Source organism: Bdellovibrio sp. CKG001 (genome assembly GCF_055397465.1).
Genome location: NZ_AP029173.1, coordinates 2,062,011 through 2,292,696, shown reverse-complemented (window position 1 = coordinate 2,292,696; position 230,686 = coordinate 2,062,011). Strand labels below are relative to the sequence as shown.

Here is a 230,686-nt window from a genome sequence, read left to right as displayed (position 1 = left end):
ATTGTGCCGTCGGACGATTATGCGTTGGCTTCGTACTATGGCCTGTTCACGGAGGTCGATGGTTATTTGTATGTGTCGCTGACGGTAAAGTCATCTTACGCCTCGGCGAAAAACATGCGCCTGTACATTTTAAATATCGCCTCAAACAGCTACGCCGACAAGACGGGACTGGGACTTAAGATTGATGCGTCAGCCTATGGTCAGCACTATTCCAGTGATATGGTTTCAGAGATGTGTGATGTCCGTGGAGGTTATGTTCCAACCTTCATTTTCGATAAAACCAAAGAGGCTGCCGATGCCCTCATCGTCTTTGATAACGGGGCGGGAGTGGGTTCGTTGGAGTGTAACTTTGGTGGAACCTCTGTGGACTGTCTGAGTACCAGCTCCTGGCCGTCGGATTGGGCTTCGCGCAGTCTGACGATCTCAGGCTATAATCGCTGCGGGGCCACGACCACCCGAGCCTTCTGACGGATCAAGGTTCTAACGAACTCCTAGGATTCTTTTGCCAGTTTCATCCAGACGAATCTGAAATGTCTGTTGGGTGTTCATTTTGTCCTGCAGAAAGAGACAGAAGGGATGATTGGAAAACGCCGGCCCCTTTTGTTCAAAATAGGCCAGGGCTGGGGTGGAGGATTCCTGAGAGGTGTAAATCAGGGGTCCGTAACTCAGAACAGAGTCACCCATTTGTTGAACACCACATTGAAGTTGAAGAGCAAAAACCATACTGAGAATCATGGCGATGGTTATATCGCCGTTGAGGGCAGTCGTACAGTGGTTCATTGCGCGCTTGAAAATTTTAATGAGTTGATAAAAAAACCGGCTCTGTTTTCAGAGTCGGTTTTTGTTTTTATCTTTGGGATTTCAAGTAACCAACGATATCGATGTCCGGTGGAGTTGCAAGGCCGACTCCAGGAAGAGGACCTGTGAGCTCGCTCAGAGAATAGTCCATGCGCGCGTCATAGCGGCGCTCCCACTGATTGCGCAACCACTGTTCGCGTTCGTACCATTGACGTTTGTTCGCATCGTCCTGACAGGAAGCCAGTTCCTGCGGGATTCGTGCGCCCCAGCGAAGTTCGATGCAGTGATACGGGTCAAAGCTCATGGCAAACAGTCTTTGGCGGGCGGCTTCCAGATTCAACATCACAGTGCGTCCGTTGGAAGTTGTGTAAGAGAACTGACAAGCCTGAGCTTTTTGCGCATAAACGTTGAACAGATCCTGGGCCAGGTTGCCACCGTTATAGCGGATAGAGCGGTCCCGTTTTTTATAGCGCTCAATATTGGCTTTGGTTGAAGCCAGTAAATCCATGAAGGCCACTTTCAAGCGCGCGTCGCGTGAAGGGGTGGCATAGTTTTCCCATTCACCTTCGGTGCCGAAAATATTCAGTGGCAGTCTTTCCGGGTGGGCCTTGGCAGAAACGCCCGAGGTGCGGGCCGCATCCACGGCATCCACGCGGTCTTTCAAGCTGACGCAGATGTCATCTGTCAGTTGAGCCATGTCTTTGAGGGGATCAATATGTGCTTCACCATCGGTCAGGGCCAGGCGAACGTAATCATAGAAATTCACCTGTTGACCGTTAAAGATGAATTTCCCCTTGCTCCAGCCGGCAGAATCAGGATGAGTTCCATAGAACTGTTCCTGGCCATAAAGTGGCAATTCAGAGTTGCGGGCTGCCACGATTTTTCCACCGGCATAGGCACCCGAGGAATCCACTTTGGCGTCAACCAAAGTTAAAGGGCGGAAGTTTTTAAAGCCCGCGCCTTGATTGGGGTTGCTGCGCGCGAATTTGGGAGTGAACATCCCCATCGTCAAAGAGTTGTCCGGATGGGCGTCGATATAGAAGATGCGACCATCGTCCGAGATTTTATAAATAATCGCGACGTGTCCGTTGGGATCATAAATCACCGTGCCCGGGCGGATGGCCTGGCGGTTGAGGCGAGTCGGGTAGAAGTCCGTGAACAGATCCGTATCTTCGTTACCAGCCATACGCAAAGAGGCCGAGAAAGTCAGGCCTGGAACGATGTTGTTCAGAATTTCCAGCGCATTGGGGTAGGTGTTTTTGAAGACGCCGTTCTTGGTCAGAACGTCATAGCGCTTGGTCACCATGTTTCCTTGCGGAGTGTAGCGCACGTCTTTGACTTTTTCGGTGTTCAGAGGACTGGGTTTGATCTCTGCTGAAACAGAGAACGGCAGACCGTTTTTCCATGCAAAATAACCGCGCAGATAATAGGGAAGATCCGCACAGTCGGAGTAGTACTTCAATCCCGCGGGGTCGGTGCCATAATAAAGGTTCGCAGTGCTTTTAAGGCAGGTGTCGACCTTGCCGCACTCGCGACGCTCAACTGCGTCCCCAAGGCGGGCGACGAACTGGCCGAACTGCCGCTCGTGTGCTTCTGTCCAGGCAGGTTGAGTGATACGCCACTGAGTTGCTGCGGCGTTGTTCTGGGCGTAGGCTCCGGAAGACAGAAGGAGCATGAGAGATAGACGTCCAACAATTTTCATATTTTTCTCCAGCTAATTAAAATCCGGAGGAGAGTAAACGATTTCCGGCTGAATTTCCCCTGTCAGGATTTTAGACAGTAGAAACTTCCCGTTCCCTCAGAATCAGCGCCAAAAAACGTCCCGAAAAGGTGCCTGGTTGTTTTTTCTGGCTACAACGCATCAGCCGAGGGCTGCTGGCCCGGTTACATCCCACGGGTCAGGGAGTGGGGATTTCGGATATTTCTAGGTGGTCTGCTGCGCCGTAGCCAGAAAAAACAACCAGGCACCTTTTGCGAGGCACCTTTTGCAGCCCAACTTGCTTTTTATTACCGATCTGGCATATTTGCTGGGTTTCACAACCGGAAAAATCAAATATTGAGGGTGCGTTTTGTGCCTGACAGGAGAAGATCATGATTATCGGTGTTCCTAAGGAGATTAAAATTTCAGAAAACCGTGTTGGTTTGACTGAAGCAGGTGTTCGCCAGTACGTGACTGAAGGTCACACGGTGATCGTTGAAAAAGATGCGGGCGTGGGCTCAGGCATCACCAACGAGCAGTACGAAAAAGCGGGCGCAAAAATCATCGACACCAAAAAAGAAGTGTACGCAAAAGCGGACATGATCCAAAAGGTGAAGGAACCACTTCCTGACGAATACGAACTGATGAGAGAAAATCAGATCCTTTACACTTATCTTCACTTGGCTGCTGAAGCGAAGCTGACGAAAGTTCTTTGCGAGCGCAAAGTAAAGGCGATTGCTTACGAAACCATCCAGTTGGACAACGGCTCTTTGCCATTGTTGACTCCAATGTCTGAAGTTGCCGGTCGTATGGCGACTCAAATCGGTGCTTTCTACTTGCAAAAAAATCACGGCGGTAAAGGCATCCTGATGGGTGGTGTTACTGGTGTTAAACCTGCCAAAGTAACCATCATCGGTGGTGGTGTTGTTGGTACGAACGCGGCGAAAATGGCTGTGGGCTTGGGCGCTTCCGTAACTATTCTTGATGTGAACACAGCACGTCTTGAGTATTTGGATGATATCTTCCAAGGCCGTTGCATGACTTTGTTCTCTAACGCAAAAAACATCGAAGATTCCGTAAAAGAATCTGACCTTGTTATCGGTGGCGTTCTGATCACGGGTCACAAGGCGCCAACGTTGGTTTCCAAAGAAATGGTTTCCAGCATGTCCAAAGGCTCCGTGGTTGTGGACGTTGCGGTTGACCAAGGTGGTTGTATCGAAACGTGCCGTCCGACTTCTCACACGAACCCAACTTATGAAGTTGACGGCGTGATTCACTATTGTGTTCCAAACATGCCAGGTGTTGTTCCTAGAACTTCCACTTATGCACTGACCAACGTGACTTTGAAATACGGCTCTATGATTGCTGCTATGGGCGTTGAAGACGCTGTGGCAAAATCCCCAGCTTTATTGAAAGGTCTAAATACGTACGGTGGACACGTGGTTTACGAGCCGGTAGCTCGTGACCTGCACATGGAATACAAGCCTTACAAAGCTTAATTCCGGCGATTTCTTTTTAAAAGAAGATCAAACCCGCATCCCACAAAGATGCGGGTTTTTTTATTTTCCCACGGCAGTCTGGGATTCGCCCCCTTCAATCCAGATATGACCCCAGTCCTCGGTGCGCAGAAAAGGCAGACGATGCTGGCGGAGGCGTTTAAGGACCTGAGGGTGTGGGTGCTTGTAGCGGGCCCAGCGGGCCGAGCCGATGGCCAGGCGTACGTTCGGGAGGCTTGCGAGGAGCCTCTCCGAGGTGCTGGTGCGACTGCCATGGTGACCCAGGATTAAAACCCGGGATTTGCGCACCCAGGGACGCTGGCTCCACAGGGCTTCTTGCCGCTGGGGGGAGTCGCCAGGGATCAGAATATTTTGGTGCAGCAGAACATGGCTGCGAGCATTGCTGTCTTTTTCTTGCGTTGAGGACGTCCAGATTCTTAGTTCCGAAGCAGGGGAAAGGCAGGGGCTGATGTCTGCAAGTAAAGATTTTTTGTATTTGGATGTCTTCCCGACAGGGGGCAATGCCAGGCAGCGCCGGGGCAGTGTCCGGTCCAAAGCGGGTTTGGCAAGAGCGCCGATGTGATCCCAATCCCAGTGCGATAAATGGATCTCGTTATCTTTGTTGCCGCAAATCTGTCGCAGCCTTTTCCAGGGGAAGAATTCACCACCCATGTCAAAGTGCTGGCAGCGTTCCGGCGTGATTTGCGTCAGCCACTGACCTTGTCCGACATTCCAAATCACGAAGTAGGGCCGCGTGAAAAAGTCCTGCACAGGTGTGGCGCTGAGAGTGATCAGAATAAATATCAAGAGGCTCACCGGGAGTCCCGCCCTTGCCAGAGGCGCAAACGCAGAAAATGCATGAAGACGTGCCAGAATAAAATCCACAACCACAAAATTTCAATCCGGGGCAGGGTTCCTTTATTCAAGAGGATGGGCTCTGCGAGAATTGCCAGGGAATCTTTGAAAAACAACATGAGATGATCAAAGGTCCCCACCAGCGCTGGAATGAGGGTGGCCAGAAAAGCCAGGGGCAGCAACAGATAAGAAACCACCGGGGCCAGAATCAGGTTGTACACCAAACTTAAAGGATGAAGGCTTCCCAGCCCCCACAAAGGGGCGCACATAAACAGGAAGATGCAAATTTGCGACAGAAAAACCCGCCCCACTCCTGTGCGAACCCGCAGTAAAGAAGGCCAGCACAAAGCCAGGGCCGCACACCAGCTCATCACCAGAGACAAAGAATTCCACCAATCCGGAAATAAAATCAGCGTCAGAAGTCCTGTGATCAAAACCGTCAAATCCGCCGGAAAATACCAGCGGCGATGTTGTAAAAAACTGCGCGTGAAAAGCCCCAGCAGGGCGCGCACGGCGGGCGCCTGCCAACCCACCGCAAGGGAATACAGCGCCAGAAAGATGAATCTTACAAAGAGTGGAATTCGCAGAATGCCTAAGAGTTCATCAAGCAAAATCAGATGAGATCCGGAAATAACAAAGATGTGAATCAGTGAAGTTCGCTGCAGATTTTTTTGCAATTCAGGGTCTGTGATTTTTTCTCCACATAGAAGTGAGGAAAGCGACTGCTGTTCCTGTGAATTCCTCGGCAGAAGTCGAACACACTTTTGTTGAAAACTCTGCGACAGATGTGACGTGTTAATCAGCAAAGTGGGTGGGCAAGCGATGCTTAAGCAAAAAGCAAGGGCAGCAAGAATGATCATGGTTCTAGGCACTTAGCAAATTTCATAACGCGCTGGATTTCTAAAATAGTCTGTCATTGGGTCCGTGCGTCTTCGGGGGTCGGATTTTAAGATCTGAAATTCAAACGCATAATTACACGGCAATAATGTGGTTTATTCTAATAAAAACATAGGTTTATGTCATGCTTACGTTTCAAGCAAATCGCTGAAACCCTTGAAAATAAATAGGTCTAAGGTCTAGGATTACAATAACTCAACATTTTATGTGGATAACTCCTGCTTGTTTGCACTTCTCAAGGCGTGTCATACTAAGGAAAGATCAAGAGGTGTCGAGAGATGAAGCAACTTAGACTATTAGCAGCAACGGTCCTTTTAAGCCTGCCTTTGGTGTCCACAGCAAAGACGGTGGATGCAAGCTCCAAGACAAAAAATCGCGACTTGGCTCAGGAAGCTCTTCTGGTGGAGCTGACAGGGAAGGACCTTTCGAAAGAAAGTGACATCACTCTGTATGCTGAAATGGTAAGCGCTTATGACGGCAATGATGAAATCGCTTTAAAAAGCCGTCTGCAAAGCCTTCTCAGTCGATTCCCACAAAGTGCCTATGCTGACAATGCTCTTTTCTTAGCCGGGCGTATGGCCGTGGATAACGCCAACTATGCACAGGCGATCAAGTATTTCTCTCAGATTGAAAAGCAGTATCCTCGAAGCAACAAAGTCGCGGCGGCCAAGTATGCCAAGGCTATGACCTACAAGAAAATGAATCTGCCGGAATTTGCACGCAAGGCGCTGGCAGAAGTGCGCGCGAAGTACCCGGGCAGCCCAGAATCGTTCCGCGCGGACGCTGAGCTGAAAGTTCTGAAGTAATTCTCACGGCAAGGATGCAAGAGTGATGAACAAGAAGTTCTCTTTAATGATGGCACTGATCCTGACGGCGCTTGTGGCGAAAGCTCAGGACAATCCCCCGGATGCAACCTGGGAGTCAGATCCTTTGGATGTTCTGGAAAGTCAGCAAAAAGAAGCAGTGGAACCCACTGTGCCTGAGTTTCAGGAAATCCCCGAGGACGGTGCGGCCGCTCCTGCGCCTCCAGCCCCCGAAGTGGCGGCACCTGAAAACAGTTTTGAAGAAGTGTCACCGGGGACTCCGGCCGAGGTGGCGCCACCACCGCCGGCCACTGTCGAGTCCTCTCCAGCCCCGGTTCCGAGTCTTGAAACGACCTCTGTTGGGTCTGAGCCGGATTACTCGCGTGAGGCGGAATTCCATCGTATTTACAAGAGCTACAATGAGCAGCCGACGTCTGTTGAGCTTTGGGAAAAAGCTGTGGGGGCCCGTGAATCTGAAATTTACCAGGTTCAAAAGGGCGACACGCTTTGGGGAATTTCCACCACCTTCTTTGGTGATCCGAACTTCTGGCCTAAAATTTGGTCTTTGAACAACGGGGCTATCGCCAATCCGCACGAGATCGACCCGTTGATGAACATTCAATTCTTCCCGGGGACGGCCGATGAAGCGCCGACGCTGGATCTTGCAGACGCAGGCGCAGTGGCCAAGGATGTCACGGCTCCGGCGACCGTCACGGATGTCAGTAAGTCTGCGGTCGGAGCCAGCATTCCGCGCCCCAAGAAAAGAGCGCCTCTGCTGAAAAGTCTTCCTGACAGTCTACCGCAGTATCGCATGGGAGTTTTGAAGGATGCCAAGGTGGAGCTTCAGGTGGAGCTTCCCAAGAACCAGTTCCCGACAGCGCCGGAATATTTGGAGTACTACATGACAGATGCTCCGATTGCGGGAGTGGGGCGTGTGACTTCGACGGAAATGGATATGAAAACCGCCGGTGAGTACCAGTTCATCTATGTGCAGTTGGACGACGCCAGTAGCAAGGAATTTGTCGCGCAGAAAAATCTGACGAAAGTGGCTGACCCGCAGGTGAAAAACCGCGAAGGTCAAATGGTGGAACTGCAAGGGCAGATCGAGATTCTTGAAAAAGTAAATGATCAGCAAAACATCTATCGTGCGATCGTGAAAAAATCCCTGCAGCCGATCGAAGTCGGGGCGTTGTTGACGCCCGGACGCCTGCCGATGATCGACCCGTCTTCTTCGGATCTGACTTCGGGTGTGGGGGCTAAAATTATCGGCGGTCAGTTTGATCGCAAGCGCAATATCTTTGGTAACAACACATTGGTGTTCTTGGATGGCGGTTCCGGACAGGGCCTGCAGGAAGGTCAGTCGTTGGCGATTTTTGCCGACGAACGTGTGCGTAACAAGAAGAGCCAGGCCGTCATGAATGATCGGGTGATCGGAACGGTGAAGATTGTGCGTGTGTCTCCGAACTTTGCCACCGGATATGTGGTGAAAGCCTCTGACAATGTGGTTGTCGGGGATTATGTTGGAAGGCCTGTCACCCAGGCGATGAATTCCACTCCGGTGGTTGAAGCTCCGGCCAAAGTGGATTCGGACTTTGAAAAAGAATTTGATGAAATGCCAGCAGACACTCCGGAGGCCACACCGGCGCCGGAGACCGGATCTGAAGATTCTGATTTGGACTTTTAAGGACATCACAAAGGGCTCTGCAGATTGCAGGGCCCTTTGTGTATGAACGATCTTTATTCTTTATCACAGATTATTAAGAACCATCCGGCCTATGCTGTGGCCCGGGATGAAATCCACCTGATGTATCAGATGCTGGCGCGGGAGGGGCGTTTGCAGGCCCCCGAAGTGATGGTGGCAGTTCGCGATCGATGGCCCGAGTTGCATGAAGCTCTGCTGAAGAATCATTCCTTATTTAAAAGACATTGCGAAGAAACCTTGAAGCTTCAGATGCAGGGGGTGCAGTTCGTGGTTTATGGTGAAGTGCTTTATCCCTCTATGTGTTATCGCATGTCGGATCCGCCGTTAACTTTGAGTTATATCGGCGCCCCGGCATGGCTGAATGAAAGGACTCTTTCCGTCGTGGGCAGCCGGGAGCCTGCGGCGGATTCCTTGTTGTGGATGGAAAAAGAACTGGCTGCCTTTTGTGACCAGGTGAAGCCTTGCATCGTCAGTGGCGGGGCGCGGGGAGTTGATCAAAAGGCGCACAGTGTGGCCCTGCGCAAAGGATGCACCACGGTCATCGTGCTGCCGTCAGGATTGGGTGAAATCTATCCCTCATCTTTACGCGAGTGGGTGTCTCTTGTGACAGAGCAGGGCGGTTGCTTCTTAAGTGAATATGACCATCAGCAAAGAATGCACAAGCATCTCTTCCATCATCGCAATCGCCTGATTGCCGCCCTAGGACAGGCAAGCTTGTTGGTAGAGGCCAGACGACGAAGTGGAACTCTGATCACTGCGTCCCAAGCGCTGCAGTTGGGGAGACCGGTGTGGGTTGTTCCAGGGCATCCTTTGGATCCGCACTTTTTGGGCGGTTTGGATTTGTTGTTGGACGGTGCGCAGATGGTCCGCGATGCTCAAGATTTACTCATGTTTTTCGGCGCAGAAAATAATGAGGCACAAATGTCCCCAGTAGGGGTAGCAGCATTATAGAATCATCGCACTACCTGTAGTGGGTATCATAAGTTATGAAAATGCTTGGGAAAAAAATGAAAGCTTGTGAAAAAACCTTTTGCAAGCTCTGCATATTGCCCCTACCATTTGAGTTAAGGGAGGGGCGATGTGGTCAGGGACGACCGTGGTAGTAAGGATGCTACTGCATCGCTCTATTTTTAGTCCGCACACCTTGTTCTAGCTTAGTTCCAATTTCTTCTTAAAGTTTCCGCACCTAAAAATGCAAAGATCACATTCGGTGTCCAAATCGCCAATGCTGCTGGCAGTGAGCCGCTGCGAGCGGCCCCTTCGGCGGCGACATACAAAATCCAATAGAAGATGATGATACCAATACACATGATCATGCCACCGGCTTTGGCGGCTCGACGATTTGTCGTGGTGCCCAGGCCTACACCTATCATCGCAAAGACAATGCACAGAACAGAGATCGCCCAGCGCTTGTGATATTCAGTTTGCAGAGTGCGCAGCAGCTCTTGGTCCTCGATGTTTTCCTTCAGGCGATTGCGAACCTCCTGCAGAGTCAAAGAGGGCGGGGATTTGGCTTTTTCTTCCAGATTCAAAGGTTCTGAAAAGCGCACGTCATAGTTGTCAAAGCTGATTTTGGTGTGGGTTTGGGCCTGACGGTGAATTTCGCCCTGATTCAGGCGCAGCAGGATTTCATGTCCCGGGCGTTCGGGATCAGGAACGATCTCTCCTGCCTTGGCGATAATAGTCAGCGGGACGTCGCCACTTTTTTCGTCGTAGATGAAGACTTTCTTCAACAGGCCCTTGTCGGTGTTCACCTCGTTGGCATAGATGACCATGTCAAAGAACCCCTCTGAAAAGGTGCCCTCTTTAATCACGGCCGCCGCTTTGGTGTTGGCCAAGCGAGAGTACAGCACCTCGAACTGACGATTTCCCCAAGGGGCGATGTTAAAGGACATTTGGGCCGAGATAATGCCCACTAAAGTTGCCAGTATCAGAGCAGGAAGAAGCAAGGTGCCCATGGGAAGACCGCTGGCTTTCATGGCGACTATTTCAGAGTCCTGACTAAGACGGCCATAAGTTAAAAGCACCGAAAACAGCAAGGCCATGGGGAATAGGATTGGCAGCATCGAGATGACGACATAGCCAATGATCTCGGCAATGGTTTTCAGGGCCACGCCATGCACCAGCGCAAACTCGGTCAGACGCAACACCTGAAACATGAGGATGATTGATATAAATACCAAAAGCCCCAAAATAAAACTGGGAAGCATTTCAAAGAAGATGTACTGCGCGGCTTTTTTTCCGTTAAAGATGCTCAAAAGTGGTCTCCGTGTTGTCCCTATTCTAGACTGCCCCAAGGACGACGTCATCGCGTCCATTGTCCAGAAGAAGCCTTATTGACCCTTTAGAATCCTTATCTGACAATAGGGACATGAACAAGATTCTTTTGGTTTATGAGGATTATGCGGACCTGATGTCGGTTGAAGGCACTTTAAAAAAAGTGGGATTCGACGTGATAGGTCTTACCAGCGAATATTCCGTGGCAGAACAAATGCTGGCATTCAATCCGGATCTTGTTGTTGGTGCCGGTAAGGGCGCCAAGGTCAGCTCTTTGGGGGTTGGTAAGCGCCTCAAAGAAATGGCCCGCTGGCAGGGGAAGTCCCTTCTGATCTTCCCTGCGAACTTCAAGCCGAACCCACAGGATCTGATCAAGATCCGTGTGGACATGGTTTTGGAGTCTCCGGTTCCGCCCTTACGCCTGGTGCAGGTGATCGGGCGCATGTTGGGGCATGATGAAGCCTTATTGTTGGATCGTCTGAACAAGGCGATGCATGTGGAAAGCCCGCAGAAGTCAGCCACGACTGTTTCTGGTAAGTACTCCCCGGAAGGGGAAGCAATCTATGTCAAAGGCACAACCCCGGAAGAGTCTGCCGACAGTGCTTCTTTGCGCACTGAAAGAGTTCATGAAGATTCTGAAGAAGGGGCATTAAGTAGCGAAGAGCAGGGTGAAAAGATCGCCTTCCGCTTTGGTGATCGGATGCAGGCGGCGGACTCTGAACGGTCTGTTGCCGAATCTTCCGAAAGTGCTTTTCCTGATGTGGATATGAAGGCCTTCGAACGAGAACTGTTCGGGGGCGGTGTGCCTGCGGTGGAAAGAGTTGAGGAAACAACACCTCAAGTGGTGGATGAGGTTTTGTCGGGAGCATCTTCCGAAACCGAGGAGAGCCTGGCAGATGTCAGCGTGAGGGCGCTGGAAAGTCTGAAGAAAGCTGAAATTGGTCTGTCAGAGAAGATCAATAAATATGCAAAAATGGTTGAAGATGTGAAGGTCGCTCCGAAAAGCACGGTGTCCCGAGTTGAAGCACGTCGTCGCCAAAAGACCCTAGAAGAGTCTTGGGATAGGGAAAACATTAGTGAAATTGATAAGTTAAGACAGGAATTTACAAAAGCCCTCTTTAAAAAGTAATTGATCCTCGTCGGCCTTGACGATAGAGTTTTCGGGATCACATTTAGTTTAGATAATGGAGGCCATTCATGGGCACATTTACAAAGGCAGTTACCGATACATCTTTTGACGCTGAAGTTCTTAACTCTACTACGCCAGTCCTTGTTGATTTCTGGGCTGAGTGGTGTGGACCTTGCCGTGCCTTGGCTCCAAAGCTGGAAGAAGTGGCTCAAGAGTTGGGTGCGAAAGTAAAGATCGTTAAAGTGAACGTGGATGAAAACCCAAGTGTTCCTGGCAAATACGGCATTCGCGGTATTCCTGCGATGTTGTTGTTCAAAGGTGGCAGTGAAGTGGGGCAGTTGGTAGGCAACCACCCTAAAGACGCCATTCTTGAGTTCTTGAACAAGAACGTTTAGTTCTTTACCTCAAGCAAAAGATGAAATTTTGCAAAGAGACCTCACCTGAGGTCTCTTTTTTTATTTCTTGGGTTCTTGTTTAGTAACATGAGAAGTTTGTAAGGATTGCGTTCTAAGCGGGCAAAAATTTCTTTGAATTGGACATTAGTTAGCACCTTTAATATGATTTCGCTGTATCTTTTTGAGGCAATTGAGGACGTGATGCAGTTAGATTCTTTGGTGGATGGCAATCTTGATGAAATTTTGAGCCGAGAGTTCAAAACAATCTCTGAGGATATCTGTCGTATGTTGGCGACAGAGGGGAAGTCGATAGTACCATATCTACCGGGGTTGCCTTATTACTCCAAGTTGCCAACGGCAGGTAAGAAGCAAGTTGTCGAGACGCTCCGTTTTTATCAAGAGCTCTGTCACTCTCAGTTGGCTGAAGGCTATCGCATCAACGACAGTCTTTCGTTTACATGGCGTGCCTTCCGAAGATTGGGGCTGGTGCCGCGTGCCGAACTGTTCAGTCACATGGTAGATGAAGATATCGTGGAGATATACTCTGAAGATCATATTCAGCTGTTCAGAAATTTCACATTTTTTGATTTCTGTTCGTACACTTTGGAAGAGCTTCACACAAATGAATGGTGGGCGCTTTTCGAAAGAGACGAAGAAATCACTACAAAGATCATCGAAGAGGTGCGAAAGGTTTTTTCTGAAGAGGTTCGAGAAACCTTCGCTCCGGATATTCCGAAGCATGTGCTGCGAGAGATTCGCTCCGCAGAAAGACTGTGTCAATCTATGGAAATTCGTCGCATGAGTCCGCTTTATCGAAATAGAAAAGTGGCCGCAGTAATTGTGCTCGAAAAAGTTGAAATGTTACAAAACTGAAAAACTCAAAATAATTCAAGTTCTCAATTTCAAATGTACTGCTTTGATAAACACCATTAAGTTAACCACAGAGATTCCGAAAGAACACCCCATGCAAGGAGAAGAGCATGGGGAATTTCAAATACCATTTGTTTAATCCCAGAGAATTAAATTCTGAAACGGCAATGCTGAGCAATAAAATCTATGAGGCTTGGTGTGCGGTCTACAGCGAGGTCTTGGGTGCTGTTAATGAGCCCTTGAACGCCGACGATTTTCATCGCAATGACATCATTGTGTGTATTACTGACGGCGATAAAGACGATAGAATCGTGGGTTTTCATTTATACAGTGTGTTCGATTTGCGTTCGAAGGCCCATTTGGATCATCACTACATGAAGGCTTTTGACGAAGTCACTCTATCCCGCTTTCGCCAGCGTGGAATCACAACCCTGATGAGTATGGAATATCTGACAGTGTTGCCGGAATACCGTTCCCGCAACACCGACGTAAACTGGTCCGAAATTATCATTGCACTAGGCAGCCGAGTGATGGACGTATCACCCGGCTGGGATGCCGTGATAGGGACGGGGCGTAAGGATTTACATGTTCGCAGGAAGGCGGCCCATAGTGGTCTTGAATACTTTGGCGATGTGATGAAGATGAACTATGTGTGCGAAATTTTGCTGGCGCAGAAGGGGCGTATTACAAGGTTTGAAGATCCCAAGACGGCCGCCCTGGTAGATAGTCTTTGGGCGGAAAAAAACTGCCATATCCCGTTCCTGAATCAAGAAACCAAATACAACAAGAAAGCGGCTTAATTGCTGCGGAAGAGGCCTGTTATGAAAACGAATGTTTCCGATGAGCTCAATTTCCTCATGCAAGAGTGTAAAAATAAAATCGATAACTTTCCGTGGCACGACCGAGCCTGTTATTCGGCCTGGGTGGCGCAGACATACTACTTTGTCAGTCACTCCACGCGCTTGCTGGCGCTGTCAGCGGCCCGCACACCCTTGGAGTCGCAGGAGTATCATTTGCGTTTTCTTGCCCACACCGCTGAGGAAAAAGGCCATGAGAAGCTTCTGGTGAATGATATGAAGGGTTTGGGCAGTAAGATGTCTGATTGGCCCGAGATGGCTGCGGCCTCGGCGATGTATCAAACCCAGTACTATCATATTGAGCACTCTTCACCGATGGCATTCTTCGGCTACATCCTGGCTCTGGAGGCGCTGGCCGCGCGTTTTGGTGCTGAGATCGGAAAGAAAGTGGAGACCAGTTTCGGACCTAAAGCAGCCCATTTTCTGCGTGTCCATGCAGAGGAGGATATTGGTCACGTGGAAGAGGCCATGGAAAAGATCAATCATCTGCCACCGGATCAGCAACAGCTGGTTTTAAGCAATCTGCGCCAGTCCCTGACATACTATATTCAGATGTTGGATGAATGTGTGGCTTACGGGCGCAGTCGTTCCCGGTCTGCGGCGTAAAAGGATTTTTAAAAACAAAAAAAAGCCCTTCTTTTTCGGGAAGGGCTTTTTAGATTCCAAGATCAGAGGTTTGGGAGATCTACTTTACTGTCGCTGTGTAGATATCGCAAATGTTGCCCTGGAGCAAAGAGCCGCCACGGTAGATGGTGGCATCCAGAACATTTTCACCTTTCAGGGCCTCTTGACGGATTCTTTCGCAATCACTTTCGTAGTTTTTGCAGATGCCAGCGTCTTCTTTGTTTTCACAAACCCAGAAAAGACTTTTCACTTTTTGGCCGACAATTTTTACGTTCTCAAGTTCGGAGTGCAGTTCAACGTTGCAGATGATCTTGGCGCGACCGTTGTTGTCGATCTCGCTGGACCAGCTGTAAGTGAATTTTTTGTATTCCAATTCCAAAGCGCGTTTGGAGGCGATGTCCTTTTTGCGGGCATCGATGCTTTCAATGAACTTCTCGCAGCGTTCGCCCAGTTCCTGAGTTGTGCCCTTACGCGACCACTGGAGTACGCGTTTGGAGGGTTTGCCGAAGATACAGCGGTCGCCGGCTTCGTTACAGCCAACGCCGGTATAGTAGGGGGCCGCATGCGCGATGCTTCCCAACATCAACAATGAAAGTAGTGCTATCATTTTCTTTTTCATAAAGTGTTTTGTTCGAAAGTCTTCTGGGAACTATCCCCAAAAAAGCCTGCGATCTCCTTATGCTGGACTGCTTTGCGAAACTTATTCCAATCTGACGGGTGGTTTAAAGCGAGATTAGCCCATCTATGATGTATAAATTCCTGCAATAGGGACGAGCTTGGGCGTCTGTCAAAATTCTGAACAGCCGCAAAAGATACAGGCCCCGGGAGCTTCCCGGGGCCTGTGCAAGGATCATCATTTACCGATTTTTAGAACGCGGCGATGCGCTGGTGAGTAGTTTCAGAAGAGTTCATCTTTGCATACAGTTCGCCATAGTTTTTCATGACGCGAGAATTGTATTCCGCAGGTTTGACGTTCTTCGCCAGAAGACGGCGCACATTCGTGGGGCCCATGTTATAGGCGCTGACATACTTCATGGCCTTGTTGTTGAACTTGCCACGCAGATAGTTCATGTACGCCAGACCAATCTTGATGTTGGCTCCGGGGCTTTGCAAAGTCTTTTTGCCATTCCAGGGAAGATCAAATTTTTTAGCGATCCATTCAGCCGTATCGGGCTTGATCTGCATCAGACCGATCTCACCGTGGCGGCCGACTACCAGTGGATTGAATTTACTTTCCGTTTTAATTACAGCTAGGACGAACACCGGGTCCAATTTATATTTGGCACTTTCGGCAATCACCGTGCGGGCAATGGCGCGGGCCTGGTATTTGAATTTTGGTGGAAGCTGGCTTTGAACCTTCTGATAGATGGCTTCATTTAACGCCTGTTGGCCCTCCAGTGCCTGAGCGTCGCTGCCAGTATAGTCGCGACCCAGAAGCTCTTTGGCGTGAGCGATGCGGGAGGCTTCGTTCACGCTTTCTATAGCAGGCACTTCATGGTGCCAGCTGGAGAAAGAGAAGTTGTTAAATAGAACCGACGTGAGCGAAGCGGTGACAAAGGCGATTCCGATTTTGAGATGTTTCGTTTTCATATCCGCGTCCTCCTGTTACAGAGGAATAGTTCAAGGGTCGTGCCGAGAAGCTAAGTGCATGGAATGAATCAGGTCTTGGAATGAATCAGGTGTCAGGTGCGATGAATTTGAAATGGGAACGGGGGGTGTCAATCAAAGTATGAACACTGTCTGATCAGTGGTTAGTCGATATGGGATGAATTCTTACTCTGAGACACTCGGGATAAGACACCGCAAATTGCGATGAAACCAAGGATAAAAAGGCTTGATTGAGGAAATAAAAAAAGCGCTGAGTTGTCGGCTCAGCGCTTGATGATTTGCATCTAAAAACGATTCTAGAACAGATAGCGGCGGTACGCCACACTCGATATCAGGCCCAGCCCCGCCATGGTGGTCAGCATGCTAGATCCTCCGTAGGACAGCAGTGGCAGCGGAACCCCCACAATAGGAAGTAAACCGATAACCATTCCGATATTCACAAACATGTGCCAGAAGATGTAACACAGAACTCCGACGGTCAGAAGAGCTCCGAATTTATCCCGGGCATTGGAGGCAATGCGGATTCCCGTGATGAACAAGAAGCAGAATAAACCGATCACTGCGATCGAGCCGACAAAGCCGTGCTCTTCGCTCAGTACAGAATAAATAAAGTCGGTGTGACGTTCAGGCAGGAATTCCAGTTGGGACTGAGTCCCTTTCATAAAGCCTTTCCCAAAGAAGCGGCCCGAGCCCACGGCAATTTTGGATTGGATGCTGTTATATCCGGTTCCGCGCGGATCGCTGGTCGGGGACAGGAACGTCAATACACGGTTTTTCTGATAATCGTGCAGAACAAACTTCCAGGCAATCGGAATGGCAATAATGCCCAACGCGATGATGGTGGCCAGAATGGATTTTCGGATCTTCGCAAAAATCATCATGGATCCGCCGATGGCTGCCAACATCATCGCCGTTCCCAAGTCAGGCTGTTCAACGACCAAGCCAAAAGGGATCAGCAGGGCAATCAATGGCAGAGCCAATTCTTTTAATCCCATACCGCTGCCAAATGTCGAACGGGTGGAAAGGATTTTGGCCATAACCATAATCAATGCCAGCTTCATGGTCTCTGACGGTTGGTAGCGGAAGAACCCCAGATCAATCCAGCGTTGCGCCCCCAAAGCAACCTTACCGAAGAAGGTCACATAAAGAATGGCCCCCAGATTCAGGAAGTAGGCGATGGCGGCAATTCGCATCACGACGGAATAATCTACGATCGTCACAACCAGGAAGACCGTCCAGCCGACGATCAGCCACATGATTTGTGAAATAAACAGCGAGGCCACGTCCTGAGTCGTCGGGCCGTGGGTGGCACTCCAAAGATTGATCAGACCAATCACGTTCAAAGCCAGAATGACGATGATCAGGTTGATATCTAACTTTTTGAAGAGAGTTCTTTCTTCTACATGCAAAGAGGTAAACACTCTTATTCTCCTTCAACAGTTTCTGGCGCAGCCACCGGAGCCTGTGCTCGTTTGCCGCCCTTGGCTTTTAATGCCGCTTCGATCACCTCAGGGTGATATTTTTGGAAATAGGCCTGAACAATATCGCGAACAATCGGTGCGGCTCCGGTGCTTCCATGACAGGAGTGCTCCGCCAAAGCCGCAATGGTGATTTCCGGGTTGTCTGCCGGTGCAAACGCAATGTACCAGCCGTGGTGACGCATATGAATCGGACGGCCTTCACACTTTGCATAGATCTGGTCGGCCGAAAATCCCATGACCTGGGCCGTACCGGTTTTACCCGCCATCTGCACGCCAGGAACTTTCCAGTGCTTTGCTGTTCCGCGATCACCGTTGGCCACGCGTCTGAGGCCTTCTTTGACGGTCTTAAAGGTCTCTGGCGAAATGTGCACACCATTGGGTTGAGTCTGTTGCAGATCACGAACCACCTGCGGGAAGTTTTCACGCAGAACTTTCCCGTCCTGATCTATGATTTTTCTGAGCAGGAAGGGTTTAACCACCTTTCCTTCTGTGCCGATGGCATTGTAAGCAATCGCCATGGAAAGTGGGGTGACGTTCACAAAGCCCTGACCAATCGCCGTGGAAAGGTTTTCCCCGGGTTGCCATTCTTCACCAACAGTGGCCTTCTTCCATGCTGAATTCGGCATGGTGCCGGACACTTCACGGGAAAGCTCAATGCCGGTTTTCTGTCCGATACCCAATAGACTGATGTAGTCGAACATCTTATCAACACCCAGCGCGATACCCATCTTATAGAAAAACACGTTCGAAGATCTTTCCAGAGCTTCAAAGATTGTGATGTTACCGTGACCGCCTTTTAAGTGGTCATGATAAGGACGACGGCCAAAATAAAACACACCCGGCGCAGAAACAATCGTGGTCGGGGTGATCACTTTTTCCTGCAGTGCAGGGACTGCCACCAAAGGTTTGAACGTCGATCCCGGGGCATTGTGATCCTGGATAACTTTATTACGCAAAGGTTTGAACGGGTCGTTGATCAGTTTGGACCACGTCTGGGCGGAGATACCGGTTGAGAACTCATTGGGATCAAAGGATGGAGTGCTGACCCAGGCCAGGATCTCTCCATTGGTTTTCATGGCCACGACGGCACCGATACGATTTAAGTTCATGAACGACTTAAAGGCCGCTTCCTGGATATCACGGTCAATCGTCAGAATCGCATTGTTCCCGTGAACCGGGATCATGTCCTTGATCTGCTCGCCGTAAATATTCGGCGTTTGCGTCACAGCCTCCCGACCGTGGGCATCGACCTGAATAAAGCTGACGCCGTCAGATCCCCGGATGTCTTTTTCCAGAGTTTCTTCCAGTCCACTTTTCCCGATAATGTCGCCCTGATCAAACTTCAGTACACCTTTGTATTGCTCATTCAGAATCGGCAACTGACGTTTGGAGATCTCTCCCACATAACCAAAGAGCTGGGCTCCGTTGTCACGCAAAGGATAGAAACGCACGATGGATTCACGAATCTCCAGCCCCGGAGTGTCCAGGCGCATGCGCTTCAGACGGAAGACCTCTTCGCGGCTGAGATTTTCTTTCAGACGAATTTGCGCAAACGGACCGTTCTGGCGGCGGCTTTTTTGAACCTTCAAAACGACTTTTTCAGGTTCCATGCTCAAAACCGGGCCGACGGTTTTTGCCAGCTCATCCAGGTTCTCAATATACTGAGGCGACAAGATGGCCTCAAAGCCCGGCAGATTTTCCACCAGCACTTTGCCGTCACGATCCAGCATCAGTCCGCGGGGAGCGGTGATTTTGTTTTGTTTGATGCGGTTTTTTTCCGAGAACTCGCGCAGCTCATTTCCAGAAATAATCTGCAGATACCACAGGCGCATTGTGAAAATGGTCAGGGCAAAACCGATAGCGATATAAAAGATCTTATACCGGCTCTGATACTCTTTTGCCTCGTCCGGATTACTGACGTAGGTACTCATAGCTCCAATCCTCCGGGCTCATGCATTAATTCGTCCTGTGTGATCTTGTCGATCTTGGCCAGCAGCCAGTACATCGGGAACGCGAAAGAAGGAGTCAGAACAATTTGTACCAGTCGGTCTACAATCTCAAAGCTTGCAGGGTTCTTCTCTATCACCATCGAAGTAAAGAAATAAATCAGGTGATAAGCCACGGCAGAGAAGGCACACATAATCGTATAATATCCTGAGCCGGACCAAAAGACGCGTGTTTTGATTCCATAGACCAAGGTAAAGAGAATGATGAGACTGATCCACATCATCTTCAACGGCATGGCCGTAAATGTGAGCAAAATGAAGCCCATGGCGTAAATCGTGAAGATCGCCGGGAATGGTTTACGATAAAGGATCACATATACAATCAGATTCAGCCACAGCAGGGGGGAAGGGACATTCCCGAAAAGCTGAAACCAAAATGTGGTCTGAAAGCCGGCCAACAGCATCAGCACGGCAAAGAAAACCAAAAAATTCAGAAGGACGTTCCAGCGGATTTTCACTGTCTCTTCTCCTGAGGTTTAGGTGTGGCCACGGGAGCAGGGCTGGCCGCTGGAGCGGTGGGGGCTGGCGTGGGCGAGGCCACGGTTTCTGCAGAGGCACCGGATTCGGTGCCTTCGGCGGATTTAGGCGCATACTTATCGCCAAAGTCCTCGTTGTTTCCTTGAGAAATAATAAAGACCTCTTCCACTTTGTAAGGGTCCACAACCGGGCGCAGATCCACTTTCAAGGAGACACTAAAAGTCTTCTTTTCGACGGATTCAACCACAGCCACGGGGAAACCTTTAGGGAAGATGTTGTCCAGACCTCCGGTGACAACCAGGTCGCCTTCCTGTACATCTTCAGTTCTTTCCACGTATTTCAATTGCAGGGTGCTGCTGTACTGGCTTTTGCCTTCGACAATCCCGTGGGCGCGGGTTCTTTGTACAATCCCGTCAACAACCGCATAGCGGTCAGTGATCAGCATGACATGGGAGGTGAAAGTGTCTGGCTTAAAGATATAACCCAGAACGCCGCCGGTGGTGATGACGGCCTGACCGGCCTTCAATCCGTCCTTAGTTCCCTTGTTGATGGTGATGGTGTTGTGGTCGATCACCAGATCACGTCCAATCACTTGTGCTGCGATCAGGGACATCTTGGTTTGTTCTTTGAATGCCAAAAGTCCGCGCAGGCGGTCGTTTTCGATCAAAAGCTCGTTCATTTTCTCCAGACGGGCCTGCAGCTCGTTGTTGGTGCTGGTCAATTGCTCGCTGTGCTTTTTAATGTTGATCAGATCCAGATACATGGCCGTGGTGCCTTTGACGCCGGAACTAAAGCCGTAGAAGGTCTCTGACACTGCACTTCCAAGAAGGCTGAAGGGCTTGGCCAACCAGTTGGATTCCTGCGGACGCTGCTGCATGTTGATAGAAATAAGCGGCAATGCCAAAACAATCCCTATCATCACAAGTTTCTTGAGATCAAAGTTGAAGAAATTCAAAACCGGTTCCTCTTTGTTGCAATATGGATGGGGACGGTTTTTTAGTGCGTCCCTGTCTAATATTTCCAACGCTAGTCAAAAGCTTCAGGGAATTCAACAATTTCCCCTTGAAAAAAAATAAAAATAGTTGGGTAATGAATCGGCGTTTTTGAAGTTCGTTTCAGGAAGGATGAAGTTATGAGCGACAGTATGGCAGATAAGTTGAAGAGAAAACTCTCCACAAAGAGCATCACGGCGATGGTGGTTTTCGGAGCTATCATTATGGTTTTTGTCTTCTTCGGCATGCCCGGCCAAATGGGTGCGGGAATTGGTTCCGTTGCGCGTGTGAATAACACGTTGATCTCTGTGGCGGACTTCCAAAATGAAGAAAACCGTATCCAACAGTATTACCAAAACCTGTTTGGAAGTCAGATGGACTTTAGCTCTCAGCGTCAACTTTTGCGCCAGCAAGCTTTGGAAAACCTGGTTCGCATGGAACTGGTGTCTCAAGCTGCTGAAAAGAACGGCATTCTGGCGACAGATGCAGAAGTTCGTGACTTTATCGTGAAGGACATCCCTTTCTTCCAGCAAAATGGTCAGTTCCAGAGGGAATTCTATTCCCGTTACCTGGAGTCCACACGCTCCACTCCAGGCAACTTTGAGAGCAAAGTGCGCAAGGACATTGCCAATGTGCGCGTGCGTTCTTTGTTTGAACTGGTGACCCAGCCAACGTCAGTGGAGTTGAAGAAGCTTCAGGATATCCGTGGTTCCAAAATCAATGTCACTTTTGTGAAGATTGATTCCGAAGCTGTCAGCAAAGCGATGACCAAAGAAAAAGCGGAAGCTGCCATCAAGGCTTTGGATGAAGCCTTGATAAAAGGTGACGAAGCTGCAGTTAACGCGCAGTTAAAAGAACTGAAGGCGACATGGGAAGAAACAGGTCTTGTTTCCCTGGACTCCGAGACCTTCCCTAAGATCACAAGCTCTGTGGCAACGGAAGCGGTTTTTGAGCTGACAAAAGCACAGCCTCTTTTGAAACGTTTGGTTCGTGACGGCAATGCGAAATACGTCTTGAAGTTGAAAGAATCGAAAATGGAAGAAGTTAAAACGGCCCTTGAACCAATGTCTGTTGAAATGCTTCAAAAACGCCGCGGCGACGGCATGTTTGAGGCTTGGATCAATCAGTTCCGCTCCAAATCTCACGTGACCATGAACACTCAGGCGTTGCAGTTGAACTAAATGCTGCAATTCGTAAGAGAGATTCCCATTCGAATCGTCTTGCAAGAAACCCCGTCCGCTCGACGGGGTTTCTTATTTCATCTGGCGGCAGGATTTTCGCGCCAGGATGGACAGCTTGATCCCTTGTCGGGGATGAGTGTGAACCTGATGCACGTCGATAGCTGGTTGGCTGAGGTGAAAGCTCAGGCCGAGCAGAATCCTTGTTCTGATTTGCATGGTTGGCTGCTAGCAATCCGGTCAGAACTTTCAGGCAAAGCGACCTCTCAAGGGGCCCAGTTGTGCAGTTTGGTGGTGCGTGAGGAGCGTGGCTGGAGTTTGTCCTGGAGTCAGCAGGATGATCCTTCTGGAATTCGCTGGACCTTTTCTCACTACCTGGAGATGTTGCCTTTGACGGGGAGTTTTGAGCTTCTGAGAGTGAGTTTAACCTGGCTTCGTCCCTCTTCTTGTGATGCGGATCTGCCGCATGAAGGCTTTAAGATCATGAAGTCGCTGCAAAACACATCGGGTTTGCAAGAACTGCTGGAAAAGCTCAAGCCCTTTAAGGGGACGACACTGTCCTCGGGATGTCTGTTGGAGGACATTCGCATTCATCTTTGTTCTCAGGACATTCTTTTGACTTTGTAATGCGGCCTTGGGGTCGCAGTGTCGTTTGGTCAGTTCAGATCATCAATGACAATGCAAGGCTCGGTGTCGATCTTTTAGACGCTCTTAGGGGCTTATCCGGGCCCTGGTGTTTTTTGGGTGGGCACTGGGTTTGCTTTGAAATATGTGGATTCCTTTAATTGAAGTCTACCAAACGAGGGTTGTATGAAACTGAAAGCATGGATTCTGGGAAGCGCCTTGGTGATGTCCGTTCAGGCTTTTGCGGAAAGCTACTGGGCTCCAGATCCTCGTCCGCCGCGCTTTTGTTTGCAGAACTTCAATGCCTACGGCCCTATCTATGCCAAGGATATTGAAGGCCGCACCGAGCGTATGACCGGTTTATTGCAAGCCATCCCCAAGTGTGAGGTGGTTCATTTGCAGGAAGTCTGGAACGAGCCGCAGATCGATCTGATCGAAAGAAATCTTAAAAGACAATACAGCATCAGTGCCCCGAACCGCGACTCTCGCATTGGTGTGATGTCCCTGTTTATGGGGGATATTAAGGGTACACAGACTCAGGCCTTTGATGTGAACAATGAAGGTGGGGTCCTGGATTCTGTGCGCGAGGCTTTAAATGTGCGCAAGGCCTTTCATGTGGTGAAGGCTGGGTTCTTCGGGATTGATGAGGATTTTTATTTCATCAACACGCACTTGCATCCGTCGTCTCCGGCCGTGCGGGTGACGCAAGTTCTGGATATTTTGAAGTGGCGCTTGCAGCATCAGGATATGAAAATGCTTTTGTCAGGTGATTTTAATGCCAATGTTGGCAGCTTGGAGCGGGCGTTGGTGCTGGCAACGTTAGGCACCCGCGATGCGATGGAAGACGCCATGGGCGGCTATCCCAAGAAAGGATACTGCACTTATTGTGCGGGGAATCCACGGGGCTGGATGCTGACGGATCAGGTTTTTGACTATATCTTTTATTCCAATATCGGTGAATCCTCCACGACCTTGCGCGTGGAATCCGGAGAAGTAAACATGCGCGGGACCCAGCGCGAGCCTCTTTCGGATCACTATGGTGTGCGTGTGCAGTTTTCTGTAGACCCGAATCGTTCTTCCACGAACGAATTAGGATTGGAGCTTCGCAAGTCTTATGCTTTGCAGAATCTGGCAAAAGCGGAGCGCCTGCTTGCGCAGCAGGAGGAGCCTGAATTCCGTCCTTACGTGCAGCTGTTGAAGGAGCTGCAAAGTCAGCTTCAGGGGAAGTCCGGAGAGTTTTATCGTTACTTTGTAAACTTCCGCTAAATCAAGGTGAAGGGACGCGCGCATTGATCTTTTGCACGTCCTTGTTTAACCGGGATTTTTTTGAAATACCGAAAACACCGAAGTCTTCGATGATCGGCCGACCCACACGCTTGAAGGATTTCAGCGGGATGCCTTCCTGTTGAGCATAGAAGGCCAGGACGTCCGTGTTGCAGACGAACAGTTGAATCTCTCCGGTGTACAGCTTACGCAATCCCTGGGCGACACTTTGCACCTCCACTTTGCGGCTTTTGGGGGCCTTCAGGTAGCTTCCCAGAGGTTCCCCGTATTCGTAACCCAGAACATAACCGATACTGTAGTAGCGCAAGTCCTGAGGTGTTTCCCAGCGCAGCTGTGATAAATACTGGTTGCTGGCCAGTGTCCACAGAGCTTCTTCTGTTTTGATCACTTGTTTTGTGTAAGTCAGATAGGTTTTTTTCGGGTCCACTTGCATCGGGCCGATAATATCCACGGCCCCGTTCTCTGCTTCTTTGAGGGCCCGCTTCCAGGGGATGATTTTAACGTCCAGATCCGATTCTTTGATGGCAAGCATTTTCGCCAGCAGAGGCAGGGCAGTCCCTTTCGGGACCCCATTTTCCTCATAGATAAAGGGCGGATAAGGGTCCGAGGCAAAGCGAACTTTTTGGGCCTCAGCAGATAAGGAAAAAAGAAATATCACCCAAAGCAGTGGCATGTCTTTTCCCCTTTTGCGTCCCTAATCAAGATGTTTTGGTGTGAAAGCTTCCGGGAAAATCTCCGGGAACTGGAATGATTTCACCTTACCTTGAAGATTTGCGGTATGAATAATTGTGTGTTCATTGGCAAACTCTGCAATCACCTGGCGGCAGAATCCGCAAGGTGGCCAGGGCTTTTCTGCATCACTGACAACCAAAATTTCCTTGATCAGTTTTTGTGCGCCTTCGCTGACCGCTTTGAAGATGGCCACACGCTCGGCACAGACCGTCCCGCCGTAGGACGCATTTTCCACATTGCAGCCTGTGAAAATCTGGCCATCGCCCATCAGGACGGAGGCCCCGATCAGTGCGCCAGAGTAGGGGGCGTGAGCTTTACGTTGAACTTGGCAGGCGGCTTCAAAAAGTTTTTTCTGTGTTTCATTCATAGATCTAGATTCTCTAATATTTTGTTCAGGGCGATCAAGGGCAATCCTTGAATGGCAGTGAAATCCTGGCTTTCGATTTTATCAAACAGCATGATTCCGTGTTTTTCAATTTTATAACTTCCGGCGCAGTCAATGGGATTGTCCAGGCTGACATACTTTTCAATCTGCTCGCGGGACATTTTCTTCATGTGCATGCGCGTGATGTCCGTGTAGGGAATCTTTTTGTCACCGTCGTAAATGCAGATGGCGGTGATTAATTCATGAGTTTTTCCCTGCATGCTCATCAGTTGTTCAACGGCCTTCTCAGCGGTGTGGGCCTTGCCGATAATGCGGCCTTCGAAGGACACCAGTTGGTCTCCGCCAATCACAACCGCGTCGTGCGTTTGCAGGCTGGCGGCTTTCAGATCCGCCAGTTTTTCTGCCAGAGCCTGCGGTGCCAGGGCCGGGTCTTTTTCTTTATCTTCGTCGATCAGAGGGGCCTGGGCCGTGTAAGCGTAAGCCAAACGAGAAAGAAGTTCTTGGCGGTATTTCGATGTACTTGCGAGGATCAGTTGCTTTTTTGGCATAGGGCTCAATATATCCGTTCTTGCTGGCAGCGGCACCACTTTAACCTCACTCTTGCGGCGCATCTGGTTGAAAAAGCTTCGTGAATGGCAAAATTCAGAGCCATTTGCAGGAAATTGCGCTAAGAAGGGGGTGAATTGGATATAAGCTTATGACGAAACAAACTCTTCCTGACGTAGCCAAAGAAACTCATGCTGAACGATTTGCCCCGATTGACTGGGTGGGGATGGGGGCTATTGAGCTTCCGGTGATCCTGAAACAGGCCGATGGCCCGTATCGTATTCCGGCACGAGTCGACGCCAAAGTCAGTCTGGATAAAAAGCCTTCCCGTGGCATTCACATGTCGCGATTGTATTTGCTGTCCCAGGAAATGATGACCAAGTCTGATTTGACTCTGGGGCTTCTGGGGCAGGTGACGTCCGAGTTTCTGCGCACTCACGAGGATCTTTCCACGCGGGCGCTGGTTCAGGTGCAGTTCGAGGCTCCATTGGTGCGCAAGGCCTTAAAAAGTAATAACCAGGCTTGGCGCTCTTATCCGGTGGTTCTGTCAGCGTTCAATGAAGAGGGTAAAATCAGCTACTTTGCGGAAGTGATCGTGACTTATTCCAGCACTTGCCCGGCTTCGGCGGCTTTGTCCCGTCAGTTGATTCAGGATGGTTTCAAGCAGCAGTTTTCCAATGATCAGACTTTGGATTTCGATATTGTGCATGCGTGGTTGGGAACTCCGCAGGGGATTGTGGCGACTCCACATGCTCAGCGCAGTTTTGCCCGCGTGAAGGCTGAAGTCGGTCCGGACTTCCATTACGGTGACTTGATCGACGTGGTGGAGGAGGCTTTGCAAACGGCAGTGCAAGGGGCCGTGAAGCGTGAAGACGAGCAGGAGTTTGCTCTTCGTAACGGCCAGAACCTGATGTTCTGTGAGGACGCGGCTCGTCGGGTGAAGGATGCCTTGGACGGGAAGCCTGCGATCTTGGACTATGTGGCTGAATTCAGCCATGTGGAAAGCCTGCACCCACATAATGCGGTTTCTCACATTTCTAAGGGTTTGAAATTACGTAGTTTTTAGTTTCCACAGAAAAAGCAAGGTTAGCGCAAATCAATTGATAATGATTCTTGATTATGTGGACTTATCTGAAGGGCTCCCCTATAACTAGGGGCCTGAGGTGACCATATTATGGGTAAAGATTCTGTTCCATTCCTTCCGCGCCAACACGACGACGACATCATTGTTCACTCTGAGGAGTTCGACGAGGGGGAGCTGAAGCGCATCATTCGCGCCTTGAACCTCAAGGTCACCAGCCAACGTATGGCGATTTTAAAGGCCCTGCATGAAGGGCGTCGCCACGTCACAGCTCAAGAGCTTTACGAAAAACTCAATAAAGAACATCCAGATATTGGTTTTGCTACTGTGTACCGCTTCCTGCGCACTCTGACTGAAGGGTCTTTCGTGACGGAAGTGCGTATGGGTGGCTTGCCGGCGCGCTATGAGCTGACCCCGAAAGGTCACCACGATCACTTGACTTGCGTGAAGTGCGGAAAGATCTGCGAATTTGAAAACAAAGCGATCGAAGGTCTTCAGGAAAAAGTTGCTAATCAATTTGGCTTCAAACTGACTCATCATATTCTTGAGCTGTATGGGGTGTGTCCTGCTTGTCAGGCTAAGAACCTGTAACCTGATAAGGCGGATCCGACACAAGGTCGGATCCGAATGCTTGTTTCTGATTTAGAATTGATATCCCAAATGGACCGTCGGGAAGAACTGCACGCGCTCTTGGTTGTACTCTTTGTTGTTTATCTTAAAGGTCACGTCGTTTAGCAGGTAGTTGATCCCGATCCACGGTTGAATATAAAAGCCTTCATTGCCAAAGCGATATCCAGCTTGAACTCCAACAGAGCCGACGGATTCTTGTTGCTCCTCGTGTGACACTTTTTCTGTAGCATAAAGATTGTTGATCCCGCCAGAGATGCCTGCGAAGAATCCATCCGGCTGGTCTCCGGTATAATTCAACTTAAATCCATATCCATCGAACTTGGTATCAAAGTCTTTATTTGCTTCAACATCATCCGGCACATCCATGGCAAATACGCCAAGATCCAGAACCAGGCCTGTCTGTCCCAGTTCTTTGCTTACATGCACGGAATAACCTTTAAAGAAATAGGCGATCGGATCGACCTCCACCATCCAGCCTGATCCTTTTGCGAGAGCAGGTTGAGCGAGGGTGATGACAGCGATGAGGCACAATAATTTTTTCATAGAGTCTCCTTTTTTAAATTAATCTAATGCCGTTAGATTAATAATCTAACGGCATTAGATTAATATTGCAAGAGGGAATCTTGATGTGATACAAAGAGCGTATGGGCAGGCCTAAAAAGAAAGATCAGATCGATAAAGACTATATTTTGGCTAAAATAGAAAAGACCATGGTCAAGGCGCATTGGCATGAGCTGAGCATTGCTGGAATTGCAAAGAAGGTCGGGGTCAAGTCTCCCTCTATTTATCATTATTTCTCCGGACTCGAAGGTTTGCGCAATGAACTCTCCATGAAGGCCACCATTGAATTTGCCGAGGTTTTGGCAGAATCCTTGGTGTCAGTCCCACAGGAGCAGAAGCTCAGGGTCTTTTTTGAAACGTACCGGGCGTTCTCGAAAGAGAATCCATTCAAGTTCGAATGTGTTCAGTTTGGCATTGCTTCTCAGAACAAGGAGTTGCTGCAGAAGGCCTATAAAATCGTCCAACTGGCGACCGAGGCCAGTGATCTCAAAACACCAGACCGAAGTCTGGAGGAGATCATACATAAGGTTCGCATTATTCGCTGTCTGCTCAATGGCTTTATTGACCTGGAATCCAATGGGGGATTCCAGCTCGAACAGTCGAGTGATGAAACGTTCGAATATTTGATTCGATCCGCAAAAGCCATTTTGGAATTAAAATATTAACGGTCACGGTCAGTTTTCTTAAGTCTTGTTTTGGAACGACCGATAGGACTTATATGAAGTTGGCTTTAAAAAGGTGGGGAGTCATTATCCTCGCACCTCTTTTTTTGGGTATTAGCAGTGGCGGGCTTGTTGAGCTTGAGGGCTACTTTAATGCTCGTTATTCAGCCAACTTTCTGAAGTCCACGCGCAACGTGCGTTTTGTTTTGCCTCCGGGGACGAAAGCTAAAATTCAGGAAGTAAAAAAGTTCAGCTCCGGTAAGTACGGGCTGAATGTGGAAGTGCTTGATGGCAAACAAAAAGGCGAAAAGGCCTGGGTCTATTACAACCCTTCCAATCCCGGTATGAAGCTTTATGAAGGCGAACAGGCTGAAGCTCAGGACAAGACCACCAAAGAAGTGGAAAAAGCCGATCGTGTGCGCACAACACGCAAGACGGAAGCTTTAAGGGTTCCGGCCGGTGCGCAGGAAAAAGAGAATAAAGACGCTGCTGCCGAAGTGGCTCGTCAGATCGAAAAAGGTAATAAGGTCGTCAAAGAACAGGCGCAACCCGGTGGTCCTTGCCGAGATTGTGAAGTTTCAAAGCTCTATTCCCGTGATGTCAAACAATCAGAGGCGGTTGATCCCAAGGTCAGTCAGTTTGCAGGTCGATCTTCGGCTGATGCTCCGACGTTGCGCCCACCCACGCGCACGGTGAATCCTTATGGAGTTCGTCCAGTGACGTGTCGGACGGTGGGTACATATGATTCCTGCACAAGCCAGGGGGATCCGGCGGAAAGCAAATTTAAACTCTTCAATCGGGGCCCCAATCGCATTGTGCCCAGCAAAGCGGAAAACCGTGACCGAATTTGGACCTTTGAATACGAGGGGGGAGCCCGGCAGGATCTGGGGTTTTATATCAGTGATTCCCCGAATTCGACCCTGAGCCATATTCAGGAAACCTACATGATGGTGTTTCCGCGCAAGACGCTTCCGCACATCCGTGTGGAAGGGAACAGACAAATCGTGACGTTGCCGACGGGTGAGACCGTGACTTTCAATGCGCAGACTCGTGAAGTGATTGGTGGAGTGATGAGCGAAGATGGTCCGATCACCAAGGGGGGCACGAAACTTGACCCTCCGAAAGTGACCTATCGTGGTTCAGGTGTTGTTGTGCGGGTGGATGCTCGCGGGGATGAACCTCGTTTGCAGAAAAACGGAACAGCCACGATCAGCAAACAAGGGCGCACATGCAAGGTTCCCACCAAAGACCTGTGGCCGGACCAGCGTCAATCCTCCGCCGCTCATTTCAAATACTTCTCAGACTCCGATTTTGACACTTACCTAAAATCCAAATGCGGCTTCGGCCTCTAAAAGGTGCCTGGTTGTTTTTTCTGGCTACAACGCATCAGGTGAAGTCCTTCGTTAATTAAAAAGCCCGTCTAGCAAGTTATTGTGATTTCTTTGTGTTTTCCTACGGACTGCTGCGCCGTAGCCAGAAAAAACAACCAGGCACCTTTTCTCGGCTTTCCTTCTGGAAGGCTCGGGCTTAGACTTTGGGGTTATGTCGCATGCTGAAGATGGAATCATAGTTAAGGGTGCAAAAGAGCATAATCTCAAAGACGTGAGTGTTACTATCCCGCGCAACAAGATCACCGTGTTTACGGGCTTAAGTGGCAGTGGAAAGTCCTCGCTGGCATTTGATACGGTCTATGCTGAAGGACAAAGACGTTATGTAGAAAGTCTTTCGGCCTATGCGCGCAACTTCCTTGAACAGCTAAAAAAACCGGAAGTGGATTCCATCACGGGGCTTTCTCCTGCAATTGCGATTGATCAGAAATCTGTCGGTACCAATCCTCGATCCACCGTGGGCACGGTGACCGAGATCTATGATTACCTGCGCCTGTTGTATGCGAAGTTGGGTGTTCCGGAATGTCCGACCCACCATATTCCAGTAAGCAGTCAAACCCCGCAGCAGATCATCGAAGAGGTGTTCAAAAAAAGCCAGGGGACTAAGTTTTATGTCCTGGCTCCGATGGCGTCGGGAAAAAAAGGGGAGTTCTTAGCTGAATTCCAGCGCTGGGCGAAGAAAGGTTTTGTCAAAGCCAAAGTCGACGGCAAGATGATTGATCTTGATAAGGCCACCAAGCTTGCCAAGACCAAAACCCACGATATTGATCTGGTGATTGATCAGTTGATTCTGAAAGACAGCCTGAAGCTGCGTCTTTCTGAAAGCATCAACACCGCACTTTCCATGGCCAATGGCCGCGTGATCATTGAAACTCTGGACGGGGATCGTGTGTCTTATTCTTTGCATTCGGCTTGTCCTGAGTGCGGCTTCAGCTTCCCGGAGATCGAACCAAGACTTTTCAGTTTCAACAACCCACGCGGCGCCTGCCCGACATGCAACGGACTGGGGACGATAGATCTGGAAGAAGAGGAGCAATTCTCTGACGGTGAAGTCGGTGGTAAAAAACTCGACAAAGTCGTTTACAAATACAAAGGTAAAAAAACTTCGGACGAAGACGATGAAGAAGGCGAAGAAATGGTTTTGAACGACTGCCCGGATTGTCACGGCAGTCGTTTGAAGCCGGAAGCCCTGAATATCCGTCTGGGCGGAAAAACCATTGCTGAATTGTCTGATTTGGGTGCGGTGGAGCTTCGGGACTGGATCGCGAAACTGGAATGGAAAACCAAAGACCAGTTGATCGCGGAAAAGATCGTGAAACAAATCCTGGCACGTCTGGATTATCTGATTCGAGTCGGCACAGGATATCTGTCTCTTAGCCGTCCTTCGCGCACACTGTCGGGGGGCGAAGCCCAGCGTATTCGTCTGGCCACGCAAGTGGGTTCGGCCTTGATCGGCTGTCTGTATGTCATGGATGAGCCCAGCATCGGGCTGCATCCGCGGGATCATCACAGACTGCTGGATATTATCGGTGAGCTGAAGGATCGTGGGAACACCATTTTGTTGGTCGAGCATGACGAAGACACCATTCGCTACGCCGACTTTGTTGTGGACCTGGGGCCACGTGCGGGGATTTTGGGCGGAGAAAAAATGGCCCAAGGGACGCCGGATGAACTGGCGGCCAACCCGAATTCATTAACAGGGAAATACCTCAGTGGCGAGATCCGCATTCCTGTCCCCAAAGAACGTCGCAAGGGGAACGGTCACACCCTGAAGCTTTTGGGGGCCAGTGGAAACAATTTGCACGATGTGGACCTGGAAATTCCTCTGGGGACCTTTACCACCGTGACGGGGGTGTCCGGGTCAGGAAAAAGCACCCTGATCATCGACACTCTATACAAGATTTTGGCGCAGCACTTTTATAAGGCACTGGCACAGCCATCTCCTTATAAAAAGATTCAGGGTCTTGAGCACATCGACAAGGTCATTGATATCAATCAAAAACCCATCGGGCGAACGCCGCGGTCGACGCCGGCAACTTATGTGGGTCTGTTCCCGATGATTCGTGATCTGTTTGCAAACTTGCCGGATTCAAAACTGCGCGGTTACGAACCGGGACGTTTCAGCTTTAACGTCAAAGGCGGACGCTGTGAAACCTGCATGGGACACGGACAGATCCGTATGGAGATGCACTTTCTTAGTGATGTGTTTGTGACCTGCGATACTTGTCTGGGGCGCAGATACAACCGCGAGACTTTGAACGTAAAATACAAAAATAAATCCATCGCCGATGTCCTGGAAATGAGCGTGGGCGAGGCTTTGGAGTTCTTCCGCAACCACACGCAGATCTATCGCAAGCTTGAAACTTTGCATCGTGTGGGGCTGGACTATATGACTTTGGGTCAGAGTTCGACCACTCTTTCAGGGGGGGAGGCTCAGCGTGTGAAGCTTTCCAAAGAGCTTTCCCGTCGTGGCACGGGTAAGACGCTGTACATTTTAGATGAGCCCACCACGGGTTTGCACTTTGATGACGTTCGCAAACTGGTGGAGCTGATTCAAGAACTTGCGGACCAGGGGAACACCGTGCTGGTTATTGAACACAATATGGAAGTGGTGAAGACCTCGGACCATGTGATCGACCTGGGCCCGGATGGAGGAAAAGGCGGCGGCTATATCGTTGCCACGGGAACTCCAGAACAAGTGGCTAAGGTCCCTGCCAGTGAAACAGGCAAATTCCTGAAGCCTCTCTTGAAATAAACCGAGTTCATTTTTGACAAGCCATGTCTTCAACGACCGCCCTTGATTCTTAGGGCGGAATCGGGGAAATCTGTCAGAATGAAATACTTTACAGGTTCCTTTGTCTTTACCTTCATCGGTCTGATTGCGTCTTACTTCGTTGGTCACTACTACGGTGGCACGGTGACAGCCGGTCTTCAGGCTCTTTTTATTGCCTCCATTCTGGCGATTCTTGAAATCTCATTGTCTTTCGATAATGCGATTGTGAACGCTGTTGTTCTAAAGGAAATGACTCCGGTCTGGCGTCATCGTTTCCTGACTTGGGGGATGCTTATCGCGGTCTTTGGGATGCGCCTGGTCTTCCCATTATTGATTGTGACCTTCATGGCGGATGTAAATCCGTGGGAAGCCTTGGTGATCGCGGCGACGAAGCCGGATGATTACGCCAAAATGATGCTCGATGCTCACTTGCAGGTGGCAGCCTTCGGAGGAAGCTTCCTGTTGATGGTGGCGCTGAAGTACTTCTATGACGGCAGCAAGGATTTGCACTGGATTCCGTTTATTGAAAAGCCGACTCGTTATATTGGCAGCAAAGTCGAAGCCATCGAAGTCTGCTTAAGTTTGATTATTCTTATTTTGATCACGAACTTCCTGCCTAAAGAAGAAGCCTTGCCGTTCCTGATGGCGGGGATGGCGGGTCTGATCACTTACGTGATCGTGGATGGTATTGGGTCCTGGTTGGAGGCCTCTGATGAGCAAATGCACGACGTGCACAAGGCCAGCGCCGGGATGTTCCTGTATCTGGAAGTTCTGGATGCGTCATTCAGTTTCGACGGCGTGGTGGGAGCCTTTGCAATCACGCACAATTTGTTCATCATTATGATTGGTCTTAGTATCGGAGCCTTCTTCGTGCGTAGTTTGACGATCATGTTCGTGGAAAAAGAGGCACTGACCAAGTTTGCCTTCCTGGAGCACGGGGCCTTCTATGCCATCGGTTTGCTTTCCATGATCATGTTGGCAGATCCGTTCCTGCACATCCCTGAATGGTTCACGGGCCTGAGCGGCGGGATTATTATCCTGACGTCATTCTTGTGGTCCCTGAAAAAAGGCAACATCGAAGCCTCTCATTAGGCGGTTGATGAAAAAGGCCCCACTGACTGCGTTGTTGGGGCCTGTTCTCGCTCCTAGGTTTCTTTCTTGGACGGGTCCCACAGAATTTGCAGGACAGAGGCGGCCATGATCAGAACGGCGCCCGAGATCTGCAGTGGTGACAGGCGTTCGTTCAGGATCAAAAAGCCAAACATCGCCGCAAACGGGGATTCCAGCAGGAAGATCATGCTGGCGGTAGAGTCGGACAGAATTTTCTGAGTTCGAATTTGCAAATAAAAAGCAATGATGCTGGAGCCCAGTCCCAGGCACAAAACTCCCAGCCAAGGTTTGGCTGTTGGTGTGCCTACAAACATTTGTTCCTGTGACAACAACAACGGCGTCAGCGCCAACAGGCACCACAGGGACTGGAAGTTATTAAAGCGAAAGGCATTGCCCACGCGGTGGGATATGCGCCCGATATAGATGATATGAAATGTCGCAAACACCGCACACGCCAAAGTCCACAGATCCCCGGTGTTGATGTTGTCGATCTTTCCGCCCACCAGGATGAAAGTGCCCACTAATGCCAGGAAGGTCAAAGCGTACTGACGCCAGGAACTGGCGGTTTTAAAGAACCAGGCATTAAACAGAGGCACTAAAATAACATACAGGGCAGTTAGAAAACCGCTCTTGGTGGCGGTGGTGTATTTTAAACCTATGGTCTGCAAAAGAAGCATTCCGCCCAACAGCAGCCCTGCAGGCAGGGCGCGGGTCAGCTCCTCGCGCAGGCTGACAAAGTTGGGGCCTTTGGCAATCAGGTAAAGAAGTTCTCCGACAATCCCGGCAATAACAAAGCGCAGGAAAAGAGTCTCAACAGGAGTGAAGGCCTCCAGCGCCCACACTGTGGCGACAAAGCCGAAGCCCCAAAGGACTCCGGCAAAGATCAGTTCTAAGGCCGCACGGTTTTTAGTCAAAGGCCTCTGCCCAGATTTTGGTTTTATCAAAACCATCAATTTCCAGAAGCTGATGTTTCACTTCCTTGATCATGCCGCCGTTACCGCAGAGGTAGAACGTGGTGGGGATGTTCTTGTAGTCAAATTCAGAGATAAAGTTCTGCACGTAACCTTTTTTGCCCTTCCAGTCGTCCTGGGGACGGCTCAGAACAAATTCAAATTTGAAATCAGGCAGTTCTTTTTCCAGAGCCGCCATTTCTTTTTGATAGTACATGTCTTTTTCTGTGCGCACGCCAAACAGCATGCGGTAGCGCAGGTTTGGGTACTGCTCTTTTTTTGAAAGCAGGTAGCAGATGTGTTGGGATAGCCCTGTGCCCGTGTTCAGGAAGACAATTTGCTCTGTCGGAGGCTCCTGGAAGAAGACTTTTCCAAACGGGCCGGTGAAGTTTAAGAGTTCTCCGCCTTTGAGTTGCCAAACAAAAGTCGAGGCAAGTCCGTTTTCAACGAACTTGAACAGAAGACGGAAGCCGTCTTTAGTGCGGTCGTCAGAGGCGATGGAATATGCACGCAGCGCTGGTTTTGCTTCCCCTTGAGGGACGTGAAGCATCACGAATTGGCCGGCTTTGAAGTTGAATTCATTGGGAGTCTCAGTTTTGAGGACCAATTCCCGCACTGTAGGGGTGTGGTCGATGATCTCTGTGACTCTCATGTGGTAGATCGTACGAGCGGCAGACATAGGGCTCCTTCATATTGCAAAGAGGATTTAATAGTCTGAAAAAGCCAGACAGTCCAATGTTTTAGCTTGTTACAAAACCTCGTATTCAATAAAATTAAAGCTCAGCAGAGAGGTACAACCGTGAATAGTGCGCAGCATCTGGTTTTGATCGTTTTATTGGCATTTGCGTCCTTTGTACACGCACAGACGTCTGAGGAAACACCTCAACCAAGTGCTCCAACCACGCCGGCGGTGGAAGCCTCTGAAAGTGGGGACTCCACGGAAGAAGTGCCAGCCCCTCAACGCTCCTTGCTAAAAACAGCGGCGACCCGGGATTTTAATAAGCCTCTTTACTTCGATCAGATAGACAATGGTGTGATTTTGCCTCCGCTGGAGTTGGAGTACGACCTGACGGGTGGAAAGATCCTGAAGTTGGGAAATCTGCAGTTCAATGAAAAAAACTTCTTCTTTGCCTTACTGCCACTGGGTAAGACGCATTCACAGCTGTCTCAGGTGCTCAGCGGAAGTGAAGCGGGTAAAGTGACTTTGGTGATGGCTTGGCCCGAAAAACTGATGAGCCACGGCACCCTGGAGATGATTTCCCGCACGGGCACTGTCTTGTGGAGCTACTCTTTTACTCAGGAAGATCGTACAAAATGGCAGAAGCAGCTGGATGGCTGGAGAAAAGCTCTGGTTGAAAAAGGGGTTGCCGCCAAAGACGTGGCGCGCTCTGGAATCTTTGGATCTCAGTTTGCGATTGTTGACGTGGAAAGCGCGAAAGCTCCGTTCTGGGGCCAGAAAGAATCATTCCGTTTCTGTGTCACTCAAACAGATGGCCGTAACTCCACGAAAATGTGCTCTCAGCGTTATGGAACGAAATCCTCCGGTAAGAATGTGATCATGGGGAAGGTCCGCTCTGATGCGGTGACCCCGCGTGTGCTGGTGAATAACGAAGAGGCGGCACTGAAGAACTCTGTGCCCGTGGCGGCGGACATGCCCAGCTCGTTTTTCGCAGAGCTGGGAACAGGTGAGTCCTATGAGTTTGTGACCTTGCCGAATAAGCTGGAGCTGATGGATATCTCCGATACGAAAAAGCCGGGCACTTTGCGCATCGTGGGTTATGATACAAGACCGATCGGACGCTCTGTGATTTTGAATCCGGACCAGTACGGTTCTTTGACAAAGCTTTTGGGCTTTGAGGCGACGATTGGGGACCCTCGTAAATTCTGGGCGGCGGCCATTAAGAAGGACGATCCAAAAATTTATCTGCCAGGTCAGGGGGGTGGCGTATTCAAACAAAAATTTGAACTGTCTGAAATTCCTCGCGCGCAGTCTCGTGTATATTTAAGCAAGCGTGCACCCACCGGAACCTATATCGATGGAATCAAGCTGGAAGGCCGCAAGCAGCCAGTGGCGCAGATCACCAGCGATCAGAACTCTGCGCAGGAAAACCCACAGGATCCGGCCTCCTTTGTATGGAACTTCCGGGCGACAGAACGAGGTCAGATCAACCGCTCTTATCTGACTGTGGAAATGGATGGCAAGACGTACAAGTCCTACTATGAAATCTACAAGGGCTATCCGCGTGAGGTGTCCGGACGCTTCACGGGTGTTCAGGCCAAGAGTGAATTTATCATCATGGGGGAAGTGGCCTACAATCAATGGTTCGAGGATCTGTTTGGTTGGACCAATTACTGGCTGTCCCGTCAGCGCTGGGGTGTCAGTGCCAAGTACTTCCAGTCCTTTAATCAGCTGAAAGTGGATACGGCCGGCAATACAGCTCCACTCAGTGTGATGACAGTGGATTTGAAATACCGCGCGACTCCAGGTCTTTGGGGGCGTGATGAGTCCGTTGGGGGTATGTTGTCCTATCAGAACGTGACGTTTGATAAGTTGAAAGCACCGATGTTGGGAGTGGGGGCCTTCTGGGCGCGCTCCATGCCGAAGGTGTTTGATGACTTCTTTAATCTGCTGCCTTTCATGCGTTATCCTAAATGGGTGGATATGGAGTTCATTTACTATATGAGCTCCATGGACTCAAAGGTGACCCTGAATGCGCCCATGTCCCTGAACTTCCATGGTAAGGTTCTGTGGTCAGAGCGCTACTTCGGAGAGGCGGGCTTCGGTATGAAACGCTACGGCTTTAAAGATTCGTCTTTGAATCAAAAAGCTGAACTCAACACGTTCTATGGCACCGTGGGCTTGGGGATCAACTTCTAAGTCTCAGGGATCATCAGTAAGAACAGACCCAAAAACGGAGGCCCCAGGTCTCCGTTTTTTGTTTTAAAAGATTACCATTTAAGGTCACCTGTTCAGGTCTTTGACAGCTGAGCAGGATTTAAACACCCCTCCGCGCTGGATTGTGAATTGCTCTAGCTTTCGACGTCATAATAGAAAGGACGTCGAATGAGACTTATAAAAGCAGCCCTCCTGTTTTTGCTCACCTTTGCCTCGGCATTGGTTTTTATGCCGGAAAAAGGTTATGCCACATCGACAGACGCGGAAGATCTGGCGGCCTGTTCTCCGAAAGATGTGCGTGAGTACATGGCCCCGCAGATGAAGAAGTATTTCATGACTCCTTCGGATCAGGGAAATATCGGGTGGTGCTATGGCTATGCTGCCAATGATATTCTGAGCCAGAAGTTAGGAATTCCACTTTCGGCCATTTACACGTCATCAAACTATACAAGTCGTATCACCGGCGCGGGCCGCTTCTTTCGCAGTATTCTGAATGGGGATACGGCGGTTGCAGAAGGCGGTTTTATTGCCGGAGCCATCAAGGATATCAAAAAGAATGGTTATGCGTGCAGTACGCAGGCGCTGCCTCAGAACGGAAACTTCACGTTTGAATTGGTCCCTCGATATGTGTCCATGGCAGGAACGGGTGATCTGGTTCGCTACATGGAGAAAGTTCGTGAAAACGACTGCAACGATGAAATGTGCCAAAAGCGCGTGGACTATCTGTTTGATTATTTCTTCGGTAAGCTCAGTGTAATCGATGTAAAACGCTATGTGATCAACACCAAGGATTCTCGCCTCGAGGATGTGTTGTTTAAGTTGATGGATGCAGGTTGTGGTGCTGCCAAGGTGAAAGTGCCAAGCTCTCTCAAAGTCCGCACGGGCGGGGACACCAGCAAGCAGAGCAACTCTTCTGACAAACACCCCTCTGATAGCTACGACCCAGAACAAACCTTGATTGCGAAGCTCAATCGTCAGTTGAATGCGAATAAGGTGGTGGGTTTTGAATACAACGCCAAACACATCACCGGTGTTGGAGGAATCTTCGGCGGCTGGCATGCATCTTCTGTGGTGGGACGAAAAGTGATCAATAACAAGTGTCACTATCTGGTGCGCAACTCCTGGGGGACGACGTGCTCGTACAAGCCAGGGGTCATTTGTGACAAAGACACTGGTTCTTACTGGGTTGATAGCGCGACCTTCAAGCGCATGACCACGAAGCTTGTCTGGGTCGATTAGTGATAAAAAACTGAGCGAGGCTATAAATGCTTCACAAAGACCGCAGCCCCCCTGCGGTCTTTGTCGCTCAGGTCCAATTGAACGGGTAATTGTTTCAAAACGGCTGCCGTTTTCTGGCGCGGTATTTGCTCAACCGGTGACGGGGATCTTTTTAAGGTCTCTTTGACACCACAAAAAAGGATACGCCATGTCCCTCAGAATAGTCATAGTCTGTGCGTTATGCCTGATGGCTCTTTCGATCGCCAGTGCCGAGAGCGTTTCATTGCCGTTGAACTCGGTAAAGAAGCCCGCCATGGACCTTATCAGTCAGACGGGTGCCGCTTTGGATGTCGGTCAGGCTGCAGCTTTGGCGAATCAGGGGCAGGACCTGAGCGTTCTGAATCCCGCTGAAAACAAGATGTGGCAAAACCGTGTCTATCCGGGCGTTGAAGACGTGCCGGGCAGCTATCCGACCTCTGCAAGAGGAGTGCAGTTCCTGTCTGAAGAAGCAGCCTTGCCTTTCACCTACATGTCTCGTGTTCAGTCCAATGAAAACCCAAACCTGTTCTATCGTTTAAGCTTAAGCCGTCTGACCCACACAACTTTGATGCGTGCAGCCCTGCTCAGAAAACTCGGCTACTATGTTCCGTCTCCAAAGTATTACCGCAACCTGCGTGTATTCTTTAAGTCTGAGGAAGAAAAGAAATCCTTCCTGAAAAATGCCCAGGAATCCATGATTTCTGACTTTGACAGTCGTGGCTGGGTGACAGAAGACAACACCCAAAACCATTCTGTGGTCTTTGCCGACGCGATGCTGGAGCCAGCCGTGGCAGAGTACTTTGATATCCAATGGGGTTATGCTCCAGATCCAAACAATCCTAATCAATTGCCAGCGGTGCAGCGTTATTCCCGCTATCGCGCCTATCGTGCGTTGATTCTGCCATTTGCTTTGGTGGACTTGCCAGAAAGTGTGAATCGTTTCTCGGCGAAATTCGGGGCTGTTCTTTCCGGTCACGTGATCATCAATCACCCGTCGGCAGAATCCTTCTCTGCCGCAAGTTATGAGGATGTGCGCTGGTTGGTGCGTCGTCTGTCGGAACTACGATACAATGACTTTGTCGAGATCGTGCGTGCCGGGGCTTATCCGCAGGAACTTGAAGACCTGATACTGGCAAAACTGATTCACCGTGCTCACAATGCCTTGGAGCTGTTTAATCTTAAGAATGTTTCCGGCTGGCCGAAGCCGGATCTGAATATCACATCACACTCTGGTCTGGTTAAAGACGGGAAGGTGACTCAGGAGTTCGTTCCGGGCTATCCGCAGCGTTTTGCCCACGGGGATCGTCAATCGCCATTCCAGGATGGGGATTTGGAACGTTACATGGGTATCCGCGCCAAATCCGCGGCGATCAGCACGGTTCTAAATCATATCAATGAAAAGCTGGATCTTTTGTCTGTCGGTGATTTGTATCAAAGCCGCCGTGACGAAATGACCCAACGAGTGATCGAACACATCCGTCAGCGCCCTTACGAGCCTTTATATCAAAAGGTCGAAGCTTGGGGCGGTCCGGTGGGTGGTTTCAACTTCGGAGCCACTCGGCACGTGACAACAGGGACTTACTTCGGAAGTTCCGCGCCAATTCAATTGGTGGATAACGTCAGTGTTGCCGGTCGTTTGGGTTACTTTATGACTCTGGATGGGGTTCCTAAAGTCACACCAATGGCAGGCGCCAACATCATGGTGATGCGTGACTATACCCACGTGCGTCCTTTGACGTCCATTCAGGAAGGCACCAAGGTTTCCTGGAAGGACATGTTGATCCCGCGATTCATGACGAAACTTTCCAGTGTCCTGGATGAAAAAGACCCTATTAAAGGTGCGACTCCCGATGCGCCGACTCGTCAGCCGCTGGATGCCTTCCTGGCCGATCTGCGTGAAGGTGAAGTCTTCACCATCACGGATTCCGTGGCGTTGTCTGCTTACGCTCAGACCTCGTCTTCTTTGGATGTTCTGATGGGGATTTCCCCGTTGAATTTCCTCAACACCGTGGCCGTCGGTGTGGACGCCAACCGTGCGATCCTGCGCCAGACAAGCTTCATGCGCACCAAAGAAGGTGTTCAGGTTTATGTGCGTTCTCAGACCAGCAAGGCTTTGGGAATGACTCTGGACGTAAACTATTTCATTAATATTCTGCGTGTTCGTTCCAACACCACGTGGGCGGATCTGAATACGGATGCCTTCGTGATTGATTACAATCCCGAGTACGCTGAATATATTGATTCTGAAAATTCGGATGCGAAGTTCGTGCAGGACTTCAAAAGAACTCGTGACAACCTGAAGCCGGCTTTGCGTGCTCTGTTCAAGAGCAATGATCCGGAATTGTTGTACGCAAAATTCCAGCATCGTAAGTTTGAAATCGATCACAATCTAAAAACCCGCGAGGTGCGATCCAAGTTCTTCGCGATGCGTGTGAATTCCTTCAATGAAGATCATTTGTTGAAAATCCGCTACCCCCGCAGCGAAGAAGCGCCGGAGTTGAATCCAAAAGATGAAGAAGTGACCTTGTTCTCAAATAAGCGCGGGGAATTGAAGGGGCGCGATCTTTTGGGCTTTGCCTTTGACTGGGTGGAAGGTTTGCTCAACAAGTGGGCGCCTAAAGGCCGCGTGGATCTGGCGCGCAGTGATGATCCGAATCCGGCGAACACCCCCTTTGGTAAAGCCTACTGGAGAACCGTCAACACCGAAGCGGACCTGACCACGACGGGCAAGCAGTACCCTTCTGTGGGCGTGGTTCAACACGTCTGGGGTGGCTGGCACTTAAACCGTAAGAAGTTCCTGAAACTTATTGATGAAGTTCAGGGTGAACTGAAGAACTCACCTGTGGCGTCCTATCGCCTGATTGAGCCTGAAGCCTTTGCCAATGTGACGGCCGTGGACTTCTATCGTATCACAGCGAATCTTTCTATTCTTCCTGCGGGTCTGGACAAGATTCGGGATCTGGTGCTGGCACCGGATCAGGACGGTAAGAGCGTGCCGAAAGCCAAGTTCATCGGTCGCTTCTTCCAGAAGATCAGTGAAAAGCTGGGCCGTGAGGCTCGTCCTCATGATAAAGAAATTTACAAGGACATGCTGACAGTCCTGGGGAATGGCGACTTCAAAGCCGGGGAACGCAAATTCGTTGATCAGTGTCAGGAAGAGCAAGACCGTCACAAAAAAGAAAAGTCTATGAACTACACTGGCACCTGGGTGAATGGCACCTACTTTGACTGCATGCTGCCTTGGTTGGAACGTCTGATGAAGCTGTCAGCGGCTTATCCTAAGGACAAAAAAGCCCAGACGCAGTGGATGACCAATGTGATTTACATCCTGGAAGAACAAATTCCATTGCCACAGTTGCTGAAGTTCCTGGGTAAAGAAAATTACATCTACTTCGTTCGCATCAACGGTTTCCGTATGGGTGATGAGGACGGGGACATTGAATACTTCTCCAACACATTGGGGGATCCGAAGCAGCATATCGAATATGCCAACGGTCTGATCCAGATGTTTGCGACGAAGACCCGTATTTCTCCAATCGAGCTGGACAAGACACTGGGGAGCTTCCGATGAGACACGTGATTCTTGCCTTAATCTTTTTCAGTGTGGCTCAGCAGGTGCAGGCGGCCGATCCATTTTCTTCGATGCAGTGGGGCCTGAACAATCAGGGTGTTCCACAGATGATCGACTTGGACCCCTTGCACACGTATAAGATCCCGGCGCGTCCTCAGGAGGATGTGCGTCTGCCAGTTCCCGTCAAGGCATCTAAAAAGGTGATCGTGGCGGTTCTGGATACCGGGATTCAAAAGACTCACCCGGACTTGAAAAATGTCATTCATCGCAATGAATCAGAATGCCGGGCTTTGGCGAAGTTTGAAGCCTGCGTGAAGGATTCTGATCGCGTGACTTGTGAAAAGAAATGGATGGATTTGAATAATCCGGAAGTGGATCAGGACAAGAACGGTTATCCGCTGGACTGTCAGGGCTGGAGTTTACTGGGGGGCATGAATGCCGCAGGCATCATGGGCCGTCCTGACTTTGGCGACGACCAAGGTCACGGAACGCACGTGGCGGGTATCGTGGCGGCGGAAGTGGATAACAATATCGGCGTGCGCGGTTTAAGCGAAAACGTCTCGATTTTGCCGGTGCAGGTGATCGGTGTTCAACCGAGCGAACCTATGAAGCCGCTATCGATTTATGACTCTCCACTGGAAGAGGGTCGCACTCACATCAAGGAAAGTCTTGGCGACATGGTCGCTCGTGGTGTGATCTATGCGATGCGCTCCGGTGCGCAGGTGATTAACTTCTCTATGGGCTGGCCGCAAGCCGCAGACTCTGACTTTATGAGAAAAGTCATCGTTGAAGCCCAAGCCCGTGGTGTGATCATTGTCGCGGCGGCGGGAAATGACTCCACTCGTGCGCTGTTGCGTCCTTGTGCCTATCCCAACGTGATTTGCGTGGGCGCCTCCGGTCCGGACGGCGCGTTTGCACATTTCTCTAATTTCGGTTCCGGCGTGGATATCGTGGCGCCGGGTGTGAACATCTTGAGCACCTATCCTGAAAGCAAACGCCCGGTGCGTTTCCGTTCGACGTTGGGTTACGAATTCCTTTCTGGAACATCTCAGGCTTCACCCTACGTTGCAGCCGCTGTGGCAGAACTTTTGGCGCGCGGAGTTCCGGCTCAAGATGTATACGCTCGTTTGGTCCTTGGGTCCCGTCCTGTGAAAAACAACCTTTCTTTGATGGAAGGCGGGTCTCATCAGAATGGACAAACGTTAAGACCGGAAAGGGAAATTTATCGCAAATTTGCTGTTGCCGGTAATATGGACGTAGAACGTTCCCTGAAAGTGCCAGCCCAGCCGCTGATCATTCCTGCGGATAAGGAAAAAACCGAAATCCTGTGGGATCGTAAAAGCAAAGACCTGAGCTACGAGGTGTCCTTCGTCAATAAGTGGCAGGACGTGGAAATCGGCAAAGTGAAGATGAATGCCCAATTCCTGAAGCCTCATGCTGATGCCGCTCGTCCGTGGATCACGGCCGTGAAAGAGTCTGCACCTTACCCTGGTGTCTGGAAGCAGGGGGAAGTGCGTAAGTTTGTGGTGATGATGAGTATTGTGGATCACAGCGATCCATCCAAGTCCCGTATACCCAGTGAGCTGGATTTGACCGTGGACGTAAGTGTTTCTGGTCAGGAAGCCCGTCGCTATGTTCTGGAAAGCGAAATCATTGTTCCGATCAATTCAGACGCCGTGGGTACGGATGTAAACGCCTTCAAGCTGTCGGGAATGCCAAGAACCCGCACCTCCTTCCTGCCGATCGATGAGAATCTGGATAACCATCCTGAAGAGCGACATTACTTCGTGCAAGCTGGAGATGAGAAAAACTGGCAACTGTGGGTGGCCGCGAACAACGGCTCTGATACCTACAATGTTGTGGGTGGCACAAAAATCCGCATGGAAGCTGAAGAAAAATTGCGTGCCCAGATTCTGGTTCGTCTGGATCTGAATAATGACGGGCAAAGTGAATACGCTTTGGGCGTGTTTGAAGATCGCAGCGAAGCGACCGAGCCGGGGCCTTCGCCTATGAGCTTCTTCTTCTTTGATAAGTCCATGAAGCTTCTTGATAGTTTCAAATACTCCAGCGAAGTGGCGCAGATTCCGTTTGCGATGTACTGGCAAAAAGTGGGCGGCACCAAACGTCCGGCGTGGGTGGGCGCGGGTAAAGACCCAGCCAAGAAGCGCAGCCTGAAAGATCGCTGGGAAAATCCGGATAATATCGAAAGATCGCAGACGCGTTTCTATTATATCAATGAAAAGAACGAGCTAAAGGCTCTGGAAGAGCACAATGGCTACAAGATCATTGATGTGATCGAGCCACGTCGTGATCAGGTGGTGGCAGGCCGTGTTCCTGTTCTTTTAGCGAAGAACCAGGGCACCGAGGCCAAACCTTCTTACCTGTATAACTTCGCCATCGCTGAAGTTATTGACGGGCGGGTTGAAAACTTTATGGAGCTGGATCTTTTCGCCAACCAGAACACGTACAGAAACATTTTAGATACGCGTGTCGATAAAGTTCACTCTTTGGATTATCAGAAAGATGAGTTTGCTGGCAGCTTCTGGTTCAGTGAAGGCCTGGATCGTCAGCAGCGTTTGTCGGTGTTCGATAATAAAAATTGGGAACTGTTGGATCAGCAGTTGAAGGCCGAGCGGTCCCAATTTGACTCCGCTTTGTGGGTTCGTGCGGTTTATTCAGGGCTTCAGCGCAAGGGTGCGTTCGTTCTGACAAACTCTGAAATTCAGTATCATGACCTGAATACGCAACGCGTGATCAGCCGCAGTTATGAGCGTTACACGTTCTTCCCTGACCTATTTATGTCTAATTCGTACTATCCGCTGACTTTGCGGGATGCGCGCGATGCGACAACGAAGATCCCTGCACTATTTACAACGGAGGGTTCAGGCCTCAGCCGTGGTGTCAGAATGTTGGTACCGGTTTTTGCAAGGGATGGATCTGCGGTTGAACTGGTGTCACCAGCTCGCTTGAGATTGAAGTCAGGAACAGGCTGTCGTCCTTTGGAAACGCCGGTGTTCGATGGAGCCAAGGGAGCACACTCGTTCGACTACTATTGTGGCGATAAATTGCTACGGGTTAACTTGACATATTAAACAAAAGACGATTTTTAAGGATCGCAATTTAAAAAACCTATAAGGGGGAAACCATCATGAAAAATGTTTTGCGTGGAATTCTAGCGACAGTTGTTGTTACTGGCTTTGCTGCCTGCGGTGGCGGTGGCGGCGGTGGTGGCGGCGGCGGCCAAGTGATCTACTACCCATACGAAACTGTGTACGGTGATGTGTGCCAGACTCAGGAGGCTTCTCCTGGTTGTACTTTCTTGAAGTCCAACGGTCAGCGTATCAAAGTTACTGACGACCCACACTACAACAGAGGTGGCTACGGTTCTGACGATCTTTGGTATGTAAAATTCGATTCCAACGGTCAGGCAGCTGTGTACGACGATTTGGGTCGTTTCCAGTACTATGCTAACGTAAGTGAATTTGCTGGTTATATCGGTGGTACAACTATCGGTGTCGGTACAACTGGTTTCTACTGGGAAGATATCTCCAACGGAACTTACTGGTTGGGTAAAAACGGCGTATTGTACAATGCAAACTCCGGTGAAGCTAACTACGGTCAAGCGATCAACGATAAAACTGCTTCTTCTGCTTCAGACACAAACTTCGCTGCTTTGAACTCTGATGCAAACAAAGAGCTTGTTAAAATGGCTTCTGATCGTTTGATGAAAGAATACGGCTTCAAGCAAGACAAAGCAGTTGCAGTTGCTTCTGCGTTGAACTCTTGGGCGGTAGCGGCTGCAGAGCGTGGCACTACTTCTGAAAAAGACATGGACAAGACTTTCAAAGCTGTCTTCGGTGTTCAGTTCTCTGACGCTTTGGCTGCTGCTAAAGATCTTTCCCTGGGTGACAAAGCAGGTATGCAAGATCTAACAAACAGATCTGCTGCGGCTTTGGGTTTGAAACCTCACCAGGCTCAAAAGTTCATGAAGGGCATGTACAAAAAAGCTCTTGCTAACTGGGGTTACGACGAATCCAGCTTCAACTGGTAATTGTCGGGCTTTTATAGCTTATATACTTAAAGAGGCTCCCTTGTCGGGGAGCCTCTTTTTTTTGCCCTAAAACGATGGGGGAACCGCTTCGGGGGGATTGTCTTCGGAGGGGGATTCCTCAACAACCTGCTCAATAATAAGAGCTTTCAGGAACGTCTTCCGGTTAACGGCGTAATAAATTCCGCCACTAAGTAATCCCAGAATAAATCCATAAAAATGGCACAGGTAACTGATAGTCGGATCAAAGGCCGAGGCGGGCATAAAGATCCCCAGAGCCACGCCCATCACCCGCAGAATCCTTTGGGTCAGGCTGCGCTGCTGGTCCAATAGCAGGTAGAGCACCAACCAGGCGCCACCCATCCAGTACACCACGCCGGAGATTCCAATCAGGCGGGTTTGTGGCTCATAGCTGAGCAATGTCAGTAGATTCGCAAGGCCTCCCACAGCTAAAGCGGCGATGGGGAATAACCACAAACTAAAGTAACCTGTCAGCAGATATCCCAGAACGAAGATTCCCAAAGCGTTCGAGGCTAAATGTCCTAGGTCCGCGTGAGCAAAAAGCGCCGACCAAAGGCGCCAGTATTCATGCTTTTGCAAGACCCCTTCGTTCGATGCAGCCATCAAAGACGAGACCCCACCAATATCCTTCCAGTAAGCCACAGCCGTGACGATAAGAATAAAGACGGACCAAGCGGCAATCAGACTGGCGCGAAAGCGGGGGCGGCGGCTAAGCCAGGTACGGCGAACCACAGAAAACGTGGTGGTTTCCGCCAAGGATGGAGTGGATTGCATAGAGGACCTCCGGCAACAAAGATGAGTCTTTTAGAGGCCCTGTCAAGATGCGTGGATTATTTGGAAACAAACACGTAAGGAGTCGTCACCAAAGCGTCCGGCAGTCCTTTTTTATCTCTGAATGTTTCAAAGGACACTTTGATTACCTGAACTTTCCCATCGGCATTTTTGCTGGTGATGGAAAGAGTGCATTCATCGGTGCCGTCATAGCTGTTGCCTGTGCAGTAAGTGGATGTCAGAGACGCCGAACCATCACTGGAAATCAGGGCTTCGGCTAGGACCGCAGAAAGCTTCTTTTCCACACTCCCAGAGTCACCCTGAACTTTGACCGACGTCGTGGCCGCCTGATTGAGCAAAACTTCCGTGGCTCTTTGCGAAGTTTCGCTCTGAGAGGCAAAACTGACGGAGGCACTGAGCAGGGCGAAGGTTGCAAAGATCGTTTTCATGGAGACTCCTTTTTTATTCCAAGCAATGACACTTATCCGATCAGCCTAAACATGCAAAGCGTGCCGATGGCTAAACTGAAAAGTAACATACTTTCAGTGTCCAGATTGTAGACAGGGAGCCTAAAAGGGTCGGGTAGAGACCAGGGGGTCTTGCGGAACCCTGGTCAGTTCTTAGATGCTTAGAAATAACCGATCAAGCCGGCTTGCAGGGAAAGTCCGGTCACCGTGATGTCAGAGCCCACTCCGCCGGATTTCTTCTGATAGATGTAGCCGCCATCCATGCGGAAGCCGACGTTGCTGCCTGTCGGGAACCATTTTACAAAAGGCCCGGCAAACACGGTCATCAGATCACTCTTGGCGCCGGATCCGTTGTCATACTGACCAAAAGATCCCATGCCTCCCAAGCCGTAGATGAAGATTTCGCCTGGAGTGTTGGAGATCATGTTATAATCCGCCCAGCCTCCCAGGGACAGAGTGGTCGCAGTCACACTGCCAGTGGCATCAGAGGCATAAGAGCCCAAAGGACCCACTTCATAGGAAGCGAAGTTCCAGCCAAAGCGTCCGGAGATGGAAAGATCTGTTTCATTGGAAGATCCAGCGGCATCGGACTTGGTGTTCATCAGGCTGAAGCTGACGGAGACCAGATATTTGCGCATGGACTGGCTCATGGTCGTGTCGCCAAATTCATCCGGCGCCAGCTCATAGACTTGGCCTGGCGCCAGACTGCCGCCAGAAAAATCAATTATAGCCTGGCTGCCTTTGACTTTACGAACTTTGATTTTTTGGGCGAAGGCCGAAGATGAAAAGGCCAATAGGGCACACAGAATGAAGAGCTTTTTCATGTTATCCTTTCCAAGATGATGTATCAGACTAAAGTCTTTCAATCCGCGCTGGGGCTGTCAACGAGAAGTTGTCTCAGGATGAGACCCTAACATTCCTTATGTTTAAGTATTCCTGTGTTTCGGCCGAATTAGAAACTGTAACAGGGGAACAAAGGGAGTGCCATGTCTTCTTCCTGGGGAAACATTCCGACTTGGGCCTATGATGCGGCTCAAGCATTGATGCAGTCTTTGAAGATTGTGGACCCGTTGACGTACGCGCATTGCTGCCGCGTGGGTGAGATGTCCCGCAAGCTGGCACGTGATGCCGGCCTGAATGAGTATCAACAAAAACTGGCGGAGTTTGCAGGTCTTTTCCATGATATTGGCAAGATTGGGGTTCCTCAGGAAATCATCGCCAAGCCGGGCAAATTGACGGATCAAGAGTATGAATTGATGAAGTGCCACCCGGTTTTGAGTGAAGAGATCATCAAGCCTCTGGCACAGCACGATTTCTTTGCAGAGATACTGCCGGGGATTCGTGGTCATCACGAACGTGTCGATGGACGTGGGTATCCGGATAAGAAAAACGGGGATGAGATTCCGCTGATTGCGCGGATCATTCTGGTCGTGGACACGTGTGATGCGATGTCTGAAACCAGAGCTTACCGCAAAGGTCTGCCGATGGAAGTGGTGTATGAGGAGCTTAAGCGCTGCTCGGGCACTCAGTTTGATCCGCAACTGGTGAAAATCTTTTTGCAAGCCCATGGGCACTGGAAAGATCAGGCGCCGGACCAGGACACACTTCAGTATCTGATTAAAAAAATCGCTTAAAAAAATGCCCTCGATCAGAGGGCATTTTTCTTTCTATTGTCTGTTCGTGCTTTCAAAGATCTTGTCAGCGGATTTGGCGACAAAGCCCTGATACAATTGGCCATTGGCCAGTGGATAACGTTTGGCGAACTCATAATAACATCCCGGGATGTTGTGAGTGCTGCCATCGTCAAATTTCACTGGAATTTCAGAGGCCATGGTGGAGCTTTGCTCCAGGAAGTCCTCGGGTGTTCCTTTGATTTCGCCACCGGATTTATTCAGAGTGTAACCTTTTTCCTGAACGAACTGGTTGAGCACTTTGATGTCATTGAACTTTTTTAGTTTGTTGATATTGACGGTGAAGTGGTTGGGGCGGAAACCATAGGCGGCCACCCAGCTGGCGTATTCACTTTCCTTCGCCAGCGCAGCGTAGACATCCCAGGTGATTTTCCATGGGCGACCGGCCATTGCGAAGGCCTCGCTTTCGATCAAAGAGTCCGGAACCTGATCCACCAGCTTGTTCACGGTTTCGCGCACGAATGGGGACACCTTTTCCAGTTCCAGCTCACTGATGAAGATTTTGGGATTGTCCATATTGGGGTGTTCGTAGTGTTTGGCATAAAGCTTCTTTTCCACGAACGTGTATTCACCCTTTTCAACATAACCCAGTTTTTTGAAGTGCTTTGCCAGGGATTCAATGCCCAGGCGGGGATGGTTGAAGGTGCGCAGAGCGATGTGGTCATTCAGCACAGTTTCACCCTCAGCGGTGAAAATGTCATAAATGCGTTTGGCAGCAGGGTTTAGTTCACAATAATCAACCCACATTTTTTGCAATAGGGTGTCCAGAGTCATCATAATTTTCTCTCCTGTATGCGTGAAGACTACTCCGCTTGGCAAAGAGGCGCAACGCCCCTTCAATGGCTGCGAGCGTTAAGCGTTGGAGGCCGGAAGATTATCACTAAGAATAGGGTTCCTGTGGAGTAAAAATGACAACGTTGCCTGAGATCCAACAAATTGAAAAAAAGATCGAAGCTTTGGGCTCCACCGGGAGGGCGGAAGTGCTGGCTTACAGTGAGCACGAGGATCTGCGCTTTCCCATCTACAAAGTCAGTTTTGGCAGTCAGGATCCCCAAGCGCCGGTATTGGGTTTTGTCGGCGGGGTGCATGGGTTAGAGCGCATCGGCGCCCAGGTGTGTGTCGCATTGATGAATTCTTTGGCGGAACTGGCCCAGTGGGATGTGACTCTTCAGCAGACGTTACAGAATATTCGTATTTTCTTTATTCCCACAGTCAATCCTGTCGGTATTCAGCGCAAGACCCGCTGCAATCCCAACGGCGTGGATCTGATGCGCAATGCGCCTGTGGAGGCGGACAATCCGCAGTTTCTTCTTGGGGGGCATCGCTTCAGCAACAAACTGCCCTGGTACCGGGGAGAGCTGGGGGCGCCGATGCAGCTGGAGGCCCAGGCTTTGGTGGATACCGTTCAAAAAGAAATCGCGCAAAGCCCCCTTGCGATCACTTTGGATTTGCACTCTGGTTTTGGTTTGCAGGATCGTTTGTGGTTCCCTTATGCCAAGACGGTGAAGCCGTATCCGGATCTGCACCTGTGTTATGCACTGAAAGAGCTTTTGGACCGCACTTATCCGCATCACTTTTATCGGGTCGAGCCTCAGGCGCAGAACTACACAACTCATGGAGATTTGTGGGACTACCTCTATGACAACCATTCGGGCCGGACACAGGGGCAGATCTATGTTCCACTGTGTCTGGAGATGGGGTCCTGGCTGTGGGTGAAAAAAAATCCGTGGCAGATATTCAGCGCCGAGGGGCCGTTCAATCCTCTGAAAGGGCATCGTCACAAACGGACTCTACGTCGGCACAACACTCTGATGGAGTTTTTGATTCGGGCCTTGAGTTCGCCTCAGGCTTGGGTCGGAAACGAGCCGCACAAGGTGCAGCAACTTGAACAGAAAGCAAAGGAGCTTTGGTATGGCGAACGGTAGAAACTGGCTTTTATTGCGCGGTCTTGCGCGTGGTGTGGGGCATTGGGGTTCGTTCGCAGAGACCATTCAGAAACACTTCCCGGAAGATCGTTTTGAGTTTCTGGATTTGCCGGGCAATGGTTCGCGCCACTTGGAAAGCAGTCCCCTGCGAATTGCCGATTATGTGAAGGATCTGCGTTCGCGTTGCAGCTATGTCAAAAATGGCCAGCCCTTTCAAATCCTTTCTGTGTCTTTAGGATCCATGATCACGGTGGAGTGGATGCGGGAATATCCGCATGAAGTAAAAAGAGCATTCTTGACCTGCACCAGTTCCGCGGGGCTGTCGCCGTTTTATCATCGTTTCTATCTGGCCAATGTGCCGCAGGGTCTGAAGCTTCTGGGAAAACTGGAGGATGCGGAACTGTGGGAAAAAACCGTGTTGGGCATGATCGTGAACAATCAGGAACGTCGCGAGGCGGAACTGCCTGCGATGATTGAGTACTCCAGAAAGTATCCGATGAATCCGACCAACGTGTTTCGTCAGTTGCTGGCGGCTTCGCAGTACCGCTTTCCCGCACAGCCTCCCGGAGAGGTGAAATTGCTGGGAAGTCATGGGGATCGTCTGGTGTCAGCCAAGTGCACCCTTAAGATCGCCGAACAGTGGGGCCTGAAGGCGCAGATGCACCCCTGGGCCGGGCATGATGTGCCGGTTGACGACCCGCAATGGCTGCTGGAGCAGTTGCTCTAAAAGACCTTTTTTATGGGGTCTTTTTCGGGGTAGATTTTTCAAACATATCGGGGTTTTTTTACCACCAAGTCCTCTATATTTGATTTGAGACATGTCAACGCGTGGTTCCGTTGACTCCAGAGGGCTTTTCTTATTTTCTATCCCCTAGACTTTTATCTAGAGGCGAATGTGAGAGTAAGGACCTATATTGCGGCGGCATTTTTAAGTACCGCGGCAGCCCCTAAGGCCATGGCCCAATCCACGAGCTTGAAATTACCTCAAGCCGCAGGGGTGAGCTCTATCCAAGCCCCATCGTCCAAGTCAAAACCAGCAACAGTTTATGGTCAGATCCGTATGGAAGGCATGCAGTACATGTCGGTGATACCGGAGGCGCCTCAGTTGACTTACAGTCAGCTTCTTTCGGCACGTCTGACCGGACTTAAAGAAACCTCCTGGGCTGATTTTGCCGGGGACTTTTCGGGCGGGACCTTCTTCAGCCGAGGACAGTCGCATATCGTCGTCTCGGAGGCTTACATCGCCTCCAAAGGTCAAAACTTCCGTGTCTTTGCCGGTCGTAAAAAGAAAGACTGGAGTGAGATGGATCGCCGCTGGCAGTTGGGTCTGTGGCAGCCGAAGTTTGCCATTGATGCTCTTCGTCCGGAAGAGCAGGGCCTGACGGGTTTCTTTGCTGACTATAACACCAGTGGCTGGGAAATTGTCGGCATGGCGACTCCGGTGTTCATCCCCAGCATGGGGCCGGACATCCGCGAAGAGGGCGGCGGTCTTGTTTCAGACAGCCGTTGGTATCGTGCCCCGTCACGCAATTACGACTTCAATAACAACATCAACACCATTCAGTACAAACTGGATATTCCCGAAGCTGCCAAACTTGCTGACAATGGTGGGGCGGCGATGATGGGACGACTTGGAAACAAGGAAAAGGGTCCCTGGGTTGTGCTCAGCGGGGGTTACCTGCCTGTGAATGAGCTTATCTTAAAGCGTAAGAACTTTAAGGCCGCTTCCGAGGAAAAAGTCGATGTGACGGTGTCTCCGGATGTCACTCATCATATTCTGAAATCCGTGGATGTCGGTTATACCTTGGGCCGCATGAAAGCTTCGCTGTCATATCTGGAAGATGATCCGGTGGAAAAACGTCCGGATCCGGAATGGTCTATTCAGAAATTGATGCCCATCAAAGCCTATTCAGCGGCATTTGATTTTTCTTTGTCCGATATTTTCACCAAGACGCTGGCCTTCCAGTTGGAGTACCTGAAAATTGAAGGTGGCGGAATTCAGGATATTCTTTCTGACGGAACGCCTGATGATTTTACGATGTTTGATGAACGTCTGAAGTTCACCAATGCGCTGTCAGTTCGCGTGGAAGGACAGCTTGCCAGCTTCTTCCGTCGTCCTTTTGTGACTCGTTTTAAATATTTGTATGACTATGATCAGAGGGGATCTTTGCTTAATACAGAGTTCCTTTATTATCCAAGTCAGAAGTGGGCTTTGGTCGTTGGAGGCGACGTTCTGGGGGTGCAGGATGAAAATCATGACCCGTCAGGTTTCCTCAATCAATACCGTGCGAACGACCGGTTCTACGGGGGCATGACTTATGTTTTCTAAAATTTCAGCGAACTTATCATCGGGTCTGACAAAGGCCCTTTTGCTTTTGAGTCTGACAGCAGGGCTTGCGGCCTGTGATTCAAAAGTCGGTGAAGAGCCTCCGCCGCCGGATGCTCAGGAGTTCGGCGGTACGCAGTGCTTAAGTGACGCCAAGCCGGTCGTGAAAGCATTCATTGTCGGCGATGCCAAAACCGGGGATCTTGAAACCACCTGGGACTGCATTGGCAGTGCAGTTGAAAAGTTCAAACGGTATGTGCGCGGACGCAATGCCGATCGCTATACTTCTCAGGAGCTGGCGACCTTCCTGGAAAGAAACTTCCTGGATCCGAAGGAAAAAATCACGATTTCCCCGGCTTTGCAGGTGGAATTCATGAAGCTGAAACAGGTCTTTCTGGGCGGCAGCCGGGACTATCTGACTCGCGCGGAGCTGGATAAAACCATTTCCTTGATTCGCAGCTTGCGTGAAATCACCGTGAATCTGAATCCGTACATGAAGGTCATCGCCTTGCGCTGGGAGGTTTCTGAAACCCCGAGTATGCAGCGGGATGTCCGTTACTTTGAAGAGGCCAATAAAGAAATTCAGGATGCGGCCCGCACGCTGGCTTCTTTGATCGAAAAAAATGGTCAAAGTTATTATCTGTCCGACTTTGTTGTTTTGATGCGCGAAATGTCCCAGCTCTTTGGTGAAACCTGGGAATTCCCGGAGGTGATCAGCAAGTACATGCCGATCATCAGGAAAGTGAAAAAGGCTCTTGCGGGCGGGGATGAAAACTCCATCACCCCCAATGAGTGGCGCCGCTTCAGTCTGCTGGGGGCCCGCGGATACGTGCAGTTCTTGCGTTATCACTATTTTATCAAGTCTGTTCCCGAGACGGGGACGGGGTATCGTCTTTCCTATCTGGCGCGCACGGTTGAGGACGTATTGTCTGTCTTCCAGGATCTGGTGGCAGAAAAGCCGGAAGGTGTGGTTTCTCGGGACGAGATTTTTGATCTTCTGAAAACCCTGGAAGTCGTGTGGCCGGAATTCAAAGTCTCCACCGGATTGGTCTTTGAGGGCATGAAGATCAAGCAGTTGTTCTTCGGGGGCAGTGTGGATTCCCTGACCACCACGGATTTTGAAACGGCCCGTCTGAAAGTCAGTCGTATCAAGACGCTGATTGAGCGTTTCATGCCTTATTATTCCATTTATGGGCGCGAGTGGGATCCGGAAATGTATGGTCCGGAAGAGTCACAGAAGCTTTACATGGAATCTCAGTTCGTTCTGGAAGCCACCGTGCGTGAGGCCGGGGTTTTGTTCGAAGGCTCCTATGACCTGAATGACCTGAATAATATCGTTCGAGAGATCGAACTTCTTTATCCTCCGAAAGAAGGCCGCGGCCTGACAGAGAAGGTGAAAGCCTATCTGCCGCTGGTCATAGATGCGAAAAACATCGTGCTGGGCGGGAATGATTCTTCTTTGCGCAAATCCAATTGGAGTGTTTTGCTGGGCTTTGCCGCGCGTGCGTATTCGGATTATCTGTATTACGACTACTTCCTGAAAGAGCAGTCGTTCCAACAGCCGGTCATTCTGAGTTATCTGTCCGTCTTTGCCAACCAAAGTCTGAACATCCTGCGTGATCTGTTGCTGGTGAAAAAAGAAAATCAGTTCAGTCATGCCGAGCTGAACAAGCTGGTCAAACACATGATCCGTCTGGAGCTGATCCCCAAAGCCATCAACGAGCAGTCGGCGGATCAGCTGGTGAAAGTGGTTTTGAACAACATCCTGAATCCACCCGAGATGCGCATATCAGGACAGTTGCCGAATGCTTTGACTGTGACCTCGGTTGAAGTGGCACGGCAGGAAATGCAGATCTGGCTTGATGCCGAACTGATGTTTGCACAAATGGCCGAGGGCTGGAAAGAAGACGAAGGCATTCGTGGCAAGGATTTACTGGATCAACTGAAGCGCACCAACCGGGCTCTGGATGCGTCCAATGGTCCGTTGCTGGCTGCGATGAAAGAGTTGCTGCTTTCGGTGGACAGCCCCGTGCCGATGACGACAAACGACAAGGGCTTTGTCATTATCTCTAACAAGTTTGAGCAGCTTTATACGCATAAGAGTTTGCGGGACCTGAATCGCAACCGAGCTGTGGCACGTCTGCTGATCCGGTCTTTTGCAACGGATTTAAAGCGAATTGAGACTTATCAGGGAGCAACTTTACAAGAGGTGGAAGGTGGGTTTAACAGCCTCAAGTCCATTTTTGTTGAGATGGGTCTTTTGGATCCTAAGAACGTGACTTTTGCTTCCTCACGTTTCCGGGAAGCCAATATTTTTGTGCCACATTCAGACGGCAACAGTTTGGCGTCTCAGGCCGAAATCACGGATCTGATCGGTATGATCTGGTCGGGTGTCAGCATCAACTCTGAGCTGCGTGAAGAGCTGGTGAGAGTCTGCTTTAAGCCCGGCGAGGTTGTGACAGATTCCAGCCGAGTGAATTTAAGTTGTGTGCGTAAAGCCTATAGAGCAGTGATGGCTGATATTATGTCAGCGACGCCAGAGTATGTGTCCTTCATGAAGAAGGCCAGCGCCGATGAGTGGGCTTATTATATGAATAACATCTTTATGGCTGCTGGCTATGTTCCGAATGATCAGAATATGGCGATGATGGGTGATATTGCCCTGACTCCGCATGTGATTCAGTATGTGGAAATGATCTTTGCGCGCTTTGACCGAAACAAAGACGCGATCATTTCAACCCAGGAAGCGATCAATGCCTTCCCGGCGTTCAAAGGTCTTTTGAGAGAGCTGGCAAAAGACCTTCTGGACAGTGGAACGTTAAAGGAAAAGGATCTGTTGGATGTGTTCACCTTCATCTTGCGCTATGGAAAGCCGCCAACGACGTTGACGGAAAAAGCGCGCTTCATGTTTAAGTGGAAGGGCAAACCGGAAAAATGGGATGTGTGGGCGGACCGTGTGCAGTTGGCTCAGATCCTGGGGTACATCGCTGAAGAAGTAGCAAGGTCGTCCAAGTGATGCCCAAGCCAAAAGCAGTAAGAGATTAGATTGATAGAAATAAAAAAAAAGGCCCCGGTGAATCACCGAGGCCTTTTTTTTAAGAGCGAAGTCTTATTAGTCCAGAACCTTGGAAGTTGAAACCTGAGCGGCTGTGACCGTCGCATTTTCCAGAATCAGACCATTGATAGTTCCACCAGCCAGGGCATTCGGCAAAGAGCCTGAAAGATCGGAGTTTGAATCGATATCGGCAGTTTCCGGGGAATAGATTGTCATATCCCGGCGCCATACATAGACGCGCGTTTTGGTGCCGACATTGTGGATATCAATCACGACATCCAAAGCTGTGGGGAAGAAAAAGCTGGTATTGCCACCAGTGACATCCAGAGTGGTCCCATTCACAGAAATTTTCACAGCAACACTGGCGCCGTTACGAATGAACTTCACTTGGACGCCAGAATTAGAAGGTAAAACAGTGCTATTGGAATACATCACCGCCGTGACAGTGCCTAAAGTGATATTATTCAAGGAGGCCTTCAGCGTCATGGAGCGACTGCTGAGGTTTGGAACCGTGCTGGTGAAAGTTATGGAGCCCGTGCCATTGACGGTGTTGGAGTCGGCCTGCGAGAAAGAGCCGCCTGTGACCGTGTAGCTATCAAGGCCAGAAATAGATTCAACTTCGCCAGGCGCACAGCCTGCCGAAGCCAAAACAACAAGTATGAACAGAGACTTTAGAATTGATTTTTCCACATCATGGACTCTACCGGTATCGGCTGTTTAGAGTTATACTTCGCGGAAGGTTTGACATTATAAGGAGTTAAAATGTCACCCTTCACTTCAAAGTATATCAACTGACCGATAGGCATTCCAGTATAAACACGCACAGGCTGTTTTACGGAAATTTCCAGAGTCCAATAGTTGCAGAAGCCGACATCGCCTTTGCCTGCAGTGGCATGGATGTCGATTCCAAGACGACCAACGCTCGATTTACCTTCCAGGAATGGGACATGTTTCAGAGTCTCAGTGTACTCTAAAGTCACGCCCAAATAGAGAGTGTCCGGCATAAGCACGAAACCCTCTTCCGGGATTTCAAAGGTACGAATTTGGTTATGCTTCTTTGCGTCCAGCACCTTGTCTTCGTACACGGCCAGGGTTTTACCAAGGTGAACATCATAAGAGTTCGTACCCAGGCACTCCCTGCGGAAAGGCTCAACCTTGATTGAACCTTGTTCCATGCACTCGAGAATCTGCTGATCCGTAAGAATCATTACTTAGTTTCTCTGTGAACTGTGTGACGCTTAAGATTCGGATTGTATTTCTTCTTCTCAAGACGGCTTGGAGTCTTAGTTTTGTTTTTAGTAGTAGTGTAACGAGAAACAGGTTTGCCTTCAGCACGAGCTTCAGTGCACTCAAGAGTTACGATGATTCTTCCTGTCTTTTTAGCCATTGCGGTACCCCTTAAATTGAACCGTTTGTATTGCCATGCGTTGTGTAGAAAAAATGACAATACCTTTTCAAAGGGGCTCAAGGTATCAAAGGAAAAAGGAAACTTCAACAGGCAATTTCGTGTCTAGGAGGAGAATCGTGAAGGGTTTTGGACTTTTTTTTAGTTCTTTGCTCATGTTGGCCTGCGCTCATGCTCAAACAAGTGGCATTTTGACCGGAAACAGCCTTCAGCCGGTGTCTTTAACCCAGGCCGTTCAAAATGTCAGACCAGGTTCTATCGTGGTCATCGGGGAAAATCACGGATTCAAAGAACATCAGGCTCAGCAGGTTGCCATAATGCAGGCGCTTCGGGACCAGGGCTTGGTGGTTTCCGTCGGGATGGAATTTTTTACATATACAGATCAGCCGCTGGTGCAGGCTTACCGCCAGGGGGCTTTGTCCGAGCCCGAGTTTCTTCAGCAGATCAAATGGGGCGGTCTGTCCTATGATTTCTATCGTGATCAGGCCCTGTTCCCGGATCTGAGCGAAGGGGCGGCCACGGTGGCCCTCAATGCCGCCCGGTCGCTGACGGGCAAAGTGTCCAAACAGGGACTGGCGGCCCTGACTCCGGAAGATAAGGCGTTGCTGCCGCCGCAGTTTTCTTTGGGGCGTGAATCCTACAAGCGTCGCTTTCTTTCCATGATGCCGCACCTGCCAAGCCCTGAAGCGGGGGAGCGCTACTTTGCAGCGCAGTCCATTTGGGACGACACCATGGCATGGCAAGCGACGGACTTCCTAAGATCTCATCCAGATCAGGTGCTCGTGATTGTGGTCGGAGACTTCCATGTGCAGTTTGGCGGCGGATTGCCGGACCGTCTGCGCGTGCGCGGGGGTGAGTTCCCGGTCCTGACCTTCTCGCAGGTCAATACTCTGGGCTTGAGCGAATCTGAAATTGCCAAAGAAGTGGCGCCATCTGAAACCGACGGACCACGTGCGGATTTCCTGTGGTTGGCCCCAGCAGAAAGTCCAGGCTTGTAAAGAATCTTTGAGATTCACACCAGGTTTTCTAGAATAGGGGGATGTAGAGGAGACTCCATCTATGTTCCCCTTCGAAACGCGCATCCTGGTTATCGACGACATGCCTTCTATCCGTGATCTGGTGAAGAACACGCTGAAAGCCATGGGCTATAAGAATATTCAGGAGGCGGAAGACGGCGAGCAGGGACTGAAAGTTCTTCTGCAAAACAACTCTGCCGGAAGTCCGATCCAACTGGTGATTTCGGACTGGAACATGCCCAAGATGAAAGGGTTGGAACTTTTAAAACAAGTTCGCGCCACGGCGGAATTTGCCAATTTGCCTTTTGTTCTTCTGACATCCGAATCCGAACGCGATCAGGTGACCGAAGCCGTTTTGGCAGGAGTTTCCCAGTATATCGTCAAACCGTTCTCGGCGAAAATCTTTGAAGACAAACTCAAAGGTGCCTACACCAAACACAATAAATAAAGTCAGGGTTCGCATTTATTTTCAGCTTCAGCCAGGTGTTTAACGCTGTTGCGTTGCCATGGCTAAGTCCGTACCATGGATGCATGACTGTTTCCTATGACGTTTTGGCAAAAAATCTGGCGGCGCAAACCACGGAGCTTCGCAAAAAGAGGGGCCTGACTCAGGCCGCTCTCGCCAAGCTGGCCGGGATTCCGCGTTCGACGTTGGCGAATATGGAAAGTGGCATGGGCAATCCTTCGCTGGTGAATTTGGCCAGCGTCTGCGCGGCACTGCAGGTGTCTTTTGAAGAACTGCTGGCCACGCCGCGCTCACAGACCCAATTGATTCCAAAAAATGAAATTCCCGCGACTAAAAAGGCCAAGGGCAATGTCCTGGTCTATAAGCTTTTGCCAGACCCTATTCCCGGGATGGCGATAGATCGTATGGAGTTTGAAGTGGGCGCACGTCTTGGTGGGGTGCCTCACTCTGCTGGGACGAAAGAGTATCTGCATTGTGTGCAGGGCGAGTTGACCGTGGTGGTCAGTGGCGAAAGTTTTACTTTGAAGGCCGGTGATGTTCTGGCCTTCCCCGGCGATTCCGCCCACAACTATGTCAATACCGGCTCAGGCCGTGCGATCGGCCTGAGCGTGGTGACGTTGACACCGAAGCTTTAGGCGCGGAAGTTCTTTTCCACAAAAGACCAGTTCACGATCTTCCAGAATGCAGCCAGGAAGTTTGGACGGCTGTTGCGATAATCAATATAGTAAGCGTGTTCCCACACATCACAAGTTAGCAGAGCGGTGTGACCTTTGGTCATCGGAGTTTCCGCATTGCTGGTGCTGAGAATTTCAAGTTTGCCGGAAGAATTTTTCACCAGCCAGCCCCACCCAGAGCCGAACTGTTTGATCGAGGCCTCAGCGAAAAGTTCTTTGAATTTTTCGACAGAGCCAAAATCGCGGATCAGGGCCGCAGCCAATTCACCTGTGGGTTCGCCGCCGCCTTGCGGTGACAGGCAGTTCCAAAAGAACGTGTGGTTCCAGATTTGCGCGGCATTGTTAAAGATTCCGCCCGAGCTCGTCATGATGATTTCTTCCAGGGATTTTCCTTCAAACTCAGTTCCAGGAACAAGTTTGTTCAGATTGTCCACGTAGGTTTTGTGATGTTTTCCATGGTGGTATTCCAAGGTCTCTGCCGACATGTGGGGAACTAAAGCATCTTGGGCGTAAGGAAGGGGAGGAAGTTGAAAGGACATAAGGGTCTCCTTGGTTGTTCAGGTTGAAATTCCACCATCAGGATAGGGGCAGAGTCTGGCGCAGGGAAGACACTGGTTCTTCTATTGGCAAAAGGACGATATATTGGCATAAATGACCATTAATAGTCACTCAGGCTCGCTGCGGCAGGGTGGATGGACCACCCCTTTTAGGCTGCGGGTTTAATGGATTTTTCTTTATGGAATTCGGTGATGTACGGCACTTCCACGAACAGGGTGCTGCCCTGGCCAAGGACGGATTCCACCCAGACACGGCCTTGCAGATCCTCGGCCGCGTTTTTAATGGCATCCATACCCACGCCACGGCCCGAAATGTCGGTGACCTGGTCGCGTGTTGAAAACTGGCTGTCAAAGATATGCTGGATCACTTCCTGATCGGTTTCTTTGGCGACATCCACACCGCGCTGGATGAGCTTTTCACGAATGCGCTCTGGATTGATGCCACCGCCATCATCTTTGATTTGCACCAGCAGATAAGTTCCCTGGGTGTTGTGGGCCAGGTTGAATGTCACTTCCACATGCCCTTCGGCAGGTTTTCCCTGATCCACACGCAGATCCGGCAATTCGATCCCGTGATCAACGGCATTGCGGAAGGCATGCACGAAAGTGGCAAACAGGCTGCTGTAGATTTCCGGGATCACCATGATATTTCCATTGGTGATTTTCAAAGGCGCTACCATCTTGTCAATCTGGCCTGCCACGTGAGTCATCACATCGCCGTAAGGTTCGATGAAACGCGCCACGGGTTCCATCGCCAGCTCCAAGAGAAGTTCCTGGGCAACCACGCCGCCGCCAGGAAGGCTTCCCACCTTGCGGGCAATGTGATTGAGCTTGCTGATGGCCACTTCGATCTGGCGCTCGTCCGGCATGCCGGAACTTCCCAGGATCTCTTTTGTTTGATTCAGGAACTTTTCAAAATATTCGTCGACCTCAAAGCACTTGCCGCGCAGAGCGATAAAGCCCGGGTGGGTCCAGCACTCGTTCAGCTCAGCCAAGAGTCCTTCGGCCTGATGGCAGGCTTCAGCGACATCTTTGATTGAGAACAAGGAGGCGCCACCTTTTAGGGTGTGCAGGTTGCGGAAAAGCTCTTCCGTGTTGTAGGGGCCGTCGTCTTTGCTGACTTCCTCGCGCACTTGCAGCAACAGACCCTGCGCTTCCTGAATAAAGCGGTGGATTTCACGCTTGGACTTGATCATGTGAATGATAAGCTTTGCGTGTTCCTTTTCGCGTTCGGCCTGCTTTTGGGCCTCGACCAGTGATGTGATATCAGAAGCCACCACAACCACACCTTCCATTGCGCCCTCATTGTTGCGCAAAGGATGGTATTCCAAAGAGATATTGCGCTCTTTGCTGTGCGGGTAGGTCACAGGTCCCAGACAGGAAAGGTCTTCAAAAGGCAGCATTTCCATAAACAGGGTCTGCATCCATTTTTTGAAGCCTTCGACTTTATTTTCCGGAAGTTTCAAAACGTCCCAGATCAATTGACCGTCTGGCTTGCATTCCACCGTGGCCTCACAGGCTTTGGAGGACACATCCAGAATCTTTCCTTCGGCATTGAAGATAAAGAAACCTTGTCCAAGGCTGTCCAGCAGGGCGGACATGGTCTGATTCAAACGTGACAGTTCGCGGGTGCGATCCGCGACCATCTGCTCCAGGTTTTTACTGTAATCTTCAAGTTGGGCCTTGGCATCTTCCAGGGCTTTGATGACGTCTTCTTTTTGTTCCAGCTCGGCTCTGTATTTCTTTTGCAGACGTTCTTCCAACGTCACGTCGCGCACAAAGACAATCCAGTTTTTATCACCCATGGAATCAAAGATGGGCTGCAGGGTGATTTGCACTTTGCCTTCGTCCGCATGCAGGGCTTTGAAGGTGACTTCTTTATAAGGAGTGGCATCACAAACAGCGATCAAATTGTCCAGCGCCTCAATGGGTTCACCAAACTGGAACAGTTCGTTGAATTTCATTCCTCTGGTGATCTTGCGAATGGACAAGCCTGCCACGATGGCGGCGGTTTCATTGCAATAGACAACCTTTTGTTCTGCATTAAGAACAAAGACAGGTTCCAAAAGGGTGTCGAAAAGAGAGTATTGAATCTTCATTTTACGAACGTCTCATTTTTCTGGTGATAAAGGGTGAATTCACGTTTTTCCGCCCACTCCGAAAGCTCAACATCACCTTTGGCTTCAGCGCGGACGCGCCAGTAGATTTTCCCAAGAGGAACTTTTTCCTTAATCAAATATCTGTTGCCCGCCAGGGACTTGGAGATCAGCGTGCGCGAGAAGTCCGGCTTGTCAGAAATTTCGATGCGATAGGATGTTGCACCTTCGACCTTTTTCCATTCCAGCCAGATGAATGGTTCCATCTCTGTTTGCAGGAAGATTGAAGCGTTGTTGAAAGGCTCCATCAGGGCCGGAGCTGTCAATGGGGTGCGGAAGGTGTAAAGAACTTCCTGCACATTTGAAAACTCCGTCAAAGGTTTATTGGACTCATCCAATGCCTGCACACGCACGGCATAGTTGCCCGGATCGTTCAGAACCAAAGAGCCGGAACTTGTGGAGTATTCCATTTGTTGTGGGTGAGAGAAGTCCTTCGACTTGTCCACCTGAACCAGATAGGACTTGGCAAAGGGAACTTCGCTCCAGCTAATGGGTGTTTCTTTCGGCCCCGGAGCCTGGCCCACGGCGCTGATTGTTTTTAACGGATTCAATGTCAAACCGCCGACACTGACGTCGATGGTGCCCACTTCGCTGGGTTCACTGACCAGGCCATTGAGTCCCTTGGCAAAGACACGATAGAAGTGTTTGCCGGGTTTGAATTGGGACCACGCCACCTGATTTTGTGTCACTTCGTATTTTTCCGGCTCTGCAAAGCTGACATCTTTGGCGATTTGCAATTGATACGCTTTCACCTGAAGGACCGGTTTCCATGCAAGCTTCGGAGCCTCTGGGGAAGCCGGGTTGCGGTCTTTTGCGGATGGAGCCTTGAATTCCACTTTCTTGGTGACCAACACGGGGCGATTCGGACGCTCTTCTTTATGGGCGGCCAGATTCAAAGTGAAGGAGACGGGTTCAGACCACGGCGATATGTTTTTGTTTTCGGTTTGGCCTTGCACGCGCACCCAGTAAGTGCCGCTGGAAAGGCGTGGAGTCAGAGCCGCCAACGAGTCGGTTTGTCCTTCTTTTAGGATGGTTTGGAACTCGGCGTCCTGAGCGATCTGCCAGGTGAAGCTTTTAAGTTGAGAAGGCGCCTTCCATTGAACTTCAGTGGTGGTGGCCAGCTCTTCCTTCGGTTTTACTTTCAGTTCCAGATTGATCTGGGCGGCTTGCAGGGGTGTCGTGATTTCCGGACCTGTCAGGTGAGAGATGTTCATTCTTTGGGCGGCAGAAGTGACACCCACTTCGCCATTGCGATCAAAAGTTTTAACACGCCAGAAATAGGGGCCAGGCTGCAGAGGGTCCGTAACGGCCGCGCGCTGCTCACTGGTGGTTTTGGAAAGGGCCACCGTGCTGAAGTCCTCGCTTGGAGAAATTTCAAGTTCATAGCGGGCGATATCGCCTTTGCCAGACCATTCAAATGGCAGGGGATCATCAGGGTTGATGCGCAGCCAATTGATATTGTCGGCGGTTTTCAGAAGCAACTGCGGCTTTTCCACAGTTTTGATTTCGCCATCTTTTTTGACTGCGACGACGGCATTTTTCGGAAGCTCTTTAACAGTCTGTTTTTTCTGGTCGATGTATTTCACGTCACCAGAAATAAGTTTCAAATCCACCGTGCCGCTGTGGGCTTTGTTGAAGCGAATCTTTGGTTTTTCCTGCGTGTTTGTGGGCGCACTTTCGAGTTTAAATTCTTCCTTGCCGGACGTGATCGTCAAAGAGGCCCCTTGAGCCAGTTCCCCGGTCAGGTTACCGTAGCGCAGATCCAGATTCATTTGACCGTTTTTCAGATTCAGGGTGATCAATGAATTGGGCTCGATGCGGATTTGCGTGCCATCCTGAAGTTGAATGGTCGCTTCCGAACGATCACCGGTGAAGATGGAGTCATTCTGATAGACGCTGTCTTGTCGCGATGCCGGAAGCCAGCTGAAGGTGTCCAGATTTTTACGGCGCACATCGTTCTGGGAGACAGCCACGGAACCAATCAGTTCCAGCGCGCTGTTGTTGGCTTTTGGGAATAGCAAAGAGTCATCGTACAAGAAGTACGAGAAGACCATGAGCACAAGCAGTGCTCCGGTGAAGATCATCTTTTCAGTTCGTCCAAAACGCGACATAAGACTCCTGCTCAAAGCTTATCGGTTGGAAAAGACAAGAGATTTACAGACCTTAGGCTAAGTTATATGAGAATTTGTTTTCGGGTTCCTTGTGAATGGGCATAATGAACTTGTGAAAAAACGTGGATTATCAATAAGATACAAAATTCTTTTGCTCCTCACTTCACTGCCTTTGATTACACTGACTGTGTATTTAATCCTGGCGCTGCGAATCTTTGAAGAAGACAAAATCGCATACGTCTTTGATTCTTCCAGCAGAATGTCAGGAACCATGGCGGCTCAAATCAAGACACAGCTCAACAGCGTTCTGGGGACGACCAAGCCGATCTTTCAGGATTATCTAAGTCAGCAGAAGTTTTCTTCAGTCGGCGAATCCATTTTTCAGAACGAGTTTAATCTGGAGTCCATCGTCGTATTTAAGCCTTCGGCAACAGGAGCTTACGAGCAGTCCGCGATTTTAGAGAAGGTTCCGGGGCAAACGGCCGGTGTCCTGGCTCAGTTGCAGAATCAGATGAGTTCTTACTTTGCCGAGGTGGAGGCCACGCGCCGGGTGGTGAAGGTGCCGTTCAGTGATGATCGTGTTTTCATCATGGAAAAAGTCAGCGATGAAAGTAACACCCGTAATACAGTCTTTCTGGTGATTGTAAAAATGAGTGAGGCGGCTGAGATGTTCCGTGCAGCGATGTCTCAGAAACTATATTTAATCTCCACGGATGGGACTATACTCTTCGGACCGGATGGGACTCCGGGACAGAAACTGCAAAGCACCGTGAATCCGCAGTTTTTGACCAACACCAATCAGCAAATCGCTCAAGGGGCAGAAACCGATCGCGGGGTGGATGGCAAGGAATTGCTGGTGTCGTTTTCGCGTGCGGGATTTGGTGATCTGATCGTTGTGACGACCGTGGAAAAAGAAAAAGCTTTGGGGGCGGTTCAGATTCTGATCAGAAAGTCTTTGATCTTCTTTGGCATCCTGATTTCTGTGACGGTGATCTTGAGTCTGTTTGCCTCCAGTGGTCTGACTCAGGCCCTGACACAGTTATTTGATGCGACCCAAAAAGTGGCGGAAGGGGACTTCAACATCCGCGTCGATGTGAAGTCCAGTGATGAGGTTGGAAGTCTTGCAGATAATTTTAACATCATGGCGGCGGAAGTTTCGCGCCTGCTGGATCAGACCGCGGAAAAAGCGCGTATGGAATCCGAACTGCAAACGGCCAAAACCGTTCAGGAGACGCTGTTCCCTGAAACTCAGGCCAAGATCGGCCCTCTGGCCATTGCGGGTTACTATGAGCCTGCCAGTGAGTGTGGTGGGGACTGGTGGCATTACTGTCAGATCGGCAACAAGATCTTCCTGTGGATCGGGGATGCGACAGGGCACGGGGCGCCAGCTGCATTGATCACCAGTGCGGCGAAATCAGCTTCGACGATCATTGAAAGACTCAATATCACTCCGGCCAAGGCGCTGGAGCTTTTGAATCGTTCCATTTATGATGTTTCCAAGGGCCGCATCATGATGACCTTCTTCCTGGCGTCGTTTGATCTGGAAACCGGTGAGCTATCGTACTGCAATGCTTCGCATGAGGCTCCGTTCCTGATGAAAAAAGGTGAGGGGCCCTTGAAGAAAAAAGATCTGATTCCTTTGAATGAAGTGAATAATCCCAGATTGGGTCAGGCTCGGGACTCTGTTTATGAGCAGACAACCATTCAAGTTGAAACAGGGGATCTTGTGTTCTTCTATACTGATGGAATTCCTGATATACAGGACCCAGCCAAGGCGGCTTGGGGAGAGCGTGAATTTATCAAAGCTCTGATTGCGGCAAACAAGGATTTCCCTGGGGTGAACGACTCGGTCCAAAGATTTGCGCAAAGTTTCCAAGCCCATCGTCAAGGCGCGCCCTTAATCGATGACGTCACGTTTTTTGTAGTTAAAAATGAAGGTCTTAGTTAAAATTGCTATCTGAACGAGGAGATTTGAACACTATGGGTAAACTCGATGTAAAAATGAACAAAGCCGCCGATAAGCTGACTGTCCAAATGGCAGGAACCATCGATGAGGATGTTGATTTTTCTCAGTTCAACCTTGGCGGCAATCCACAGATTGAAGTGGAGCTGAGCGGACTGAAAAGCATCAACTCCTGCGGTATCCGCGAATGGATCAAATGGATGGGGACGGCAGGTCCTGCGCAGATCAGCTTCAGCAACTGTCCGAAAGTGATCGTGGATCAGATCAATATGGTCGATGGTTTCTTGCCGGCTACTGGCAAGGTGAATTCCTTCTTTGTACCTTACTATAATGATGATTCCGGCTCTGAAAAGAACGTCCTGTTCCGTTATGGGACAGAGTTCACCGAGGGCGGGGTGACGCCTCCAGCCTCCGTGAAGGATGAGGAAGGCAACGAAATGGAAATGGACGTCATCGAATCTAAATACTTTAAGTTCCTTAAAAAGTAAGAAACAGCAGACGAAGGTCTAGTTCTGAGGGCGGGCACTGAACATCAGTCCCGCTTTTTGTTTTTTGTTCTAAATTGAACATAAGAGTGAGCCGACAAGGAAACGTGGAGCAAGGAAAGTCAAAGATCCTCATTTTAGAAGATGATGAGACGGTCAGAAACTCTTTGAAGGAGATTCTGAGTCGTGCGGGTCATTCTGTCTTCACCGCCAGTCGGCCGGATGAAGCCAACGGGATATTGGCGGCCAATGGCGGTCTGGAATTCCTGTTCTGCGACTGCTTGTTGCCTCAGATGACGGGCCTTGATTTTATCAAGCAGGCTCGTGCCAATTATCCTGCAGCCAAATTCAAAGTGGTCCTGATGAGCGGTATCTACACGGATAAAGCCTTCATTCAGGAAGCCACACAGAGCACTCAGGCCGTGGCCTTCATGAAAAAGCCCTTCGATATGGAGCAGGTGCTGAAAATCGTGAAGAAGGAAGAGGCGCCTCGCCGTGAGGAATCCACTGCACGCAAAAAGCTCTATCAGATGTTTGCCAATCCGACGGTGACCAGTCGTCAGAAACGTAAAGTCATCGAGTCCATTGAGGAAGTCAGCGGGTTTGACCTGCCATTCCTGTATTCGCTATTGGTAGAGACCAAAAGCAGTGGTTATTTGAATATCTATAATTCCGATGGCTCGGTTTCCGGTATTTCGTTCTGTAACGGGAATATTGTCGGTGTGGACGTGGATGATCGCACCACCTTCCTTGGGGAGATGCTGATTCAAAGCGGATACGCAACTCCGAAAGACGTGCAGGAAGCCCTGCGCGACAAGAACAACCGCAAGATCGGAAACTACCTGATTCAGAACAATCAATTAAGCCCTCACGCGTTCGACCTGATCCTGATGGAGCAAATGAACATCCGTCTGGTGCGCACGATTGTGGATCAGAAGATCCGGGTGAACTTTGCTTCTGCTGAAGTGGAGATGAGCAACCCGAGCATTGATGCCGACACGCTTTCTTACTATCTGCATGACTGGATTGCCTCGAAGATTTCTGTCAGCTGGTTGAAGTCCCTGTATGTGATGTGGGCAGGCAATGTCATCGTTAAAAGTCCGACCTTCCGTGATGATCACCCGGCGTTGACCATGTCCTTGGTGAAGTCTTTGGATGGGCTGACTGTGAAATTAAACAATCAGGTCACACTGACTCAGCTTCTGGAAATCAAAGGCTACAGTGAAGTGGCAGTTTATAAGGCCATTCACTTCCTTTTGACTAAAGGTCTTGTGGTCTTCGCTCAGCGTGCGGCATTCACCAATCCGGCGGAACAGCTTAAAGTTATTCGTAAAATCCATGCCGAATTGGAGCATAAAAACTCTTACGAGATTGTGGCCTACATGGAAACAGGTACCGGGGGAGGTTCTGCGGAATCCATCCTTGCAGACTTTATGACCCTGCTGGGCGAGGAGCCCTCTGACAGGGCTTCGGAAGTCTATTCCTACTGGCACAAAGTGCGCGCATTGGCAGAAGAGGCCATCAGTGCCTCCAAGGACAGCAACAAGATTGATCAGTTCCGCCAGGCAAGTCAGCGTTCGGAAGCTGAGGCCAAGTTGAAAGCCACGTCCTTGATGGAAGAAGTGAAAAAAGCCCTGCAATACACGCAGTTCGCCAAAGCTTTGGAGATCCTGGCTGAGGTGGCAACTTTGAATCCGCAAATGCATCAGCTTCATTTGTACAGCGCCTGGGCTAAGCTGGGTTCCGTGGATGTGGCCAAAAAACAATTTGTTCTAAAAGAAGTGGAACTTGAGCTTTTGCAGGTTCCGCCGGACGAGCGCTACGACACGCTCTTCCCCTTTGTGATCGGTCTGTTTAATAAAATCAAAGGCGACATGGTCGCTGCCCGCAAATCATTCGAAAAGAGTGTGGCCCTGGATCCGTCTTTCATTCCTGCCAGACGTGAACTCTCTATACTGAGTTCGCAGAATAAGAAGCAGGATGTCTTTAATATGGACCTAAAACAAGCCATCTCCGGTTTCTTTAAAAAGCGATAAAAACAGTCCATCCGACAGCGTTGTCAGACGGCCTTCTCGCTTCGACGTGCTCGGAGCACGCCTGCGCTGCGAGGGCCATCCTCCGCCTTGCGGCTGAACTGTTTTGATCGCTTTTTTCCGTAAATGGGGCTTTGGCTGGTTGCGGGCTTTCGCCCTGCAACTTCGCGTCTTGGGCTTGTGGGTGGCTTTGCCACAACTTGTGTGCCAGTTGGGCTTTGTTCAGAGGGGATTGAATAAAGTTTTTACGATAAATTGAACATTTGGAAATTGTTTTTTTTAGTGTCGAACTGTTGACGAGTCCACTAAATCATATTGACCCGCTTGTGCTAAAAGTATGGAGATTTCTTCTTGTGCTTGCCAACATTGTTGGTAGCAAGCAAGGAGTCGCCGATGAACTACGGAAGAATCTTACTGCCCCTGGGTTTATTAGTTCTAGCAGGATGTCAGAAAAATTCGCTAGGTGAAGGTTCAGAAACGATGGAAGCCGCTTCCGCATGTGTGGGAACAGTTTCCAAATCCACTTCGGATGAACTAACCATTGTGGGTGAGTCTGCTGCTGATGCAGGAAGTGCTGTCAGCTACTCCTTGAATCAGGCGGGGCACTGTATTAACAGCCAAAACGTGACTTGGAAGGCGGCTGGTTCCAATCGTCTACGCACCAGTGCCACAGGTGCGACTTCCGTGTTTAAACTTGCCGGATCTTATGTTGTGACAGCTCAGGAAAAGACCTCTTCTTCTGATGCACAGGTGGCTTCTATCACCACAACCGTCGTCAATCAGGAGCTTGAAGTGGCAGGACCTCAGGCAGGCTTCGTTTACAATCCGCTTCGTTTTGAACTGATTGTTCCTTCAAGCATTCAGGTGCAGTCTGTGGCCTGGGATTTTGGTGATGGCTCGGCTGTGGCCACTTCATCGGCCGTGGAACACGCCTTCAATAAAGAGGGCACCTACCAAATGAAAATCACAGTGACCCATGCTGATGGCAAAGTCAGCAATCTGACTCACCGGGTGAATGTTCTTATGTATATGGACGGCGCGGCCTGTGTTGAGCAATTGGCGATTTCTGGCGCCAGTGAAGCCAAGGTGAATATTGCAACAGCGATGCATGTCTTTATTCCCCAGTGTCTGGTTGATAAAGTGGGGGCCATCCGCTGGAACTTCGGTGACGGTGGCACGGCAGCAAATCAATCTGTGACCCATGCTTATGCCGCAGAGGGAAGTTACCATGTGACCGCGACTCTTTATCTGGGCAGCAGTCAGGAACCGTGGGTGACCCTGGATCATGATATCCGTGTGATCAAGGATCTTGTTATTGATCCGGAGCCCGAAGTGCCTGTGGATCCGATGGCTTGTACCGAACAGGGCGCCATTCGTGAATCCCAAGGCGAAATTTCCTCTGAGGAAGTGGCTTGTGGTCTGAACGGCAAGAAAACAGTCTCTTACCGGGAGCGTATTAAAGAGGAATGCAAACTGGTGGTTGAAAAACTGACCTGGGTTGAGGTTTCACGCAACAAAGAAGTGACTAATGAAGGGGAATGTCTTGGTCAGTCCTGCCAACTTCCAGACGGCAGTCTATTGCCGGACGGTGGCAGTAAAGTGATGTATTCCACATCGACTCCGGTGAACTCTTGTTCTGATGTCAGTGAGGCCCGCACCTGCAGTAACGGTGTGTTGTCAGGATCAGTGTCACACACTCAAATCATCTGTCATGAGGGTTGTGGCAGTTTCGGATCACACGGCACTGTGAAAGTCGGTGTGGTGACAGGTGAAGTGAAAGTTCCATTGCAATGTTCTTTCGGTGAAGAAGGCTTCTTTGATCTTTACACTGAAATTTCTGATCAGACTTGTACGGATGGCAGCATCGTGAGTTCCAACACTCGTCAAGGCACCATGAAAGAAGCAGGCAAGTGTCCGGTTTATAAGTATGTCCCAACGGAAGAGTTCACGGTCTGTACGGCAGACTGTGGTGGTAAGCAAAACCGCATCTTCATCTGTGTCGACGACAAAGGCACCAAAGTGGACAACGTCCGCTGTGCAGACCAGGTGATGCCAGTGGAAGAGCGTTTGTGTGATGCCAATCCTGAGGCGGTTCGCAGTCAAACGTCCACAACGACTTTGGAAGAAGCTAACAGCTCCTCCGTATGTCCTGCCAATCAGATCGGTGTGATTGTGAAGACCCGTGAAGTGGTGACGACGAAGACCTTTGCATGTATCGATCACTCGGTGCAACTGGAAAGCGAAGTGGCCGTTCCAGGCGCTTGGGTTGAAGAGAAGTACTGCCGTGACTATGTGGCGCGCCGCTGTTCTCAGGACAGCTTGAGCAACACGGAAGCCAAGGGTCGCTATGACTGGATGGTGAAGTGTCAGGATGAATTGCCAGTGATCAAAGAGTTCCTGACAAACTTTGCTGACGTCAAAGTAAGTGTGGGCGGTAAAAAAGTAGGTTTGGGTTCTGCGGGTCAGGAACTGTATGCGACCTTTATGGATCGCGCTTACAATCCTGAACGACCATGGATTGCTCCGAAGAAAGCCAATGCTCCTTGTACGATGCCATCAACCGCCTATGTGGCAACGGTCTGCGTCTCTTCTTGTGCAACACCAGAGCAGCAGATCCTGGCGGAAGACGTGGTCAGCAAGAAATTGAAATATATGTCCTTCATCGATGCCTTCACTCAGCAGACGGCCTACGTGGGAACAATGCAGTCCGCGGATGCCCTGAACAAGAACTCGGTTGTGAAGACCAAGGTGGATCAGTGGGTGTCTGAACTGGTGGATGGTGATCACGAAATTCTGATCTTCAAAATGAAGTCGGGTCGTGAATTGCGTGTGACGAAAAACCACCCAATCCTGGATAAGGATGGATCCATGAAGGTGGCTGAAGAGTTCAAAGTGGGCGAGGCTCTGGTTCAAAGTGGCGGCACTCTGGATCCGATCGTGTCCATCGACGAAATCAACTACTTCGGTAAGGTGTATAATGTCTTCGTACAGTCCAATGCGCCTCACAAGAACGTGGTTTTGATCAACGGTTATCTGAACGGTTCGGCGTTCTTCCAAAATGCCGGAGCTAAAGAAATGAACAGAACCATCTTCCGCAACAACATGACGCGTGGAGTGTTTGGCAAATGAGAACGAGAACGTTGATTATTCTGTCCGTATCCTTAACGTGTTTGGGTGTTGGTTTGACTCTGTACTCGCAATCACGAAAAACCCCCGAGACGGAGTCCCAGGCGACGCCGGTTCGGGAGGAAGCACCGGCAGTCAGTCCGATGGAAAAGGAAAAAGAACAGGCTGTGGCCGCAGGAAAAGTGGAAAATCCTGCGGCAAGCTCGGTAAAATCTGAAGTCCTGGCTGTTTGGCAAGACTATAAGTACAGCCGGGATCTGCAGAAGTATGCAGATCTGAGCCGTAAAGCTCTGCTGTTGGAACCAGACAAACTGGTTAAACGCCGTCTGTTGAAGGATGAAAACTTCCTGCGCAGTCTGGAAACTCTGATGAAGACGGCCCCGGTTGATGAGTCGTCTCAGGCCATGCAAAATTCCGCCTTGGATTTTGTTTTTGAGGCCCTCAACACGGACATGCGTCCGGTTGCTATCGAGATTCTCAAAAACGTGGTAGCCGACCCCACCGTGGAAGACACGGCGGTCAGTGAAATGGATCGCAAAGTTTTAGCCGGAGTGAAGGCCGAAGCCCTGTATCAGTGGTCGGCCGTGGACCCAGCGGCAGAAAGAAGTATCAACGGACTGCTGCCTGGTCCGGTCAGCGAAAAGATCTGGATGAACGTCAAAAATCAGCAGCAAAGCAATCTGGCTGAATCTGCTATGTTGCAGGCCTCCCAGCAGCAGTAGTCTTTAACGAACGCCTGTCGGAGTGTTGCCCGTGGCCGGAGTCGGGGATGAGGCTCGCGCAGCTGCTTTCAATTTTAAGTCGTTTATTTTCTCAATAACCGAACGGCCCCATTTGGCTGAATCATTCGGCCCATAATGAATACCATCGGACTTGCCTGCGGGATACTGGGTCAGCTTGGTTGAATCAATAAAGTGGCACTGATTTTTTTCCGCCAGCGTCTTGATCACCTCCACTCCGCTTTGCAGATTTTTGCTAAATGGAGCTTTGGCCAGATCTGGCGGCCCCACCCAAACACATTCCGATCCCTGGGCCCGGATGGCCTTCATCATGCTTTCAATATGTTTTTTTTCAGAGGCGATATTCCCCGGGCTGCCCAGAATGTTTGTGCCCAAAGTGATCACGGTCAGTTGTGGGCGCAGGTTTTGAAGTTCGGTGCTGAAGGAGGGAAGCTTGTGGCTTTTCACGCGAATTTCGCGGTCGGCCGCACTTTTTTTCCAGAAGCCACAGTTAGTTGATTTGAAATTGGCAGAAGTTGTGGTCCAGGTCGAAGGCGAAGATCCGCAACTGGAAAAAGAAGTCACCTGCTTCGCGCTGGTCCGAAAATGCGCATCCAGGATTTCGCCATACTTGCCATAGGCGTGGGAATCCCCCAAAAGCAGAACACGTTCAAAGGATTCTGCAAAAGCCGGGGACGAGGTCAGAGCCAGAAGACTGAGCAGTAAAAAACTTTTCATGACAGGCCTTTGTTAAAACTTCCAGAATAAACTGGTCCCCACGCCAATTTGCATTTCTTCTTTGGCGGCGGAGGGATCAAACTTGTATTCGTTCAGGTCCAACCCATAGCGCCAGAACCAATGATTGGAAAGATGGACATAGGCCTGAGCTTTTAAAGAATAAGCCGACTTGATTTTAAAATCACTGCCAGAAGAGCCGGCATAATATTGCAGCTTCAGCTCAGACCAGTCCATCAGGGATCTGAACCAGCGGTGTGGCTTGTTGACCATGAATGCCCCGACGCCAAAAGAGGTGGCGCTGGCGCTTTCTGCCTGGATCATCTGTAAAGGTAAAGACAATCCCCAGGAGGCATCAACCAGATGGAAGCCTTCATGAGCTCTCCATAAAAGTTCCACGGTGGTCAGGTCTGCTTTGGCAAAGTCATCTTTTTCAATCAACTGCTGCTGACGTTCCAGGGCCATACCCCAGTGGAAGCGCGACCAGTCGGCATTGATCCACATAAAGTTTTCTATCCACCACTGGAATTCCAGTGTGCCGTAGGCCACACCCGAAGGGGTTTGATAGCGTCCGCCCAAACCCAGTCCGAAAGGCTGACCGCGGAAGACGTCATTGCCCACAACAAAATTGTGTCCATCAGCAGACACATTCAGATAACGGCGGTTTTCCACGCCAGCAGGGATATCCCGCACAGTCCAGACGAACTGATTTTTTTTGGACATTTCCAGTTGCGCGGCTTTGTCGTTTTCCGGAACTTTGACGGAAACTCCGGCAGGAGCCACGCCATTAAAGCTCAACGAGGAAGAATATGTTCTCACGGCCGATCGGGCAGACAGGTAAGGGCGGTTCTTTTCCCGTGGCAGCTGGCCACGAATATAAAACTCCTGCCGCATTGGAATGTCGCCGTCCCCCTTCAGAAACAGCACCGGACGTGACTTAGGCAGAGCGATCTGCCATTCGGTGTCCGAGATCTTTTTAACTTTCTTTTCGTCGACTGGCTCGGCTCCGGAGGCCGTCAGAATCAGGCGTTCGCCATCATCAGAAACCACGGCATCTTTAAAATCCACATCCTTTTTGCGAGTTTCAATTTCCAGAAAGGCCCCGCTGCGAGTCGCGGCCCGGAAGGCGACGTTTTCACTGCGGTCATTCAGATAAATGATCCCCTGATTGCCAACGACCTTGCCGTTGATTTCAATCTGTGCCGGTTTTTTTGTGCTGGAGCGGGCTTTGACCGTCATTTGCCCCTGCTGAGAGCTCAGGTACAGTTCGTTGGAGCACAGGTACAAACGCGTTTCGTCACTTTCACGATAAATGCAGAAAACCATGAACGGCAGATACTTCATGTCGTCCACCAGGCTGGTTTCGACCTCTTCAGCCACGAAGTCTGCTTTTTCCGAGCGCAGGCCTTCTTCTTCACTGGTGGTCTCGGCCTGGGATATTTTTACGTTGTCCCGGTTCAGAACCGCATTGAAAATCGCTTTGCCGGAATTGTTTTTAATCGCAAGTTCGCCTTCTTTGATCAAACCCGCAGGCCAGGTGAAGCGAATACGGTAAGCACCTTTTTTAGCAGGGGAGGGCTCGATCTGGAAGGTGACCTCGGTGGTGTCGATCAGGATGTCACCGACCTTCAGACGATCTTCATCCATCAGGGTGTACTCAAAGCGTTGCGGCAGGACCTGAAGATTATTTTTGTCCGCCTGAAAGTACAGAGGTTTCAGTTTGCTGGATCGGTTTTGAGCCCATGTGGGAATGGCAGAGAGCAGACAAAGCAGAGAGACTAAAAGCAATCTCATTACAAAAGCTCCTTCTTGATTTCTTCCGCACTTTTATGTGCCATGATCGCGCGAATCACCGCCAGAGAAGTTGTCATTTTCGACAGGAAGTCCTCGTTGTGAGTGATGATCACGCGGCGGGGATGCCCGCTCCAGGCATCTTTGATACGACTGTTCAGGTCCCAGGCTTCCTGGAAGGTTTCTGTGCGAATCGGGTTGGAGGCGTCGTAGTATTCCGCCGAAGCCGTATCAAGATGGATCACCCAATCGTAGCGCGCCAGCTCTTTTTCCTTGGTGGTGTTTAGAGCTGTAAAGAAATCCACCGGCGCGGTGCTTGGCCAGTAGGCCGCACTGTCTAAAGAGCCCCGGTCACACACGACCAGGTTCTTTTGGCTGACATATGAAATCATCGCCTCAAGCTCAAACTGGGTGGCATAAATGGCTCGTTGAGCATGGACGATCGTTTGCGGGTCTTTAAAGCGGGGAAAACCCCCACGGTATAAAATACTGGCGGCTTCGGGGACGACCGCACAGCGCTGACCAAGCTCTTTTTTCAAGGCTTCGATAAGTGTTGTTTTCCCCCCAGAGGGGCCCCCGGTGATCGCGACTTTAACTGATGAATCCATTCCTCTATGGTCCCTAATAATCCCGCACGAGGTCAAAGTAAAAAACAGTCTCAGAGCATGTAACGCAGTCTGAAGGCAATTTTGTAAAGAAGTCGTGTGAGCCAGGAGGGGGTGGCAAAGTCTTTTTCTGAGACAGCCTTGGAGTCACTGACATCCTGTTTCCACTGTTGCAGCATGCTTTGTACGCTCTGCGTGTCGTTCAAAATGACTTCGACCTCAAGATCATGCAGGATGCTGCGGTGATTGAGGTTAAAGGAGCCTATGAACGCCTCATTATCGATGATCATTGTTTTGGCGTGCAGAATGGACTTCTGGTATTCGAAGATCGGAACCTGACGCTGCAATAAAAAACGGACAATATAAAACGCAGCCCACTTCACCAGCGGGACGTCAGACTTTCCGGGAATCAGCAACTGCACGTCGACTCCACGGTGCGCGGCTTTCATCAGGGCCCGCAGCAGGGACCGTCGTGGTAAAAAATAGGCGGTGGTCAAATAGATACGTGATTGCGCCTGGCTCAGTCGACGAAGCAGGTCGCGATACAGCTTGCGGCGCAGGCGCTGGGTGGTGTTGAGGCGCAAGACTTCCCGGGCAGGATCCTCGTGCAGTTTCCAGCGGCCGACCCAGCCCAAAAGACCTTTCATAAATGTGCGCAGATAAGATATTTGAAAGGCCAGCACCAGGCGCTTGACCGGTTCGCCCTCGACCCACACACCGGTGTCTCGCCAGGCTTTGTTACCAACGTAGCTTGCACAGTGAACTTCGGTGAAATTCAGACTGCCAAGATAGGCGCGGGTTTCGTCGATAATAGTGATTTTGCGATGGGTGCGGCGATTCACGCGTCGAAACAGCAAGGACCCCCGCATCGAATACTTCAATACAAACTGATGAGCCCATAAGATTGGATAGGGCAGAGGGTGGAAGACCCGCAGATCCATGCCGTTCTCTGTGCAATAGCGATCCAGAAAGGGAATGGAGGTGTAAGAGCCAAAGCCATCGACGACGATTTTGACGGTGCAGCCGCGCTCGCGCGCATTTTTCAGTTCTGCAAGAATGGTTTTGGTCAGTTTGTCTTCTGCAAAGATGTAAGATTCAATGGTGACGCTGCGACGAGCCTGCCTTATATCTTGGATCAGACTGTGGAAATAGTCGTCACCGGTGTAGAATATTTGAGCTTGGCTCCATGACTCCATATGTCGCAATTGTTCAATAATTTATTAAAAAAGTCGACAGCAAAGCGCGGGGGAGGGCACACTCACTTTATGGCATTAAGCAACATAAAGAATCTGAAGAGAGTTCTGGTTGGTGGTCTTTTGAGTTTAGGGTTCTGCGGGGCAACATGGGCTCAGGCAGCACTTCCTTCTGCGAAGACGACCGTGATTTATTTTGGGCAAAACAAAGCTGAAGACTTTGAGTTAAAAGTAAAACCTGTCTTTGCTGATTTTGTGAAGTCCTGCAAAAGATGTGAAATTCTGAATTACACGCCTTACACCAAAACGGGTGAGGTGGACATGGAATCCCTGCAAGAACGCCTGGAGTCCTTGCCAGAAGGCGCAAGTTTTGTGTTTTTTGACTTCAACATGAAGGTTAATGATGCCAATAAAGAGCTGGTGGATTTGCTAAATAAAAAAGTAGATTCCGGCCTGGTGATTGTTGGCGCGGCCGGGGGGCCTCGTGCTTCCGAGGCGTCCAGCCCTTTGAGTCGCACGATCCTGGGGCAAGTTCACGGGGCGTTGATTATCGGAGAGCTGGGCGAAAGAGATCGTTTGTTCCCGGTGATTGGTTTTTATGGGCCTGAGATGTTAACAGCCTTGCGCGCTCCCAGAGATTTGGTAGGACAGGGGTACAGTCCGCTGATCTTCACAGCAAACCTGGCAACCAACTGGCAGAAGCGTTCTTCTTCCGAGTGGGTGGAGCATTTCCGTATGAAGAAAATGAAAACCCGCAAGTTGTGGCTGGATCTGGGTGATCTGTTCTAGAAGTTTAGCGTCCTGGGAACAGGACCACGCGATCCCGGTGTTCAGCCGGGATTTTTTGTTTCAGAAGGTGCAAAGCCTCTCTGTCGGAATATCTGCTGGAAGCATGAATTAAAACAATCTTTTCACTTTCGATGTCATTCAGGCGGGGAACCACTTCGTCAATGTGAGTGTGGCCCCAGGTGCGGGCGTGTTCGATGGTTTTTTTCTCGTCCAGATAAGTGGCTTCCATCAGAAGAATCTTTGAGTGGCGAACCCAGGGGCGTGAATCCAGGAATTCTATCTGTGTGTCGCCGGTAAAGGTGACCACCGGAATGTGGGTGATCTCGTTGACTTCAATCCCTTGGCGGCGCAGGTCGACGATTTCCTCCTGAGTGTAACCCAGATAGTCCTGTTTTAACTTCTTATGGATTTCAAAAAGCGTATAACCGTAGGACTCGATGCGATGGGTAGTCGGAAAAACCTTGATATAGCATTGCGCATTCAAAGGAATTTCATCGTCGGCACGCACGCCGATGAATTCGTAGTTGTACTGATGGCCCTCAATCTTTTCCCAGATCTTCATGATCTGATCCAGTGGCTCCACCAAAGACCCTGGCATGTAGAACTTGCCAGCGGGCTGTGAGGTCATCGCCTTCTGTGAAATGATATAGGGAACTCCAGCCGCATGGTCCAGATGGCCGTGAGAGATAAAGAACTGCTTTAAGTTTAAAAGAAAAGGGTAGCCCTGAGCGACATCAAAGCTCAAAGAGAGTTCGGGCATGGAAATCGCTGTGCGGATGCCCGACAGCGACAGCCCATGGAATTTGTATTTGCTATGACTCCAACTCTCTCCGGCTTGTACTGACATAACTACATGCAGCGAGCCACGATATCGTGGCCGATCCAGGCAACAGGATTCTTCGGCTTCCAGGAATCATGCAGCATGATATAACCGCAGGATTTGAAGACAACTTCGCTTAACACCGCCGTGATCAGGTTCTTTGGATCCTTATGCAGATCGAAAAGATAGTCCGAGCAGGACAGCATGTATTCCATCTGGTCCTGGCGGGAGTGTTGTGGCCACTGCTCAAACTTTGTGAATTCCAAAGTCAGATTGTTGGTCAGGTAGTCATCGGTGAACTTGATGATCTGTTCGAAGGTGACGTCGTCTTTCAAAAGCTCTTTACAGGCTTTAAGAACCTGGTCAGCATGAGTTTTATCTGCGGCGTCTTTTTGAATAGCTGCAAGCAAAGGGTAAAGTGATACTTCAACACCCTGGAAGACAGAGCTGGAGTTTGTCAGGATCTCTGGGCAGTTGTAAACGCAGCAATGAACACCTTGTTTTGCGAAATTTTCTGCATGCTTTTCCAAGGCCATTTTTGCCCAGCCTTGGAAGTAGCAGGTGTAGGTTTGCCATTTGTACTGACCACGGATCAGAACCTCGGTGCCATGATAGCCATAGGCCGTGTAGGAAACATGCGACCCCTGACTTTCTAGTTTCTGGCGCAAAGGGGCTGACAATTCTATCAGGTGTCGGAAGGTATCCGCAGTCACTTCGTTAAAGCTCTTCAGGCAAAGTTGACCGATCTGGGAATCCATCAAAGTTTTTGAAGAAATATGGCGGTCTCCGGTTCCTTTGGAAACACGGTTTAGAACCGGCATGATCACTTTAGTCCGAGGAACGCCACCCGCCATCAAGTGCGCAAAAAGAACATTGGCACCTGTTGGGATGTGCTTCTCAAGTTCCTTCAGGAACTGTTCTGTGTTTTTTCTGAATCTGGCCACGCCATTTTTGTGGGATTCTTCGATCGAAGCCCAGTCCAACTGCACCTGATCCCATTCGCTCATTTTCACGCCCTCAAGTTGAGCGCATGGAGTAACGCCTTTAGAGTCAGGTTCCAGGTCGAAGCCTGCTTCCAGAGGGACGTTGATGAATGGGGCGGGGATGTTTGCAGATTCTTCAGCAGTCAAAGGGCGCAGGCTTCCGTCTTTTTCACGGCGACCCACAGTGGCACGAACGATTGTCATTCCACGGCGCTCAGCTTCTTCAACCAAACCGTTGGCATATCCGCGCGTGAAAAGCTCACCGAACAAAACAAGGACGTCGCCTTTTTTGTAGGGGCTCAAAGCCGGTTTTTCATGAAGAGGGAATAGTTGCGTCATAAATACCTCACAATATAAGCCGACATACTTGTCCGACCCCCGGGATGGGTCAAGTTTTTTGAATTTGTACCTGGTGGTATCCGTTTTTAGCTGCGTTGCTTCGTCGTCGCCCTGGGGAGGGGGCTCTTGCTGACGCCTTGTAAAAACGGATGCCACGAGGTACAAATGAAGTGCTTCAGGGAGGATGCAGTGCGAGTTGTGAGTATGGTTCCGTCATGGACCGAAACACTGTTAAGAGCGGGAGTGCAGGTTGTTGGCCGCACACGCTTTTGTATTCATCCCCCTAAAATGATCACAAATATTCCCATCGTCGGCGGCACCAAGGAAGTTTCCTGGGATCTGGTCGCGGATCTAAAGCCGGATTTGGTCCTGCTGGATCAAGAGGAAAATCCACTTGAGATGGCAGAAGAATGTCCCGTTCCGTATCTTGCCACGCATGTATCTTCACTGGCGACCTTGCAAAAAGAATTGGCACGCTTGGGAGAGCACTTTGAAAATCCGGCCCTGATGGAAATGTCCGTGGAGGCCCTGGATATAGTCGAAGCCCCGCCGCTTCCGTGGAATATGCAAAGGATTCCGGGTTTTTTAGAGTGGGTGCGTCCGCCCTCTCGTGATTATGATGAAGTCCTGTATCTGATTTGGAAGAAGCCCTGGATGACGGTCAGCCGAGAAACCTACATCGGCTCGGTGCTGGAAAAATTAGGCGCAAAATTAGTCAGCTTCCCCGAGGGGGAAAAATACCCGGTGATCGAGATTGAGGACTTCAAACACGCCTTTGCTCTGTTTTCTTCGGAACCGTTTCCGTTTCAGAAAAAAATCTCGGAGCTTAAAGCCATGAACATCGACGGCGCTGTCGTCAATGGGGAATCTTATTCCTGGTTTGGCGTCCGCAGTTTGGAGTTCCTTAAAGAGGCTTACGCGAAGAATTCATAGACAGAGCCAGTTGTTAAGATACAATTAAAACTCTTGATTTCAAGAATGAATTCTAAGTGGAAGGATCTGCACGTTATGGAAATGTCGTCTTGGGCATCTCGTCTTTCTTGGGCATTACTGGCAACTTTTCTGACAAGCTCTTGCGCTGAAAAAAGTCAGGCGCCAGAATCCCTGACATTGAAAATGATGCGCATGCAAGCTGAGTCCAACTATCAATCCGAGCTTCCGCAAAAGGATCTTCGTCAGGTTCAAAGTGTGCATCGTGTGGCGTTTGTCTGCTGTGCTCAGCAGGATCAGGAACAAAAGCTGTGGTCGCAAGTGGCCAAGAGTCAACCCGATGTCGTGGTCTTCACCGGAAATTCAGTCAGCTCGGTTCGCTATGACGAAAAACCTCTTTCCGCGCAATACAAAAAACTGGATCAGATTGCCGAGTACCGCGATCTGCGCGCCAAAGTGCCGTTTATGGCTGTATGGGATGAGCTGGATTTCGGAATTCGTAACGGGGATTCCAGCTTCCAGGGTAAGAATGAAAATCGTCAGGCCTTTTTGGACTACTGGAAGTACATCGGTAAACTTCAACCCACCACAGCCCGGGGTGTGGAGCACTCGGTGATCCTGGGGGCCCCGGGGAAACGGGTGCAGTTTATCATGCTGGACACACGCTTCTATGCGACACCTTGGTTGAGTGCGGGCACCGACGGAGAATTTAAAAAGAACTGGAACAAATCGGACTCTTTGTTGGGCTCTGGACAGTGGGCTTGGTTGGAATCAGAGTTGCGCAAGGACGCCGAATACCGCGTGATCGTGTCACCTCTTCAGATGGCGGCAAATTCAGGAGGGTGGGAGCGATGGGGTTTGTTCCCGCTGGATCGTCAGAAATTCTTCGATACGTTGCGTGCGACCAAGGCTCATAAAGTCGTGGTAGTCAGTGGCAATCGTGGTTTTGGCTCCTTGGGTAAGGTGGATCTGCTGGAAGGTTATGGGCCGCTGTACGATATGACAGTGGGTCCTTTGAATGGCGCCACGACCACCCGCGAGGATGATTTCCACTATGTTGGGAAAGCGGTGTCTGCTTTGAACTTCGGTCTGATTGAATGGGACTGGAAGAAGAAGAAAGTGAAGCTGATGCTGATGGATGAAAGCAATCAGCCTGTTGAGTCTTTGAGTCTGAATCTTTAAAGCAAAAGCCCACCTTCTCGGTGGGCTTTTTTTTATCTCATCAGGTGCATGCCTGGATAAGAGGGGGCTGGCATCTGGAACAGTTGTTCCATCATCTTGGTGGCCTGGGCTTGAGGATCTTCTTCCTTTTCAGAACCCGTTGGTATGCCGAAGCTGCCCTTCATGGCCAGAACAAAGCGGTTGAAGTCCTGAGTTGAGCGCAAAGCCAGGAAGAAGTTTCTGTTACGAGCATCGCCGGAATCCTGCATTTGGCTGGAACCTGTTTCCTGCGCAATCAGGTAGTAGTTTTCGGTGATATCCACAGGCTTGTTATTGACAACACCTTCACACAACATGATGCCACGAGTGACGGCCTGACCTTTTTCTTCATCTGTCAGACGGTGATTCAGAACGTTGACATAGTCACGGCGACCAAACCAGGATTTGCTGTCTTTGATGAATAATGTCGGATTCATACGGATCACCACGCACTGTTCATGCTTGTTCACGCGCACCTTGAAGATGTTCTGCTGCACAGTCATGGATGTAGAACCATTGACGGAAATGGAGTTGCCGGTCGTCTTGTTTTCAGAGACACCCCATTGCATGGTGTATCCCAGATCCACGCCCAGAGAGAGCAGGTCCAGGAATTTTTTAGACAGACCCACTTTGGCCGTAATGCTTGTGGAACGGCTGGAGTAGTTGGATGTCGAAGCGCTCAGCGAGAAGCTTGTACCTACGGAAAGCCCCTGATTCAGACCTTTGAGGTACTGCATGCCGCCGACTTCTTTGGTGATCATTTGTTTTTCCACGTGGAAGAATTTGGATGGGTTCTTGCGAGTCATGCCCATGCAATCCATGCCGAAGGCGGTTTTAGTATGATCGTTCACGGCGCCGCCCTTGCTTTGGAACATGGCTTTGCCCATGTAGTCGGTAGACCAGAAAGCGCAAAGTTTTTCTGCTGTGGCCGGGGACAGTGTGCCTGTGGCCATCAGACCCTGCAGATCGGCTTTGGTGATTTGCAGGCGCTCAGTGATATTGGAAGTGATACCCAACGCCTTTAACAGAGGGCGGGAGGCATCGACCTGATTTAAGTTGATCAGGTTCAGATTGTTTTCTTTGGCGAAGACTTCTTTCTGGGCACGAGCCTGGATTTTTTGTCTGATGGCCGCTTTGACTTTCAAACCATCCGCTACGATACGAGTAATGATATTTTTCTGAGACGTGTTGTTTTCGCCCTGACCTTTCAAAAGGAAGGAGCTGATTGCAGACGCATCCATAATTCTTAAAGGACGAGTGGATTCGTCAATGTTCAAAGTGATCGGGCCGATATAGGTCGGATTTTCCAAAGTGGAAGCCGTGTCGATTGCAGAGTCCACCGACTGGGAGGCATCCTTCAGGCGGATTTCTTCTTTATCCACGATCACTTTGCTTTCGTCCACGGGATGGATTTCCACCAGAATGTTATTGCGGTTCCCCAGGGATTTAAGGTCCTGGGTCTGGAATGTGACATCCGTGTTGATCAGGCCGTTCATCACATTGACAAAACGGTCTGCAGAAGCCACGTAAGTGTTCTGTTGGTCATAGTCGCGGTTTTGCACGATGGCGATTTTCATCAGATAAACCCCGTCACGCAGACGCTGAGTTTCTGAGCGACCGTTGGACAGGCTTGAGTAGATCAACAAACGTGGATCCATTTTAAACTGAACCTTTTTGGTAACTGTCAGATTCAGTTCGTTGTCGATGGAGTACTTGTAAGAAAGCGTGTTGTAAGAATAGCTATCCAGCATCACCTGAGAGCGCGGACGGCTTTCCTGAGAACAGCTCAGGACCAGTTTTTCGCTTGTGTCGACATAGCGCATGTCACGGGCCACGGCGCTGGAGGCCTCCCAAGGATTGACGATCAGATCCAATTTTTCGTTCATGCCCAGGTCAGCGTTTTCAATCTGGACATGGCCTTTGAGGTAGTGCTGGCAATCGAAGTAGTTAAACGTGATGCTTTCATCCCAGTTCAGGCAGGAATTGTTGTCAGTTTTCAAAGTCACAGTGCGGGCTTCCTCTGATTCAGACTGACGGAACTTGGTGATTTTGAAAGTGTGCGCACGGGTGTTTTTCTGGTCCAGACCGTTTCTGACGCAGGCACGGATGTTATAGAAAATTTCACGAGTCGAGGTTGTCTCCTTACCCACGCGGATATAACGGAACTCCATCTGGGACACTTCGATCTTTGGCTTCTGATAGGTGTCCTGATCCATGGTGCCACCTTTATTGACTTGTGAAACCTCATTCATCTGGGCATTGACGTATTGAGAAAGCTTGAAGTCTTTCGTCTGAGCCACGATGGTGTTGATTTTAAGGAACGAAGCCCCTTTGATCTGGTCGTATTCGCCCAGGAAATACAGGCCTTCAAAGGACATCAGTCCCTGCGGAGCTTGGGTCGGCTCCAGATTCAGGCCCAGCATGATTTGACCGCGTGTTGGCAATGCGGGAAGATGCATGGGTGCTTTGATCGCCAAAGAACCGTTTTCCATCTTCACGTCCTGAGCCTCAGACACCGTCATCAGGCGGCGCACTTCCTTGTTGTCGTGTTGATAGATATGGATCAACTGCATTTTGGCTTTGAATGTTCCTGCAGTCAAAGGACGCAGGAACATTTCGCCATTCATTTTCGTCATCTGGATGGAAACATTCGGGCGCATTTCCACAACCAAAGTGACTCCATCAGTTGTCATCTTTTGCTCGGTCACGAACAAACGGCCATCTTCCACCCACAGAGGGCGGCGGGCTTCTGTGCTGCCATCATGTGATAGGCCTTTTAAAGCCATTTTGCCTTGTTCCTGATTATCCACCAGGCGGGGAATGTTGTTGCCATCATCTGGATTGAGGACCGGAGTCAGATTTTCCCCATGGGACCACGGATTGATTGCGAAGGCCACTTTCTGAGTGCCTCGGTGCATGCCAGTGCCCTTGATGGTTCTTTCAATGCGGATGTACTGGGATTCTGCCAGGAAGTTGAAGTTCACGCGCTCGGCCCAGGTCAGGCAGCCGGCTTTGTCAGTGGTGACTTGCTTTTGCACTTCTTCAACCAGGAAGGTGTGGCCGGCCACGATTTTATCAAAAGCCACATCTTTGATGCAGGCCTGAAGGTTGAAGACTTTGGAATTTGGCAATGCAAAGTTTCCATTCACAGACACCTCCAAAGCTTTGGATTTGTCCGCCATGGGTTGCGCCGTGAATGTGGCTGCACTGGTGCCCAGACTTTCTTTCTGCTGTGGTGTTGGCAGGTTGCAACCTGCCAAAGACAGGGCTGAAAGACCAAAAAGAGCTTTTAGTAGAGTGGTCTTAGAGATTTGCATAGGATGTCTCCAGCTTAATCATCAAAGTCTTTTCACGCGATTGAGGTTCCCGTTGATACATCACTTCAGCGTCTGTGTACTTAACGCCGACATTGAAGCCTTCTTTTTTAAACGCCAGATAGCTTTCTGCAGAATAACCGACACGGTTGGTTTCAAAGCTGGAAGCGTTGAAGTAGGCCACGGCCGCTTCAGGTGCAATTGAGAAATAACTGCCTTCCACCACCAGATCCATGTCTTTGCTGAAGTGAATTTCACCCGCCAGGAAATAACGAGTGGCTGTGTTCTGATCCGAAGGGGCTTTTTGATTTTGCAGGTACTCCGCACCGGCTTTGATATCCAAAAGACTGAACACCGGGAATTCCAGTTCTGCAGAGGCCTCGATACCTTCATATTTGTACCTAAAGGTGTATTGAGCCTCAGAGATCTTTTCCACTTCATTCCCCAGCAGGTTGGATTTCTGTGCCACAGCGGAAGGAAGATTGTTGTAGATGAAATAGCCTGCAGACGCCTTCCAGTACAGATTGCGTGCAGCTTGCCACTGGAACTTCACAGAAGCCGTGTTCAGGGAAGGTGTGGCTTCAAGGTCCTTGGTGTTGGTGCTTAAGGATGTGGACGTGGGAATGGCTGTTTCCATGCCCAAAGTCGTTTTGGTGTTGCCGAGTTTCATCAGTCCCTCCAGACGTGCTGCCGGGAATGCGATGCTGTCGACCAGAATGTCGGTGTGCATATGGCGCTGATTCAATGCGCCAGCCGACATGCGCAGGAACGAGAAAGGCAGATAATGAGCGGCCGCCTGATTCAAAAGGATCTTGTTTTCAGCTTTGTCAGCGCCATCCACAGACTGAGTCTGACCGGACTGCAGGCGCAGTGAAGGTTGAATGTCCAATTGCAGAGAGCGATGCAGAAGGTACTTGGCTTTGATATCTGTGCGAATATCCACAAGTTTGGCCTGGCTGCGATCGTCATGGATGTCAGAGCCTTGCAGGCGCAGTCGCCATTCCGCAGAGAAGCGGCTTTGCTCTTTTGTCTCAGGCAATACAGTGCTGATCTGACCTTGCGCCCATGTTTGCGCAGTCAGTATCAAAGTGAGACAAAGTGTTGAAATCGCAGTTCTTCTCATGCCAACCCCATTACCTACGCACTATCATTTCAAGTTCCGTGCGCGGTTTTGGTTGGACCATTTCAAAGATATAAGACTTAATAAAAAGGCCTTCGACAGTGTGCCCTCAATTGTCACCTGCGAGGTTTCTTCATTTTACGAGGGAAAGCCTAGCGATAGACCTGTTTGCAGGCCTGTTCACACCCTTGTGTGTCTCTTTGAGATTCTCCGTACTGGGCTCCACGTCGAGTGGCTTCGTAGTCGTCTTCGTCAAAGTGAGTTTTGATATTACAATCGGTGATGTCGCGATCTTCTTTCAACCAGCCGACATAGTCGGCCGTGGCAAAACTGGTTTCCTGAGAAATGCGACAGCCCATATAGCAATGAGCCAGTTTGTCCGTGCCCATGCGTTCGGCTTTGTTTTTCTCATTTTTGTAGATTTTGTAAGCCTTGATAAGGGAAAAAGGATTTCCCGTGCCGGGATTGCGTTGTGCCCAGTCTTCGCGAACAGACGTGTATTCTTCAGCGCTTTGGAAAGCCTGGCGGGTGAGAGGGTTTTTCTCCTTCTGATAGCACAAAGGGTCCTGGGCATGCGCCAGACTGGAAAAACCAAGAACTAGAAGGAAGAATAGTTTCTGCATAGGGGAAGACCATAACAGATGCCTTATGGATGCCTCCCGTGAAAGTTTCGCAAGGAAATAATTTTCCAAAGAGGTGTCAAATTACGGCAGCGAGATTTTCACCACAGAGGCGCAATTCTGACAGATTTCGGTGTGCTCCTCCAAAAAGGCGGATTTATTGATCGTCACAGGCTGTTGGCACTGCGGGCAGTTCACGGCGCCCGAGAGGATCTCTTGTTTCTGTTTTCTGGCTTGAAGGGCTAGATAGGCTCCCATGACAAAGAACAGCGGAACCAGCACGAAGTGCACGACGGGCAAAAGAACACTGATCACCGCCAGTCCCCAGAAAAGCACCAGTTGCTTCAGGGACTTCTGCAAAATTTCAGTACGGGAAAAACGTCGTATCTCCGCATGTCCGTATTCGATTTTATCAAAGTTGCTGTTGGCGATGGCTTGGATTTTTATTGTGCTCATGAAGGGATGCCTCCGTAGTATTCGTGGGGAACTTTCAAACCACGACGGACAATTTTTTCGGTCATGATTGTGTTCTTCATTGTGCTCAGGGATATAAGATACGCGATGGAACAGCAACCCAGCAGCGGAACAAGTCCCACGGGTTGTTTTGTTCCTTCCAAAGCAAATATCACCGAGGCCAGAAGCGCACGTGACGAACCTGCAAACAAGGCGGCCATCCCAATCAGTGCCATGGTGCTGGTGTCAGTGTGCAGCGCAGGGAAGTAGGTGGCCAGGAAAGTTCCCACCAGAAAGCCAAACGCAGATCCCAAGGTCAGGATCGGAGCAAGAGTTCCACCGGAGGTGCCGCTGCCTAAAGCTAAAGACCACGCTAAAAACTTCCATATAAAAATGCTGAAGGCCGCACTGACAGTCAAGGTTCCCGCCAGACTGGAAGTGATGTTGTCATAGCCCACGCCCAAGGCGCATGGTTCTATCATTCCAATCATGCCGACGGCCAGGCCTCCCAAGGCTGGCCACCACATCCAGTGCACAGGTATATGTTCAAATAGATCCTCGACCCAGTAAACGGACTTTGTCACAATCACGGACAGAGCTCCGACCAAGGCCCCAAAGACCAGATATGCAAGCAAACTTTGCAGGTCGGGCGTCACCAGTGAGGGCATGACAAAGAAGGCGGCCTTTTCGCTAAAAACAGAACGCAGAGTCGCAGCCACCACCGTTGCCAAAGCCACAGGCACAAAGGATTTGGGACGATATTCAAATAGCAGCAGTTCAATGGCCAGCAGCACGGCAGCCAAAGGGGTGCCGAAAATTGCAGTCATACCAGCAGCAGCGCCGGACGCCAGAATGATCTTTCGTTCGTAAGGACTGACGGGCACCACTTGTCCTAGCCATGATCCCAGGGCGCCCCCAGTGGCAATGATCGGGCCTTCAGCGCCAAACGGACCTCCAGAGCCAATGGCGATGGCAGAAGAAAAGGGCTTTAAGAAGGTGATACGACGAGGGATGCGGCTTTCTTTTTGAAGAATATTTTCCATCGCTTCGGGGATGCCATGGCCGCGAATGCTGGAAGAGCCAAACTTCGCCATGGCTCCGACGATCAGCCCTCCGATGGCAGGAATTATAATGGCCAGCAGGCCCAGATTGTTTTCAGCCGGAGAACTTTCGTGCAGTGAAAAAGTTTGGAAGTAAAAAAGATTGGTGCAGAAGTTGATTCCAAGCAAAAGCAGGTGGGCCACGCCCACACTGACGATCGCGACTGCACAACTTAACGTGCAAATAAGAAAAACACGGCGGCGGCGATTGAGTTCCCGAGAAGACACATGGGCTCCTATGCAAAGACCCATAAATGTTCCTAGTTCGAGATGCCGTCAACGCATGTGGCTACGCATCGAAACGATGCGTCAATTTTCACTCAGAACCTTTTCGATAGAAGACAACACTCTTTGAGTGGAATGGCGATTCTTTCCAATTTCGGCGCGGATTTCCTCTTTAATGTGCGGAGACTGATCTTGTTGCTTTTTCATTCTTTGCAAAAGAACGGCGACATCGGCCGAGGTGTGGACCACTTGCACGACCATACCCGAAGAATATGTTTTTTTCTGATAGAAAAGGGCCTCGCGATTGTTGCGATGAAAAGGGCCCACCATCACCGGGAGTCCCGCCGCCAGAGCCTCCATCACGCTGTGCACCTGTTTTTTGAACGAGCCCCCGATGAAAGCAATATCCGCCCAGGTGTACAGCTCGGCCAGAATGCCGACCTGATCGATGATGAGAATATCTCCGGCATTCCAGGTTTCGACTTGTGAATAGCGCACGGATTTCATGCCCAAAGCGCGAATCTGATTTTCCAAATGCTCCAAGTGGCTGGCCGTGGTTTCATGCGGGGCCAGAATCGTGCGCAGGTACATGCCTTGCAACTTTTCCAGCGCCGGCAGCAACACCAGTTCATCTTCGGGCCAGGTAGAGCCTGCAATAAAAACAAAATCTTCCGGGCTGGGCATAAGGCTGCTTTTCAGCGCTTTGGGATTTTCCAGGCGGTGAAAGACCTGATCAAAACGTGTGTCGCCGCTGACCTTCAGGGGAACCTGCAGCTTTAAGGCATCCAGATTCTGAATGTCTTCGGCGGAAACACAGTGGATCTCATGCAAGTGGTTCAGAGAGTATCTGGTCAGATAGCGCGTGATCCCTTTCAGGCGGGACGAATTGTCAGCAAAGGTGGCCGAGAACAAAGCCGCAGGCAGGCGCTCTTTTTTTGCGACTTCCACAAGCACCGGCCACACATCGGTGCGAGAGAACAGCAACACACGCGGGTTCCACTTTCTGATGAATCTCTTCATCAGAAAATCAATGTCCCAGGGAAGGGCACACCATAGATCCACATCATGAAGACTTTCCAGAATCTTCTTTGCGGAAGGGGATGAATAAGTCACCATGATGGGAAGATAAGGATATTGTTTTTTTAGTTCGCGAATGACGGGCCGGGCGTATTCGATTTCTCCGCTAGCTGCGTGAATCCAGATGGGGCGGGCGGCCGCCAGTTCCACTTCGCTGTCTTTGATCTTGATGCGATAAAAGCCTGTGTTTTTATCTTCGATCATTTCCCGCAGCTTGCCCTTTAAAAAAGGGCGGGTTAGTTGCAGCAGCATGAACGCCAAGGGGACAATGGCATACTTATAAAACAAAAAGGTCAAAGTGTTCATCGGTGCGAAGTCCTCAGAAGCTGCTTCATTTCACGAGTGACTTGTTCTGGTGTGATGTCGACCAGGCACTGATGGTACTTTTCCTTGTTCACGCAAGGCCCCTGGCCGTGTTTGCTGCAAGGACGGCATTTTAATTCAATCTCCAGAACTTTCGTGCTGCCGCGGGACGGGAAGCCAAATGGCGCAGGTCCCATCAAAGCAATGGTTCTTTGCCCCAGCTGTTCTGCCACGTGCAAAAGACCCGTGTCGTTGCTGATCAACATTCGTGACAATGCCACCACGCTGGAGCTGACTTGCAAAGAACACTTGCCCGCCAGATTCAGAACTCTTTCCGGCGCGACATCGCGGATGTCCTCGATAAAGGAATCCTCGGGGCCTCCCAGTAAAACGAAACGCTGATCGGGATTTAAAAGAATCAACTCTTTCCAGTATTCTTTCGGCCAGCGTTTCAGGAAGAAAGCGGCAGAGGGGGCCAGTGCGACACAGTCGGCATAGGGCCCCAGGACCTCCTGGGCTTTTTTGTGACTTTCTTCGCTGGGGAAAATCTGAGGTGCTGCCGGTGAAACTTTTGAAATGCCCCATGACTGCAAAGGCTCCAGCAAATCGCGCTGCCCGGAGAAGGGCATTTCAAAAGTGTTGATGCGGAATTTGAAGAGCAAAAATCTTTTCCAGCGGCGGATCGAGCGACGAATGAATTTGGGTCCGACGCCTAAAACTCCCAGCGGGCGAAGAATCCACGTGATCACGCGCGAACGCATGTTGTTGTGGGCATCATAGATATGGGTGAAGCCCTCGCGGCGCATTTGCAGGCACAGGCGAATTAAGCCTTTGAGCCCAGCCTTACGGTCGAATTCCCAGATCTTATCAATGTTGGGATGGTTCTTAAGCAACGGGGCCATATCTTTACGGGTGATCCAATGAATTTGGGCTTCCGGGAAAGATGCTTTGATAGCCGAAGGAACGCTCAGGGTTTGAACGACGTCTCCGAAGCTGGAAAAGCGAATGATTAAAAATTTAGCATTTTTAGGGTCCCGTAATAACATGGGGTTAAGATTAGCAAAGGCGCCGAAAAAGGTCACTTGTTTAAAAGCTTTTAAGAGGATTCCGCATATAGGCGATCTGGCCGGGCATGGGCATTGAAGTAAAAGTCCTAGGACAGGAGGCCCATGGCTTTCAAACAAGTCCCCGTTTTGGGGGCCTATTTAGCATCTTTAGTAGGTTCATTAGCACTGCTTTTGACTCCGCTGTTTGCATCGGCTCAGGTGCAGACCGAGATGCGTTTATTCTCAGATTCCTTTATCAGTCCCACTTTTGAGTCGGCTGAAAAGACCAACTATCAGTTTGTGGGTGCTCAAATAAAGACGGACCCTTTTTCTGAGGACAGCCTTAAAATGGACGTGTCCGGGGGAGTCGCCATCGGGGCGCCGCTTTTAAATTATCTGAATATCTCTGAGTTCTATGTGCAAAGCCGCCAAAGCGAAACCGAAACCTTCTATCTGGGGCGCAAGAAAATGCTCTGGAATGAGCTCGACACGCGCTGGGACCTGGGCGTGTGGGAGCCTCTGTTTAAATGGAACCCGCTGAATGCTGAAAATCAGGGTTTGACCGGCCTGTTCTGGCAGGTGGATAAACCATATTATACTCTGGTTCTATTTGCGTCTCCGCTTTATATCCCGGATCAGGGCCCCAGCTTTGAAATTGAGGACGGCACTTTCGTGAAAGGCAACCCGTGGTTCCGTCGTCCCCCGGAAAGTATCCGCATTTGGCAAGAGGCCACTGCCATTGACTATAAGTTTGAAAAGCCCAGCGAAAGCCAGGTTGTTTTGCAAAACTCTTTCGGCCTGAAGCTGTCCTTTGGTGACCCACAAAGTCTGCGTGGACAACTGGCGTACACCTATAAACCTGCCAACCAACTGGCCATCGGCTATGAAGGAAATCTGAATGTGGCAGAGCTTAAAGGCGCTGTGAATCTGCAGCCGCAGGTCTTCTATCATTCCCTGGTCGGAGGGGATATTAGCTATAAATACGAACGCTTCCGCTTTGGTGTCAGTGGTCTTTACGACAAGCCAAGCAAAGATGACATCTTCGAAGAAAAGTGGACTCATCCGGTCTTTGAAGATGCCGTTTTGGTCAGTCCGTTTATTGAGTGGGCCACGGGAGCCTTCGGTGTGGCGGTGCAACACCTGGATATTTTCGGTGGTCAGGTGAAGGAAGAAGGGGAGCTTGCCAGCGACAATCGGGCCGCCCTGATGACCCGTTATCCTTATCAAGAGGCCACGCAGGTGTCGGTTATGGGGAACTTTAATTTCCGTAAAACCAAACGTCTGATCACAAAACTCAGCTACACGCATTCCGAGAAAAACAAATTTGATCTGATCCGGGTCAGCGCCAGATTCCGTTTGTCCGGCTTGTGGTCCTTTATTGGCGAGGCCCAGTTGGTCAAAGCGGAGCCCGCCGACAAGAATAATCAAAATGAAGTTGCGCAGTTTGTGAATAACGATCGATTGATGTTGGGAGCAGCGTATGTCTTCTAAAGCTCTCCTGCCATGGCGTAAGATCTTAGGCTCATTGCTGGCGGTTTCAATCACCGCCGGAACTGTGGGATGCAGTGAGTTCCTGAATGGCAAAAAAGTCGAACCCGAGGTTATCGAGTTTTCCGACAAGCGTTTTGCCTGCTTGCAGGAGATTCCATCTCATCTTGAAAAGTTCTCTATCGGCGAGGCCAAGTCTTCTGAAATCACAGAGGGCTTTGATTGTATGACCGAGGCCTTGACGTACTTTAATAAGAAAACCTTTGGCTCCCTGCAGGATGCCTATACAGTCGAGGAAATGCGCAAGTTCTTCGGGAAGTACTTCCTGAAAAAGAACAACGTGACGCCAGAATTTGCCGCCGAATTAATGAAGATCAAAAAGGCTCTTCTGGGTGGTTCTGTCGGTCATATCACCAAAGACGAAATCGTTCGTCTGGTAGAGATTCTTCAGTTGCTGCGCGATGAATCCATAGCGCTTTCCCCGCATGTGAAAGTCCTGTTGGATCAGAATCAGGAAAAGAAGACCGAGTGGGAGCAAATTTCCGCTGCCATTGGTCAGTTGCGAAAATCCCTGCAGCGTCTGCTGGAAAAAACTCAGGTGGCAAAGTCAGATTACAGCTTCGAGGACGCCAAGCGGGCCCTCAGCGGTTTTGCCGAATTCATCCGCGGACAAGAGCCCTTTGCTCCATATCAGAAGTACAGCAGGTGGGTTCCGATGGTGGAATCCGTGAAGGTCGTTTTGATGGGAAAACGGGCCAACTTCGCCGGGCTTTATCAGTGGAGCGAAAGTCTGGACACGTTGTTGGATCTGTATGAGCTGGCGCTAAAATACTATTATGTCATCGGGGACCTCGAGTTTAATGATCCCGCGAAGCTGCGCCAGACAAGTCAGTTTATCACGCAAGGGTTGGATCTGCTGATGAACTCTCACCAGATGAAGTCTTCAGGCCGTATTCCGGTGGAGGATATTGACACTCTGATTCGTCAGATGCTGCCATCCCTTGTGCCTGTGGATGCCACGTTGGACGAAGTCCAGGCCCAGGCCCGTATGGAAGACTACTTCAAGGCGATCACCAAAACCTACAAAGTGGTCTTGATGAAGATCCTGGATCCGGCCCGCCCGCAGGATTCCCGGGGACTTTTGGGATTAGAGAAAAAACATCTGCTCAGCGTGCAGCGCGAGCTGAATATCTGGCGTTTGCATCAAAGCTTTATCGACTTCCTGCCATTCAAGCAAACCGGCGGGGGCGTCACGCAAAAACAGCTGATTCAGTCTTATGAAAAATTCGACAAGACCACGGTCATTGAAAAAGGACTGACCCCGGATGTGTTCGAGCAGAAGGCCTTACAGAACTCGTGGCAGGATTTTGGCGACCTGCTGAAGAATCCTCGCATGGTCAGCTTTAATGCCGACGGTCGCATGGTCATCGCCGCGGGTGATACGAAACAAAACTGGAAAGCACTCACCAAATTCAATCTGATGAGGGCGCTATCTCGTATGCTGCTTTTGGGCTATGGGGATCGCGTGTCGGGTCGACTGAGTCAGGCGGCTATGAGTGAAAAGGGACTGGTGCAGTGGTATGAGGACTTCCAGGAAGTGGGACTGCTGTTAAAGGCCTTCGACCCGCGCTCGGCCAATTCCGGTTCACGCAGCTTCCTTGAAGCTAACTTCTTCACGTTCAGCGGTAACGGCGATGAGGGCATGGATCAGAAGGAAACTTTTGAGTTCGTCAGTATCTTGTTCTCTGCCGGCCTTTCCACGTCCAACGCGGTTTCCAAACATATGGAGCTGGCGCGCTGTACGGTGGCGGAAAAGGATGTCTTTGGCTTTGCTTACATGAAAGAGGCTTGTTTCAAGGCGCAGCTGCGCAAGCATATGAGCGTGTATTTCAATAATTTGCCAGGCATGGTGAACTATGTGCAGCGCCTGAACGATGCTCAATGGAATGAGTTCTTTGGGTATCTACTGGCGGCCTCTTTAAGTCCAACGCAGAAGGCGGGATTGATTGAAACTGCCAACGTGCGCACGATGGTCACGATCCTGCATTATATTGAAACCGTGATGGTGATTTATGATGCCGACCACAATCAGGGGCTATCCCTGGACGAGGTCTATTCTTCGGCGCCAAGATTCATGTCCTTCTTTAAAAAGGTCAGTCCAACGTCATTTGAGTTCCTGATCAAAGAAGGCTTTGCGCACCTGGTGTTCTATGGCGAAATCCCCGGAGCCGGTGGCATTTTGGGCTTCCAGTTCAGCAAGCTTTGGGGTTTGGACGATGCCCAGCGCATGGAAATCGCCCGTCTTTTTGGCACATTGAAGGATCAATTGAACAAGGTTGGAAAGTAAGCTAGGCTTCGGGACATGCTTTGGCGGTCCCTTGCGGTTTTCACAGCCCTGATCGTGTCTTTTTCGGCACATGCTTTTTCGTCCATGGACGAGGAAGTGCCGATCATTCTTCGCGAACCAGCCTCGGATCTTCCCAGACCCCAGGTTGAAGCCCGTGGCCGTATTGATTCTTTCGTCGACAATAAAACACTGAGAGTCCTTAGCACCGCCAGTGACTGGTACATCGGTGAAATCGTCGCGATTGAATCCCAAACCCCTGCGGTGGGGATTGTCGGCTTTGTCGAGGTGACGGGAATTGAGAACAAGCAGGACGGCACCTATGAGCTGACGTGTGAATTGCTGCGCCAGTCGCGCATGAACTTCATTCAGATCGGGGATCAGATCATGCACCTGGATCTGAGTTCGGAGAATCAAAAGTACAAGGGCACCACGGATCTGATCATTAAAAAAGGCACCAAAGAAACATCGTCCAAATATAAACCTCTGTTCACGCAAGGTATCGCCGTGGGCGAAACGGCAGAGACCTTGTGGGAGGGCGAGTATCTGGTCACTTGGTTTGGTCAAGTGAACTATGGCTGGAAAGAATGGCTGACGGTTTCCACCATCATTCCAGCGGATTTGCTGGGAGCCTACAATGCCACTGGCAAGATGCGGGTGTATCAATCTGCATCGAACAACTTCGCCGCAGGTCTAAATTTCGCGCGTATTCCTTCGGAAACTCGCTCGACGTTAAATTTGAATATTTATTGGGATTCCATTTCATCTGAAAGCGTGATTTCGCACACACTGCTATCCGTCGCTTTGTTTAGTTTTGAGGATGCCCAGAATGCCACTGCGATCAAATCTCTGGGGACGAGTTCCTTCCAGACAGGATACGAATTCATCCTTGATGACTGGAACCGCATCCTTCTGGGCCCGAGTTATAACTTTGAATCCAAAGCGGTCGGGGGTTATCTCAGCTACGTCAAAATCTGGGATCAATTCCATCTCAGCTTATCTCTGAATTCCACCAACATCACTTCGGTGAAGTTTGCCCCGGAAGATGGATATTACCTACTATTCGACGCCTACTGGCGCTTCTGAGCACATCCAAGCCCCCATCTGACTAATAGCACGCCTACGCTGTGCGGGTCTCCTCCGCCTTGCAGCTGGGGGTAAAAGGTGCCTGGTTGTTTTTTCTGGCTATGGTGTGTTATTAAAAGGGACGTCGAGTTTTTTTGCGACGCTTCTGTAAAAGTAAGCAGGTACCTTTTGAATAAGTTTTTTGTTGCGACACCTTTGGATTTTGAAAAGCGGACTTTGGCAGAGATGAAAGAAGTCTGGCCTTATCTTTTGGGTAAAGATGCCAAGCCTCATTCGTTGCCGTTTCCGGAAGTCGCCGTTCTTGAGGGCGGGCTGGAATTTGAAACCGAACTTTTCATAGGTCTGCAACTGAACTTCTTCCTAAAAACAGCCAATCGTATCTTGTTGCGCATGACTTCGTTCAAGGCGAAAGATCTGCCGAAGTTCTATCAAAAATTCAAAGGCCTTCCCTGGTTGGATTTTCTGCCTCACGCGAATGTGACGTGGGAGGTGGCCGCGCAAAAAAGTCGTCTGAATAATGAAAAGCGCCTTCAGGAAAGTGCCGAGACTGCTTTGAATGAAGTCTTCAAAGGCCAAAAAGGCACCGAATCCTGTGCGAGTATTTACATCCGCATGGACGATGATCTGTGCACGATCAGTCTAGATTCCACCGGGGAGCATCTGCATAAGCGCGGCTGGTCTGTGCTGAAAGGTGAGGCCCCTTTACGTGAAACCATCGCGGCCTTTCTTTTAGAGGAAATGATTGGCAATACCTCCTCAGCGGAACTTGCAGGGATCACGTTGTTAGACCCGATGATGGGGTCAGGAACGTTCCTGGGTGAAGCCCGCGCCCTCTGGGCTGGACAGTTTTCCCGTGAGTTTGCCTTCAAAAAATGGAAACGCGCGCCGAAGCTTTTTGCCTCTTCCAGTTTTGCGCTGAATTACACTTTGCCTGCACGCATGCCTTTTAAGGCCTATGTTGGCTATGACATCGACGCGGATATGATCCCGGCGGCAGAGAAAAACTTCGCCGAGGTGGAGCGCCAACTCCAGGTGGTGCAAAGAGCCGGGTTTGTGTCTGCTCCGCATAATTTTATCCACGGAGATGCCCTGAAGCTTGAGACTTCCCAGGACGGCCCGTTATGGCTGGTGGTAAACCCTCCTTATGGAGAGCGGTTGCCGGTGGCGGATCATGGGGGGCTAAAAACCTTGGTAAAGGAGCTCTGCCTGCGTCATAAACCACAAAAGATCGGGGTCCTTTATCCGGAAAAAGAGCGTCTTTCGGCAGTCCCTGCGGGCTATAAGCTAATTAAAGAGATTAGGGTCAATAACGGGGGCTTGCGCTGCCTGTTCACTATTTTGACACGCCTGTAAATTTTTAGGAATTGGTTAGAATTTGCGGCAGTGAGAGTAGTCCCTCTGGAAGTTTGACGGGATTCCGGCTACATTCCTGTTCCATGAAAACAGCCAAACTACTTTCCGCCGTATTTTTGAGTTCTGCCCTTTTGACGACAGCCTGTACGCCGAAGGACGAAGCCATCACAGACAAAGCCACTCGCGATCGCATTATTGCGCAAAATAACCGTAAAAGCGGTAAGGGTAAAAAGACGAGTGGCGAGCGAACCGAATTCCGTTACGGCTCTTATTCCATTGCATCTTTGCAGGCCGAAAAGGTTGTTGAAGCTCTGGAAGTTATCAGATTGTCTTTGGGACATGCGGAAGCTCTGCCAGCAAACTATTCGAAGTCTGAGGAAACCAAAAGCGGTGATCTGCTTCAATTGAGCCTGAACTCAGCCACGGCACCTGTTGCTTATTCTACCAAGCACGGCAACTTCCAGGTGACGGTAAAAAAGAATTGGAAAGTGCAGGCTTTGGCTGATGCAAATGGAGTTAAGTCCTTGATCGCAGAAACGGCGAAGAACTCGGTTTCCGTTGATCAAAAAGATATCAGTGAAAAGACCTATGTGAACTTCAAAGAAGATGCGGCAAAGATTTCTTTGGTGGCTGATGCTGAAGGTAAAGCCAAGGTTACCGTGACCGGCAATGGCTTTATGAATATCAGCAAGAAAAATGTGACTGGCAAAGAGACCTTCACTTACTCTCTTGAATTCACGATCCGTCTTGATCAGTTGGCTGATGGTAAGATTGATCTGGAAAATGCAAGCGGTGAATTTGTGGGTGTCCGAAAAAATGGCAAAAACTGGGTTACTTCTATCAGTGGGTTGAACGCAAAAGTGACCCTTGATGGTCAGTGCAATGATGTTGAAGGCTCCGTTAAAATTGGAAAAGGCGACAGACCGCGAGTTCTTCAGATGACAAAGTCCGGGGCTGTGGTTGAAAAAAGCTCTTTTGATACGGACCTGGGGCAGTGTGGACGTCGTCCCGTTGTGGATCTGAGCCGACTGCTTCTGAATTAGTCCTGACGATCAGACAATAAGAATAAAAAAAAGCCGCGATCTCTCGCGGCTTTTTTTATTTGGTGCATTTAGAAGCTTATTTCTTTTTGGTCTTCTTTGTGCCCTTGGCTGGCTTTGCGTCCTTGGTCGGGGCTTCTTCCTTCACTGGCGCTTTCGCTTCACTGCGCTGTTTTAAACGCACATAAAGAGGGAAGTGATCGGCCACCCCGATCATGCGGTCGTAGTCCCAGCGCAATGGGTATTTGCCTTTTTTCAGGTGAACATCCTCATAGCGGATCACATCAATCGTGCCGGGTTCCATTTTATAGCTGCCAGCTCCGTCAGCTAGCAAAGCTTTGGAATAGATGTGTGCATCCAGGAAAGACCAGGACTTGCGATAATTGTGCGTGCCCGGGCACTCTTTACAACCCACGAAGTGAGAAACAGCACCGACAGGAGAGAACGTGTTCGCGAAGATTTTTTCCTTTTCTTCCTCATCGTGCGTGATGTTCAAGTCACCGCCTGCGATGACCATGGCATTGGGTCCCTTGTCTTTGATCAGCTGGGCGACGAACTCAGCCGCCTGTTGACGCCAGTAGGTCGGATTGGCCTGGGATGGGAAGTGGGCTGTGAAGAAAGTGATGGGATCTCCGTTTGGAGCCTTCAACGTCACTTCCAAAACGCCACGGGATGCTTCCATCCATTTTTTGTCTTCGTCGTTTTTAGGCTTCCAAGGGATTTTGTGCAGAACCGGTTTACCCACTACTGGCAGACGGGACATCAAGCCCACATCGATACCACGTTTGTCCGGGCCTTCGATCAGAACCACGGTGTTGTAGTTGGCTTTTTGCAGATATTTTTTGTTCCAGATATTCAGAACGTTTTCATTCTCAACCTCGATCAACATTAAAACATCCGGGCCGTTGCCATCCACGCCCAGGACAACTTTTGAAAGATTCTGCAGCTTTTTATCAAGCTGAGTCTCGCTCCAGTCCGTGGAAAGACACTCAGAAAGGCGATAGCCACTGTCGTTATTGTCTTTGCAGGCCTGGCGAATGACCGGGTCTTGTTTGGCTGACAATGGCATGTACGTATAGTCATTGCGATCAGCATCATGAGTCGTGTCGAACAAGTTTTCCACGTTAAACGACATCACAGCGATCTCATCAGCGGCCTTCGGAGGAAGGCTAAACTGGGCCTTCTTGAAGGTGACGGCACAGCCGACAAGCAGGGACAATATAAGGGCAAGGGTCAGGTTCTTAAGCAGCAGTAAATTTTTCATGCCTCAGTTGTAAGGGAAGGGGGAGGTGGACTCAAGTTGAAAGAGTTTTAGGAATTCGTTGAGACTCACGCCGTCTAAATTTTGCCACTTGTGTAACATGGTGCGATATGGCATATTTCACCCGAATTTTGTCACTGAGGAGCTTTCATGCTGAAAAAGGCCCTGGCCCTATCCCTTGTTTTCTCTTGTTTTGGATCCGTCGCTTTTGCTCAAGAGCGTGAAGAAAGCATGGTGATGTCGGTTGGTGACTCTCTTCGCAGAAACTGGAACTTCACTTTGTTCTCGGTTGTTTCCCAAGCCAACATGAAGCCGGGTAAAACACAGACCGATGGTCGCTCTCAAGAATCCTACACTTATATCAGTGCCAACTATAAAATTAACGCTGACCAAAAGCTTTCTGTGCGTGTTCCTTTCTTGTTCAATACCGCCGGTCAGAATGCCTACGGTGATCAGGTGAAACAAGATGCGGAGCTTTCTGATATTCATGTAGCTTACGCCAACTATGACCTGGGTTATATCGGTGATGTGGACCTGGCAGGAAATGCGAAATTGTATCTTCCAACCAGCAAGTACGCGGAAAACTCCGGTATGATCGCCAAGCTTCGCTTGGAAATGTTTTTTGATTATTCCATCGGACGCTTCTCTTACATCTCTTACGGTATCAAACCGGATTTCTTCTGGCAGAGTCGTACTGCCAGCTTCAACAACGACATCCCTCAGTTCCCGGACGGCAACTATGTGACGGACCCTCGTCAGACCAACAAACAGGCCTCCTTGGAACAGTATCTGGAAGTGGCCGCAGATATTAACAAATACTTCTCTTTCAAACCACGTATCGGTTTGGAAGAAGACTGGTACCATTCTTCCGCAGTTGAGCAATTGGAAGCTCGTCATGTGACTAAGGCTTTCTATCAGGTGGCCTTTGCGATCCGTCCGCCAATGCGTGGTTTGAACTTCCTGGTGGGAGCGACAAACACGACGATCCTGAATTCTTATCGTGGTAAAGATATCGCCTTCGGTCAGCCCGAGAACACTCAGTACTTCCTGATGACCAACGCTTTCTTGTTCTAATTTAGATTTTAAATTCGTGAGATTCCCCTGTGAGCGGGTTGGTAAACGCCAGCTCGCATGCCTCAAGCTCGATCCGCTCTTCTTCCCACAGCTTTTCGGCACCATAGGCAAAATCACCGACAATGGGATGACCTTCAGCACCCAGTTGCGCGCGAATCTGATGGGTGCGCCCGGTGTGTAACTTAATTTTTGCCAGGCCTTGGTTGTTTTCAAGTTTTGAAAACTCAAGAATCTCAAGAAGACATTCCTGCCATTTCGGTTGAGCTTCTTTGCTGACCACCTTCGGTGCACGCGGCGAAGGCTCCATAAAGTGTCGAAGCAGTCCGGTGGACAGGTCTTGCCCCTGAACGCGGGCGCGATAGACCTTGCGCAGTTCACGCTGGATCAGCAGCTTATTGAACTCGGTTTGGAACTCTGCCGTCTTTGCATAGACGATGAGCCCCCGGGTTGGCACATCCAGGCGGTGAGTGACGTAGATGTTTTGTTGTAAAGTCTGTTGCAAATACGACTGCAGATTTTCGTGCAGGTTATCAACGCTGGCGTGAACCGGAAGGCCTGAGGTTTTATTCACCACAAGAAAGTGTTCGTTCTGAAAAACGAGACGCGACAGCCACTGTCCATCGTTGGCGGGGAAGCGGCGGGGTTTCGTATGGACTCTAATATAGTCGCCAGATGAAACCGAGGAATTCTCCGTAACTCGTTGATGATTGTGATAGATGGCGCCCAGTTGAAGCAGGAATTGGATTTGTTCACGATCAAGTTCCAGATTGCTTAATAATACATCACAAAGCCCACCAGACTGAGGGCTTAAAATATGTCTGACTCCGTATTCAAAACCTCTGGCACTCTGCATACTTAAATCTTCTTGTGAGAAAGACACATAGCACGGTGTGGTAATGGTGTTCAAGTGGGACTGTTTAATTCATAGTAAGGACCTCAGGAGAATGCAGTTTGGAGTTTGCTAACGAGCCAATATTTCAATGGATGTCTCAGTTCGCCTATCAGCCGGGCATGGTTTACGCCGGACTGATTGCGATGATGGCATTATCTGCCGTTGGTTTTCCGCTGCCTGAAGAAGTGACGCTGATCAGTGTCGGTATCCTGGCCTTCATGGGGGCGCATCCCGCTCATTTCCCGCCGCCTTATGAGGGGGCTCCGGTTGTTAACGTTCACACCGCTTCGATCATTGCTTTCACGGCCGTGGTCGCCAGTGACACTTTAATTTACTTTATAGGACGGATTTTCGGTCGAAAGCTGCTGTATCATCCGCGCGTTCATAAGTTCTTCCCTGAACACATGATGAAACGTGTGGAAGAGTGGACTCACAAATACGGTGCCTATGCCTGCGGTATTTTCCGCTTCACGCCGGGCCTTCGTTTCCCAGGTCATTTGGCTTGCGGGATGTTGCGATATCCCGTTTGGAAGTTCCTGGTGATCGACGGTATTGCGGCTTTGATCAGTGTGCCGACTCAGATCTACTTGCTGGCCCACTATGGTGAGCCTATCTTGAAATATCTTCGTCAATTCAAGCTGGTGGTTTTTGGAATCATCGCGCTGTTGGTGATCTATTTCGTGATCAAAAAAATCCGCGAACGATGGATCGCCAAAGCCGCCAGCCGTTAGTGCACTCCGGAAGTGCGCCCTCTTCGGTCGCGCCTTGCATAAATGAATGTGACAGCGTCTAGAAAATCAAAAGCCCAGCTTGAAGCTGGGCTTTTTTGTTTTGTGGGAATTTGTTTGTCTTAGGCGGCTGTTTCTTCGTAAATGGCTTCAGGTGTGATTTCACAGCACAGGTGCAGACTGACAGGTTTAGAGTGGAACTGAGGCTCCACATCTTTCCAGAAGATCTTTTCATAGCCACTTTGCAGGGCGAAAATCTCTTCACGGATTTTGAACAGCAGGCCTGCCGGGGAGCCCAGCAGCCAATCCATTTGCACCAGATAGAAGGCCTCTTCAAGCTCCATCGGGTTCAGGGAACTGATGAAGTTTTTGGGAAGATTGTTCACCAGATGGCAAGCGTTATGGGAATACTTCTGGAAGGCTTTTTCCATCGGATTCACAAATAAGTTCTCAACGCGGCTGTCCGGAGTTTTTGGGCCGCTGAAAGGCTGTGAGAATTTTTTGAAGTTCCAGTACAGCAGGGCATCGTTCACGACATATTCCGCACGTGGCAGATAGTCGGTGATGGCATCAACTTTCACACCTTCATGAGAAGGATCTTCCACATGGGCGTTGTGATCCACCGCCACCAGGCTGCGCAGGTTGTACAGGAAGGAATACAGATACTGAAGTTTGTCGACGAAGGGTTTTGAGAAGTTCAAGCCGAAGTTGTACATCAGCGGCTGACCCATCTTGGTTTCAAACCACGAGAAACTGTCCAGCAACGGCCACAAGGCCGTCAAATCAACACCCCAGGGTTTCAAGGCAGTTTCAAAGTGCTCATTGAAGTGGCTTTCAAATTCGGCACAGATCTCGGGATTCACAACCGCGATGTGAGATTGCAAAGCGCGAACTCGTGGAGACGATCTGTCATATAGTTCCGTGTGAGGGTCCAAGGCCCTCCAGGCGTCCGTGGCGAAGTTGTAGTCCAAGTGAGGAGTGGCCACCGGGCTTTTGATGTAGTGGTTCAATTTGACAAGTGACAAACCCACCAGAGCGTCAGACATGTATTTAAACGGCTCAGAGGCTTTGAATTTCTCGTAAGTGGATTCCTGATTCCAGAATTGAACTTTCAGGGGCTTCCATGTCGCACCTTTTTCCATAGTCACGTCAAAACCCAGGCGTAATTTATGCTTCATACATACTCCTATACCGTTCATGTATCGGCGGAACTTCGCCCTTGTTCGAGTCTGGGATTTCACGATATAACCTGGACCTATGGTTGGATTTGGATATTGGGTGGATGCCCACGGACACCTGGCTGACTCACGCTGGGACGGTCAGGTTGATGAAGTGATCGAAAGTGCTCGCGCGCGCGGGATTGCCTTCTTTATGCAAGGGGGCGTGGGCCCCGAGGACTGGGCCCGGCAGATCGAGTTGAAAAAGAAGTATCCAAGTCACATCGGCCTTTGTTTTGGTCTGCATCCGTACTGGGTGGTGGATCATGACGAGGACGAATGCGAAGCCGCCCTGGATGCTTTGGCGGGGCTTTTGCCGCAGGCACAGGGATTGGGGGAGCTGGGGTTGGACTTCCGACCTCATATTATGAAGGACTCTCGGGAGCGTCAGATCAGCGTATTTGAGCAGCAGTTGGAATTGGGCCACATGAGTGGCAAGCCTCTGGTGCTGCACCTGGTGCAGGCTCACGAGGAAAGCCTGCGAATTATGGACGTCTGGGGGCTTCCAAAACAAAAAGGCATGGTGCATTCTTTCAACGGCAGTTGGGGTAAGGCCCAGGAGTTCCTCAAACGCGGCCTGTTTCTGTCGGTTGGGGGCCCGGTGTGCCGCCCGGACAATCAAAAGCTGCATCAGGCGGTGCGTGAAATGCCGCTGGAGCAGCTTTTAATTGAAAGCGACAGCCCGGATCAGGCACCACCTGCCTATAAAGGTGGCTTAAACCCTCCAGAAAGCATCTGGGAGGTGGCAAGAACTATAGGGGAGTTAAAATCCCTTGATCCTATGGAAATATTAGATATCACTACTGCAAACTTTCGAAGATTTGCACCGCCAATAGAGTGAGGGCGAAATATGGAAACGACACAAACTAACAACCTGCCTCAACCTCCAGAGACTGAATACGTGCTTCACCGCCGCTTCGACCGCATGGGTCGCTTGGTTGGTGATGAGGTGATGAAGCGTCTTTTCAACACTCACGTGATGGTGATTGGTTTGGGCGGCGTGGGTTCCTGGGCCGCGGAATCTTTGGCTCGTTCTGGCGTGGGCAAACTGACTGTCGTGGATTTTGATGAAATCTGCATCACCAATGCCAACCGCCAAATGCACGCTTTGCAAGGTTTGGTCGGTAAGAAAAAAGCCGAAGTCATGGGCGAGCGTCTGCGCAAGATCAATCCGCAAAACACCGTGAACGTGATTCCGGAATTCTACAACGAAGCCAATTCTGAAATGATGTTGTCCCATAAGCCGGACTACATCGTGGATGCGATCGACAATATCACGGCCAAAACTCACTTGCTGGCGACTTGCCGTGCGCGTGGTATCAAAGTTGTCACTACAGGCGGAACAGCGGCGAAAATGGATCCATTGCGCATTAAAAAAGCGGACTTGTCTGCAACACACGGGGACCCGATGGCGTCCCAAGTGCGCAAGATCCTTCGTCAGAAATATGATTTCCCGGAAAAGAATTTTGGCATTCCTTGCTTCTTCTCAGATGAAACTCCAATTCAGCCCGTCGAATTGAAATACGACAACGGTCAGGGGTTCAAATGCGTGTGCCCGAAAGGTCAAAACGATTTGCACAACTGTGACAGCCGTAATGTGATCTGGGGGACAGCAAGCTTTGTCACCGGCGCGTTCGGTCTGCACCTGGCATCCCACATCGTCCAGGAAATCCATGCTCAGGTATGGGGCGAGGCGGAGAAGAAATGATCGTCTTTGCTTGGTTTACTTTGATTGCATTAATTATTCTTTTCAGCTTCGTTTTTGTCGGAGCGACCTTCTGGCACTGGTACAAAGAAGGTAAAGCCAAAAGAAAAGCGGCAGCTGCTTCAGCTGCCGGCGCTTCTCACAGTTAGGTGCGACAACTTAATTGATCTACAAGACGCCGTTTTGGGCGCCGGGCAGGGGGTAAGACTCTGTCGGGCCATCCCCGGAAGAATCAAATGCCGTGACTTTCACGGTGTCCCCATTTTGCCAGGTGTAAGGGGCTGTGATTTCCTTCGTGGCGGTCAAAGAGTCGACCGTCCCAAGATTCATTAAAACACTGCCTCCACGATAAATCTCAAGGCGATATTGATATTGTTTCTTCTGAGTCAGACCAAGATGGGAAATTCTTGAGTTGAGCGAAGAAGAGTTGGCTCCCCCGACGTAAAGTACCACGAACTGTTTGGGACCATCCGTGTAAAAATCGGCCCAGCTGTCGGCCGTTGGGAATGTTGTTGGTGAATATGTCAGGTGAATGAGTGCTGTGGAAGTGCTGCTTCCGCGAGTGCTGGCAATCAAAGAATTTGTTCCATAAGAGCTGGATTTCGGATTTACATTTAGGTCAAAACTGGTGCTCCAGGTTCCGCTTTCAGGGCAAAAGACGGTGCTTGAAGCCGTCAATCCAACTGCATAACCATCCAGAACAATCACGTCTCCAGGTTTACAGACACCGCTAACGGTCGCAGCGGTGGTGTTCTCATCATAAAGACCCACCAGATGGGTGTTGTTGGCTTTAAAAATCGCCGTGAAGCTGCTTTGCGAAGATCCAATGTTCGAATCACCCTCTGAGGCATTGGCCTCGGCAGGCTTTAGTTGGGCTTGCAATACGCACCCAGTGGTGAAGAGGGCGGGAATCAGACACAGCAGGACGTTCAGAGTTTTCATGAGGCCTCCAAATGTCTTTTCGGATCGAATGTGAGGCGACATGATAGAAAACAGGGGGATCGTAAAGAAAGTGTTCTTTTCTCGGATAGGATTGATTCGGATTGGGACATAGCAGACGTCAAGGTGAAGAAACTTCTAATTCAAAGACTTCGAGTTTCACAATCGCGACAAGGAAACTTTACAGTAATTGAGTGAAGCTCTGATAATCCCTCCATTTCTGTAAAGTTTTTGTAAAAAAATATACTCTCAGGACCTTGATGCGTTCGACATCATCCCGATAAGTAAGCCATCTTACCATCGGGGGCCTACTTTGAAAAAGCCAATACCTACTCTGAATGAGAGCCCATTTGGGTTCCATGAGTTCTTCTTTTCCACCACGAACAATCGAGGAGTCATCCGCTTTGGCAATGACGTCTTCACTCGGGTGAGTAATTATCCTAAAGAGCAGATGATCGGTGCTCCCCACAGTCTTATCAGGCATCCGGATATGCCTCGTTCGGTGTTTAAGCTTTTTTGGGACACCTTAAAAGCGGATCGACCGATCGGAGCTTATGTGAAGAATCTTGCAGGCGACGGAAGCTATTATTGGGTTTACGCTTTTGCATTTCCGATTGAGGATGGATATTTGTCCATTCGCTTCAAACCTTCCTCTGCCATCTTTCAAGAGGTTCAAAAAATCTATGGAGAAATCCGTGACTTTGAAAAGGGTTCCGATGACCTGGAGGCTGGCGAAAAACTTTTGGTGGAATCAATCCAGAAGCGAGGGTTTAAAAACTATGAAGAGTTCATGGTGAAGGCCGCATTGACTGAACTCAATGCACGAGCTGCCCAAGTTCAGGAACAGCGCCAGGAAGGGGCGGCGGGACGTGAAAATGCGCAGTTCACGCAAATTGCAGATGTGACCAATTCGACGCTGACCCGGTTGAACGATGTTTTTGCCAAGGTCGGTGGTTTTCAGAGTTCCAATGATGTCCTGCTTGCCACCATTGATTCCTTGGATCGAGAGTTTCAGAATTTGAAATTTATTTCCGTGAATATGACTATTGCCGCCGCCAAGTTTGGCAATGTGGCCTCCAGTCTGGGGGTTGTCTCTAAAGAGTTCTCAACACTGTCCGGTCAAATTGAAAACAACCTGAGCGGACTGAACACTTTTGTCGGGAATCTGGCTGCGGTCATTCAAAAATGCTCTCTGCAGGCTTCGGCGTTGAATGTGCAAATGCTCATGGTGGACTTCTTTGTTAAAGAATCCCTGACCAAACTGCATCAATCAGAAGATGCTTTTGCCGAAATGACAGCCAATCAGAAGGACTTCTCAGGTCTGTTCCGAGACTATTCGGCAAACCTGCGCAGGGAAGTGGCTTCTTTGTCCAAGTATCTGTCCGATTTTGAATTGGCGATGGGTGAGGTGACAAAGTTTATCACGGGGCTAGAGGTGATTCGTCAAATCGGAGCTGTTGAATCGGCCCGCGTGGACGAGGTGAAACAGGCCTTTATGCACTATCTTCAGCAGATGGACCGTTTTATTCAGTTGCTCCGCTCGGCCACATCCACCATCAAGAAAGAGTCGGGTTTGTTACAAGCCAACTCTCAGGTGATTCATGCAGCCATTGGTTCTGTGGGGGGCAACGTGGATGCTATCTTTGGTCTGGCGTCAGGAGTCAAAGCTGCGGCCTGAAGCGGCAGCATTCCCTATTTGACGGCACCCTCACAGTCTGAGACGTTTAGATGTGGAGGTGGTCTGTGAAGATCAAGATTCCGTATCAGGATAAAGTCACGTTGGGTTATTCCCTGGCGAGGTCCGCAGGCTTTGCTGTTCAGCAGTTGTCCTTGCCCTTTTTTGAGTTTGTCACCACGGGACGCCGCAAATCCCATCATGCATTGGAGCCTCAGAAGATGAGGGCGGCCTATGCCGAACTTTTTAAACTGCTAAAAAGAGACAGCGAGAATATTGCAAAGGGGTGTTATCCCGTTGAAGTGCTAAAGCCTGAAAAAGTGGCCCAGCATTTCCTGCGATATCCGCGCATTATCTATGACGGTTATGCGATCTCCAAACGTCGTTCGGAGAAGGATGCGCGGGATTTCAGCGAAGAGGCTGAAAATTTCCTGAAAGACCTGCCGGAATACTATCAGCGCAATTTCCATTTTCAAACGGGTGGATATCTGACACGTCAGTCGGCGGAGCTTTATGAGCATCAGGTGGAAATACTTTTTTCCGGTGCGGCCGATGCTATGCGCCGCCTGATCATTCCTTTGGTAAAAGAAGCTCTGCCAGGTGATGGGTCGGGCTTGCACTTCCTGGAGGTCGGAGCGGGCACCGGACGACTGACCCGATTTATGAAGCTGGCCTATCCCAAGGCTAAAATCACGGTTTTGGATCTGAGTTATCCCTACTTAAAAAAGGCCCAGGACAATTTGCATGAGTTTGACCGCCTGGATTTTGTGCAAGGGGCGGCGGAAGATTTACCGTTCCAGGATGCGAAGTTTGATTTTGTCTATTCCTGTTTTTTGTTTCATGAACTGCCGCATGAAATTCGTCGTCAGGTGATCGGCGAAGGGTTCCGGGTGTTAAAGCCGGGCGGTTGTTACGGGCTGGTGGACTCGTTGCAGAAAGAGGACACCAAGGATTTGGAATGGGCACTGGAACAATTCCCCGTGGACTTTCACGAGCCTTTTTACAAGAACTACACCATGAATCCCATGGAGGGCTTGTTGGCAGCTCAGGGGTTCACTGATATTCGCCGTGATCAGGGCTTTTTCGCCAAAGCTCTGCTGGCCAGACGCGGGTTATAAAATATTGGAAGTACAGGACTTTCGGGCACAGCTTGGTTCTTTTGCAAAAAGCAATCTGTGCTTGAGTTTTCGATCTTTTCTGGTAGTTTCCTTGGCTCTTGATGAAAGCTAGAAATCTTTAATCGGGGACCGATGTCCTCCTTGAAGCTTTTCAGCTTTTATTAATAACAAGGAGAAATCATGGGTCCAATTACTCAGTTTATCGATCATCACTACCGTCATTTCAATGCGGCTGCTTTGAAAGATGCGGCTAAAGGCTACAAACTTCACATGGAAAACGGTGGCCAGATGCTTGTGACATTGGCAGGTGCTATGTCCACGGCAGAACTGGGTCTTTCTTTGGCTGAAATGATCCGTCAAGGTAAAGTTCACGCGATCTCCTGCACAGGGGCAAACCTTGAAGAAGACGTATTCAACCTGGTTGCTCATGATCACTATGTGCGCATCCCCAACTATCGTGATTTGACTCCTCAAGATGAACAAAAACTTCTTGAGAAGCATTTGAATCGTGTCACTGACACGTGCATCCCAGAAGAAGAAGCTATCCGTCGTATCGAGAACGTGGTTCTTGAGTACTGGCAGGATGCGGATTCCAAAGGTGAATCTTACTTCCCGCACGAGTTCATGTACAAAATCCTTCTTTCTGGCAAATTGAACCAGTACTACCAGATTGATCCTAAAAATTCCTGGCTGTTGGCTGCTGCTGAAAAGAATCTTCCAATGGTTGTTCCAGGCTGGGAAGATTCCACTTTGGGTAACATCTTTGCTGGTCACTGCATCAAGGGTGATATCAAGAAATCAACAACCGTTAAGGGTGGTATCGAGTACATGAAGACTTGGGCAGAATGGTACATGGGGGCTTCCAAAAAAGCTCCAGTGGGCTTCTTCCAAATCGGCGGTGGTATTGCGGGTGACTTCCCGATCTGCGTTGTGCCAATGCTTGAGCAGGATTTGGGCCATGAAGATGTTCCTTTGTGGAGCTACTTCTGTCAGATCTCTGATTCCACAACTTCTTATGGTTCCTACTCTGGGGCGATTCCAAATGAGAAAATCACTTGGGGTAAATTGGCTCCAACGACTCCAAGCTATATCGTTGAATCCGATGCGACTATCTGTGCGCCTCTGATCTTCGGTTACGTTTTGGGTTGGTAAACGTTAGAAAATAGAAATTGGATATCTATGTATTAGATTTCTGTGAAAGGGTCCCAGTTTGGGGCCCTTTTTCTTTTTGGAGCGCGGCGTGTTTTCTTAGGGCTTGCCTTTCATTTGCGAAAAAGAAAGCATAGTTCCCATGAAAATCGAAGAACTTTGCATCTATCCCATCAAGTCCGCCCGTGCTCAGAAGCTCAATCAGATGACTATCACTCATGAAGGGCCGCTCGGGGATCGCCAGTGGATGCTGGTGGATGAAGCCGGTAAATTTGTAACACAAAGAACACTGCCGAAGCTTGCGACGGTGGAGGTGTTTTACGATGATGCGGCTTTGACGGTCGGTTTTCAGAAAATGTTCTTTAAGATTTCCACCAAGAACTCGTTTCAGCGTCAGGTGAAGGTGCAGATCTGGAACGATACGGTTGATGCGGCATTAGAACCAGATCTGTATTCTCAGGCGCTGTCCCAGTATTTGGGGGCGAACCTGCGTCTGGTCCGCTATGCTCCATTTTCACAGCGTCGTGTGCTTTCCCATTCTATGGACTGGAAACCTGAAGTGCGTTTTGCCGATGCGCGACCGGTTCATTTGATCAATCTGAAAAGCCTTGAAGACCTGAATTCCCGTTTGGCAGAGCCAGTGGGTGTGGATCGTTTCCGTGGCAATCTTATCTATTCTGGAGAAGTGCCTTTCGAGGAAGAACAGTGGAAGAAGATCCGTGTGGGTGAAGTGGTGTTTTCTCAACCCAAGCGCTGCAGCCGCTGCACGATCACAACCATTGATCAGTCGACAGGGGATCGAACCGGGGCCGAGCCGCTGAAAACCCTTTCGGGCTATCGCCGTGATGGCAAGGATGTTTTCTTTGGGACTTTGTGGATCCCGGAAAATACCGGGGTTGTTCGGAAAGGTGACGCGGTCGAGGTTCTGGAGTAGAACTCAGAACTGACAGTTCTTGCCTCATGATTAGTTCTTAAGCACTCAATTCCACATTAAGGCCTTAAATCCCGGGCGCGATCCCTGCAAGACAGAGGATCATGTCGAAAAAATTTATTGGTTTCATCCTATTTTTTATCCTTGCCGTGAGCTCTTGGGTTCAGGCGGCTTCGCCGGAAAAGGCGGGGCTGCACCTGTCCTTTGAAGAGCGCTTGGTTTTAAGTTATGCGCTTTTGTCTCAGAATGAGACGCCCGAAACGAAAGAGGCGATTCTGAAGCGGGCCATGACCTACATTGAATCCACCTATAAGTTGCCCGTTAAAACCGTCGAAGTGCGCAACTTCAATGAGTTCCTGAGTCTTTATAAAGGCTCTTGGCCTAACACCCACAGTCTGGCGTTGGATGTGGAGTCCATCGAGACCCGTGGTCCCCGGGCCGTGTCCGTGTTCACGGCAAAATCCCCTCGTGTACAGCAGCAAATTGATTCCTATCTGGAATGGAAACAGGCCGAATTGTTGAAAATGATGGATGGAGATTTAAAATCTCTGACCCCTGATCAGATTCTGGAGCAGGCCAAAGGGGTCCTGTCCAGTTCTTCAGGTCGCCTGCAGATGGCCCGCACTTTGTTGCAGGTCAGTGAGGATATGCTCAACACCAAGATGGCGGAACTGGATCATGTGGGTGAAAAGATCGCTCAGTCCAATCTCGCAGCCCAGCAGGATGCAACCATGAAGATCTTCCTGCAGACCATGTTCACAGAATACTTCGCACGTCTTAGTCCGGCTTCAAAGAAGTTGATTGTGTCCTCTTATCTGGGCGGGGACCTGCATCTTTCTGAAATGAAGAAGTTTGAATTGATGGTGCAAAACAGCGGACCGCAGTTGCAAAAACTGCTGCAGGTCGTGGCACGCCAGGCGGATCTGGGACCCGAAATGCTGGAAGTCTTTAAGGGTCTGGAAAATTCCGTGCGTCCGGTCCCTTGGGAGCAGGTTGAAAGCATTTTAAAAAGAAAGAACAACAAATTTGCTTTCACTTACTTTGAAAGAAAGCCTCTGGGTGTGGGCACGATGGCGCAGGTTCATCGAGCCAAGCTGATGATCGATGGCGAACGCCATGATGTGGTGGTGCGCTTTATCAAGCCCGGTATCGAAGCCCGCGTCGAGGAAGACAAACGTATTCTGCAAGAGGTGGCGCAGATTCTGGATGCCAATGAGGAATTCCGTAAAACAGGAGCCCCGAAGCTTAGCCCCGTGGTTCAGGATATCACAGACACGGTGGTGGCCGAACTAAACCAGGCCGATACCGTGCTTCGCCAAAAGCTGGCGGCCAGTCGCTATGAAAAAGCGGCTTTCCTGAAGTCAGCTCAATACAAGAACGAACTTTATTTCCATGTGCCCAAAATTTATGACGGCCCCAAGGATTCAGACTTGATGGTGCAGGAAATGGTCATCGGCAAAAAACTGGATAAAGAAATTGCCCCCTATAAAGAGATGGCACCGGACATGAAAAAGTTGATTGTCGAGGAAATGGCGCGCATCTGGTCCAAAGAGGTTATGTTTGGAGGCGGATTCTATCACTCGGACCTGCATCAGGGTAATTTCATGATTCAGGTGACAGAGCCCAAGATCGTGGTCAATATTCTGGATTATGGAATGGGTGGAGTGATTTCAAAGGAAATGCAACGGCAGGTGATGTTGTTAGGGGCTGGCACTGAGCTTCTGAATGAAGAACTGATGGCCCGGGCCTTTTGGAAGTTAAGCGACAAAAGCAAGAACACGATCACCGAATCCTATTTCCATCAGTTGATCGCAGCCAAAATGCACAACATTCGCATTGGCTATGAAGAGCCGTTAAGTATGGAAAAGTGGACCGCCTTTGCCATGGATTTGGGTCTGCGTCTGCCCTATGAATTTGTCAGTCTGAACCGGGGCTTGGTGATTGTGAACAAGCTGCTGGCGGATGCCGGAAGCACTTTGACTGTAAGTCAAATGATGAAAGACCTGGCAAAGCAGCATCCGGTGGTCGTTTACCGTGCACTGGTGCTTGAAGAAAAAATGTCCCATCGGGATCTTGTAAAATTGGGTTGGACTGAAGTGAAAAACACCTTGGGCTTTAAGGTGCCGGAGGCAACCGTCAAAGGCAGTGCGATTCGCTGCGAGATGGTGTTTAATTAGAAATGCCACTCGACAGGCACAAATTAAGTCTTTGAAATCGTCTTCAAATTTGTTTGTTGTTGGATAAACCTCCTGATCAAAATGATGTTGAATCAGGAGGGGATCTTATGACAGCCACTGCGGCCCAAACAACGGGTGTTGTCAATTCTGAAAAAAGCAAAATTTGGAAAGTGATCGGGGCCTCCAGCGCCGGGACTCTGATTGAATGGTACGACTTTTATATTTTCGGAAGCCTGGCCACAATCATCTCCTCTCAATTTTTTCCTAAGGGTCATGAAACGGTGGCGCTGCTAAGTACGTTGGCCACTTTTGCCACAGGTTTTATAGTTCGTCCTTTTGGGGCGCTGGTGTTTGGACGTGTCGGGGATGTGGTGGGGCGCAAGTATGCCTTTATGGTGACGTTGCTGATCATGGGGTTGGCGACAACGGCCATCGGGTTGCTTCCGGGCTATGAAAGTATCGGAATCCTGGCACCTATTTTGTTGTTGCTGCTGAGGCTTTTGCAGGGGTTGGCGCTAGGGGGTGAATATGGGGGAGCTGCGACTTATGTGGCAGAGCACAGTCCCGACGGGAAGCGGGGATATTATACCAGCTATATTCAAACGACGGCCACCTTGGGTCTTTTTGTTTCCTTAGGGGTGATTCTGGCGACACGATTAAGTCTTGGCGAAGAAACTTTCAGCAACTGGGGATGGCGCATTCCATTTTTATTGTCCGTGGTCTTGGTCCTGGTGTCTTATTTGATTCGAAGAAAGATGGAGGAATCCCCGGTCTTTAAACAAATGAAAGCCGAAGGGAAGGGATCATCCAGTCCTTTGCGTGACAGCTTTCTGCATCCGGAAAATCGCCGTCTGGTGATTCTGGCACTGTTTGGTGCCACCGCAGGCCAGGGGGTGGTGTGGTACACGGGGCAGTTCTATGCGCTTTATTATTTGCAAACTGTTCTGAAAGTGGATTTTGTCATCGCCAATCAAATCATCGCCGTGGCGCTGTTGTTTGCGACTCCATTTTTTGTGGTGTTTGGAGCTTTGTCCGATCGAATCGGACGCAAAAGCATCATGATGGCGGGCTGCTTGATAGCGGCTCTTTGTTATTATCCGATCTATAAGGCGATGGAGGCGTATTCAGGCTGGAATCCGGCAGAGCCCTTGGCGGCCGCCGTGAATCCGAATGTGGTGATGCTGACAGTGCTGGTGTTTATCCAGGTGATCTTTGTGACCATGGTGTATGGCCCTATTGCAGCGTTTCTGGTAGAGCTGTTCCCAACCCAGATTCGCTACACTTCGATGTCGTTACCATACCACATTGGGAACGGAGTTTTTGGCGGCTTGGTGCCTTTTATTGGGACAGCCATTGTTGCTGCGACAGGGAATCATTTTGCCGGTTTGATATATCCGATAGGGGTGGCCTTGATGACTTTTGTGATTGGAAGCCTCTATATTCGAGAAGATCGCAATGTGCGCTGGCATTAGTATCGGAATGAGAAGTAGACGCATGCATCACTGCGTTCCCTTTCTGTGTTAAAGGGTGAACATACTTCGAAAAGTCTCAGACTGAAACTAAACATGATTAGGATATAGCCGATAAGTTCATCATGCCAATGTGCAGATGGGGACTAAAGAAACTTTCGTCAGTTTTAGGGAATTTTATTTCCCTGTCCGCATTTGTTTTATTCCTGTCAGCGTGTTCCGAGCGCGACATCAAAATGGCCTTCTTGAACGGCACAACCAAAGGCAATCAAGGTGACTTTGTCATCGACACCGGCAGCGGTGGTGGAAGTGAGTTGTCCTCGGAAGGTGTGGGCCCTGTGGAGCTTAACATCACCTGCGACAAAGCCATCGACAAGATCGAGGTGGAAAATCCGCAGACCCGAGAATGGCGTGATGTCACAGAGCTGGCTTCCGGGACCGTGTTTGATTGTGCCACCAGCGGACAGGCAAAGTTGCAGCTGCCGTTGGAGCACGTGGCTCCTTATCAGGCACCATCCAAGCCTGGCGATATGGCTCAGGACTTTCAGATTCGCTGGCACGTCAAGGACCTGTTGGGTGAAGTGCAGGTGTTCTATCGCACTTTAACTTTGAAGTTCAAAGCACCGGAACTTTTGCTTGAACAAGCTGCAGACATTAATAGTGCCGCAGTGGGTGGTGGTTCCTATATGATCTCTGGAAGCTGTGCGGAATCCGGAGGGGTGGTGGTGATCACAGGTCCTTTCAGTGGATCACCGATTTCGGGCAACTGTGATGACAGCAAAAATTTTTCATTAGCGACACAGTACACGGGCGGTACCAGAACAGATGCGACCATCCGCGTGACACACTCTAAAGCCGGGGCTTTTCGGTCCTATTCAGAAGTGGAAAAGGTCGTCAAAGTCGATGTTGTTGAACCTACGGTGACAATGGAATCTGTCACGTCAGATCCGGCCAATTCAGTCATTGCGATCAAAGTGACGTTCAGTGAGCCGGTTCGTGATTTTAAGGCTTCTGATGTTATACTTTCCAGTGGTCAGGTCAGCGGATTTGGTGGCAGTGGGAACGTGTACACGTTCTCGGTCAGTCCTGCGAATCAGGGGCTCTTTACTGCGACTATTGAACAAGGCTCCATCTTTGATTTGGCGGGAAACCCCAATTCAAGTGAGGCCAATGTGACCCGCACCTTCGACAGTGTCAGACCGGCAGTGACGTTGGCGTCCGCGGCTCCCAACAACACCAGTTCGAATATTCCGGTGATTGTGACTTTCAGTGAATCGGTCACTGGCTTTACGGCCTCAGACGTCGTTGTGTCCAGCGGGACTGTGACAGGTTTCTCAGGAAGTGGAAAGAGCTACAGCTTTTCAGTGACTCCCACCAATCAAGGTGTCTTTTCTGTTTCAATTGCTGAGGGTGTGGCCGCCGACGTGGCTGGCAATACCAATACGGCTGCCACGACATTGACACGAAACTTTGATAGCGTCCAGCCGACGCTGACCTTGGCCTCGACCACCTCAGCTTCAACGAACACTTCGCCGATTCCGGTGGCCGTCACATTTAGTGAGTCCGTCAGTAACTTCACCGCATCAGATGTGGGCGTTACAAACGGAACGATCAGCGGTTTCACAGGCAGCGGGGCGAACTACAGTTTCTCCGTGACACCATCCGCTCAAGGGGTGGTGACCGTGTCTGTGGCTGCAGATGTCGCGACCGACGTGGCGGGCAATGGAAATGCTGCGGCCAGCTCGCTGACCAGAACATTTGATAGCGTTAAGCCGACAGTTTCTTTGACCTCAACGGCGCCCAGTCTGACAAATATCGCATCAATCCCGGTGACAGTCACCTTCAGTGAACCAGTCACAGGGTTTACCGCCGCAGATGTGACGGTCCTGGGGGGTACAGTCGGGACGGTGAGTGGCTCGGGCACAACTTACAACTTCACAGTGACGGCTTCGGCTGTAGGCAGTGTGGTTATCGACCTTCCTGCCGGGGGAGTCACAGATGCGGCAGGTAACACCAATGTTGCGGCCAGCACTTTGTCTCGCGTTTTCGACAACGTCAAGCCGACGGCGACGATCACCTCCACGGCGCCCGCAACGACCAATGCGGCGATTCCAGTGACGGTGACTTTCAGTGAAAGTGTCACTGATTTCACCTCTGCCGAAGTTGTGGTTACCAACGGTGTTGTTTCAAGCTTTAGCGGTACTGGAACGACTTACACGATGACGGTGACGCCGTCAGCTCAAGGTGCTGTGAGTGTGGCGGTCGGAGCATCCGTGGCCTTCGATGCGGCTGGAAACCCAAATACAGCAGCCACCACGCTGAATCGCACCTATGATTCCGTCGCACCGACCGTGACGTTGGCGACAGCCGCAGCCGCCAGTACGAACGCGGCGTTTTCAGTGACGGCCACCTTTAGTAAAAGTGTGACGGGCTTTGTTGCGGCGGATGTCAGTGTGACTAACGCAAGTGTAAGTGGTTTCTCGGGTTCGGGGACGACGTACTCTTTCACGGTGACTCCGACGGCCCAGGGTACGGTGTCAGTTTCTGTTGCGGCCTCTGTGGCAGTGGACTCTGTCGGTAATGGAAATGCGGCGTCTTCTTCCTTAACGCGAACCTATGACTCGGTCAAACCGACAGTGACGATGACGTCATCGGCCCCTTCGACAACCAACACAGCCATTCCGGTGACAGTGAGTTTTAGCGAAGCGGTTACCGGCTTTGCTTCTTCTGATGTCACGTTATCCAGTGGGACGATCTCTGGCTTCAGTGGAAGTGGTGCAAGCTATTCCTTCACCGTCACACCTTCTGTGCAGGGGATTGCAACCATCGGTATTGCAGCGGGCGTTGCACAAGATGCGGCCGGCAATACCAACTCGGCCGCGACGTCTTTGACACGCACGTATGATACGGTTCCACCAGTTCTTTCTTCGGTCAGTTTATCCTCGACAACTTATTTGAATCGTACGGCGGCCATTAATTTTTCAACTGAGGCCGGTGCTGTGGTTGAAGCGCGCATAGAAAATGCTGGAAACAGTGCTTTGGTCATGGATTGGCAGCAGGTGACGTCCGGCTTCTATCACAATACAACCACGAGTCCTGGAGCTGAGTATCGGTATGTGTTGCGGGCCCGTGATGTCGCTGGCAACGTCAGTGCGGATACGATAAAAACGATGTTCGCCTTTAGCTGTCCGAATGAATTTGTATACATTCATAATCCGAATGTTGCAGGTGTGGCGCCTTTCTGCGTGGGGCAGTTTGAAGCCAAAATGGTCGGAGGCGTGCCTCGCTTTATTGCAAGCTATACACCCAGTTCACTGAGTATGATGGATGCGACGGCAGCCTGTACGGGGATGGGAGACGGCTTTGATCTACTCTCTAACACCGAGTGGAATGCGATTGCGGATTTGATCGCACGTCAGGCGACGAATTGGACTTCAGGAACCGCGGGAACCGGAGTTTTACATCGTGGTGATACTCAGTCAGCGACGCCGACGGCGGCGAATGTGGCGGACTCCTGTGCTCCCAACACCTCGTCACTTTGTACCAGCAATGGACTTCGTCGCTTGCATTATCTACCCTATAATATGGCTATCTGGGATTTCGCCGGGAACGCGGCCGAAGTGATTAAAGATGCCGACTCTGTGGTTTATGCGGATGCAAGTTATCTGTATCCTTCGACGTCAACGGCTTACGCTTTGGATACAAAATACGGGACGACTTTGAGTTGTTCGGCTTCGGGCAGCCCGGACTATTGCGGATTTGGTAAAATCGACTTCACAAACACCAATGGGGGAATCAGCACGATTTGGCGCGGTGGTGCTGCTTATGATGGAAATACTGCCGGAGTCTTTGCGGCAAAAAGAGCCACCAACGCCGCAGGCACTTTGAGCAACGGCGGATTCCGCTGCGTTTATCGTCCTTAGACGATTAAGAATCGTTTGCTTAAAATGTGGAATCTCCACGTCAGAAGAACAGAAGCCAGGATCAAACCCATCAACAAGCCAATCCAGATGCCGACCGGCCCCACACCCAGGTGGAAAGCCAGCAGATAACCTGCGGGAAGTCCGATCACCCAATAGGCAAAGAACGCGATAATACTGGGCCACTGGGTGTCACTCATACCCCGCAAGGCACCAATCGCGACAGCTTGAACGCCATCAAAAATCTGGAAGATTGCGACCACGACAAAGAACTTTGCCGCCCAGGCGATCACATCCACATCCTTGACGTAGAATGTTGGGAACCATTCACGCAGGAAGAAAAAGCCCAGCGCACAAAGGCCCATGTAAGCTGCTCCCATTTTGATAGCGGTGAATCCGGCAAAGCGGGCGGAAGAATAATCCCCTCGGCCCAACTCATAGCCGACTCGAATGCTGCCCGCGATCCCGATCCCAAGGGTGATCAGGAAGCTGGTGCTGGCCAGGCTGATGGTGATTTGATGCGCGGCCAGTGGAGTTGCGCCAAACCAGCCCATCATCACGGCTGCTGAAGAAAAGGCCCCGACCTCAAAAATGTAGGTCATGCCGTTGGGGATACCCAAGCGAATGATATTTTTTAGAAGGTGATGGTCAAAGCGATGAGTCCAGCGCTCGGTCAGATACTTTTTAAAATGCGGATGGGCGTGAACGTAGAACACCATCATCAGTGCCATCACAGTGCGCGCAAAAAGCGTGGCATAAGCCGCGCCATTCAGGCCCAGCTTGGGAAAGCCATAGTAGCCATTGATCAACACATAGTTGCCGGCGATGTTGAAAAAGACACCAAACATCATCACGAACATGGCGACTTTGGTTTTTCCAATGCCATCCGTGAACTGCTTATAAGACTGATACAGCAAACTGGGGAAGACGGACCAGATGGTGATCTCAAAGAAAGCTGACCCCATCTCTAAAACTTCTGGTGTCTGGCCGAACAATTTCAGATTCGGCAGAAGTGCATAAAGAGCGGCAATCATCACCGCACTTAAGCCCGCGGCCACGATCACACTATGCCGCAGCAGAACCCCGCCATACGGATAATTTTCCTGCCCTTGCATGCGTGCAAACAACGCCGTCACCGGTGCCAGCATACCAATTCCAAAAAGCAGGAAAACGATAAAGACACTGCCCGCAAAGGCAGAGGCCCCCAGGGCAATAGATCCCAGAGCGCCCACCATGATGGTGTCGGCCAAAGTGATCAGGTTCTGGCCGACCTGGCCAATAACGATAGGACCTGAAAGTTTGGCTAAAAGCTTACTTTCGTGAACAAGTTTAGACTGAGACAACTTCTGAAATCTCCGGGAAAAGTTCCTTCATGCGTGTTTCGATGCCCTCTTTCAGGGTGATCGTGGAACTTGGGCAGCCGGAGCAAGCGCCTTTCATATGAATGTAAAGCACGCTGTTTTCATACTTATGGAAAACGATATCGCCGCCATCCAAGGCCACAACGGGGCGGATTTCGCGATTCAAAACAGACTTGATGTTGCGAACCATCGGGCTGTCGTTTTCATCGTCCTCTTCAGTTTGGATGAAGGAAACCACCACCGGCTCATCACGATCCAGATGTTCCTGAATCAGGCCGCTTAAAGGATGAGCCAAAAGCTCCCACTCCACCCAGTCCTGCTTGGTCACCGTGATGAAGTCCGGGCCTACGTAAACAGAGCTGGTCCAGGGAAAGCCAAAGATTTTGGCAGCCAGAGGAGAGCGGTCAGCCTCTTGCACTGTCGGGCAGTCAAAGCCTTCGTCCGTGACCTTACGGTGAAGCAGGAACTTCATCGTGGCTGGGTTCGGGGTGGATTCAAAACTGACCTGACTTTTTACGTGTGCACTCATAGGGACCTCTCAAGGGACAAGGAACATTATACCACAGAGGGTTTTCTGCCAAGCGTGTTAATCTCTGAGACGCGCTTGATTATATTAAAAAAACTCACTAAATTTACCGGCCTAAGGGAGTGTCTGTTCGGGCACTGCCTTACTAAACGTGAGTTCTTTTTTCATCAGAGGAGACCTAGATGACGCCAAGAGTTAGAGAGATTTTGAACTGGTACGGAGCTGACAACCCAGGAGTTTTGACGAACCTGGCTCGCCTGATGAATCACGGTAAGCTGAAGGGAACTGGAAAGCTCGTTATTTTGCCAGTGGATCAGGGTTTCGAACACGGCCCGGCTCGCTCTTTTGCGAAAAATCCAGATGGTTATGATCCAAACTACCACGTTGAGCTGGCGATTGAATCCGGTTGCAGCGCTTATGCGGCTCCACTGGGTGCGATTGAGGCGATTGCTCGCGACTATGCGGGCGAGATTCCTTTGATTCTAAAAATCAACAATTCTGATTCTCTTTACTCCAACAAAGCGCCGATCTCTGCATTGACGTCTTATGTAGACGACGCTTTGAGACTGGGTTGCGTGGGTATTGGTTTCACGATCTATCCGGGTTCTGCAGATCGCAAACAGCAGTACGAAGAAATCGCCAACGCGGCTCGCGCGGCGAAAGAGGCAGGACTTGTTGTGGTGATCTGGTCTTACCCTCGTGGTGAGCAGATCTCCAAAGAAGGCGAAACAGCGATTGACGTGGTTGCATACGCGGCTCACATCGCGGCTCAGTTGGGCGCGCACATCATCAAAGTAAAACCTTCCACAGCTCACATTGAACAAGCGGCTGCTGCGAAAGTTTACCAAGAACAAGGTATCAAAGTGACGTCCCAGGTGGATCGTACACGTCACATCGTGCAGTCTTGCTTCAATGGCAAACGCATCGTGATCTTCTCTGGTGGCGAAGCGAAAAGCACAGAGGATCTTCTGAAGGAAGTGGGCGAGCTGGCACAAGGTGGCGCGTTTGGTTCGATCATGGGCCGCAATGCCTTCCAACGTCCGAAGAAAGAAGCGCTTGAATTGCTACACAACGTGATGGAAGCCTTCGCCGGTAAAAAGCTATAAGCGCCGGTCGCACAAAGTGCAGGGGCCGTGGGCCCCGCAACTGGAGTAGATATGAGTATTAATGAAAATCCGCTCAGAGCGGAGAAACGTAAAAAACTTCATGCCCTTCGCGAGAAAGGCATCAACCCGTATCCCTATGTCTTTGAAAACAAGGCAAAGATTTCTGAAGTTGTTGCAGAACACGCAGCCACTTTGCAGGCGGGTGAAAAGAAGCCGGAATATTCTTACCGCATCGCCGGTCGTTTGATGACTTTGCGTATGATGGGTAAGGCGTCCTTCTTCAATATCCAGGACCAGACAGGCACAGTGCAGGTCTACGTGAAAGTGGAAGAGCTTTCCGAACAGGACCGCGCGGCGTTTGAATTGGTGGACCTGGGTGATATCGTCGGCGTCGATGGATATGTCTTTAAGTCGCAAAAAGGCGAGTTTTCCATTTACGTGAAGAGCTTCCAGATCCTGACAAAATCCATCGAACCACTGCCGGAGAAATTCCACGGGGTTCAGGATATCGAAATCAAGTATCGTCACAGACACTTGGACTTGATGACCGATGCGGACTCCCGCAAGGTGTTTGAAACCCGTTCCAAAATCATCAAGGAAGTTCGTCGCTTCCTGGATGACCGCGGCTTTATGGAAGTTGAAACACCGACGTTGCAGCCTGTTTATGGTGGTGCAGCGGCGACACCGTTCACGACTCATCACAAAGCTTTGGATATGAAGCTTTACATGAGAATCTCCCCGGAGCTTTATTTGAAGCGCCTGATTGTGGGTGGTTTTGAAAAGGTCTACGAGATCAGCAAAAACTTCCGTAACGAAGGTATCGACAGAACTCACAATCCGGAGTTCGCTTTGCTTGAGTTCTACGAGGCTTACACGGATTACAACTATCAGATGAAGCAGTTCGAAGAGCTGATTTCAGGCCTGGCGTTGAAAATCACGGGCAGCATGAAAGTGACTTATCAAGGCAAGGAAATTGATTTTACCCCGCCTTGGAGACGTCTGACGGTTCATGATGGCGTGAAAGAATACGCAGGGATTGATCCGGATAAAGCGACGGATGATGAAATCTTCCAAGCTATCCGCAAACACGGTGGCGATATCGACGAGCCCGGCAAACGTGGCGAAATGATCATGGAGTTGTTTGAGCTAACGGCAGAACAGCACTTGTGGCAGCCAACGTTTGTGATGGATCACCCGGTGGAGATTTCTCCACTGACTAAGATCCACCGCAGAGACAACCGTTTGGTGGAACGCTTTGAGCCTTTCGCCGCGTGCATGGAGATCGGGAATGCTTATTCCGAGCTGAATGATCCCGAAGATCAGTTGGCGCGTTTGAAAGAGCAGGAAGCCAATCGTTCCAAGGACGACGAAGCTCATCCTATGGATGAAGACTTCTTGTTGGCGATCGATGCCGGCATGCCACCGACAGGGGGTGTGGGGATCGGTATTGAGCGTATCGTGATGTTGTTAACTGATCGCCCAAGTATCAGAGACATCATCTTCTTCCCGACGATGAGAATCACTAAGTAATCCTGACAAGGGGAGCGTGAAGCTCCCTTTGTGCTTTTAAGAGGGTGTATATGAAAAAGTTCCTTTTCCTTTTGGCGATTGTGGGTCTGACAGCCTGCCAGGTGAAGCCGACGAAGGTGACTGTTGAAGAGCCTGTGATGGGTGAAAACGTCACAGCCGAGCGTCTGATGAAGCAAAATCCGGTGATTCTGGATGCGCGTCCTGCATTTGAATTCAACCTAGCGCATGTGCCTGGTTCCATCAATGTTCGTTGGGAGGATTTCTCTCAAGCCAATCCGCGCGCTCGTGGATTGTTGCAGGCGGATCTTTTTGCCTTGGCTAGGCGTTTGTCATTGGTGGGGGTAGATCCTGAAACACCGGTTGTGGTTTTAGGTAAAGGACCGCAAGGCGTCGGGGAAGAGGGGCGCATCGCCTGGACTTTGAAGGTTCTGGGGGTCAGGAACGTCTATACTCTTTTGCATACATCCTATCGTGAAATGAACACAAACCCGAACCGTGAAGTCCCTGCAGTGAAGAACAAACCTTACTGGAAACCAGAGGTTGCCGAAGGGCTTGTCGTAGATTTGAAAACCTTCAAGGCGGAGGTGATTCAAAATTCAAAACCGGTGGTGGTCTTGGATGTGCGTTCCAGTCAGGAATTCGCCCTTCGCAATATTTCGATGGAAAAGTCGGTGAAGGCGGCCGTTGTTAATATCGAATGGAAAGAATTCTTCGGTGAAAAAGGGCTTCCTGAGAAAAAGATTGAGCGTCTGCTTTATGAAAAGAACATAGCTAAAGACAGTCGTATTTTGGTTCTTAGCAATCACGGTGTGCGTTCTGGAGCCGTGGTGTATGCTTTGAATTATCTGGGTTATAAAAAGGCTGCCAACTTTGCCGGAGGCTATGAACAATGGAAGTAAACCCGCAAGAGCTGATTGCCATTCTGAAAGACAAGATTGCTCTTTATGAGCATCTTGGCATTACCGTGGAAGAGATCAGTGCTTCGCGCGTTCGCTTTAAAGTTTCCCTGGAAAAAAACCGCAACCACAAAGGCACGGCTTTTGGTGGAAGCCTGTATGCCAGCGGGGTTTTGGCAGCATATGCGTTGGCTTTGGCCGGGCTGAAGGCACATCAGATACCGACCGAAAATATCGTTATTGCCAAAGGTGAAATTCAGTATCTGCGCCCGGTGGATACGGATTTTGAAGTGGTCAGTGAATTTAGATCCACCCAGGAACAAGAAGATTTCTATAAGACTTTACAGACCCGTGGGCGAGTCCGCGGGTTGATTCGCACTCAGATACTGGGCGAAGGAGGCTCCTTAAAGGCTTCTTTGTTGGGTGATTTTGTCGTCAGGTTGTAAGCCAGGATATCCAGGATTTCAGATTTCTTCACGGGTTTAACGGCATAGGAATCGCAGCCACTGGCAAGGGCTCGCTGCAAATCTTCGACAACCGCTGTCGCTGTCAGGGCGATGATCGGGGTGTGAGTCCTCTTTTGTTCAGCCTCATAGTGCCGGATCATTTCAGTGGCCTTATAGCCGGTCATGATGGGCATCTGCATATCCATGAAGATCAGGTCGTATTTATTCTCTTTAAATTTATCAACGGCTTCCTGCCCGTTGACGGCTTCTTCGCAGTCAAAGGGCAGGCTTTTGAGGTAGTGGATCATCAACACCCGGTTGTCTTCAGAATCGTCCACCAGAAGGATGCGGAAGCGTTGCCCGCTTTTAAGTTGAGTCCAGACGGGGGAGGATTTGCTCTGCTTTTCGATATTGCTGGAAAAGTCCGGGCGATGGGGCAGGGTGATGCGGAACGTGGTTCCGCGTCCAGCAAGGCTTCTCATCTCCATGGTGCCGCCCATGATTTCCACCAGATTTTTTGAAATGACCAGACCCAGACCTGTACCGCCGTACTTGCGGGTGATGGTGGGGTCCCCTTGAAAGAAGGGTGAAAAAAGTTTGGACTGCTTTTCACGGGGGATGCCGATGCCGGTGTCCTGAACCTCGATCAAAAGTTTTTCAGCACCATCTTTGGTCAGATCCACTTTCACTGTGACAGATCCTTCGTTCGTGAACTTTAAAGCGTTCCCGATCAAATTAAAGAGCACTTGCCGTAGCCGGGTGGGGTCACCCCATTGCAAGGGGGGAACTTCTTTGGATAGGATCAGTTCAAAGTGCAGACCTTTTTCTTCCGCTTTGATTTGCAGGATTTCAAAGACACTGCGAACTGTGCTGTGAATGTTGTAACTGACATCTTCGACGGTCAGGGCCTTGGCTTCGATTTTTGAAAAGTCCAAAAGGTCGTTGATCAGAGCTTTGAGATTTTCCCCGGCATGACTGAACAAGGTCAGATAGCGTTCCTGATCTTTTGACAGCTGCGTTTCCCGCAGAAGCTCCAGCATGCCCAGAACTGAATTCAGAGGAGTCCGGATTTCATGACTCATTCGAGCCAGAAACTCGGACTTGGCGCGACTGGCCTCTTCGGCCTGTTCTTTGGCCGCCTTTAACAGTCGCTCAGTTTGGCTCAGTTCATGGATCTTTCCGATTAAGGTTGTGACGGCAGAGCCTGTGATTAAAGAACAGAAACACAAAGTCAGCAGTGTGGCGGGGTTTTGAATTTCGGTAATATTTGAAGACCAGGGCAGGTTCAGCATCTTAGGCAGAATCACAGTCAGAAAAACCACAAATGTGTTCACGGCTAAGGCGGCATAAAGCCCGTACCAGGCCGACGAGGCCAGCATCACAATGCCATAGACGTACCATGTTTTCGGCAAGTCTGTGGCGATCGCCAGGACAAACATCGAACTCAGAATGACAGCAAAGACCACTTTTTCTTTTTTGACCAGGCGATTCCAGTGCAGGGGCGGCAGAGCCTTAAAGGGAAAGAGCGACAGACCTTTATGGCTGAGCCAGGGTGATACTAAGATCAGCGCGGGAATGCTGATGAAAACAGCTCCTAAAAGATCGCCCACGGCGGTGGTGAGTGTATTCCAGAAAAAGACGGACCGGTTTTGAAAACCGGTGAGTGTGAAGATGCCCTGGATTGCGATCGAGCAAACGAGCGACGGAATGACCAGGCCATAGACAAAGTACAGACTAAGATTTTTGGGGCTGGGTTTCCATCCGCGGGAATCTTTGAAGCGCTCGCGAACCAGTACCCAGGACAAAAGAACTTCCAGAGTTTCTGGCAAGGCATAGAGGGGGTAAAGAGCTTTGTTGGGAATATCAAACAGAGTTATGGCAATCAGAGCGTTAACAAACACAGCAGAAAGAACGCGGGGCCCCCACCAAAGAGCCATGACCACGCCCAGGTTGATTGGAAAGTAGATCCAATACACCCCTTGAGTGGATTTAAAGGAGAGACTCAAGAGGGTGCCTGCAAATAAAATGAAGAACGGGACGACCCACGTCCACCCGGGCAATTGCTTCTCTTTCATGCCCCTTATTGTAGGGTCATTTCGGTGGGTGAAGCTAAAACGGAGAACTGAATCTGTTAAAGGTCAATGTGGTCAACTTTGAAGAAAGTTTCGCCAAAACAGGTGCCCGCAGCGCAAGTGTTAAAATTAAGGCAACCGCCTTCTTTTTGAATGCGGTAAATATCGTCTTCCAGAATATCATCCATTCCTCTGGATAAGATTCCCACAATTTCACCTTGTGAATTGATCAGGGGCGAACCCGAGCTGCCTTTAAAGGTGTCCACTTCGACCTTGAAGTTCATTCGACTTATGTCATTTGAAAGGACGGTCGCCACATCTTTTTTAAGCGGAAGTCCCAAGGGATAGGACAGGCTTAAAAGCTTGGTGCCTGCGGTTAAAGTCGCCGTGCTTTCTGCAATTTTCAAGGGGGTCACATCTGCAACGGGGCGATCCAGTTCTATGATCGCATAGTCCATGCCTTTGGTGCTCTGTTCAATTTTGAGGATCCTTTGGCATTTGTAGATTTCAGACTCAGAGATCTCAAGCGTGGTGGCTTTTTCCTGATCCCAGCCAAAGGCAAAGTGCGCCTCAGAACAACTATTTTTTGAATCCACACAGTGAGCCGCTGTCAGAACTTGGTTGGGGGAAATCAGGCTTGCTGTGCAGTAACCCAGCAAAGGCTGCTCTAAGAAGCGCTCATTGGGGCACAGGGGATAGGCCTGGGAAAGACGATAGGTTTTTAAGGCGTATCGGGTCGGAGAAAGATTTTTTAGCTTGTCCGGACTGAACATGGCGGCGACGGCTCGGGCAAAGGCAATCTCGGCCGTGTTTCGTGAAGATATCTCCTGCCGGGTGTCGCCTTTATAGATCACGGCTGTGGTGTCTATGAATTCAAGGGACGCCGTATCGGACTTCGGGGAGCAACCCGCAAGACCCAAAGAAAGCAAAAAGGCATGAGGCAGTAGGGATTTCATCTTACTTCTTTTCCGGACTGAGTCCTGCGACCTGGCCATTGATGGCGATAAAACCGTCTTCATGGGGACCTTTTTTCGGATTCAGATGCAACCAGTGAATGACGGCTCCGACAGGGGAATAACTGTCCTTGATAAAATCTCCGCAGGCGATGATTTCATCTCCATAGCGGAAGTCAGGAAGAGTGCCAAACTTGGTGTTGTAGATCACTTCCACGCGGTCGTCGATGGTGTTCATGTCTTTGTCCAGATCGACTTCGATATGAATGTGTTTTTGACGATCTTCGATCAGACGCACGGCGATCCCGCGCACAAAGGCTCGGGCCAGAAATTTGTTTTCGGTGAACTCTTTCCACGCGAGCACCTGACTTTCATTGAAGTCGATACGGTCTTTGCGATCGAAGCAGGCGGGAAGGCCCTTGGCGAAGGCGTTCGTGGATATAAAAAGCAGTACTAAAATCAAAGAGGAAAGGGCCTTATTCATAAGACGCCAATTTAGCAAAAAAAACGACAATTCGCTGACTTCAGTGTTCTGAAGGTAAAGCTTTCCAAGTCTGTCGAAGGCGTAGTCAGACCAAGGGAAAAACCTTTGGAGTCCAAGCTAGTTATTAGATAGGGGCTCGTTTTATCATCTTGTTTTCCCTTGAATTTCCGTTCTTTTTCAATCAACCCCTGACAGGGGGGAATCGTTGTCAACCAGGGTGCTTAGGCACTAAAGAAAATTCCATTATTGAGGAGTTTTACGAATGAAAACAACGATGGCTATTAAAAGCCTTATTCTCGCATCTGTTTTAAGTCTGCATGGGATGGCCTGGGCTCAGGACTCTGCCAGTCAGGTATCCGAACTGGATGCGGTGGTTATCAAAGACGATCAAGAGCTTAAAACCCGCACCACTTTGCGTGCAGAGCGAATTGAACAAACGCAGGCCGAAGACATCAAGGAATCTTTAAAAGGGGTTTCCGATGTGATGGTCGGTGGAGGTCAGAAGAGCGCTCAAAAGGTTTACGTTCGTGGTGTCGAGGACACTCAGTTGAATGTGACTGTCGATGGGGCCCGTCAAAGTGGTTACCTTTTTCATCATCAAGGCCGCTTAAGTGTTGATCCCGAGCTGCTGAAGAAAATTGACGTGGATGCTGGAACAGGCAACGCACTTTCCGGGCCGGGAGCTTTGGGGGGAGCCGTTCGTTTTGCAACCAAAGATGCGGAAGATCTTTTACTGCCAGGACAACGCTATGGCGCTTTGGTGAAAGCCCGCTATGCAACGAATGCCGACGAAAAATGGGCAAGTCTGGGCTTTTTTGGTAAACCTTTGGATAACGTCAGCTTCCTTCTGTATGGAAATTTCGCAGAGTCCGGCAACTATCACGCTGGCGGCGGAGATGGCGTTGGGTTTACCGCAGGTAAACCGAAAAGTGGCCTGGGAAAAATCGTTTTCACACCAAGCAATGAACAAAAGCTGACGTTGTCCGCCAACGTGCGCGAGGACAATGCCCGTCGTTCGTTGCGCAATCACTTTGGTGATCTGCCGTTCAATCCCCCGAACGATCAGGAATTCGGCAATCAGACCTATACTTTGCAACACACTTACAATCCGACGACCCCTTGGGTGAATTTGCGTTCTGAAGTCTATACGACATCAACCAAGATGAGTCAGGAAACAACCACTGCCAAATCTGAAGCGGAAGCGAAAAGCTTCGGTGGGCAGATTTCCAATAAAATGGTTCTGGGTTCTTTGAATTCAGTCACGGTGGGGACGGACTATAACGTGGACCGTTCCGAGGGGCATCGTGCAACCGGCACGGAGTCTGAAACCGGTCGCATCTTTGGTTTGTTCACTCAAGGGGTTTACCGTCCAGCACCAGTTTGGACTTTGACGGCGGGTCTTCGTTACGACAACTATGAGCTGGAAGATGTTGCCAGTGAAAAACTGAATTCGCATCACCTCAGCCCCAACGTGCGCGTGGGTTATCAGTTTAATCCGGTATGGTCGGCCTATGCGTCGTGGTCTCAGGCCTTCAAGGGCGCAACTCCGATGGAAGCCTATGTGATGAGCGGTGTGAAGGGGGTGGCTCCGGTCAGCAATCTGAAAGGGACAACCGCCGATACGTCAGAACTTGGCGTGACAGCCCAAGTACAGGGGTTGACCGTGAGCACCGTGGTATATCACACGGTGATGCGTGATGTGATCCAAGTCAGCACCAATCGCACGACGGGGATTATGACTCGCTCGAATGCTGCGGATGATTTGAAGTTCCAGGGTGTGAACTTAAATGCGAACTATGAGTCTGGCGACTATGTGATCCGTGGTGGATATTCCCACAATAAGTCGGAATACGGCAGTGAACCATTGGGTTATGCTGTTTCCACGAAAGGCAGCGCCTTCGGTGATCGTTTTGTATTCGGTGTGGACTACAAGCTCAGTCGGTACAACGTACTTCTGACTTGGGACAGCCTGGTCGCGATGGAGCTAACGGACGTTCCTTCTGGCTCTGTTGAACAGCCGGGATATGATATTCACGACATCGCCGCAAGCTGGATGCCGAATGAAAGAACTCGTGTGGGTATTTCTGTGCTGAACATCTTCGATAAAAAGTATGTCGCACAAGGAACACCTTACCAAGTTCAAGGCGCCTTGAATCCGATCTTTGAGCCGGGTCGTGATGTGCGCTTGACGGCGAGTTATTTGTTCTAGTTTGCGAAGAAAGAATTTAGGAAAGTGTGAGCCCCACAGTCGGTGATTGTGGGGCTTTTGGTTCTGAAGCGGCAGTTGCCTATGCATAAAGGCAGGGGTTTGTGTCTCGGCCATCACTGTTTTTTACCCAAGCATCTCCACAAGAAGCGATTCTTGCCGCGATGATAGTGCGATGAACACCTCTCGTCGCAAGTTCTTGGAGAATGCCACCAAATCCCTGCTGATATACACAAGCCTCCCTGCGGGGCTTGCAGCGGGTGGTAATGAATATCAATCAGATCTTTACACGGGGGTGATTCCTGTTTGTCAAAATATGACCAACGAAATATCCGCTCAATTCACAGTTCTGACAGAAGGCAAAAATCCCTATGCCTATCGGGTGAAGGATCTTCAGGGTAAGGATTTGTCGATCAGAAAATGGGATGAAGAGCATCGCAAGGACTCCTGGTACGGTATTGACAAGTTAATCGTGGAAAAACTGCAGGCTGACCAGCTGTACCGCCTGCAGGTCATCGATAAGGATCGTGGCAAAGTTTTGGATGAAAGGATCTTTAAAAGTCTGCCGCTGAATCGCAAGAAGAAGCTGCGCTTTGCGATCATCAGTTGTTCCTGTGATTTTTATCACCACCAGAATAGCAATATGTGGGACCGCCTGTTTGCGGAACTTCCTGAAATGGTGTTTGTCTTGGGGGATTCCTGTTATGTGGACCTGGGCAGTGACGGCAGCGAAAGGGACCTTTGGCGGCGTCACTGTGAAACCCGCATGACCTTGGCACACTTTAGACAACCTCGCCTGATTCCCACCCTGGCGACCTGGGATGATCACGATTATGGTGAAAACAACCAGAACAAGTACTATTCATTAAAAACACTATCCAAAAGAATCTTTGAATGTTTTTTCGGTTCTATGCCAGTGGCTGGATATCAAAAAGGGCATGGAGTCGGGGCGGTGCTGACGGGATTTGGGCAGCGATTCTTTTTGATGGACGACCGCTATTTCCGGGACGAGCCCCATAGCGGCGGAATGATGTGGGGGAGCGCACAGCAAGAATGGTTGTTGGCAAGCCTGAAGGAAAATGACAAGCCCTCGTGGTTGATGAATGGCAGTCAGTATTTTTCATCCTATGTGGGAAATGAATCCTTTCAAAAGGAATACATGAGAAATCTGGCGGATCTTACAGGTAAGTTGCGTAAGACCGAGGCTCCTGTGGTTTTCGCTTCTGGAGATGTGCACTTTAGTGAAGTGTTGCGAATCGAACCCGAGCTTTTGGGGTATCGCACCTATGAATTTACTTCCAGCGCCATGCACAGTCTGAATTATCCGACCAGTTGGTATATGCGAAATGCCCGGCGAGAAGTGCATACGTGGAAACATAATTTTATGATTATGAATTCTGAAGTTCTTAGTGGAGGAATAAAAACAGACAGCTACTGTCTCGGGCGCCGAGGGCAAAGACTTCTCAGTCATAGTGGGATCGTTCGTCGGGGTTAGAGAGTTTTTTTTCTGCGTGCGTCGTGAATTCAAATCACGCTTCCCATATTTTCAAAAATAGCTAGACTTACGTATTGAATATCTATCATTCCACGAAGGGAATAGTGCATGGGCAGCGTAGTATCATTCATCAATCAAAAAGGTGGCGTGGCAAAGACCACCACAGCTATTAATGTGGCCTCTCAATGGGCTAAGGAAGGCAAGAAAGTTCTTCTGATCGACTTGGACCCGCAGTCTTCTGCAACACGGGCGATCTTCGGCGATGAAGACTTTGAAGACACCATTTACGACGTCATCACCGGCGAAGTGGAAGCTCAAAGTGCCGTGGTTCATTCTCCGTCGTTTGGCTTTGATGTGATCCCGTCTGAAATTATGCTGAGCGGTATTGAAATCATTCTTTCTTCCAAATTTGGCCGCGAAAGCATCCTGAAAAGGGCCCTTGCGGAGATTAAAGAAGAATATGACATCGTTGTGATTGATTGCTCACCATCCCTGGGTCTTTTGACTGTGAATGCATTGATTGCTTCCAAGGACATCGTGATTCCGATCTGTCCGGAATACTTCTCTTTGAAGGGGATTGATCTGATCCTGGATACTTTGAAAAACATCAAAGCGGGCCTGGGGCATCAGATCAATGTGCGTGGTATCATTATTTCCAAATACCGCAACCGTCGTATTGTTGAAAAGGTCATCAGTGATCTGCGCACGAACTACACGATTCCGGTCTTCAACAATTATATCCCGGAATCTATCGCCGTCGAAGAAGCTCATCACAAGCATTTGCCAGTAAATGAGTTCTCTCCGAAGAACCCGGCAGGGTTGGCATTGGCCAATCTGGCACAGGAAATGTGGGCTTGAAGAAGCACAATCCCCTGTTTTTAGATTCAACCCAACCCGTTGGTGATAAGGTGATCACCAACGTGGAGCTTTTGGATGCAAGCTTGCAGGCAGGGGCCGCTTTTTATATTGAAGTCACGGACAGCTTCGGTTTTGTGCAAAAGCACGCATTGAAAATGATCTCCACAAAAAAATCAGTGCGCTACTGTACAGAGCTTTGGTTGAATAACAGCGAAGTGATTCAGTACAGGTTTATGATGGTTGCATCGGGGACTGAACTGCAATCATCGCCGATGAAAGAATCTTTAGCCGGTCATTCCATATCTGAAAAGTGGGACCCGTCGGGTCTTCCGGCGGCGCAATCTGTCAGGGGTAAACCGAAAGGGGCTCCGAAAAAAGCAAAGACCACAGAAATAAAAAAGGTGTCCTCCAGTAAGGGGCAAGGATCTTTGGTGGCAGCGCAAGATTATCAGCAGATGAAGTTCCTGCTGGGAGAGCTTGAATAATTCCTTAAAATGCAATAGCTCGTTACGGAGCTGACGAACTTTCAGACATCGAACAATAAACGTCACCTTGTATATTTTTACCCAATTCCCTTTGAAACTCTGGTAAAACTAGGTCTTCCAAATCAAGAGGTCGACCATGTTTAAAAAGTTCTCTTTGACAATATTAGCGGCGGCAATGCTGGTAGCTTGTGCTCAGCACAATACGGCAGAGGTTCTGACAGATGAATCACAAACCGGTGTTATCGGCGGCCAGAAAGTCGAGCAGGGCAGTGTGGTGATGACTTCCACGGTAGGTCTTTATGACGAGATGACGGGGTCTCTTTGCACCGGGACTTTGATTTCCAGAGAATTGGTTTTAACAGCCGCCCACTGTGTGACGCCGGGTTCAACCGGGTTGATGGTTTTTTTCACCAACGATGTTAAAAATATGAACTCTTACAACTCACAGTATGCGATCAAAGCCCTGCGACACGAAGACTATGATCGCAACCGCAGAATAGACACTGCTGATATTGCCCTGGTTCGTATTAGGGATACTTATTTGCCCGTAGGCTACAAGCCAGCAGCTATTTTGGAGGACTTCACCTCGTTGAAAGATGGCGGCGAGGTGGTGGTTGCGGGTTATGGTTTGAATTGGGCCTTAGGTGTGAAGAAGGGTGCTGGCATTCTGCGCACAACTAAATTGAAAATGAGTCAAGCCCGTCACGGGCAAACCGAGTTGATGTTAAGCCAATCCCTGAAAAAGGGAGTGTGTAGTGGGGATTCCGGTGGCCCGGCCTATGTCGAAAGGAATGGTCAGTTGTATCTGGCAGGAGTTGCCAGCCGCGGGGATGCGGCTGTGATGTTGCTCAGTCCAAAGTGTGACAAGTTCTCGATCTATTCACGAGTGGATGCTTATATGACTTGGATCAAAGAAACTTCAAATAAGTTGATGTCCAAGAAATAAGACTATTTCGGCGCACCCGCTTCAATCCAGCGCTTCATATAATCCAGTTCTTCCGCCGTCAAAGGGGGAAGAATTGTTTTGCCTCTTTGGGGTGGCATAAAGCGTTTGTTCATACCTGGTACGGTGACCTGATAAAGAATACTGTCCTCGGCTGTTTCCGCCAGAAGGTTGCGGTCATGCAGGTTCTCCACCTCATCCAAAACAGTGCGTTTGGCAGTTTCCGCCGTATGGCAGACCATGCATTTGGGCTGCAGGATTTCTTTTTTCAGATTGGCATAGCTGAGCTCTAATTTTTTCAGATCTGTTTTGATTTTTTCTTTCGGAGCTTCCGCGCCCGCACAAGCAGACAGATCGCCAACTTTTTGTGTCGAAACACGACTGTGCAGTTGATCCTCCAGCCATGTTTCCAGAATTTGCTTTTCACAGGAATTCAGAGGGCTGTAACCACCAGAACGTGGTGGCATGGTCCCGGCATGAATCACATCCAGGATTTCTGTTTTTTGCGCCAGCACTTGAGTCGCCGTTCCCATGGCTCGAGCACCCGAAGAATGGCACTCCAGGCAGGTTCTGAGAGAAGTTTGTTTTACGACTTCAAAGGACAGCTCTTTGTTTTGAAAAGCCTTGGCAAAGCTCAGCTCAGCACCGCCGGTCTTAAAAAGACCCAACTCTTCCATGGGATAGCTGCAACCCACCAATGAAAGCCCCACAACCAATACTGACAAAAGGTTCTTTTTCATAATGGGCGCTGTTTTATCAAAAAACAGCGCTCAGGGGGAAGTGATTTAGTGCCAAAGTATAAAATACAGCGGCTGTCTCAAATCAAGACAGTCGAAGTTGTTCCATCGAACGGAATTAAGGGGGCCAAAGAGTTCAGTGCACAAGGGCAGAAACCGAAAAGTATTAGGGTCTGTCCTTAGGAGTACACTTGGAGCGTTTGAGGTCACCTTTAGTTCTTTGGATTATCATGGCGCTGTTGGCGTCGGGTTGCACCTTGGATGCTGATCTGGAAGACCTTTTGTCTAAACGGGAGGTTGAAGATCTTCCCCTGGGAACCTTTCCGATAGATAAAATCACGCCACTTTTCCAAGACGACTTCAATCGTTCTGACGAGCCTCTGATCTCCAATACAAAATGGATGAGTTCTCCGTTGGGGGAATCCTTCCTGATAAATCAAGAGCTGAATGTAGCTGAAAACTCCGGGCTCGTGGTGGCGGCTCCTAACAATCCCGTGGCTTTTGCTGACCTTGCCAAAACTTATATTGAGACTTCCGTTAGAATGGATGGATCTCAGGATCAGGTCTTTTACCTCTTGCCTTACTTTAAGGCGGCCACAAGCGAAATGATTGGTTGCTTTTTTCAGTACTCAGGTGGGACTTTTAAGGTCATTGTCGGATCCGCCGCGAATCTTGCGACTCCTTCTTTTGAATTGTCGGGATACCCGTGGTTGGCAGTGAACTATGTTGGCTGTGAGGTGGATCAAAGCACCGGTGTTGTGTCTGCTTACTTGAATTCTGTGAAACTGGCGGAACGCAGTCAGGTTTCAGTGCCAGCAGCGGCGGACTCTGTGCCACTCATCGCAGGGGGCGGGAACGGCATGGTCTTGGACGATGTAAAGGCCTTTGCTTCATTTCACGAGGGACGGGAAGAGCGCTCAGGGGATCTGCGAATTTATAATGCCCCTTTCGTCGGCTATTATGACAACGAACTGGCGGCCTTCAGTCTTCAGGGGTACTGCTCTGAAAATGGTGCCACCGTTCAGGTCAAGGATGTTTCTGGAGAGTTCCAGGCCCCCTCCGTCGTCTGCGTGGACAATCGTTTTGTGATCCCTTTGGATTTAACAAACGGTTCCCGATTCAAATACGGAATCAACCAACTGCGCATCGAATACACCATGGCGGCCGGGATGCAAGAGCACCTGTGGTATTTCTATCGCAAGGACGGAGTCTTCCCCGCCAGCCGAATCTTGGCGTCGTTCACGAAGCCGTCGGATATGGTCTTGGAAGGAAACTCCGCGAGCACTCAGCAAATTGAGGTGGTCCTGAATCAACCTGCAGCCGTGGATGTCACGGTCAAGTATGCTTTGTCGGGTGTTTCATCCACGGCACAAAATCCAACGCATCACAATCTGCCCGCAACGGGGACTTTGGTTATTCCTAAAGGTCAAAAAAGTGGGATGATTCAATACACCTATAAAGGGGATGCCGCCGCAGGCGGATCGAAGATCCTCCAGGTGGCCATCGTGGATTTGTCTGGCCCGGGCTTAAGAACTCGGATGGGGAAATATCAGATCATAAGAAGGTTTGTTCGTGATGAAGAGTCGCCCTCGGTGGTGCAGATCAGTGCGGGGCTGGCGCAAAGCTGTATGTTATTCGATAATGGACAATTAAAATGCTGGGGTGCAAACGCTGCGGGACAGTTGGGCGATGGCACGCTGATAGATCGAACAGCGCCAAGTTTGGTTGCCGGTGGTGGTCTTTATAGTTACGTCAGCGTGGGGCAAGATCACACTTGTGCTGTCCTTCTGAGTGGTGATTTGCAGTGTTGGGGGCAAAACTTAGGTGGCAAGCTGGGCGATGGCACGGGGACGGATCGATTGGTGCCGACGGCCGTGAACGACACTGCGAAATATACAATGGTCGCATCCTCGATATCACATACATGTGCAGTGACGACCGCCGGAGCTATTAAGTGCTGGGGCAGTACTTTCGGTTACAGCCCCACGCTGGTTAGTGGCGCGGAAACCTACTCAATGGTGACTGCAGGCGAGTCCCACTCCTGCGGCATTACAACTGGCGGCTTTGTGCGATGCTGGGGTGAAAATGGAACTTCGCAGCTGGGGGATGGAACCTCTACGGATCGCATAACTCCCACGCCGCTTCTGGACGCTGACAGATACTCTGTTGTGACTGCGGGTAAAGACTTCACTTGCGGGATTACTGAAGCCGGTAAAGCCAAGTGCTGGGGTAATGGTGGGAATCTTGGGGCGGGGGCCCGTCCTAATTCCGCAACGCCCGTTGAGGTCAGTGGAGGGGATCTGTACGATCGCATTTCAGCGAATTGGCAGTATACCTGTGGTATCGGGCGGCAGGATAAAAGAATTCGCTGTTGGGGATATGATCAAGGTGGAAACCTCGGTAAAGAAAAAAGTCCCACGTCGGTTCAGGTGCCAACATTGACGAGTGATGAGGATCAGTTCGCATTTATTGCCACGGGACCTCAGGTGGGCTGTGGGATCACAGTTGCAGGAGTACCAAAGTGCTGGGGACGAAACATCAATTATAATCGCGGTGATGGTTTTAGGGCCTTGACCCCACAGCGAGTGTTGACCTCTGAAAAGTTTAAAAGCGTTTGGGCGGGTTGGGACACGACATGCGGTGTTTCGACTCAAGGAAAGGCCTATTGCTGGGGTAGCAATGTATTCAATCAGATCGGTGATGGATTGTCCAGCAATCGCGGTGCGCCTGTCGCAGTGGAGGGGGCTGACACCTACAAAGCGGTGGCCACTTCGCAGTACCACTCTTGCGGGATATTGGAAAATGGACTGGCGAAGTGCTGGGGGGCGTCTACCGGCGACGGTCTGATTGGGGACGGAACATCAACGACAAGATCTAAACCCGTGCCGGTCAAAGACAATCATTTGTTTGCGTCGTTGGAAGTTGGCAACAATCATAGCTGTGGGGTGGACTCGCAGGGGTATATCCGGTGCTGGGGTGCGAATTATATGGGTCAGCTTGGAATTGGGTCTTTAAGCAGTCAAAATGGACCGGCTGTCGTTGGTGCAGAACTCTATCAACAAGTCAGTGCGGGTGGGATTCACACCTGTGCCCTAAATACTGCGGGAAAAGCTTATTGCTGGGGTGGTAACACAGCAGGGCAGTTGGGTGACGGCACGGCTGGGTTGGGAACGCACAAAACTGTTCCGACCGCAGTCAGTGGCAGTGATGATTTCAAAGTTGTTTCAAGTGGTGGATTCCACACCTGTGGTATCACAACGGCAGACCTGGTGAAATGTTGGGGGCAAAATTCCATCGGAGAATTGGGGGATGGAACTTTGATCGGCCGCTACGTCCCCACCGCCATTGTCGGAGCAACCACTTACAAAATGATCGATGCTGGTTATTCACACACGTGCGCAATCACTGTTGCTGGAACTGTGCAGTGCTGGGGCAGTAATACCCACGGGCAGTTGGGGAATGGAACCAACATAAACAGCAGTTCTCCCGTGGATATTTCTGACGGTGCTCGCTATAAAATGATCTCGGCGGGGCATACTTACACCTGCGGAGTTACAGAGGCCGACGAGCTGAAATGTTGGGGAGGGAACGCCAATTTTGAGGCGGACCTTGATAAGCTCGGTCTGGGAAGCAGCCCCGTCAACAGTACAGCGCGGCCAGTAACCGCACCGTAAGGTCAGACATCCTTAGGCAACTTTGATTTTGAAAAGGACAGAATACATGGCCTTGAGCATGTCAGGATCATAGCGGCCCGCCAGCTTTTCCTTCATCATGGTGACGGCATCCACCGGAGTCAGCGGGACGTTGTAAGATCTTTGTGTGGTCATGGCGTCATAGGTGTCCGTGATGGCCACAATGCGCGCGAAGGGATGGATCTCGTCAGCGACCAACTGCTGGGGATAACCGTTACCGGCCCAGGATTCATGATGCTCAAAGCAGGCCGCCTTGATCGCATCGCTGATGTTGGGGTGATTGTTCAAAATCACCAGGCCATACTGAGGGTGCATTTTCATCTGCTCCCATTCGGCATCGGACAGGCCGCCTTTTTTGCACAGAATATCCAGGCTGACGCTGCGTTTTCCGATATCGTGAAAAAGGGCGCCGACCCCTAGTTCCTCTAATGTTTTGGCATCATAGCCCAGGGCCTTTCCCAGTCCCAAAGAATAAATGCTGACGTCCAAAGAGTGATTGTAAGTATAGAAGTCGTGTCCTGATAACGAGATCATAAAGCCCATGGCTTCCGGAGCATTTTCCATCAGCTCAATAAAGTCGGTGATGATCGGACGGGACTCGTCCAGGGCACGATTGACATCAGGATTTTCAAAAAGGTCTTCCATCAAGGCGACTGAGGATTCGCGCAGGATCTTGGCTTTGTCGAAGGGATTCAGAAGGTCGGAGTTCATTTCCTCTTTCACCCAGTCACGATAGATTTGTTTGTCTTCCATGCGCACAAAGAAGGAATCCCCGGTGTCACGGTTGTGCAGGGTTTTGATTTTACCTGACCCCAGCTTGTCGCCAGCTCTCAGGTACAGGATGTGTTTGCCATCGACGTAGATGAAGATATCAAAAGAGGTGACTTTATCTGGGCGTATCGTGCTGAGGCGAATGCGGAAGTAAGTCGTTGAATCCATAGAAAAATTCTGCCATGGAACCAGGGGTGATGGAACTAAATCTGCAATAAACAATGGTCTCGGGCTTTGGTCTAGAGCAGGGTGGGTTGAGATTCTCTTACAACGTGCCAATCCGAGACTGCAGAAAGCCCGATGTCACAGGGATGCATTCATTGACTTGTCGTCGGAATCAGAAATAATCGGAGGCCATGGCGTTGCGTTTGAATACCGAGATTCAATATCTTAAAGGAGTGGGTCCCAAATTGGGGGATCTGTTTTCCCGTAAGGGTCTAAAGACTCTTGGGGATCTTTTTGAGTTTTATCCCCGGGCCTATGAAGATCAACGGGCGGCTCGGAATATCGCAAGCCTTCGTCCCGACGATATTGTCAGTATCAAAGCCACCGTGGTGGCGGTTCATAGCATAAACATGGGCCGCTCCGCGCGGAAGATGTATGACGTGGTTTTGCGGGATGCCTCGGGCCAGATTCACTGCAAATACTTCCGTGTACCCTACAAAGGTTACTTCGAGCGCTTTAAGCCCTTCACCGAGGTTCGTGTCGTTGGCAAGGTGACCGAATACCGCGGGCGCATCGAGTTCCACCATCCTGACATCAAGGATGTTGAGCCTGATGAAGAAGCTCAGGACGCCTTGATTCCGCTGTATACAGAAATCGAAGGTCTGGCGACAGCCAAGATCATGAAGCTGGTGCGTTCGGCCTTTGCACAGATTGAAGAATGGCCGGAAGAGGCTTTGCCCAAGTGGATGCGGGAAAAGTACAACCTGATTCCGCGCAAGGATGCCTTGAAGGACATTCACTTCCCGGACCCGAACAGGGCGAAGGAATATGCCGAGTTTAAAACACCGGCCCAAAAAAGAATCATCTTTGATGAATTCTTCTGGTTGGAACTTTATCTGGCGTCCAAAAAAGCGGGCTTCCAGAAAGAAGGGGCGCCACAGATCAGAAACAGTGGCGAAAAGCTTAAAACACTGGCGCAGTCGCTGCCTTTTGAAATGACTGGGGCTCAGAAGCGTGTTTTCACCGAGATCAAAAAAGATTTGGAACGTGGACATCCCATGCACCGAATGGTTCAAGGGGATGTGGGAAGCGGAAAGACACTGGTCAGCTTTATGGCGGCCCTTTATGTCGCGGAAAGTGGTTATCAGTCCTGTTTGATGGCGCCGACTGAAATCCTGGCAGAACAGCACTTTAAGAATGCCAAAAAAGTTCTGGAACCCTTGGGGATTCGTCTGGGACTTTTAGTCGGGAAGACCAAAGCTTCAGAAAAAAAGCAACTTTTGGCAGCCCTTGGCAGCGGTGAAATCGATTTGATCATTGGTACCCACGCGCTGATCGAAGATGATGTCCAATTCAGTAATTTGGGGCTGGTGATCATCGACGAACAACATAGATTCGGTGTTGAACAGCGCGGAGTTCTGAAGAACAAAGGAAACTCGCCGCACTTTTTGGTGATGACGGCAACGCCGATCCCAAGAACGTTGGCGATGACCGTGTATGGTGACCTGGATGTTTCTATCATCGATGAGATGCCAGCCGGGCGCAGTCCGATTCAGACCAGGGCCACATTTGAAAGCAAGCGACCTCAGGCGTTGCAGTTTATGCTGGAACAACTGCAGAAAGGCCGTCAAGCCTACATCGTTTACCCTCTGGTCGAAGAAAGCGAAAAGATTGATCTTAAAGATGCGGTTTCTGAATACGAAAAGCTCAAGCAACTTTATCCACAGGTGAAGTTCGGGCTGTTGCACGGAAAGATGAAACCGGATGAAAAAGATCAGGTCATGGATCAGTTCCGTCGTCATGAAATTCAGGTTCTGGTGTCCACGACGGTGATCGAAGTCGGCGTGGATGTGCCGAATGCCAATATCATGATCATCGAACATGCCGAGCGTTTTGGTTTATCCCAGCTACACCAGTTGCGCGGCCGGGTCGGGCGGGGCGAACATAAAAGTTTCTGCATTCTGATCATGGGATATGCGGTGTCGGAAGAAGGCAAACAGCGCACCGAGATGATGGAAAAAACCTCGGATGGATTTAAGATCGCTGAGTTCGACCTTGAAATGCGCGGTCCCGGCGAGTTCATGGGCACCAAACAGTCCGGTCTTTCCGGATTCAAACTGGCGAATTTGGTGCGTGACATGGCCATCTTGCAAGAGGCTCGTGAAGCGGCCTTTGAGGTTCTGAGAAAAGATCCGAAGTTGTCTTATCTTGAAAACCAGGGGTTGAAAGAGGAACTCCTGCGTGAACATGGGCCTGCAGCTCTGGCGGGTATTGCGTAGACCATCTCGTTCTGAGACAGGATTACGAGTATTTATTGTTTTGGCCTATAAAATAGGCAGCACAGAACGCCGATAAAGAGATATGCTGCAAAACACTTGGACGTATCGGTTGTTTGTTTTTATTGGTATGGCATTGTGCCTAGGGTGCTCTCTTGACGCCTCCCTGATTAAAGATCAGCTTTCAAATGGCGCTGTGGAGGGGGATGGTCGCATCCCTCTGGCTATCACGATGGAAGTCGGCTCCTCAAAAACCATCGAACCACTGGGGGGAATTCCTCCTTATACTTATAGTGCCTCAACCTCCGGCTATCTTGACATCACGACGGGTCTCTATGTGATTCCTCCGAATGCTCCGTTGATTGAAGAGGTTCTGGAAGTTGTCGACAGTCTTGGGAAAAAATTCGCAGTCACGGTTCATCGCCGGGGTTTTCGCGAGTTTCGCAGAGTTGAAATGCCTCAGTCAGCACAAGATCAGAATTTTATTTCAGATGCGGTATGGCTGTCTTCCGGGGCGGTGTTAGCAATAGCAACGGCCAGTGATAATTCCGGCGAACGCTGGGCTACCTATCGCAGTACAGACGACGGTGTGACCTGGAGTCGTGTGGATCATTTTATGGGTGTCCACTATTATGGTGAGTCCCATGCCATGGCCATGGTGGCAAAAGGCAACACGGTCTTTGCCTGTGGCTATGGTTACTCCTATAACAGCACGGCTCAGGATCCCAATTCGGTTTGGTTTATCCGACGCTCTACTGATGCCGGCACAACCTGGACGACATCGGATTCCTGGTGGGAAGTGGCTGGAGAAGACTATGTTTGTTATGACATTGCAGTTTCGCCTCTGACAGGATTTATTTATTCTGTCGGGTACGGAGACCAAGGATGGGCCATTCGTGAAAGTAAGGATGATGGTGTCACTTGGCAGACAATTTATCACAGCGCGCCCCTGGCCGGTGGTAATGAGATCTCTGCATATCAAGTGGGTGTTTCCCCATCAGGAGAGTTGTTCGTGATGGGGCGATCCGGAGTCGCCAATAACATGTACTTTCTTAAGGGTGTGTTGACTGCGGGAGTTTGGGGATGGACACCCGCGACGACACTTCCCGCTGTAACGAACTATGGCGACTATGAACTCAGAGGGAATTTGCGGGTCCTTGATGACAACACAGCCTACTATTCCTGCTCTGCCGGAAGTGGCAAGATTTATAAGACCGCAGATGGTGGGGTGACCTGGTCGCAGGTTTATTCAGGGCTCGATCTTTTACAGGGGATGACGGTGACCTCGTCAGGGGTTCTGATCGCCACTGGAGGCAGTCGCAGCTCTAATCCCAACGATTGGAAAGTTGTTACTTCCACTGATGGCGTCACATGGACACCGGTGGATCTGGATGCTTTGTTTGGTAATGCGAAAGATCCCTACGGTCTGACGGTGGTGGCACATCCTTCCAGCAACAAGGTTTTGGCCTTCTCTTACAATGATCAGGGATATCAATCAACCGTGGCCTCGTCTGCGGATGCCGGTGCGACATGGAGCTTGGCAGGAGATGTGCGTTTTCAGTGGGCCTTCTGGAGCACAATGGAAAAAGTCATTCGCACTTCACCCACGGAGCTTTACGCCATCGTGGACACCGGAGACATGGATGGAGGGTGGCCCTGGCTGATATCCAAAAGTTCAGACAACGGTGTGACATGGCAGGATTCAGACAGATTTGTGTCGAGTGGCTATATCAATGCCGACGATCTGCTTCAAGGGCACGATGGGGCAATCTATGCAGCTGGCGACCGTGACGGGAACAAAATCATCCGGCGTACTGTCGATGGCGGTGTGTGGACTGATGTCTTTTCCATGGCAGGAACCAGTGGACTCGTGTTCCTGGGTACCAACGACTCAACCGAGACTTATTTTGTTTCTGACGACGGTTCCAATGTGTATTTCAGAAAGACCTCAGATGGGACCTCGTGGAATCTGCTAAAGACCTTCACGCTTCCCGGGGGAGTGAACGAGATTCGTGCCAAGGGTCTTAGTGTTGATAATTCGGGAAACATATTCCTGATGATCATGGAAAGGGTGAATGCCAATGGAACCATAGCGGTTCATCGTTCTGCCGATGGTGGTGCAACGTGGACCGAGGTGCTGCGTGGACCTGGTAATATCAATTATTGGTCGTTAAGATTCAGTTTAAGATTCAGCCCCGCTGGGGATGTTTGGGTTTATGAAGGAGCGAACTTCTTCCGCTCAGTGGATCAAGGGCAAACCTGGATTTTGCAAGCCACGGCTCCGACGGGGACGATTGACATCAGTTGGGTGAACGGGCAGGCGTATTATCTGACAGAAGATCCGGATCATGATTATGCGGTGGTGACCGCGGGAGAAACTCCCGGTTCGTGGGTGATCGTAGAAAGTGTCAGACAACGGGTTGAGGCCGGCGAGATCGCAGGCGAGTATGAAACCGAGTTGGTCGAAAGAAAATTTATTGTTTTGGGGGATTCTGAAGTCCTCTTGAACTACACCTACAACGACGCCTATTTGGGGGCACGAACCATTCTCAGGGTTATCGCGACAAAATGAGGTTTGAACCCCATCGAGTCTTATTCTGAGACATAGATTTTTATCATTTTTTGTTTTGTGCTCTCCCGGCCCACTCGCGAAACACCGATAAGTGAGACATGACTCATTTAATCTCCAGAACGTTTCACAAGCTGTCGAGGTCTCTGCTATTTTTGTTTTTGGCAGGATGCTCTTTGGATGCCTCCCTGGTTAATGAGACGGCTTCTCGGTTGTTGGAGGACGTGACTCCTGACGATGGCCTCCCTGTGCTCAGTGGGCCCGCTGTCACCTTTACTTCACCCTCACGGCTGCGTGTGAATTATGACAGCTATGCCTGGTTTGAACTGCAGTTTACCAATGCAGACACAATTGAAATTGATGAAACCGATTTAATCGTAAATGGCAGTTCTGCCACATGTGAAGTCTATTTTGATAGTTCTGAGGGGTACTATGTCGAGTTGTACAACTGCACCGGAGATGGGACGGTCAGTGTCGGCGTGGCTCCCGGAGTCGCCAGAAGCAGCGATGGAAAATCAAGCGTTCAGACCGCCTCGCCTTTTTTGATCACTGTGGATAACGTGGCTCCCTTTATTGAGATCACTTCTCCTGCTGCCGGAAGTGCGGTTGCAGACAGCCGCAGTTTTGTTGTCAGTGGTGTTTGTGATAATGAAGGGACTGATATTTATTTGAATCATCCTGCTAATAACACGGTTTCGTGCAGCGCTGGAACGTGGACTGCTGACCTTGATGTGACGGGTGTTGGGGCGGGAAGCTTTAATGTGGACGTGACCTATGAAGACGCTGCCGGAAACAGCATCACGGACTCGCGATCCTTTGCAATCCCCGTGAAGATCTACAAAGTGGCAGACATTTTCAATACCCGAAGAACTTCGGGAGTTTTGCTGGGGGATGGCTCTTTTGTTCCGTGGGGTTGGGATACATCAGTGACGGTGATGGATACGGCCACTCAGAATGCCATCAAGTCCGGGGTTCAAACCGTTCTCGGCGCCAACTACGAAAATGCATTTACGGCTCTGAAGACGAATGGAACTTTGGTCAATTGGGGAAGTTCACGCGGCGTCTCCTCAGTGGCCTCTGCTCAGCATATCGTTTCGATGGTGTCTAACCAAGAAGCCTTTTCAGGTCTTAGAAGTAACGGGACGGTCTTTGGCTGGGGATACTTTCACACGGGAGGAAATCCACCAAGCTCAGCGACGGCTGCCAATAGTGGTGTCTACAAGCTCATGGCGGCAAGGGATAGCTTTTTAGCATTGAAAGCCAATGGAAGCGCTGTTGCGTGGGGTGGTTTGTATGGAGAGGGCTCGGTTCCGAGTCAAATTTCTTCTGCAGGCTCTGGAGTCATCGCGGCAGCTGGTCGAAGAATCGCCTGGTCGGCCATGCGTGTTGATGGGTCTATCTATCACTGGGGGGACTCAACTTATGGTGGCTCTGCAGTGGCCCCGCCGGGGGTTATCGAGCTGCTTTGTGCGAATAATGAAGGAGCGTTTGCAGGACGTAAAGCCGATGGTTCGGTGATCACCTGGGGGCGAGTGGCTGCGGGTGGGGATCCCTCGGCGCATTTGGCTCAGCTTCAAAACAATCGTAAAATTTTATGCTCTGGTGGCAGTACTTTTGTAACCCTGAGTTCCAGTGGATCAGTCTTTATTTGGGGAGGCTTTACTCCGTTTTCGGCCTCGCCCCCTGAGTTGGCGTCAGGCGTTTCAGACATCGAAGCTTTGGGAAGTCGTCTGATAGCTTATAAAAGCAACGGGGCTGTTTATAATATCAGCAATAGTACGGGAGCAGCCACAGAGCTGGTTGCTGCCGATGGCGTGGCGACAAGTGTGACTGGTGGCGGAGGGTATGCTGTTCTCAAATCCGATGGTTCCGTTCTGGTCTCCGGATCGGCCTCCTACGGCGGTGATGCCACGGCGGTGGCTCCGTCACTTGCTTCCGGAGTGATCAAGGTGACTTCAAACTATGGTACTTTTAATGCCTTAAAAGATGACGGAACGATTGTATCTTGGGGCTTAGACAGTGACACCAGTGCCATCGCTTCGTCACTTAATGGTCCCTATAAGTCGACGAAAAAAGTTATTGCATCGAAAAAGGCCTTCGCCGCTTTAAGAACAGATGGCTCCGTGGTGAGTTGGGGTGGTGAAATCGCCAACTTCTCAAGTGCGGCGGTCGCTTCTGGAGTGAAAGATTTGTATAATACTGAGCGTGCTTTTGCGGCTCTAAAATCCAATGGCTCTGTGGTCGCATGGGGAGCCTCTGATTATGGCGGAGATGTGGGGGCGGCAAGTGCCTTGTTGAGCTCCGGAGTGAAGGCTGTCTTTGCGAACAGTCGAAGCTTTGCCGCACTCAAAGCGAACGGGACAGTTGTGACCTGGGGGCATGCGGCTTCCGGGGGGGACAGCTCCTCTGTTGCAGGTCAGTTGACGGGTGTTATTCGTCTTTATTCCACTGAGACGGCTTTTGCTGCGTTAAAGGACAACGGAAGTGTTGTCACTTGGGGTGAGGCGGGTGCGGGTGGGGATGGTGCCGCAGTGCTGGGGGCGCTGAGCTCAAAAACTGTCCAAATCTATTCTAACAAAAGAGCATTTGCGGCCTTGCAGGATGATGGCAGTCTGGTGACCTGGGGTGATGCCTTGGCGGGTGGAAATTCCTCGTCTGTTGCAGCTTCACTGAACAGTGGAGTTGTCAGCGTGATTCCGTCAGACCGGGCCTTTGCGGTGGTGAAACCTTTGGGAGCTGTTGTTTCTTGGGGGGATCCTGTTTATGGAGGCGACAGTTCTTCGGTCAGCGCATCCTTGGTGTCGAATGTTTTAAGAGTCACTTCGACCGGGAAAGGTTTCTTTGCCAACAAGGCTGATGGCAGTGTGGTGAGCTGGGGTGACAGTGCGACCGGGGCTGGAAACGCGACTTTAAATACGAATTTTTCACATCGTTTTATTCGTGCCTTTACCAATTTGGCAGCCACAGTCTTCTTGTTGGACAATGGTTCGATACAGACAGCAGGTGACGCTGCCGCCGGGGCCGACGTGTCATCCGTCAGCTCTTCGTTGAGTTACATCAAAGAAGTCGCGTCTTCGGCGCGTGCTTTTGCCGCGCTCAGATCCGACGGTGTCGTTGTCACTTGGGGTGACAGTGCATACGGTGGTAGTTCCGTCGCAGTCGCCTCTAAACTTGCCTCGGGAGTGAAGGCTGTCTATGCCACCGAGGGAGCCTTTGCAGCTCTGAAAGACAACGGGACTGTTGTTACTTGGGGAGACTCCAGCTTGGGCGGGAACTCCAGTGGCGTGATCTTCGCCGATTAAGAGCGTCGCGGAAAAACGACCGAACATTTTGCTGTTGCATCCGGGATCTTTGTTTGTCATGCTTTTTAAAGATCACAAGGATGTGCTCTTATGAAGATTCTCAGCGTAGTAACGGCAACAATTTTCTTTTCTATGAACTCTTGGGCGGCAGCTCCGGCCTACAAGGTGAACATGCGTGTCGGCTTGAAGGGTTCAGCACCTATTTCTGTGAATACTGTGGCTAAATCCGGCAAAAAAAGCTTTGTCAGTGAAATTTCTGACGACGGACAAAATGAAACTTTGGTCGAAGTCTATGCTCGCAAATCCCAGGTGAATAAAAAAGACGGATTGTATCTGGATGTGACGGTCACAAAACGTGTTCGTGGGCAGCAGAAGCTGACTGAGCGGGCTCAGGTATTTGCTCCGGATAATCAAGAGATGGAATTTGGCATGAATTCCAAGGGGCGCACTGCGGGGAATTTGTCTTTGGCAGTGATGGCTCATCAACTTTAAATCACCCACCGCATCAATATTCTAAGTACCCCTTGCGACTGAACTTCGGTCGTGATCTGATTTTGTGATCAGAGGGGGTATTATGAAACATCTTGTGAAGGGTCTTGCAGTTTCGACTGTGGTTCTTTCTGTCAGCGCAGCGCAAGCGGGCACGGTTTTGAAACTCAATGCCGGTGCTGTGGATACAAATAAACTTTCTAGCACTTATGCAGCGACTTGGGCGATGGAAGTCCGTGCGACGGAATACATCGTGCAGTTCAAAAAAGCTGTCACCGAAAAAGACAAGGCGGCTCTCAAAGCCCAGTTCGAAGTCTTCGGTTATCTTCCCGATGATGCTTTGGTGGTTCGTGGCACTTATTTTGATTTGATGAAGTTCAAAAACTCCCATGCCGGTGTTCAGGCGGTGGTGAAGTACGCCAATACCTATAAAGTCAGCAAGGACTTCACTCCTGCCAGCGTCTTTAATAAAGACTCCATGGTGGCAGTGCTTGTGAACACGTTCAAGGCCAATGAAGTGGAAGTGGTCGCATCCAAAATTGAAAAAATGGATGTTAAAGTGTCTGTTCAAGTTGTGGATGGAAAGCATATCACAGCCTTGATTCCTCGCGGACTTGTTCCGGCGGTGGCGGCTTTGACAGGGGTTGAACATATTCAACCAGCACCGGTGATCGAATCCTTCCATTTTGCGATGGATCAGAACTTGGCGGACGATGTTTCCGCGGCAGCAGCGGGCGATTACACAGATCTTAAAGGTGATGAGTCCGGCACGCGCTTGATGAACTTCGATGCTGCATGGGCCATGGGTTACACAGGCCGTGGTCAGACCGTCTCCATGGCAGATACAGGCTTGGATTCCGGTAACACTGGCGCAATCCATCAGGATTTCGCTGGCGCTGTGATCTCTGGTTATCCGTTTGGATTGTGGTCTAAATCCTGGTCAGATCCAATGGGTCACGGAACTCACGTGGCTGGTTCGGTTATGGGTCGCGGAACAGCGTCCAAAGGTCTGCTCAAAGGCGGCGCATATGAAGCCAACATGGTGGCTGAAGGCATGTGGTCTCCGATGATGAAGAACTTGAGTGTTCCGTCCAAACTAGGGGATTTGTTTGCAAAAGCTTATGCTGATGGCGCTCGTATTCACACCAACTCTTGGGGTGGGGCGCGTACCTTCGGGGCTTATGACAACTTTGCGATTCAGGTGGATGAGTGGTCCTACGCAAACCCGGATATGCTGATTTTGTTTGCGGCTGGAAACAGTGGTGCGGATAAAAACAAAGACGGCCGTATTGATGCGAACTCCATGGCTTCTCCAGGCACAGCGAAGAATGTGCTGACCGTGGGCGCTTCTGAAAACGTGACTTCTTCCGGTGGGATCCAGGTTCCTATTAAACAACTTCGTGCAGCCAAGGATGAATGGCCCGCAGAGCCGATCTACAGCTCTTACATTTCAGATAAAGCTGATGGTATCGCGATGTTCTCTTCTCGTGGTCCGACTCAAGATGGCCGTACGAAACCAGACATCGTGGCTCCGGGCACAAATATCCTGAGTGTGTTCTCTCAAGAAAAGGATGCTTCGCCACTTTGGGGTGCTTACAATAAAGACTACGTTTGGTCCGGTGGAACTTCCATGGCGACACCTCTGACAGCAGGGGCTGCGGCGATCGCTCGTCAGGTTCTTGTTGAAAAAATGGGCATCGCGACTCCATCTGCGGCGTTGATGAAAGCAACTATGCTTCACACTGCGGTGGACATGTTCCCAGGTCAGTACGGTGAGGTGGGTGCATCCCGTGGGCAGGAGATTTTGACTCGTCGTCCAAACTCTGATGAAGGTTATGGTCGTGTGGATGTTTCCAACATCGCAAACTTGGGTGCGGGGACAGTCTTCATCGACAATCGCCAAGGTGTTGCACAAGGTGCTGAGGTGACTTATGAATTCACATTGGCAAATCCTGGCAGCCTGTATGCGAACCTTGTTTGGACAGATGCTCCGGGTTCTGCCAATGCCGCGCAAGCGTTGGTGAACGATCTGGATCTGGTTCTGACGATGCCAAATGGGCAAACTTTGAGCATGAACGATCACATCAACAATCTTGAGATGATCGAAAAGTCGGACCTGCCGGCTGGAACTTACAAGCTGACAGTAAAGGGCTTCAAGGTTCCACAGGGCAAAAACGGCGCTCAAGCTTATGCTCTAGTCTATACGGCAAAATAGTCGAAGATAGTGCTTTAAGTATATGAAAATACAGGCAAAAGGCTCGGGTGTGTCCGGGCCTTTTGTCGTTTGGGGGCGCTGTTTAAAGTTTGATAAACACTCTGAAATTCTTTCCAATGCACTGCTCTTGTTTGATAACTCGTGTCAAATTTGATAGAACAGTCGAGGTTGTAAGTCTGTCCAAAAGTCTAGCTTAAAGCTTAGATCAATGGATGTGTCCCTTTTATCCTTGGGGAGGTTCGTGAATGCAGACGTTTGATGTCGGTGATAATGCAGTTTATCCTGGATATGGCGTTGTTAAAGTGGTTTCTATTGAAACCAAGGAAATGTTGGGAACTAAAACTACGTTCTATAACATGCAGTTGGTAGACACGGGTTTGAAAATCATGATCCCAACGACGAATGTAAAGTCCGCAGGTCTTCGTCCGATCATTTCCAAGTCAGAAGCTTCCAGAGTTGTTGGAATCCTTAAAGAAAAAGACATCAAGATCGACAATCAGACCTGGAACCGCCGTTATCGTGAATACATGGAGAAAATCAAAACAGGCTCCGTGTTCGAGATTGCTGAAGTTTTGCGCGATTTGTTCCTGCTGAAAGCGGACAAAGAGCTGTCCTTCGGTGAGCGCAAGATGTTGGACTCTGCGCGCACGCTTCTTCTAAAAGAACTCACTTTGGCCACCAGCCAAGAAGAGCTTTTCAAAGAGGAAGAAGTTAAAGCCATCTTCGGCATTACAGGCTAGACGATTTCCAAAAAACATAATAAATTCGGGGCTTGGTTTAACAACCAGGCCCTTTTGTTTTTTAGGCTGGTTTCAGGCTCTTGGAGTTCTTATGTCCGCTAAAATTTCTCCGCATGTTCGTGTTCGTTTTGCTCCTTCCCCAACGGGTTATTTGCACGTGGGTGGTGCGCGTACTGCTCTTTATAACTATCTTTTTGCTAAGAAAAACGGCGGTGAATTCATTCTGCGTATCGAAGACACGGATGAGGCTCGCTCCACACAAGAATCTTTGCGTGGTGTGGTGGATGATCTGGTTTGGCTGGGTTTGATGTGGGATGAGGGTGTCGACCCCGTGACCTTGAAAGATGTGGGGCCCCACGGTCCTTATCGTCAAAGTGAGCGCCTGCATATTTACAAAGAAATTGCCGACAAACTTCTGAAAGAAGGCAAAGCCTATTACTGCTTCATGACTGAAGCGGAAATTGAAAAGCAAAAAGAAGAAGCCAAAGCCAATGGCAGCTTCGCACATTTGCAGTCGCCGTATCAGGACTGGCCGCTGGAAAAAGCTTTAGAGCGCCTGAAGACGGGCGACAAAGCGGTGGTTCGTTATAAAACCAAGGGTCTTGAGAAAGACTATGTCTTCACCGACCTGGTCCGTGGTGAAGTGAAGTTCCCGTCAGACATGGTGGGGGACTTCGTGTTGCTTCGCTCTGACGGTATGCCGGTTTACAACTTCTGCTGTGTGGTGGATGACCATTTGATGAAAATCACCCATGTCTTCCGTGCGGAAGAGCATCTGCCAAACACGTTGCGCCAGTTGATGATCTATGAGGCGATGAATTGGGAAATCCCGGAATTCGGTCACATGGCTTTGATCTTGGATGAAGATCGTCAAAAACTTTCCAAGCGCAAAGGCGCCGTGGCTTGCGGTCAACTCAAAGACGAAGGTTACTTGGCCAGTGCCGTGTTGAACTTTATTGCTTTGTTGGGCTGGTCCGATCCTCAAGGGCGTGAGCTTTTGTCTGTGGAGGACATGAAGCAGGTCTTTGATATTTCCCGTCTGAATCCTTCTGGAGCGATCTTTGACCGCGTGAAATTCAAGTGGGTGAATGCACAGCACTTGCGTGCGCTTCCGAATGCCGAGCTTTGGAAAGCGATTCAGCCGTTCCTGGCGCGCGAACACATGGAGCTTCCGCAGGATCCGGCATGGCAAAGCAAGTCCCTGGATTTGTTTAAGCCTTATATGGAAATTTTGGCCGATGCAATTGAGCTGTATCGTCCGCTGAATGACAAGGCCTATGTCATCCTTCCAGAAGCAGATGAAACCCTGAAGTGGGAACCCACCAAGGCGGTTCTGACGGCATGGAGAGATCTGGTGGCAGCGTTCCCTGCGGATTATATGACGGAAGACGATTTCCTGAAACTTCAGGATGAGGTGAAGAATCAAACCGGGGCCAAAGGAAAGCATCTTTTCATGCCAATTCGTGTGGCGGTGATTGGAAAACCTCACGGGGCGGAGCTAAAAACTTTGGTGCCGCTGATGAAGAAATCCTCTTTGGTGTCCCGCGCAGAGCAGGCGCTGGCAAAAGTATAGGTGAATAAAATGTCGTTGAAGATCCACAACTCGCAAAGTAAGCAGCTTGAAGAATTCGTACCACTGACTCCGGGTCAGGTGAAAATGTACGTGTGTGGTCCTACGGTTTATAACTTCCTGCATGTGGGAAATTTCCGTGGTCCGGTGGTCTTCAACATGGTTCGCAACTGGCTGGAGCATTCAGGTTACAAAGTGACCTATGCTTTGAACTTTACGGATGTGGATGACAAGATTATCAATCGCGCCCACGAACTGGGAATGTCGCCGAACGAGTTGTCTGAAAAATACATCGCCGAATACAAAAAAGATTTCGCGCTGCTGGGGCTTCGTCCGCATGACATGAACCCCAAGGTGACTGAACACATGGACGATATTCGCTCCATGGTGGAAAGTTTGGTGGCTCAGAAGAAAGCCTACGAGGCGCAAGGGGATGTTCTTTATTCCATCGAATCCTTCAAAGACTATGGCAAGCTTAGTGGCCGCAATACGGATGATCTGATGGCTGGCGCCCGCGTGGAGGTTGATGAAAAGAAAAGAAACCCCATGGACTTTGCTCTTTGGAAGGCAGCAAAGCCAGGAGAGGTTTCCTGGCCGTCACCGTGGGGGCCGGGACGTCCGGGCTGGCACATTGAGTGCTCGGCGATGATCAAAAATATTTTCGGTGATCAGATTGACATTCATGGTGGCGGTATGGATTTGATCTTCCCGCACCATGAAAATGAAATCGCACAAAGTGAAGGCTGCACCGGAAAAACATTCGTAAAATACTGGATGCACAATAACATGCTGAACTTCGGCGGACAGAAAATGTCCAAGTCTTTGGGAAATATCGTGACCATGCGTGAATTCCTGGAGATGTACAACGCCGAGATCTATAAATGGATGATTCTGTCTGCACACTATCGCACAATGAGCGAATTCAGTGATGAGACCATCGAACGTGCTGTCGGGGGCTTGTCTCGTGTGTATTCTGCCTTGTCAATGGCAGAAAGTTATCTGACTGCGGATGTGACTCAGGAAGATGCCGCCTTTGCCAAGATCACGCAAGAGGCGTGGAAGAAGGTGGAAGAGGCCATGAATCATGACTTCGGCACTCCGGATACTTTTGCGGCTGTGTTTGAGGTGGTTCGGCAGTTCAACGCACAAGTTCGTCGTGGCATGAAAGTAAATCCGGCGATTCAGGGTAAAGCTCTGGCATTCCGCAATTTCGTTCGTAAGGTCGGCTCAATCATGAGCCTGTTCCAGGAGCCAGCACATGAATTCCTGATCAAGCTGGATGATATGTTGCTAAAGAAAATGAATCTGGAAAGAGCTGCTGTCGATAAACTTGTGGCTGAACGCGGGGAGGCTCGCGCCGCCAAGGATTTTGCGAAATCGGATGAGCTTCGTGCGAAGATCACCGCCCTGGGGATTTCTGTCAGTGACACACCGGAAGGCAGCTTCTGGGAAGTGACGAAATAGCTCTTTTAAAAGCCCTCGAAAGAGGGCTTTTTTCTGCCATTTGCCTGCGATTTAATCCAGCGGGAAATCAAAACGCAAGACGACTCGTCCTGTGCTGATAAGCAGGGTGTCGCTATCCATCATGGTGAATTGGCTGGGCAGTTTGGGAATATCTCCGGCCCCTGCAAATGGACCAAGTGCAGTTTCGTTGCACCACTTAGAGATGTTGCCGTTAATCATGGTGCAGTAAATTTTATTTTCGCTCAGATAGAAAATTCTGGATTTGTCTGGTGTGACAAAGAAGTTCGCAATCTGATTGTGGTCACCAGTTGCACCCCACGGGATGGTGATAAAGTCCGGTGTGACGCTAAAAACAGTGTGAAGTGTTTGTGCCCCCGGGTTCAGGGGATTGGTGATCTTGCGAATTTTAAGCCCTTCGATGAAGAAGAGTTCATCATCGGTTTCCAGGGCCGGATCATTTTCTATGAATTGTAAAGCGCAGTAAGAACTTATACAGACTGATGATAAGTTAAAGCCTCTTAAGTCCGTTGGAGTGCTTTGGTCCGGCGCTGGAGTGGGACCTCCCACAGGTCCCAGAATATTTGTCACTGTGTCGGAAGTGAAATTGAAAGCACTTATTTTAGGGTCATCCGTCAGAATGTTCAGTGGGCTTGTGTACTTACCCATCAGAAAGACGATACTGTCTTTCTTCATCGCAAGATTTTGTCTGCCGCCGGAGACGTACATGGACGAGGTTGAGGGGGTCGTGGCGGTATGCCACTGAGCGCCTGTGCTGCCGGTTTGTCTTGCGACGACTTTGCCATCTTTGTCGATACTCAGTAGACGATTGGAGACGCGCATCCACGGAAGCCCCTCGGAGTTGAAGGTCAGTACACCGCCATTTTCGGCGTAGCGATAGCCCATGGGGATATCCGGAGATATCGCTGTGCCTGTTGGGACATAGGTGGTTGGTCCGTTAACCTGATTGCCCCAAAGCACTTTTGTTTTGTTGTCAGAGCCAATATATCCTAGAACCTGGCCCACTTTATCAGCAAAATACAATCCAGGGCTCCAGATGCTTCCGGGTTCGGTGCTGGTTTTATAGAAAATCGAGCCCAAGCCAGTGGCGCGGAAGAGCATCTTGTCCATGTCTTTTCCGAAGAAGGGCATAGTTCCGGCGATAGTTTGCACTCGACCTGTGGGATCAATGAAGCGAACCCGGTAGGATCCGGTTGTGTTCAGCTTCAGGCCGTCTAAGAAGAATAAGTTATTATTCTTGTCGTGGGCCATGGCAAGATCCAGGAAGCTGCAGGCATCAACGGCGTACACGTCATCTTCCCAGCAATTTCCCGCAGTTCCCTTGTAGCTCAGGACAACCCCAGCAGAAGTTTCCCCTGCAGTTTGGGCCAATCCTGGATTGGCCCATTTGTGAATCAGATCATGGGCCGCAGAGTTGTGAACCACATAGAGATGATTGTCGACGTTGCTCCAAAGCAGGCCCCGGGCTGCGGTGATGGTGATGGAGGTTGTGTAGTGTTGGCCGTTGATAATCTTGTAAACCGCTCCCCCATAGGGAGCTAGGTAGATCTTTTGACCTCGGTCTCGCACAACCAGGCTGGAGTAGAGATAATACAAACCAGTGGAAAACGGAGTTTCTGTCGCCAGTGTATTGTTAACACCATTTCCCGCAGCACAGTTTCCGGCGACATGAGTGGGTGCCCCCGGAGTTCCATCAGCGAGTTGAGGGATTTTTACCAGCTGCCGGCGAGTCTCTGCAGCGTCGCCTGCGGTCGAGCAGGGAACATTCATATACAGTGAATTGTCTTCGTCAAACGGGATGGGTCCTAGATGGGTTGAAAGATCCTTGGCCGTGATGCCTGAAAGTTGTTTGGCATCATAGTGAGCCCCGCCGCCGGCGTAGTGACGGGATGTTTTCTTTTCCAAATCCAACTGGTAGATACGGGCGACAGACCTGTTGTCGGAAAGAGCGGTGCTGACATAGAGGAGCCCGTTGTTGTCAAAGGAGATGCTCAGGAAGCTTAAAGACAGTTTTGGCAGGGTGTAGCTTCCGCCATCGGCCGAGAGTCCGGTGTCGGCCCAGTTTCTGACGGCCATGTTGACGCCGATGACCAACTCACTGGTACCGGCAGAGGGGCTGAATCGAACAACTCCCATGGCGGACACAGTGAAGATGTCTCCCGTCAGTGGGTGAACGGCGATGGACTGGGACGTGGAATTTGAGTTCTGGAAACTGATGGTTTTCGGAGTTCCTCCGATGCCATTGTCGAGGCTGCCTGCGAAGATCGACCAATTCGGAGCGTTGAGGGGTGCTGAATTGACCCGGAATGACTTGTTTCCAGCTTGGTCCTCTACGCTGATACGTACCATGAAGTAGCTGGCTGGTGCAGAGAAGTGGGTATAAGAGTCCGAATATGTTTTAGTTCCTGTGCCAAGCGTGCCGTATTTCTTTATCAATGGAATCCATGTGGATCCGTCCAAGGTGTAATCAAGAGAGATTGGGGAAGAGGCCAGAGCTGTGGCGTCTTTCACGGCCCAGGATATATGGACGGGATCACCGGCATTGAAGTTTTTGCTTTGATTGGTCGGGTTGAAAACTGCAAAAGAATCGACCGTCGGGGGCGAATTCCCCTCGAAGGCGATGGTGTCGGCGTTGGTTCCCAGATCTCCCGTCGGGAGGGTCATCACGGATGTGTTTCCAGCCTGATCCAAAACACGGGCACAAATCTTTTTCAGACCGTCGACAGCTCGCAGGCTTAGATTCTTACTGGCTGTCGCAGAGGACATTTCAAAACTTTCGAACTTGTCAAAAAGACAACTGGCATTTTCATCAGTGGCCTCTTGCAACTGCACGGTCAAAGGGGCGGAGCTGTTGTCTGTGGCAGAGATTTCAACGGCTACGAAAGGGCTGGTTGTGACCTCGGCACCTTTTTCAATCTGAAGAGATGCAACTGTCGGAACCACCGTTTCGCGAATCCAGGTTGACTTTAAAGTCATAGTTGCTGAACCGTCGCTGACATTGTTTGTTTGACTGAAAGAGTATTCGTAGGAGCCGTCTGTGGCCTGATTTGAATTGAAACTCCAGGTTCCGATGTCTGAAACTCCATCACACGAAACTGTCGTGGGCAGCATCGGAGCTGCGGCAGGAGTGACAACTACGCCAGGATTTTCACTCATGGAAGCTGAGCGGTCACAGGTTCCGCTGAACGAATAAAGATCCCCATTTGCGTAGTTCAGTCTTTTTTGTGTCAAGGTCAGTTGTGGCAGATTGCGACTCAGGCGGAATGTCGGAGAGACAGCCGTGGTTTGATTGCCAGCTTGGTCTGTGGCAGTGATTCGGATCACACAATTGGTCGAATCGACAACCGCAGCAAGATCAGTGCTGCTGATGATTTGGGAACCGGTATTTTTAATCTTTTTATAAAGTACGACGTAATTTGCTCCACCATCATTTGAAAACTCAATGGTGATGGGGTTTTCGCTTGGGTGCAGGTCTGAGCTTGTCCAACTTAGGGTGTTGTTGGTGAGCCCATTCCAGCTCTCGCTAGCCCCTGGCGAAAGAACGCTTAAAGTGGGCCCTGTGGAATCGATGGTGAATGGCTTTGTCGAAACGGCCTCAGAGGATCTTCCATGGACGTCGTGGGTTGCGACTTTTATGCGTACGTTTGACGAGTTGATAGACGGGATTGTCCAAGAGTAAATGCCAGTCGGGGGCTGGTTGTCGGCAATGACCTGCCAAGAGACGCCGCCGTCCGTGGAGTAGAAGAGCGTTGTGGGGCTTGCGGTAAATGACATGTCCTGGGCTGACCAAGAAATGGATCTGGTGGTCCCGCCTTTGTAGATTCCATGGGTGTTCATGGAGTTGAGGGTCACCACGGGGGAATTTACGTCCACCACCAGTGGCGAAGTCTCAAAGAAGGGTGACTTCGAACCATTTTTATCCAGATAAGATGCGCGAACCTGAACTTGATCTGATTCGATGTCCGGCACTTGTAAGGAGTATCGTCTGGCTTTTGTGGTGGATCGACCCACCTCAGCCCAGGAGGTGCCGGCGTTGGTGGAGATCTCAAAAATGACCAACGAGTCCAGTAGAGTGATGTCTTTAATCGTCCAAGACAGCTCCAGAGTCGAGTTTGCCTTAAGTTGGGAATTATTGATCACCGGCGTTGTTGAGACAATGCCTTTTCCTGAGGCAAACTCACGATAGAAATTGCTGTGTTTGCTGCATGCACTTAAAAGCAGCGTAAGCACCAGTGTCGTCAAGACGGTCCAAGGTTGCTTTAAAATGATAAACTGTCTGGTACGTGCGAGAGAGATCATCCACGTACTCTTCGGAACTTTCTGGAACGATCTTTAAAAAATGAATGTTTTCGACTTCATACAAGTGTTCACAGGCCGGCAATAATGGAATCCAGATCCGGCTTGGAGATCGGCAACTTTCCGGAGTCCCGAGTGATTTTACTGACGACTCCGAAGGGGATGTCACCCCACCAGCGCTCAATCAAGGTTCCATCATTCAGAGTCGTGCTCATCTTACAGGTGTTGTAGGTGCCAGCCGGGGCCTTGAGCTTTTCCAGCTTGCCACCGCTTCTTACGCAATCAGCGATGATGCTTTTGAATTTTTCAGGTGTGTACATGTCTGTGGTTTCAACAATATGACTGTTGTTCTCACCACCGATGGAGGCATCGATACGGATTTTCCAAAGATGGCTTTGTTCGTCTCGGGAAAGAATTTCTTTGGTGATTTTCACACCCAGCGTTTCACCGTTGCGATTGATTTCCCCAGTCCAGGAAACTTTATCGCCGACCGAAGGGTAGGCCTCCGCATGAAGAGTGGAAAGTGAAATGACCGTGGCGGCCAGAAGAGTCTTTGCCCAAAACATAAGAGCCTCCTTTTGAACCCCATGATGCATGGGATGAAAAGGAAGCTCTAAGAAAAACGAGGTCGGGGTGCTATTTTACAGGCTTCACTTTGCCGCAATCGGTAGAAACAAACTTGCCTTCATAGCGAATGACAGTGTCTTTGCCTTTGCTGTTTTTGCCGGTCATCACACCCTCGTATTGTGTGTCGGATTTGGCGGTCCACTCAAAAGTGCCCTTGGCATCTTCCTTCGGGCAATCAAATGTTCCTGAAATCTTCTTTGCAGTTTGAGTTGTGACCTTTGTAGTGCAGGATTTGGTGGCATCCATAACGGACTTTGGATTGTTCAGCATGTCGGCAGTGTAGCAAATGCGATAGCCGTCTTTTGTAATTGGCATGTGGCTGCCGGACTTGGCCATCATTTCTTCCATTTGTTTGCGCTGCTCTGCAGGCACTTGTGCCAGGGCCTTGTTCATTTCCGCCATGGGATCAAAAACTTTTCCATCCAGGGTCAAAGTCATCTTGGCTTCCCATAGGCCCGGCTTGATATCAAAGGCCTGGGCCGAGGAAGCGGCGGTCAGAAGGGCTGCAGTCAGAAGCAGGTGTTTCATAAAAATCTCCAAGTCGAAGTTGTTTATCTATCTTAATTGACCCGCACGCTCATGAGTCAAGGCACTAAAGTCATCTCGTAGCGAATGTGTTTCTGAATGCCTTCATCACTCATATGTTGCGGACGGTACTTTCCTTCAAGGAACATCTGCACCTGATCGTTGTAAAACGGGGACAAGATATGACCCGAGATGCCGATGGGATTAATACCCCAGCTTTCCTGAGGGTGGGCAAAATCAATCACGCGTCGTGTGGAGGGGCCCGCGACGACTTTGTAGTCGCCTCCCAACCCACGCATTTTGTTGTTGTTGATCTCATTATAGGCGCCTGGCATGGGGTGTGGTCCGATGTTAAAAATTTTATTCAGCGGAAAACTGCGTCCTAGCGGGTGAGTGTATTCGACGGTGTGAAGTTCGCCCCACGTTGTTCCGCGCACTTTATTAATCGCCTTTAAAAATGCTGCGGAAATGACTTCAGACTTATTATGATCTGCCCACCATGGCGAGGCCTCATTGAGCATTGTTCTTTCATAGAACGACCAGGCGTAAGGGGTTGTCAAATAAGTCGCACGCTGCTCTGCGGGCATTCGTTCAACCAGGGTCAGCACGATTTCATTGTTCCATTGGTGATAAAGGCTTGCCTCGGTGGAATCAATCTCAGAGTGCAGATTCCATGCTTTCAGGGCTGTGATTTCCTTATCAAAGCGCTGTTTGTCGGACTCACTTAAAAGAAGATTTTCCAGAAGTCTGTCTAGAAGTTGTCGTGTTTGGTAGTTGTAGTTTTCAGTTTGCAGGTTTTTGACGTCTTCAGCGCTCCACAGGTCTTTTTCGCTTAAAGCGCGTGTCAGGGTCTGATAGCGGTCGTCTGACTGCCAGTCGCCGCGAATTAACGAATCCAGTCCTGGCGGGCGGGAGTTGGCTGTCACGATGATGCCGGAGGGGGGGTTGATCTGATGAGGTTTTTCCTGCCACGACAGGACACGAACGTATTCATCCTTGCCCGAGGCGCCATCTAAGATCATATCTGAATTTGGATTTTGTTTGACGGCTATGTCGCCAAAGATCCACCAGGCGATGTTGTCGGCATCGGCATACATGACGTTGAGTCCTGGAGCTGTGCCATGTTGCAAAGCTTTTTCAAAAGTCACCATGTCCTGAGCTTCGGCCATTTCACGCAGAGCCTTCATGGGGTTGTTGTCCGGGCGATGATAAGCCCATTTTAAAGCCAGGCCCTTGCGTTCCAGGGTTTCGTCCATGATCGGGCCATGCGGGGTTTCAATCATATTCAAGATCAGGTCCTTCTGGTCTTTGATTTTAATGATTTCGGTCCATTCCTGATAAGGGACTTCTTTGCCAGAAAAAACGACCGTCTTTTTTTCTTTGTTCAGGGTCTCGGCATAAAGATCCATGTCGTCAGCCAGAGACATGGTAAAGCCCCAGGCATGATGGAAATTGTGCCCCAGAACAGCAAAGGGAACCAAAGGCAGATAGTGTCCGTAAAGCTCAAAGTCCGGAGTTTGAATATGGGCCTCAACCCAAGTGGCCGGATGAGAAAAGCCAATATGCGGATCATTGGCGAAAAGACTTTTGCCGGATTGAGATCTGTCGGAAGAGATCAACCAGGCGTTGCTGCCTTCAAAACTGCCGGCAAAAAGGTTTTCAGTTGGCAGTACGAAGGGGGCCAGGGATTCAGACCAGGAAGAAATCTTCAGGGGTGCTTTTAGCGGATCATTGCGTAAAACCTGAAAAACATCTTCGGGCATGGTTTTGGCAAACTCAGTCATTAGGGGATCCGCTTTCAGGGCAATGCCAAAACTGTAGGCCATGTGGCCTGTCATGACGTAGGCATCCCATGGCGTGAAGGGTTCAGGTTTGATGCCGACAATTTGCAGGTCATAGGGAAGGGGGCGGGTTTTGATGAATTCGTTAACCCCATCAAAGTAAGCCTGCATTTCGTCCCACATCTTCTGGTCGAAGCGGCCTTCTTGTTTTTCTTTTTCAATCATGCGCTCAACCGATCGGCGCAGCATCAGGCTGCGATACAGTTTGTCACTTTTTAAAGCCAGCTCACCGAAGACCTCACTTAAAGTCCCTTGAGTCATGCGCCGGGACAGTTCCATTTGAAACAGCCTTTCGCTGGCCATGACAAATCCCAGGGCGCGCAGGGCGTCCACTTTCGTCGTGGCCTTGATGTGAGGAATTCCGTACTGATCGCGAATGACCAAGACGGGGGAACTCAGACCTGCAAGAGTGAGCCTTCCTTCCATGGGCGGCAAAGACTGGCGCATAAAGTAATAGGCGCCAACAGTCAGGATCAAAACCAGTGCTGTAAATACGAGAAGGCTTCGCTTGAATAGTTTCATCCTAGAACTCTCAACTGACGTCTGCACCGAGGCAAGGACCTTTAATGCCACCTCGCATATAACGCGGGGCTAGGGTCAAAAAAGTGCGGGTACTTTCATAAGGAAGTGCTATTCTTGGAGGGATGGGCTCTACCTACAAAAAGAACTTTCAATTGGTGTCAGACTTCAAACCTTCTGGTGATCAGCCGAAGGCGATTGAACAAATTGCTGAAAACTTTGCGGCAGGATTAAAACATCAGACGCTGCTGGGGGTGACCGGGTCAGGTAAGACCTTCACCATGGCCCATACGATTGCCAATTTGAATCAACCAGCGCTGGTCTTGGCTCCGAATAAAACACTGGCGGCGCAGTTGTATGCCGAATTCAAAGAGCTGTTCCCTCACAATGCTGTTGAGTACTTTGTGAGCTACTATGATTACTATCAGCCGGAAGCCTACATTCCTTCAACAGACACCTACATTGAAAAAGATTCGGCCATCAATGAGCAGATCGATCGCATGCGCCACTCGGCCACCAGATCCCTGTTTGATCGTCGGGATGTGATTATTGTCAGCTCCGTGTCTTGTATTTATGGTTTGGGTTCTCCGGAAGCCTATGAAGGCATGATGATTCAAATTGTCTCTAACACCGAGATGAAGCGGGATCATTTGCTGCGGGAACTAATTCGCATTCAATACCAGCGAAATAACGTGGACTTCTCGCGCGGAACCGTGCGGGTGCGCGGGGATAATGTTGAAATCTTCCCTCCGTATGAAGAAGAGCGCGCCGTGCGGGTGGAGTTCTTCGGGGACTTTATCGAGCGTCTTTCATGGATTGATCCTTTGACCGGTCAGGTTTTGGAAGAGCTGGATCAGGTCGGTATTTATCCGGGAAGTCACCACGTCACCAGTGATGAGGGCCTGAAGCACGCCATTAAAACAATCCAGGATGAATTGCGGGACCGCCTGGCACAGCTCAATAAAGAAATGAAACTGCTGGAAGCCCAGCGCCTGGAACAAAGAACCTATTACGACATCGAGATGATGGAGCAGATGGGTTTTTGTCAGGGTATTGAAAACTACTCCCGTCACATGACTGGTCGTGGGCCGGGGGAACCGCCTCCGACTTTGCTTGAATATTTCCCCAAGGACTTTGTGACGTTTGTGGATGAGTCCCACGTCACCATTCCTCAGATCGGTGGCATGTATCGCGGGGATCGGGCGCGCAAGATGAATCTGGTGGAGCACGGTTTCCGTCTGCCATCAGCACTGGACAATCGCCCTTTGAACTTCCAGGAGTTTGAGCGGATGATGGATAAGGTCGTCTATGTCTCGGCAACCCCGGGGGTGTATGAGCTGCAAAAATCCGAAGGTGTGATTGTCGAGCAGATCATCCGTCCGACGGGTTTAATTGATCCTGTTGTCGAAGTTCGCCCGGTCAAACATCAGGTGGATGACCTGTTAAAAGAAATCCGCGAACGGGTAAAAAAACAAGAGCGCGTCCTGATCACGACACTGACCAAACGCTCGGCGGAAGATTTGACGGAGTACTACGAAAACCTCGGTATCAAAGTCAAATACCTGCACAGTGAAATCGACACCATGGAACGTATGGAGATCCTGCGGGATTTGCGTCTGGGCGTCTTTGATGTCCTGGTGGGAATCAATTTGCTGCGAGAAGGACTGGATATCCCGGAGGTCAGTCTGGTTGGTATCACCGATGCCGATAAAGAAGGCTTCCTGCGCTCGGAAAGATCCCTGGTGCAAACCATTGGGCGCGCGGCCCGAAACTTGAATGGCCGGGTAATTCTGTATGGGGACGTGATCACGGAAAGCATGCAAAAGGCGATCAACGAAACGGAACGCCGTCGTCGTATTCAGGCTGAATACAACGAAACTCACGGCATCACACCACAATCCGTGAAGAAGAAAATCAAAGACGGTCTGGGTGAGCTGTTTGATGGAACTGTATCGACTCCTTTGGCCGGAGCGAACAAGTCCGCTGCTATCATGAACAAATTTGCGCATCAGCCGGAAAAGATCCAGCAGGAGATCGAAAAGCTGCGTGCACGTATGAAAGAGCTGTCAGCGAACCTCGAGTTTGAAGAAGCGGCTAAAATCCGCGATGAAATCAAACGTCTGCAGATTGTGGAATTGAACGTCCGCAGTGGCGAGGTGGAAGCAGAAAGCGCGGAGGTTGTCAAAGATGGCCTCAAGTAGTTCTCGCTTCGAGGAAGTTCGCGACAAGGTCAAAGAGTTTCCCACGCAGAGTGGTGTTTACCTGATGAAAAACAGCGCCGACAAAATCATCTATGTCGGCAAAGCCAAAAATCTGCGCAGTCGGGTGCGCAGCTACTTCACCGACAGCAAGGACCATTCGCCTAAAACCCGACTTCTGGTTTCCAACATCAACGAAGTTGAATACATTCTGACTAAAACCGAGGTCGAAGCCTTCCTGCTTGAGGCCTCGCTGATTAAAAAGCACCGCCCGAAGTACAATATCCGTCTGCGGGATGATAAAGCCTATCCCTACATCCGCCTGAGCTGGGGGGATGAGTTCCCGCGCCTGTATTTGGCGCGAAAGGTGAAAAAAGACGGATCTCTTTATTTTGGTCCTTACACCTCGGGTCTGGCGGTGCAGGGTACGATTCGTTTTTTAAACAGAACTTTTAAAATCCGCGATTGCACGGATGCGGTTTTTAAAACCCGCAAACGCCCTTGCATGACCTATCAGATTGGCCGTTGCACGGCCCCTTGTGTGGAGTACATCACCAAGGATGACTATCGTGGCGAGATTGAAGGTGCGAAGTTATTCTTAAAAGGTCAGAACCGCAAAGTGGTCAAAGCCATGACCGAAAAGATGCGGGCGGCGGCGGACGAAGAAAAGTTTGAGGTGGCGGCCAGGTTGCGTGACTCGGTGGAGTCGATCAAGGCGATCTTGCAAAAACAGGCCGTCATCAACGACACCTCGGAAAAAGATCAGGATGCTGTGGGCTTCTTTGGTGACGAGCGTGGCTGTCTTATTGAGACCGTCCACGTGCGTGCGGGGCGCGTGATCGGAACCCGATCGCATTATCTTCCACATTTTGATCCCAACGATGCCATCGAGGATCCGCGCGAGTGGCTGGTGGACTTCTTAAATCAGTATTATGATGACAACTTCATTCCAGACGAAGTTTTGTTGCCACTGGACATTGGCAATGACCTGACGAAGTTAATGGAAGAGGTCTTAAAAGAGCGCTCGGGCAGCAAGACCGTGGTAAGATTTGCGACGGACGAGCGCGGGCGCAATCTGGTGGAAATGGCCCATGACAATGCCAAGGCCCACTTCCTGAAGTATGTTTCCAAGTCCGAGGAAAAACTGCGGGGGCTTGACGAGATCAAAGAACGCTTTGGTCTTACAGATCGTCCGCGTCGAATTGAGTGTTATGATATTTCAACCTTCCAAGGGGCCGAGACTGTGGCCTCGCAGGTGGTTTTTGAAGACGGTGTTCCGGCAAAAGAGCATTACCGCCGTTATAAAATCAAAACTGTCCAGGGGATCAATGATTTTGCCTCCATGTATGAGGTCTTAAGTCGCAGATTCAAGCACAGGGAGTACGAAGATCCGCAGTTGATCGTGATCGATGGTGGTAAAGGGCAATTGGCACAGGCGATGAAAATTCTGGAAGAAATCGGACGCAAGGACATTCCCGTGGTGGGACTGGCCAAAGCCCGCACGGAAAGTGACTTCCAGAAGCAGGAGGTGGAGTCCACGGAAGAGCGTTTCTTCCTGCCGGGGCGATCCAATCCAGTGATTTTCAAGCACAATGCAGAGGCATTGCATATTTTAACGGGCATTCGTGACGAAGCCCATCGTTTCGCCATCACCTATCACCGCAAACTGCGGGAGGGCACTTCGCTTGAAAGTGAATTGGACTATGTTGTGGGCTTAGGGGAAAAAAGGAAGAAACTTCTTTTGACTCGATTCCAGTCTATTGATGAAATCAAAATGGCCGATCCTGAAGAGATCGCAAAGCTAAAGACTTTCAATCGAGTTCTTGCCGAGCGCATTCTGCTTCAGCTTAACGAAGGCGAAGAAGAAGAAGAAACAGAGGTTGAAGAGTGAAGAGTCATGCGCTCTTAGTGGGACTGGGAATATTTTTAAGCCGGATCGCGGGTTTGGTCCGCGAACGGGTGTTTGCCCACTTTTTCGGGAACTCCGATGCTGGGGATGCTTTTAAGGCGGCCCTGAAAATTCCTAACTTTTTGCAGAATCTCTTTGGTGAGGGTGTGCTATCAGCCAGCTTCATCCCGGTTTATGCTCAACTTCTGGCAAAGAAGCACGATGAAGAGGCCGCGAAAGTGGCCTCTGTTATTGGCAGCTTGTTGTTTTTGCTGACGTCGATTTTGGTTCTGGGGGGAGTTTTCGCCACACCTTTTTTGATTGATCTTATTGCTCCGGGCTTTACGGGGGAAAAACGCACTCTGACGATTCAGATTGTTCAGATTCTGTTCCCTGGAACCGGCTTTTTGGTGATGTCGGCATGGTGCTTGGGGATTTTAAACTCGCACCGTCGCTTCTTTCTTTCTTATGTCGCTCCTGTGATATGGAATCTGTCGATTATTGCTGCACTGGTTTTATGGGGTGGCAAACAAGGTCAGTTTGACCTGGCCGTGACGGTGGCTTGGGGACTTGTGGCGGGAAGCTTTTTGCAGTTCTTCATTCAGCTTCCCTCAGCGCTAAGATTGGGGAAAAAGATTTCTCCATCTTTGAATTTAAATTTATCCTCTGTGCGCACGGTGGTTCGCAATTTCGTGCCCGTGGTTTTCTCTCGTGGTGTGGTTCAGATCAGTGCCTATATTGACAACGTTTTGGCCAGCTTGCTTCCGACGGGGGCGGTTTCCGCCTTGGCCTATGCGCAAACTTTGTATCTGCTTCCGGTCAGTCTTTTCGGCATGAGTGTTTCTGCGGCCGAGCTTCCGGCCATGTCACAGGCCACGGGCAGCGAAGAGGACATTCGTCATTACCTGCAAGGTCGTCTGAATCGCGGTTTGCAGCAGATTGCCTTCTTTATTATCCCGTCGGTTGTGGGGTTTGTTGTTCTGGGGGATTTGATTGTCGGAGCCGTTTTTCAGACAGGTCAATTCCAAGCCGATAACACCCGTTATGTCTGGCTGGTTTTGGTCGGGTACACGGTAGGACTTTTGGCTTCTACTTTGGGACGCTTGTATTCGTCGACCTTTTATTCTTTGAAGGACACTCGAACACCCTTGCAGTTTGCGATTGTGCGTGTGATCTTCGCAACGGTGTTGGGGGTTCTGGGGGGATTCTACCTGCCAGAGGCTTTGGGTTTTGATCGTCAGTGGGGCACAGTGGGTTTGACAGTGGCTGCTGGGGTTGCGGCCTGGATTGAGTTTTACCTGCTTCGTCAGGCCTTAAACAAAAAAATCGGCAAAACAGGCTTGCCACTAAACTTTCAAGCTAAAGTGTGGTTGATGGCTCTGGTTGGAGCGGGCGCAGGCGCCTTGGTGGTGCGCCTGGCGGTGGATTCTTCCCTTCATGTGATCATTCGCGCGGCGGTTGCTTTGGTGATTTACGGAGTGCTGTATTTTGCCTTGGGATATGCCTTTAAGGTCGAGCAGGCTCACGGTCTTTTGCAAAAGGTTCTGCGCCGTATTCGCTAGTACCGCACTCCCCAGCCGTAAAGATCCACGATGATATTGCCATCGGGGAACTTAAATCTTAAAGCGCCACTGAAGTAGCCTTCATGCCAGGGACGGAACTCCACCCGGGTCCGGCAGCTTTGTCCTGGAAACAAGAATTCGGGGCATTGGCTCCAGGCCCAGAAAGCGGCGCCGGTGATGTAGATGCCGCGGATTTGCAGGGGCTCTTGCCCTGTGTTGCGCAGGTAAAGATCGGCATATTGACTCCAGTTCACTCGCACGCTGCCGAAGTTATAGTAATAGTACCTGCTGGATTGAGCTTCGATGGTGGTGGGGCTCACCCTCAACTCCACCGGGGAGGCCAAGGCAAGAACGGGAAGTTGCAGGGTCATTGTGAGGATTATACTTAATAGATTTCTCATAAGCACCTCCTGACATCCTTATTTTTTTCCAAGAAGAGATTGGTCGCAAAGTTTTTCAGGAGTATGCTGTACTTGTCATGAATGACTCTGTCTGGTCTCCTCTGAAAATTTCTGTCTACAGATCCTTTTGGATCTGTGCTTTTTTGTCAAATCTAGGCACCTGGATTCAGGATGTGGCAGCCAGTTGGGTGATGACACATTTGTCGATATCACCCTTGGTGGTTTCTTTGCTGTCTTTCACAGGCAGTTTGCCAGTGTTGTTCCTAAGTATTCCGTCCGGCTATATTTCTGACTTGGGACACAGACGCAAAGTTTTGTTGTTTGCGCAGGGACTTATGTTCTTTGCCGCAGGTCTATTGGCTTATTTGGTCTGGCAGGAAAAAGTCAGTGAAGTCAGTCTGCTGGGGTTATCGCTGGTGATGGGGATTGGTTTTGCTTTGACGAACCCGGCGTTTCAGTCGGTATTGACGGACCTGGTGCCCACTCCGATGCAAGCCCAGGCCGTGCTTGTGTATTACATGGGGATTAACATCACGCGGGTGTTAGGTCCCACGCTGGGCGGGGGGATTTTAAGTGGCTTTGGTCCCAGCGCCGCTTTTTTGGTGAACAGTTTTTCGTTTCTGGGGTTGATCTTGTTTTTCTGGAAATGGCCGGTGAAAGAAGATCTTTCCGAAAAACAGAATATCAAGATTGTTGAAAACGACTGGAAGCCCTTGTTGTCATTGCATAATATGAAGCTGTGGGCCGAAATCTTTTGTGTCACATTCTTTGCCTCTTCACTGTGGGCGTTGTACCCGACCCGCGGGCGTATTGAATTGCAGTTGTCATCTTTGCAATACGGTTCTTTATTGGGGTTCTTGGGGCTTGGGGCCTGTGTCAGTGCCTTCTTGTCAGAAAAAATCATGCAGCCTCATCGCACCAACAAGTCCTTGGCGGGATCTTATGTGATCTATGCCGTGGGCGTTTTGCTGCTGGGACTGGCGCCGGGATATTTGTACGTTTGTGCGGCGATGTTCTTTGCCGGGATTGGTTGGCTGGTGCTGGCGACCCTGATGAACATGAGTTCGCGCCAGATCACAGGGGCTTCGCGTTTAAAAGCCACCATGTTGGGGGTGTTTTTGGCCGTGTTCTATGCCGGCATGGCGTTGGGGGCCATTACTTGGGGGGCCGTGGCGCGCATCACGACAACCTCATTGTCCTTAGTGGCGGCCGCCACGGGTTTGGCGCTCATAGGGTTTTACAAGGGTCTTAAGGAATTCGTTCCGCGAGACACCTAGGAATTACCATTTTTTTTTAGATACTTTTTTCATTCTTATCAGTTCTGATTATTACAAACACGAAAGACCAATTGGGGCCTAGAAATCTGCTTGGCTTATTCGTGGCAATCTTTTATCAACTTCAACCTGTTTAATTAAAAAAACATCTGAGGTTCTGATGAAAAGTTTTGTCACGTTGTTGTTGGTATTTGTTGCGGGAGCCGCTTATGCAAGCTCCGAAGTTCGCACCTTGGAAGGGTGTACGGTCCAGCATCCTGAGTTGCCGTGGAAGGCCCCGGCGCAAGCGTCCTGGAGCGGGGAGTGCGGCGAGGGTGAGGCGACAGGTTTTGGATGGTATCGCTTTGATCTGGCTGCAGAAGGTTTTAAAGACAGCAAGGTGGAAGTATTCTTGAATCTTGAAGGTGGTTTATTTAGTAACGATTTTTATTTCGCCCGTATCACCACTGGTCAGCAGATTCAGTATGAAGGTTATGCCGAGGCCGGTGGTTATCAGATTTCTTCTGCTGACTGTGCTGTTCAGGTGCAGTGTCGCCAGGTCAAGACAGCGTTGGAAAATGACGGAAAACCGCCAGTTCCGCCGGAGCGTCCGAAGGCGCCACCAACACCTCCGACAGCACCGCCCAAAGAAGCTCCTACTGTGGAGGCGCCAGCCCCCCGAGGGGATTCTTTGCAGAACAGCCGAGAGCATTTCTTGAGAGTCAGTCGACAAATTCCTATTTTTATGCGCGCACATTTTGGTGAAGACCCGCAGGTGGCTGAGGAAGTGATTCAGTCCATGGCGACCTTTTCCCAATCGTGGATGAAGTATGCGTCCTTCATTTGTCAACGGGGTGGGCGTCAGTTGAGTCATTGTGAAAAATATCAGTTGGATATGATGTCGACCCTGTTGATGAGAATCATGGCGCAGGAAACAGAGGATTACTTCCCGGTGACGCGTGGTTTTTCCAACTACTCCGAAGCCAAGTGTGCAGGGACCAGTTCCGTGGCGGATCATTTGAACTGTATTCAACGGCAATGTGAAAAGCGAGTTCGTGAATTGCAGGGGATGCATCCGAAAGCCATGGCGGCGGCGGTGGACGCTATGGGCGCCTATGCCCATGGCCTTTCCTTTATGACGGCATTGGGTGGTTCTGCGCGGATGTCTGAATCTCTTTATCTCTACGAGCGTATGCTTCAGTTTGTTTACGAGATGGCCTACTTTGATTGGAAGAACTAGGGCCGTGTCCGTTTAGTGGATGCGGTGGTGGCGAGCTTCCTGTTTTTGCTCACAGCAAGGGCAGGAGGCCTCTTCGGAAAGAACGGCATGTTCAGTCATCTGTTTGTAGCTGAACTCCAAAGCCGTTCCACATTGCTCGCAGTTATTGATGGCTTGACGGAAAGATTCACGTTTAAGGAACTCTTCAGTAGGTAAGATGTTGAATCTGAAAACTTCCATGGGAACCTCCTTAAAGGCTGTCAGTGCTAACGATACCTTTCTTATCGGTAAAATCCGTTTCAACTTGAGACAAAAATGCGCCATGACATAGAGTTTGAGCAGCGCATTAAGGCCGGTTTTTATGGTCTCTAAACCTAGGTCCAGATAGAATCGGCGCCATGAAAGACTACATCCAGTATCTTCAAGACGTCCTGGGTCTTCAAAATGTTATGCTCTCACAAGATCAGGCTTCTGAAGCGGAAGCGGTCAAGACTCGATTTTTCACCTCGACAGGTCCCTTCAATCCTTCCGAGCTGCGCCATTACGAACTGGTGTTTTTAAATATTCTGACTCAGAAGAAAGAAAGTCTGTTCTTGCCAGAGGTGCAGGATCTGGCTGCGAAAATGAAAGCGGCGATGAAGCTGCGCAATTTGCAGGTTCTGGAGCTGGACTGCACGGTGGAGGATCGTTCGCAGTTGCCGTCCGAGTTGGCCAAGGTGTGCGAAAGCAAAGTGGTGGTCGTCTACAGTTCTTTCCCTAAGGACATCGGCGAATTGATTTTCAAAGGACCTGGCAAGTGGCTTGAAACCTACAGTCCGGCTTATTTGTTAGAGGATCCGGGTGCTAAAAAAGTGGTCTGGAATGATCTGCAAAAAGTGATGAAGGAGTTGGGTGTATGAAGTTCCTGATGTTGCTGTTCATGACGTTTTTTGCAGGGGCGGCGGCAAAGGCTGACTGCACCACCGCGATCACAATCAATGAACCCATTTCAGCATCGACATCGGACTATCTTGAGCGGGCCGAACGCCGCGCTGTTGAAAACAAATGCAGCTCGCTGTACCTGCGCATAAACACACCGGGCGGCAGCCTGCAAAGCACGCGTCTGATCGTCGAGCGTATCTTGGCGTCTCCGATTCCTTACCTGTGTCTGATCGCGCCTCGTGGCGGTCATGCGGGCAGTGCAGGTGCTATTATTCTGCAGGCCTGCCATGTGAACGGCGGTTTGACCGCCACGAACATTGGGGCTGCCACTCCGATTCTGGGGTCGGGTGGGGAAACTCCGGAAGACCTGCGAAAAAAACTTGTCAACGACACCGTCAGTTGGATGGAAGGTGTGACCAAGCTTCGTGGGCGCAGTTTGAAGTTTTCAAAAGAAATCATCACGGAAGCCAAATCCCTCAGCAGCGAAGTGGCGCATCAGGAAGGGGCGCTGGATATTCTGGCGGCCTCCGAGCTGGACTTCTTGGAAAAAGCCCAGGGGCGCAAAGTTATTGTCGGGGAAAAGAAAGAGACTTCCGTGGTCGCCGTTCATGATCTGCAGGAGTTTGTTCCCGATATTCGCTACAGAGTTCTGAGTTTTGTGGCCGATCCCGAATTTGCTTATCTGCTGTTTATGGGAAGTCTGGCCCTGCTTTATGTCGAGATTACCAATCCGGGATTGATTGCTCCGGGAGTGATCGGTGGTATCGGTCTGGTGTTGTCGATGGTGGCGTTCCATAAGCTGGATGTGACCTGGGGTGGGCTTGCTTTGATTCTGTTGGGAATAGCGTTTCTGGTTGCGGAAATGTTCATTCCAAGCTTCGGAGCCCTGGGTATTGGTGGATTGATCGCCGTTTTTGTGGGGAGTGTGTTCTTGTTTGATGCTCAGACGACGGGTTACAGCCTGCCGCTTTCTTTGATTATTTCTGTTGTGGGTGTTCTGGGGATTTTGTTCCTGGGCATTGGTTATTTGGCCTTAAAAACCATCCGTATGAAAACCAGGGATTCCGATGCTCAAATGCAGAGTTCCGAGGGGATCGTCATGACGGTGGAAGGCAACGGTCACCGTGGTCAGGTGGAGATCATTGGTGAGATCTGGAACTTTGTTTCAGAAGACCCGTTGCAGGAAAAAGACCGCGTTCATGTGACGGGACGCCAGGGTCTGACGTTGAATGTGAAAAAAATTAAATAAGGAGAAAATAATGGAATTTATAATTGGCCTGATTGTGATCGGTGGTATCGTCGGCAGCTCGATGATCAAGATCCTGAATGACTGGGAGCGTGGTGTGGTTTTGCGTCTGGGTAAAGCCGTGGGTGTGCGCGGACCTGGTTTGATCCTGTTGATCCCGTTCATCGAACGAATGATCAAGATCGACACTCGCACCATCACGATGGATGTGCAGCCTCAGGACGTGATCACAAAAGACAACGTATCCATGCAGGTGAATGCGGTGGTGTACTTCAAAGTGGTTTCCCCGATGGAGGCAATCACGAAGATTGAGGACTACTACTTTGCAACCAGCCAGTTGGCACAGACAACTTTGCGTTCTGTGATGGGTCAGTACTATCTGGACGACGTGCTTGAACATCGTGACAAGATCAATGCGGCTTTGCAGGTGATCTTGGATAAAGCGACAGAATCCTGGGGTATTAAAGTCACCATGGTGGAAGTCAAGCAGATCGACCTTCCCAAAGAAATGCAAAGAGCCATGGCGCGTGAGGCGGAAGCCGAGCGTGAACGCCGTGCCAAAGTCATTTCTGCGGACGGGGAAGTGCAGCGTGCGCAGAAGCTTCAAGAGGCTTCCAACACTTTGGCAGGGTCTCCTTCAGCATTGCAGTTGGCTTATTTGCAGACTTTGACCGAAATTGCGGGTGATAAGACGAATACGATCCTATTCCCTTTGCCGCTAGACATCATTAAGCCCTTCGTGGAAATGGCGAAAAAGGAAAACTAGACTTTAATCGCTGGACCATTGTTGGTTAAATAAAAGGGACAAGGCCGGATGCTTTGTCCCTTTTTATTTTCAAAAACTCTACGGACGGAGTTTGGCAGTGAAGCTAGTATGGGCATCTTTGACTTTCATCATGGTCTTCGTCGGCTTTGTTTCTGACGTGCATTCTTCTGTTGTCTCGGACACGGGTGCTCCTTTGGTGCGAGTGCGATTAAAATCTCTTTCTTCCAAAGTTCAGATCTCCGGTTTGGGGCTTCGCTTTCAGAATCTGACTCAGAATTTCCGCCCGGTGGCGATACCGCAGGACGCGTTGGCTGAAGTGCGTGTGTTGCATAAGGATGGGAAAAAAATCTGGGCGTTGCGCACCAACAGCAAAGCCAGCGAACATCTTTTCACAGACAAGTACCTTCTGATCCAGGGGGACAATATCCGCATTGGCTCGCAAGCACTTCCGTCGCGGGTCTTGCTGAGCATGAACGCTGGCATGGTGGATGTTGTGGGCGTCATGCCGCTGGATGAATATGTCGTGGGAGTTCTTGCCAGCGAAATGCCCTTAGCCTGGCCACTGGAAACCCTGAAGGCTCAAGCCATCGCGGCAAGATCCTATGCTTTGGCGGTCATCAATGAACGCAAAGACAAGGCTTATCATCTGGAAAGCAGTGTTTTGGATCAGGTCTTCCGTCATGTGGTCGCTGAAGACCGCACAAGTCCTTTAATTCAAAAAGCCATGCAGGCCGTTGAGGAAACAAAAGGGATCAAGTTGTGGGATCCAAAAAGCCGTGTTTTGAAGGCCTTCTATCATTCTGATTGCGGAGGTAAAACGACGACCTCCAAGAATGTCTGGAACTATGGCGTGAACACCGGCATCGTCGTGGACAGTTCGTGCCCGACCAATCCCCGTGGCCAGTGGAAGCTGACCTTAAGCAAGGAAGATCTGAAAAAGCGTCTGCGCGTGACTGATTTTGATAGCATCGAGTTCGTCAGAAACCCGCAGGATCAGCGCGTGCAATCCGTGCGTGTGGCCTTCAATGGCAGCCCTGAAAAAGTTTTGTCAGCCAATGACTTCCGACAGTCCCTGGGATTTCAGGATCTGCGCAGTGCTTTGTTTGAAATGAAAAAGCAAGGCGAAGAGTTTTTGTTTCAGGGCCGCGGCTTCGGTCACGGGGTGGGTCTGTGTCAGTGGGGGAGCCGGTCACTGGGGCAAAAGGGATACACTTACAAACAAATCCTGAAGCACTACTATCCACTGGCAAAGTTGCAGTAAGGTATTGCGGGCGGAATTTAAGTTGGGTCTGTTTTTTTTGGAAATTAGAAGTCAGCCGAAGAAGGTGGGGCAGGAGTTGCTCGCGGTATAAAAGGAAAAAGAACTCTGCAAGAGAGTCTCTTTCAAGAAAAAATTCAAGGCCTCAAAATTAGAAAGCCAAAAATACGCGGGCGGCGAACATGAAGACCGCGCCCAGAATCAATGCATTTGTCGCTGTCACTGTCATCGTAAAATCCTTTTTTAAGTTTGATACATCCCATTTCGGTAAGATGAGGAAAAATCTTAAATATTTGGTTTTTCGTCGAAGTTTTAGGCATATCAAGATGTGACAGTGGTGCCCCTTTTGCGCACCTGCCGCAGACATTAGACGCTTTGTTTATTTCGTATCAGTCCGGGATGGGTGGATATTCCATGTGATAACATATACTTACATTGCTTTTGTTAGGCTTGGCATGTTGGCACAAGCATCGCAATAGAGTCACTGTGAGAGGTCCATCAAACAACCGGACCTTTTAAGTGAGGCTGATATGAAAACATTCAACTCTAAACTGATCTTCCTGCTGGCGGCGTTCTCTTTGATGGGCGTAGGTTGCGGAAAGAGCAATCAGTTCCAGACTGGATCTAACAATACAAATCAGCCTGTTTATGATGGCGGTGTTGGTGGCGAAGCTCCAGCAGCTCCAGATGGAGGCGGTACTTCTTCCGGTTCAACTTCCGGCGGTAACGTGGTTGATTTCGTACCAGTGTCTTTCGCGGAAATGAACTCTTATGTAGGTATTCGTCCCCTGAACAATCCAAGCAACTATAAGTTGACGATTGATTTGGAAAACGTGGGTAACAACCGTTATGGCGGCACTGTGAAGCTTTCTTATGTGGATACTGGCTACACTTATACTGGTACTTTTGATTCTGGTATGGGCACAAATGCGAAAATGAGTGGCTTGCAGGATAACAACATGTTGGAAGCTGAATACAACAGATGGTTCACTTACAACGGCAAAACAGTTTTCAACGGCTTCTTCCAGGATCAATACGGCGCGATTGTGGTGGTTATCGATAAAGTTGTAAACCAGGGTGACGGTCAGGGTTCCAGTACAGTGTCTGGCTCTGTTTACTACAAGAACTTTGGTCAGTCTTATGTGCAGCAGTCTCCGTACAGAAAATGCTGGTACATCCGCTCAGGTCCTTACAACTGCCGCGCTTCTGCTGTGATGAACAAAACAAGTCCATATCCAGCAGACGGCTACAGAAAGCTTGGAACATTCTCAGGCTTGGTGGTATCCGCAGCGTTTAAATAATCGGCCCCTGCCGACAGAGCTGCAGCGCCTGCGGGCGCGGAAGCTGAAGTGGAATGAGAATTTAGATTTAGACTTTAATAAAGAGAGATTTTAAACCGGAAAAACAGGAGAGAGAACATGGAAAGACTTAACAAAAAAACTTTAAGTTTTCCAGCAATGAGTTTCACACGAGCTTTCGCAGCGCTGGGAATGGTATTGGCCTTGGCGGCTTGCGGAAAGGGCGGCGGCGGTGGCGGTACGAACGCCAATGTTGGTTGGAACTGCTTGCAGCAATCCTGCGGCTCGATCAACCAACCGGTGGTTTTGACGACCTTTACTTCGCAAGCGGCTGATTCCAGCATCGTGTTGCAGAATATGCAGATGGTCGCTCAGTCGGGCTTGATCAGCAACACCTCCACAGGTAGCCCCTACAAATGGTACAGCGGTCCGATCGCAGTCCAGGGGCAGATGGTGGTGAGTCGTGCGATCTATGATTACCAGCCGTATTCACAGACTTTGGCGAGCAACTGTACAATTGCTGCGGGCACTTACTCTCTGCAAACCCGCACAGTGGGATACATGGGCTCTCAGGGACAAGTGGGCGGTTACTCAGATGGTCAGAACATTTTGGTACCGGATCTTATTACGACCAATGGTTCGATTGTGATGCGAATTGAAGCTCCAAGTCCAATGGGTCTGATCTCTGGTGGATCTCGCTTGTGGGGTGTGGTGCGCATCGTGAGTGTGAATGGTGTGACTTGCTCCAATAACTTCTACGGCGAATTCAACTAAGTTTGTCTTAATTCAGTTAGGAATCACCAAGCCCCGGGTTTATGCCTCGGGGTTTTTTATTTCTTGCGCTTGGATGAAAGTCTGGGTCTAATAGGGGTATGGAACTACCTCTTTGGATCGACTTCTTTGATGAACTGCAAAATGTACGAGGACGCTCCCAGAATACGGTGATGGCTTATCGTCGCGATCTGGAGCTTTATATTGAGTACCGTAAAAACAATAAATCAGTGCCTGGTTTTTACGAATTCATGAAAAAACACAACCTCTCCACTCGCTCTCAGGCGCGGGTGATTTCGTCTTTACGCACTTACTTTAAGTTTTGTGAAACCCGCGGGATGAAGTGTCCGGAGTTGAGAGAACTTCGTCCACCTAAAGTCAAAGTGGGTTTGCCAAAAGTTCTGACGCCGCAAGAGTTCCAGCAACTTTTTGATGCCGCTGAAGTCAATGACCCGGTGAAGACCGCACGCAATCAACTGACACTGCTGTTCCTGTACGGCCTGGGTTGCCGTGTGTCGGAATTGATTGCTTTGAACGTTGTGGACTTTAACCAGACAGACCGTTGGATCAAGGTGCTGGGAAAAGGCAACAAGGAACGCCTTGTGCCGCTGACTGAAAAACTAGCGGATAATCTGACCACGTATTTGAAAGAGCATCGCCCTTCCCTGATGAAAGAAAATGGTCCTTCCATTTTGATCAACGATCGCGGGCACAGACCTTCACGCGTGGATGTGTGGAGATGGCTTGCGGCCTGGTCGGCTCGCGCGGGCTTTGATGAGCCTGTAAATCCGCATAGATTCCGTCATGGTTGTGCCACGGCTCTTCTGGAAAGTGGCGCGGATTTGCGCTCGATTCAGATGTTGTTGGGACATGCAAGCATCCAGACAACGCAGATTTATACGAATGTCACCACCCACACGATGACCAAAACCATCGAAGAACATCATCCGCTGTCGCAGATGGTGGAGGCGGATAAATAATTGTCCGGAACCCGAAGGCCTTCCCAGTGAAGGCCTTTTTTATTGTCTTTTGAAGACGGGGCTGTTCTTGCTTTTTCGCCCGTCGCTATGAAAATAAAATCTCTTATTCGCAATCATGATCGTCTGGTGCCGGTTGAAGTTGAACTTAGCTTTGTCGCAGGCTTGCCGCAAATCCAGTTTTTAGGGCTTCCGGATCAGGCCATCAAAGAAAGCATCCATCGCATTAAAAGTGCCATTCGTAATCAAGGCTTTGAGTTTCCTAAGGCACAGCAGATTCTGGTGAACCTGCGCCCTTCGCATCTTAAAAAAACTTCGCGTGGACTGGAATTGGCTGTGGCCTTGGGAATTCTGTGGGAGACCGAGCAAATTCCCAAACCAGACAGTAACGAGGCATTTGTGTATGGAGAACTTTCGTTAGGGGGCGAGGTCTTCGAGCCAGAAGATCTGATGGAGGACTTTGACCCGGAAGAAGCCTTGCAGATTTGGACAGGGACGGGGCTTGATAATAAGGCTCCGTTCACAAGATGGCGTTTGCAGGAACTGAAGGATGTCAGTCAGCCCGAAATTGTACCTCTATCGCCGCGAGAGTATGAGGTGGAGCGCCCTTCTTTTGGGCTTGATCTGGAGTTCCCGGAACGTCAGGCGAAGTTGCTGAAGCTTGTGGCCCTGGGGGAACACTCTGTGCTGCTGGCTGGGCCTGCGGGTTCGGGGAAAAGCACCATCGCCAAAAGCCTCCATTCGCTTTTGCAGGCACCGACGCAAAAAGAAATGCATGAAATCAGACAGAATAACAAGGGCGGCAGCGAGGCTCCTTTAAGCTGGCGCCCTTTGGTACATCCCCATCATTCAACGACACCCCTCGGCTTGATTGGTGGGGGTGTGCCTCCTTTTAAAGGCGATATCACGCGAGCCCATAAGGGAATGATGGTGCTTGATGAGTTGCTGGAGTTTCACACCAGGGCCCAAGAGGCATTACGTGAACCGATGGAAGACTTTCGGATTCGCATTCGCCGTGGCCGTTATGTGGAGGAACATCCCGCTGAAGCGCTGGTGATTGCCACGACAAACCTGTGTCCTTGTGGTGATTGGGTGCCGAACTCGCGTGTGATCTGTGGGCGTTCGATCAAGAAGTGTCAGTCTTATATGGAACGATTGTCAGGACCTCTGGTGGATCGCTTCCAGGTCACTTTCTTTACTCGCAAACGTGAGGAGGGCAGTACGATCACGGGGCAAAGTTTACTTCAAGAACTGGAGGAGGCTCGACAGTTCAGGGCAGGGATGGCCAAGAAAGATTCGCGCTTCCATAAAGTGGCGGCTCGTTGGAGCTGGGATGAACTGACCCAGGACCTTCCCAGTTTTTATATGCGAGAACTTTTCCCGAAAGAGCTTTCCTCGCGTCGTCGGGAGCTTGCGACGCTTCGAGTCGCAAGAAGTCTTGCGGACCTGATGAGGGCGGAAAAACTGCATCCACTGCATGTGGAAGAGGCTTTGAAGATCACTCATCTGCCATTTGAAGCATTAAAACGTCTTGGATGCTAGGGAAGGCCAGGTGTTTGGCGTTGACAGAAAAGGACGGAAAGATTAGTTTTAACCTTCCTTCGACGGTGAGTTGGCCGAGGGGTTAGGCAAGGCTCTGCAAAAGCCTCTACAGCAGTTCAAATCTGCTACTCACCTCCAAATAAACCCGCTTTATGCGGGTTTTTTCGTTTCAAGGCTCTTGCTCTGGCGGGTCGCCAAGGCCCCGGCCTCAGCGACGTCAGTGATTGAATATTATTTGCCGGAAAGATCAAACGGGAAACTCAAAGACAGACTTACCGCCGAAGAATCAAACTTCGAGAAGACCGTAGAGATGTCCCCCTTGATGCCGCCAGCTTCAAACTCATTAAACTTTGGAATGACGTATTCCAAATTAAGCGAAAGTCTGTTCAGAGCTTTGTATCCAGCCCCCACTTTCAAAACAGTTCCGGTGAAATCTGTTTCCCCGCTGTCGTCTTTCACAGTGCTCTTTGCCGAGAACCCATATCCACCCCAGAAGCGGAATCTATTCACGTCATATCCAATCACGGCACCCGCAATGCTCTTGGTATAGGTTGAAGACGAGGCTCCCGCCTGACTGCTTTCGGAATCACCATGACCCAATGTGTATTCACCGGCCAGCCACAATCCCTGACTGAAGCGATACCCCAGTCGGGCTCCGTAGTTAAGACCCTTGTTGGTCACGGTGAAGTCCGACCCAACAGTGGGGGTGGCTTCAATTTTTTCCTGATCATAGCCAACAAAAGGCTCCACTAAAACACCGGCCTGACTCTGCAAGCTCATCAACACGCCGATCACCAATGCTCCGATAGCGCCGTATATTCCAACATATCTATTCATAAAACCTCCCTATTATTTCTTTCCAGTTTTTCCAGTGCGGTCAGTCCACCTTGGACCAACTCTCTTTCAGGCAACAGCTCGTTTCCTTTCACTTTTAACTTTAGGAAAGAAAAATGTGAGACTGTGAGAGGCAAAAAAACAACTCACGCCTCAAGTTAAGAAAGTCATCTCTTTCCAACCATGTACGGCATTTTATAAGAAACCAATCTGAGACAAAAAATCACCGTGGACACTTCACCACAGCAAACGTAAGGACATCATCGTCTAGTGGCGGCGAGATCCTTACGGAGGTCTGGGATCTCGTTATGGGTTCATTATTGTTAAGTGCCTAAGCTTCTTCGTTCAGGACCAACTGAGGCTCTTTGGTGCTGTTCCTCTTTTAAATGCGATCGGATATCACGTTTGAGGTGGGGCGAACGTCTTCATCTGTGCGATTTTTCTCCCGATAAGTGAATTATTGTCGGGAGATCTGCACGTGTTTAACAGATATTTAATTACCATCCTGTTGTCGCTCTTTTGTTTTCCGGCTTGCTCCCTGAAAGCTGAGAGCTGGAATTTATTAACTGAGGTCATCGCAGATCCCACACAACCAGATCCCGGTGGCGACGATGGTGGTAACAACACAACGTGTGGTCCTGCGGACTGTGTCTTTCCTGTGGATCTGAATCCACCATTTTTTCATGATGATTTTAATCGCGCCAATCAATTGCTGACGACCGATCTTTTAAATCGCTGGTGGGCCCGAGACGTATTTTCCGTGCCAACTCAACTGACAGACAAGCAGTTAAGTGGGGCAGCGAATTCGTCGATGATTATTGCGAATCCAAATATTGAAGGGCTTGCAAAAGTTTATCTTGAAACATCCATTCGCATAACGGCCCCAGCCGGCAGCAAGCAGTTTCATGCCATTGTTCCCTATGCAAGAATTGAAACGGTGGGCGGGGTCCCGGATTATAATCTGGTGGGATGTGTTGTGGATTATGCATCGAATGGGGACGTCGGTTTCTATGTCGGGGACTTTATGAGTTACGCCATGGGAACATTGCCTCCGGTCCGTGTCGTGAGTTCATTCCCTATTTCTGTTGATAGCTATTTTGGCTGCGAGGTGGATCAGGCCACCAAAGTTGTTACGGCCTATGTGAATTCTATTAAAGTGGGTGAAACCACGGTGCCCGTGGTTCCTGCGGCGATGACACCGCTGATCTATTCAGTGGGACCTGCGATTGTGGCGGATAACGCCAAGGCCTTTCATTCTTTCCTGGAGGGGCGTAAACCTAATGATGGGGATTTGCAAATCTACAACACACCTTTTGCTGGCCACTATCTAGACCAGTTGTCTAACTTCACTTTGATGGGGTACTGCGCGGACAATGGCGCGACGGTGCAGGTGAAAAATCTGGGCGCGGGCGGATACCAGTCGGCAACCGCCGTTTGCAGTGGAAATCATTTTTCCCTAGCCTTGGACTTGTCTGATCCGGCCCAATTTCCCATCGGTCCCAACACAATTCGTATTGAGTATGTGGATGCCGGGGGTACGCAGGAATACTTTTGGAGCTTTAAAAATCTAGGTCAGATGCCGGTTCCGCAGATCGCGGCTCCAAGCCCGGCGGTGGGAAGCTCAACGACTGAACTTGCCTGGGTTATCCATTATCCCGATGCGGCTTCTATCAGCTTATCCGCGTCGGATGTGATGTTGTCAGGAACGGCGACTCAGGACTGCACAGTGCGTGTAGATGCGATGGATGGACAACATAAGAAAGTGGTCGTGACGGGCTGTACTGGGGATGGGACGGTGATGATTGCGATTCCGCCGGGTACGGCTGTTAATGGCAGTGGCGTCATCTTCTCGGCGGCTGGTCCTTCGACTTCTGCGGCCGTGGCCAACACTCCTCCGTCGATTGCGGTTTCAGATCCCACGCCCACCATCGGAAATTCCAGTAAAGAGTTTGTCTTTACTGTGACGTACTCAGCGGGGACAACTGTCGATTTGACAGCAGCAAAAATAACATTGATTGATGGTAACGGAGATCCACTTTCAACCTTGGGGTGCAGTGTTGCCATCACTTCAGATTCGGATGTTATCAAAAAAGTGAAGCTCACTGGATGTTCTGGGGATGCTCCCAGTGTTGGGCTGCAAGTGTCCTTGACCAGTGCCTCCAACCCGGCAGGGAACGCGGCGGCAGATGCTGTTTCTTCGTCCGGATTTGTTTTGGACAACACCGCGCCTACTTTAGCGATCGTAAGATCTAATTCAGGGGAAGGCGACGCTTCAACAAGCTTCCTTTGGGAAGTGCAAAGAAGTTGGATGGATACGGTGGATTCCAGCAAAATGGAGTTGTTCGGAACAAATCTCACAGGATGTGTTCTGTCTGGCGATCCTTGGGTTTCTGTGACCGGTTGTACGGCTTTGCTAGGTCAGGTGGGCATAAGATTGAAGGCGGGGTATGTGACGGATGCCGCCGGAAATACTAGTGCACAGGTCGACAGTCTGTCCTATGCCATTGTAAATCCGATTAAAGTCTCAGTGGCCTTTGCGCAGGAGTATGTTGATAAGACGTCAGGTGCCACCACCCATCAATTGAATTTTACTTTGGATAGAATCTCTACGACGCCGGTGCAGGTTACCTACGACACTCTGCCCGCGTTTTCGAAGGCACAGGTGGGTGTGGATCATAATCTTCCATTGACGGGTTCTGTGACGATCCCTGCGGGATCGCTCAGTGCCAGCATTTCTTATCAGCACATCAACAGCGTCGGCAGTAAGATCTTGCAGGTTGGAATTTCCCAGGCGGATGGTGCTGGGGTGAATGTTAACGTGGACAAACAAATTGCCCGGCAGTTATTGCATGATCCGGCCGCTGACAGTGGATTTAAAAGTATTGCGATGGGATGGACCTCAGCCTGTGGGGTGACCAAAGGTGGAACGATCAAGTGTTGGGGTTTTTATCGTCCGGTGACAACTGTGGATGCGGGGACTTCGTATAAAGAGATCCATGCCATCAGTGCCAACACGGGCGGGCCTGGAGGCTTTGTTGCCTTGGCAGAAGATGGCACTGTCACTGGGCTGAGCTCGGATGGTTCCTATTTGAATAAAGGGGCGATGGAAACCGGGCCTGGAGGGTATAGATTCTCAAAGATCGTGCAGAACTGTGGTATCACTGCAAGCTCCCTGAATGGCACTCCGGATGGATCTTTCTATTGCAATGGAGGTATTGTTGATCCGGGAACAACTTACCTTGATGTTTCAATAAGTGATGAAGGTCGCATGTGCGGTGTCACCAGCGCCAATGTCTTGAAATGCCAAGGATCTTCGTGGGCCTTTGAAGATGCGGATCCTGGCAACCTTTATGACTCCGTCGAGAGTGTCTATGCGTCGTCGGCCTGTGCAAGACGCTTGGATGGAAAAGTTTACTGTGGTTTTGGGGATAGCAGCTATTCCTCTCCATTCTATATGAATTATGCTGATAATAGCAGTCACTTCAAGCTTGATATTGACGGGAACGGCTGTGGGTTTGATGCCGCGGGGAATTTGAATTGCCAGGGGACGTATTTATCTTCGACGTATTCCCCCTATGACTCTTACAAGTACTCCGCTTTTGATTTTGGCCGCTATACCATGTGCGCCATTGAAAGTGTGACCGGGCTGTTACGATGTCGCTATTCTTACTATATCCTCTCATCGAAGTGGGGAAATGCCGAAGGAGCCTTGGGGGATCCTCAAGGGGACATTCTGCGCAGTCCTGTGGTGGCCTCTCATAGATCCTTCCAGGCTGTGGCAGCAAATATCGACAGTGTTTGTGCGCTGACGGACACTTCAGAAGTCTATTGCTGGGGTTCCAAGGCATGGGGAAGATATTTGAATGCGCCGCTGAAGTCCGCCGTTGGCAGCTTCACGCAAGTGGCGGGAAATTTTGCTTTGCGTGATGATGGAAAGATCGTGGGTTTGGTTAAGGAAAATCTGAATAATATTCCTTTGGATTCGACCAAGACCTACATCAAGGTTTCCAGCAACTGTGCTCTGACGGCCAGTGGGAAAATTGAAATTCTTTATCCTGGAAACAACAACGCCACAGCGGTGGATGTGATAAGTCCAACGGCGACCTATAAAGACATCAGCTGCAAAAAGGGTGGTGCGGCCGCGTTGACTCCAGACGGGGATCTTGTCTATGGCTTTATGGTGGGGAACCCCGGAATAGCAGTGACTTTAAATGAAAAATTTAAATCCGTGGATGCCTATGCCGTCAGTTGGTCGGGTGGAACGATTTACGGAATCACGGAAGCCAACAAATTGGCCTACTATAGAACATCTGATGGTGTGCAGGCGCAATGGGATCCCGGCGTGGATTACAAGAAAGTTTCTGCTGGTTACAATCACGCCTGCGCCATTACGGTCGCTGGTGTCCTGAAGTGCTGGGGGGATAATTCTGTGGGGCAACTGGGGGACGGGACAGGAGTGAACTCAGCAAGTCCTGTGGTGGTTGATGCGGGCACCACCTACAAGGATGTCGCTGCGGGAGAATATTACACCTGCGCGGTGACAACGTCGAATGTCCTGAAATGCTGGGGCAGCAACTTGAATGGATCAGCGGCTTTGGGTAGTACGGGATATAAGACGCCGACCTTTATTGTTCCTCAGTAAGGCTGTGAGCCAGAGCGACGATCTCGCCGAACTGTTTGTAGACGTTGATATAGATGCCTTGGTCGTTGCACCGAACCGTGTGTTCGGTTGCAGGCTCAGTCGAGGCGCGCGTTGTTTTCGAGGCAATTCCCACCACATAAAGTCTGCCGTCAATTCGGGCAAAGGCCGGGCCACCGGAATCACCCTGGCAAATTCCTTTGCCTTGAGTCTGATTCACGCGGAAACGGGTTCCATTCAACGAGTACTCTGCAATGGAAAGCTCTGTGGTGCGAAGGGTGTTGCCGCCATCACCGGAGGCATCCGCCCAGACGCCATTGGTGCGACCATACCCGGCAGCAAGGATGTGTTTAAGGGAGACCGTAGGTCGGTCTAGCAAGGGCGTGATAAGGATGTCGTCAGGTAGTTTTTTCTTCAATTTTATTATTCCAAAGTCAAAGTCCTGATTGCCGTCTTTGTACAGCTTGTGAGTCACAAAGGTGTCTTCAGCATAGGCCAGGTGTTTGCCATTGCTGTCTTTGTATTCAACCGTGCGCAGATATTTATCCGGCTTCATAAGGCAATGGGCTGCTGTCAGGACCAGTTGACGGTTTAAGGCAATACCAGTGCACTGAAAGACGTCATTCATTTCCACCGGTTGACCATTAATTATTTCAATTCGCGTGTTGTAGTAGGTTCGGATGCTGACAACCCTTTGCGAAAGCTCGTTTGTAGGGGCAACGACCGAACCACCGATAATTCCCTGGGATTCAGAAACAGCCAATGCCGGACCCTTCAAACTTTGTGGGCTTTCCTGGCAGTTTATCAGCAGAAGTGAGAGAAGCACTAAGAGTCTTTTCATAGCGTCCTAAGGCATTAACAGCCGCAATTCATAAGTGTGCGATCTTTGTGCCGGGAACGGAGGGGGTGGGTGAGCGCTATAGCCCTTCTGGCGCCCGGATCCTGTCGAAGTTCTGATCACAGGCGGGCGCTGACCGTCCCCAGAAATGTCACTGGGTGACGGATTTAAGTGAAGTTATTTCCCGGCGGGCCTCACAAGCCCAATTCTGTTAAGGGTGAATCCTGGCAAGGATCTTGTATTTGCCTTCGACGACGAGGAGAAGTGATGGATAAGCAACCTGTTCGTTTGTTATTTGCGATCACCGCCTTGATCTTGGCAGGGTCATCTGCTGCGAAAGCACAGATACCAGCTCGTGCCGGTATGGTGGCGACTCAAGATCAGAGCTCGACAAATTATCTGATGGCTGTGGACAGCCTCAGTGTGGCGTCTATCCGTGAAGCCCTGTTAAGTCTGTGGGAGCACGGCTTGAACCCATCGGCTTATTGGGGTGACGAGTTTGAACAGTCTTATCTTCGCGGAACATTGGAATCTGATTTTGATTATCGCCAGATTCTTGGGATGTATGTCAAAGCCCTGCGTGATGTGCACGGTGGCAGTGTCAATCCTGTGGGCTTGGCTCCTGATATTAAGTTAAAAAAGAAAGATTTCCTCAGCGCGGAACAACTGCGTTCGATTGTGATTGGCAGTCAGGGCAGTGCCCGCACCGTGGTGGAAAAGCTGGCGCCGCAGATGCCAGTGTATCAGTCTTTAAGATATGCTCTGCAAAGACTTTATCCCATGCTGCAAACCGGGCAGTGGGAAACCATCACTCCGGCTAAAAAGCCATTGTCGTTGGGGAAACGAGATCCGGTGATCATTAAGCTGAAAGAGCGTCTGCGTCTTCTGGGGTATCGCATCGATAGCGTGAACGATGTTTTTGACCAGGATATGCTTATTGCAATCAATGATATTCAATTGAATCTGAAAATGAAACCGGATGGGGTGATTTCTCCGGGCGGGCGCACGTGGAGATTCTTTGGCGTTTCTCTTGTGGAACGTCTTCGTCAGCTTCAGGCGGACATGGAACAGTTGCGCTGGTTGCCGCAGACGTTGGAAGATCGGCATATTTTCGTGAATACGGCGTTTTCACATTTTATGATGATCGACAAAAAGAACAATGTTTCCATGAGCTTCAAAGCCATTAACGGGACGGCGGAAAGAAAAACACCCACAATGCGTGATCGTATCACATATTTGGTGATGAATCCGACATGGACGATCCCGCCAACGGTCTTTTTGAATGATAAAGTCGAAATTCTGAAGAAGCTTGATGCCAAGGGAATTCGTAAGTACTTCACGGACAACCGTTTTGAGGTTTTCACTTCGGACTTCACCAAAACCATCGATCCGACGACGATCAACTGGAAGTCGATCAAGTCCTCTAGCGTGAACTTCTATATCCGGCAGAAGCCGAGCTATAACAATGCCCTGGGAGTGGTGAAATTCATGATGACCAATCCTTACGCGATCTATCTGCATGACACCAATCAAAGGGACTTGTTCGGTGAGGCTCAGCGTTTGCGCAGCTCTGGTTGTGTCCGATTGGAAAAACCATTGGATCTGGCGGAATACCTTCTTGCCGGCACGCAATGGTCCCGCCCGCAGATTGAAAACTTCGTGGTTAAGGAAGGCCAGACCGTGGATCGCGAAACGCGTGTGGATCTGAAAGAACCAATGCCGGTATATTTAGTACCTGTAACTTCACAAATGAACTCCGATGGTGTTATTCGTTTTGTTGAAGATGTTTATGGACATAATCAGTTGATTTTATCACAAGTGAAAGGATTGGGACGGTAACTATGGGAAAATATCTTTTGGCTTTAAGTCTTTTTGTATTCGCAGGTTCGGTTTCTGCCACGGCGGGAGCCTCCACAAGCACGGGCGCTGCGGCGGCCTCACAGTTCTATATCACGGGTGTCATAGAACACGTTGAAGCCATCGAAAATGAAGCCATGGTCAAAGTGGCTGGTGTGCAGAAACTTTTGATTATTAAGAATTTGATGAGCTTCCCTGAAGCGAAACTGCACATTCTTGCAGAAAGTCAGGAAACTCGTGTGCCGTTAAAACTAAAGGTCAATGGCAGCAATCATATTCTTGACGTAATTTTGTAAGCACAAAGCAGAAACGTTTGTTTCTGCTTGTTGTATTATAGCGCAGAACTTGGTTGATCTCAGTTCATTAACGAACGACACTTGAAGCTTGTTTCGCCTCAACCTTCAAGTGGTGACATATGTTGATGTATTGGGTGATACTGTTTTTTTTATTAGCTCTGACTTCACGTTTGCTGTTGAAGTTGCCCCCAGTCCTGTGGCGAACACTGTTCGCCCTTCCTTATCTTGGCGCCCTTAATGAAAGTTTAAAACCTTTTGTTCAACAATCCTGGCCCTTTCCTCGGGATGGTCTGAGTGATTTCTTCGCCTGCATTGTGGCAGGGATCGGATTGTGCGTCAGTATTTATGCTGGAACCTATTTTAAGTCTTATGAAAGGAAGAGATTCTTTCCGTTGTTCTTTGCCTTTACTGGATCCATGCTGGGGGCGCTTTGGGCAGACAATATCTTTTTGTTTTACGGCTTTTGGGAGGCCACAGGAATTTGCTCCTTTCTTTTGATAGGTTTTAAATATACGGACTTTGATGTTCGTAAAGGGGCCAAGCAGGCTTTGATCATCAACATTGCTGGCGGCTTGTGTCTTTTATTGGCTTTACTGATCATGGCTCAGATATCAGGCAGTCATTCGCTCCTTGAAATTCTTTACGCCAAAAGAAGTCTTATGCGGGACAACAATCTGTTGATGTTGATGATCTTGCTGGCGGCGATGATCAAGTCTGCGCAGTTTCCCTTTCATTTCTGGCTTCCCGGGGCGATGGTGGCCCCCACACCGGCCAGTGCATTTTTGCATTCAGCCACGATGGTGAAGTTGGGTGTGTTTTTGCTGGCGCGTTTTAGCCCTCTCTTTGATCAGAACATGGATTGGGTCTTTATTCTGAGTCTGGTCGGTGCGGTGACCCTAATCTGGGGGATGATTGTTTCCCTGACTAAAAATGATCTTAAGCAGCTTTTTGCCTGGACCACGGTGAGCTCCTTGGGGGGGATGTGCATTCTGGTCGGCTTGCATGTGTCGTATTCCTGGAAGGCCTTTTTTTCTTATGTGTTGGCGCACTCATTTTACAAAGCCAGCTTGTTTCTGTGCGTGGGGAACATCGATAAACAACTGGGTGGTCGCAGTATGGAGCATATTTCCGGACTGATCCGGCGCATGCCGCTGACCTCTCTGGCTTTGTTGATGGCTTTGGGATCTATGATGGGGCTTCCCTTCAGTATGGGTTTTTTGGGGAAAGAGTATTTGTTTAAGTCAGCTTTGCAGTTGGAAGGATCAGGTTCGTTATTGGTGGTGGCTTTGATCGGCGCCAGCATCCTGTCCATCGTGGTGGGTTATCGTCTGATTTTGCTTTTGTTTCGCAGACCCACAGACAGCCGCCGTTTGAAGGAAGCCCCCGCCAGCATGTGGTTTCCACCACTGTTATTGGCCTCGGCGGGCTGGATTTCAGGCTTCTTTTTGGATGATATTAATAAATACTTTCTGAGCCCCGTGGTGTCCTCCATCGTGTTACAGCCCGTCGATCTGAATCTTGAAATGTGGACCGGAATCAATCTGGCGGTGGTGTTGAGTTTGGTGTCTTTGATGTCCGGAATTTTTCTGGCTCTTCGTTATTCCGGGACCATGACCAAAGTGGCTGTGTGGTTGAAGAAGATTTTAAATCCTTCGCCACGGGTGGGGATTGTCGGAAGTCTTTCCAAAAAGCTGATAGATCGCCTGCAAAACGGCAGATTAAGTCATTACCTGCTCTGGTTGCTGGTGCCTGGGTTTCTGGGGCTTTCTCTGTGGGTGCCACCTCCGACAGAAATTTTTGCGTTCCATCCCAAAGGGCTTTCCTATCTGCAGATGATTCCCTTTGTGATTGTGCTCATGGGGCTTTTGCCGATGCTTTTGAGTGTGCGGCCTCTGATGCAGATTATCGGCCTGGGAGTGCTCGGGTTTGGTGTCAGTTTGTTCTATCTTAGTGCGGGGGCGACTGACCTGGCCATGACTCAGATGGCGGTTGAGGCCTTGTCGGTGCTGTTGCTGACCTTGAGTCTTGTGTTTCTGCGCTCGAACCCCTCGGGGTTTAGCTGGTTTTACAAATTGGCTCGATCGGTGATCACAGCCTGCGCTTTTTTGGGAACCCTTCTTTTGTGTGCTCTTTTGCGTGAAGGCAAGATGCCATCTCGAGTCGCCGAGTTCTTTAATGAAAACGCCCTGCCTCTGGGGCGAGGACGCAATGTCGTCAACGTCATTCTGGTGGATTTCCGCGCGTTGGATACTTTTGGAGAAATCACGGTGCTGGGGATTGTTGCTCTTGGTATTCAGTTCTTGTACCTGCGCAGACAAAAGTTGTCGGTGACCTTTCAAGAGTCCGTGATTCTGACCACCTCGATGAAGGTGTTTGCCCCGCTTTTTGCTTTGATATCATGGATTGTGCTGTTGCGCGGGCACAATGCCCCTGGCGGAGGGTTTATTGGGGGGCTGGTGTTGGCAGTCTCGTTTGCCTTCGCCGCCCTTGTGATGGGTGAGGAATGGATGCGACGTTGGCTGGTACTTAGACCCATGACCTGGATGGGCCTGGGCCTGTTGTTGGCTTTCAGTGCTGCGGTTTATCCGGTTCTGCGGGGCGAGGTTTTGATGAAATCACATTGGTCTGATCGCTTTGACTGGTTGGGGACCCCGTTGATCTTAGATGTGGGTGTTTATCTGTTGGTTCTGGGGCTGGGAACAAGTTTGTTTCTTTCGTTCTTCAGGAGGGATGTGTGATTGATTTTTTGTCGTTAAGTATCGCCTCACTGATGGCTGGAGGACTTTGGCTGCTGCTGTCCCGCGACTGGCTGCAGATGGTGATGGGGCTCAGTGTGTTGGGGCATGGAGTGAATTTATTTATTCTCACCGCAGGTGAAGGGAAGGCCACGGACCCTTTGCCGCAGGCGTTGATACTGACGGCGATCGTGATTGGATTGGGGATGACGGCCGTGTTGCTGGCGCTGGCCTGTCGAGGTTTGAAAGTGTCCCGATCGCGCGACGCGGATTTTCTGCCGGAGGAAACAGAATGATTGCAGCCCCGGTGTTGATCTCATTTTTATGTGCCTTGATCACACTGATGCTTCGTCGTTGTTCTTTGGCGCTGCTGGGCGTGTCGTTGTTGGGAGGGGCCTTCAATCTGACAGCCACAGGGGTCATTCTTTGGCGCGTGTGGGAGCAGGGGCCCCAGCGTCTGCAAATTGGAAACTGGCCGGCTCCTTTTGGAATTTCCTTCGACGTTGGATTGCTGGGAGCCCTGATGATGGCAGGCAGTGCGTTGGTGGCCTTTTGTGGGCAGTGGGCCATGCAATCCCTGTTGGGGCGCCGTTGGGAAGTGCTGGGCGTTTATTCACTTTTTCATTTTCTGATGATGGGTGTCTATGGGACCTTTGCCACGGGGGATCTGTTCAACTTGTATGTTTGGTTTGAAGTTTTACTGGCGGCCTCCTTCTTTCTGGTGGCTTTAAGCCGACAGCGGACTTCGGTGACGGGCAGTTTTAAGTATGCCGTGATCAGTATCCTGTCTTCAGTGGCCTTTTTGTTGGGGATCTCATTTGTCTATGCCGCCATGGGCAGTCTGGATCTGGCCGACATTGTTCGCCAGCAGCAGGTGCAGGGACAGAGTCTGGCTATGATCATGGGGTTGTCGTTTTTGGCAATTGCGTTTTTGGTGAAGGCGGCGGTCTTTCCTTTTTTCTTTTGGTTGCCGGCTTCTTATCCGGTGACGCTGACTCCGGTGGCGGCCGTGTTTTCGGGTTTTTTGACCAAGGTGGGACTTTATTCTGTTTTGCGTGTGTTAAGTCCGGCTTTTACCCTGGGTGACAGTGCAAAGCTTTTGCCGTTTTTCTATGGCCTGGCTTTGGTTTCGATGGTCTTGGGTGTGTTGGGCGCACTTTCCCGAGACAACATGAAAGGTATACTGTCATTTCACGGGACTTCGCAAATGGGTTACATCCTGCTGGGTCTTTCTTTGGGAGGACAGGCGGGGGTTGCGGCCTGTGTGTTTTATCTATTGCATCACATGATGGTGAAAACAAATTTGTTTTTGTCGTTGGCTTACATGGAAAAAGTGGGTGGCACGAGTATGGTGTCGGAGTCAGGAGGCTTGTGGGAAGCACGCCCCTGGCTGGCCGGACTGTTTGCTCTGTCAGCGTTGTCGCTGATCGGGGTGCCGCCTTTTTCTGGCTTTTGGGCGAAGGTGTTAACCCTGCAAGCGGCTTTGGCAGACCAACGTTGGCTGGGCGTCTTTGCGTGTTTGGGGGTCAGTCTGCTGACTTTAATGTCGATGCTTAAAATCTGGATTGGAGTTATTTGGAAAAGAGCTGCACGGGACTTGCCTGAAAAGGATGCGGTCCGTGTTCGCTGGGTGTTGCTGCCATTGGTGATTTTAAATGTCGGCATCCTGGCGATGGGCCTGGGATACCCTCATGTGAAGAAGGTGGTGGAAAAAGCGGCCCAGGAACTTTTAGCTGACAGGGGGGCGCCTTGAAGAAATTGATTTTAAGTTTCGAAGTGCTTCTGCAATTTATGGGGCACTTTGTGATTGCCGTTATTCAGGTGGCTTCGTGGGTTTTCAGGCCGAACAGTAAAATGAAGCCGGCCATTGTGCGCATGCAGGTCGAAATTAAAAATCAGTGGGGATTGTGGATTCTGTCGTTGTTTATTTTTTTGGTTCCTGGATCGATGATTGTGGATATTCGCCGCGATAAAAATCAGATGTATGTTCATTTTTTTCACACGGACGATCCTGATCAGTCGATTGCTTACATAAAAGAGGTCTTTGAAAAAAAATTGCGGATAATCTTCGGCGAAATTGGAGACATCTCATGATTATTCTTTTCGTGGGTCTTTTGGCCCTTTCTTCTGTTTGTACGATGATCCGTTGTTTGCGCGGCCCTGATTGGACAGACCGAATCATGACCTTTGATCTTTTGAATAATATCCTGGTGGCGGCGGCGGCTCTTTATGCCATCTATGAAAACAATCCCGATGTGGTGACGTTGGTGCTGGTGTTGGCGCCTTTGTCATTTGTATCCAATGCCATCATGGCATTTTATCTTGAAAGGCGAAAGGAGTCCTGATGAGCCTTATTGTGACCTCCCTGCTTTTAATGGGGTGCATTCTGATTCTTCTGGCCTCGGTGGGCAGTCTGAAATTTCCAGACACCCTGACCCGAATGGCGGCGGTGTCGAAGGCGTCGACCTTGGGAAGTGTGGTGTTTTGTCTGGCGGCTGCGATACACTTTCAAAAAGTGTCATTGACGATCTTGCTGGGTTTGGCGGCGCTGGTGTTGTTTATGGGTATCCCTGTGTCGTCGCATCTGCTCAGTCGTTTGCGTCTGCGAACAGCCGGGAAATATCCTCTGCAGACCCAAAGAAACGACTACGAAACAGACGGCCCCTAAGAACCGTCCGTCGGGAACGCGATAGTCCCAAGCTAGTCAGCTGTATTTTGGCGGGGAGTGATGGAGATTTGCAGGAAATCCAAAGGCTCCGGACCGTCATTCTTAATTTGCAGAGAAATGCTGTCTTGGACCTTCAAGGCGTCGCCGGTTGAGACAGTCAGATTTTCAGTGGTCATTGTTCCGTGCGAAACAAAAAAGAAAGTGGTTTGTCCGACGGTTTGTACGGTTTGTTCCGAGCCGGCCGGAATATGTTCATGCACCATCGTGGCCATAAAACTTTCACGATGATAAATCAGCCCCAGATCGCGCACCGGCCCCGCCAGCAATTTGCATTGAATTTCCTCTTCTCCGGCAAAGGCCACCGGCATATGCCGCAGCAACGGCCGGTCATTCAGAAGCAACCCTTCACCCTGGAAGACGGCCAGCAGACGGTCATACCCAGGAAAAAGTGAAAAGGGACTTGCCGCTTCGACACGGGCTGAACTCAGTCGCCACAAATAGGGCAGATCCCGTCCCGGAAGCAGATCAATTTGATCCGTCATTCCCTGACCGTTTTTCCAGGGCATGGATACAAACTCGGAAGACTTTATCACTTGCAACATGAGCGCTCCTTGGGAAAAGGTGAATCTTCAGTAAAATAGCTACTATCAGATGGTAAGCCGACGAAATCTCAAAATAAAACTTAAAATAAATAAACCAAAGGTTTGGTTTTGCACTTAAGCTAGTTCATTACGGCGCCGAAATGTTTAGTATCAAGGACCTACTGGAGAAGCTAAAGTATGTCAGCGGTTAAAGAGCTCAAAGTGATCAAGAAGAGACCTGAAGTTAGAAACACTCCGGACCAACAACAGGACCGGGAAAATGGAAGGCAACTTCTTGAGACTTTGCTCAAAGGCATGGTCGATTTTCCAGAAACCATTGAGGTCAGCTTTGAGGTCGGCGATAAAACCACCGTTTACAAGGTGGAATGCGACCAGAAATGCCTAGGACAGATCATTGGTGCCAAAGGCAAAAACATCACCGGAGTTCGCTCTGTGATGGCAGCCACCTTGGCTCGTAAGGGCATTCGTGCGGTGGTTGAAATTCCTTACTTCTGTGTGGATGTATAGTGTCTCTTTAGCGCTGCCAGCGTTGTTGGTAGCTGACACTGATGGTGTTTGACAGCGTCGAGTTGACGGGATTCCCCAGCAGACTTTGATCGCTGTAGACCAATGTCAGAGCCGACTCTTGCGACAGCATATAACTGCCAGAAACTCCCCAGGTGAAGTGTTTTTGATTTTGCCCATCAGAAGAGGTGGAGCCGCGAATACGGATGGCCTCTTCGTAAAGGAAGGAAACGCTGCTGCCTAAGCGCAGGTTTTCTTTATTCCAGCCCAGTCCCACACTCTGTGTCGTGCCCCAGCCGGGTGTAACAGTGGTCTTGCCATTGTAGGCACTGCCTTCTGCTGTCCGCTCAAAGGATTTATGAATTTCTGAGCTGAAGTTGGCATCCCACACGCGCCAGGTTTTTACCAAGGCGACGCCGCCCCCTAAGGAAAGAAAACCACGGCCACGAATTTTGTTGGAAGTCGTGGCCTCTTCATCATAGATGGAAGGGGCCGTGGGCAGGGTTATCTGCAGGAAGGTCACGCCCCGGGGTTTCCAGCGGGAATACTGCAGCTCTGGGAATGTTTCATGTCCCAGATATAAAGAGACATCCCCCACGCCGGAGGCTGAACTGTGAAGGCGGTCTTTTTTTGCAATGACTGGAACAGAAAGTCCGGCCTGCCAGGTGTCTGCCAAAAGCAAGGCGCCTTCGATCTTCAGGGTCTGTGACTGGTTGCCGTCGTCTCTTTTCATCCACTGACCACTGCTTAATACATCATCGGTGATCTCTGAATAGGAATAGGTGGAAGTCACCTGAGCCTTGTCATCACCCAAAATCAGCGCGGGAAAAGAAAAACTTCCCCCGCAACAGCTGGCCGCCTGGGTGAAGGAGCCCCAGGAAAGAAAAATAACAAGAAAAGCTGAAGCAGCTTTAATCATGGCACCATCAGCGGAACAAAGACCTGATCCACGGTGGTGGATTGGTTTTTCAGGCTCACGCGCACTTCCCATTCACCAGGCATGACAAAGTAAACACGGTGAACACGGAACTGACCCTGGCCTAAGTCTTCAATTTTGACCGGGGCAGATCCGTGTCCCATAGATGGCATCCACAAAACCACAGACAGATTTGCCGCCGTGATTTGTGGTGAATTAAATTTCAAGGTGAATTCAGAGTAGTCCGAGCTGCTCGGAGTCGTCAGCCACTGCATTTCCGCGCAAACACCGGCTTTGGTAAACTTCAGCAGGCAGGTATCTTCGGCCTGAGTGCCCTGAGGCTCTTGCAGGTCGTTAGCTGAAATATAGTGAGGCTGCGCGCACGCAGACAGACTGAATAGAAGGATGAAAGGAATCAGTTTTTTCATAAGTTCTCCGCTCTTTGAATATAACAACCAAGGGCTCGCCCTTCTTTGTGCCGGGGCGTTTTGCTCGCCTGAAGATCTTCAAGCACTTCCTTCAGATAATGTTTCTTTGCAGAGGGACCAACATGACTGTCGGTGACGCCCCCCTGATAAACGATGTCTCCTGTGGAATTAAAAACATAAACATGGGGGGTCTTCAGGGCTCCCAGCTTGTCGGCCCAATGACTGCGGGAATCTGCGAGCACGGGGAACGTCAGATGGGCATCCTGGAAGTGGGCCTTGGTGATGTCAGCATCTTCGTCTGCATTGGAATGGATTGCCACGAATTTGAAAGTCTTAAACTGCTGACTTAGATCCTTCAGCAGTCCTTCGTGGCTGGCTGAACAAGGGCATTTGGCGGACATGAAGACGACGACCGTGGCCGGGGATGAGGCGAAAGCGAACTCCTGGGATTCTCCGGTCAGGACATTCCTTCCCGTTAGCACGTCAAACTTCTCTGCGGCCGAGGTGCCCAGGGAAGTAAGAATCAGAAAGACAGAAACCAGTATTTTGCTCATGCGCCGTTTCTAACACAAAGCCCTTTGGGGATATATGCCACAAAAAGTTGCGGGATTAAGGGCGGATTTGTTTGTTGTGCGTTGCGTATATATGTGAATCCGTCGTGCCAATTCTAAATGGATTTCTATAAACTTTTTCTATGTTTAGAAAACTTAGAGAGTTCAGAAATCGTTTTGTTCAATACAAAAAAAGCGGTCAGGTTCATAGTGATCTGGATGTCCTGTTGGCATCAGCCCAGGAACAGAAGCAGCTGGAAGACCGCTTGCAGTGGTTGGTTCGTCTGCTGCAGTGGGTGCGCTACGAGGGGGCGGTGGACGCCCATATCGAAAAAGAAACCGGACGACTGCCGGTGGCGCGTTTGCGCTATCTTTTGATGGTTTTGGATCGCAATCCCAATTGGAAGAAAGAAGTCGCCGTCATTTTGCGAACGGTGGTTCATGAGGTCAGCGGTCTGGAATTATACACGGAAACCGGCCTGCCACGTGAATTGGGGCTGTGGAGTGAGTTGTCTGACCGTCTGATGATGAAGATGCTGCCGACGCCACCTCTGGATCACGAGTTGGGCTATCTGTTCTGGGCCCTGTTCCCGGAAAAAGACGACCCGGTGTGGATTTCCTCCATCGATAATGTGACCTTCGAAAAACTTGTCGACTTGTTCCACTATGAAGTGGGGCCTGAAGAACAGGACTGGAATCGTTTCAAGATCGATCTGGAAGATGCGTTGGTTTATCTGGTCATTCAGGTTCGGGCGATTGGCTTGTCTCCGGCCATTCGCAATCGTCTGGACAAACCCAACTTTCGTGATTCGGCGTTCTTTGCCCTGGTGCGAGGCCTAGAGGAGTTCGTGAATGCCTATCATGCCGGAGACCGCAATCTGACCCTGGAAAAGGCGTCCCGCTTTCGCATGATCGTGTGGGAGTGTCGCCGTGAGCTGGCGCAGGTCCACAAGCACCTGGATGAATACGGAGTCAGTGTGGATCTGGTCTTCCAGATGGCACGCCTGAGAACTTATTTGCAGCGTATCGACAGTCTGCTTGAAATTCTTCTGAATGAACGTTTGGACACGAAAAAAGTGACAAGCTTTCTTTCCAAACTGGTCGAGGAAAATCAGGATCTGCGCAGTATTTCCTCGTTGCTGTCACAAAATATCTCCTTGCTGGCACGCAAAGTGGTTGAGCGGGCGGCAGAGACCGGAGAACACTATATCACCCGAACCAAAGATGAATATCGTCACATGCTTCAGGCGGCCGGTGGCGGCGGGGCTATAACGGCGCTGACAGTTTATGCCAAGATCGGCATTCTGGCGCTGGGGCTGTCTGGTTTTATGGAGGGCTTCCTTGCCTCATTGAACTATGCCTTAAGTTTTGTGGCGATTCATCTGGCTGGCTTCACCCTGGGGACCAAGCAGCCTGCCATGACGGCTCCGGCGCTGGCGGCAAAGATGCAGGATGTGGACAGTGAAAAAGGCATGAATGAGCTGGTCACAGACATCACGCATTTGATTCGCTCGCAGGTGGCGGCCATTGCCGGAAACGTGATGTTTGTCGTGCCATGTGTGATTCTGATTGATGCGGTTTTCAATCTTCTTTTTGGCGGGCATTTGATGTCGCTCGAAAAAGCGCAGTATGCGTTTAAGTCCGTGGATATTTTAGGGCCGGCTGTTTTGTATGCGGGATTCACCGGCATTCTTTTGTGGATGTCCAGCCTGGTGTCGGGATGGAGCGATAACTGGTTTGCCTTAAATTCCCTGCGTAAGACCCTGGCGCGCAGCCCGACGCTGAAAGCGGTTTTCGGCAAACGCGGGGCCCGCGGTATTGCCGTCTTCTTTGAAAAGAACATCTCGGGCCTGGCGGGGAATATCTCGCTGGGGATCATGCTGGGGATGACACCGGAAATTTTAAAGTTCATCGGTTTGCCGTTGGACATCAGGCACGTGACCCTTTCGTCCGGCACTCTGGGAGGAGCCCTTCCGGTTCTGGGGCTTGATTTTATGAAGACCTGGGATTTCTGGAGAGCGGTCATCGGCATCTTCTTTATCGGGGCCTTCAACGTTTTGATCAGCTTCGGCATGGCTTTGTGGGTCGCAATCAAAGCCCGCGGTGTCCAGCCTCCGCAAAGAAAAGCCATCCGCCAAGCGGTGGTGAAACGTTTCTTGTCCAGTCCATTAAGCTTCTTCCTGCCCGTGGGGGCTAACGTGCCTAAGTCCTCTAGTGGAAGTCATGGTCACTGATGACTGAAATTTCGGTTGTGATTCCAGCCTTCAATGAAGCCCAGCGCCTGCCGGAAACTCTGCAGGCGCTGAAAAGGCTGTGCCTGAACAAGGAACTGCCGGTGATTATTTCTGAAGTGCTGGTGGTGGATGACGGCTCGGTTGATTCTACTTCCCGCGTGGTCGAGGAGTTTGCGTGTGACTGGAGTTTGTTGAAGCTTCTGGAGTTTTCACAGAATCGGGGCAAGGGGGCCGCGGTTAAAAAGGGCCTGATTGAAGCATGTTCTGAATGGGTGCTGGTTGCTGATGCCGACATGGCAACACCGTGGGAGGAGCTGCGCAAACTGCAGTCCTTCATGCCTCAAGCGGATTTGATAATGGGTTCGCGTGCCTTGCCACAAAGTCAGATCGAGGTGCGGCAGCATTGGATTCGTCAGACCATGGGGAAGACCTTCAACAAGATTTTGCGCCTGTTTGTGGGACTTCCCTATAAAGACACCCAATGCGGATTCAAACTTATTCATACGAACGAATTTTTTCGTCAGAAGGTTCTGCCACAGTTGAGTGTGGAGCGCTTTGCCTGGGATGTTGAGCTGATTCTGGTCATGGAAAAGTTTCGTCTGAAAGTGCAGGAAGTTCCGATTCGTTGGCAGCATAAGGAATCTTCCCGTGTTCATATCGTGCGCGACAGTCTGGAAATGCTTTTTGCCATTCGAAAAATGCGTCGTCGTTTGCGAAATATCAAATAAGTCGTTTTGCTTTTGTGCCCAAGAACTGCTCAGGAACAAAAAAGCAACGCTGCAGCGGGTCATTTACTCTGATTTAATATTAGGCAGCTCAGCTTCAAATAAATGATGGCAACTATAAGCTTTATTAATAGTAAAGGCTGCTGTGGTCCTAAAATTGAACTGGGGTTCCACTTTGGAACTACAGGTGCCATGACAGATTTTTTCACTTTTTTGTGTTCAAAAAAAAGTGCAAGTGGTTCCAAAAGAGTACTTGATAAATCTTTCAAGCTGAAATGAAGTGCCTACCCATAGAGGACTTCAATAGTTGAAGTCCATGGATATGGGGGGATTTTAATGAAACTCAACGTGTTTGCACTTATTGTATCAGTGCTGTTCGCGACATCAGCTCAGGCAGAGCGCGTACTCGTGATCATGAAAGACCAGGCGTCTTTCAACAAAGCCCACATGGCTTATAAGATGAAGGGGTCTTATGCAGCTAAAGGGATCGACTTGGGTGTTCAGTCTCAAGCTGTAGGTCAACTGGAAGACAGTCTTGCTAACTTGAATACACTTATTGTTAACACTTCCAGCGAAGCTCAAGTTGAAAAACTAAAAGCTAATCCTGCAGTGGCATACGTTGAGAAGGAAATCTTCCACGAAGCTCCAGCTCCAGTAAAAGGTTACCTGGCGCAAAGACAACAATCCCAAAAATTGGGTCAAAAAACTCCATGGGGTATCCATGCAGTTAAAGCGACTGAAGCTTGGTCAAAAGCTAAGCGCGGTTCCGGTGCTCGTGTTCTAGTTTTGGACACAGGTATCGATGCTGCTCACCCATCTCTGAAAGTTAACTTCGAAGCAGGTAGAGACTTCACTGACGCAAGTGATGGTTCTGACTTCACTGACCTTGTTGGTCACGGTACTCACGTAGCGGGTACTATCGCGGGCGCTTTGGATAAAACTGGTTTCACTGGTGTGGCTCCAAAAGCTAAGATCCTGGCAGGTCGCGTGTGCTCTGAGCAAGGTTGCTCCAACATCGCTATCGCTCAAGGTATCAACTGGGGTATCCAGGAAAAAGTGGACGTGATCTCCATGTCTTTGGGTGGCGCTTGGTCCACTCCTGCTGAAAGAAATGCAGTTGCAGCAGCTGACCGTGCAGGTATCACTGTTGTGGCTGCTTCTGGTAACAACGGGACAAACCGTGTTTCTTATCCAGCGGCTCTTCCAACTGTGATCGCAGTTGGTGCAGTAGATGTGAACTTGAAAAAAGCAGACTTCTCTCAATACGGTCCTGAATTGGCTGTAGTTGCTCCGGGTGTTGCGGTTGTTTCTTCCGTACCAATGGGCACAGGTCGTGAGTCTTCTGTTGAAGTTTCCAACGGTCAGAAAAAGGTAAAAGTAGCTTCTTCTACATTCCAAGGCGCGAAAGAAATTTTGACTCCAGAGACGAACGTTTTGGTTCCTGCTGGCCTGGGTAAAGTTGAAGATTTCGCGAAAGTGGATGTTAAAGGCAAATTTGCTTTGATCTCTCGCGGTGAAATCAACTTCTCTGACAAAGTTAAAAACGCGATCAAAGCAGGTGCTGCTGGCGCGATCATCTACAACAACGCTCCAGGTTTGATCCAAGGTGCTTTGACTGACGATGGTTCTGTTCTTCCAATCGGCGTGTTCATGATTGAGCAAACTGTTGGTCAAGAGTTGTTGCGTGTTATCGGCACTGGTAAGCAAGTAACTGCTACTTTGCAAACTGTAGCTACTGACTATGCTGCCTTTGACGGTACATCCATGGCGACTCCTCACGTATCTGGTGTGGTTGCTTTGATGAAAGCTGCGAACAAGTCTTTGACTGGCGCTCAAGTAAAAGAAATCTTGAAGCGCACTGCAACGCCACTTTCTCCAAACTCTGCTAATGAGCTTGGCGCAGGTATCGTAAACGCAGAAGCGGCTGTTCAAGCTGCGATCGACGCGAAGTAATTCGTATCTAGAAAAATGACATTAAAAAACGGCTTCCTGGAAACAGGAGGCCGTTTTGCTTTTGAGGGGCCCCACCGAGCCTCAAGGGCTCCCAGGGCGCTCTCCCACGAAGGATGGCTCGCCCCAGCTTTTCAGAGGCCGTGCATTGGCGCAGCGCTCCTGCAAAAGTAAGCAGGTACCTTTTGGGAAAAAGTAGGCGCATAGTTAGAATATATGCAGCATTTACCCGCGATGATTCACGACCTGGCCCTGATTCTTGGGACAGCCGGCTTGGTCACTTTACTGTTTAAAAGACTCAATCAACCTATCGTTCTTGGATATCTGGTTGCCGGCTTTTTGGTGGGACCAAAGACATCTATTTTTCCGACGGTGATAGGTGTTGGCAGTATTAATCTGTGGGCAGAGATCGGTGTGATCTTCCTTCTTTTTGCCCTTGGTTTGGAGTTCAGCTTCAAAAAGCTAATGCGTGTAGGGGGCTCTGCCAGTTTTACGGCTGTGTTTGAAGTCTCTTTGATGATCCTCTTTGGGTATACCACCGGGCAGATTTTGGGGTGGTCCGCGATGGATAGCTTGTTCCTGGGCGGGATTCTGTCGATCTCATCGACGTCCATTATTATCCGCACTGTTGAAGAGCTGGGCTTTAAGAATCTGAAGTTTGTCGGCATGGTATTCGGTGTGCTGGTGATCGAAGATCTGGTGGCTGTTCTTTTGATGGTCCTGCTCACCACGGTGGCCTTGACTCGGGATTTTTCGGGAACCGAGATGCTGGGGGCGGTTTTGAAGCTGGCCTTCTTCCTGTCTATCTGGTTTGTGGCGGGTATTTTCCTGCTTCCAAGTTTCCTGAAAAGAGCCCAAAAGCTTTTGTCAGAAGAAACCGTTTTGGTGGTGGCTGTGGGGCTTTGTCTCATGATGGTGGTTTTTGCCAGTAATGTTGGGTTTTCTTCGGCATTGGGAGCCTTTATCACAGGGTCAATTTTGGCCGAAACGATCGAAGGTGAACGAATTCATCATTTGATTGCGCCGATTAAGAATTTATTTTCCGCAGTCTTCTTCATTTCTGTCGGTATGCTGATTGATCCGCAGATTATCTCCATTTATTGGAAGGAAGTTCTGCTGCTTTCTGCGGTCGTGGTTGTTGGTAAAACTTTAAGTGTAACCTTAGGGTCGGTGCTTTCCGGGCAGACACTGAAGTCCTCGGTGCAATCGGGAATGAGTCTGGCGCAAATTGGTGAATTTTCCTTTATTATTGCTACTTTGGGGCTGAGCCTTAAAGTTATCAGCGAAAAGATTTACCCGATCGCCGTGGCCGTTTCTGTGCTGACCGCCTTTACAACGCCTTATATGACCCGTTCTGCTGACAGGGTCTATGGTTGGCTGGAAAAGGTGTTGCCTGCAAAAGTGATACATTCCTTGGACAGTTACAGTGTGATTTCTTTTTCCATGGCGGGGAACAAGGAGTGGCGCGAACAGGTGCGCGCTTACGTGCTGAAAGTGCTTCTAAATGCCGTGGTGGTTATTGCGGTCTTCCTGACCATGGCTCGGGTGTTTTTGCCGTTTCTATTAGAACGCCAGATCGCAGAAGGTCCGGCGAAGTTTATATCTTTAAGTGCAACCTTGATTTTAAGTGCTCCATTTCTTTGGGCTTTGGCATTCGGTCGTACAAGACAGTTTGAAGCCTTGTTGGTTGGTCAGGGAAAGGGCAGTCACAACTATGTCTTCCTGGTGTCGCGAATCATGCTTGCCGTTGGTTTGTTGGGGGCCATGGTGGCGCAGTTTGTTCCACTGATGTGGGCGGTGGCTATCACCCTGTGGATGGTCGTGGTTGTGGGGTATGTTCTGTCGCAGAAGCTTCAGGACATCTATCATTGGTTTGAACGTCGTTTCCTGACAAACCTCAATGATGAGGTTCAGAAAACTCATGCCCGCAAAAACAACCGGGCCTTGGCGCCATGGGATGCGCATATCACGGAATTTGAAATTCCACCGGAAGCCCCGTATGTCGGTGTGCCTTTGCATCAGTTGTCTATTCGAGAAAAATACGGGGTTACGATTGCTTTAATTGAACGGGGACGCCGTCGGGTCACGGCCCCAGGGCGAAAAGAATGTCTGATGCCTTATGATCATGTGTTTGTGATCGGCACCGATGCGCAGTTGATCCAGTTTAAGACCTTTATCGAAGACGAACTGCCGGCACCTTCCGGTCAGGCGGAAGCTGAATACAGCCTTGAGCAGTATCTGCTGACGGACACGTCTCCGTTTATAAATAAAACCATCCGGGATTGCGGTTTGCGTGAGGCAACCCACGGACTTGTTGTCGGTATCGAACGTGAAGGTGGGCGGATTCTAAATCCGGACTCCAGTGTCACCTTGTGCCGTGGGGATGTTCTTTGGATTGTGGGCGATCGCGATAAGATTCTGCAGCTGACCTAAATCCGCCAGCGCAGCAGAGTCTTCAGGGCGTTCATTTTAAAACTGCTGTAGGGTGGATACATAATCCGAAGCATCTTGCCCAAGAAGGACTGCTTCAGGACGGCCTTTTCATGGGAAAAGGTCTGAAACCCATGCCAGCCGTGGTAACTTCCAATTCCACTGTGATTGACGCCACCAAAGGGAAGATGGGGGTTCACAAAGTGAATCAATGAATCATTAAAGACCAGTCCACCAGAGCTGGTTTCTTTTAGAATTCTTTCCGAGTTCATTTGACTGTGTGAATAGAAATACAGGGCCAAGGGTTTGGGGCGTTCATTGATAAAATGTATGACCTCTGAGATCTCTTTAAAGGTCATCATCGGCAGAATTGGACCGAAGATTTCCTCTTGCATGACTAAAGAGTGCGGATCTGCTTTATCCAGCAGCGTGGGGCTGCAATAGTGTTTTTCCGGCTCACAATGCCCGCCAAAGATGATTTCAGCTTTCTTGGCAACGGCATCGTCAATCAGGTTTTTTAAACGCTGAGTATGGTTCACCGAGGCCATGCGTGCCAGATCCGGGCTGTGCTGAATCTGCTCTGCTGAAGATCCGTAAAACTTTTGAATCGCGGCTATAAGATGTTTTTTAAAGGATGATGCCACGGACTCATGCACAAAAAGATAGTCGGGGGCCACGCAGGTTTGGCCGGCATTGATGAACTTGGCCCAGGCAACTTTTTCGGCGGCCACCGCGAGATCTGCCGTTGCATCAACAATCGTCGGGGACTTGCCCCCCAGCTCCAAAGTCACGCTGCTAAGGTGTTTGGCGGCAGCCTCCATGATGATTTTTCCCACGCGGGTGCTGCCGGTAAAAAAGATGTGATCAAAGGGAAACTTCAGAAGCTCCTGAGTCGTTTCAGCGCCACCTTCCGCCACAAAGACATGTTCAGTGGCAAAAGCCGCTTCGGTAATTTTTTTGATGACTGAGCTTGTGTGACGAGTCAGTTCAGAAGGTTTAAGGATGGCACAATTTCCGGCAGCAATGGCCGAGATCAAAGGAAGAAACACCAATTGAAATGGATAGTTCCAGGGGCCGATCAAAAGGCATACGCCTCGCGCCTCAGGCTGGATGAAGCTTTGGCTGCCAAACAAGGTCCATGGGGTTTGCACCCGGCGAGGGCCGGACCAGGATTTAAGATTTTTGCGGGTGAAATGAAGTTCCTTCAGGACCGGATAGATTTCAGAAAGCAGGGTTTCAGCTTCGGGTTTGTTGAAGTCCTTTTTTAGGGCTGCAATAATCTCTGATTGATGACTTTCGATGGCCTTTTCCAGGGCCTCCAGGCTTTGAATGCGGGTCTTCAAGGACTCACTGCGAAGCTTCAGGGCATACTGCTTTTGATGAAGAAAAATCTTTTCCAACATGCCTCCATGTTAGAACACTGGCTAAAGGAGGCAACGTTTAAGTTGGCAATGGCCCGGTACATATAAAAACCGACTTAAGAGGACTAAAGTGAGAACACCTTTCCACAGCGGCCGGGCATAACCACATTCTTTTGCTTGAGCACGCGCCAAAGGATCTTAGAGCCCAGTTCATTGTTCATGAGTTCAGGGTGGAACTGCAATAGCAGGCCGCGTCCGTTCTTGAACTCCGTGGCTTCTGTCACTCCGTCGTGTCCCTGGGCCGCCAGTTGCAGAGGGCCGCCTTCTTTGAACACTACGGACTGGTGATGCAGGGAATTGACGGTCATTTTGTTCTGTCCTGGTCCCAGCAAAGAAGCCAGGATGTTGTGTTTGGTGGGTTTGAGTTCGACTTCGTGCCAGTCATTTCCATGGCTGACCTTTGTGCCAACATGGAAGGGGACGTCCTGAATCAATTTGTATCCCAACGCGACAGAAGAAATCTGCGACCCACGGCAAACCCCCAGCAGGAAGCCTTTTTCGCGGGTAACATAAGACTTGATCAGCTCGATTTCAAACATATCGCGCGCTGGGATGGTGTTGCGCGAGTGAGTATTTTGTTTCTTGTACAAAGCAGGCTCCACGTCATCGCCGCCCATGGCTACCATAAAAGGGAATTTTTCTGAAATCTGTGCAAACAGGTCGCGGGTTTCGCTTTGTGAAAGCCCCAGGTTGGCGTTGATCGGAAGGATGTAAGAGCTGTGTTTTCCTTTGGCGAAAATTTTCTGGAAGTTCTCAATTCGCTGCGAATTGCGAGTGTAATCTTTTGGCAGATTGGCAATCAGAAGGGCGCGGGATTCGCGGCGGGCTTCATCCAAGGGCTTGAATCCCGAGAGTCTGACTTCAGGAAGACGGCCTTCAAAAAGCTCCATCAACTCAGGATTGCGATTCAGATTCTGTAAATATCTTTGTGCCGCCTGCTCTGGAGTTTCTCCGGTTTTAACGGGAAGAATCAGCGGCGCCAGGGTGTTTCCTGGAGACCATTCATACAGGCGAACCAGTTCCGTGGTGGCGCTGGCGGTGTGGACGATGAGGGTTGCAATCAGTGACAGAAAAAAGGATTTTTTCATGTGCTATTGCCTTTCGTGGGCTTGAATGACCCGATAGTTATCTGAGTTCGAACACGCTCTTCCAAACTTCTTTTCAAGTTGGACTGCGGTGTGTGCCAGGCTGGAGACATACCCTGGGCCACCGTGGCTTTGCCAGACCTGCAACCATTCAGGGAAAGTGTAAAGTGAGGCCGAGACATTTCGCAGCAGGCGGGAAACAGCGAGATCCACTTCCTTGTCCGTCAACTGGCGGTTTTGCTGCTGCAGTTGTTCTTTCAGATTTTTTTTGTGATTCTGGAAGTCTCGGAGTCCTTTTTTGAAATCAAAGTCTTTGGCGGATACATAGGACAGGGCCTGGGCGCGGTCCGAGGGACTGAGGCTTCCCAGCAATTGCAGGTTGAACTCCTGACTTTTGCGGCGGATGAAGTCCACGCGGCTGAACAGAAATTGCTCCAGATTTTTTACGGCGACAGCGCCACCGGTGTTGTATCCCAAGGTCACCAGCAGACGTTTGATCTGGGTGTGATCGCCCGTAGGATAGCCGGACTCTTTCAGTAGGGCCGGGATGTTGCGTTTTTCGAACTCGGTGGCGACGTATTTTTCATTCAGCTTGTGAAAGATTCCGGCATACAGCAGGTTGCGCAAGGGGTTGGTGGACTTGCTCATCAAGGCACATTTGCTTTCGTTGCGCAGAGGTCTCCAGAAATGGCTGCGTGCCTGGGTGCGGGTTTTCAGCCACTGGCAGGATTTACGGGAGCTTTGATAGATCATGTTTTTATACGTCGGCAGAACCTGGTCCACATCGGCGATGGCTTTGCCAGTCAGTTGTCCTATGCCGGCGTCGCCGTTGGGATTTTGAATCAAGGTATGGAAGCCGCTTTCCATCATCAGCTTCGGGAACAGCCATTGTGGATCGATTTCAAGACAATCCGTGATGGCGGAAAACGCCTGGCTTAAGGATTTGATTTCGCCGCTGCTATAGCGGGGCCGGGCTTGTCCGGGTTGTGGGGCGGCTTTTTCTGTCGTGCACTTAACAAACAATTGCGATTTTTCCCCTTCGGCAATGCGTGGGAACGAGGTGGTCAGGGAGTGGGTCAGGCAACTGTCAAAGTTTTCTGCAGAGGCGATGAAGGGCATCGCACTGATCACAAATATGACAAGTGCGGTCTTAATAAGCGGTATAAAGGATTTGGCTATCGGGCCCTGCATATCCCTTTAGAAAAGCAAGGCCCACGCCATCAGAGGACTGCAAGGTCCTTTTCAAAGGTGTCGCAAAGTGAGTCAACCACGTCCTCCAGCGCGCCCGTTTTTTCATAGAGCTTGCGTTGAATTTCATAGCTGGGATGCTGAAGATCTTTTTCGAGGTCTTTCAGGTACTGAGTGTATCCCAGTTCGGTCGCATCGTCTTTCATCGCGGTCAGAAGATCATTGATATCTTCGCGCAGATTTTTGGTCATGCCGTCGTTATCAATCAGAACTTCACAGTCCATGCCGTGACGGGACGCGCGCCATTTGTTTTCGCGAATCATCCAGTCTGCCGGTGTCTGGCGTCTGTATCCCTGGTCCAGGCGCTTTTGAATGTGGCGCGCCAGTAAATGGATAAAGGACACCAGTCGCGTGGTCTGGCGAATGCCCGGGACGCCATCACAGATGCGGATTTCCAGTGTGCCATAGTTGGGGCTTGGGCGGATGTCCCACCAGATATCTTTGAAGCTCCCGATGGATTTGCTCTGGATGAGTTTCTGCACGATGGTTTCAAAATCAGCCCAGTTTTCAACTTTGCAGGGTGTGCCCCCGGCGGGGTGGGCTTCAAAGACCGTGATGCGTGAAGAGGCCAGTCCTGTATCGTGACCTGTCCAGAACGGCGAGCTGGCCGACATGGCTAGCATGTGGGGCAGGTAATACAAGAACTCATTCATCATGGCGATGCAATGGTCCCCATTTTTCATTCCCAGATGCACGTGCAGGCCGTAAATCATCAGGCGGCGGGCAATGTGTTGGTTGCGCTCAATCAGATATTCATAGCGATCTGAAGGGTAAAAAAGACGATCATGCCATTTTGCGAACGGGTGGGTGCCATTGGCGGCCAGTCGGGCGCCGTGCTTTTTGCAAATGCGCAGCAGTTCGCGACCGGTCAGTAAAAGTTCTTGCTCCACTTCCTGGACGTTTTTGCAAATGGGTGTGTCGATCTCCAGCATGCTTTGGAAGATTTCAGGTTTTAAGTGGGGGCTTTGTAGCGACCATTCTTCCAGGATATCCGGAGAGATGGGAAAAAGGTTGCGGGTCAGCGGGTGGATAATTTGAAGCTCAACTTCGACACCCAGCGAGAATAAGTCTGATTTTCCAAATGGAATGGGTTGAGGCTTAGTCATAAAATCACCATAGGGAGTTATGACCACGGGGGCAAATTTTAATGGTGAAAATGTCGGATTTTCATGACTTGGTGCGCTCAAATACGAAATAAAAAATGGGGGGCCTCATCGGCCCCCCGGACTCGTGTGAAGGGAACCACCAAACCTTCACTGAGTCGCCCAAATTTGAATTTTTAATAGTTTCTTTTTCTTGCCTCAACTCGGGCGGGGCGCCGGGCCACCGTTATCCAGAGAGCGTACATCACAACTCCCGAGTAGAAGAGGCAGAACATTGCTACGTCATGTAAGTCTGTCATGTTCTCTCCTTTTTACTTTATGCGGCCTTCCTTGGCCTCGCGGATCTTCGAGGTGCCATCCTAGCGTCCTCTTGTTCCGTTAGTAAGAGCGTCCGTGCTCTTACTGATATGACAGGGGTGGGTCCTTTTCAGGTTAAAGAATTTTGCTAAAAATGTGGGCACAAAAAGGTCTAGGTATGGCCAAGGGATCTACGGGCATTTTATTGACTCTGGGGAAGGGAAATGATTAATTATTTCTTCCCTCTATCAGATTTTCTTATAGGTGCGCGCCGGTGGTGGAATTGGTAGACACGTACGTTTGAGGGGCGTATGCGCGAGCGTGGGGGTTCAAGTCCCCCCCGGCGCACCAATTGTCAAGCTGTGCGAACCAAAATTCGCAGTTTTTATAAAACCCCGATTTTTTTCGGGGTTTTTTATTTTAAGCTCCTGTTCGTAAAAATCTTTATCTAAATTCCAATAAATTTTAATCGAATCCAATCCAATTTCGACCCTGTGGACGAATTTCTGCAAAAGGCTTCGTCTAATATTAAAGTCAGGATTTTCCTTTATTAAATGGCCTGCAAACGCCGCAAACTCTTCAAACGTCTCAATGGGCACAAGTCTTTCATCAATATTCAAATCTTTTATCTTTAAAAGCCCTTCCTCTAAATCTTTTTTAACCAACTCCAGCTTTTCCATTTGCTTAAAGATCGGTGTGGCCGAAACCGTTTTGGGCAGCATTGATAATCTTTCGGCCAAAGCATCTAATTGCGAACTCACACCATAAAGTTTAGCCTTTATTTTTCCACGTTCTGACTCTTCATCATTGTTTTTATGAATGGCTTTCACTTTATTTTGAAGTTCTACTAAAAATTTTTGGCTTTCAATAAACTTACAGAACTCACTCCAAACAAGGGCCTCTGCCTTCTTTGCTTGAACTCGTGTTGGTTCACACTGAAAAGTTTTTTTGGTTAAAGTTGAGTTTCTTTTTGTCGCCCATGAGTGTTCATAATAGGGAACCTTGCCATTTCTACCAGTAGCAGACTTTCCTGGCATGTGGTCGCCGCACTTCATACAAAAACATACACCAGACAATAAATAGGGATGCTTGCTTGTTTCTTTTAATGGTTTAAGTCTTGAATGATTTTTAGTGAGCTTTTCGTTAGCTCGCTGAAAAATCATTTCATTAACTATGGGCTGCCAAACTGCCTTCACTTCCTTTTGTTCACCTTTTTGTGTGTAGGTTTTAATTCCGATATAGGCCTTGTTACGAACTATTGCTTGCAAGTTATCCACTGTAAAATGGCCAAGCCTCATTCTTGAACCGCCACCTTCTAAAATGAGCTTTGGCCTTGTAACCATTATCATTCATCCAGCGAGCAGCTCTAGACAAACTTCCTTCTCGTAAAAATGCTTCAAAGGCAATTCTAACAGTGGTTGCATGAGGCTCATCAATATCCAGACTTCCATTTTTCGTGTGACACTTCTTGTAGCCTAATGGGATAGTACCTCCATTATAAAGACCACGACTGGAACGAGCTAAAATGTTCGCTGAAACTCTTTCACTGGTTTGCTTTCGTTCAAACTGAGCAAAGTTCATCAATTGAAATAACAACATTTCACCAGCGGCAGTGGTTGTGTCGAAATCTTCACGAAGGCTCATGAAGCTACATTTAACTTCACTCATCATGTCCCACATATTTAAAAAGTCTCTGTTGTTTCTGGACAACCTTGAAATTTCTGTGACCATGATGAGGTTTATTTTTTGTGCCCTCATATCCTTAAGCATCGTCTGCAAGGCTGGTCTATTCATGTCCTTCGCTGAAATTCCAGCATCCACATAGACATTAAAAATTTGGCCGAAGTTGGATTGTTTATTTCTATAGACAACAGCTTCACGAAGCCGTTGCTCTTGATTTTTAATAGAGCCTTCAGGGTTTTCCGCTTGTTCTTCGGTTGAAACTCTAATGTACAAAGCAATGTTAAAATTTTTGTTCTTAAGCATCTGATCCCGTCCTTTTTAAAAGATAATCTTTTACAGTTGACGAGTCAGAGAGTGACTTCTTCTGGAGCTGGCAGAGTTCAATATAAATAATACTGGCCACTTCTTCAATCATTTGTTCATGCACCTTTTCATTAAATTTTTCGTTTCTTAAGTTTATTACTTCGATCTCGTCCCATTTTTTATTCATGAGCTATCCCTATTTTTCATGGATATACTCAACTCATCACACAATACTTCTCGCACTTTTGCCGCCGCCCAAACTGACTTAATACCTTTCGATCCGTGACCCCTTTCCACCACATCGTTGGGGGGGAGGGGTCACGGAAAAAGAAAGGTAAAAATGAGTCACTCATTGCGGCGGCAAATACCTTAAATCAAAAATAAATTTCAAATTTTCCGTAATCATTTAACGCATTTACTCAGTATTCCCACCGGGCATATTGGTGGGCATACTGTTTTCTTAGTGAAAAACCAAAGTGTTCCTAGCGAGAACACTTCAGGGAACACTATTTTGTGAAGTCTTCGCGTGAAGAAGTCATTAGCGAAGAGTTCTTTTTTAGATTTTTGATTTCATTTTTATCACCTCCGATGAAGTGATCTATTAGCAAGGTCGTGCCAATTATTTTTGAATTGATATGAAGATGTAACTATTTGATCCGACTTAGTGACTGGATGGGTTGGTGCCAAAATGATTTCTCATTTTTGAGAGACTCTATCAAAAATGAGAGACTCAAATTCCAAGTTCATTTTTTAATTCAATCAGCTTCTCTTTTATTTCATCACGAGCTGACCTAAAAGCCTCTGACTTTTTATCTTCACTCACTCCAGCCGGGTCTTTAATTGGCCAATGTAGTCGTTTGGCCTTTGTTGGTAATACAGGGCAAACCTCTTCAGCACAAAGTGTGATAACAAAATCTAAATTAGCATAGAAACCAAGGGCAATATCATTAGTTGATTTAGATTTGTTTAGGCCAATATCAATACCGATTTCACTCAATGATTTAACAGCCCAAGGCTGAACTACACCCGATGGCTCTGAGCCAGCACTTTCAATTTTAGCAGTGCTCCCGAAAATTTTCTTTGCAAGCCCTTCAGCCAGTTGGCTTCGAGCCGAATTAGCTACACATAGAAATAGAATATGTACTGGTTTAGACATTTTTAACCTCCTTGAAGCAAACCTTTTTTAACCATAACGAAACTGAGACAAGCCCTATGAGGACTGGAACTTCTACGAGAGGTCCAATGACAGCAGCAAAAGCTGCCCCATGATGAATTCCAAATGTTGCTACGGCAACTGCAATAGCTAACTCGAAATTATTAGAAGCAGCTGTGAATGATAAAGTCGCTGCCTTTTCATAATCAGCTCCTGCCTTCTTGCTCATTGCAAATGAAAGAAGGAACATAATCACAAAATAAATCAACAATGGAATTGCAACTCTCAAAACATCAAATGGTAGCTCAATTATCTTGTCACCTTTTAGTGAAAACATAACGACAATTGTAAAAAGCAAAAAGACTAGCGTTAGTGGAGATATTTTAGGTACAAATACACTTTCAAACCACTCACGGCCTCTGGTTTTTATCAAAATCATTCGGCTAAAATATCCAGAAAAAAATGGAAGACCCAAATAAATCGCAACTGCAATTGCAACATCTTTAATTGTAATGGCAACTTCCACGGACTGAAGACCCATCCAACCTGGCACAGTAGTTAGAAAAAAATATGCTAGAAATGGAAAAGTGAATATCTGGAAAATAGAGTTTAATGCGACTAGGCCAGCGCAGTATTCGCGACTTCCTCCTGCTAAATCATTCCAAACGATTACCATCGCGATACATCTTGCAAGTCCTATAAGAATTAAACCAGTCATATACTCTGGATTATCTCGTAAAAAGATAATAGCGAGAGCAAACATCAACACAGGACCTAGCAGCCAATTTTGAATTAATGAAAGCAAAAGAACCTTTGTATTTGCAAAAACTTTTGGCATTTCCTCGTATCGTACTTTTGCTAACGGCGGGTACATCATCAAAACAAGTCCAATCGCAATTGGAATTGATGTTGATCCAACAGAGAAGCTTTCAAGTAATTTAGGAAGCGATGGAAATAGTTTACCTAAAAGAACGCCAATTCCCATTGCTGCAAATATCCACAAAGTTAAATATCTATCGAGAAAAGAGAGTTTTTTAACAATTAAATTCTTTGAACTCATAAAGTCTCCGCTTGCTTATCGTATTATTACGATATACGATATTTTTATGGCGATATCAAGAAAAGAAGAATTTCCTGACAAAGATTTGACATTGGCTGAATGGTGCAAGGCACTTTCACACCCAGCTCGAATTGCAATTTTGCGCAATCTAGCGAATCGTGGCGAGTGCATTTGCGGCGACCTTGTGTTGGATTTACCACTGGCTCAATCAACAGTAAGTCAGCATCTTAAGGCTCTCAAGGCAGCGAAACTCATTAAAGGTGAAATTGATGGTCCAAGGTCAAAGTATTGTGTAGATCAAAAAAATTTTGAGAAATTTATGAAAGCACTTAATGAGTTCGGTATAAAGCTTTCAGATAAGTTAAATGATCAAAACTGCTAAAGGAGTTTCGGTTGGGTATATTTAAGTGGCTGAATGATCAATTATTGCGAATGGAGTGGCTCTCAAATCTCGTTAAAATATTTGTTGAAAATGTTTTAAGCATAAAAATGAACACTCCATTGGGAGGCAGTGTTCATTTTTTTATCTACGATGTGATAAAAATATTCATTCTTTTATCAGTCCTGATTTTTCTAGTCTCATGGATACAAAGCTATTTCCCTCCTGAAAGAAGTAGAAAAATTCTTGGAAAATTTAATGGATTGACAGCAAACATCGTAGGGGCTCTTTTGGGTACAATAACCCCATTTTGCTCGTGCTCTTCAATTCCTTTGTTTATAGGTTTCACGAGCGCAGGATTGCCAATTGGAGTGACATTTTCATTTTTAATATCTTCTCCGCTGGTTGATCTCGCTTCAATTATTTTGCTAGCGAGTATATTTAACTGGAGTATCGCTTTGGTCTATACTGGAATTGGTATTGTATTGGCTGTAGCTGGTGGAACCATCATTAGTAAGGCTAATATGGATCAACATGTTGCAGAATTTGCAAAGAAGCTTTCTTTACAAAATGGAAATATAGAATCACTGAACTATAGAGAAAGACTTCAATTTGCAACCGATCAAGTAAAAGATGTATTCCAGAGAGTCTGGATTTATGTCTTGGTTGGTGTGGGAATAGGAGCTGGCATTCATAACTGGATTCCTGAAAGTCTAATAGCAGCCGCACTTGGAAACCAAAATTGGTGGTCTGTTCCCATCGCAACACTTTTGGGTGCTCCAATGTATGCTGATATTTTCGGAACGCTTCCGATAGCGGAAGCGTTAATAAATAAAGGTGTTGGGATTGGAACCGTATTGGCTTTTATGATGAGCGTGACGGCACTTTCAATTCCATCAATGATCTTACTAAAAAAAGTAGTGAAAGCACCATTGCTTTTGCTATTCACTGCAATTGTCACTATTGGGATTATGATCATCGGATATATTTTAAATAATGTTTCACATCTTCTAATTTAAGGAGCAATTTATGGATTTAAAAATATTGGGAACTGGCTGCGCAAAATGCAATAGACTTGAAGAAGCAACTAAGGCAGCTGCGAACGAACTAGGAATCAAGTACAACATCGAGAAAATAACAGATATTGAGAAAATCATGTCCTTTTCGGTAATGTCAACACCAGCACTTGTTGTAAATGGCGAAGTTAAGGTTGCCGGCCGAGTACCTACAGTAGAAGATATCAAAAAAATGCTTTCTTAATTATTCGGGAGTATAGGATGATAGAAACTCAAAAAGCAAAAATGACTTTCGATGTTCGCTCTGAATGGATTAGCCATCAAGAGAGTATTTCATACTGCGAAACTAAAGGAAAAACTGCAAAAATTAAACTAGATACAAACCTTGATGGCACCCCTGATGCCTTTAATCCCGCAGAATTGTTACTTGCTGCTTTATCGGCTTGCATGATTAAAGGAATTGAACGAGTTGCTCCGATATTAAAATTTTCATATAGAGGTGTTGAAGTTAAAGCTCATGGAGTTCGGCAAGACGTCCCTCCCAAGCTTGAAAGCATCGATTATCAAATTATAGTTGATACTGATGAAGATGATCACCGACTAGAACTACTTCATAAGAATATTAAACAGTACGGAACGGTATTCAACACCGTCATCCACGGAACAAATCTAAGCGGAGCTATTTTGAGGAAACTTTAGAGTTCCATTCATTTAAACCTCATAGCTTTCGGCCATTTAGAAGCCTTTGAATCCTGAATAAGCTCGAACTGGGCTTTTCTGACTTGCTTTAAAACCCAAGGTAAATTCCCAGTACCGACAGCCAAAAAAGCCAGTGTGACACATAAAGAAATCAATTTCGATAGGCCCATTTGATTTGCACCTTTTCTTCTACTGTCAACCCATCAAGATCAAAATTCTTGCGTCTGATGCTCTGACAGTAGTTAGTGATGGCATTTAGAGTCCGTCCATAATGATGGGCCAGTTCTTGCCGTGACCAGCCGTGTATATAACGTAGTTTTGCCAGCTCCGCTAAATTCACTCTCGACTCAAGCCACTGGATTGGATAGGCTATATCCAAACTGAGTGGTTCTCTCAGCATAGGGCGTGGGGCACCATTGCCTTCTTCATTTTCTTCGTACAGTCCTCGCTCTTTTTTTATTAATACAGATTAAGTTGGAAAATTGCTTCGTTGGTGAAAGCTGCCTATGTGATTGCTGCGGAACTTGTATTTGCAGGTTCCGTCATTTTGTTTGGCATGGTCAAATTTGATGCGAATATCTTTTTCCAAGCCATTTTTCGAGTCGATAAAGAGATAGATCCAGGTATTCTTGTCTGGAAAACGTTTACTGTGCAGGCCTTTGTTTTAGATCTTCACATGTTGGGATCGTCGGCAGCACGCGAGAGAAGGCTCGGCGGCCAATCATCTTGTGCAGAACTCATTTCGTTCGCCATTGCGGAAACTGAACTAAAAAGCATAGCAAAAATAAGAATTGATTTCATAGATACCTCCAGGGACTTTCGTAAGCGTTGGGGTATTTCATGTCTATAAGTATTGGAGGATGACGTTGGTACCCAACGGTATTTTCGCTCTCTCGGTATCTTAAGGGGGAGCGATTGCCGCGCGGGCGGATTGCGGCGTCCGCGCTTTGTTTTCAGTCTTGTCTTAAAGCGCGGCGGCTTTGAGTTTGGCGATATCAATCTTTTTCATTGTCATCATCGCATCAAAAGCCCGCTTGGCCTTGGTGGGGTCGGTACTTGTGGTCAGCTCCAGCAGGATTCTAGGGGTGATCTGCCAGGAAAAGCCCCAGCGATCCTTGCACCAGCCGCATTCGCTTTCCATGCCGCCGTTGTTGATAATGGCGTTCCAATAGCGATCTGTCTCCTCCTGATTTTCTGTGACAATCATGAAGCTCACCGACTCATTGGGCTTAAAAAGCGGCCCGCCATTAAGCCCGACAAATTTTCGTCCCAGAACCGTGAACTCAACAGTGAGCTCCGTGTCGGCTTTGCCACCTGGGAAATCGCCGGGGGCTTTGTTGATACGTCCAACGCTGCTGTCGGGGAAGGTGCTTGCATAGAAGTGGGCCGCGTTGGCGGCTTCACCGTGGTCAAACCATATACAGGTAATGAGTTCTGCCATACTTTGTTTCTCCGATTGGATGAATGAGTCGTCGAAGAATACTTTATGAAAAGAAAAGGTGGGAAGTCAGCAGGCAAGTGTCTGCTGACTGTAGAAGGACAGAAAGATTGCGTTTAGTAGTGCAATTCGCCGCCGGGGAACTTGATGACCCGTTCATTGCCTGGAGCCACCAGATGAGCCCAAATGGGCAGCTTCCGCAGGCCTGGAGCAGCAAGCGTGAAGAGCTTCTTGGTGCGCACCTCACGCAGGGTCAGAGTATAGCGGTGAGCCAGAGTGAAGGGGATGTATTCTTTTTGAATGTCGATGACTTCGAATCTGTTGTAAGCCGCCACGGACCGACCATTTAGCACAACAGGGGCCGAGTTCACGATGTGGTCTCGCACACGTGCGCGTCCTGTTTGCAGTGTGGGGCTGGAGGAGAGTTGATCGGGTATTTGTTTGAAGTTTCCGACCAAAGTTTCAGGATCGGCTTTGGCTCCCACTTTGAATTGAACTCCTGTGGGCTGAAGATTTTTGTTGAGCTCGACAAGATTAAGCAGATACACCGTGTCCACTTTTTTATGGTCCTTCAAACCATAGGTTTCGTGTGCTCGGAGATGGCTGATTCGGTAGAGGCGACCCTTGCGGATCGGCGGCTGATAGTATTCGGTAAACTTCAGCTCCACACTTTTTTCTGTGGGGGGCATGGTGATCTCAGGATAGGCTTCAACATGAAACAGGTCGGCTTCCGCCTGGAGCAGCAGACGTGAGCGTAATTCACCATATGTGACGGGGCTTGATTTAGCCCAACCTGCAGCAGTGAAAAATAGAATTGTGAGAAGCACTACTTTTGCCATCAAATCCGTGATTGCAGGAACCATTCCATCCTGCCCCCATATTTAGCGTTGCCTGACTCGTCTAGAAATTAGACACGAGACCTAGGTGGGGCACATTTCAAAAGTGTAACCACGTTTTTGCGAGTAACCCCTCTATTTGTATGAGAAGTGTTCGATAAGATATAGAGCACCCTTAACTACCTTTTAACAGGGATTGGCATTATGTTTAAATGGAGTCTGTTCAAAAAATTGCTTCTGTTGAATATCGGCATTTCTTTAGTCGCCATCATTGTTGCCAGTAGCGCCTACTGGGGAGGCAAGAAGACTCAAGAAAAATATGAGGCGGTCGCACGGGGTGTTTTGGATGACGTGATCGCGGTCGATGAGGCTTTTCTGGGATTCAGGGAAACACGTATTGGTCTGAGAACGCTGGGGATTGAAGGGGTGACGGCCACTCAAGGAGCCTCGGCCAAGAAGCAGGTTCTTGATGCTGTGGCCAGTGTGGATCAGCAACTGAAAAAACTCGACAGGACAGATCTATCATCGGAGCAAAGAGCCTTGGTCGACAAGGTGATGGTCTCCTGGACTTCGTTTAAAAAAACCGGCGTGGATATCCTGGCCCTGTACGACAGTGGAACGGCGGAAAATCGCCAACGTGTCATTGGGATCTTTTTCAAGGAGTGTCCTGAAGCGGCAGACGAGTTCTTCGGTCATGTGCAGAATCTGAGAAACTTCTTTAGTGAACAACAGAAGCTGTGGGTGGCGGACGCCAGAAAGACCGCCGAGTTTAATAATCTTCTGTTGGGTATTATCTCGATTGTGGGTATTCTTCTGGGGCTTTCTGCTTCGGTTATTTACGTCAGTAAACTTTCCCGGGATCTTCAACGTGTCACCGAAGAGCTGGGTGGGGGCGCCAGACAGGTGGCTGATGCGGCAACTCAGATTGCGACCACATCGACAACCTTGTCTCAATCTGCCGCAAGTCAGGCTGGTTCCTTGGAGGAGTCTGTTGCGACCATTGAGCAGCTGACTGCTACAGTTAAACTGAATTCAGAAAATGCAAAACAGGCTTCTGTACTTGCCAGCTCCACACGTGATGTGGCCGTGAAAGGTGAAAGTGAGATCAAATCTTTGATCGACTCCATTCAGAGTGTTTCGGCGGACTCGAAAAAAATCGCAGAGATCACTTCCGTGATCGATGACATCGCCTTCCAGACAAATCTGCTGGCTTTGAATGCGGCGGTAGAGGCGGCTCGTGCCGGAGAGCAGGGTAAAGGATTTGCCGTGGTGGCTGAGGCGGTTAGAAATCTGGCTCAGCGAAGTGCCGAGTCGGCTAAAAATATCGCCGCGCTGATTGATGTCAGTGTCGAGCGTATTGGAAAAAGTGCTGAGCAGGCCAATCGCAGCGGGGCTGTGCTGACGGAGATCGTGACTTCTGTGAAAAAAGTTTCGGACCTGAACAGTGAAATTGCCACAGCCAGTGAAGAACAGTCCAATGGCATTGAGCAGATGAGCAATGCCATGAACCAACTGGATGGGGTGACTCAGCAAAATGCGGCGGCTTCAGAAGAGGCTGCGGCCACTGCAGAGGAATTGTCGGCTCAGTCCACGGTCCTGCTGAAAAATGTGAATGCATTGGATCTTCTGGTTTTGGGTGAAGGTCGGGATTCAAATCCGTCTTCCCCATCCTCCAATGTGCTGGAATTTAAACCAAAATCCTTTGAAAGCCATGGCAAGTCTCAGCGCAAGGTGGGTTCCGCAACGGGGTTTTAGGGTTTTAAACCCCTCAGTGCCTGTATGGGCCCGGTGACGCGATGCTGCAACTCGCCGGGCAGTCTGGAAAAAGGGCCATCTAGGCGTGCAAGTTCCTTAAAAAACTGATAGTTATTAAGGACCTATGACAAATGCAAACAACACACGCACCGCTCCTTATTCCGCCGTAAAACCTGATGTCCAGCTTGCCAAGCAGGAAGAATCCATTTTGGATTTCTGGGATCAGGAAAAGATTTTTGCGCGCTCTTTGGATCCACAGGGTAAAAAAACCTACAGCTTCTATGATGGTCCTCCTTTTGCGACGGGTCTTCCGCACTACGGTCACTTGCTGGCGGGTGTTTTGAAAGACGTTGTTCCTCGTTACTGGACAATGAAGGGCTACACAGTTCCGCGTCGTTTCGGTTGGGATTGTCACGGTCTTCCTGTGGAATACGAAATCAACAAGACTCATAAAATCGAAAGCCGCAAAGACGTTCTGAAAATGGGCGTGGCCAATTACAACGACGCTTGCCGTTCGATTGTAAAGCGTTATTCCAATGAATGGAAAACCACCGTTCGTCGCGTGGGTCGCTGGGTGGATATGGAAAATCCGTACTTCACTATGGACGTGTCTTTCATGCAGTCCGTATGGTGGGTGTTCCAGCAGCTCTTCAACAAGGGCCTGATCTATGAAGGCTACAAAGTTGTTCCTTATTCTGTAGGAATCTCGACATCCCTTTCTAACTTTGAAGCTAATCAAAACTACAAAATGGTGCAGGACCCAGCGATCACGGTGATGTTCAAGCTGGTAAATCAGCCCGACACCGCGATCATGGCTTGGACGACGACTCCATGGACATTGCCTTCCAACCTGGCATTGGCAGTGGGCAATGACATCGAATACGTCAAGGTTTTGGAAAAGGCCACGGGTCGCAAACTGATCGTAGCGCAGGCGTTGTTGTCCTCTTTATTCAAAAAAGCGGACGAGGAAGTGGAGGTCCTTCAGATGATGAAGGGCACTGAACTTGTCGGCCTGACTTACGAACCTCTGTTCCCTTACTTCGGGGATCGCGCAGAAAAAGGGGCGTTCCGTATTATCTCTTCTGATCACGTCACCACGGAAAGTGGTACGGGTGTGGTGCACATGGCGCCGGCTTTCGGGGAAGAGGATTACTATGCTTGTGCTAAAGCCGGTATCCCGATGGTGAACCCTGTTGATGACGACGGGATGTTCACATCAGAAGTTCCAGATTACGCTGGCAAGCGTGTGAAAGAGGCCGACAAGGACATCATTGCGGATCTGAAGAAACGTGGCAGCCTGTTTAAGCAGGACACGATTCAGCATAGTTATCCGTTCTGTTATCGTTCCGATACGCCGCTGATCTATCGTGCGGTGTCTTCCTGGTTCGTGGCAGTTGAGAAAATCAAAGAAGAATTGATCGCGAACAACAAGCAAACCACGTGGGTTCCGGACCATCTTCGCGATGGACGCTTTGGCAACTGGCTGGAAGGTGCTCGTGACTGGGCGATCTCGCGCAACCGTTTCTGGGGGACGCCGCTTCCGATCTGGAGAAATCCAGAAGGTGAAGTGATCTGCGTGGGGTCCCGTGCCGAGCTTGAAAAGCTCTCCGGTCAGAAGATTGATGATTTGCACATCGAATTTGTGGATCAAATCACAATTCCATCGCCCACGGGCAAGTCGCCACTCAAGCGTGTGGATGGGGTTTTGGACTGCTGGTTTGAGTCGGGCTCTATGCCGTATGCGCAATGGGGTTATCCAGAGACCTGCGTGGAAGACTTTAAAAAAGCCTTCCCGGCGGACTTCATCGCGGAAGGTCTGGATCAGACACGCGGCTGGTTCTACACATTGTCCATCATCGGAACAGCGCTGTTTAATCAAGCACCGTTCAAAAATGTTGTGGTGAATGGTTTGGTGCTGGCCGAAGACGGTCGCAAGATGTCCAAGTCCTTGAAGAACTATCCAGATCCCATGGAGGTCTTGAATCAGCACGGTGCGGATGCGTTGCGTTTGTACCTGATTGACTCGCCAGTGGTGAAAGCGCAGGAACTGAAGTTCTCTGAAAAAGGCGTCTACGACATCGTTCGTAAGATTCTGCTGAGATGGTGGAATTCTTATTCCTTCTTTGCGAACTATGCCAATATCGACGGCTTTGTTCCAAAAGGGGATGCTAAAAAATCTCCGAACATTCTGGATCAGTGGGTTCTTTCACGCTTAAATGGACTGATTGCCAACACTCATAAAGAGATGGACGCTTATCGCCTGTACAACGTGGTTCCGCACCTGCTTCAGTTCATCGAGGATCTGACCAACACCTACATCCGCTTCAACCGCAGCTTGTTCTGGCAAGAAGGTATGCCGGAAACAAAACGTTTTGCGTATGAGACTTTGCATGAGGTTCTGACGACGTTGTCCCGTTTGATGGCGCCGTTTGCTCCGTTCATGTCTGAAGTGACTTACAAAAATCTGGCTCAGGTTCTTCCCAATAAGAAGGACTCGGTTCACTTGGAAAGCTTCCCCGAGGCGGATCTATCCATGCTTCGTCCGGAGCTTGAAGAAGCTGTGAAGGCCATGGACACGTTGGTGACCCTGGGTCGTAATCATCGTGAAAAAATCGGTGTGAAGGCTAAAATTCCTTTGAATGAAATCAAAATCATCCACAGAAGTGCCGAACTTCTGGAGACGCTGAAGAAGTTTGAACCGTTCTTTGTGGACGAGCTGAATTTCCGTAAGGTTGTCTATAATGCCAACGAGGACCAGTTTGTGCAGGTGACTGCCAAGGCCAACTTCCCGGTTTTGGGTAAGCGTCTGGGGCCTAAGATGAAGGCTGTCGGGGCTGGCATTCAGAAGTTGTCCCTGGAAAGCCTGTTGAAGCTTGAAAAAGGCGAAACAGTGATCGTGGAGGGTGAAGAAATTCAACTTTCTGATGTGGAAATCCGCCGTGCACCAAAGGGTGATAATGCGAATCTATCCGTGCATCAGATTGTTTCCATCGAAGTGGACCCGACCGTGACAGCAGAGCAAGAGCGTGAAGGTCTGGCTCGCGAGATCATGCGTAAGATCCAGGTGGCTCGTAAGACAGCGGACTTCCAGATGGATGACAAGATCACTTTGGATATCGCCTGCGAAGGGGCGCTATTAGAGGCTTTGCAAGCTCATAAGGACATGATCACGTCAGAAACTTTGACGAAGAACCTCAATATCATCAATCTGGCAGCAGAACCGACCGGTAAGCACACTGAAACATCAGACATCGATGGTCAGGTGATTAAGATCGGTGTGACGAATCTTCCGCGTTCATGATGACCAAGTGGGGAGACGTATTTGAGTTTTCTGCCATCGGGCAGGTGAGGACGCCGTTTAAGGACAGATTTGGTGTTCCTCGTCAGCCGGGTTTGGCATCCGCAGCCAAAGGGGTGATTAAAATTCATCCTGATCCGGATCTTAAAACGTCTCTTCGCAGTCTTGAAGAGTTCACTCATCTTTGGATCGTTTTTGTCTTTCATGATCATGGTGGCAAAAGCTGGAAACCCAGCATTCGTCCACCACGTCTTGGGGGGAATCGCAAGGTCGGCGTGCTGGCGTCACGTTCTCCGCATCGTCCGAACCCCATCGGCTTATCTGTGGTGGCTATTGAAAAGATTGATTTGGAGGCTGTCGGTGGGCCTGAGATTTTCGTTGCGGGTGTTGATCTGATTGATGGCACACCTGTATTGGATATCAAACCCTACATCGCCTATGCAGACTCTGTTCCTGAAGCCGGTGCGGGGTGGGCGTCAGAACCGATTCCAAGATACCCGGTCCTGTTTTCAGAAAAAGCCGAAACAGAAATTCAGCAGCGTGACCCTCGCGGTGAAAAGAACCTGAAGGCTTTAATTGTTGAGGTGATGGAGCTTGATCCGCGCCCGGCTTTTCAGAAGCGACAATCGCCTCCTTCTGAGGGGAAATCCTGGGGTTTGCGCTACGGAATCGATATTCTTGGCAACGATGTGAAGTACGAAATCACCTCCGCCGGATTTGTGATTTACGATATTCTGGATATGGCATAGTCATATCCTTGCCCTGGACTTTTCTGGCAAGGTGTTTGAAATCAAAAAACTTTCCCGGCAAAATGAAGTAAGAAGTTTCCATGACGGAAACCAGAGGGTGCGTAATGAAAAGGAATTCATTCGTCGCGGCTTTGTCAGTCGCTTTTGCTGCCACGTTGTCAGTGGGTTTTGTTTCAGTTACTCCTAAGGTGATCTATGGCGATGACAACCGTGTGGATGTCTATCAGGTGCAGCGCGAGGATATCCGTCAGCTGGCCGATTCCACGGTGGCTTTGATTCCCAAAAAAGTTTTGTACGACAATCGTAAAGACGGCTTCACTCATAAACCCACCAAGTACGGTTGGGAACGAGAGCTTTGTTCTGACGAAGCTTTTTATGAGCAGCCCACATCTGCGAACTGCTCGGGTTCTTTGGTGGGGGCGGATTTGATTGCCACAGCCGGGCACTGCGTGAAAAGCACCGCAGACTGCAAGACTTATTCTTTTGTGTTTGGATATCGAATGGTGGATGCAGAAACGGCCCCTTTAACTTCCAGATACGACGATGTCTATGACTGTAAAGAGGTGGTGTACCGAGAGTATTCCTCCAAGCAGGATTACGCCTTGATCCGTCTGGATCGCTCTGTGCTAAACCGCACTCCCGTGCGCCTGCAGCGGGGCGGAGTTCAACCTGGAGATGAGTTGTTTGTGATCGGCCACCCCGCGGGACTGCCGACGAAGGTGGCGGCCGGAGCGCATGTGCGTTCGGTGTCTCAGGGCTATTTCACAGCGAATCTGGATACCTATGGAGGCAATTCCGGATCAGCCGTGTTTAATGCGCGCACGAATGAAGTGGTCGGCATTCTGGTTCGTGGAGAGATGGATTTTGACTATGATAGCGAAAGATCTTGCAACATGAGCTATCGCTGTCAGGATGAGGACTGCCGGGGTGAGGATGTGACGGATATTTCGTTCATTATCCGGGCTTTGCAAAGAGCTAAAGGTCATTAAAAAGCCACGGCGCGGGCACAGGATTTTCTTTTAAAAAAAGCCCCGTTTCAGAACGGGGCTTTTTGGTTTTTAAGATTCCGTGTTTAGTTCCGGGAAGGATTTCACCAGATCATCCAGGGCCTTCATCTGTTGCAGGAATGGCTCCACCTTCGCAAGGGGAAGGGCGGAAGGTCCATCACACTTGGCTTTATCCGGTTCAGGATGGCTTTCAATAAATAGGCCCGCCAGGCCGACGGCCAGACCCGCACGGGACAGTTCTGCCACTTGGCCACGACGACCGCCAGAAGCTGCTCCAAATGGATCACGGCATTGCAAAGCATGGGTCGCATCCAGAATCACCGGACTTCCTTTGGAAACCTTTTTCATGATGTTAAAGCCCAGCATGTCCACAACCAGATTGTCATAACCAAAGTTGGTGCCGCGATCGCAAAGAATCACTTGGTCGTTACCGCATTCCTGGATCTTTTCGACGATGTTACCCATTTGACCGGGGCTCAGGAATTGTGGCTTTTTGACGTTGATCACAGAGCCGGTGCGAGCCATGGCCTCAACCAGATCTGTCTGGCGTGCCAGGAATGCAGGAAGCTGGATCACATCGACCACTTCCGCTACAGGTTTGGCCTGATAGATTTCGTGAACGTCGGTGATGATTTTCACGCCAAAGGTTTTCTTCAGTTCAGCAAAAATCTTAAGACCTTCTTCCATGCCCGGACCTCGATAGGAGTGGATGGAAGAACGATTGGCTTTGTCGAAAGAGGATTTAAAGACGTAGGGGATTTTCAGTTTGTCTGTCACTTTGACGAAGTGTTCACAGACCTGCATGGCCAGATCGCGGGACTCCAGAACATTCAGTCCGGCAAAAAGCACGAAAGGTTTGTCGTTGGCGATCTCAATATTTCCGATTTTGACTGTTTTGTTTTGCATAGGACCATCCGTTTCAATGCCAAACAGAATAGCACCGTTCTGCGCAATTTGACATGGAATTTTGTGGGCGTTCCTGTGCAGCGCCACTGGGCTTTTGTGAGGGACAAGAGCTTATTGGCAAAAACAGGCACAGCGGTCTTTTCAAGGGGCCTGGGATGGTTTTTCCTAGTTGAAGGAGGCAGACATGGCCGCGAGTATTTGGAAGGGTTCCATCAGTTTTGGTCTTTTGAATATTCCCGTCACCTTGCAAAGCGCGCAGAGCGAAAAAGAGGTTCACTTTTCTTTGCTCGACAAGAAAGACATGTCGCGTATTAAGTACATGAAGGTCAGTGCCAAGACCGGGCAGGAAGTGCCCAGCGATCGTATCGTGAAGGGGTACGAGTATCAATCCGGCCGCTATGTGATCCTGACCGAGGCAGAACTGAAGAAAGCCAATATCAAGGCCACCCAGACTATTGATATTGAGGACTTCGTGCTGCTTGAAGAAGTCGATCCCATTTTCTTTGATCGACCCTACTACCTGGCGCCACAAAAGGGCGCGGAAAAAGGTTATTTCCTTTTGCGGGATGCCTTGCAGGAAACCAAGAAAGTGGCTGTTGCCAAGCTGGTGATCCGAATCAAACAACATCTGGCTCTGATCATGGCCCGGGGGCCTTATCTGGTGCTGGAGCTTTTGCGATTTTCTCATGAAGTAAAAAGCGAAAAACAAGTGCATTTTTTGAACGCCAGCATGAAGAAGCGCTCTTACAGTCCAAAGGAGCTGAAGATGGCCGAGGATTTGGTGGATGGCATGACGTCGAAGTGGAATCCAGATCAGTATCGCGACACGTATTATCAGGATGTGATGAAAACAATTCAGCGCAAAGTGCGCGGAGGCAAAGGTCACAAGGTGGTCGAAGGCAAGGTTGAGAAAATTCAAACCACGGATAATGTTATTGATCTGATGCCGCTTCTGCAGAAGAGTCTGCAGGCAAGTAAAAAGGTCCGACGTAAACCTCGATTGCGGGCTTAGTCATGTCACTTCGTACTTACCACCAGAAACGTGACTTAAGAAAAACTTCCGAACCAAAGGGGAAAAAGCGTCCCACTCAAACGTTGTCCCCGTTGATGTTTGTGGTTCAGGAACATCATGCCTCGCATTTGCATTATGATTTTCGCCTGGAATGGGGCGGGGTTTTAAAAAGCTGGGCTATTCCCAAGGGGCCTTCCTTGGATCCGCATCTGAAAAGACTGGCGGTGGAGGTTGAAGATCATCCTCTGGAATACGGAAGCTTTGAGGGGAAAATCCCTGAAGGAGAATACGGCGCAGGAGAGGTTTATATTTGGGATACCGGAATCTGGATTCCTAAATCCTCTCCGGCGGAGGGGTTTAAAAAGGGGCATCTGGAGTTTGAACTCAAAGGGCATCGCCTGAAGGGGGCGTGGGATTTGATTCGCACAAACTTGAAAGGTAAAAGCCCGCAGTGGCTTTTGGTCAAACGCGAAGACCCCTTTGCCAAACCTGGAGATGAGGCTTCGGTGACAGGTGACAAGGCCTCGGTGCGTCCCCGGCGCCGAGCCAGGAAGCTCGGATTCGTGAAACCCATGTTGGCCTTGCTGGTGGACCGGCCGCCGCAAGGTTCTCAGTGGCTGCATGAGATAAAATGGGATGGATACCGTATTCAGGCGCATCTTGATGGGCGCAGTGTTCACCTGTTCACCCGGGCCGGGAACGATTGGGCTGGTAAGATGCCGTCGTTGGTTCGGGAGCTTTCCCGCGTCAGTGTGCAGTCCGCGGTGTTTGATGGCGAAGTGGTTGTGCTGGATAAAAAAGGGCGCAGTCATTTTCAAAGTCTGCAGAATTATTTTGAATCCAATCCATCGCAGAAGCTGACTTACATGCTCTTTGATCTTTTGATGCTCAACGGAGAAGACCTGCGCGAGCATCCTCTGAAGGAGCGCCGGCAAAAAATGCGGCAAATTTTAAAAGGACACCGGGGACTGTTGCGTTTGAGTCCGGGGCTTAAGGATGTCGGTTCCAGGCGTTGGTCCCAGTTGCAAAAACAGGGCATCGAGGGTGTGGTTTCCAAAAAACTGGAAAGCACTTACGTTTCCGGACGCAAGGGCGAGTGGGTGAAAAGTAAGTTTTTAAATCGTCAGGAGTTTGTGATTGGCGGCTATACCCTGGGGCGTGGCAGTCGATCTGAGTTTGGCTCGTTGCTTCTGGGGGCTTACGAGAAAGGCCAACTGCGGTTTGTGGGCAAGGTGGGAACAGGTTTTGATCAGAATAAAATGACCTCGGTCTTGCGCCAGTTGAAAAGAATCAAGGCCCGAAAAAATCCCTTTCGGTCCGGAGATCCGCCCCGAAAAGACGCGATATGGGTTCGACCTCAACTGCTGGCTGAAGTGAGCTTTGCCAACTGGACTCACGGATTGCATCTGCGGTCTCCGGTCTTTGTGGATTTAAGAAAGGACAAACCTGCTCCGGAGGTGACATCAGACTCCCTGCTTCTGACGAATCCGGATAAGATACTTTATCCTGTCGAAGGAATAACCAAACTTCAGGTGGCGGAATACTACATTGCAATGGCTGAACGTCTGCATCCTTATATTGAAAACCGTCTGCTGGCGGTGCTTCGGTGTCCCGACGGTGCTGCGGGAAAGTGCTTTTTTCAAAAACATCTGAAGTCGGGCGCTGAAACGGTGGCTGTTTTGGAAAAGGACTCGGCCTTGTATGTCACCGATGTGCGAGGGTTGTTGGAGCTGGTGCAGATGGGAGCGTATGAAATTCATGCCCGCAACTGTCGTGCAGAGTCTCCGGCCCGGCCGGATCAGTTTGTGTTGGATCTGGACCCCGGCGAGGGAATTCCGTGGAAAGAGGTGGTCGCCACCGCCTTGATGATACGAAAGGATTTGCAAACTTTGGGGCTGCGCAGTTTTGTCAAACTCAGCGGAGGCAAAGGGTTGCATATTCATGTTCCGTTTCAGTCAGGCCCCGGCTGGGACGAGGTCAAAAACTTCACCCGAGAACTGGTGTTGCTGTGGGAGCGTCGTCTTCCGGAAAAACTTGTCAGCAAGATGACCAAGAAAGTGCGTCAGGGAAAGATTTTTATAGATTACTTTCGCAACTCCCGCGGATCTACCAGTGTTCTGCCGTATTCGTTGCGGGCTCGAGAAAAAAGCTCTGTGGCTTGGCCGGTGAGCTGGGGGCAGTTGGCGAAGTATAAAGCCGGGGATGCGATCAGTCTGACCAGGGCGTTAGAGCTCTTGAAGACCGGCAGGGACCCTTGGAAGAATTATTTTTCCCGGGTCCCGATCCTGCCAATTAAGAAGTTTAGAAGTGCTTCTTAACCGTGTCGCAAACGTATTGAAGTTCTTCTTGAGTGATGTAAGCAAAGCAAGGAAGGTTCAACACAGCCTGAGAAATGTGGTGAGCATTGCCGTTGTCGATTTTGCCAGCCAGATGGCCTGCAGAACCGGACTGGTGGCTCATGGCGCCCGGATAGATGGTGCCGAAGCCCACATTGGCTTTTTTCAAGGACTCAATCAAAGACCCACGCAAGGAAGGCTCAATCATCGCCACGGCACAGTAACCATTTTCTTTGATGTTGGCTTTTGCACGCACGGGCTTCAAGGGAAGACCTTGCAGGGACTCTTCGTAGAACTTAACTGCATTCATGCGGCTTTGAATACGGGCATCAATGTGTTTCAAGGACATGTTCAGGAACAGGGATTCGTAAGCACCAATGCGAGAATTCCAGCCGATCATTCCGTGAGAGTAGTGATCCGTTCTGCCATGGTTGATCAGAGTGCGGCAGTTTTTTGCGTATTCATCGTTGGATGTGAAGATGGCACCCGCATCACCCGAAGCACCCAGAACTTTTGCCGGATAGAAACTGGTCGTGGAAATCAAAGCAGTGCCCAGAATAGACTGGCCGTCGATTTCAGTGCCAAAGCATTGTGCGCCGTCTTCAATCAAAAGTACGCCTGCTTCCTTGGCGAATTTACGGATTTCCAAAGTGTCTGCAGAAGCCCAGCCGTACAGGTGAACCATCACCGCTGCTTTGGGTTTGAATTGGTCAACGGCTTGTTTGAAGGTGGCCAGATCCCAGTGGCAGGTTTCGCGATTTACGTCCACTGTCACAGGGTTTGCGCCCACGTTTACAACGGCTTCAAAGGTCGCCCAGAAAGTCATGTCGGGAACAAGAACCTTGTCGTTTTTGTTCACGCCCACCGCGCGCAAAGCGATCTGGATGGCATCGGTTCCGTTAGCGCAGCCAATGGCATGTTTGGATTTTGTGTACTTGGCAAGATTGGCTTCCATCTCGGCCACAATCGGACCACCGACGAATTGTGTTTTGTCGAAAAGATTTGCAACGCCGTTCAGGAATTCGTCGCGGAAGCCAGGTTCAAAACGATTTAGTGTGATAAATGGAACTTGTTGGATGCTCATAATATCTCTCTCGAAGAAAGTGTTTAGTCGATGAGGAAATTATCCAATAGGTCATGACAAGTTGCAACTGTACGGAAAGTTTGTTTGCCGTGCATCCAAGAACTGTATCTTTTTTTACGTGGCTGGTGGTGCTTTCTTGCAACACACTTTGTGATTCGAGCTGGACTCTGGTCCTCGGGGATAAAGCACCCGCGATCACGAGTGCTTTAAACCGTCGTCAGTCCCAGGTGCGCCCATCGGGCATGATTTGCATATCCCGGCGCATCTGCTCTTCGCGTTGTCTTTGTTCGTTCATCTGTCTGCGGTATTCCTTGAG

Annotated in this window: 190 protein-coding genes and 2 tRNA genes (2 of these 192 only partly in view); 115 read left to right on the top strand and 77 right to left on the bottom strand. The window is 49.7% G+C overall.

The window, feature by feature from the left end; genetic code table 11:
• On the top strand, nucleotides 1-468 hold the 3' portion of the coding sequence (locus tag ACZ50P_RS10920; RefSeq protein ID WP_464131095.1) for a hypothetical protein. It extends 273 nt beyond the left edge of the window; 468 of the gene's 741 nt are visible here — the last part of the coding sequence; the start codon falls outside the window, past its left edge; it ends in the stop codon at nucleotides 466-468.
• Between the two features lie 12 nt (nucleotides 469-480).
• Here the strand turns inward: ACZ50P_RS10920 and ACZ50P_RS10915 are convergent, their stop codons facing one another.
• The gene (locus ACZ50P_RS10915; protein WP_464131093.1) at nucleotides 481-723 is read right to left on the bottom strand and encodes a hypothetical protein; all 243 of its coding nucleotides are present in this window, start codon (nucleotides 721-723) and stop codon (nucleotides 481-483) included.
• A 124-nt stretch (nucleotides 724-847) separates the two neighbouring features.
• Nucleotides 848-2,500 carry a hypothetical protein gene (locus ACZ50P_RS10910; protein ID WP_464131091.1) on the bottom strand — a complete coding sequence of 551 codons (1,653 nt, stop codon included), beginning with the start codon at nucleotides 2,498-2,500 and terminating at the stop codon, nucleotides 848-850.
• 389 nt (nucleotides 2,501-2,889) lie between these two features.
• On the opposite strand from ACZ50P_RS10910, the gene ald reads away from it, so the two are divergent.
• Nucleotides 2,890-3,996 carry an alanine dehydrogenase gene (gene ald, locus ACZ50P_RS10905; RefSeq protein ID WP_464120729.1) on the top strand — a complete coding sequence of 369 codons (1,107 nt, stop codon included), beginning with the start codon at nucleotides 2,890-2,892 and terminating at the stop codon, nucleotides 3,994-3,996.
• Nucleotides 3,997-4,056: 60 nt separating this feature from the next.
• On the opposite strand, the gene ACZ50P_RS10900 is transcribed toward ald, so the two are convergent.
• On the bottom strand, nucleotides 4,057-4,809 hold the full coding sequence (locus ACZ50P_RS10900; protein WP_464131090.1) for a ComEC/Rec2 family competence protein: 753 nt from the start codon (nucleotides 4,807-4,809) through the stop codon (nucleotides 4,057-4,059).
• A complete protein-coding gene (locus ACZ50P_RS10895; protein ID WP_464131089.1) occupies nucleotides 4,806-5,708 on the bottom strand; it encodes a ComEC/Rec2 family competence protein in 903 nt (300 codons plus the stop codon). The genes ACZ50P_RS10900 and ACZ50P_RS10895 overlap by 4 nt, the downstream gene beginning before the upstream one ends.
• Before the next feature lie 315 nt (nucleotides 5,709-6,023).
• On the opposite strand from ACZ50P_RS10895, the gene ACZ50P_RS10890 reads away from it, so the two are divergent.
• Genes ACZ50P_RS10890 through ACZ50P_RS10880 form a run of 3 tightly spaced genes read left to right on the top strand, consistent with a single transcriptional unit; the run spans nucleotide 6,024 to nucleotide 9,201 of the window.
• The gene (locus ACZ50P_RS10890) at nucleotides 6,024-6,551 is read left to right on the top strand and encodes a tetratricopeptide repeat protein (protein ID WP_464120732.1); all 528 of its coding nucleotides are present in this window, start codon (nucleotides 6,024-6,026) and stop codon (nucleotides 6,549-6,551) included.
• Nucleotides 6,552-6,576: 25 nt separating this feature from the next.
• Nucleotides 6,577-8,232 (top strand): LysM peptidoglycan-binding domain-containing protein, encoded by a 1,656-nt coding sequence (locus tag ACZ50P_RS10885; protein WP_464131087.1) that lies wholly within the window; start codon nucleotides 6,577-6,579, stop codon nucleotides 8,230-8,232.
• A 42-nt stretch (nucleotides 8,233-8,274) separates the two neighbouring features.
• Nucleotides 8,275-9,201 (top strand): DNA-processing protein DprA, encoded by a 927-nt coding sequence (locus ACZ50P_RS10880; protein ID WP_464131086.1) that lies wholly within the window; start codon nucleotides 8,275-8,277, stop codon nucleotides 9,199-9,201.
• 203 nt (nucleotides 9,202-9,404) lie between these two features.
• Here the strand turns inward: ACZ50P_RS10880 and lptF are convergent, their stop codons facing one another.
• Nucleotides 9,405-10,508 carry an LPS export ABC transporter permease LptF gene (lptF, locus tag ACZ50P_RS10875; RefSeq protein WP_464131084.1) on the bottom strand — a complete coding sequence of 368 codons (1,104 nt, stop codon included), beginning with the start codon at nucleotides 10,506-10,508 and terminating at the stop codon, nucleotides 9,405-9,407.
• Nucleotides 10,509-10,621: 113 nt separating this feature from the next.
• Between lptF and ACZ50P_RS10870 the strand changes: the two genes are divergently transcribed.
• The 5 genes from ACZ50P_RS10870 to ACZ50P_RS10850 all read left to right on the top strand — a co-directional run bounded on the left by ACZ50P_RS10870 (nucleotide 10,622) and on the right by ACZ50P_RS10850 (nucleotide 14,384).
• A complete protein-coding gene (locus ACZ50P_RS10870; protein WP_464131083.1) occupies nucleotides 10,622-11,656 on the top strand; it encodes an RNA methyltransferase in 1,035 nt (344 codons plus the stop codon).
• A 68-nt stretch (nucleotides 11,657-11,724) separates the two neighbouring features.
• Nucleotides 11,725-12,051 (top strand): thioredoxin, encoded by a 327-nt coding sequence (trxA, locus tag ACZ50P_RS10865; protein WP_464120737.1) that lies wholly within the window; start codon nucleotides 11,725-11,727, stop codon nucleotides 12,049-12,051.
• Nucleotides 12,052-12,252: 201 nt separating this feature from the next.
• Nucleotides 12,253-12,924, top strand: a complete 672-nt coding sequence (locus ACZ50P_RS10860) for a hypothetical protein (RefSeq protein WP_464131082.1) — start codon at nucleotides 12,253-12,255, stop codon at nucleotides 12,922-12,924.
• A gap of 107 nt (nucleotides 12,925-13,031) precedes the next feature.
• Nucleotides 13,032-13,721 carry a hypothetical protein gene (locus tag ACZ50P_RS10855; protein WP_464131081.1) on the top strand — a complete coding sequence of 230 codons (690 nt, stop codon included), beginning with the start codon at nucleotides 13,032-13,034 and terminating at the stop codon, nucleotides 13,719-13,721.
• A gap of 21 nt (nucleotides 13,722-13,742) precedes the next feature.
• On the top strand, nucleotides 13,743-14,384 hold the full coding sequence (locus ACZ50P_RS10850) for an iron-containing redox enzyme family protein (RefSeq protein ID WP_464131079.1): 642 nt from the start codon (nucleotides 13,743-13,745) through the stop codon (nucleotides 14,382-14,384).
• Between the two features lie 79 nt (nucleotides 14,385-14,463).
• Here ACZ50P_RS10850 and ACZ50P_RS10845 read toward each other — a convergent pair whose 3' ends face one another.
• The 6 genes from ACZ50P_RS10845 to mreC all read right to left on the bottom strand — a co-directional run bounded on the left by ACZ50P_RS10845 (nucleotide 14,464) and on the right by mreC (nucleotide 20,929).
• The gene (locus ACZ50P_RS10845; protein ID WP_464131077.1) at nucleotides 14,464-15,009 is read right to left on the bottom strand and encodes a hypothetical protein; all 546 of its coding nucleotides are present in this window, start codon (nucleotides 15,007-15,009) and stop codon (nucleotides 14,464-14,466) included.
• A 260-nt stretch (nucleotides 15,010-15,269) separates the two neighbouring features.
• A complete protein-coding gene (locus ACZ50P_RS10840) occupies nucleotides 15,270-15,992 on the bottom strand; it encodes a lytic transglycosylase domain-containing protein (protein ID WP_464120742.1) in 723 nt (240 codons plus the stop codon).
• 314 nt (nucleotides 15,993-16,306) lie between these two features.
• Entirely contained in the window at nucleotides 16,307-17,431 is a 1,125-nt protein-coding gene (rodA, locus tag ACZ50P_RS10835; protein WP_464120743.1) for a rod shape-determining protein RodA, read from the bottom strand.
• A 2-nt stretch (nucleotides 17,432-17,433) separates the two neighbouring features.
• Nucleotides 17,434-19,422 (bottom strand): penicillin-binding protein 2, encoded by a 1,989-nt coding sequence (gene mrdA, locus ACZ50P_RS10830; RefSeq protein ID WP_464131076.1) that lies wholly within the window; start codon nucleotides 19,420-19,422, stop codon nucleotides 17,434-17,436.
• Complete coding sequence (locus tag ACZ50P_RS10825; RefSeq protein ID WP_464120745.1) at nucleotides 19,419-19,955, bottom strand: hypothetical protein; 537 nt, start codon at nucleotides 19,953-19,955, stop codon at nucleotides 19,419-19,421. The genes mrdA and ACZ50P_RS10825 overlap by 4 nt, the downstream gene beginning before the upstream one ends.
• Nucleotides 19,952-20,929: a rod shape-determining protein MreC gene (gene mreC / locus ACZ50P_RS10820; protein ID WP_464120746.1), complete on the bottom strand. Its 978-nt coding sequence runs from the start codon at nucleotides 20,927-20,929 to the stop codon at nucleotides 19,952-19,954. Before mreC ends, ACZ50P_RS10825 begins: the two co-directional genes overlap by 4 nt.
• Before the next feature lie 177 nt (nucleotides 20,930-21,106).
• Here mreC and ACZ50P_RS10815 point away from each other — a divergent pair, with 177 nt between their 5' ends.
• The 3 genes from ACZ50P_RS10815 to ACZ50P_RS10805 all read left to right on the top strand — a co-directional run bounded on the left by ACZ50P_RS10815 (nucleotide 21,107) and on the right by ACZ50P_RS10805 (nucleotide 24,034).
• The gene (locus tag ACZ50P_RS10815) at nucleotides 21,107-22,147 is read left to right on the top strand and encodes a SurA N-terminal domain-containing protein (protein ID WP_464131075.1); all 1,041 of its coding nucleotides are present in this window, start codon (nucleotides 21,107-21,109) and stop codon (nucleotides 22,145-22,147) included.
• Nucleotides 22,148-22,771 carry a hypothetical protein gene (locus ACZ50P_RS10810; protein ID WP_464131073.1) on the top strand — a complete coding sequence of 208 codons (624 nt, stop codon included), beginning with the start codon at nucleotides 22,148-22,150 and terminating at the stop codon, nucleotides 22,769-22,771. It abuts the gene before it with no gap.
• Between the two features lie 183 nt (nucleotides 22,772-22,954).
• Nucleotides 22,955-24,034 carry an endonuclease/exonuclease/phosphatase family protein gene (locus tag ACZ50P_RS10805; RefSeq protein ID WP_464131072.1) on the top strand — a complete coding sequence of 360 codons (1,080 nt, stop codon included), beginning with the start codon at nucleotides 22,955-22,957 and terminating at the stop codon, nucleotides 24,032-24,034.
• 1 nt (nucleotide 24,035) lies between these two features.
• Here ACZ50P_RS10805 and ACZ50P_RS10800 read toward each other — a convergent pair whose 3' ends face one another.
• The 3 genes from ACZ50P_RS10800 to ACZ50P_RS10790 are packed head-to-tail and all read right to left on the bottom strand — an operon-like array spanning nucleotide 24,036 to nucleotide 25,717.
• Nucleotides 24,036-24,725, bottom strand: a complete 690-nt coding sequence (locus tag ACZ50P_RS10800; protein WP_464120750.1) for a substrate-binding periplasmic protein — start codon at nucleotides 24,723-24,725, stop codon at nucleotides 24,036-24,038.
• Nucleotides 24,726-24,746: 21 nt separating this feature from the next.
• Nucleotides 24,747-25,151 (bottom strand): cytidine deaminase, encoded by a 405-nt coding sequence (locus tag ACZ50P_RS10795; protein ID WP_464120751.1) that lies wholly within the window; start codon nucleotides 25,149-25,151, stop codon nucleotides 24,747-24,749.
• Nucleotides 25,148-25,717: a Maf family protein gene (locus ACZ50P_RS10790; protein WP_464131071.1), complete on the bottom strand. Its 570-nt coding sequence runs from the start codon at nucleotides 25,715-25,717 to the stop codon at nucleotides 25,148-25,150. The genes ACZ50P_RS10795 and ACZ50P_RS10790 overlap by 4 nt, the downstream gene beginning before the upstream one ends.
• Before the next feature lie 149 nt (nucleotides 25,718-25,866).
• Between ACZ50P_RS10790 and folE2 the strand changes: the two genes are divergently transcribed.
• Both folE2 and ACZ50P_RS10780 read left to right on the top strand, forming a co-directional pair.
• Nucleotides 25,867-26,781, top strand: a complete 915-nt coding sequence (gene folE2 / locus ACZ50P_RS10785; RefSeq protein ID WP_464131069.1) for a GTP cyclohydrolase FolE2 — start codon at nucleotides 25,867-25,869, stop codon at nucleotides 26,779-26,781.
• Nucleotides 26,782-26,889: 108 nt separating this feature from the next.
• On the top strand, nucleotides 26,890-27,387 hold the full coding sequence (locus ACZ50P_RS10780) for a Fur family transcriptional regulator (protein WP_464120754.1): 498 nt from the start codon (nucleotides 26,890-26,892) through the stop codon (nucleotides 27,385-27,387).
• 51 nt (nucleotides 27,388-27,438) lie between these two features.
• Here the strand turns inward: ACZ50P_RS10780 and ACZ50P_RS10775 are convergent, their stop codons facing one another.
• Entirely contained in the window at nucleotides 27,439-27,969 is a 531-nt protein-coding gene (locus ACZ50P_RS10775; protein ID WP_464131067.1) for a hypothetical protein, read from the bottom strand.
• A gap of 101 nt (nucleotides 27,970-28,070) precedes the next feature.
• Between ACZ50P_RS10775 and ACZ50P_RS10770 the strand changes: the two genes are divergently transcribed.
• The 4 genes from ACZ50P_RS10770 (at nucleotide 28,071) to ACZ50P_RS10755 (ending at nucleotide 33,902) form a co-directional block, all read left to right on the top strand.
• Nucleotides 28,071-28,652: a TetR/AcrR family transcriptional regulator gene (locus ACZ50P_RS10770; RefSeq protein WP_464131065.1), complete on the top strand. Its 582-nt coding sequence runs from the start codon at nucleotides 28,071-28,073 to the stop codon at nucleotides 28,650-28,652.
• Between the two features lie 53 nt (nucleotides 28,653-28,705).
• A complete protein-coding gene (locus ACZ50P_RS10765; RefSeq protein ID WP_464131063.1) occupies nucleotides 28,706-30,001 on the top strand; it encodes a hypothetical protein in 1,296 nt (431 codons plus the stop codon).
• A 190-nt stretch (nucleotides 30,002-30,191) separates the two neighbouring features.
• On the top strand, nucleotides 30,192-32,792 hold the full coding sequence (gene uvrA / locus ACZ50P_RS10760; RefSeq protein WP_464131062.1) for an excinuclease ABC subunit UvrA: 2,601 nt from the start codon (nucleotides 30,192-30,194) through the stop codon (nucleotides 32,790-32,792).
• 78 nt (nucleotides 32,793-32,870) lie between these two features.
• Nucleotides 32,871-33,902 carry a DUF475 domain-containing protein gene (locus ACZ50P_RS10755; RefSeq protein ID WP_464120759.1) on the top strand — a complete coding sequence of 344 codons (1,032 nt, stop codon included), beginning with the start codon at nucleotides 32,871-32,873 and terminating at the stop codon, nucleotides 33,900-33,902.
• Nucleotides 33,903-33,955: 53 nt separating this feature from the next.
• On the opposite strand, the gene ACZ50P_RS10750 is transcribed toward ACZ50P_RS10755, so the two are convergent.
• Both ACZ50P_RS10750 and ACZ50P_RS10745 read right to left on the bottom strand, forming a co-directional pair.
• Complete coding sequence (locus ACZ50P_RS10750; protein ID WP_464120760.1) at nucleotides 33,956-34,834, bottom strand: DMT family transporter; 879 nt, start codon at nucleotides 34,832-34,834, stop codon at nucleotides 33,956-33,958.
• Nucleotides 34,827-35,549 (bottom strand): FAD-binding oxidoreductase, encoded by a 723-nt coding sequence (locus tag ACZ50P_RS10745; protein WP_464120761.1) that lies wholly within the window; start codon nucleotides 35,547-35,549, stop codon nucleotides 34,827-34,829. Before ACZ50P_RS10745 ends, ACZ50P_RS10750 begins: the two co-directional genes overlap by 8 nt.
• A 120-nt stretch (nucleotides 35,550-35,669) precedes the next feature.
• Here ACZ50P_RS10745 and ACZ50P_RS10740 point away from each other — a divergent pair, with 120 nt between their 5' ends.
• From ACZ50P_RS10740 to ACZ50P_RS10720, 5 genes are all read left to right on the top strand, one after another.
• Entirely contained in the window at nucleotides 35,670-37,748 is a 2,079-nt protein-coding gene (locus tag ACZ50P_RS10740) for a hypothetical protein (RefSeq protein ID WP_464131060.1), read from the top strand.
• A gap of 186 nt (nucleotides 37,749-37,934) precedes the next feature.
• The gene (locus ACZ50P_RS10735) at nucleotides 37,935-39,005 is read left to right on the top strand and encodes a hypothetical protein (RefSeq protein WP_464131058.1); all 1,071 of its coding nucleotides are present in this window, start codon (nucleotides 37,935-37,937) and stop codon (nucleotides 39,003-39,005) included.
• Nucleotides 39,006-39,192: 187 nt separating this feature from the next.
• Complete coding sequence (locus ACZ50P_RS10730; RefSeq protein WP_464131056.1) at nucleotides 39,193-42,594, top strand: hypothetical protein; 3,402 nt, start codon at nucleotides 39,193-39,195, stop codon at nucleotides 42,592-42,594.
• Nucleotides 42,591-45,686, top strand: coding sequence for a S8 family serine peptidase (locus tag ACZ50P_RS10725; protein WP_464131054.1), 3,096 nt, complete (start codon nucleotides 42,591-42,593; stop codon nucleotides 45,684-45,686). Before ACZ50P_RS10730 ends, ACZ50P_RS10725 begins: the two co-directional genes overlap by 4 nt.
• A gap of 56 nt (nucleotides 45,687-45,742) precedes the next feature.
• Nucleotides 45,743-46,645, top strand: coding sequence for a hypothetical protein (locus tag ACZ50P_RS10720; RefSeq protein ID WP_464120766.1), 903 nt, complete (start codon nucleotides 45,743-45,745; stop codon nucleotides 46,643-46,645).
• 66 nt (nucleotides 46,646-46,711) lie between these two features.
• Here the strand turns inward: ACZ50P_RS10720 and ACZ50P_RS10715 are convergent, their stop codons facing one another.
• The 3 genes from ACZ50P_RS10715 to ACZ50P_RS10705 form a co-directional block, all read right to left on the bottom strand.
• Nucleotides 46,712-47,437, bottom strand: coding sequence for a rhomboid family intramembrane serine protease (locus tag ACZ50P_RS10715; RefSeq protein WP_464120767.1), 726 nt, complete (start codon nucleotides 47,435-47,437; stop codon nucleotides 46,712-46,714).
• A gap of 56 nt (nucleotides 47,438-47,493) precedes the next feature.
• Entirely contained in the window at nucleotides 47,494-47,883 is a 390-nt protein-coding gene (locus ACZ50P_RS10710) for a hypothetical protein (RefSeq protein WP_464131053.1), read from the bottom strand.
• Between the two features lie 179 nt (nucleotides 47,884-48,062).
• Nucleotides 48,063-48,725, bottom strand: coding sequence for a hypothetical protein (locus tag ACZ50P_RS10705; protein WP_464117199.1), 663 nt, complete (start codon nucleotides 48,723-48,725; stop codon nucleotides 48,063-48,065).
• A 162-nt stretch (nucleotides 48,726-48,887) separates the two neighbouring features.
• On the opposite strand from ACZ50P_RS10705, the gene ACZ50P_RS10700 reads away from it, so the two are divergent.
• Nucleotides 48,888-49,535 carry an HD-GYP domain-containing protein gene (locus ACZ50P_RS10700; protein ID WP_347359184.1) on the top strand — a complete coding sequence of 216 codons (648 nt, stop codon included), beginning with the start codon at nucleotides 48,888-48,890 and terminating at the stop codon, nucleotides 49,533-49,535.
• Nucleotides 49,536-49,568: 33 nt separating this feature from the next.
• Here ACZ50P_RS10700 and ACZ50P_RS10695 read toward each other — a convergent pair whose 3' ends face one another.
• Nucleotides 49,569-50,369 carry a 2-oxoadipate dioxygenase/decarboxylase family protein gene (locus ACZ50P_RS10695; protein ID WP_464117198.1) on the bottom strand — a complete coding sequence of 267 codons (801 nt, stop codon included), beginning with the start codon at nucleotides 50,367-50,369 and terminating at the stop codon, nucleotides 49,569-49,571.
• A 131-nt stretch (nucleotides 50,370-50,500) separates the two neighbouring features.
• Between ACZ50P_RS10695 and ACZ50P_RS10690 the strand changes: the two genes are divergently transcribed.
• The 4 genes from ACZ50P_RS10690 to ACZ50P_RS10675 all read left to right on the top strand — a co-directional run bounded on the left by ACZ50P_RS10690 (nucleotide 50,501) and on the right by ACZ50P_RS10675 (nucleotide 56,859).
• A complete protein-coding gene (locus tag ACZ50P_RS10690; RefSeq protein WP_464131051.1) occupies nucleotides 50,501-51,517 on the top strand; it encodes a DUF2817 domain-containing protein in 1,017 nt (338 codons plus the stop codon).
• The gene (locus tag ACZ50P_RS10685; RefSeq protein WP_464131049.1) at nucleotides 51,504-52,244 is read left to right on the top strand and encodes an alpha/beta fold hydrolase; all 741 of its coding nucleotides are present in this window, start codon (nucleotides 51,504-51,506) and stop codon (nucleotides 52,242-52,244) included. The genes ACZ50P_RS10690 and ACZ50P_RS10685 overlap by 14 nt, the downstream gene beginning before the upstream one ends.
• Before the next feature lie 168 nt (nucleotides 52,245-52,412).
• Nucleotides 52,413-53,846 carry a transposase gene (locus tag ACZ50P_RS10680; RefSeq protein WP_464131048.1) on the top strand — a complete coding sequence of 478 codons (1,434 nt, stop codon included), beginning with the start codon at nucleotides 52,413-52,415 and terminating at the stop codon, nucleotides 53,844-53,846.
• The gene (locus ACZ50P_RS10675) at nucleotides 53,836-56,859 is read left to right on the top strand and encodes a hypothetical protein (protein WP_464131046.1); all 3,024 of its coding nucleotides are present in this window, start codon (nucleotides 53,836-53,838) and stop codon (nucleotides 56,857-56,859) included. The genes ACZ50P_RS10680 and ACZ50P_RS10675 overlap by 11 nt, the downstream gene beginning before the upstream one ends.
• 96 nt (nucleotides 56,860-56,955) lie before the next feature.
• Here the strand turns inward: ACZ50P_RS10675 and ACZ50P_RS10670 are convergent, their stop codons facing one another.
• Genes ACZ50P_RS10670 through rpmG form a run of 3 tightly spaced genes read right to left on the bottom strand, consistent with a single transcriptional unit; the run spans nucleotide 56,956 to nucleotide 58,285 of the window.
• Nucleotides 56,956-57,588 (bottom strand): hypothetical protein, encoded by a 633-nt coding sequence (locus tag ACZ50P_RS10670; protein ID WP_464131045.1) that lies wholly within the window; start codon nucleotides 57,586-57,588, stop codon nucleotides 56,956-56,958.
• The gene (dcd, locus tag ACZ50P_RS10665) at nucleotides 57,570-58,106 is read right to left on the bottom strand and encodes a dCTP deaminase (RefSeq protein WP_464117192.1); all 537 of its coding nucleotides are present in this window, start codon (nucleotides 58,104-58,106) and stop codon (nucleotides 57,570-57,572) included. The genes ACZ50P_RS10670 and dcd overlap by 19 nt, the downstream gene beginning before the upstream one ends.
• The gene (rpmG, locus tag ACZ50P_RS10660) at nucleotides 58,106-58,285 is read right to left on the bottom strand and encodes a 50S ribosomal protein L33 (RefSeq protein WP_011164830.1); all 180 of its coding nucleotides are present in this window, start codon (nucleotides 58,283-58,285) and stop codon (nucleotides 58,106-58,108) included. Before rpmG ends, dcd begins: the two co-directional genes overlap by 1 nt.
• Nucleotides 58,286-58,422: 137 nt before the next feature.
• Here rpmG and ACZ50P_RS10655 point away from each other — a divergent pair, with 137 nt between their 5' ends.
• From ACZ50P_RS10655 to ACZ50P_RS10645, 3 genes are all read left to right on the top strand, one after another.
• Entirely contained in the window at nucleotides 58,423-59,301 is an 879-nt protein-coding gene (locus ACZ50P_RS10655; protein ID WP_464131044.1) for a ChaN family lipoprotein, read from the top strand.
• Between the two features lie 61 nt (nucleotides 59,302-59,362).
• Nucleotides 59,363-59,767 (top strand): response regulator, encoded by a 405-nt coding sequence (locus ACZ50P_RS10650; RefSeq protein WP_464117190.1) that lies wholly within the window; start codon nucleotides 59,363-59,365, stop codon nucleotides 59,765-59,767.
• 83 nt (nucleotides 59,768-59,850) lie between these two features.
• A complete protein-coding gene (locus ACZ50P_RS10645; protein WP_464131042.1) occupies nucleotides 59,851-60,420 on the top strand; it encodes a helix-turn-helix domain-containing protein in 570 nt (189 codons plus the stop codon).
• On the opposite strand, the gene ACZ50P_RS10640 is transcribed toward ACZ50P_RS10645, so the two are convergent.
• The 3 genes from ACZ50P_RS10640 to ACZ50P_RS10630 all read right to left on the bottom strand — a co-directional run bounded on the left by ACZ50P_RS10640 (nucleotide 60,417) and on the right by ACZ50P_RS10630 (nucleotide 65,283).
• Complete coding sequence (locus ACZ50P_RS10640; RefSeq protein ID WP_464131040.1) at nucleotides 60,417-60,998, bottom strand: superoxide dismutase; 582 nt, start codon at nucleotides 60,996-60,998, stop codon at nucleotides 60,417-60,419. The genes ACZ50P_RS10645 and ACZ50P_RS10640 overlap by 4 nt on opposite strands.
• 167 nt (nucleotides 60,999-61,165) lie before the next feature.
• Nucleotides 61,166-63,115, bottom strand: coding sequence for an ATP-binding protein (locus ACZ50P_RS10635; RefSeq protein ID WP_464131038.1), 1,950 nt, complete (start codon nucleotides 63,113-63,115; stop codon nucleotides 61,166-61,168).
• Nucleotides 63,112-65,283: a FecR domain-containing protein gene (locus ACZ50P_RS10630; protein WP_464131037.1), complete on the bottom strand. Its 2,172-nt coding sequence runs from the start codon at nucleotides 65,281-65,283 to the stop codon at nucleotides 63,112-63,114. The genes ACZ50P_RS10635 and ACZ50P_RS10630 overlap by 4 nt, the downstream gene beginning before the upstream one ends.
• Nucleotides 65,284-65,470: 187 nt before the next feature.
• Here ACZ50P_RS10630 and ACZ50P_RS10625 point away from each other — a divergent pair, with 187 nt between their 5' ends.
• The 5 genes from ACZ50P_RS10625 to ACZ50P_RS10605 all read left to right on the top strand — a co-directional run bounded on the left by ACZ50P_RS10625 (nucleotide 65,471) and on the right by ACZ50P_RS10605 (nucleotide 73,612).
• The gene (locus tag ACZ50P_RS10625; RefSeq protein ID WP_464131035.1) at nucleotides 65,471-67,231 is read left to right on the top strand and encodes a SpoIIE family protein phosphatase; all 1,761 of its coding nucleotides are present in this window, start codon (nucleotides 65,471-65,473) and stop codon (nucleotides 67,229-67,231) included.
• Between the two features lie 32 nt (nucleotides 67,232-67,263).
• Nucleotides 67,264-67,734 carry a hypothetical protein gene (locus ACZ50P_RS10620; protein ID WP_464117184.1) on the top strand — a complete coding sequence of 157 codons (471 nt, stop codon included), beginning with the start codon at nucleotides 67,264-67,266 and terminating at the stop codon, nucleotides 67,732-67,734.
• 86 nt (nucleotides 67,735-67,820) lie between these two features.
• Nucleotides 67,821-69,767, top strand: a complete 1,947-nt coding sequence (locus tag ACZ50P_RS10615; RefSeq protein ID WP_464131034.1) for a response regulator — start codon at nucleotides 67,821-67,823, stop codon at nucleotides 69,765-69,767.
• Between the two features lie 390 nt (nucleotides 69,768-70,157).
• Complete coding sequence (locus ACZ50P_RS10610) at nucleotides 70,158-72,893, top strand: PKD domain-containing protein (RefSeq protein ID WP_464131033.1); 2,736 nt, start codon at nucleotides 70,158-70,160, stop codon at nucleotides 72,891-72,893.
• The gene (locus tag ACZ50P_RS10605) at nucleotides 72,890-73,612 is read left to right on the top strand and encodes a hypothetical protein (protein WP_464131031.1); all 723 of its coding nucleotides are present in this window, start codon (nucleotides 72,890-72,892) and stop codon (nucleotides 73,610-73,612) included. The genes ACZ50P_RS10610 and ACZ50P_RS10605 overlap by 4 nt, the downstream gene beginning before the upstream one ends.
• A gap of 3 nt (nucleotides 73,613-73,615) precedes the next feature.
• Here the strand turns inward: ACZ50P_RS10605 and ACZ50P_RS10600 are convergent, their stop codons facing one another.
• From ACZ50P_RS10600 to ACZ50P_RS10585, 4 genes are read right to left on the bottom strand one after another with little or no spacing between them, the layout of a single operon-like run.
• A complete protein-coding gene (locus ACZ50P_RS10600; RefSeq protein WP_464131030.1) occupies nucleotides 73,616-74,347 on the bottom strand; it encodes an SGNH/GDSL hydrolase family protein in 732 nt (243 codons plus the stop codon).
• Between the two features lie 12 nt (nucleotides 74,348-74,359).
• Nucleotides 74,360-76,138 carry a hypothetical protein gene (locus ACZ50P_RS10595; RefSeq protein WP_464131029.1) on the bottom strand — a complete coding sequence of 593 codons (1,779 nt, stop codon included), beginning with the start codon at nucleotides 76,136-76,138 and terminating at the stop codon, nucleotides 74,360-74,362.
• On the bottom strand, nucleotides 76,138-76,743 hold the full coding sequence (locus tag ACZ50P_RS10590; protein ID WP_464117178.1) for an ATP/GTP-binding protein: 606 nt from the start codon (nucleotides 76,741-76,743) through the stop codon (nucleotides 76,138-76,140). The genes ACZ50P_RS10595 and ACZ50P_RS10590 overlap by 1 nt, the downstream gene beginning before the upstream one ends.
• Nucleotides 76,744-76,793: 50 nt before the next feature.
• Complete coding sequence (locus ACZ50P_RS10585; RefSeq protein ID WP_464131027.1) at nucleotides 76,794-77,936, bottom strand: phospholipase D-like domain-containing protein; 1,143 nt, start codon at nucleotides 77,934-77,936, stop codon at nucleotides 76,794-76,796.
• A gap of 69 nt (nucleotides 77,937-78,005) precedes the next feature.
• Here ACZ50P_RS10585 and ACZ50P_RS10580 point away from each other — a divergent pair, with 69 nt between their 5' ends.
• Complete coding sequence (locus ACZ50P_RS10580; RefSeq protein ID WP_464131026.1) at nucleotides 78,006-78,722, top strand: hypothetical protein; 717 nt, start codon at nucleotides 78,006-78,008, stop codon at nucleotides 78,720-78,722.
• A 4-nt stretch (nucleotides 78,723-78,726) separates the two neighbouring features.
• On the opposite strand, the gene ACZ50P_RS10575 is transcribed toward ACZ50P_RS10580, so the two are convergent.
• Both ACZ50P_RS10575 and ACZ50P_RS10570 read right to left on the bottom strand, forming a co-directional pair.
• Nucleotides 78,727-79,569, bottom strand: a complete 843-nt coding sequence (locus ACZ50P_RS10575; RefSeq protein ID WP_464131024.1) for an MBL fold metallo-hydrolase — start codon at nucleotides 79,567-79,569, stop codon at nucleotides 78,727-78,729.
• Between the two features lie 2 nt (nucleotides 79,570-79,571).
• Nucleotides 79,572-80,864, bottom strand: coding sequence for an enoyl ACP reductase FabMG family protein (locus tag ACZ50P_RS10570; protein ID WP_464117174.1), 1,293 nt, complete (start codon nucleotides 80,862-80,864; stop codon nucleotides 79,572-79,574).
• A gap of 165 nt (nucleotides 80,865-81,029) precedes the next feature.
• On the opposite strand from ACZ50P_RS10570, the gene ACZ50P_RS10565 reads away from it, so the two are divergent.
• On the top strand, nucleotides 81,030-81,797 hold the full coding sequence (locus ACZ50P_RS10565) for a helical backbone metal receptor (protein ID WP_464117173.1): 768 nt from the start codon (nucleotides 81,030-81,032) through the stop codon (nucleotides 81,795-81,797).
• A gap of 45 nt (nucleotides 81,798-81,842) precedes the next feature.
• The gene (locus ACZ50P_RS10560) at nucleotides 81,843-82,976 is read left to right on the top strand and encodes an alkaline phosphatase D family protein (RefSeq protein WP_464131023.1); all 1,134 of its coding nucleotides are present in this window, start codon (nucleotides 81,843-81,845) and stop codon (nucleotides 82,974-82,976) included.
• 32 nt (nucleotides 82,977-83,008) lie between these two features.
• Here the strand turns inward: ACZ50P_RS10560 and ACZ50P_RS10555 are convergent, their stop codons facing one another.
• The 7 genes from ACZ50P_RS10555 to ACZ50P_RS10525 form a co-directional block, all read right to left on the bottom strand.
• A complete protein-coding gene (locus ACZ50P_RS10555) occupies nucleotides 83,009-86,311 on the bottom strand; it encodes a hypothetical protein (protein ID WP_464131022.1) in 3,303 nt (1,100 codons plus the stop codon).
• A complete protein-coding gene (locus tag ACZ50P_RS10550; RefSeq protein ID WP_464131020.1) occupies nucleotides 86,298-87,431 on the bottom strand; it encodes a hypothetical protein in 1,134 nt (377 codons plus the stop codon). Before ACZ50P_RS10550 ends, ACZ50P_RS10555 begins: the two co-directional genes overlap by 14 nt.
• A gap of 149 nt (nucleotides 87,432-87,580) precedes the next feature.
• The gene (locus tag ACZ50P_RS10545) at nucleotides 87,581-88,051 is read right to left on the bottom strand and encodes a hypothetical protein (RefSeq protein WP_464131018.1); all 471 of its coding nucleotides are present in this window, start codon (nucleotides 88,049-88,051) and stop codon (nucleotides 87,581-87,583) included.
• A gap of 81 nt (nucleotides 88,052-88,132) precedes the next feature.
• Nucleotides 88,133-88,504 (bottom strand): hypothetical protein, encoded by a 372-nt coding sequence (locus ACZ50P_RS10540; protein WP_464131016.1) that lies wholly within the window; start codon nucleotides 88,502-88,504, stop codon nucleotides 88,133-88,135.
• A complete protein-coding gene (locus ACZ50P_RS10535; RefSeq protein WP_464117167.1) occupies nucleotides 88,501-89,829 on the bottom strand; it encodes a chloride channel protein in 1,329 nt (442 codons plus the stop codon). The genes ACZ50P_RS10540 and ACZ50P_RS10535 overlap by 4 nt, the downstream gene beginning before the upstream one ends.
• An 81-nt stretch (nucleotides 89,830-89,910) precedes the next feature.
• Nucleotides 89,911-91,209 carry a 3-deoxy-D-manno-octulosonic acid transferase gene (locus tag ACZ50P_RS10530; protein WP_464131014.1) on the bottom strand — a complete coding sequence of 433 codons (1,299 nt, stop codon included), beginning with the start codon at nucleotides 91,207-91,209 and terminating at the stop codon, nucleotides 89,911-89,913.
• Complete coding sequence (locus ACZ50P_RS10525) at nucleotides 91,206-92,252, bottom strand: glycosyltransferase family 9 protein (protein WP_464131013.1); 1,047 nt, start codon at nucleotides 92,250-92,252, stop codon at nucleotides 91,206-91,208. The genes ACZ50P_RS10530 and ACZ50P_RS10525 overlap by 4 nt, the downstream gene beginning before the upstream one ends.
• Nucleotides 92,253-92,375: 123 nt before the next feature.
• On the opposite strand from ACZ50P_RS10525, the gene ACZ50P_RS10520 reads away from it, so the two are divergent.
• From ACZ50P_RS10520 to ACZ50P_RS10500, 5 genes are all read left to right on the top strand, one after another.
• Nucleotides 92,376-93,743, top strand: a complete 1,368-nt coding sequence (locus ACZ50P_RS10520; protein ID WP_464131011.1) for a hypothetical protein — start codon at nucleotides 92,376-92,378, stop codon at nucleotides 93,741-93,743.
• On the top strand, nucleotides 93,733-96,087 hold the full coding sequence (locus tag ACZ50P_RS10515) for a hypothetical protein (RefSeq protein ID WP_464131008.1): 2,355 nt from the start codon (nucleotides 93,733-93,735) through the stop codon (nucleotides 96,085-96,087). The genes ACZ50P_RS10520 and ACZ50P_RS10515 overlap by 11 nt, the downstream gene beginning before the upstream one ends.
• Nucleotides 96,088-96,102: 15 nt before the next feature.
• Complete coding sequence (locus ACZ50P_RS10510) at nucleotides 96,103-97,170, top strand: hypothetical protein (RefSeq protein WP_464131006.1); 1,068 nt, start codon at nucleotides 96,103-96,105, stop codon at nucleotides 97,168-97,170.
• A gap of 168 nt (nucleotides 97,171-97,338) precedes the next feature.
• Nucleotides 97,339-98,523 (top strand): THUMP domain-containing class I SAM-dependent RNA methyltransferase, encoded by a 1,185-nt coding sequence (locus tag ACZ50P_RS10505; RefSeq protein WP_464131004.1) that lies wholly within the window; start codon nucleotides 97,339-97,341, stop codon nucleotides 98,521-98,523.
• A gap of 83 nt (nucleotides 98,524-98,606) precedes the next feature.
• Entirely contained in the window at nucleotides 98,607-99,566 is a 960-nt protein-coding gene (locus ACZ50P_RS10500; protein ID WP_464131002.1) for a hypothetical protein, read from the top strand.
• A gap of 76 nt (nucleotides 99,567-99,642) precedes the next feature.
• On the opposite strand, the gene ACZ50P_RS10495 is transcribed toward ACZ50P_RS10500, so the two are convergent.
• On the bottom strand, nucleotides 99,643-100,827 hold the full coding sequence (locus tag ACZ50P_RS10495) for an endonuclease/exonuclease/phosphatase family protein (protein WP_464117159.1): 1,185 nt from the start codon (nucleotides 100,825-100,827) through the stop codon (nucleotides 99,643-99,645).
• A gap of 147 nt (nucleotides 100,828-100,974) precedes the next feature.
• Here ACZ50P_RS10495 and ACZ50P_RS10490 point away from each other — a divergent pair, with 147 nt between their 5' ends.
• Nucleotides 100,975-101,898, top strand: coding sequence for a hypothetical protein (locus ACZ50P_RS10490; protein WP_464131000.1), 924 nt, complete (start codon nucleotides 100,975-100,977; stop codon nucleotides 101,896-101,898).
• A 1-nt stretch (nucleotide 101,899) separates the two neighbouring features.
• Here the strand turns inward: ACZ50P_RS10490 and ACZ50P_RS10485 are convergent, their stop codons facing one another.
• Nucleotides 101,900-102,751, bottom strand: a complete 852-nt coding sequence (locus tag ACZ50P_RS10485) for an RluA family pseudouridine synthase (RefSeq protein ID WP_464130998.1) — start codon at nucleotides 102,749-102,751, stop codon at nucleotides 101,900-101,902.
• A 98-nt stretch (nucleotides 102,752-102,849) separates the two neighbouring features.
• On the opposite strand from ACZ50P_RS10485, the gene ACZ50P_RS10480 reads away from it, so the two are divergent.
• Entirely contained in the window at nucleotides 102,850-103,521 is a 672-nt protein-coding gene (locus ACZ50P_RS10480; RefSeq protein WP_464130996.1) for a DedA family protein, read from the top strand.
• Between the two features lie 119 nt (nucleotides 103,522-103,640).
• Here the strand turns inward: ACZ50P_RS10480 and ACZ50P_RS10475 are convergent, their stop codons facing one another.
• Nucleotides 103,641-104,696 carry a hypothetical protein gene (locus tag ACZ50P_RS10475; RefSeq protein WP_464130994.1) on the bottom strand — a complete coding sequence of 352 codons (1,056 nt, stop codon included), beginning with the start codon at nucleotides 104,694-104,696 and terminating at the stop codon, nucleotides 103,641-103,643.
• 79 nt (nucleotides 104,697-104,775) lie between these two features.
• Between ACZ50P_RS10475 and ACZ50P_RS10470 the strand changes: the two genes are divergently transcribed.
• The 3 genes from ACZ50P_RS10470 to ACZ50P_RS10460 are packed head-to-tail and all read left to right on the top strand — an operon-like array spanning nucleotide 104,776 to nucleotide 106,589.
• Nucleotides 104,776-105,576: a TatD family hydrolase gene (locus ACZ50P_RS10470; RefSeq protein ID WP_347357494.1), complete on the top strand. Its 801-nt coding sequence runs from the start codon at nucleotides 104,776-104,778 to the stop codon at nucleotides 105,574-105,576.
• 9 nt (nucleotides 105,577-105,585) lie between these two features.
• Nucleotides 105,586-106,443, top strand: a complete 858-nt coding sequence (locus ACZ50P_RS10465; protein ID WP_347357495.1) for a tRNA threonylcarbamoyladenosine dehydratase — start codon at nucleotides 105,586-105,588, stop codon at nucleotides 106,441-106,443.
• Nucleotides 106,440-106,589, top strand: coding sequence for a hypothetical protein (locus ACZ50P_RS10460; RefSeq protein WP_347357496.1), 150 nt, complete (start codon nucleotides 106,440-106,442; stop codon nucleotides 106,587-106,589). The genes ACZ50P_RS10465 and ACZ50P_RS10460 overlap by 4 nt, the downstream gene beginning before the upstream one ends.
• Before the next feature lie 19 nt (nucleotides 106,590-106,608).
• Here the strand turns inward: ACZ50P_RS10460 and ACZ50P_RS10455 are convergent, their stop codons facing one another.
• Entirely contained in the window at nucleotides 106,609-107,382 is a 774-nt protein-coding gene (locus tag ACZ50P_RS10455) for a hypothetical protein (RefSeq protein ID WP_464130992.1), read from the bottom strand.
• Between the two features lie 310 nt (nucleotides 107,383-107,692).
• Between ACZ50P_RS10455 and ACZ50P_RS10450 the strand changes: the two genes are divergently transcribed.
• From ACZ50P_RS10450 to ACZ50P_RS10420, 7 genes are all read left to right on the top strand, one after another.
• Nucleotides 107,693-109,057 carry a PAS domain-containing protein gene (locus ACZ50P_RS10450; RefSeq protein WP_464130990.1) on the top strand — a complete coding sequence of 455 codons (1,365 nt, stop codon included), beginning with the start codon at nucleotides 107,693-107,695 and terminating at the stop codon, nucleotides 109,055-109,057.
• 65 nt (nucleotides 109,058-109,122) lie between these two features.
• Nucleotides 109,123-110,172 (top strand): class I SAM-dependent methyltransferase, encoded by a 1,050-nt coding sequence (locus ACZ50P_RS10445; protein ID WP_464117146.1) that lies wholly within the window; start codon nucleotides 109,123-109,125, stop codon nucleotides 110,170-110,172.
• A gap of 180 nt (nucleotides 110,173-110,352) precedes the next feature.
• Nucleotides 110,353-111,324, top strand: a complete 972-nt coding sequence (locus tag ACZ50P_RS10440) for a deoxyhypusine synthase family protein (RefSeq protein WP_464117145.1) — start codon at nucleotides 110,353-110,355, stop codon at nucleotides 111,322-111,324.
• A gap of 139 nt (nucleotides 111,325-111,463) precedes the next feature.
• A complete protein-coding gene (locus ACZ50P_RS10435) occupies nucleotides 111,464-112,255 on the top strand; it encodes an MOSC domain-containing protein (RefSeq protein ID WP_464130989.1) in 792 nt (263 codons plus the stop codon).
• Between the two features lie 101 nt (nucleotides 112,256-112,356).
• Nucleotides 112,357-114,429 (top strand): AarF/ABC1/UbiB kinase family protein, encoded by a 2,073-nt coding sequence (locus ACZ50P_RS10430; protein WP_464130987.1) that lies wholly within the window; start codon nucleotides 112,357-112,359, stop codon nucleotides 114,427-114,429.
• A 107-nt stretch (nucleotides 114,430-114,536) separates the two neighbouring features.
• Entirely contained in the window at nucleotides 114,537-115,901 is a 1,365-nt protein-coding gene (locus ACZ50P_RS10425) for an MFS transporter (protein WP_464130985.1), read from the top strand.
• Nucleotides 115,902-116,023: 122 nt separating this feature from the next.
• Nucleotides 116,024-119,821, top strand: coding sequence for an Ig-like domain-containing protein (locus tag ACZ50P_RS10420; protein ID WP_464130983.1), 3,798 nt, complete (start codon nucleotides 116,024-116,026; stop codon nucleotides 119,819-119,821).
• Here the strand turns inward: ACZ50P_RS10420 and ACZ50P_RS10415 are convergent.
• Together ACZ50P_RS10415 and ACZ50P_RS10410 are read right to left on the bottom strand one after the other, a co-directional pair.
• Complete coding sequence (locus tag ACZ50P_RS10415; RefSeq protein ID WP_464130981.1) at nucleotides 119,818-121,161, bottom strand: MATE family efflux transporter; 1,344 nt, start codon at nucleotides 121,159-121,161, stop codon at nucleotides 119,818-119,820. The two genes, ACZ50P_RS10420 and ACZ50P_RS10415, sit on opposite strands and share 4 nt — an antisense overlap.
• Nucleotides 121,148-121,708: a NifU family protein gene (locus ACZ50P_RS10410; RefSeq protein ID WP_464130979.1), complete on the bottom strand. Its 561-nt coding sequence runs from the start codon at nucleotides 121,706-121,708 to the stop codon at nucleotides 121,148-121,150. Before ACZ50P_RS10410 ends, ACZ50P_RS10415 begins: the two co-directional genes overlap by 14 nt.
• 179 nt (nucleotides 121,709-121,887) lie before the next feature.
• Between ACZ50P_RS10410 and ACZ50P_RS10405 the strand changes: the two genes are divergently transcribed.
• From ACZ50P_RS10405 to ACZ50P_RS10390, 4 genes are read left to right on the top strand one after another with little or no spacing between them, the layout of a single operon-like run.
• Nucleotides 121,888-122,811: a class I fructose-bisphosphate aldolase gene (locus ACZ50P_RS10405; RefSeq protein WP_464117137.1), complete on the top strand. Its 924-nt coding sequence runs from the start codon at nucleotides 121,888-121,890 to the stop codon at nucleotides 122,809-122,811.
• 51 nt (nucleotides 122,812-122,862) lie between these two features.
• On the top strand, nucleotides 122,863-124,341 hold the full coding sequence (gene lysS / locus ACZ50P_RS10400; RefSeq protein WP_464117136.1) for a lysine--tRNA ligase: 1,479 nt from the start codon (nucleotides 122,863-122,865) through the stop codon (nucleotides 124,339-124,341).
• Nucleotides 124,342-124,391: 50 nt separating this feature from the next.
• Nucleotides 124,392-125,240 (top strand): sulfurtransferase, encoded by an 849-nt coding sequence (locus ACZ50P_RS10395; protein ID WP_464130977.1) that lies wholly within the window; start codon nucleotides 124,392-124,394, stop codon nucleotides 125,238-125,240.
• Nucleotides 125,231-125,683, top strand: coding sequence for a YiiD C-terminal domain-containing protein (locus ACZ50P_RS10390; protein WP_464130976.1), 453 nt, complete (start codon nucleotides 125,231-125,233; stop codon nucleotides 125,681-125,683). The genes ACZ50P_RS10395 and ACZ50P_RS10390 overlap by 10 nt, the downstream gene beginning before the upstream one ends.
• On the opposite strand, the gene ACZ50P_RS10385 is transcribed toward ACZ50P_RS10390, so the two are convergent.
• The 3 genes from ACZ50P_RS10385 to ACZ50P_RS10375 are packed head-to-tail and all read right to left on the bottom strand — an operon-like array spanning nucleotide 125,617 to nucleotide 129,192.
• Nucleotides 125,617-127,758 carry an ATP-binding protein gene (locus ACZ50P_RS10385; RefSeq protein WP_464130974.1) on the bottom strand — a complete coding sequence of 714 codons (2,142 nt, stop codon included), beginning with the start codon at nucleotides 127,756-127,758 and terminating at the stop codon, nucleotides 125,617-125,619. The two genes, ACZ50P_RS10390 and ACZ50P_RS10385, sit on opposite strands and share 67 nt — an antisense overlap.
• 56 nt (nucleotides 127,759-127,814) lie before the next feature.
• Nucleotides 127,815-128,711 carry a trypsin-like serine peptidase gene (locus ACZ50P_RS10380; protein WP_464130972.1) on the bottom strand — a complete coding sequence of 299 codons (897 nt, stop codon included), beginning with the start codon at nucleotides 128,709-128,711 and terminating at the stop codon, nucleotides 127,815-127,817.
• A gap of 1 nt (nucleotide 128,712) precedes the next feature.
• Nucleotides 128,713-129,192, bottom strand: coding sequence for a hypothetical protein (locus ACZ50P_RS10375; protein ID WP_464117131.1), 480 nt, complete (start codon nucleotides 129,190-129,192; stop codon nucleotides 128,713-128,715).
• Between the two features lie 262 nt (nucleotides 129,193-129,454).
• Between ACZ50P_RS10375 and ACZ50P_RS10370 the strand changes: the two genes are divergently transcribed.
• The 5 genes from ACZ50P_RS10370 (at nucleotide 129,455) to ACZ50P_RS10350 (ending at nucleotide 135,182) form a co-directional block, all read left to right on the top strand.
• A complete protein-coding gene (locus tag ACZ50P_RS10370; RefSeq protein ID WP_464130970.1) occupies nucleotides 129,455-131,401 on the top strand; it encodes a TonB-dependent receptor domain-containing protein in 1,947 nt (648 codons plus the stop codon).
• 172 nt (nucleotides 131,402-131,573) lie between these two features.
• Nucleotides 131,574-132,893, top strand: coding sequence for an alkaline phosphatase D family protein (locus ACZ50P_RS10365; RefSeq protein WP_464130969.1), 1,320 nt, complete (start codon nucleotides 131,574-131,576; stop codon nucleotides 132,891-132,893).
• A 108-nt stretch (nucleotides 132,894-133,001) separates the two neighbouring features.
• A complete protein-coding gene (locus tag ACZ50P_RS10360; RefSeq protein WP_464130967.1) occupies nucleotides 133,002-133,751 on the top strand; it encodes a ParA family protein in 750 nt (249 codons plus the stop codon).
• The gene (locus ACZ50P_RS10355; RefSeq protein WP_464130966.1) at nucleotides 133,742-134,236 is read left to right on the top strand and encodes a hypothetical protein; all 495 of its coding nucleotides are present in this window, start codon (nucleotides 133,742-133,744) and stop codon (nucleotides 134,234-134,236) included. The genes ACZ50P_RS10360 and ACZ50P_RS10355 overlap by 10 nt, the downstream gene beginning before the upstream one ends.
• Before the next feature lie 136 nt (nucleotides 134,237-134,372).
• Nucleotides 134,373-135,182, top strand: a complete 810-nt coding sequence (locus tag ACZ50P_RS10350) for a S1 family peptidase (RefSeq protein WP_464130964.1) — start codon at nucleotides 134,373-134,375, stop codon at nucleotides 135,180-135,182.
• A gap of 2 nt (nucleotides 135,183-135,184) precedes the next feature.
• Here the strand turns inward: ACZ50P_RS10350 and ACZ50P_RS10345 are convergent, their stop codons facing one another.
• Nucleotides 135,185-135,919 carry a hypothetical protein gene (locus ACZ50P_RS10345; protein WP_464117125.1) on the bottom strand — a complete coding sequence of 245 codons (735 nt, stop codon included), beginning with the start codon at nucleotides 135,917-135,919 and terminating at the stop codon, nucleotides 135,185-135,187.
• A 197-nt stretch (nucleotides 135,920-136,116) separates the two neighbouring features.
• Here ACZ50P_RS10345 and ACZ50P_RS10340 point away from each other — a divergent pair, with 197 nt between their 5' ends.
• The gene (locus ACZ50P_RS10340) at nucleotides 136,117-139,590 is read left to right on the top strand and encodes an RCC1 domain-containing protein (protein WP_464130963.1); all 3,474 of its coding nucleotides are present in this window, start codon (nucleotides 136,117-136,119) and stop codon (nucleotides 139,588-139,590) included.
• 12 nt (nucleotides 139,591-139,602) lie between these two features.
• On the opposite strand, the gene ACZ50P_RS10335 is transcribed toward ACZ50P_RS10340, so the two are convergent.
• Nucleotides 139,603-140,547 (bottom strand): HD-GYP domain-containing protein, encoded by a 945-nt coding sequence (locus ACZ50P_RS10335; protein ID WP_464117123.1) that lies wholly within the window; start codon nucleotides 140,545-140,547, stop codon nucleotides 139,603-139,605.
• Between the two features lie 188 nt (nucleotides 140,548-140,735).
• Here ACZ50P_RS10335 and recG point away from each other — a divergent pair, with 188 nt between their 5' ends.
• The 8 genes from recG (at nucleotide 140,736) to cysS (ending at nucleotide 155,169) form a co-directional block, all read left to right on the top strand.
• Nucleotides 140,736-142,823: an ATP-dependent DNA helicase RecG gene (recG, locus tag ACZ50P_RS10330; protein WP_464130961.1), complete on the top strand. Its 2,088-nt coding sequence runs from the start codon at nucleotides 140,736-140,738 to the stop codon at nucleotides 142,821-142,823.
• An 82-nt stretch (nucleotides 142,824-142,905) separates the two neighbouring features.
• Nucleotides 142,906-145,392 (top strand): hypothetical protein, encoded by a 2,487-nt coding sequence (locus ACZ50P_RS10325; protein ID WP_464130960.1) that lies wholly within the window; start codon nucleotides 142,906-142,908, stop codon nucleotides 145,390-145,392.
• A gap of 98 nt (nucleotides 145,393-145,490) precedes the next feature.
• On the top strand, nucleotides 145,491-148,691 hold the full coding sequence (locus ACZ50P_RS10320; protein WP_464130958.1) for an RCC1 domain-containing protein: 3,201 nt from the start codon (nucleotides 145,491-145,493) through the stop codon (nucleotides 148,689-148,691).
• A gap of 90 nt (nucleotides 148,692-148,781) precedes the next feature.
• Nucleotides 148,782-149,183: a hypothetical protein gene (locus ACZ50P_RS10315; protein ID WP_464130956.1), complete on the top strand. Its 402-nt coding sequence runs from the start codon at nucleotides 148,782-148,784 to the stop codon at nucleotides 149,181-149,183.
• 82 nt (nucleotides 149,184-149,265) lie between these two features.
• Nucleotides 149,266-151,395, top strand: coding sequence for a S8 family serine peptidase (locus ACZ50P_RS10310; RefSeq protein ID WP_464130955.1), 2,130 nt, complete (start codon nucleotides 149,266-149,268; stop codon nucleotides 151,393-151,395).
• A 245-nt stretch (nucleotides 151,396-151,640) separates the two neighbouring features.
• Complete coding sequence (locus ACZ50P_RS10305) at nucleotides 151,641-152,135, top strand: CarD family transcriptional regulator (RefSeq protein ID WP_347357796.1); 495 nt, start codon at nucleotides 151,641-151,643, stop codon at nucleotides 152,133-152,135.
• A gap of 91 nt (nucleotides 152,136-152,226) precedes the next feature.
• The gene (gene gltX, locus ACZ50P_RS10300) at nucleotides 152,227-153,708 is read left to right on the top strand and encodes a glutamate--tRNA ligase (protein WP_464130953.1); all 1,482 of its coding nucleotides are present in this window, start codon (nucleotides 152,227-152,229) and stop codon (nucleotides 153,706-153,708) included.
• A gap of 9 nt (nucleotides 153,709-153,717) precedes the next feature.
• Nucleotides 153,718-155,169 carry a cysteine--tRNA ligase gene (gene cysS, locus ACZ50P_RS10295; protein WP_464130952.1) on the top strand — a complete coding sequence of 484 codons (1,452 nt, stop codon included), beginning with the start codon at nucleotides 153,718-153,720 and terminating at the stop codon, nucleotides 155,167-155,169.
• 51 nt (nucleotides 155,170-155,220) lie between these two features.
• On the opposite strand, the gene ACZ50P_RS10290 is transcribed toward cysS, so the two are convergent.
• The 4 genes from ACZ50P_RS10290 to ACZ50P_RS10275 form a co-directional block, all read right to left on the bottom strand.
• The gene (locus ACZ50P_RS10290) at nucleotides 155,221-159,486 is read right to left on the bottom strand and encodes a hypothetical protein (RefSeq protein WP_464130951.1); all 4,266 of its coding nucleotides are present in this window, start codon (nucleotides 159,484-159,486) and stop codon (nucleotides 155,221-155,223) included.
• Nucleotides 159,487-159,554: 68 nt separating this feature from the next.
• Nucleotides 159,555-160,049, bottom strand: a complete 495-nt coding sequence (locus ACZ50P_RS10285; protein ID WP_464130949.1) for a hypothetical protein — start codon at nucleotides 160,047-160,049, stop codon at nucleotides 159,555-159,557.
• Nucleotides 160,050-160,119: 70 nt separating this feature from the next.
• The gene (locus ACZ50P_RS10280; protein ID WP_464130948.1) at nucleotides 160,120-160,638 is read right to left on the bottom strand and encodes a DUF3617 domain-containing protein; all 519 of its coding nucleotides are present in this window, start codon (nucleotides 160,636-160,638) and stop codon (nucleotides 160,120-160,122) included.
• 56 nt (nucleotides 160,639-160,694) lie between these two features.
• Nucleotides 160,695-162,998 (bottom strand): penicillin acylase family protein, encoded by a 2,304-nt coding sequence (locus ACZ50P_RS10275; RefSeq protein ID WP_464130947.1) that lies wholly within the window; start codon nucleotides 162,996-162,998, stop codon nucleotides 160,695-160,697.
• 122 nt (nucleotides 162,999-163,120) lie between these two features.
• Here ACZ50P_RS10275 and uvrB point away from each other — a divergent pair, with 122 nt between their 5' ends.
• From uvrB to murJ, 3 genes are read left to right on the top strand one after another with little or no spacing between them, the layout of a single operon-like run.
• Nucleotides 163,121-165,196 (top strand): excinuclease ABC subunit UvrB, encoded by a 2,076-nt coding sequence (uvrB, locus tag ACZ50P_RS10270; RefSeq protein ID WP_464130945.1) that lies wholly within the window; start codon nucleotides 163,121-163,123, stop codon nucleotides 165,194-165,196.
• On the top strand, nucleotides 165,183-167,084 hold the full coding sequence (gene uvrC / locus ACZ50P_RS10265; RefSeq protein ID WP_464130944.1) for an excinuclease ABC subunit UvrC: 1,902 nt from the start codon (nucleotides 165,183-165,185) through the stop codon (nucleotides 167,082-167,084). Before uvrB ends, uvrC begins: the two co-directional genes overlap by 14 nt.
• Entirely contained in the window at nucleotides 167,081-168,643 is a 1,563-nt protein-coding gene (murJ, locus tag ACZ50P_RS10260) for a murein biosynthesis integral membrane protein MurJ (RefSeq protein WP_464130943.1), read from the top strand. Before uvrC ends, murJ begins: the two co-directional genes overlap by 4 nt.
• On the opposite strand, the gene ACZ50P_RS10255 is transcribed toward murJ, so the two are convergent.
• Nucleotides 168,640-169,044, bottom strand: a complete 405-nt coding sequence (locus tag ACZ50P_RS10255; RefSeq protein WP_464130941.1) for an Ig-like domain-containing protein — start codon at nucleotides 169,042-169,044, stop codon at nucleotides 168,640-168,642. The two genes, murJ and ACZ50P_RS10255, sit on opposite strands and share 4 nt — an antisense overlap.
• A 77-nt stretch (nucleotides 169,045-169,121) precedes the next feature.
• On the opposite strand from ACZ50P_RS10255, the gene ACZ50P_RS10250 reads away from it, so the two are divergent.
• Both ACZ50P_RS10250 and ACZ50P_RS10245 read left to right on the top strand, forming a co-directional pair.
• Entirely contained in the window at nucleotides 169,122-170,321 is a 1,200-nt protein-coding gene (locus ACZ50P_RS10250; protein ID WP_464117109.1) for an MFS transporter, read from the top strand.
• A gap of 157 nt (nucleotides 170,322-170,478) precedes the next feature.
• On the top strand, nucleotides 170,479-171,537 hold the full coding sequence (locus ACZ50P_RS10245) for a hypothetical protein (protein WP_464130940.1): 1,059 nt from the start codon (nucleotides 170,479-170,481) through the stop codon (nucleotides 171,535-171,537).
• 12 nt (nucleotides 171,538-171,549) lie between these two features.
• Here the strand turns inward: ACZ50P_RS10245 and ACZ50P_RS10240 are convergent, their stop codons facing one another.
• Nucleotides 171,550-171,756: a hypothetical protein gene (locus ACZ50P_RS10240; protein WP_464117107.1), complete on the bottom strand. Its 207-nt coding sequence runs from the start codon at nucleotides 171,754-171,756 to the stop codon at nucleotides 171,550-171,552.
• A gap of 158 nt (nucleotides 171,757-171,914) precedes the next feature.
• Between ACZ50P_RS10240 and ACZ50P_RS10235 the strand changes: the two genes are divergently transcribed.
• From ACZ50P_RS10235 to ACZ50P_RS10195, 9 genes are all read left to right on the top strand, one after another.
• Nucleotides 171,915-172,415 (top strand): hypothetical protein, encoded by a 501-nt coding sequence (locus ACZ50P_RS10235; protein WP_464117099.1) that lies wholly within the window; start codon nucleotides 171,915-171,917, stop codon nucleotides 172,413-172,415.
• Nucleotides 172,412-173,686 carry an NfeD family protein gene (locus ACZ50P_RS10230; protein WP_464130938.1) on the top strand — a complete coding sequence of 425 codons (1,275 nt, stop codon included), beginning with the start codon at nucleotides 172,412-172,414 and terminating at the stop codon, nucleotides 173,684-173,686. The genes ACZ50P_RS10235 and ACZ50P_RS10230 overlap by 4 nt, the downstream gene beginning before the upstream one ends.
• A 10-nt stretch (nucleotides 173,687-173,696) precedes the next feature.
• Complete coding sequence (locus tag ACZ50P_RS10225) at nucleotides 173,697-174,449, top strand: slipin family protein (RefSeq protein ID WP_464117097.1); 753 nt, start codon at nucleotides 173,697-173,699, stop codon at nucleotides 174,447-174,449.
• Between the two features lie 97 nt (nucleotides 174,450-174,546).
• Nucleotides 174,547-175,710, top strand: coding sequence for a SpoIID/LytB domain-containing protein (locus ACZ50P_RS10220; RefSeq protein ID WP_464130937.1), 1,164 nt, complete (start codon nucleotides 174,547-174,549; stop codon nucleotides 175,708-175,710).
• Nucleotides 175,711-176,237: 527 nt separating this feature from the next.
• Nucleotides 176,238-177,008, top strand: coding sequence for a hypothetical protein (locus ACZ50P_RS10215; RefSeq protein WP_464117093.1), 771 nt, complete (start codon nucleotides 176,238-176,240; stop codon nucleotides 177,006-177,008).
• 117 nt (nucleotides 177,009-177,125) lie between these two features.
• Nucleotides 177,126-177,779, top strand: coding sequence for a hypothetical protein (locus ACZ50P_RS10210; RefSeq protein ID WP_464117092.1), 654 nt, complete (start codon nucleotides 177,126-177,128; stop codon nucleotides 177,777-177,779).
• A gap of 98 nt (nucleotides 177,780-177,877) precedes the next feature.
• Nucleotides 177,878-178,756: a site-specific tyrosine recombinase gene (locus ACZ50P_RS10205; protein ID WP_464130936.1), complete on the top strand. Its 879-nt coding sequence runs from the start codon at nucleotides 177,878-177,880 to the stop codon at nucleotides 178,754-178,756.
• An 87-nt stretch (nucleotides 178,757-178,843) separates the two neighbouring features.
• Nucleotides 178,844-180,295 carry an ATP-binding protein gene (locus tag ACZ50P_RS10200; RefSeq protein WP_464130934.1) on the top strand — a complete coding sequence of 484 codons (1,452 nt, stop codon included), beginning with the start codon at nucleotides 178,844-178,846 and terminating at the stop codon, nucleotides 180,293-180,295.
• A gap of 64 nt (nucleotides 180,296-180,359) precedes the next feature.
• A tRNA-Cys gene (locus ACZ50P_RS10195) sits at nucleotides 180,360-180,433 on the top strand.
• Nucleotides 180,434-180,526: 93 nt separating this feature from the next.
• Here the strand turns inward: ACZ50P_RS10195 and ACZ50P_RS10190 are convergent.
• Nucleotides 180,527-181,132 carry an outer membrane beta-barrel protein gene (locus ACZ50P_RS10190; RefSeq protein ID WP_464130933.1) on the bottom strand — a complete coding sequence of 202 codons (606 nt, stop codon included), beginning with the start codon at nucleotides 181,130-181,132 and terminating at the stop codon, nucleotides 180,527-180,529.
• 475 nt (nucleotides 181,133-181,607) lie between these two features.
• On the opposite strand from ACZ50P_RS10190, the gene ACZ50P_RS10185 reads away from it, so the two are divergent.
• On the top strand, nucleotides 181,608-185,771 hold the full coding sequence (locus tag ACZ50P_RS10185; RefSeq protein WP_464130932.1) for a hypothetical protein: 4,164 nt from the start codon (nucleotides 181,608-181,610) through the stop codon (nucleotides 185,769-185,771).
• Here ACZ50P_RS10185 and ACZ50P_RS10180 read toward each other — a convergent pair.
• A complete protein-coding gene (locus ACZ50P_RS10180; RefSeq protein WP_464130931.1) occupies nucleotides 185,755-186,609 on the bottom strand; it encodes a S1 family peptidase in 855 nt (284 codons plus the stop codon). The two genes, ACZ50P_RS10185 and ACZ50P_RS10180, sit on opposite strands and share 17 nt — an antisense overlap.
• Before the next feature lie 264 nt (nucleotides 186,610-186,873).
• Here ACZ50P_RS10180 and ACZ50P_RS10175 point away from each other — a divergent pair, with 264 nt between their 5' ends.
• The 8 genes from ACZ50P_RS10175 (at nucleotide 186,874) to ACZ50P_RS10140 (ending at nucleotide 194,162) form a co-directional block, all read left to right on the top strand.
• Nucleotides 186,874-188,445, top strand: a complete 1,572-nt coding sequence (locus ACZ50P_RS10175; protein ID WP_464130929.1) for a L,D-transpeptidase family protein — start codon at nucleotides 186,874-186,876, stop codon at nucleotides 188,443-188,445.
• A 2-nt stretch (nucleotides 188,446-188,447) separates the two neighbouring features.
• Nucleotides 188,448-188,759: a hypothetical protein gene (locus tag ACZ50P_RS10170; RefSeq protein ID WP_464117083.1), complete on the top strand. Its 312-nt coding sequence runs from the start codon at nucleotides 188,448-188,450 to the stop codon at nucleotides 188,757-188,759.
• A 125-nt stretch (nucleotides 188,760-188,884) separates the two neighbouring features.
• Nucleotides 188,885-191,497, top strand: coding sequence for a hydrogen gas-evolving membrane-bound hydrogenase subunit E (gene mbhE / locus ACZ50P_RS10165; protein ID WP_464135204.1), 2,613 nt, complete (start codon nucleotides 188,885-188,887; stop codon nucleotides 191,495-191,497).
• Nucleotides 191,494-191,790 carry a sodium:proton antiporter gene (locus tag ACZ50P_RS10160; protein WP_464117081.1) on the top strand — a complete coding sequence of 99 codons (297 nt, stop codon included), beginning with the start codon at nucleotides 191,494-191,496 and terminating at the stop codon, nucleotides 191,788-191,790. Before mbhE ends, ACZ50P_RS10160 begins: the two co-directional genes overlap by 4 nt.
• A complete protein-coding gene (locus tag ACZ50P_RS10155) occupies nucleotides 191,787-193,247 on the top strand; it encodes a complex I subunit 5 family protein (protein WP_464130927.1) in 1,461 nt (486 codons plus the stop codon). The genes ACZ50P_RS10160 and ACZ50P_RS10155 overlap by 4 nt, the downstream gene beginning before the upstream one ends.
• Nucleotides 193,244-193,588: a Na+/H+ antiporter subunit E gene (locus ACZ50P_RS10150; protein ID WP_464130926.1), complete on the top strand. Its 345-nt coding sequence runs from the start codon at nucleotides 193,244-193,246 to the stop codon at nucleotides 193,586-193,588. The genes ACZ50P_RS10155 and ACZ50P_RS10150 overlap by 4 nt, the downstream gene beginning before the upstream one ends.
• Nucleotides 193,585-193,839, top strand: a complete 255-nt coding sequence (locus tag ACZ50P_RS10145; protein ID WP_464130924.1) for an MrpF/PhaF family protein — start codon at nucleotides 193,585-193,587, stop codon at nucleotides 193,837-193,839. Before ACZ50P_RS10150 ends, ACZ50P_RS10145 begins: the two co-directional genes overlap by 4 nt.
• Entirely contained in the window at nucleotides 193,839-194,162 is a 324-nt protein-coding gene (locus ACZ50P_RS10140) for a cation:proton antiporter (protein ID WP_464130923.1), read from the top strand. The genes ACZ50P_RS10145 and ACZ50P_RS10140 overlap by 1 nt, the downstream gene beginning before the upstream one ends.
• 32 nt (nucleotides 194,163-194,194) lie before the next feature.
• On the opposite strand, the gene ACZ50P_RS10135 is transcribed toward ACZ50P_RS10140, so the two are convergent.
• Nucleotides 194,195-194,764 carry a HutD family protein gene (locus ACZ50P_RS10135; protein WP_464130921.1) on the bottom strand — a complete coding sequence of 190 codons (570 nt, stop codon included), beginning with the start codon at nucleotides 194,762-194,764 and terminating at the stop codon, nucleotides 194,195-194,197.
• A gap of 177 nt (nucleotides 194,765-194,941) precedes the next feature.
• Between ACZ50P_RS10135 and ACZ50P_RS10130 the strand changes: the two genes are divergently transcribed.
• Nucleotides 194,942-195,271: a KH domain-containing protein gene (locus ACZ50P_RS10130; RefSeq protein ID WP_464117075.1), complete on the top strand. Its 330-nt coding sequence runs from the start codon at nucleotides 194,942-194,944 to the stop codon at nucleotides 195,269-195,271.
• A 7-nt stretch (nucleotides 195,272-195,278) separates the two neighbouring features.
• On the opposite strand, the gene ACZ50P_RS10125 is transcribed toward ACZ50P_RS10130, so the two are convergent.
• From ACZ50P_RS10125 to ACZ50P_RS10115, 3 genes are read right to left on the bottom strand one after another with little or no spacing between them, the layout of a single operon-like run.
• Entirely contained in the window at nucleotides 195,279-196,187 is a 909-nt protein-coding gene (locus ACZ50P_RS10125; RefSeq protein WP_464130920.1) for a serine protease spb1, read from the bottom strand.
• Nucleotides 196,184-196,612 carry a FixH family protein gene (locus ACZ50P_RS10120; RefSeq protein ID WP_464117073.1) on the bottom strand — a complete coding sequence of 143 codons (429 nt, stop codon included), beginning with the start codon at nucleotides 196,610-196,612 and terminating at the stop codon, nucleotides 196,184-196,186. Before ACZ50P_RS10120 ends, ACZ50P_RS10125 begins: the two co-directional genes overlap by 4 nt.
• On the bottom strand, nucleotides 196,609-197,166 hold the full coding sequence (locus ACZ50P_RS10115) for a redoxin family protein (RefSeq protein ID WP_464130918.1): 558 nt from the start codon (nucleotides 197,164-197,166) through the stop codon (nucleotides 196,609-196,611). The genes ACZ50P_RS10120 and ACZ50P_RS10115 overlap by 4 nt, the downstream gene beginning before the upstream one ends.
• A gap of 140 nt (nucleotides 197,167-197,306) precedes the next feature.
• Here ACZ50P_RS10115 and ACZ50P_RS10110 point away from each other — a divergent pair, with 140 nt between their 5' ends.
• From ACZ50P_RS10110 to ACZ50P_RS10095, 4 genes are all read left to right on the top strand, one after another.
• Nucleotides 197,307-199,397, top strand: coding sequence for a site-specific recombinase (locus ACZ50P_RS10110; RefSeq protein ID WP_464130917.1), 2,091 nt, complete (start codon nucleotides 197,307-197,309; stop codon nucleotides 199,395-199,397).
• On the top strand, nucleotides 199,397-200,125 hold the full coding sequence (locus ACZ50P_RS10105; protein ID WP_464130916.1) for a dolichyl-phosphate beta-glucosyltransferase: 729 nt from the start codon (nucleotides 199,397-199,399) through the stop codon (nucleotides 200,123-200,125). The genes ACZ50P_RS10110 and ACZ50P_RS10105 overlap by 1 nt, the downstream gene beginning before the upstream one ends.
• A gap of 333 nt (nucleotides 200,126-200,458) precedes the next feature.
• Nucleotides 200,459-202,075, top strand: coding sequence for a S8 family serine peptidase (locus ACZ50P_RS10100; protein WP_464117069.1), 1,617 nt, complete (start codon nucleotides 200,459-200,461; stop codon nucleotides 202,073-202,075).
• A 213-nt stretch (nucleotides 202,076-202,288) separates the two neighbouring features.
• The gene (locus tag ACZ50P_RS10095) at nucleotides 202,289-204,505 is read left to right on the top strand and encodes a monovalent cation:proton antiporter family protein (RefSeq protein WP_464117068.1); all 2,217 of its coding nucleotides are present in this window, start codon (nucleotides 202,289-202,291) and stop codon (nucleotides 204,503-204,505) included.
• Here the strand turns inward: ACZ50P_RS10095 and ACZ50P_RS10090 are convergent.
• From ACZ50P_RS10090 to ACZ50P_RS10075, 4 genes are all read right to left on the bottom strand, one after another.
• Complete coding sequence (locus ACZ50P_RS10090) at nucleotides 204,502-205,905, bottom strand: aldehyde dehydrogenase family protein (RefSeq protein WP_464130914.1); 1,404 nt, start codon at nucleotides 205,903-205,905, stop codon at nucleotides 204,502-204,504. The genes ACZ50P_RS10095 and ACZ50P_RS10090 overlap by 4 nt on opposite strands.
• 83 nt (nucleotides 205,906-205,988) lie before the next feature.
• Nucleotides 205,989-207,011, bottom strand: a complete 1,023-nt coding sequence (locus ACZ50P_RS10085) for a gamma-glutamyl-gamma-aminobutyrate hydrolase family protein (protein ID WP_464130913.1) — start codon at nucleotides 207,009-207,011, stop codon at nucleotides 205,989-205,991.
• Between the two features lie 3 nt (nucleotides 207,012-207,014).
• Nucleotides 207,015-208,199 carry a hypothetical protein gene (locus tag ACZ50P_RS10080; protein ID WP_464130912.1) on the bottom strand — a complete coding sequence of 395 codons (1,185 nt, stop codon included), beginning with the start codon at nucleotides 208,197-208,199 and terminating at the stop codon, nucleotides 207,015-207,017.
• 29 nt (nucleotides 208,200-208,228) lie between these two features.
• On the bottom strand, nucleotides 208,229-209,362 hold the full coding sequence (locus ACZ50P_RS10075; protein ID WP_464130910.1) for a carboxylate-amine ligase: 1,134 nt from the start codon (nucleotides 209,360-209,362) through the stop codon (nucleotides 208,229-208,231).
• A 562-nt stretch (nucleotides 209,363-209,924) separates the two neighbouring features.
• On the opposite strand from ACZ50P_RS10075, the gene ACZ50P_RS10070 reads away from it, so the two are divergent.
• Nucleotides 209,925-210,007, top strand: a tRNA-Leu gene (locus tag ACZ50P_RS10070).
• On the opposite strand, the gene ACZ50P_RS10065 is transcribed toward ACZ50P_RS10070, so the two are convergent.
• The 5 genes from ACZ50P_RS10065 to arsB all read right to left on the bottom strand — a co-directional run bounded on the left by ACZ50P_RS10065 (nucleotide 209,986) and on the right by arsB (nucleotide 213,855).
• On the bottom strand, nucleotides 209,986-211,005 hold the full coding sequence (locus ACZ50P_RS10065) for a recombinase zinc beta ribbon domain-containing protein (RefSeq protein ID WP_464130909.1): 1,020 nt from the start codon (nucleotides 211,003-211,005) through the stop codon (nucleotides 209,986-209,988). The genes ACZ50P_RS10070 and ACZ50P_RS10065 overlap by 22 nt on opposite strands.
• Nucleotides 210,926-211,642: a recombinase family protein gene (locus tag ACZ50P_RS10060; protein ID WP_464130907.1), complete on the bottom strand. Its 717-nt coding sequence runs from the start codon at nucleotides 211,640-211,642 to the stop codon at nucleotides 210,926-210,928. Before ACZ50P_RS10060 ends, ACZ50P_RS10065 begins: the two co-directional genes overlap by 80 nt.
• The gene (locus ACZ50P_RS10055) at nucleotides 211,635-211,829 is read right to left on the bottom strand and encodes a hypothetical protein (protein WP_464130906.1); all 195 of its coding nucleotides are present in this window, start codon (nucleotides 211,827-211,829) and stop codon (nucleotides 211,635-211,637) included. The genes ACZ50P_RS10060 and ACZ50P_RS10055 overlap by 8 nt, the downstream gene beginning before the upstream one ends.
• Before the next feature lie 543 nt (nucleotides 211,830-212,372).
• Nucleotides 212,373-212,798, bottom strand: a complete 426-nt coding sequence (locus ACZ50P_RS10050) for an arsenate reductase ArsC (protein WP_464130905.1) — start codon at nucleotides 212,796-212,798, stop codon at nucleotides 212,373-212,375.
• On the bottom strand, nucleotides 212,791-213,855 hold the full coding sequence (gene arsB / locus ACZ50P_RS10045) for an ACR3 family arsenite efflux transporter (protein WP_464130903.1): 1,065 nt from the start codon (nucleotides 213,853-213,855) through the stop codon (nucleotides 212,791-212,793). Before arsB ends, ACZ50P_RS10050 begins: the two co-directional genes overlap by 8 nt.
• A gap of 46 nt (nucleotides 213,856-213,901) precedes the next feature.
• On the opposite strand from arsB, the gene ACZ50P_RS10040 reads away from it, so the two are divergent.
• From ACZ50P_RS10040 to ACZ50P_RS10020, 5 genes are all read left to right on the top strand, one after another.
• Entirely contained in the window at nucleotides 213,902-214,237 is a 336-nt protein-coding gene (locus ACZ50P_RS10040; RefSeq protein ID WP_464130902.1) for an ArsR/SmtB family transcription factor, read from the top strand.
• Nucleotides 214,238-214,248: 11 nt separating this feature from the next.
• Nucleotides 214,249-215,253 (top strand): permease, encoded by a 1,005-nt coding sequence (locus tag ACZ50P_RS10035; RefSeq protein WP_464130901.1) that lies wholly within the window; start codon nucleotides 214,249-214,251, stop codon nucleotides 215,251-215,253.
• Between the two features lie 10 nt (nucleotides 215,254-215,263).
• Nucleotides 215,264-215,494 carry a thioredoxin family protein gene (locus ACZ50P_RS10030; RefSeq protein ID WP_464130899.1) on the top strand — a complete coding sequence of 77 codons (231 nt, stop codon included), beginning with the start codon at nucleotides 215,264-215,266 and terminating at the stop codon, nucleotides 215,492-215,494.
• 17 nt (nucleotides 215,495-215,511) lie between these two features.
• A complete protein-coding gene (locus ACZ50P_RS10025; protein WP_464130898.1) occupies nucleotides 215,512-215,949 on the top strand; it encodes an OsmC family protein in 438 nt (145 codons plus the stop codon).
• Between the two features lie 493 nt (nucleotides 215,950-216,442).
• On the top strand, nucleotides 216,443-216,799 hold the full coding sequence (locus tag ACZ50P_RS10020) for a hypothetical protein (RefSeq protein WP_464130897.1): 357 nt from the start codon (nucleotides 216,443-216,445) through the stop codon (nucleotides 216,797-216,799).
• A 114-nt stretch (nucleotides 216,800-216,913) separates the two neighbouring features.
• Here the strand turns inward: ACZ50P_RS10020 and ACZ50P_RS10015 are convergent, their stop codons facing one another.
• Both ACZ50P_RS10015 and ACZ50P_RS10010 read right to left on the bottom strand, forming a co-directional pair.
• The gene (locus tag ACZ50P_RS10015) at nucleotides 216,914-217,390 is read right to left on the bottom strand and encodes a VOC family protein (protein ID WP_464130895.1); all 477 of its coding nucleotides are present in this window, start codon (nucleotides 217,388-217,390) and stop codon (nucleotides 216,914-216,916) included.
• Between the two features lie 113 nt (nucleotides 217,391-217,503).
• Nucleotides 217,504-218,250, bottom strand: coding sequence for a hypothetical protein (locus ACZ50P_RS10010; protein ID WP_464130894.1), 747 nt, complete (start codon nucleotides 218,248-218,250; stop codon nucleotides 217,504-217,506).
• Nucleotides 218,251-218,427: 177 nt separating this feature from the next.
• Between ACZ50P_RS10010 and ACZ50P_RS10005 the strand changes: the two genes are divergently transcribed.
• The 4 genes from ACZ50P_RS10005 to ACZ50P_RS09990 all read left to right on the top strand — a co-directional run bounded on the left by ACZ50P_RS10005 (nucleotide 218,428) and on the right by ACZ50P_RS09990 (nucleotide 225,014).
• On the top strand, nucleotides 218,428-219,978 hold the full coding sequence (locus ACZ50P_RS10005) for a methyl-accepting chemotaxis protein (protein ID WP_464130893.1): 1,551 nt from the start codon (nucleotides 218,428-218,430) through the stop codon (nucleotides 219,976-219,978).
• Nucleotides 219,979-220,102: 124 nt separating this feature from the next.
• The gene (ileS, locus tag ACZ50P_RS10000; RefSeq protein ID WP_464130891.1) at nucleotides 220,103-223,279 is read left to right on the top strand and encodes an isoleucine--tRNA ligase; all 3,177 of its coding nucleotides are present in this window, start codon (nucleotides 220,103-220,105) and stop codon (nucleotides 223,277-223,279) included.
• Complete coding sequence (gene tsaA / locus ACZ50P_RS09995; RefSeq protein WP_464117059.1) at nucleotides 223,276-224,025, top strand: tRNA (N6-threonylcarbamoyladenosine(37)-N6)-methyltransferase TrmO; 750 nt, start codon at nucleotides 223,276-223,278, stop codon at nucleotides 224,023-224,025. Before ileS ends, tsaA begins: the two co-directional genes overlap by 4 nt.
• A gap of 104 nt (nucleotides 224,026-224,129) precedes the next feature.
• Nucleotides 224,130-225,014 carry a trypsin-like serine peptidase gene (locus ACZ50P_RS09990; RefSeq protein WP_464130890.1) on the top strand — a complete coding sequence of 295 codons (885 nt, stop codon included), beginning with the start codon at nucleotides 224,130-224,132 and terminating at the stop codon, nucleotides 225,012-225,014.
• Nucleotides 225,015-225,083: 69 nt separating this feature from the next.
• On the opposite strand, the gene kdsA is transcribed toward ACZ50P_RS09990, so the two are convergent.
• Nucleotides 225,084-225,938 carry a 3-deoxy-8-phosphooctulonate synthase gene (gene kdsA / locus ACZ50P_RS09985; RefSeq protein WP_464117057.1) on the bottom strand — a complete coding sequence of 285 codons (855 nt, stop codon included), beginning with the start codon at nucleotides 225,936-225,938 and terminating at the stop codon, nucleotides 225,084-225,086.
• A 184-nt stretch (nucleotides 225,939-226,122) separates the two neighbouring features.
• Between kdsA and ku the strand changes: the two genes are divergently transcribed.
• Both ku and ligD read left to right on the top strand, forming a co-directional pair.
• Entirely contained in the window at nucleotides 226,123-226,950 is an 828-nt protein-coding gene (ku, locus tag ACZ50P_RS09980) for a non-homologous end joining protein Ku (protein WP_464117056.1), read from the top strand.
• A 2-nt stretch (nucleotides 226,951-226,952) separates the two neighbouring features.
• Nucleotides 226,953-229,268 carry a DNA ligase D gene (ligD, locus tag ACZ50P_RS09975; protein WP_464130888.1) on the top strand — a complete coding sequence of 772 codons (2,316 nt, stop codon included), beginning with the start codon at nucleotides 226,953-226,955 and terminating at the stop codon, nucleotides 229,266-229,268.
• On the opposite strand, the gene ACZ50P_RS09970 is transcribed toward ligD, so the two are convergent.
• On the bottom strand, nucleotides 229,252-230,370 hold the full coding sequence (locus ACZ50P_RS09970; protein WP_464117054.1) for a DegT/DnrJ/EryC1/StrS family aminotransferase: 1,119 nt from the start codon (nucleotides 230,368-230,370) through the stop codon (nucleotides 229,252-229,254). The two genes, ligD and ACZ50P_RS09970, sit on opposite strands and share 17 nt — an antisense overlap.
• A 217-nt stretch (nucleotides 230,371-230,587) precedes the next feature.
• On the bottom strand, nucleotides 230,588-230,686 hold the final stretch of the coding sequence (locus ACZ50P_RS09965; protein WP_464130887.1) for a hypothetical protein. It continues 171 nt past the right edge of the window; 99 of the gene's 270 nt are visible here — the last part of the coding sequence; its start codon lies off the right edge, out of view; it ends in the stop codon at nucleotides 230,588-230,590.

Bases quoted from the DNA above. Each gene is read 5' to 3' on its own strand.
- ACZ50P_RS10735 (WP_464131058.1), top strand. From the start codon at position 37,935: ATGAGACTTATAAAAGCAGCCCTCCTGTTTTTGCTCACCTTTGCCTCG.
- ACZ50P_RS10715 (WP_464120767.1), bottom strand. From the start codon at position 47,437: ATGCAATCCACTCCATCCTTGGCGGAAACCACCACGTTTTCTGTGGTT.
- ACZ50P_RS10090 (WP_464130914.1), bottom strand. From the start codon at position 205,905: ATGTTGGAAAAGATTTTTCTTCATCAAAAGCAGTATGCCCTGAAGCTT.
- ACZ50P_RS10320 (WP_464130958.1), top strand. From the start codon at position 145,491: ATGACTCATTTAATCTCCAGAACGTTTCACAAGCTGTCGAGGTCTCTG.
- ACZ50P_RS10140 (WP_464130923.1), top strand. From the start codon at position 193,839: ATGAGCCTTATTGTGACCTCCCTGCTTTTAATGGGGTGCATTCTGATT.
- ACZ50P_RS10210 (WP_464117092.1), top strand. From the start codon at position 177,126: ATGGAAAGACTTAACAAAAAAACTTTAAGTTTTCCAGCAATGAGTTTC.
- ACZ50P_RS09990 (WP_464130890.1), top strand. From the start codon at position 224,130: ATGAAAAGGAATTCATTCGTCGCGGCTTTGTCAGTCGCTTTTGCTGCC.
- ald (WP_464120729.1), top strand. From the start codon at position 2,890: ATGATTATCGGTGTTCCTAAGGAGATTAAAATTTCAGAAAACCGTGTT.
- ACZ50P_RS10080 (WP_464130912.1), bottom strand. From the start codon at position 208,199: ATGCAGGGCCCGATAGCCAAATCCTTTATACCGCTTATTAAGACCGCA.
- ACZ50P_RS10470 (WP_347357494.1), top strand. From the start codon at position 104,776: ATGGTTGGATTTGGATATTGGGTGGATGCCCACGGACACCTGGCTGAC.
- ACZ50P_RS10810 (WP_464131073.1), top strand. From the start codon at position 22,148: ATGCTGCAATTCGTAAGAGAGATTCCCATTCGAATCGTCTTGCAAGAA.
- ACZ50P_RS10015 (WP_464130895.1), bottom strand. From the start codon at position 217,390: ATGGCAGAACTCATTACCTGTATATGGTTTGACCACGGTGAAGCCGCC.
- ACZ50P_RS10590 (WP_464117178.1), bottom strand. From the start codon at position 76,743: ATGGATTCATCAGTTAAAGTCGCGATCACCGGGGGCCCCTCTGGGGGG.
- ACZ50P_RS10350 (WP_464130964.1), top strand. From the start codon at position 134,373: ATGTTTAAAAAGTTCTCTTTGACAATATTAGCGGCGGCAATGCTGGTA.
- ACZ50P_RS10430 (WP_464130987.1), top strand. From the start codon at position 112,357: ATGTCGAAAAAATTTATTGGTTTCATCCTATTTTTTATCCTTGCCGTG.
- rpmG (WP_011164830.1), bottom strand. From the start codon at position 58,285: ATGGCTAAAAAGACAGGAAGAATCATCGTAACTCTTGAGTGCACTGAA.
- dcd (WP_464117192.1), bottom strand. From the start codon at position 58,106: ATGATTCTTACGGATCAGCAGATTCTCGAGTGCATGGAACAAGGTTCA.
- ACZ50P_RS10200 (WP_464130934.1), top strand. From the start codon at position 178,844: ATGAAAATAAAATCTCTTATTCGCAATCATGATCGTCTGGTGCCGGTT.
- ACZ50P_RS10285 (WP_464130949.1), bottom strand. From the start codon at position 160,049: ATGTTTTGGGCAAAGACTCTTCTGGCCGCCACGGTCATTTCACTTTCC.
- ACZ50P_RS10845 (WP_464131077.1), bottom strand. From the start codon at position 15,009: ATGATAGCACTACTTTCATTGTTGATGTTGGGAAGCATCGCGCATGCG.
- ACZ50P_RS10545 (WP_464131018.1), bottom strand. From the start codon at position 88,051: ATGCAGAAACTATTCTTCCTTCTAGTTCTTGGTTTTTCCAGTCTGGCG.
- ACZ50P_RS10170 (WP_464117083.1), top strand. From the start codon at position 188,448: ATGGGAAAATATCTTTTGGCTTTAAGTCTTTTTGTATTCGCAGGTTCG.
- ACZ50P_RS10790 (WP_464131071.1), bottom strand. From the start codon at position 25,717: ATGCCAAAAAAGCAACTGATCCTCGCAAGTACATCGAAATACCGCCAA.
- ACZ50P_RS10765 (WP_464131063.1), top strand. From the start codon at position 28,706: ATGAAGTTGGCTTTAAAAAGGTGGGGAGTCATTATCCTCGCACCTCTT.
- ACZ50P_RS10585 (WP_464131027.1), bottom strand. From the start codon at position 77,936: ATGGAGTCATGGAGCCAAGCTCAAATATTCTACACCGGTGACGACTAT.
- ACZ50P_RS10540 (WP_464131016.1), bottom strand. From the start codon at position 88,504: ATGAGCACAATAAAAATCCAAGCCATCGCCAACAGCAACTTTGATAAA.
- ACZ50P_RS10425 (WP_464130985.1), top strand. From the start codon at position 114,537: ATGACAGCCACTGCGGCCCAAACAACGGGTGTTGTCAATTCTGAAAAA.
- ACZ50P_RS10695 (WP_464117198.1), bottom strand. From the start codon at position 50,369: ATGATGACTCTGGACACCCTATTGCAAAAAATGTGGGTTGATTATTGT.
- ACZ50P_RS10745 (WP_464120761.1), bottom strand. From the start codon at position 35,549: ATGTCTGCCGCTCGTACGATCTACCACATGAGAGTCACAGAGATCATC.
- ACZ50P_RS10095 (WP_464117068.1), top strand. From the start codon at position 202,289: ATGCAGCATTTACCCGCGATGATTCACGACCTGGCCCTGATTCTTGGG.
- ACZ50P_RS10025 (WP_464130898.1), top strand. From the start codon at position 215,512: ATGATAGAAACTCAAAAAGCAAAAATGACTTTCGATGTTCGCTCTGAA.
- ACZ50P_RS10780 (WP_464120754.1), top strand. From the start codon at position 26,890: ATGGGTAAAGATTCTGTTCCATTCCTTCCGCGCCAACACGACGACGAC.
- ACZ50P_RS10245 (WP_464130940.1), top strand. From the start codon at position 170,479: ATGAAAAGTTTTGTCACGTTGTTGTTGGTATTTGTTGCGGGAGCCGCT.
- ACZ50P_RS10690 (WP_464131051.1), top strand. From the start codon at position 50,501: ATGACAACGTTGCCTGAGATCCAACAAATTGAAAAAAAGATCGAAGCT.
- ACZ50P_RS10475 (WP_464130994.1), bottom strand. From the start codon at position 104,696: ATGAAGCATAAATTACGCCTGGGTTTTGACGTGACTATGGAAAAAGGT.
- ACZ50P_RS10075 (WP_464130910.1), bottom strand. From the start codon at position 209,362: ATGACTAAGCCTCAACCCATTCCATTTGGAAAATCAGACTTATTCTCG.
- ACZ50P_RS10005 (WP_464130893.1), top strand. From the start codon at position 218,428: ATGTTTAAATGGAGTCTGTTCAAAAAATTGCTTCTGTTGAATATCGGC.
- ACZ50P_RS10515 (WP_464131008.1), top strand. From the start codon at position 93,733: ATGTCTTCTAAAGCTCTCCTGCCATGGCGTAAGATCTTAGGCTCATTG.
- ACZ50P_RS10730 (WP_464131056.1), top strand. From the start codon at position 39,193: ATGTCCCTCAGAATAGTCATAGTCTGTGCGTTATGCCTGATGGCTCTT.
- ACZ50P_RS10155 (WP_464130927.1), top strand. From the start codon at position 191,787: ATGATTGCAGCCCCGGTGTTGATCTCATTTTTATGTGCCTTGATCACA.
- ACZ50P_RS10420 (WP_464130983.1), top strand. From the start codon at position 116,024: ATGCCAATGTGCAGATGGGGACTAAAGAAACTTTCGTCAGTTTTAGGG.
- ACZ50P_RS10495 (WP_464117159.1), bottom strand. From the start codon at position 100,827: ATGAAAAATTTACTGCTGCTTAAGAACCTGACCCTTGCCCTTATATTG.
- ACZ50P_RS10575 (WP_464131024.1), bottom strand. From the start codon at position 79,569: ATGTCAGTACAAGCCGGAGAGAGTTGGAGTCATAGCAAATACAAATTC.
- ACZ50P_RS10085 (WP_464130913.1), bottom strand. From the start codon at position 207,011: ATGAAAAAATCCTTTTTTCTGTCACTGATTGCAACCCTCATCGTCCAC.
- ACZ50P_RS10370 (WP_464130970.1), top strand. From the start codon at position 129,455: ATGAAAACAACGATGGCTATTAAAAGCCTTATTCTCGCATCTGTTTTA.
- ACZ50P_RS10010 (WP_464130894.1), bottom strand. From the start codon at position 218,250: ATGGTTCCTGCAATCACGGATTTGATGGCAAAAGTAGTGCTTCTCACA.
- ACZ50P_RS10560 (WP_464131023.1), top strand. From the start codon at position 81,843: ATGAATTCTAAGTGGAAGGATCTGCACGTTATGGAAATGTCGTCTTGG.
- ACZ50P_RS10525 (WP_464131013.1), bottom strand. From the start codon at position 92,252: ATGTTATTACGGGACCCTAAAAATGCTAAATTTTTAATCATTCGCTTT.
- ACZ50P_RS10345 (WP_464117125.1), bottom strand. From the start codon at position 135,919: ATGAAAAAGAACCTTTTGTCAGTATTGGTTGTGGGGCTTTCATTGGTG.
- ACZ50P_RS10060 (WP_464130907.1), bottom strand. From the start codon at position 211,642: ATGCTTAAGAACAAAAATTTTAACATTGCTTTGTACATTAGAGTTTCA.
- ACZ50P_RS10405 (WP_464117137.1), top strand. From the start codon at position 121,888: ATGACGCCAAGAGTTAGAGAGATTTTGAACTGGTACGGAGCTGACAAC.
- ACZ50P_RS10110 (WP_464130917.1), top strand. From the start codon at position 197,307: ATGTTTAGAAAACTTAGAGAGTTCAGAAATCGTTTTGTTCAATACAAA.
- ACZ50P_RS10120 (WP_464117073.1), bottom strand. From the start codon at position 196,612: ATGAAAAAACTGATTCCTTTCATCCTTCTATTCAGTCTGTCTGCGTGC.
- ACZ50P_RS10530 (WP_464131014.1), bottom strand. From the start codon at position 91,209: ATGAACACTTTGACCTTTTTGTTTTATAAGTATGCCATTGTCCCCTTG.
- ACZ50P_RS10710 (WP_464131053.1), bottom strand. From the start codon at position 47,883: ATGAAAACGATCTTTGCAACCTTCGCCCTGCTCAGTGCCTCCGTCAGT.
- kdsA (WP_464117057.1), bottom strand. From the start codon at position 225,938: ATGCAAAACAAAACAGTCAAAATCGGAAATATTGAGATCGCCAACGAC.
- ACZ50P_RS10315 (WP_464130956.1), top strand. From the start codon at position 148,782: ATGAAGATTCTCAGCGTAGTAACGGCAACAATTTTCTTTTCTATGAAC.
- ACZ50P_RS10675 (WP_464131046.1), top strand. From the start codon at position 53,836: ATGTTTTCTAAAATTTCAGCGAACTTATCATCGGGTCTGACAAAGGCC.
- lysS (WP_464117136.1), top strand. From the start codon at position 122,863: ATGAGTATTAATGAAAATCCGCTCAGAGCGGAGAAACGTAAAAAACTT.
- ACZ50P_RS10065 (WP_464130909.1), bottom strand. From the start codon at position 211,005: ATGATAATGGTTACAAGGCCAAAGCTCATTTTAGAAGGTGGCGGTTCA.
- ACZ50P_RS10700 (WP_347359184.1), top strand. From the start codon at position 48,888: ATGTCTTCTTCCTGGGGAAACATTCCGACTTGGGCCTATGATGCGGCT.
- ACZ50P_RS10435 (WP_464130989.1), top strand. From the start codon at position 111,464: ATGAAAATCGAAGAACTTTGCATCTATCCCATCAAGTCCGCCCGTGCT.
- ACZ50P_RS10755 (WP_464120759.1), top strand. From the start codon at position 32,871: ATGAAATACTTTACAGGTTCCTTTGTCTTTACCTTCATCGGTCTGATT.
- ACZ50P_RS10605 (WP_464131031.1), top strand. From the start codon at position 72,890: ATGAGAACGAGAACGTTGATTATTCTGTCCGTATCCTTAACGTGTTTG.
- ACZ50P_RS10390 (WP_464130976.1), top strand. From the start codon at position 125,231: ATGGAAGTAAACCCGCAAGAGCTGATTGCCATTCTGAAAGACAAGATT.
- ACZ50P_RS10050 (WP_464130905.1), bottom strand. From the start codon at position 212,798: ATGTCTAAACCAGTACATATTCTATTTCTATGTGTAGCTAATTCGGCT.
- ACZ50P_RS10855 (WP_464131081.1), top strand. From the start codon at position 13,032: ATGGGGAATTTCAAATACCATTTGTTTAATCCCAGAGAATTAAATTCT.
- ACZ50P_RS10685 (WP_464131049.1), top strand. From the start codon at position 51,504: ATGGCGAACGGTAGAAACTGGCTTTTATTGCGCGGTCTTGCGCGTGGT.
- ACZ50P_RS10275 (WP_464130947.1), bottom strand. From the start codon at position 162,998: ATGAAACTATTCAAGCGAAGCCTTCTCGTATTTACAGCACTGGTTTTG.
- ACZ50P_RS10395 (WP_464130977.1), top strand. From the start codon at position 124,392: ATGAAAAAGTTCCTTTTCCTTTTGGCGATTGTGGGTCTGACAGCCTGC.
- ACZ50P_RS10215 (WP_464117093.1), top strand. From the start codon at position 176,238: ATGAAAACATTCAACTCTAAACTGATCTTCCTGCTGGCGGCGTTCTCT.
- ACZ50P_RS10255 (WP_464130941.1), bottom strand. From the start codon at position 169,044: ATGAGAAATCTATTAAGTATAATCCTCACAATGACCCTGCAACTTCCC.
- ACZ50P_RS10130 (WP_464117075.1), top strand. From the start codon at position 194,942: ATGTCAGCGGTTAAAGAGCTCAAAGTGATCAAGAAGAGACCTGAAGTT.
- ACZ50P_RS10410 (WP_464130979.1), bottom strand. From the start codon at position 121,708: ATGAGTGCACACGTAAAAAGTCAGGTCAGTTTTGAATCCACCCCGAAC.
- ACZ50P_RS10280 (WP_464130948.1), bottom strand. From the start codon at position 160,638: ATGAAACACCTGCTTCTGACTGCAGCCCTTCTGACCGCCGCTTCCTCG.
- folE2 (WP_464131069.1), top strand. From the start codon at position 25,867: ATGACGAAACAAACTCTTCCTGACGTAGCCAAAGAAACTCATGCTGAA.
- ACZ50P_RS10890 (WP_464120732.1), top strand. From the start codon at position 6,024: ATGAAGCAACTTAGACTATTAGCAGCAACGGTCCTTTTAAGCCTGCCT.
- ACZ50P_RS10770 (WP_464131065.1), top strand. From the start codon at position 28,071: ATGGGCAGGCCTAAAAAGAAAGATCAGATCGATAAAGACTATATTTTG.
- ACZ50P_RS10125 (WP_464130920.1), bottom strand. From the start codon at position 196,187: ATGATTAAAGCTGCTTCAGCTTTTCTTGTTATTTTTCTTTCCTGGGGC.
- ACZ50P_RS10725 (WP_464131054.1), top strand. From the start codon at position 42,591: ATGAGACACGTGATTCTTGCCTTAATCTTTTTCAGTGTGGCTCAGCAG.
- ACZ50P_RS10630 (WP_464131037.1), bottom strand. From the start codon at position 65,283: ATGTCGCGTTTTGGACGAACTGAAAAGATGATCTTCACCGGAGCACTG.
- ACZ50P_RS10335 (WP_464117123.1), bottom strand. From the start codon at position 140,547: ATGGATTCAACGACTTACTTCCGCATTCGCCTCAGCACGATACGCCCA.
- ACZ50P_RS10040 (WP_464130902.1), top strand. From the start codon at position 213,902: ATGGCGATATCAAGAAAAGAAGAATTTCCTGACAAAGATTTGACATTG.
- ACZ50P_RS10145 (WP_464130924.1), top strand. From the start codon at position 193,585: ATGATTATTCTTTTCGTGGGTCTTTTGGCCCTTTCTTCTGTTTGTACG.
- ACZ50P_RS10325 (WP_464130960.1), top strand. From the start codon at position 142,906: ATGCTGCAAAACACTTGGACGTATCGGTTGTTTGTTTTTATTGGTATG.
- ACZ50P_RS10055 (WP_464130906.1), bottom strand. From the start codon at position 211,829: ATGAATAAAAAATGGGACGAGATCGAAGTAATAAACTTAAGAAACGAA.
- ACZ50P_RS10240 (WP_464117107.1), bottom strand. From the start codon at position 171,756: ATGGAAGTTTTCAGATTCAACATCTTACCTACTGAAGAGTTCCTTAAA.
- ACZ50P_RS10580 (WP_464131026.1), top strand. From the start codon at position 78,006: ATGGCATTAAGCAACATAAAGAATCTGAAGAGAGTTCTGGTTGGTGGT.
- ACZ50P_RS10720 (WP_464120766.1), top strand. From the start codon at position 45,743: ATGAAAAATGTTTTGCGTGGAATTCTAGCGACAGTTGTTGTTACTGGC.
- ACZ50P_RS10100 (WP_464117069.1), top strand. From the start codon at position 200,459: ATGAAACTCAACGTGTTTGCACTTATTGTATCAGTGCTGTTCGCGACA.
- ACZ50P_RS10290 (WP_464130951.1), bottom strand. From the start codon at position 159,486: ATGATCTCTCTCGCACGTACCAGACAGTTTATCATTTTAAAGCAACCT.
- ACZ50P_RS10485 (WP_464130998.1), bottom strand. From the start codon at position 102,751: ATGCAGAGTGCCAGAGGTTTTGAATACGGAGTCAGACATATTTTAAGC.
- ACZ50P_RS10800 (WP_464120750.1), bottom strand. From the start codon at position 24,725: ATGCCACTGCTTTGGGTGATATTTCTTTTTTCCTTATCTGCTGAGGCC.
- ACZ50P_RS10815 (WP_464131075.1), top strand. From the start codon at position 21,107: ATGAGCGACAGTATGGCAGATAAGTTGAAGAGAAAACTCTCCACAAAG.
- ACZ50P_RS10705 (WP_464117199.1), bottom strand. From the start codon at position 48,725: ATGAAAAAGCTCTTCATTCTGTGTGCCCTATTGGCCTTTTCATCTTCG.
- ACZ50P_RS10385 (WP_464130974.1), bottom strand. From the start codon at position 127,758: ATGAAAGAGAAGCAATTGCCCGGGTGGACGTGGGTCGTCCCGTTCTTC.
- ACZ50P_RS10380 (WP_464130972.1), bottom strand. From the start codon at position 128,711: ATGAAATCCCTACTGCCTCATGCCTTTTTGCTTTCTTTGGGTCTTGCG.
- ACZ50P_RS10645 (WP_464131042.1), top strand. From the start codon at position 59,851: ATGACTGTTTCCTATGACGTTTTGGCAAAAAATCTGGCGGCGCAAACC.
- ACZ50P_RS10465 (WP_347357495.1), top strand. From the start codon at position 105,586: ATGGAAACGACACAAACTAACAACCTGCCTCAACCTCCAGAGACTGAA.
- tsaA (WP_464117059.1), top strand. From the start codon at position 223,276: ATGATGACCAAGTGGGGAGACGTATTTGAGTTTTCTGCCATCGGGCAG.
- ACZ50P_RS10360 (WP_464130967.1), top strand. From the start codon at position 133,002: ATGGGCAGCGTAGTATCATTCATCAATCAAAAAGGTGGCGTGGCAAAG.
- ACZ50P_RS10250 (WP_464117109.1), top strand. From the start codon at position 169,122: ATGAATGACTCTGTCTGGTCTCCTCTGAAAATTTCTGTCTACAGATCC.
- ACZ50P_RS10310 (WP_464130955.1), top strand. From the start codon at position 149,266: ATGAAACATCTTGTGAAGGGTCTTGCAGTTTCGACTGTGGTTCTTTCT.
- ileS (WP_464130891.1), top strand. From the start codon at position 220,103: ATGACAAATGCAAACAACACACGCACCGCTCCTTATTCCGCCGTAAAA.
- ACZ50P_RS10490 (WP_464131000.1), top strand. From the start codon at position 100,975: ATGCTGAAAAAGGCCCTGGCCCTATCCCTTGTTTTCTCTTGTTTTGGA.
- ACZ50P_RS10860 (WP_464131082.1), top strand. From the start codon at position 12,253: ATGCAGTTAGATTCTTTGGTGGATGGCAATCTTGATGAAATTTTGAGC.
- uvrA (WP_464131062.1), top strand. From the start codon at position 30,192: ATGTCGCATGCTGAAGATGGAATCATAGTTAAGGGTGCAAAAGAGCAT.
- ACZ50P_RS10455 (WP_464130992.1), bottom strand. From the start codon at position 107,382: ATGAAAACTCTGAACGTCCTGCTGTGTCTGATTCCCGCCCTCTTCACC.
- ACZ50P_RS10600 (WP_464131030.1), bottom strand. From the start codon at position 74,347: ATGAAAAGTTTTTTACTGCTCAGTCTTCTGGCTCTGACCTCGTCCCCG.
- ACZ50P_RS10180 (WP_464130931.1), bottom strand. From the start codon at position 186,609: ATGAAAAGACTCTTAGTGCTTCTCTCACTTCTGCTGATAAACTGCCAG.
- ACZ50P_RS10640 (WP_464131040.1), bottom strand. From the start codon at position 60,998: ATGTCCTTTCAACTTCCTCCCCTTCCTTACGCCCAAGATGCTTTAGTT.
- recG (WP_464130961.1), top strand. From the start codon at position 140,736: ATGGCGTTGCGTTTGAATACCGAGATTCAATATCTTAAAGGAGTGGGT.
- ACZ50P_RS10205 (WP_464130936.1), top strand. From the start codon at position 177,878: ATGGAACTACCTCTTTGGATCGACTTCTTTGATGAACTGCAAAATGTA.
- uvrB (WP_464130945.1), top strand. From the start codon at position 163,121: ATGGGCTCTACCTACAAAAAGAACTTTCAATTGGTGTCAGACTTCAAA.
- ACZ50P_RS10500 (WP_464131002.1), top strand. From the start codon at position 98,607: ATGAAAACAGCCAAACTACTTTCCGCCGTATTTTTGAGTTCTGCCCTT.
- uvrC (WP_464130944.1), top strand. From the start codon at position 165,183: ATGGCCTCAAGTAGTTCTCGCTTCGAGGAAGTTCGCGACAAGGTCAAA.
- ACZ50P_RS10570 (WP_464117174.1), bottom strand. From the start codon at position 80,864: ATGACGCAACTATTCCCTCTTCATGAAAAACCGGCTTTGAGCCCCTAC.
- ACZ50P_RS10460 (WP_347357496.1), top strand. From the start codon at position 106,440: ATGATCGTCTTTGCTTGGTTTACTTTGATTGCATTAATTATTCTTTTC.
- ACZ50P_RS09970 (WP_464117054.1), bottom strand. From the start codon at position 230,370: ATGAGCATCCAACAAGTTCCATTTATCACACTAAATCGTTTTGAACCT.
- arsB (WP_464130903.1), bottom strand. From the start codon at position 213,855: ATGAGTTCAAAGAATTTAATTGTTAAAAAACTCTCTTTTCTCGATAGA.
- ACZ50P_RS10115 (WP_464130918.1), bottom strand. From the start codon at position 197,166: ATGAGCAAAATACTGGTTTCTGTCTTTCTGATTCTTACTTCCCTGGGC.
- ACZ50P_RS10550 (WP_464131020.1), bottom strand. From the start codon at position 87,431: ATGAGAAGAACTGCGATTTCAACACTTTGTCTCACTTTGATACTGACT.
- ACZ50P_RS10910 (WP_464131091.1), bottom strand. From the start codon at position 2,500: ATGAAAATTGTTGGACGTCTATCTCTCATGCTCCTTCTGTCTTCCGGA.
- ACZ50P_RS10510 (WP_464131006.1), top strand. From the start codon at position 96,103: ATGCTTTGGCGGTCCCTTGCGGTTTTCACAGCCCTGATCGTGTCTTTT.
- ACZ50P_RS10880 (WP_464131086.1), top strand. From the start codon at position 8,275: ATGAACGATCTTTATTCTTTATCACAGATTATTAAGAACCATCCGGCC.
- mrdA (WP_464131076.1), bottom strand. From the start codon at position 19,422: ATGAGTACCTACGTCAGTAATCCGGACGAGGCAAAAGAGTATCAGAGC.
- ACZ50P_RS10190 (WP_464130933.1), bottom strand. From the start codon at position 181,132: ATGAATAGATATGTTGGAATATACGGCGCTATCGGAGCATTGGTGATC.
- ACZ50P_RS10175 (WP_464130929.1), top strand. From the start codon at position 186,874: ATGGATAAGCAACCTGTTCGTTTGTTATTTGCGATCACCGCCTTGATC.
- ACZ50P_RS10365 (WP_464130969.1), top strand. From the start codon at position 131,574: ATGAACACCTCTCGTCGCAAGTTCTTGGAGAATGCCACCAAATCCCTG.
- ku (WP_464117056.1), top strand. From the start codon at position 226,123: ATGGCCGCGAGTATTTGGAAGGGTTCCATCAGTTTTGGTCTTTTGAAT.
- cysS (WP_464130952.1), top strand. From the start codon at position 153,718: ATGTCGTTGAAGATCCACAACTCGCAAAGTAAGCAGCTTGAAGAATTC.
- ACZ50P_RS10225 (WP_464117097.1), top strand. From the start codon at position 173,697: ATGGAATTTATAATTGGCCTGATTGTGATCGGTGGTATCGTCGGCAGC.
- ACZ50P_RS10805 (WP_464131072.1), top strand. From the start codon at position 22,955: ATGAAACTGAAAGCATGGATTCTGGGAAGCGCCTTGGTGATGTCCGTT.
- ACZ50P_RS10620 (WP_464117184.1), top strand. From the start codon at position 67,264: ATGGGTAAACTCGATGTAAAAATGAACAAAGCCGCCGATAAGCTGACT.
- ACZ50P_RS10840 (WP_464120742.1), bottom strand. From the start codon at position 15,992: ATGAAAACGAAACATCTCAAAATCGGAATCGCCTTTGTCACCGCTTCG.
- ACZ50P_RS10030 (WP_464130899.1), top strand. From the start codon at position 215,264: ATGGATTTAAAAATATTGGGAACTGGCTGCGCAAAATGCAATAGACTT.
- ACZ50P_RS10520 (WP_464131011.1), top strand. From the start codon at position 92,376: ATGGCTTTCAAACAAGTCCCCGTTTTGGGGGCCTATTTAGCATCTTTA.
- ACZ50P_RS10440 (WP_464117145.1), top strand. From the start codon at position 110,353: ATGGGTCCAATTACTCAGTTTATCGATCATCACTACCGTCATTTCAAT.
- ACZ50P_RS10235 (WP_464117099.1), top strand. From the start codon at position 171,915: ATGAAAGACTACATCCAGTATCTTCAAGACGTCCTGGGTCTTCAAAAT.
- ACZ50P_RS10870 (WP_464131083.1), top strand. From the start codon at position 10,622: ATGAACAAGATTCTTTTGGTTTATGAGGATTATGCGGACCTGATGTCG.
- mbhE (WP_464135204.1), top strand. From the start codon at position 188,885: ATGTATTGGGTGATACTGTTTTTTTTATTAGCTCTGACTTCACGTTTG.
- ACZ50P_RS10555 (WP_464131022.1), bottom strand. From the start codon at position 86,311: ATGCAAATCTCTAAGACCACTCTACTAAAAGCTCTTTTTGGTCTTTCA.
- ACZ50P_RS10650 (WP_464117190.1), top strand. From the start codon at position 59,363: ATGTTCCCCTTCGAAACGCGCATCCTGGTTATCGACGACATGCCTTCT.
- ACZ50P_RS10135 (WP_464130921.1), bottom strand. From the start codon at position 194,764: ATGTTGCAAGTGATAAAGTCTTCCGAGTTTGTATCCATGCCCTGGAAA.
- ACZ50P_RS10105 (WP_464130916.1), top strand. From the start codon at position 199,397: ATGACTGAAATTTCGGTTGTGATTCCAGCCTTCAATGAAGCCCAGCGC.
- ACZ50P_RS10775 (WP_464131067.1), bottom strand. From the start codon at position 27,969: ATGAAAAAATTATTGTGCCTCATCGCTGTCATCACCCTCGCTCAACCT.
- ACZ50P_RS10915 (WP_464131093.1), bottom strand. From the start codon at position 723: ATGGTTTTTGCTCTTCAACTTCAATGTGGTGTTCAACAAATGGGTGAC.
- ACZ50P_RS10795 (WP_464120751.1), bottom strand. From the start codon at position 25,151: ATGAATGAAACACAGAAAAAACTTTTTGAAGCCGCCTGCCAAGTTCAA.
- ligD (WP_464130888.1), top strand. From the start codon at position 226,953: ATGTCACTTCGTACTTACCACCAGAAACGTGACTTAAGAAAAACTTCC.
- ACZ50P_RS10635 (WP_464131038.1), bottom strand. From the start codon at position 63,115: ATGAAGATTCAATACTCTCTTTTCGACACCCTTTTGGAACCTGTCTTT.
- ACZ50P_RS10375 (WP_464117131.1), bottom strand. From the start codon at position 129,192: ATGAATAAGGCCCTTTCCTCTTTGATTTTAGTACTGCTTTTTATATCC.
- ACZ50P_RS10230 (WP_464130938.1), top strand. From the start codon at position 172,412: ATGAAGTTCCTGATGTTGCTGTTCATGACGTTTTTTGCAGGGGCGGCG.
- trxA (WP_464120737.1), top strand. From the start codon at position 11,725: ATGGGCACATTTACAAAGGCAGTTACCGATACATCTTTTGACGCTGAA.
- ACZ50P_RS10595 (WP_464131029.1), bottom strand. From the start codon at position 76,138: ATGAGATTGCTTTTAGTCTCTCTGCTTTGTCTGCTCTCTGCCATTCCC.
- ACZ50P_RS10565 (WP_464117173.1), top strand. From the start codon at position 81,030: ATGAAGTGCTTCAGGGAGGATGCAGTGCGAGTTGTGAGTATGGTTCCG.
- ACZ50P_RS10850 (WP_464131079.1), top strand. From the start codon at position 13,743: ATGAAAACGAATGTTTCCGATGAGCTCAATTTCCTCATGCAAGAGTGT.
- ACZ50P_RS10895 (WP_464131089.1), bottom strand. From the start codon at position 5,708: ATGATCATTCTTGCTGCCCTTGCTTTTTGCTTAAGCATCGCTTGCCCA.
- ACZ50P_RS10610 (WP_464131033.1), top strand. From the start codon at position 70,158: ATGAACTACGGAAGAATCTTACTGCCCCTGGGTTTATTAGTTCTAGCA.
- ACZ50P_RS10885 (WP_464131087.1), top strand. From the start codon at position 6,577: ATGAACAAGAAGTTCTCTTTAATGATGGCACTGATCCTGACGGCGCTT.
- gltX (WP_464130953.1), top strand. From the start codon at position 152,227: ATGTCCGCTAAAATTTCTCCGCATGTTCGTGTTCGTTTTGCTCCTTCC.
- ACZ50P_RS10305 (WP_347357796.1), top strand. From the start codon at position 151,641: ATGCAGACGTTTGATGTCGGTGATAATGCAGTTTATCCTGGATATGGC.